We start from the raw sequence: 189,523 nt of genomic DNA, 5'->3' as shown, positions 1-189,523 counted from the left end.
GGGTCAACACACGAAGCCTAATCGGGTCAACACACGAAGCCTAATCGGGTCAACACACGAAGCCTAATCGGGTCAACACACGAAGCCTAATCGGGACGACACTCCTTGCCTAAGGGGAGTGACACTCACTCGGTAAGGGGAACGATACTCCCCGCCTAAGGGGAGTGTCATTCACTGCCTAAGGGGAGCAACACCAAACAAGTAAAAAGATAAAAATAGATGCGTGTGTAGAAAAATGTTTGTTAGGTACTGTGTTAAATAAAGAAGGCATTAAAAAACGCTGTTAACATAAGTATTAACAGCATTTTGATGGTGGGTTAAATAGCTTCAATTTCTTGATATATCTTCTTTTTAGAGTTTTCAAAAATAGTCCCTCCAAACTCCTCATTATCTAAAGAAATTATAGAAACATCTTTAATCCCCATAATTCCAAAAACAAACTTTAAATAAGTAGTTTGGAAGTTCATGTGCTCGTTTTTTTCATTTTCACCATAACCAGTATCTCCTCGGCTAGATAGAATAAACATTTTTTTGTTTTTCAGTAAGCCAACATAATCACCATCTGGTGTTCCTGAGCGGAATTTCCATGTTTCATTAATTCTCATAAGCTGATCTATGTAAGCTTTTAATCCGCTTGGTATAGACCAATTGTACATAGGTGTTCCAAGAACATACACATTGTGTTCTTTAAACTCTTTAATTAGCTTATCGCTCAAGTTAACTCCTAATTGATTTTCAGCTGTTCTGTCTTCAGGCTTAATAAATGCACTAGCAATCCATTTTTCATTGATGGAAGGTATTTCTTTTAATCCAACTTCTCGGTATGAAAATGTATCGTTAGGATGCTTTTGTTGCCAATTCTTTACAAAGAGTTGGGTTAATTGCCTACTATACGATTTTTCGTTTCTTACACTAGCGTTGATGATAAGTACTTTGTTCATATCTTAATATAGTTTACATGATATGGCAAAGGTCGTTGTAGAAGAAATGAAAAAAATTGACCTAGTTTAAGATGATTTATGTTTTTTACGAATTCTGCTTAAAAACTCAGCAGTTACTCCCAAGTATGAGGCTATTAGGTATTGAGGAACTTTACCTGATATTTTTGGGTAGTCCTTTATAAAATCAAGATACCGTTGTTCTGCATCATACACATTGTTATAAATAATTCTTCTTTGCAAGCTACCAAGATAGTTTTCAAGTATAATTCTAAAAAAACGCTCCAGCTTAGGTATTTGTTTTAGCATTTCTTGAAAAGAGTCATAGCGTATCTGTAACAATTCAGTTTCTTCTATTGCTTGAATATTATAAATAGAAGGTTGTTGCTTTTGAAAGCTATCAATATCTGTAGCCCACCAATTTTCTATGGCAAAATATAAAACTTCTTCAGCACCAGTTTCAGAATTTATATAAAAGGCTTTAAGAGTTCCATTAATTACAAAATTATCTGTTCTACACACATCACCATTTCTTAAAAGAGATTCTCCTTTTTTAAGAGTTTTTTCAGTCCAAAAACTTTTAATTATATTTTCTTCCTCAGAAGTTAACTTAATATATTTTGAAATTGATGTAATTAGTGGATTTTTCATTTAAGCTGTTGCTAGTATATTATTCTTTTTTTATTTTGGATAAGCTATTATTCTTAACCCGAAAGCTGAAAACTTATCACCCACAAAAGGTAAGCTTTTTATAAGCTCTTTGTTAGTATAGGTTAAAATAAAATATACTAGGTTTTAAAGCTGTTTTATATTCTTTTATTATTGATTTACCCAGTTCAAAAAATCTTTAAAAACAACGTTCCAATACTTTTCATATTTTCCATTCTCTAGTTCTTTTCCAAAACCATGGTCTAAACCTGAATAAGCCTTGAATGTTAAATTGTTTTTCTGTTTCCTAATAAACTCTATTGGAATTAGGTAAGCGGACTCAGGAGCTACAGCCTGATCTTTTGTTCCAATAGCTACAAATAGAGGCTTTGAAATTTTTAATAAATTGTTAATTGGTGGCTCAGAAAAAGAACTCCATCTTTTATAACTATTGTTTTTACCTGCCCAATATTTATCAGTAGCATTAGGGTTTGCCATTATTTTTTTAAAATCTTCTAATATTGAACTAATCTCTCTTTGTGCTTCTTTTTCACTAATTAAGCCTTTAGCTAATTTCTTTCTAGTAAATGTAATAAAGTCAATAAACTGAGTGTTACCTCCACCAGACAAATACCCAAAATGAGTTATACTATTATTTACAGTTCCTAATTTAGCAACAACATCGCTCCCTTCAGAGTGTCCGAGAACAATAACTTTTTTGAATTTATTTGGATACTTTTTAGTTATACTGTTAATTACTTGGTTAGCTTGATGAGTTCGATACGCTAATGTTTGGTTTTCATAATATGATTTAGGAACAGGAAACTCCTCATCCATTTTTGTTAAGAAAGGAAAACCCTTTTTAGATATTACGACAAATAAATAATTATCAGGCAAAAGGTTAAAATCAAGAGGCAATGTTGTTCCAACATACGTTTTTCCATTTTCTTTCATTGTTTGATATAGAGACATTGCTTTTGATCCTTGAATATATAAGAGAAGAACATTTGTAGATTCAATATCTTTTTTAGCGTATGTATGATAGTTAATGGTGTCTTTATTTGTTACTATAGAATGGTGTTTAAAAGTATTTAAGTCTTTTGTTCTTTGACTATAGGATGTTGAACAAATACATAACGATAATAATAGTGTAAGTAGTTTCATATAAATCTTTTTAATTTTACATTAAAGACTGAAAAGAAAAAGACATGTTGCAAAACTTATATTTGAAACTGTATTAAACTGGCATTCAGCTGTATAATTCCGTAACTTAGTGTTGTTTTAATATAAAAACTAAATAGTTATGCATTATCATGACGGACATTTTTGGGGAATGCACTTTGTATGGTGGATTGTTTGGATAGTAATAGGAGTATTCTTTTTCTTGTTTTACAGTTCTTTATTCCAAGTAACAAAAAAAGAATCTCCGTTAGAAATACTTAAAAGACGTTTTGCAAAAGGTGAAATCACCAAAGAAGAATATGAAGAGGCTAAAAAAGTATTAGATTCTTAAGTGTAATAAAAAAGAAACCCTTTGTAAAAACTACAAAGGGAACTTTATTGGCACCGCCAAAGGGTATTGTCTCGAGGTTATTTACTCTAATACTCAATTTTATCTTCTTTCTCAGACCATTTCTGGAAAGGCTCTAAGGCAATATCACGCCCTATTTGCTCAAACGGAATACTTCTCTTTTCGTACGGTAACGGAATTTCTTTATAAATAAATTCATCATCAAAACCAATGTTAGCAGCATCTTGTTGGTTACTACCGTAAAAAACTTTATCAGGACGTGCCCAGTAAATAGCTCCTAAACACATAGGGCAAGGTTCGCAAGAAGTATATACAATACAACCATCTAACTGAAAAGAACCTATATTTTTACAAGCATCACGAATGGCAGTTACTTCTGCGTGAGCTGTAGGGTCGTTAGTAGAGGTAACTTTGTTGTTACCACGCCCAATAACTTCTCCATCTTTTACTACAATACAACCAAAAGGACCTCCTTCGTTATTTTGCATTCCTTTTAAAGCTGCTTTTACAGCTTCACTCATATATTCTTCGTGTGTATTCATTGTTTAGTTTTTAATAAAAAAAGGGTTACAAAACTAAGCCTTTTCTTTGATTCAATTTACGAAATAAAACACTTTTTAAAGTAAGGGCATAAAGGGTATATACACTTGGCATCAAAAAACAGCTTTTTATAACTATAATTTAAGAGTTTATGCCATCTTTTTTAATAAGCTACTAAAATATTCGCTAATTTGTAACTATTATCAAAAACTAATCAATCATGAAATTAACAACCAAACTTATTTTAAATGCAATGCTTGTAATGGGTGTTGTATTTTTTAATTCTTGTAAAAAGAAGAAAAAAGAAAACGATGCTGTAGAGCCAGTAGAAGAAGTAGCTTACAATAAAACAGCAACCCAAAGTTTATGTGAAAGTGATTGGTTCCCTCACACACAAACCCCAGCCCCTTCAGAAGGAAAAGGAAGTCCGTTTGATGTATCGAGCACAACCAATGCAATTTTTCATCAATGGTCTTGGCAAAAGTTTTTATGGCTAACTAAACCAGAATATCAAATAGAAAAACTAGCAGTAAAGCAGGAGGGAAAGGAAGTTCCTTTATACGTAGGAGAAACGTTACCGTTGTTTTTAAACCCAAAGAAAATGCACCAAGTTACAGCTCATATGCAAGATGTAAAACAAAAAGAAGGAGCTGCTTTGGTTTTAGTAGATACTGCTCAAGCAGGATCGGGTGGAACTTTAAAAACAAACCCTGCTTATAACGAAGATGGGGTTTCAGAAACAGTATTTTACTCAATTCACATAAGTCCTACAATGAGAGAAGCATCAAGAAAGTATAGAGATTCTATAGTTAGCGGAACTTTAAGTGGAGATAATCAAGCATCTTTTCCGGTGGGCTCTTTAGAGTTAAAAGTATCATGGACACCAGTAACTGCTATTGCTGAAGAAGAGATAGGTAACTATTATACAACAGTAGCAGCCTTAAGTAGAGATGGAGAAACATATACTAATACTGAGGTAGCTTTATTAGGAATGCACGTTGTAGGTATTGTAGAGAATCACCCAGAATTTATTTGGGCTACTTTTGAACATGACGATTTAGCACCAAACTATAATTGGAAAGATAATAATGCATCTTCATCTACCAATAAATTATTATTTGCTGAAGGAACTACTACGGGAATTGACGGTATTGTATGGAGTAGTGGTAGTGCTAAGCTACCATATAAAGCGTACGATTTATTTAAGTATGGTGTTCCAAGAGATAGTGTAGGAAACTTTATGAACACAAGCCAATCAGAACCTGTAAACTTTAACAACATAGAGAATCTTAATCTTTGTGTAAAGGAAAACTTAACCGATGTATGGAAAAATTACTTTTATAATGGTTCTCTTTGGATTGATACTGATGGAATGACTCCTGAACAGCAAACAGCTAAAATAAATAGTTTAGGAGGAGATATTGGAAACGCAACACCTGATAGTACTTCGGTAGCAAGAGGATCAGTAAACTGTGCTAATGTTACCATGGAAACGTATACACAAACTTTTAAAAGTAGTTTAAAAGACATTGATGCTGAAAATTTAGCAAATTGCTTTAGTTGCCATAATGCTGTAAATTTTTCAACAAATAAGAAATCACCATTGTATATAAGTCACGTTTTTAATGCTTATTTATTAAGAGGAGAAGGAAAAACATTTAATGAAGTAGAAGCTCTTAAAGCGAAACAAGAAGTAGAAGACTTTATGAAGAACAGTTTAAAGTAAAGTTTTTAAGATTGACTTTACAAAAAAGCCTCTCCAGTCTATTTTTAGTTACTGGGGAGGTTTTTTTTAGCATGTTTTATCTGAAATTATAGTTACTCTGAAGAAGGCAACGATTGGAAACCAAAAGGTGTAGAGGAGCTAAAAACAAACAGCTAAATCTTTGCTCTAACAGCAAAGCGGTCTTTTTTCTTGGTTCTAAAAGCTAGGAAATTATCAGCTAATACTACGCCTTTTCCAAAAAGGAGCTTCTTTCCATCGAGTTTCAGTACTATAAAAGAAGTTTTTATGCTTAAGGTAATGATTCCAAACCTGTTGTACTTGTTGACTATATAATATATTGAATTGTTCCATCTTATCAGGATGTAAATCCTCAATAAAGTCAATATTTATAAGTAATTTTTGTAGTTGCATTGCATTTGCCATGGCGTTAAACATTCCTTGTGAGGAAAGTGGATCAAAACTCATAGCAGCATCACCCAAAGCTATCCATTGTTTACCAGCTACCTGATCTAAACGAGTAGAATTGGCACTTACCGTACCATGAAAGTTAATGTTAGCTTCGTTTTCTTTAACTAAAGGAGTAATAAGTTTATGTTGTTTGGTAAACGTTAAAAAGGTATCAAGATGTTTAAAGGTATTTCTATCTACTAAATCAGCATCTGTTTGGAAAGCGATTACTCTTTTGTTGTTAGGAACTATAGCACTATACCACCAACCTAATTCATCAGCAACAATGGTACTCATGGTATTTTCTTGAGTATTAGGTAAGCTCATCCAACAAGATATAAGCTTATCATAGTGTGTACGTTTAATATCTAAGCTCTTTGTGAAATGAGATTGCCTACCAGTAGCATCAATTACAAACTTAGCATGAATGGTATGTGTAGTTCTGTTTTTTAAATCATCAGACTTTGTTATTATTTTCCAGTAGTTATCTTCGTAAGAAGTATTAGAAAGACGTGTTCCCCAAACACAGTCAACACCTCTTTCAATAGCAACCTTTCTTAAATAAATTTCAAACTCTTTTCGATCTAAACTTCTAGAGAACCCATCGGGGTTTCTCATATGATCAACAATATGAATTTGATTACTTCCCCAATAAGATTGCATTCCTAAATTATTACGAAATATGGTTTGCTTTACAGTATCCGATTCGTTTTCTAATAGATTTAACTCTTTTAAAATTCGTTGTGCTGCAGGCGCTAGCGATTCCCCAATTCTATCAACAGGTTCAACTAGTTTATCTAGCAAGGTAACATTATAATAATTAACTAAAGAAATGGCGGCAATGCAACCTGCAATGCCACCACCTATAATAAGTATGTCTGTTGTACTATTATATTCTTTCAACATTTATATTATTTAGGAATATATCTTGAAAAACGTGTCATCTTCTCAGGTATACCCACTTCAACTCTTTTAGGAGCTGCTTCTTGATGTGAATCAGACTGTTTCATGTGGTGTAACTTAGAAGCAATTAAATGTATGGTTTTAATAACATTTGGTGTTGCTTTAAAGTCTTTTTCTAGTTCATCTTCCGTTAAGCTTAATAAACTACGCTGAGCATCTTCCAATACAAATTGCTCGTTTAATAAATTATCGTGTGATAGTTTTTCTACAGCTGTATCTATTGTATTTTGAACTCCTTTCTTTAATGTACGTTTAGCTGTTAAAACACCTTGTAAATCTTGTATCGTAGCTTTTAATAATGCAGCTTCTTGTTCTGGAGTAGGAGTAATACCCACCTGCATTTCTTCAGGGAAATTTGGGTCATGCTGAACTCCCGGACGCTTTTGAACCACCGCTAACTTATCAAAATACTTAATCATACTATTAATTTGATTCGTATAAGTTGGTGCTTCACCATCTAAGGGAAGATTATCTAACCAATCTGAACGGAAATTAAAGGCTTGAATACGGGTTTCTTCTGATAAATTAGTATCCATCGTTTCTTTATAACGCTTTTCGTTTAAGATGTTATTCGGCACTCTCGCAGGCCAAAACGTTGGTAAATACGGATCATACTCACTAGTGTATCCATCTCTACAACTTGCTGTATCAGTTTGCCAAGGTATTGCCATCCAACGTGTAATTCCCCCAGCTACTTGTCCGCCTAAAATAGGACCTTTCGCTAATGGTAATATATCGTTATTCATCATCGAGCCATAATATGTAGTATTAACAGGCGGTGTTTTAGGTGCATGTTTAATTCTAAAAGGTGCCATATAGATTCCTGACGAGCGCATAGGCCAAGTCATTTCACAACCAGGATGAAAGGCATCAGCTAAACAGAATTCCATAGCAGCTTTGGTTAACATATCAGGCTGTTCAGCAACAGGAAGTTCATCTATTGTTGGTGGTTTAGGTGTGTGTGGGCATCCGGTCATATCAACATAATCGGCATCAAAATCACCTTCAACCCATTGGTCTAAAAATTCTAATTGTAAATCAGATAACGTAGCATGTTGACGTACAGATCCTGTGGAAGGAATACTAATTGCATCACCATACAACCAAGGCCATAGTTGAGGTGCTTCTGCTCCAGACACATCAAAACGACGGAAGTTGTTAGAAATGGTTCTTCGCATTTCCATATAGGCAGGCGACGGATTTCCTAATCGCTTTATCCATTCGTTTGTGGTATAATCAAACTGACCTCCAAAACCAAAAGCTCCTGCAAAACCTGCATTTACCCATTGTAAGTCAGTCATACGTTGGAAGATTGGTAAAATATCTTTGGTAAACGATGGTCTAGTAGGACGTACTAACATTTTAGATTTTACAGCTACATCACGCATTAAATCCCACATAGTACGTACCGATTTTTGCATCGGTGCATAATCTGGTGGAGCACAAATAACCCACGCAGGGTCTACTTTTAATTTTACACCTTCATATTCAACTTCCGCAGTAACAGGACCGTCTGAAATATCATCGTGCCATCCTTCGTTATTTGCAAAAGTAATAGCGATATCACCGTTGATGTTTTCCGATTTTCCGTGTCCACCTAACATCACTAAACGTCCTTTTTCATCGGTACGCATTTCACCTAAGTACACTTTTTTAGAAAGAAATTCACCTTCAAAGAAAGGACCTTCGGTAACATTGGTTCCAGTAATAGACTTTGCTCCACCGTCAATTAATAATGAGTTACGGTCTTTTACATCAATATTACGTAACATAGAAGGTGGCATATCGGCCGCTTCAGGAATATCTAAGGCAATGTTAAACTGATACCAAGATGATTTTTGATTGGCTAAATGGCTATGCCAGGTTATTTTGGCATTTTCAGCAGTTAATTCTTTTACTGCTTTTCCTGCAGCATTGAATCCGTAAATTCTAAACTGTGCTGCTTGTCTTTTTAAGGCACCTGTTTTATCTCTATATGCATAAGGGTCGGTTTGAGGTTCAGGATTGTCAACTAACGGACCAATAAAGTATTCATTTTCACTATTTCCTACACGCATCACGCCAATAGGAGGGTAGATACCTGCTTTTACAATACAGTCACTATTTTCATCGGTGTTACCTTCAAACTGTGGATTGATTTCTTTGGGTTCTTGTAGTTGTTGTCCGTTAGCTTGATGTCTTGCTTCTGCACTTGCTGCATATACTACTTTTCTTGCTTGTGCAATAGATCCTAATGGTTCGTGTTGAGGTAAGGTTCTCCAAATATTAAAGGCTAAGTTGCTTCCAAACTCTGCTTGCCCAATACTATCCACATCTTGTTGAGGTAAATGTAATTTAGCAATACATATATACGGACTCTCTTCTGTACTCCATACTACTTGTGCGTCATCTAACGGCATGGTAGCATAGTTGGTACGCAATTGTATTTCGAAACGGAAAGTAGCTTCTTTGGTTAACAAACGCTGTTGTAAGTCGATACCTAAGTAATTGTTATCATTAAAAGGAGTTCCTTTATAGGTGTCTTCAGGAACCAAACGATATTTTACAATTTGAGAATCGCCTAATTTAAAGGGAAGAATCGCCCAGTAGCTAGCACTTAATACACTAGCTTCTTCTTTGGTCATTGCCTGTAAAATACTCGCTAATTCAGGATGTTTTGCTATGTAAGAATCATAATCATGGTCAATAACACCAGCAGTGGTAAAACTACACATTTGTTGTGCGTCTCGTGCAAAAAAACGGTCGATGTTTTGAAAGATAAAATCAGCATTGGTACCATCTCCTAATAGTTTAGGTCCATCTACACCGAAGAGTTTTAAACCTACACCTAAAGTAGAGTGTAAATCGGGAGAAGTTGGTCCCGTATCACTTGAAAAACGAACAGCACATTCGTAAGCGTTACCTGCAAAAATTCCGATTTTGAACTTTTCTTCAATGTCTTTGTTTACAACAAAACGACCGTAAGCTATACCGTGTTGTTTTCTAAATACCGCTCTTTCGGCAGGTTGTTGCCCATTTTCAATGCGTGTTTTTTGCCCCATTTCTACAAACATTTCTTTTAAACGTTGTGTAACTTGGGTAATGTCTCCATCGCAGTTCCAGCATGATGAAGATTTGTCTTGTGAGGGGTTTGTCATTTTTTTGGTTAGTTTAAGTTTGACATTATATACCTTTAAAAATAAGGAATATAAGTTAGAGTTGGTTTTAAGAAATTCTTAAGCGTTTAGTTTTTGGGTATTAATTGTTGGTATTTTGATTTGAGAGGATCCTCATAAAGATTCACTATTATTAGAAACAATTAGTAGTTGATAGCTTAATACAGCGATGAAGGATAGAAATATTTTTTATATAATAAGGCTATTTTTTTGTAGAGCTATTAGTTATCCGTACCTTCAAACTTTGAAAAAGCAAAAGTAATCCTTACTATATTCCTTTTATTTTTTTGATTGAGCTAAGAGTACACTACGCATAAGCGTAATTGGTGTATTATCGTGATTTATGCGTTTATAAGCATAAAAATAATTGTAAAGGAGAAATTACTTAAAAGTTAAATAAATTAGTATGACTAAGACAGAAAGAAATAAAAATGGTGTAATAGGTATCACTAAGCAGGTTAGCTTAATTGATAAGAAAATAGGTTCGTATAAAGAACATTTTATAAACGAATATTTTGGATATACTGTAAAGTTATCTAACGGAGCTATTCGTATACCAAGAAAAACAGCTGAAGATTATGAGGTGCAAAAAGGAATTGTTACTCCTAAAAGAATAAAAGAAATAGCTAAAACATATACATATCAAGAGATATAATTTATTTTATAAGTTCGTTAAACAAAAAACCACAACTAAATGTTGTGGTTTTTTGTTTATATGCAAGAAGTGATTATTTTAAACTTCCTGTCATGTCTTCTGGTTTAACCCATTCGTCATATTGCTCTGGAGTTACATATCCTAAACGTACCGCTTCTTCTTTTAAAGTAGTTCCGTTAGCATGTGCAGTGTTTGCAATCTCAGCAGCTTTGTAATATCCAATTTTGGTATTTAATGCTGTAACTAACATTAATGAGTTGTTTAATAACTCAGTAATTCTTGTTTGGTTTGGTTCAATACCAGCAGCGCAGTTTACATCGAATGACACACAAGCATCTCCAATTAATTGAGCTGATTGTAATACGTTAGCCGCCATCATAGGTTTAAACACATTTAACTCATAGTGTCCTTGTGTTCCACCAACAGTTACTGCAACATCGTTACCCATAACTTGTGCACATACCATTGTAATAGCTTCTGCTTGTGTTGGATTTACTTTTCCTGGCATGATAGAAGAACCAGGTTCGTTTGCAGGAATAATAATTTCACCAATTCCTGAGCGTGGTCCTGAAGCCATTAAACGAATATCATTCGCTATTTTATTTAAAGATACTGCTAATTGCTTTAAGGCTCCGTGAGTTTCTACTAACGCATCGTGAGCAGCCAAGGCTTCAAATTTATTTTCAGCAGTTACAAATGGTAATCCTGTAAACTCAGCGATATACTTAGCAACTAATACATCGTAACCAGCTGGAGTGTTTAATCCTGTTCCAACAGCAGTTCCACCTAAAGCTAATTGCGCTAAGTGTGCTAAGGTATTCTTTAAGGCTTTTAATCCAAAGTTTAATTGCGCAACATATCCAGAAAACTCTTGCCCTAAGGTTAGGGGAGTAGCATCCATTAAGTGTGTACGTCCAATTTTAACTACATCTTTAAAAGCTTCTGATTTAGCTTGTAACGTGTCGCGTAACTGCTCTACACCAGGAATAGTTACTTCTACAATTTTTTTGTAGGCTGCAATGTGCATTCCTGTAGGGAACGTATCGTTAGATGATTGTGATTTGTTTACATCATCGTTTGGTTGAATAGTTTTTTCACCTTCACCAATTACATTTCCTGCAATTTCGTGTGCACGGTTAGCAATAACTTCGTTTACATTCATGTTCGACTGTGTACCAGAACCTGTTTGCCAGATTACTAATGGGAATTGGTCGTTGTGCTTTCCAGCTAAAATTTCATCACATACTTGTGCGATTAAATCACGCTTTTCAGTAGCTAATACACCTAATTCTGCATTAGTGTAAGCTGCTGCTTTTTTTAAGTATGCAAATCCGTATACTACTTCTAATGGCATAGAGGCAGCAGGACCAATTTTAAAGTTATTACGAGAACGCTCGGTTTGTGCTCCCCAATATTTATCAGCTGGAACTTCTACCTGTCCCATTGTATCTTTCTCAATTCTATATTTTGTCATTTGGAATGATTTAAAATGCTTAAAATTAATGATGTCCAAAATTACAAATTCTAATAGTTTTTAATAGTGATTTTTATCAGATTTTATTGGAGGAAAAGAAAAATAGTTATAATTTTGTGGCATAACAATTATTAATAAGAAACAAATGTTAGATTTTTCAGAATTCTCAGGATTGGTATTATTCATGTTTATTTTTACAGCTGGATTTTGGCTGTTAATTTTCTTATTAACATTTGTAGTTCCTTACTGGATTGGTGGAACTATCTGGGAAAACATGAAGTTAAAAAGAGAAGCTAAAAAAGCTGCTGAGGAAGGTAAGTAAGCTTTTTGATACAATATATTTAAGAACCACGCTTGTAGGCGTGGTTTTTTTATGCGAGTTATATTCTAATTTTATTGAATTCTTAATGTAAATAAAAAGGAGAACTGTTTTTACAGTTCTCCTTTTTATTAAGTATTATTTATTGTAGTTTAGAATTAAAACCCTTCACCACCTCCGTCAAAGTCACCATTACGACCTGAACGTTCACGTTTTTTCTTTTGATTAAATCGATATGTAAAATTTAATGATATTTGACGTTCTCTCCATTGAAAAGTACCATCTAAAATAGATATTAAATTACCGTTAGAGTCATACAAGTTAGTAATACTTTCTCTTTTTCTTGAATTAAATAAGTCTCTCACATTGAAAACTAGTGTAGCTTTATCTTTAAATAAATCTTTGCTAAAAGATAGATTAGCCATAAATAATTTATCTCTTGTTCCTTGTGCGTTGGCTTGCGGTCCACGATACATTAAACGAGTTTGCCATTGAATTTTTGCAGGCAAGGTAATTCTAGAGTTTAATCTAGCAAACCAACTACTTTCATTAACTTCTGCTAAGGGAAATATTGTACCATCTCCTTCAAAAGCGTCAGTATTAAATTTAAAGTAATTAAAAGAAGCTGTTAAACGTATTTTTTTTGTTGGACTATAGTTTGAAGTAAATTCGAATCCATATCTACTTTCTCCATTCAGATTTAAAGGGGTTCTAACAGTAACAGGAATAAAATTACCATCATTATTAACATCTCTATTTTCTATACTACTGGTTACTTGAATAACGTCAGTAGAACGTTGATAATATAAAGAAGCTCCTAAGTTAAACTTACTAATTCTCGTATTATACCCTAAGTCAAAAGAACCAGTATAAGCAGGGTTTAAGTCTGGATTTCCTCTAAAAACACTCGTAGCAGAACTTCTACTTTCAAAAGGATTGATAAACCAACTTCTTGGTCTTCTAATTCTACGAGCATATCCTAAAGTAATATTCTCATTATCGTTAAGTTCGTAACCTAAATTTATTGTTGGGAACCATTTTGTATAGTTTTTGTCTGTAAACTCATTAGTATTTAGTAATGTTAGGTCTACATTGGTTATTTCTGTTCTCAAGCCAAGTAAATATGAAAACTTATTTATTTTACTACCATATTGTGAATAGAAGGCATAAATATATTGTTTAAAGTCTATAGCATTGGAAATATCAGTTTGTAAGACACCATTTTCATCTCTTTGCTGAAAGTCGGAGAAAATATCTTGTAAATCTGCTTTGTGACCAATTTCAAATTGACTTTTTTCTCCAATAGGTAACACATAATCTATTTGTAATAATCTTGTTTTAGATTTTGTTTCTTGTGAGTTTAATTCTTTTAGGTTTCCATTTTCAGTAATAGGAGAGTACTCTTCATCATTACTGTCTCCATACTGTAAATCAACTGTTAATTTTTGACCTTTTCCGTCAAAATTATTTGTGTAGTTTAAAGAATATTGTTTGTCTACACCATCTTCATTTTCATCTTCAACCCTAGTGGTAGAATTTTGTAGGGTTTTATTAGCGTCAAAAATCTTAGTTATATTGGTAGCTATATCATTTCCATTATTTTTTCTATAGAAAAATGAACCAGTTATAGAGCTATTTTTATTAAGATAATATTCTAAACCGATTGATCCGTTATAGTTATTGTTTTTTCTATCAAACGTTCTATCCTCAAATCTATAATCAGAGATTGCACCACTGTTATCAAAGTTTGTGAAATTGCTTTGAGAGTTTCCGGGCCCTTTTCTAAAATTATAACCTAGGTTAGTGAAAAGGTTTATTTTTTTTGTTCTATAGTTTATATTACCACCAATTCCTAGTTGCTCAGGATATCCTATTGTAGTGTTAAACGAACCATTCAAACCAGTAATTTTTCCTTTTCGTAAAATAATATTTAAAATACCAGCAGTTCCTTCAGCATCATAACGTGCTGATGGTGAGGTGATAACCTCTACTTTTTCAATGGCGTCGGCAGGTAAGTTACGTAAGGCATCTGTACCACTTAAACCTACTAAAGCTGAAGGTTTTCCATCAATTAAAATACGTACGTTTTCGTTACCTCGTAAACTTACAGCTCCTTCAGCATCTACATTTACTGATGGAACGTTGTCTAGTACATCAGAGGCATTACCACCTTTAATAGTCATGTCTTTACCAACATTGTAAATCTTTTTATCTAAACGAATTTCAACAGTAGATTTTTCAGCAATAATTTCAACTTCTTCCAATGTTTCTGCATCTTCTGAAAGTAAAATAGTTCCTAAGCTCTTATTTTCAGTTAAAATATGATTTCCTAAACTTTTAGTTTTAAAGCCTATAAATTCAACCTTTATATCATATGTGCCAGATGAAGCATCAATAGAGAAGCTTCCATTAGCATCAGTAACTCCTCCAATAATTTGTTTTGTATTAGTGTTTGTTAGTACTAAAGTTGCGTACTCTAGAGGTTGTTTAGAGTTTGTTTCTAATACTTTACCAGTTAAGGTAATTTTAGAAGCTATACCTTTTGTAGCACGCTGTGCAACAGCCGTAAAACTAATTAGTAAAATAAGTAGTGTAATTTTCTTCATTATATTGATTTATAAAGCTTGTTTGACAGCAAATTTCCCCAAAGGTTTAATGGGGTTTAGTTAAAAGAATGTTAAATAAAAAAAGGATGCTTTTTAGCATCCTTTTCTTTTAAATATATAGAAAATTATTTCTTCTTAGCACGTTGTTGGGCAGCTTGTTGTTCTTGAGCTTGCTTCATGGCAGCATCTAAACGCTCACGGAATTTACTCTTTTTAACAGGCTTCTTTTTGTTCTCTTCAATTTTAGCATGAATCTTAGCTTCATCAATAACATAGTTCTTAATAACAAACATAATTATGATGGTTAGTAAGTTTGAGATAAAGTAGTATAAACTTAATCCACTAGCATAGTTGTTAAAGAAGAATAACATCATAATAGGAGAGAAGTAAATCATCCATTTCATCATCTTACTCATATCAGGCATTCCTTCTTGAGTAGGTGCTTGCATGTTAGCTTGTTGGCTTTGGTTCATTTTCATATAGAAGAAAATGGCTACAGAAGCTAAAATTGGAAATAAGCTTACGTGGTCTCCATAGAAAGGAATTTTAAATGGTAATTTAAAAATAGTATCATAAGATGATAAATCATTAGCCCATAAGAAACTCTTTTGACGGAAGTCAATATTCGTAGGGAAGAATTTGAATAAAGCAAAGAATACAGGCATTTGCATTAATGCAGGTATACAACCCGACATCATACTCACTCCAGCTTTTCGCTGCACCGCCATGATTTCTTGTTGACGCTTCATAGCGTTTTCTTTTCCTGGGTATTTTTTATTGATTTCTTCCATTTCTGGACGAATCACCTTCATTTTAGCACTTGATAAGTATGATTTGTATAATACTGGAGACATGATTATACGCACTACTATTGTCATTAAAATGATGATTAATCCGTAGTTACCAATAAATCCTTTTAACATATTAAATACCGGATAGAATATAGTACGGTTTAAGAAACCAAAAATTCCCCAACCTAAATCAGCAACTTCATCTAAACTAGTTCCTTTGTAAGACTTTAATAAATTATAATCAGTTGGTCCGTAAAACCATTGCATGTTATAATTTAACTCTCCATTTGTTAAAGCTAACGGAGTTTTTAATCCGTAGGTTTTAGTGTATACACTATCTTTATCTTCACCTGCAAAGTCAACAGATTTCAAAGTAGCATTACTAAATGGTGTGTCTGATGTTAAAATAGAAGAGAAGAAGTGTTGTTTGTATGCAACCCAATCAATATCACTAACAACTTCATCATCATTCATTTGTAAGTATTCTACTTCATCATCGGCTTTGTAATAATAATAAGAGTACATGTTTTCAGTTTTTAAACTTTTTTCATGTCTAAAACCTTTTAAACTCCAATCTAAATTAATTTCTTGAGAACTATTAATAGTATTGTTTAATCCTTGTGAACGAACAGCAAAACCTACTCGGTAATCTCCTTCCTTCATTTCGTAACGATACTCTAAAAACTTAGCTTCAGAAACTTTTAATTTCATAGAAAGTACCTGAGTGTCTCCATTTTTTGTAAGGGTAGGAGTAAATAGTAAATCTTTAGTATTTAAAATTCGGTTATCAGTAGTTCCAAAGTTAATGTTAAAAGAAGCATTATTATCTTTTACTAAATAAAGAGGTAATGAATCGTGTGTTTTATAGTTTTTAACTAAAGCTTCTATAATCTGTCCACCTTTATTGTCGATAGTTAACTTTACAAGATCATTTTCAAGTGTAGTATTTCCCTCTTGGCTTTTAGAGGCTCCGTATGCAAAAGCACCAAACTTATTTTGTAAAGCAATTTGTTGTAACGAGTCGTTTACTACGACATTATCAGTTAAATTGTTTTGAGTGTTGGTTGTTGTAGCATCAGTAGTTTGCTCTGTCTGGGTAGTAGCTTCAGGAGTTTCTTCCGGCTTTTGTGTGTTCATCCACCAAAGCATAATTCCTCCTAATAAAAGCATTCCTATAAAGGAATTTAAATCAAATTTTTTTTGTTCCATTGATATATGTTAAAATGTCAACTTGTCATTTAAAGTTTTTCTTAAAAGCTGAAAAACCGGACAAAGGTAGTAAAACCCTATAGTTTTTTTGAGGTTTTACAGTGAATAATTTTGTTAGTAATGGTAGTTCAAACAGTGTTCCAATTTTTATATGTCAAAAAAAATCCTGTAATTTTAGTTACAGGATTTTTAACTTATTTTTTTGATTGTTTTAAAGCTGCTTTGATAAAGCTTACAAACAACGGGTGTGGATTTAATACGGTACTCTTGTATTCTGGATGATATTGAACTCCAACAAACCAAGGATGCGAATCGATTTCAACAATTTCTACTAAACCTGTTTTAGGGTTAATACCCGCTGTTTTCATACCAGCATTTTCTAATTGCTCTTTATAATCGTTATTGTATTCGTATCTATGACGATGACGCTCACTTATTAATTCTTCTTTATATGCTTGAAAAACTTTAGAATCTTGTGTTAGTTGACAATCCCAAGCACCTAAACGCATTGTTCCTCCTTTTTCAGTAACATTTTTTTGCTCTTCCATTAAGTTAATTACTGGGTGTGCTACTTCAGGGTTCATTTCAGTAGAGTTAGCTTCTTTAAGTCCTAACACGTTTCTTGCAAATTCGATAACAGCCATTTGCATTCCTAAACAAATACCTAAGAAAGGTATGTTGTTTTCACGTACGTATTGTACTGCTGCAATTTTACCTTCAATTCCTCTATCACCAAATCCTGGGGCAACTAATACACCGTTTAATCCTTCTAGCTGTTTAGCAGCATTCTCAGGAGTTAGTTCTTCAGAGTGAATCCAACGAACGTTAACTTTTGTTTTATTGGTAGCTGCAGCTCCTGCATGGATAAATGCTTCGGTAATTGACTTATAAGAGTCGTGTAACTCAACATATTTTCCTACTAAACCAATTTCAACAGAAGAAGTTGGGTTTTTATGACGTTCTAAGAACTTATTCCATGTTTTTAAGTTAGGCTGTTTACGTGTAGATAAATTTAACTTATCTAAAACTACATAATCTAACCCCTCTTTAAACATTAAGTTAGGAACATCGTAAATAGTCTCAGCATCTAATGATTGAATTACATTTTGCTTCTTAACATTACAAAATAAGGCTAGTTTACGTTTAATATCATCTGAGATTTCATGCTCTGAACGACATACTAAAATGTCAGGTTTTACACCACTTTGCATTAATGTTTTTACAGAGTGTTGTGTAGGCTTCGTTTTTAATTCACCAGCAGCTGCTAAATAAGGAACTAAAGTTAGGTGTATAACAATTGCGTTATCTTCTCCTAAATCCCATTGTAATTGACGAACAGCTTCTATATACGGTAAAGATTCAATATCACCAACGGTTCCTCCAATTTCAGTAATTACGATATCATAATCACCTGTATTACCTAAAATTTGGATTCTGTTTTTAATTTCATCAGTAATATGAGGAATAACTTGAACGGTTTTTCCTAAAAACTCTCCTTTACGCTCTTTGTTTATTACAGATTGATATATTCTTCCTGTGGTAACATTGTTAGCTTGTGAAGTAGGAATGTTTAAATAACGTTCATAGTGTCCTAAATCTAAGTCGGTTTCAGCACCATCATCGGTAACATAACATTCTCCATGTTCATATGGGTTTAATGTTCCTGGATCTATATTAATATATGGATCTAACTTTTGAATGGTTACTGAGTATCCTCTTTCTTGTAATAATTTGGCTAAAGAAGCGGCTATAATTCCCTTCCCTAGTGATGAAGTTACGCCTCCGGTTACAAAAACGTATTTTGTGTTGTTCATGGTACTGTTAGGTTTGCGCAAAAGTAAGAAGTCTGGCAATTACAACAAATAAAAAAGAGAAAAAACGTACAGAAAAATTATGTATGTTTGCCAAACAAACTTTTTTTTAAAAAAAATAAAATAAGGGTTTGTCAGACTGAAAAACTGTTGTATATTTGCCCACGCTTTTAGCAGACGGAATTTCACAAAAGCAAAACATTTTTAAAGAAGATATTTAAGATATACTGTAATGAGTAAAAGAACGTACCAACCATCGAAGAGAAAAAGAAGAAACAAACACGGTTTCCGCGAAAGAATGGCTTCTGCTAATGGACGTAAAGTATTAGCTAGAAGAAGAGCAAAAGGAAGAAAGAAATTGTCTGTTTCATCTGAATCTAGACCAAAGAAATAATGATTAACTATTGTTAATATTTTAAAGGCGTTACTATTAAGTATCGCCTTTTTTTATAACCAAACAATTTTTATTTTTACATCACAACACAACACAAACTAAAATGCCTAAAAGACAAGACCTTAAATCAATTTTAATTATTGGATCTGGGCCAATTGTTATTGGTCAAGCATGTGAATTTGATTATTCAGGATCTCAAGCGTTAAGATCTTTGAGAGAAGATGGAATTGAAACCATCTTAATTAATTCAAACCCTGCAACAATTATGACAGACCCTTCGATGGCTGATCATGTATACTTGTTGCCACTTAATACGAAGTCTATTGTTCAAATTTTAAAAGAACACCCACAGATTGATGCTGTTTTACCTACTATGGGAGGACAAACTGCATTAAACCTTTGTATTGAAGCTGACGAAAAAGGGATTTGGGAAGACTTTGATGTTGAAATTATAGGAGTAGATATTGATGCTATTAATATTACAGAAGATAGAGATAAGTTTCGTTTATTAATGGAAGAAATTGGCGTGCCAATGGCACCTCAAGCTACTGCAACATCATTCTTAAAAGGAAAAGAGATAGCACAAGAATTCGGATTTCCATTATGTATTAGAGCTTCATTTACTTTAGGAGGAGCAGGAGCATCTATCGTATATGATGAAAAAGAGTTTGAAGAATCATTATCAAGAGGATTAGAGATTTCTCCAATTCATGAGGTAATGATTGATAAGGCAATGATGGGATGGAAAGAATACGAGTTAGAATTATTACGTGATGATAATGATAACGTTGTAATTATCTGTTCTATCGAGAATATGGATCCAATGGGAATCCATACAGGAGATTCTATTACAGTAGCTCCAGCCATGACATTATCGGACAAAACGTTCCAAAAAATGCGTGACATGGCAATTAAAATGATGCGTTCTATTGGTGAGTTTGCAGGAGGATGTAACGTTCAGTTTGCGGTTTCACCAGACGAGAAAGAAGATATTATTGCGATTGAGATTAACCCACGTGTATCTCGTTCATCAGCATTAGCATCAAAAGCAACTGGGTATCCAATTGCAAAGATTGCTGCGAAATTAGCAACAGGTTATACTTTAGATGAATTAGACAACCAAATTACTAAGTCTACTTCAGCTTTATTTGAGCCAACATTAGATTATGTAATCGTAAAAATACCTCGTTGGAACTTTGACAAGTTTGAAGGTTCTGACAGAACGTTAGGTTTACAGATGAAAGCGGTTGGAGAAGTAATGGGAATTGGACGTTCGTTCCAAGAAGCATTACATAAAGCAACACAATCGTTAGAAATTAAACGTAACGGAATTGGAGCAGATGGTAAAGGTTATAAAGACTATAACCAGATTATAGACAAATTAAAGTACGCTTCTTGGGATAGAGTATTTGCTATTTATGATGCAATTCAAATGGGAATTCCGTTGAGTAAAATCCACGCAATTACTAAGATTGATATGTGGTATTTACGTCAATATGAAGAGTTATATATGTTAGAGAAAGAAATTTCTACATATACAATTGATACTCTTGATAGAGAGCTATTATTAGAGGCTAAGCAAAAAGGATATGGTGATCGTCAAATCGCTCACATGTTAGGGTGCTTAGAAAGTGAAGTGTATAAAAAGCGTGAAGAATTAAAAATAAAGCGTGTATACAAGTTAGTAGATACTTGTGCTGCTGAGTTTAAAGCAGAAACACCTTACTACTATTCAACATTTGAAAGTGAAATTGAAACAGCAGAAGGTGAAGTTTCTGTGTCAAATGAAAGTGTAGTTTCTGATAAGAAAAAAGTGATAGTATTAGGTTCTGGACCAAACAGAATCGGTCAAGGAATTGAGTTTGATTACTGTTGTGTTCACGGTGTTTATGCAGCGAAAGAATGTGGTTACGAAACTATTATGATTAACTGTAACCCTGAAACAGTTTCAACTGATTTTGATACGGCAGATAAATTATACTTCGAGCCAGTTTTCTGGGAACATATCTACGATATCATTAAACATGAGAAACCAGAAGGAGTTATAGTTCAGTTAGGAGGACAAACAGCTTTAAAATTAGCTGAAAAGATAGAGCGTTACGGAATTCCGATTTTAGGAACTAGTTATAAAGCGTTAGACTTAGCGGAAGATCGTGGAAGTTTCTCTAGCTTATTAAAAGAAAACAATATTCCTTATCCTGAGTTTGGAGTAGCAGAAAATGCAGATGAAGCTTTAGCTTTAGCTGATGAATTAGATTTTCCAATTTTAGTGCGTCCATCATATGTATTAGGAGGACAGGGAATGAAAATTGTGATTAATAAAGAAGAGTTATTAGAGCACGTTGTAGACTTATTACGTAAGATTCCAAATAACAAATTATTATTAGATCATTACTTAGAAGGAGCAATTGAAGCAGAAGCTGACGCAATTTGTGATGGTGAAAATGTATACATCATTGGAATTATGGAGCATATTGAGCCTTGTGGAATTCACTCAGGAGATTCAAATGCTACCTTACCAGCGTTTAACTTAGGAGAGCTAGTATTAGAACAAATTAGAGAGTATACTAAAACAATTGCTTTAGCACTTGATACGGTTGGATTAATTAACATTCAGTTTGCAATTAAAGATGACAAAGTATATATCATTGAAGCAAATCCACGTGCATCTCGTACGGTTCCATTTATAGCAAAAGCTTATAAAGAACCTTATGTAAATTATGCTACTAAGGTGATGTTAGGAGAGAAGAAAGTGACTGATTTTGACTTCAATCCACAGTTAGAAGGTTTTGCAATTAAGCAACCTGTATTCTCTTTTAATAAGTTTCCGAATGTAAATAAGAACTTAGGACCAGAAATGAAATCGACTGGAGAAAGTATCTTATTTATTGAAAGTTTAAGAGACGATGCCTTTTATGATTTGTACGCAAGACGTAAAATGTACTTGAGTAAGTAAAAGCGTTTTAGAATTAAAATAGATAAAATCCGAAGTTTATTAAACTTCGGATTTTTTTATTGGTTTAAAAAGTTAACTAATTGCTTAGCGTCAATGGTATACCTTTTTTCAATAAGCTCCTCTTTTTCCAATTGTTTGATTTTTTCTTTTGAATAAACTTCGGTATCAAAGTCTTCTATATATCCATTTACTTTATAAATATAGATTTCAAGTTGTTTGATATTGCTTTTTTGAGCAAATTTTTGGGGTAAATTGATGTTTTCTGAGCCACTCTCTATAGTTTTTTCTATTTCACGTTCTCCCACGGGTCTTATGGTTAATGGATCATTTAATTCACTGTAAAAGAATAATTCTTCATTTTTATACGCTACTAAAAACATATCGGTAGGAGTTTGAACATCAAATAACAAATTACCTTCATTTTTAGACTTCGAAATCAGTTGGTAATCCTCTTTTGTAAATTCAAAATTAACAGTGAAATAATAATCTTGTGTTTTAGAAATACTTTGTGATGAGTTTAAATTGTTTTGAGTTTTTTTAGAAGTATAATTTTTGCAGTTTAAAACAAGAAGTAGAAAAATTAAAGGAAATAAAGTAAAATGTTTCATAATAAATACTTTAGAGTTTTCTTAAAATTAAGAATAACACAGTTAATTACAACCGTGTTATTCTTTTTTATAAAGTTACTATATTAATACCATCCATAATCATGATACTTAAACGCATGTATATAATCTTTATACATTCCTTTTATATACATATTAGAAGAACCAGGCCACATGTAAGCAAACCAGTTGGTATTATGTATAAATAAGTTATCTCTTCCCGTTTTACGGTCATCTACAATTAACTTATCTGCACTACCAAGGTTCCAACCACCAATCCAATCGCTTTGATAGCTTACACTTACTGTACTACCATTGGTGATTACACGTCCTAAGTATTGAGTAGACCAATCTTGATTATTGAATACATATAAATCATCTTTTCCATCACCATTAATATCAGCAACATAAAACTTATCACGATTATTCATGTTCCAACCTGGTAAAGCATCGTTATGCCTTTTAATATATTTGTATTCGTTTCCGTCAGATCTAAGCAATAATAGATATTCAGGTCCCCAGTTAGTACCATTAAAAATATAAACGTCATCTTTTCCATCTCCATTAATGTCTGCAATATGATATTTATCACCAGATTTACTTGTCCAGCCTGGTAAACTAGCAAAATATTCTTTGGTTTTTGTTAGTGAACTCCCTGTAGATTTAAACATTCTGGTAACTTTAGAACTTGTATTAAATAATACTAATTCTTCTTTATTATCACCCGTATAATCAGCTACAAAATACTTATCAGTGGAACTCATGTAATGACCAGGTAAATATTTGTCGTATCTTCTTACATAAGAAAAGTTACTACCAGTTGACCTGAACATTCCCATACATCCTTGATTCCAGTTAGTAGCATTAAAAATGTAAAAATCATCTTTTCCATCTCCGTTAAAATCAGCAATAAAAAACTGATCACCGTTACGCATCTGCCAACCAGGAAGGTTATAATATATCTTTTTAATACATTCAAATCCGTCAGGAGTTGATTTTAATATTCCTAATTTTGAATATTGATTATTAGGATAGAATACAAGTAAGTCATCGTAGCCATCACCAGTAAAATCTCCCACATAAAACTTGTCTTTTGAAGATACATACCATGTGCCACCTGGACCTTTAACCCTTTTTGTGGTTACATAAGAGTTAGCGGGACGCGTTATGTTTGCTCCACTACCTGTAAAACCTTTTGGGTGTTCGGTAGGGTAGGCTGCAATATAGTTTCCATAGTGAAGTACCACATCGTTATAGCTATTTCCTTGAAAATTACCTACTATTGGTTTGTTAAAATTGTAATTACTTTTTGATTTATTTCTTTTCCAGAATTCGTTATAACTTGGTGGATTAAATAGGTTCGTATTTCCTCTCATTGTACTATTGGTTGAAGGACGGTAAATACACGTTGTATTATAGCGCCCACCTTCAAATCCATCTACATTATATTCTGATGGAGATCCAGTAGTTACAGTACTTCTAGCAAACTTATTCCACTTGTTTGGATTGTTGTTTTTATCAACGTTAACTGCTGAAGGATTTGTGCCGCTAAAACAACCAGGTCTAGAATATTCGTCGGCTAATTTACCAACCGAGTGTCCTAATTCATGTAATAGTACATTATTACTAGTAGATTTGGTAATAGATAAAACTTTACCATAAGAGCAACCACCAAAACCAGATTCATTTAAGATAACCACTACAAAATCAGCACCAGATAATCCAACAGAACTTAATGCATTGTTAATTTTATTGTCAGTATTACTAGATTTTGACATCCAACAACAATTCCAACACCCTGAATATTTAAAATTTAGTGCTGTGTTTCTGCTACTTGCTGTATTATTGCTACAATTGTCATTATCACATGTATATTGAGTTACCCCTGATTGACTTGAGTTCAAGTTTACTCTGTATACGTTAAAAGCATCCTGTAGTTCAGATAAAACATTGTCTAAATTACCATTTTCATGGGTAAACATTGCCTTAAAATAATCAGCAACTAAATTATTAAATTCAGTTTGGTTAGATGAAGTAAATCCATCTCCCATGAATACAATATCAAATTTTGAAGCTGAACTTCCGTTATAAAGTAAAGTACTTTTTGTTTGTGAATAAGCTGTAACTGTTAGAAAGGACATCAATATTATTAATGTTTTATATAAGTTTTTCATTTTTTCTGATTATTGGTTAGTAATTTTTTTTAGTTTAGAAAAGTCAGCTTTAGGAGCTGTTCTTAAGATTTGAAAAGAGGTGTTTAAATCACTTTTTCTTAACTGTTTCATTTTTACTTTTTGTAAAACATTTTTAGCTTTAGAAACATCTTTAAATTTAACTAGCTTAAGGTCTAATTTTTCTGAAGCTATTTTTGATTTGTATTTAATGGGCATTTTAACTGAAACATAAGCTTCTTTTGCTGTAAACTCTTTATGATCACTTTTTTTAGGATCAAAAATTGTTCTGTAGCTAAGCGGATTTTCGAAGGTTTCAGCAAGTACAGTATTATCACCGTCTAAGCCAATAATAGCCCAATTACCTGATTCTTCTGTAGGTAGAGAGTAACTACCCTCTACTTCGGTTTTTGAGACAGGAGTAATTCCGTTATTAGTAATTTTATAGGTTACTACTAAATGTTTTTTACTTACCCTGTTTTTTTTGTTTTGTAACCTTAGTTCAGGAGATAAATTATCAATTTTTCTAATACTCCTAGCAGAAGCAGGTTTAATTCCTCCAGATTTACCCATGGCAGTAGTACCTCTAAACCTTACATTTTTAGGTTTAAAAGGATCTTTAACATTTTTTATGTTCTTAAAAGTGTTAATTCTTTTTACTTGAAGTAAATTGCTACTAACTCCTAATTTTGGCTTGTTTTTGTCTATGTTTTTGTTTTTATCATTTGTTTGTTTTAGTAAGAGTAATTTTGGAGTTTTTAGACTTACTAAATTGTTAGTAGTTTTAGAAATCATATTTTTTTCTCCCTCTTTAGAGTCTATCTTATAAAAGTATTTGATGTTAGAAGGAATGATTTCTGAAAGGGCACGATCTACAGGTGTGTTTGCTAACTGACCTGAGACACTAAAGTTTTTATTGTCTCCAACTATAAATAAAAGAAAGTTTTGTTTAGAAAGCTCTTTTATAACTGAAGAAATTGAGGCTCTGTTTAATTTACCAGATAAGGTGTGATTGTCAACGTTGTACTTAATATTTACTTGTTGTGAAAACAAATAATTACTCATAAGTAAACAGATTATTACAATTGCTAGTTTTTTCATTACAATAGTTTTAGGTTAATGAGTTGATTATTAGTTTACAAAGTTACTTTGAGACTTGTTTTTTGAGAGAATGTAAAAGGATAGTTTTGAAGGAGGGGTTTCCCCTCTTTTTCTATAGGTTATATATTGTAGAGAAGATGTATTTTTTTCCTTGAAAAGAAGAGTAGAAGTATGACTATATAGAGTAAGTCAACAATGTATTATCCATACAATCATGTAGCTGTACAGATAAGTATAGGTTAAATTAAAAAATATGAGATTTGTTTACTCAAAAATGGCAACAGCTCTTACTGGCGATCCTGTTCCTCCTCTAATTTTTAAAGGTAAAGCTATAAATCGAAATCTGCCTCTGCCTATTAGCTTATCAAGATTTATCATGTTTTCATAATGAGTAAACCCCATTTCTCCACAAATATGATGTACTTTTTTGTTGGATACTTTAGGAACACCAGGAGACATAGTTTCTACACCGAAAGCAGCAATTTTTTGTTCTCCAAGCCAAGTAGCACATTCTGTAGTAATACCTGGACCTTTTCCCCAGTTTTCAGTATTAAAATGTTTAGCGTAGTGGTTTGTACAAATAAGCACAGTATCACCTTTTTTTATGCTGAGTTTTTCTTTTTCTAACTGTTCTTTAACTTCTTCAGAAGTAATTAATTCCTGTAAGTTTTTATGAGAAAAATCTAAACAAATACCTTCAGTATAAAACATACTAAGAGGCATAGTATCTATAGATTTTCCTTCATGTTTAGCAGCCATATGGTTTAAAGCATCAACATGAGTTCCTGTATGTTCTCCCATTTCTAGTTTATATACAGCAGGAGTTCTAGTAGTAGGGTTTTTAATTCCGTCCCATTCTTCATGGGTATTGTGCACAGACATTTTAACTTGTGGAAGACTTTTATAAACAGGCATTCCGTCAAAAATATCTTGACTTAAATCTATAATTTCTGGCATGGTTATAACTCAATCTTCACATTGTAATTTTTAAGCTCCTCAATGTAGTTTTGAGCAGTAAAATTATCATTATCAAACTTCTCTTGTCTATTTTTTTTCATTTTAATTCTATGAATAGCCTCTAGGAAACGACGCATTTCATTATCATCATTAATAATAATTCCAGGAACTTTGGCATTGTCACCATTATCCTTTTTTGCTACCATAGTAAAATAAGAAGAATTACAGTGTTTAGTGTTTCCTGTTTGTATATTTTGTGACTCTACTCGTATACCAACTACCATTGAAGTTTTACCGACATAATTAATTGAGGCTTTCATTGTAACTAATTCACCTACTTCAATAGGATTTATAAAGTTAACAGTATCTACTGATGCTGTTACGCAATAAGTTCCAGAATGTTTAGAGGCACATGCAAAAGCAATTTGATCCATTAACTTTAAAATGTAACCTCCGTGAATTTTACCACTAAAGTTAGCGTGGGAAGGAAGCATTAACTCAGAAATAGTAATGCGAGTATCTTCTATATTTCTATAAATATTATTGTTCATTATCTTTTCTTATTCCTCTAAAGTGAGGAGATTGTTCTTCTTCAACATGAGTTATAAAATACTTTGTGTCACCTAACCAAAAGAAAGTTCCAAAACGCTCTTTGTATGTAACTTTTACATAGCGACCTTGGTATTCTTGAAGTTTTTCAATAACTTCTTTTTGATTGTCTTCTACTGAAAAAGCAAAAATTTGCGCTCCAGAAATACCTTGGCTAATTTCACCTTCCCAAGTTTTTACTACTACACCTTTATAGCTAATTTTTATGAGTTCACCAGAGCGAACACCTTCACTATAGGGAACAAAATAAATAAAAGCATAGTATAGGGCTGCTATAAGAGCAATACCAATTAAAATTAATCCTAAAATTTTTTTCATAGTAATATATTGAAGAATGTATAATAACAAAAGTAAGGTTTATATTTTGACTTGTAAAATGAATTGAAAGTGGTAAGTTTGTGTTGCTTCAAAAAATGATGAATATGAATTATATTTTATTTGATGGTGATGTACGCACAGCCTTACTACCATTTACATATACAAGACCTGTAGCTGATATAAGAATAGGGATTTTGACTATTAGAGAAAAGTGGGAAAAATACTTAGGTTTAACAACTACAACTGTAACAGAAGAGTATTTAGAAGAGAAATACCCTATGGTTGAAATGGAAAAAAATGTATTGTTAAATGCTTCTTTTTTACCAACAAAACCTTTGGTTGAAATGGTTAAAAACCTACAAGCTAATCAAGCTATTTTTAAAGGTGAAGATGTAATTGCCTTTTACACAACAGATAATCAAGATGAAGTTGATTTTTCTTCTTACGATCAAATTGAGTTTGAAGATGATATTATTCAAGTAAAAAATACTTGGGATATTTTTTCATTAAATGATAAAGCTATTCGTGCAGATTTTGAGTTAATTACCGAAGGTAGAAAATCACAACCAATTCCTGAAACTGTTAATTGTGTTAATAGAAATGACATATTTGTTGAAAAAGGAGCAAAGCTAACTTTTGCTACGTTAAATGCTTCTACAGGACCGATTTATATAGGTGAAAATGCTGAAATCATGGAAGGTGTTGTGGTAAGAGGAGCGCTAGTAATGTGTGAACATTCAGTATTAAAATTAGGAGCAAAAATATACGGAGCTACCACTTTAGGACCTTATAGTAAAGTAGGGGGAGAGGTAAATAATTCAGTTTTATTTGGATACTCAAATAAGGGGCACGACGGATTTTTAGGAAATTCTGTGTTAGGTGAATGGTGTAATATAGGAGCTGATAGTAATAACTCTAACCTTAAAAATAACTATGCTGAAGTTAAGTTATGGAATTATGAAACTGGGCGTTTTGCTAAAACAGGATTGCAGTTTTGTGGGTTAATGATGGGAGATCATTCAAAATGCGGAATTAATACGATGTTTAATACAGGAACAGTTGTTGGTGTATCTGCGAACATTTTTGGAAGTGGGTTCCCAAGAAATTTTGTTCCTTCATTCAGTTGGGGAGGAGCTTCAGGGTTTACTGAATACAAAACAAATAAAGTTTTTGAAGTTGCAGATGTGGTAATGAAAAGACGAGGTATTGAATTTGATGAAAGAGAAAAACAAATTCTAGAACACGTTTTTGAAGAAACAAAACAATATAGAAACTATTAAATCATAAAAAGGCTTTACATTTTGTAAAGTCTTTTTTAGTTAAAAACGAACTCTAAAAACCAGATTAGGAGTAACACCCAAAGACATTTTGTTTACTTCTTTTAATTTGTATTCAATTTCATTATCTGAGTTTCTAATAGGAATAGCGTTATAAGTTCTACTTAAAATATTTTTATTATTAAAGATATTAAGTAAAGAGAAGCCGAATTTACCTTTCCATCTTTCAGAAAAATTAAATGAATACGTCATAGAGGCGTCTATTCGACTATAATTAGGAAGTCTAAGTGCATTAATGTTATCTGAGTCTAAGTTAATATAAGGAGCACCATCATCATCTGTATAAAATTCTTTAACAGCAGTATAAGGATTACCAGTTCTGTAGATCCATCCAAGAGAAAATTCGTAATTATTTAATTTATAGGCATGAGACCATGAAAAATAGTTAGTAATATCATGATTTGCTGGGAAAAATTTATTCTCTAAGTCTAGGAACTTAAATCTATTTTTAGTGTATGAATAGTTAACCCAGGTTCTGTAATTATTAAATTTTTTATTAATTAGTAAATCAATACCGTATACTTTCCCTTTACCATTAGAAAAGTCATCAGTTTGATCGTTATAACCACTTGTTTGCGATGTCATACCGCTAACTTTTTTATAATAAGGTTCTATATCTATTTTCCAATTGTCTTTGTTAAAAAGGAGTCCAGTTGAAATCTGTAAACTTTTTTGAAGAGGAATGTCATCGTTATTAACCTGAGCCCATATTTGGTTCTCTAAATCGAATCCTAAGCTAGAGGTTTGAAACTCTATAATTTGACTTAAAGTTTGATGCTTTTGTTCAAAAGAAGCCTTAACACTTAAATTTGAAGCAATTTTTTTTTCAAAATACAATCTAGGCTCTAAAACAAGTTTGTCAATTTTAGAAAAATAATTAAATCTGACTCCAGAGTTTAGATTCCAATCATCGTTATCATATAAATACTCAGCAAAAATAGAATGAGTGTTGTTTGTTCCTTTATCTTTTTGTTCTGATGAATATCGGTTTTCACCTTCTACGTCAGCTAAATATTTTAATTCATAAGCCGCTTTTGTTGATGTAAAGTCATAACCCCAAAACAAATCAGTTCTATCATTAAAAGAATAGTTCATATTATATGAAATACCAAAATCAGTTAAGGAATTATTTTTAGTAGATAATAAAATAAGATAATCATCTATATAGTTGTAATTACCTACATAATCTAAGTGAAAACTAGAAAAATAACTTTTTATACTATGAGTCTTTTTTTTAGATGATTGTTTCTTCCAATTAACACTTATACCAGTATTATCGATATCTAATTTATCATTGTATTTGTCTTGGTAAATTGGAATGGTAAAATCATTAAACATTTGATTTTTTGTATGTAAGAAACTTATGCTTAAAGACTCCTCTTCATTAGGTTTATATATAAACTTTGTAGTGTAGTCTAAAAATTTAAACTTATTATTTCTATCAAACTTAATATTTTTATCTAGAATTTGATTCTCTTGATTATCGTCAAATGTTTGAAAAACACGCATAGATAATTTATCAAAAGTGAATGTTTTTAAAATATCAGAAAAAGATCTCCTAGCAGAAAAAGAAAGCGCTGTTTTTTCTGAAAACGGAATAGTTATAAGTGCATCAGCATGAGTCATGTTCAAACCAAAATTTCCCGTAATTTTATTTGGTATTTTTTCTGTTGTTTTGATATCTATTACACCAGAAACCCTATTTCCATATCTTGCTCCTGTACCACTTTTAGATAAGGTAACTTCTTTGGTAGTATAAGGGTTAAAAGCAGAGATCATTCCAAAAAAATGCCCAGAATAATACATTTTTATACCATCCCATAAAACTAAGTTTTGGTGTGGCGTACCGCCTCTTATATAAATACCTGCTGCTGTTTCGTTTGGACTTTGAACACCAGGGATAATTTTTAAACTTTCTAATACATCTGGTTCTGTTAAACCAGGTAAAACACCTAATTGTTTAGGGAGTATGGATATAGCTCCGTTTTTCTTTTTATTAATACCAGAGGTAATATAGTTTGTTACAAGAATTTCTTTTAAAAGGTTATATTCGTTAAGTTTAAAATTAGAGTTTTTGGTTATGTAGTAATAACGCTCATTAATTTGGTTAAAAATTAAAGGAGTTTGACGTTCAATTTCACCTATAAGGTATACCAGCTCACATTTTTTCTTTTTAAAAGAAAAGTTTTTTCCACGAATTATCTCTGTATTAAAAGAAAACTTTACACCAAAATTGGTTTCAGTTTCTTTTAATACATCCAACAAAGGTGTATCAATAAAAGAAATGTCTACCTTTTCTTGAGAAAAAATAGACATCGCTAAGCATATAAAAAGTACACTTAATTTTATCTTCATTTACTATATGTCAATATAACTGAACTATTTTCTGCTAATTTATAAGAAATTTTCATAGGAGCAAAAACAGTTTGCAATGCTATATTAACATCTTCATGTGTAAAAGTACCTGTAAAGCGTTGAGAGGTATCTATTCTTGAAGCGTCAAATTTTAATTTAAATTGATTTTCTAAAGCTTTTATAACTTGATGTAAAGGAGTGTTGTTAAAAGAACTTTCACCTTCTACCCAAGAAGGAGTAGTATCTACAAACTCCCATTTTTCACTAGAGTTACTATAGTTTCTGAAGGCTTTTCCTTTAGTTAAAATTACTTCTTCTTTATTTTTTGAAGTAACTTTTACTTTACCTTCATAACATTTAACTTCAAAATAATTTTCTGAAGTGTTTACAGTAAACTTAGTTCCTAACACTGTAACATTACCTTCATTAGATTTTACAGTAAAAGATTTTCCTTTTTCTACTTCGAAATAAGCCTTTCCTTTTAAAGATAACTCTCTTTTATCTTCCCAATTTTGTTTTTTGTATGTTATTTCAGATTTAGGTGATAAATGAGCTTTAGAGTTGTCAGGTAAAGTAATTGTTAGTTGTTCTCCATAACTTGTAGAAAAATTAGTTGTATTATTATTAAAGTATAAAAAACTAATTAACAAAGCTATAGATGCAACTGCACCATACATCCAAGTAGGGATTAACTTTACTACTTTTTTGTTAGTTTTTGTTGGCTCTAAGTTTGTTTGAATTTTATTAAAAGCATCTTCTTTATTATAGGTAGGAGCTTTTAATAATTGTGAAGCATCATCAATAGCTTTAAATTGATGATAAACTTCGGTTTGTTGAAACTCTTTCAATTCTTCAGCCGATAGCTCATTGGCTATCCATCTCGCTAAAAAAGTTTCATCTTTATAATTTATTTTCATTTCCTATTATTCGTGCTATTTGTATTAAAAACAAGTAAAAGACTAATTACCCTACTACAAATATTGTTTTTTATTACACTTTACCTATTTGCTCTTTTAAAGTAAGCAGAGCTTTGCTCATTCTTTTTTCTACTGCTTTCACAGAAACTCCAACTATATCAGCAATTTCACTATACTTTTTTTTGTCTATTCGACTAAGTAAAAAAACTTCTCTTTGCTTTTCTGGTAAGTCGGCAATGGCTTTTTTTAATTTTGTATGAAACTCTTCTTCTTCTAAAAGAAATTGAGGTGTTTCATTAGTCTTACCAGAAGAAATACTTTGTTTTTGATGCTCTAATACAACCTTTTTGTGAGCTACATCATTTAAAAAATGATTATTAGCTACTGTATACAGGTAAGATTTAGCTTTTTCAAAATAAACTTTAGAGCAATTATTCCATAATTTTATATACGCTTCCTGTACGATGTCTTCAGCTTGCTGAGTATCACCGCACTTATAATATATATAATTTCTTAATGTTTGTGAGTGCTGATTAAAAATTTCTTTAAAATTATTCTGCTCACAAACAGACTTTAAGGGTTCTTTATTCATTTAGATTAAATTCTTAATCAACAGCAAATGTATGAAAATGTAATTAAGAGGTTAAAAAATTATTAATATAACTTATAAATAGGTAGTTTTTTGTGTGCTTTTTCGTAATGTGGAGTTTTTTTGTAAACCCAATACAACTGTGCTTGTGGATTTTTAGCAAAATCATCCTCAGATTTTAACTTCTCTAAAAACTCTTGTTTTATTATAGGGTTATTGTTTAAAAAGTCTTCAGCAATATCTTCAAAAACGTAAGAAGAATATCCTTCTTTTTGTTGTAATATAGTATCAAAGAAGTTCCAGTTAAAAAAAGAATCAGGAGCTTCTGCCTCTAAGGTTTCTAAAATATAACGTATTCCTGGTTGATTTGTTGGAATATAAATATCTCCTTTAGAAAATTTAATTTGTTGATTTCCTGTTCTTTCAACTTCAGTATTATAATGTAAATAATGACCTTCGTATGCCATTTTTCGAGTTTCAAATTCTTTAATGTGTTGAACTTCGACAATTAATGTGGTATCTTTTTGAAAACGAGTAAAATCAATTTTATTATTTTGTAATCGATCTACAACATTATGCCAGCCTTTTTGTAAAATATATGCTTTTGGAATTGTAATTTCTTTGGTAGAAATAAAGTTGTTATAATAGGAGACCTTTTTATTATAAGGTTTTGTTCTATCATAAAACAAACGCTTTCCATTAGTTATTTTGCTGTCTATAAGTGAACCTTCATAACCTTTAAAATTTAATATTGATGGATCGTTAGTGTCAACACTGAAAACTACAGGATATGTTTTATTATTGATAACTTCATCAACAGCATTTTTTCGTAAACCTTTTATTTTGCTGCTGTTTTCTTCAGAAAAATCTAAAGTAGAAAATAATAGCTCATAGGTTTGTTCTACTCTAATTTTATATGGTTTTAACATATGAGTTTCAACCATTAATCCTAACGTGTTGAATAGGGTAGTGTAACCAGTAGAATACCTAGGTGAATCGAAAAACTGTGACCAACCACTTTCTGGAGTTGTTCCCCAAACATTTACATAAGGAGTAATAATAATGTCTTTCTCAGCCAAAGACTGTTCTATTTCAGGACGCATTTTAGTTTCAATAAATTCACCAAGTTTTCCTCCCAATTTATTATGCTGTGTGAATAAATGTGTAATAGCATATTGATAATCTGCCCCATTACTTACATGATTGTCAATAAAAACATCGGGATTTATAGTGTGAAAAATCTCAGCAAAAGTGGCGGCGTTTTTGGTATCCTGTTTAATAAAGTCACGATTCAAATCGTAATTACGAGCATTTCCTCTAAAACCATATTCTTTTGGGCCATTTTGGTTGGCTCTTGTGTGTGAATTTCTGTTTAGCGCACCACCTATATTGTAGACAGGAACAACACAGATTAAAGAGTTTTTGTATTTGTTTTTTAAAGAATCATTTTGAACAATGTTTCTTAATAGTAACATTGATGCATCAACCCCGTCAGATTCTCCAGGGTGAATACCATTATTAATTAAAACTCTATTTTTTGAAGAGTTCTTGAGTGCTTTAATATTGGTTTTTCCATCGGCATTGAAAACAACTAAATGTAAAGGTTTTTCAATATCTGTAGTACCTATTTCAAACAAAGAAATTTCAGGGTATATTTCAGCTAAACGTTCATAAAAAGAAATTACTTCTTGATACTTAGGAGTTTCTGTTCCGTTAGATGTTTCAAACAGTGTAGTGAAATCGTTATTCTTTTTTGTTGATTCTGGTTTACAAGCAACAGTAATTATTAGGAGTAGTACAAATAGTTTTTTCAAAGTAACGTATTTAAAAGTTTAAATTCTAACTGCGTCAGGTACTAATCCTGTATAGTCACCATTATTTCTGATTACATCTCTTACAATTGATGAAGAAATATAACTTTTACCCGAGGAGGTTAGTAAAAATACAGTCTCTATTTCAGAAAGTTTTCTATTAGTATGTGCAATAGCTTTTTCAAACTCAAAATCGGCAGGATTACGTAAACCTCTTAAAATAAATTGAGCATCTTGCTCTTTACAAAAGTTCACGGTAAGCCCACTATAGGTAAGCACTTTTATTTTTGGCTCGTGTTTAAAAGTCTCTTCTATAAAACGTTGGCGTTCTTCTAATGAAAACATGTATTTTTTATCTGCATTTACACCAATTGCGATGATTAACTCATCAAAAAGGGTAACACCACGTTCAATAATATCTAAGTGTCCTAAAGTTATTGGATCAAAAGATCCAGGAAAAATTGCTCTTTTCATTATATTTTGTCATTTAAAGCCATTTCAATAGCATTTCCGAATAATTCCGTTAAAGAAATACCCGCATGATTGGCTTGCTGTGGTAAAATACTTGCCTCAGTTAACCCAGGAACAGTATTCATTTCTATAAAATGTGGCTCATCGTTAACCAAAATATATTCAGAACGAGAAAAACCACGCATGTTTAAAATTTCATATACACGTTTAGCTACTTCTTTCACTCTTTTTCTTTGAGAATCAGTTAAACGTGCAGGAGTAATTTCTTGTGACTCTCCTTCATATTTAGCTTTATAATCGAAAAAATCATTTTCTGAAACAATTTCTGTTATTGGTAGTACTTTTGTTACTCCTTTATATTGAATTACTCCAACAGAAACCTCAGTTCCGTCTAAAAAGCTTTCAATTAATATTTCAGTATCTTCTTCATATGCTTTTTCTATAGCAGGAATTAACTCTTCTTTAGTATATACTTTCGATATACCAAAACTAGAACCCGCACCATTTGGTTTTACAAAGCAAGGAAGTCCCACTTTTTTTATGAAAGCATCACAATCTATTTCATCACCCTTGTTTAGGTATATAGAAATAGCAGTTGCTATTCCGTATTGCTTTACCACGCTTAAGGTATCACGTTTATTAAAGGTTAAGGCCATTTGATAGAATGGGGCAGAGGTGTGTTTTATGCTAATAAGATCAAAATAGGCTAAGATAATTCCGTTTTCACCCGGTGTACCGTGAATAGCATTAAAAACACAATCGAATGTGATTTTTTGCTCTTTAACTTCAACTGAAAAATTTTCTCTATTTATTGGATATTCTACATCATTATCATCAACATATACCCATTTATTTTCTAAAATATGAACTTTAAAAGCGTTATACTTTTCTTTATCAATATGTTTGTAAACTACATTACCACTTTTTAGAGAAATTCCTACTTCTGAGGAATAACCTCCCATAATAATAGCGATGTTTTTTTTCACTTCAAATGTATTTCAATTACTGTTTTTATCATTGTTTGTCTAAAATCCAATCGTTGGATTATACAAACTTACCAAAAAAACTCGTTTAAGACTTGTCGAATTTAAAATAGTAATATTTTTACTGTAAATTTGTGCGATCTTACAAAAAAATGATATGAGTAATTTTACAGAAAAAACTGGAGGTTTATTTCAATTTATAAAAAGTAAATCTTTTTTAAAAAACATAATTATAGCAGTTGTTTCAATACTAGTTTTTGTATTTGTATTACAATGGTGGTTAGGAGTTACAACAAACCACAATCAAAAAATACAAGTACCTGACTTGCATAAAATGTCGTTAGCTGATGTTGAGCAAAAACTAAGTGAATTAAATTTAGATTTTGTGGTAATTGATAGTGCAAGCTATAATCCTGAATATCCAAAAAAATCAATTATTGAACAAGATCCGGAAGCAGGTGATTTTGTAAAAGAAAAGCGTAAAATATATTTAACATTAAATCCATCTAAATATAGAGATGTAGAAGTACCTAATTTAAATGGGCGTACCAGACGTCAGGCAACAACACATCTACGCTCAATAGGATTTAAAGTTGGAACGAATGTTACTTGGGTTCATGATATAGGAAAAGATGTGGTTCGTGGATTAAAACATAACGGACAAAAAATAGAGCCAGGAACTAAGTTACCAAAACAAACAACCATCGACTTGATTTTAGGTGATGGTAATGGATACTAATTTTTATAACTGATTGATGCAGGAAGATAATACTCCAGAGATAGAGAATGATGATTTATATGAACATCATAGGTTTGTAGCAACAGATGGTCAAGTACCATTACGAGTAGATAAGTTTTTAATGAATTTTATTGAAAATGCTACTCGAAATAAAATACAGCAAGCAGCTAAAGCAGGAAATGTTTTAGTAAATGATGTTGCTGTAAAACCAAACTACAAAGTAAAACCTAAGGATGTTGTTAGAGTGGTATTAACATATCCACCTCACGAAAACTTATTAGTAGCAGAAGATATTCCTATTGATATAGTGTATGAGGATGATGAAGTAATAGTGGTGAATAAGCCAGCAGGTATGGTAGTACATCCTGGTCATGGAAATTATTCAGGTACGTTAGTAAATGGACTGATTCACCATATAGAAAACTTACCAAAGAATTCTAATGAGCGCCCTGGTTTAGTACATCGAATTGATAAAGATACTAGTGGGTTGTTGGTTGTTGCAAAAACTGAGTATGCAATGGCTCATTTATCTAAGCAATTTTTTGATCGTACTACAGAACGTTTATATTACGCTTTAGTTTGGGGGAATATAGAAGAGGATGAAGGAACTATTGAAGGAAATATAGGTCGTAGCTTTAAAAATCGCTTACAAATGGATGTTTTCCCTGATGGAGAGCATGGTAAGCATGCAGTAACTCATTATAAAGTGTTAGAAAGACTTACGTATGTAACATTGGTACAATGTAAGTTAGAAACGGGTAGAACGCATCAAATTAGAGCTCATTTTAAGCATATTGGTCACACACTTTTTAACGATGAGCGTTATGGAGGTAACGCCATTTTAAAGGGAACTACATTTACTAAATACAAACAATTTGTAGATAATTGTTTTAAAATATTACCAAGACAAGCTTTACATGCAAAAACGTTAGGCTTTACGCATCCAACTACTGGGGAATTTCTAAAGTTTGATTCTGAAGTACCTGAAGATATTACCGCTTGTTTAGAGAAATGGCGTACGTATTCTGAGCATTCTAAATTGGAAGAATAAAAACTTATTCAAAGGAAAAGGCTATATAAAATGAATTCATTTTATATAGCCTTTGTTTCATTTTTCTTATAAATCCACTCAATAATAAAACATAGGGTAATAATTCCAAGAGATACAAATACTCCAATTAGATTCGATTGAAGTTGTTGTTTGATTAGAATAACTAGAGCAATTACACATAAAAAACACCCTAATAAAGGAATTGTTTTATTAGCACCTGTTTCTTTTGAAAGTTTAAAACCTACGTAATTTACAATTCCGAAAATAAGGATGAAGCCAACACTACCAGCAGTAGATATACTTTCTAAATTTAATGTGTTAACTAATACTAGAGTTGCTATAGCGGTAATTAGTAATCCGATAGGTTGATTCCAAAATTTGGCAAGAAAATGATGTGGTAATTCATCATCTTCAGCAATTTCATAGTTAACTTTACTACCTCCATATAATGAAGCATTAATAGCAGAAAATGTAGAAATTAATGCAGCTATGGTTATGATAGTAAATCCTACTTGTCCTAACATTGGTTTAGCGGCTTCTGCTAGTACATAATCTTGTGCTTTGGCAATTTGATTAAATGGGAGAGAACCTACAGTAACAAGAGCAATGATAATGTACAACACAATTACAAATATTACAGAGTAGTAATAAGCTTTTGATATGTTTTTTTCAGGATTTAAAATATCGGGAGCAGCATTGGCTATTAACTCAAAGCCTTCATAGGCAACAAAAATAACCATACCACCAGCAAATAATTTGATAGGGTTTTCCCAGTTACTAATAGATAGTTGAGCCATATTAGGATTTCCTATTAGTCCATAAGCTCCGATGGCAATAAAACCAATAAGAATTATAAGTTTAATAACTACTGCGTATGATTCAATTTTTCCCACTACAGCAATACTGTAGTAGTTAATTGCTGTAGCTATAATAATAATAGCACTGGCATATATATGAAAGTTGATTGTTTTGTTTTGAGTTATTTCCCATAGGTTAGGAGCATAAGAGCCAAAAGCAGAAGCATATAAAGAAAGCATTACAATATAGCTTACCCATAAAAGATTGTTAATAGCTCCGCTAAAAATGGTTCTTCCAAAACCTTGATTAATAAATTTTACAGTGCCACCTCTATCTGGATATTTTTTTGAAAGATGTACATAGCTATATGAGGTTAATAAAGCTAGTATTCCTGCAAGTAAAAAAGCAATTGGAGTTCCTCCTTTAGCAAGTAAAACAGCTAGACCTAAAACGGCAAAAATACCACCGCCTACCATACCACCAATCCCTATTGAAATAGCTTCTTTTAATCCAATTTTTTTAGACATAGTTAGTGACTGTTAGTTAATGTAACAGCCACTAAAGTACTTATTTATTTTTAAAGATTGATTAATCAGAATTATTAGAAAAAGGAGTGTTTTATTCAAGTTATTTGTGCTTTTTTAATCGTTTACCTGTTTCAAAAACGGATAATCTGTATACCCTCTAGCATCCCCACCACCAAATAACGTATGTGTATCAGTAATTTTGTTTAATGGAGCGTTTAGTTTTACTCTTATCGGATAATCAGGGTTCGTTAAAAAATTGCGTCCAAAACCAATTAGGTCAACTAAATCTTTTTTTAATAAATCTTCTCCTTGTTCAGGTGTTTTGTTACCAGTAGCAATAATAGTTTTACTAAATGTTTTACGAAGGTTATCTCTAAAACTATTAGGGATTTTTGGAGCGTCATCCCAATCAGCTTCACATAGATGCAAGTAAGTAACTCCGATTTTTTCAAGCTCTTGGGTAGCAATCATTATAGTGTCTAATATTTCGGGATCATTCATGTCTTTAAAACTAATAAAAGGGGAGAGGCGAACTCCGGTTTTTCCACTGCCTATTTCTTGAATAATTGCTTGAGTGATTTTAGTTAGTAATCTGACTCTATTTTCTTTAGATCCTCCATATTCGTCTGTTCGTTGGTTAGAGTTACTTCTTAAAAACTGGTCTATTAAGTACCCATTGGCTCCATGAATTTCAACACCATCAAAACCTGCTTCAATTGCATTTTTTGCTCCTATCCTGAATTCTTCTATTACTTGATTAATATCAGCTTTAGTCATTGCTCTAGGCTCTTCTACAGATACAAAAGTTGCATCACCATTTGGAGTACCGTCAAAAATATAAACGCTAGTTTCTTTAGCAGCTTTTTTAGAAGGAGCAATAGGTTGTAATCCGTTTACTTTAGCGCTAGATACGCGACCAACATGCCATAATTGTAAAAATATTTTACTTCCTTTTTTATGTACTTCATTCGTAATTAATTTCCAACCTTCAATTTGTTCTTGTGTATAAATTCCAGGTGTTTTAGCGTAGCCTTTTCCTTGTAGTGAAACTTGAGTAGCTTCAGATATAATTATTCCTGCTGAAGTTCTTTGTCCATAATATTCAGCCATTAATTTATTAGGAATATCACCAGGCTGTGAACTTCTGGAACGTGTCATGGGAGCCATTAAAAATCTGTTTTTTAATGTTAAGCCATTCTTGTTATAGGGTTGATATAATTTTTTAAAAGCCATGATTTACAAAGTTTTAATTATTTAATAGTACAAATTTACTATGGTTTGAAAGTTATGTTTTTGTATAAACTCATGTTTTACTTGTAAAAATATATTGTGCTACTCTGTAAACTCTACGGTTGTGAAATGTAGCGTAGTGGTACCAATATTTTCCAAGTTATGTATGAAGAAGTTTTTAGTGTTTAAGTTATTTAAATACTTAATATCATTAGGTTCATAATATGTTTCAATTATAGAGCCATTAGAAAAATAAGAACGAGAGCTACCCCTTGTATGACAAATATAAAAATAGGGTTTGTCGTGTTTATGAAAGGGAAGAGCTTGCCCAGGTTCCAATTCAATATGCCATATTTTAACACGTTTATTTTCTAATAATAATTGTTGTCCAATTTTATGACTATTTGCTCCTAATTGAATGGCCTTTTTTAAGGATTCTGTCCAATGTACAGACCAATTGCCAGCTGTGTTTATTGTTTCTGCTTTCATAAGGAGGGTATTAGTTTATAGCATATAATAACCATTCTTTAAACTCATGCTTAGGAAGAATGATGTCTTTTTTGAAGCTGAAACCTAATTTATTAAGTAATTTTTGTGAACTAGTATTACTAGGGCGTGTAATAGCTGCTAGGTTTTTAATTTTGAACTTATTTACAGCTACTTCTTTTATTTTAGAAGCACTTTCAAAAGCATATCCTTTACCTTCGAATTGAGGTAAAAAAGCAAAACCAAAATCAATTCCATCAACTCCTTCACGATCATAAAGTCCAACAGTTCCTATTTTTTCATTATCAGATTGTTTAATTATAGTGTAACTAGAGTATCCTAGTTGGTTGAATTGCCCAAGCATAACTGTTTCAATATATTGCTTTGCATGATGAGTTGATGCTATATTCCTATTTCCAATATTCTCAATCCATTTAGGAGTATTAAATAAGTTGAAAATAAAGTCAGTATCCTCAGTATTTGTTGGACGTATAATTAATCTTTCTGTTTGATATTTTGAGTTCATTTTATATTAATGATTTACAGATGTTTTTCTCTTAATGTTGATAGTTTGTTGTCAATAGACCATTTATTCTCTGATACTTGACTTATAATAAAGAAATAAAATAAAGCATATAACATTTGGGCACCAGCCCATTCCCAATGTTCTATTAAACAAGAACCAAGAATAAGTATGGCAATAACAAGAGCACCAGCAATAGCTGTTCTGTAAGTAAATAAGCCAATAATTAATAATGTACCTATGATAAATTCTATGAAAGGTAATATGCTTCCCCATGTGTATAAAAGAAAGTCTGGAAGTATACTTTCTTGAAATTGACTTACCATCCAATCACGGAATGAAGGGATTTTTGGCAATCTTGTTAATCCATGTCCAAAAAAATTGATTCCCATGGTAATACGTAGCAATGCATACGCTGTTTGTTTAGGTGTGGCTTTCATTTATTTACTTTTCTTTAAATATGCTGGTAGCTCATTAGTCAACCAATCTTGTCTTACTGGTACATGTACATCTAAATCAAGTGTGTTTTCCAGTGCAAAAAACTCGTGAGAAACATTTTCTGGAAAAACAATTACTTGACCAGCAGAGATGATATAGGTTTTTCTTTTTCCTTTATCAATAGTGTTAATTTTTACTTTTCCTTTAAGGATATAGGTAATTTGCTCATTTGGGTGTTTGTGCATTGGAATATGTGCACCTTTTTTCAAGTGAAAATAGGCCATTTGCCCTTTGGCACCATGAAGCCATTGTCGCGTAATTCCTTTGCTTATGGTATCATGTGGCATGGATTCAAAGTTTATAACTTGAATATTTTCTACTTTTTTACCTAGAGATATCGTATTTTCTTGCGCAGTTATTTGTCCGAAAAAAGTTAAGAAACTACCTAAGAATATTAATTTTATGTTCATAATGTTACTTTTTAAAGTGATATTTCAATAATTTTTGATTCAACATTAAAGGGATGTATAACGTTTTGGTAGCTTTGTCAAAGTACGTGTCAGCACTTCCTTGAGGTAAATCTATTACAAGTTGTCCTTTATCATTCCCTTTTTTTAAGTAGAATAGGCTTCCTGTTAACCAGTCAGTAATTAAAAAACCGTGTAAAGTTTCGCTGAGTCCATCTAAGTTTCCAAAAGGCTGACTTATGGGTTTGATTTTTTTTGTTTTTAAATTGATTTTAACTAAATGTCCTGGTGTTTTGGTAGCAAATGTTTTAGCATCTAAATCTATACCCCAACCAGCAACTATTAGATTGTTTTTTGACACAAATAAGCCATTAGGCATGTTTAATTTGTCATCTTTTAGCCATAGTTCAACTTTTCTTGTTCCTTTGATTGGGAGTTTGTAAATACCACTAAATCCAAAAGTGTTAGAAGCATAGATGTCTCCTTTTTTGTCAGCAACAATATCATTGAGGAAGGTAGCATCTTTGGCTGTAAATCGTTGGACTTGTTTACTCGCTATATCAACTTCAACAATAGTATTAATATCCGTAACGTATAATTTTCCTTTGTGAATAGTAAGTCCTTTAGGAGCATCCAATCCCTTAAGCCACTCTAGTTCTATTATTTCTCCATCTAAACTTATTTTAGATATAAAACCATTACCATCTTTATTAGTAGGAGCGCCGTTTACATTAGATACATATAATACTTGGTTTGTTTTATCAAAAACTACACTTTCAGGATTTTTTAAACCTTCTAGTTCCCAGTTTTTTTCTAATTGAAAAGGTAATTTGTTTTGCGCATTAATAATTGTTAGTGTACTAAGTACAAGGTATAAATAGATTGCATGTTTCATGTTAGTACTCTTATTTGTTAAATTTTAATTCGGCGTTATCAATTGGTGTATTAGGGTCGTTTATTACCATTTTAGCAATGTTATCTTTACGCATAAACACTACACCTTCATGTTGTTTTGCATATTCAATAAATTGATTTACAACATTAACTACTGCTGGAGTACCTCCAATTCTATCGTGTAAACTCACACTCATCATTCTCCTTTTAGAGGCACCTTCTTTATAAAGTTGATCGAATTCTGTTTTAAGTTGAAATAAGAATTGATCTGGTGACCAGTTTTTACCAGCAATATTTACAATATCATTATTACGCAGCGTATAAGGCATTACAACAAAGTTTTTACCTCTTACTTTAGTAATGAAAGGTTCATCACGACTTACATCATCAATATGGTATAAAAAACTAAGCTCTTGTAAAACTTTGAGAGTGTTGGGACTTCTACGTAACCAGTTGGCATTGTATCCGCGCCCTCTTTTTCCTGTAATTGCTTCTACTGTGTCAATTCCTTTTTTAACAAAGGCAAGTTCATCCTCGTAACTTAAATTCCATTGATCGTCCCAAGCAATTCCGTGAGCAGCTATTTCGTGTCCTTTGTTGGCCATAGCCTTAGCGATTTCAGGATATTTTATTGCAGCTTCACCTACAACATGAGAGGTTACTTTTATATCATGTTTATCCCATAAATCCATCATTCGCCACATTCCTTCTTTGGCTCCATAACGAAACCAGCTTTCAGCAGGCAAATCAGGATTTCCTTTAGGTAATGGGTTTCCTGAAAAAGGGCTTTCAGCTCCTTCAGGTTGTCCTCCTGTTTCAAACTGCATTGAAAAAGAAATGACTAATTGTGCTCCGTTAGGCCAATAGCTTTTTTTTGCTACAGCTTTTGTCGAAGTAGAACTTGTTTTACTTGTATTCTTTTGCTCTTTTTTACAAGCATTTAATGTTAAACTTACCGCTATGATAGCCAATGCTATAATGCTATTATTTTTCATTTTATATTGTTTAATTGACTGTTGTGATTGCAAAATTAGTAGCTGTTTTAAGCTGTATTGTTGTATAAATACATTGTATATTTGTATAAAAGCATTTTAATGACACAACGTTTTTATATTACTAAGAATTTAGATGTATTTGAGTTTGAAGCAGAGAAGGAGTGGGGCTATCCAAGACATAAGCACCATTTTTTTGAGTTAACTTTTGTTTTAAAAGGAAGTGGAAAACATGTTTTAAACGAAAGTGTTATTGATTATAAAGAAGGAGATTTGTTTTTTTTAACTCCAAAAGATGAACATGAGTTTATTATTGGTGAGCCAACAAAATTTGGTGTGGTAAAATTTACAGAACAGATGTTTTTAGAAAAGGCTACATTTTCTACAAGTACTTATTGGAGAAAGAATTTAGATGCAGTAATTTTTCATCGGAACATTGTTGCTAAAAGTGTAATTAGTTGCGAAACAGATAAAGAGCAACTTTTTAGGCTTTATCATTTAATAAAAAGTGAATTGCATAGTCCGTTAACCTATAGTCGTAATGTATTGTCTGAATTGTTTGGAGCTTTGTTAATTATATTGTCGAGAAACTTAAAGTCTACATTAAAAAACAGCGGACATGTTTATGATAAGAATAAAGTAAATTTAATATTGACATACATACGACAAAATGTGCAAAATAAAGAGCTCATAAAGGTTGATGTTATTGCAGAAACGTTTCATTTGTCACCAAACTATGTTGGTGTTTTTGTAAAGAAACATACTGGTATATCGTTAAAACGTTATATAATGGAAACCAAAATAAAAATGGCAGAAAGTTTGTTAAAGCAAAGTAGTTTAAGTATTGGGGAAATAGCAGAGAAAATAGGTTTCACAGACTCTAGCCATTTTAATAAAACGTTTAAAAAATACATGGGTAAAAATCCAAGTGAATATCAGGGGTAAGTAATGTTTAGCTATTTGTGATTGATCTTTTTTAATTATAGCAGTAGATTTAAGAGCAGATGAGTATTGGTAATTACTAATAAATCATATTTAATAATCGTAAAATTCTTTTAAGATAATATCTTTTCCTTTGGTTAGTTTTTTTAATTCACTCAAAAGGTAATATCTGTGCATGAATCCACATAGTACAACAATTCTTTTTCCTTTGTTTTGTTCTGAAATTCGCATTATATTTTTAGCCATTGTCCGATTTCTTAAATCCCAAAAATCACAAGCTAACTGAAATCCGTCACGGTAACTTATTTTTTCTCCATTTGGTTTCGTATGAAAACGAGTAGCAAATTCATCTCTTACACTGGTTATTTTTGGTAACATTTTATATTGATAATATTGTCTTTCGGCACAGATACTATCTGTTGTAGGATTGTTAAAGTTTTCAGGTGATTTAGAAGCTGATACTATTAAAGGTTTTAAAAGAGCTTTATATTTATTATGAATTACAGACTCTGTAGGAGACAATAAATTAGCTTTGTTTAAACTGTCTAATAACTTTGTGGTTAAGCCATCAGTAGGACGAGAGCCTATGTTTATTCTATATTCATTTCGCCCTTCAAACTCATAAGGTCTTAATTTTGTTAAAGGATACTTATTAACATATTTTTCAGATGCCATATCTTCATTACTATTAGAAATATTTTTGTATCTAAAATTAGAAGTGAAAAACGAAGAATCTAATTCTTGCAATATAAAATCAGGCTTTACGTCTTCTAATATTTTAAAGAGTGTTTCTGAATTAAAATTAGGTTCTGGTTTATGTAGAGTTCCTATAACAATTATTTCAGTTGCTTTTTCTGTTTTACAAGAAAATGTTATTGTTAATAGTAGTAATACTAGCGTAATTTTTTTCATTATTTTTAATTATCTATGTAGAAGTTTTTTGTGATTTTGTTCTTTTAATCAATGGTAGCCAAGATAAAATAAAAAAGCTACAAAAGATATAGTAAGAAGGTGAGCAGTAACTACAAGTAGTCCTTTAATAATCAACAACAATTTTTTAAAAAACATTACTCATTTTTGATAGGGCTACAAATTTCTATTAAGAAACCATTAATGTCTTTTACATAACCTACCTTTTGTCCCCAAGGTTTTTCTTTGAGTGGTTCAAATTCAATAGCTCCCATGTCAATGGCTTTTTTAAAATCGACTTCTATATTTTCTGATACAAAAGCCATTTCTATTCCAAAAGGTTTATTAGATGTATTTGCTTTTACAGTTTCTTTTTTAAAGTTAGATTTTTCCAATTCATAGGAAGCAAAAGCAATAGTTGTTTCTCCAGAAATTAATTCTCCATAATCATTTTCAGGTGTGATAAATTTTGAAGTAAAACCGAAAGCTTTTTCGTAAAAGTCAATAGTTTCTTTTACGTTTTTAACATAAAGTATAGTATATCCGTATTTCATTATAGCTCTTTTTATACAAGTAAAATTACTTATTTTTTAGATACTTTGTATAAAAAAAGCTATTTATAGTATAAGTATAACCTATGAGGCTTTTAATGTAAAGCTTATTATTTTATTTATGCTTACTACCAAATGGAGCTCTTTTAATTAAATACTTAATTGTACTATGGTATTTATCTAAACCAGCCATAAATGGTTTACGAGAAACAGAGTAAATATTAGAGCCTTTATCATTATATATATCCATTGTAATCTTAGAGTCATATGTGTCTGAAGTAGATGAGCTACCAGAGCTAATAGCTGTTCCTTTTCTCTTAGTTCTGTCTTTTTTTGATTTGTATGTAGTTACCGTAGATCCTGAGGTTCTGGTTCCTGTGTTTTCAACATCATAAGAACCAAAAACTACATGCTCAACCCCAAGTGTAATAGCTAACTCATTAGGTAACATTGTTTCAAGCTGATTAACAGAAATATTGTTTTTAGCTAAAGTAGCGTTAACAATTCTAGGGTCTATAACTTCAATCATAGGTGACTCCTTCTTTATGGTATTAGTACAATCAGTCTGAATTTGTCTTCCAATGGCCTCTTTATCTACTGAATCCATATTAGTTATAACTTTAAAAGGTAGCACAGCCATTTTACCTTTTCTAATAACAAGGTTTGAGGTACTTTGAGTATTTTGTTTTGTTGCTTTTTCAGAAATTAATTGAGTTCGTCCGCTGGCAAAAATAATTTTATTGACTTCAGCTCGTTTGATTTTATATTCTAAGGTTTCACCGGTAAAAATGAATGTAATTTCACTATCATTAATGGCTGTTACTTTTCCTTTTCTTTCTTTTCCATCCATCATAATAACAGTATCAGCACTATCTTGTGCAGTCACTGAAAATGATAGAAAGAATATTAAAAAAGATAAAACTGTAAGGGGGGTAGAGTTAAATAAGTTTTTCATGGTTTTGTAATTTTTTATTGGGAATGAAAATACAAAAAAAAATGATTATGAGTTGTATAGCTATTTTATAACAAGCTAAATTTTAGTTGTCTCTTACAATTTCATCACCTCTGTAGGTGTGATTTTTATCTTTATATAATAATGAGTGTTTTTTATTTACTGGTTCAAAAGTAGCTACATCAGCATCTTTTAATAGTTTTCCATAAACGAATACATAATTTTTATCTTTTGAATAATAAGATGTTTCAAAAACACTGAAGGTCTTTGGATCAGCTTTTTCAATAACCTCTTTGTGATAGAACACATGATTTTTGTCTTTAGAATAGGGAAATTGAATGATTTGAAATGATGAAGCATCAGCTTTTTCAATTATAGTTCCATCATACATTACCTTATTGTCAAATAGTAGAAACTTATCTTCTAATATGGTTAAATTATCAATGTTTTGGTAAGGTATAGAAGTGAGAGAATCTACCTTTTCACCATTTATATATTCTTGAAAATCATAAATATTGTTATTATCTGTAATATATCTACTATTGATTTTTTTTGTTGTAGTAGGATCTATTGTAGAAGCTAGCAATTCATAGTTTTTTAAAGAATATACTTGGTTTTTGTCTTTAGCAAAGCTTTTATTTAAAATAGTAAAAGAGTTATAATCCACATCAATAGGCACGTAATTATAAAAATAATGTTTGTCGTCTTTAGACCAGTCGCTATCAATTTTTTGAAATGTTTTCGGATTAGCTTTCGCAACCTTCCATAAATGCTTTTTTTCTTGGTTGGTTTGAGTAAAGTCGTGAGGTAAATAATTTAAAGCTCTATATACATGGTCTTTATCAAAACAGATGTAATTGTCATCATCAACATAGAAAGTAGCGGTATCTACTTCATTATCTATAATATGAGTTTTAAAGAATAAATGATTCTTGTCTTTCCCAAAATCTCTTCCTAAAACTTTAAAACTCTCAACATCTGCATTTATTTTGGTATTACCCAGTTCAAACCAATTTCCCATAGGGGAATAACAAATATTTCTTTTTGATTTTGAATAGTAATAAGAATCTGAAATGGATTTATCAACGGGGCCAGCAAAAGGACTACAGGCTTGGCTAATTATAGCCATGATAAACAAGGATACTTTTACAAGTGGAGAATGTTTAGCTCGTGTAATTTTTTTAATTATAGAATTCAAAATAAGTATAATTATGATTGTTGATATATAAGGATGGTTTGTAATTAAGTTCATTAAGTAAACTTAGGTTTTAACTTTTGTTATTTTCTTTTTCATTTTAAGTTAATCTATAGATGTAAGAGTTTAGTAATTTAAACTAGTACCTTCTATAATAATGAGGTAGTAATGCTTTAATTTTTTTTATATCATTTTTAGGTATTTTATTTCCAGTTAAATAAAAGCGCTCTAGTTTTTTTAAGTTTTTAATTGATTCTGGTAATGAAGTAATAGGGTTAAAATCTAAATTAAGTGTTTTTAATTTTGTCAATTTTCCAATTAATTTAGGTAAGGTTATTAATCCATTAGCTTTTAATCCTAAGTATTCAAGGTTTGTTAATTTACCAATATTTTTAGTTAAGATACCTAAGTTATTAGCTCCTATTTCTAACTCTTTTAATTTAGTAAGAGAAAAAATAAAATCTGGTATTTCAGTTAATCTATTATGATGAACTCTTAAAGTTTCTAGGTTTACTAGTTCTTTAATTTCTTTAGGTAATTCGTGTAAACCTTTATCTCTAATTTGCAAAGCTTTTACTTTTTTTGGGGTTTTAAAGCTTCTTTTAACGAGTAATAAGTAACTATTTCTTCGGGTTCACTATTTATTTCTTCTTTTATGTATATTACTTCTTCAATTTATTGAGAGTATATAAATGAAGAAAAAAACAATAATAAGTAAAGTAAAGTATTTGTTTTCATAGCTTATGTTTAAATTATTTATAGATTTTGTTTTATTATTTTTTATTGACATTTGGTATCAATAAATTCTTCTTTATCGTCATTATATTCAATACATTTTTGTGAAATTAAAACCATTTCGTTATTAACCACTTTGTAAGTTGCATTCATGTGGATTCTTCCTGCACAGCATTGGTTGTGCTCGTGAATTAACTTTGATTCATTATCGAATATTAAGGAAGTACCGCTGAAACTACTTTTAAAATAGTTATTTGAATTAGGAGTCCTTAAAATATAAATACTGGAAGTATTTGGACCAGCATAACTAGCTTCAAAAACAGAAAAATCTTCAATTCCATCAAAGTTATAATCACCAATACTTACATTATCTATTCCAAAAAGTTGGCAGTCTAATTCAATAGTTTGAATTAGTTTATCTGTTTTCTTTTCAAATATTTTTATACCAGAAACTCTAGCATAAAAATTTCCCTTTTCTTTAGTTATTATGGTTTTAAAGTAGTGTTTTTTTGTAGTGTTAGACTGGATTAGTTCTCTACTTTTCCATTCTATATCGTCTCCATAACTTACATCAAAATCTTTTTGCAATAAAATTTGATAAGTTTTTGTAGAGTCAGCATTAATCCATTTTCCTGTAACTTCTGTATCACTTTCTTTAAAATTTTCAAAAATAAGAGTAGCAGAAGTGTTTCCTTTCTTATCCTTTTCTAAAAGTTTTAATTCTTCATTTTTAAGGTTTCCGTTTATTATTATCGGGTTATCATATTTATTATAAACATAATAAGCTAAAGAAACTCCATCACTATAGTGGTACATAACCAATGTAATGGGGAACTTTCCTAAATGACCAGAATAACTAGATTGACCTTTACTTGTTATTGAAAATAACAGGAATAATATAAATAATGGAAATTTCATTTTTCTCTAAAATTGTTAAGTTATATATAATACTTATTTAAGTAACTAACTCAAAAAATATAAAGATAATCGAGTAGTTAGGGTAGCAATTATTTATAGATAATATTAACAGAAGTTTTGTTTATTTTTCTTCATTCATTACTATGTCATATAAGTTGACTATTTTAAAACCTGTATTTTTACTTTTATCATAGCTGGAAATTACATAATTTAATTTACCTTCTTTATTAGGGTTAATCTTTTCTAATACATGAATAAACTTGAAGTCTGATACAGCTAATTGAAAAATAAAGTCTCTTTCTTTTCTATATATATTTGTTTTGTAAAATTCATCAGATAACCCTAATGAGTTTTTCTTTTTCAAATCTACTGAGTAAGTATATATTCCACCACCACTGTTATTTGTGTTATAAACAACTATACCTTTTCTGTCTGAACTTTGGAATCCCTTATCATTAATATACTCCTCAATTACTAGTAATGTCTCAATTTGGTCAAAGCGTATGTTTTTTAGATTTAAAATTTGCTTATAATAATCAATATTATGTTCTTTTAGTTTATTGATATAAGAAACATTTAAAAACGCTAAAAATACAATTAGGTATTTTTTTTTTTCATATAAAGTTTAATTATTGCTAATGTATTTGTTTAGTGTTAATTTTAAGTTGGTTATATTTTACTTGAAGATATGTGTGCTCTTATTTTGAAATTAACCTTAGTTCTAAATTTAGTTTGGTATTTACATTTTTATTATTCTTCTTGCCAGCAATCAGTTGATTTTTAAAAGCTAGTATACTGCTTATAATATTTTTTTCAATTCCAGTAATTTTACCTTTTTTACTTTCTTTGTTATTTTCTTTAGTTCCATAAATTACTTTAGCAGTCATAGTAAGTCCATTACTGGGTTTGTTGTTTTTAGATTTTATATGTATGTTATAAATGTTACCTGTATTATCTACAGTAAACTCTATAAAATAACTTGTATCTTTTTCTACTTTTGAAAAATCTATATAGTACTTCATGTTTGAGTTAAAAGAGTTAAGAAGACAATCGATTAAACAATTTTCATCAAATTCGACTGTCTTGAATTTAGGAGGTTTATCTAAATCATTAATACTATATACTTCTCCTGAAATTTTCTTTTCTTTCTTGAAACTTTCTTCTATTTCATTATATTTACTAGGAAACTTTTCAATGTTTATTTTTGAATTTTTATAATTTTCTGTTTTTTTAATTTGAAGCATAATATTACTTAGTAAAAAGTAACATGTATTATTCTTAATAAAAATGGGGTAATATTGGTTGTTTATTACAACTTCACTAAAATTATTTACAAAGAACTTTTGGTTTTCTAAAAACTGAAAAGCAGGTTTGTTACTAGAAAAAGTTTGATTTAATTTAAAATCTAAAACTAAATCACTTACAGTTTTGTCTATTTCTTGTTTTTCTTTCCCATCAAGACCTCTTCCTACGAAGCTCATATAAGTCCAATCAACTACTTTCCATTTTCCTTCAAGAGTAATAGGGGCATTATCTTGAGCTAAACATGAGAAGGTTAAACTTAAGTTAAGAAGTATAACAAGGGAGGTTTTAAAGTTCATTATTATTTCAATTTTTATTAGTACTAAAGTTTATTTTAACAGAGAATAAAAATCAATAAAAGAAATAATGGGTAGAAGATTTTAGCAATTTTTGTTCTCTTTATAAGCGAAAGCCAAGGTAAAACAAAATAAAAAACCGCACAAAAATGTACGGTTAAATTAAATGTTTTTCAGGTTTGATAAGTAAATTTTTGAATCTATACTATGTAAGTAATACGAAAACTTTCAATTCTTTACACGCAAATTATGTACGTATTACCACCCTGTTGATTTTTTTAGAATTATTTTATCTACTTTTTTTGTGTTTTCGGTAATTAATTTGTTGTCTTGGTCATAAAGCAGAAAATTTCCTTCGCTGTTATATACTAGAATACCTTCACCTATATAACGCTGAATAAAAACATTAGTAAATGTTTTGTCAGATAGTAATAGGTTTTTTTCTGCAGATAATAATTTAAACCCTTTCTTCCCTTTTTCTTTAACAAGTAATATAGGCGAGCATAAGTATTCTATTTGTGAATAAGGAAGTTTAGAAATAGTTTGCTTGTCTTGATCTAGATAATAATAGTTTCTTTCTTCTGTTCTTTCTGTGAAAAAATATTTATCGGAATGATAGCCTGTATGATGTGATAAAAAGTGAACAGAAGAAGGAATTGAAGTAATTATTTTTCCGTCTTTGTCAATAAACTCTGTCTTGTCCTCTAATTTATGTAGGTAAAGTTTTTTTACTGATGACCCGTTTTTAAGTGTGGTTAAAAAGGTAATTGTATCTCTTTTACTTTCTATATATAAAGTAAAAGAATCAACATTTCCTTCTAAGGTTACTCTACTCTTAGTTTTTTTATGTGGATTATTATGGTTTTTTAAATCTAGGTATTTTAATGTTAGAAAAGCTTCCTCTTTAGTAGTTATTCTATTTACATATTCAGAAGTACTTTTTATATAGTTAAATGTCTCATTGTACTCTTGTACAGGAGTCTCTGTAGATAGATTACTGATACTGAATTTAGTTTTTAAAGCTTTTCCTTCTTCATTGTAATAGTATGCTTCTATATAAGAAGAATATGCATTTGGAGTTTCGTATTCTACATAATTTTTCTCCATTTTAAGTAGTTTAAAGTCTCCTTTTTGTATTTCTATTTCATTTTTTTTAAAATGAATAGAATCAATTTTGGTTAAGTAATTAATTTTGAATTCTAGCTGTAAACTATCAACATGTTTCATTTTTTTTACAGGAATAGAATTCAAAGGGAATGAATGAGATTCGATAGGGGTTGGGGTGTTTTTTTTAGTACCATCATGGTAATAAATATTCATAATTCTCAAGTTCTGTTCAGAATGAGAGTTTAAAGAATAGTAGGGTAGGGTAGTTACTTTACTCTTAAAATTATAAGTAGAGAAGCCACTATTCATGACTAGAGGTTTAATGTAAGATTTATTGTGTTCAAAAAGCTGATTAAAATAAGTACCTTTTTGTATAGTATCTCTATATTCTAAATGGTTGTTGTTGACTAATTTTAAAAGTATATTTTCCTTATTAGTGTATTTTTCTTCGTTAGGTAAGTATAATTTTATGTTACTATTAATTCTTTCATTTATATCTTTTTGATGATTGTTAAGTGATTCAATAATACTACTTTCATTGTTTATGTAGTAATTTAAATTCTCATTAACTTGTTTCTTTAAATGATTAATACTTATCGTATCTAAAAAAGATTTTATTTCTTTTTTTTTTTTTTCGATTATGCTTTTGTCTTCACATAACTTTTCTTGTTCTATAACCATTAGTTCTGTAACAGCTTCTTTGGTAATCGTTTCCTGAGCTTTAGTAGAGCAAGAGTAAAGTAAACATAGTATGATTACCGATTTTACTTTAAACATAACAATTGTTTTAATTTTAAGATTTTTTAATAGTAAGAAAATAGTATTCATAAAGAGCATCAACTATTGTTTTTATTTTTAATTTGAGTGAATTTTTATTTTAAATATAATTAATCGAGTGCTTGAGCTCAGTATAAATGGTTTGTCTAAAATTTCATAATTATTTTATTTATACCTTTTTTTCTTTACCCAGTTCAAACCAATTTCCCATAGGGGAATAACAAATATTTCTTTTTGATTTTGAATAGTAATAAGAATCTGAAATGGATTTATCAACGGGGCCAGCAAAAGGATGGTTTGTAATTAAGTTCATTAAATAACTATAATCTTTTTATTTAACTTTTAGAGTTTTGTTAAAAAATATTATTGGTTGATGCCTTTTTTATTCAGTTTTGAATAAGTTAATAGTGTAGTCTAATAACTTCATATCTCCATATTTTCCGTGTCCAGGAACAACAATTTTTATATTGGGGTATTCTAGTTTAATCTTTTCAACAGTATTAGACCATTCTGAAACATTGGCATCTGCTAAATTTCCTTTGCTGGCATTAAGTGTTTTTGTTAAACATCCTCCGAACATAATATTTTCATAAGGGAAATAACCAACAACGTTATCTTTCGTATGTCCTTCTCCAAAATATTTTGCAATAATATCTTTATTACCAACTTTTAATATAAGAGAATCTTTAAAGCTGTTTTGTGGAACTTCAGAATTATTTTCTTTAGCAAGCTCTAAAGTTTTATAATATGAATGAGAAGGAATTTGATGTTGGTGAAATGCCTTTAATCCACCTAAACAATCATCATGAAAATGAGTTGGAATAATTGCGTTAATTTTTGAGTCAAGAGTTTCATTTACCCATTTTATTAACTCTTCTGAGGTAGAGTTATCTGTTGGGGTATCAAAAATTATAACTTCATTCTTATAGCTAAAAATTAAACCGTTACAAGGAACATTTCCGAAACTTTCAGTTTGTAAAAAAGAGGTATGTTGAAACGAGTTTTTAGAAATTTGTTTGATAATTAGGTTTTTAGTTTTATAAACCTCTTTAGGTTTAAAAGAATCATTTTTTTTATGGTCACAGCTTGTAACTGTTAATGAAATTAAGATTATAAATAAAGTTTTTATTACAGCTTTCATTTAGGTATGTATATTAGTGTTTTTTTGATTTAGTTCTTCAAATTGTCATTAGCGCAATTTTATAGCTTCTCTTTTTATCCATTTCATTGCTATGTTAAATGGTTCTTTAGAGGCTGAATATCCAGTGTTATGACCTAATGCAGGGAATAGAACATGTTCGAAAGGTTTATTCTGAGATTTTAAGTTATTAAGGTTTTCTATGCACAATTTTGCAGGTATCTGAATATCTTTTTCACCAAAAAGCCAAAGACCAGAAATTGAAAGATTGCTCAATGCATCTAGAGGGTCAGTAGCTTTAAATTGGTATCTGTCAGGATCATTTTTAGTGTGTTGTTTGGCATCCTTTTCGGTATGATTTTTCCAAAAGTCAGAATTTCCATTAGTATAAAATTGAAACCTGAGCTGTTCAAGAGTTGTAATAGTAGGACAACTAAACAATACCATGAATTCTACAAGTGGATTTTTGTTTGCAGCAATTGGAATTATCCAACCTGCTTGGCTAAAACCTAATAAACCAATAGGCAGACTTTTATTTTCTTGTTGAATCAAATTTACAGCTGCACTTGCATCTTTTGCTAATAAATCAAGATTATCTGTACTAATATTGTTCGTGCCTACTTCAGGCCCTGCATAAATTCCACCTGATTCTCCAACCCCACGCTTATCGTAAGTAAATACTAAAATGTTATTTTTAGCTAATAATTCAGCGAATTTGGTCATTCTCGGAACACTATCAGAACCGTGTACTATAACAACAGAAGCATGAGGTTTTTTTGGGGTGTAAATTGTACCAGCCAAAGTAACCCCTTCACTCTCAAATGTTACATCTTTTGTTTTTATTGAATCTATTGATTCGACTTTTGTTTGAGTAACTGAGATGCTTTTATGTTTAGCTAATTTATTACAACCAATTAAAGTTATACATAAAAATAGTAAAAGGAGGCTGATATGTTTCATAAGTGGGTTATTTCTTACCTGAATTTAGAATGTATTGCTACTACTAGTTTATATACAGAATAAATTTACTGTTATATTCCTTTTATGGTATGATAAGCGGAAGTTTTTAGCAATTTTTGTTTTTTTATTAGCGTTAGCCAAGATAAAACAAAATAAAAAACCGTACAAAAATGTACGGTTAAAATGGTGTTTTTGAGCTGTGATAGGTGAATTTTGAATCCATTGTAATGTGGCTATATAATATTTTACTTACGATTTTATTTTTCAATTTTTTTCCACCATTAAAAGTATTTCTTTATTAATTATATCAGCGTTTTCCTTTTTGGTAATTATAGTACCATGATTTGATTCAATAACAAATTGTTTACTATTAGTAGATAGTTCTGCCAGTTCTTTTTGTATATCTAACCATAATTGAATTTGTTTGTCAGTATCAATCCCATTCTTTTTAAATTTTTCTTTTTGAGGTTTATTATACTGTTCAGTAGCGGTAAAAACTAAAACTGGTAATGAATCTAAACTTTTTGCCTGACCTGCTCGCTCAAGGATATCTTTATTGATGCGGTTTTCTTTTAAATATCTGTGATAAACCTTACCTGAATAAGAAGCAAGATTGAGGTTACGGATATGGCAGTCTTTAGGTAAGCCATCATTTTTAGCTTTAGGACTAGTTATTTTATTATAGATGCCTCTTATTCCCATATCTGAAATAATAGCAGTAATTTTTAGGAAGTTAATTTGTTCTTTTGGAATCAGTTCTTTTTGAGCTAGTCGTTCCCATTGTTCAGGGTGACTAGAGTCAAGGAAGACCATTCCTTTTACTTCATTTGGGTATAGGTCTCTAAATATTTGATTGTAAGGTCCACCCATAGAATGACCTATAAGTATATAAGGAGGTTTTTCTCCACTTTTTTCAAGTAATTCGTGTAATTGGTGCGCATAGAATTCTGATGTAATACTATCCTTACTTGATTCGCTAAACCATTTTCCTTCTCTGTCATAACGTATTACTCTCATATTTTTCTTCAATCCTTCTGCAATCCAATGAAGCATATCTGTATGACTATTGGCGCCAGCTTCAAGAATAATAGTTGGTAAATCGTTTTTTTTACCTTCAGCTCTTATGTGAAGTTTTGTTCCGTTGACATCAACTAATTTTCCAGGAGGAACAGGTTTTGAGCTAAACAAACGGTAACATGCTCCTGATACTATTAAGAGTAGTATAATTCCAACTAAAAATGTACCTATCCATTTGAGGGGTTTTAGAATTAATTTCATAGTAATTTTTATATATAATAAACTTATTGTGTGTTCGTACTTTATTCTTCCATTAAGAATTTCAATTCTTCACAAGTTTTACTCGGTACAAATTCAGTCAGTTCATAATCTGCTAATTCATTTTTCTTGAAAGGGTCTTTTTCTATAATCTTCTCCAATTCAGATTTAGATTTGACATTTGATAATATTACTCCGCCCGTTCTTGGTATTTTTCGTCCAGAAGCTATAAAATGTCCTAATTCATATTGCTTATTTAGAAATTCAATATGCTCGTTAAGAAAGTGGTCAATTTTTTTAGTTCTGTTTTATAAGTCAGATTAATTATAAACATTTAAAGTTTTATTTATTCAATTATGGATTTTTTTGTCTGTCTGTATAGACAAGTAGTGGCACTAGCTAGCATTAAATTTTGTAAGTAGGTGTGAACTAATTTATTAATTATACACGATGTTACTTGCTGGCTTTTTTATTAATTCTTTAAAAGACTTAATAAGTTTTTGTAATTCAGTTTCTGTTTTTTTATCAGTTATTTTTCCTTCTTTAGAAACTTTACTTTTTATCCCTTTTATTAATAGGGTAGTGTCTTCGGTAAATATAGTCTGTATAGTTTCCATAATTAGTTTTAACTCTTGGTGTCCTTTTTCTCCACTTGCCGAAGCAGTTATTAGTCCGATTGGTTTATCAGAAAATACAGTTGTCGAGACACACCACTCCAAAATATTTTTCAGCCTACTTGGTATGCTGAAAACATATTCAGGTGTACAAATAATAATTCCATCTGCGCTTAATATTTTATTTCTGAAGTCTACGATTTTCTCAGGAACATTTTTATCAGTCAATTCAGTTCTAAAATGTGGGAATTCGGTTAAATCTTCTATCATTTCAAAGTCGAATTCTGACTTTTGGGATTCTGCTATGTATTTTAGAATTGTCAGGTTTGCAGAGTTTCGACTGGCACTCCCACAAATTCCAATTATTTTCTTTTTATCATTCATTTATAAGCTATTTTTAAGTTGTAGGGAACGGTTTAGTATAACCGTTAGTTGTGACTTCAGTAATCGCATTACTGCTTTTATATATTATTTGTATACTGTTATTTAAAACTCCATTATATCCTCATTAATAAAGTTATAGTCATTATTTATTAATTTTTCTAAGTACTCGTCAAAGCTATCGGCTATTACTTTGAATTCATCTGGATCGTGCAAAAACCTTACTATTTGTCCTTTTTTTCCTTTTTCAGAAGGACTGAAATCTATAAATAATTGAGAAGTTCCACCATTATTCATGCAATCAGAAAAGTGAAGCCACTTAACAACCTCCGAATTATTGGTTATTTTTTCGTCTATATCAACTCCTTCGTATTTTCTTTCAATATAATCTGAATAGTATTCTTTTGCTTTACTTTGATTTTCAACTATTTCTTTAGAAGATAATAGGTAATAGGGGTATTCATTAACATCAGAACCTAAAATAAAAAAGGAGATTTCCTCGTTTCCATATTTCCGCCAATATGTTCCATCAACGTATTCAAGTAAGTCAATTAAAGTATCTGGGATATCAGGATAAATTTGTTTTAACCTATCAATATTTACTTTTTCAGAACCGTGTATAACTTTTTCAAAATGCTCCCAATCCTCCTGTCCATTATTTTCTAAATATGCTTTTTTAAGTCCGTTTATATATTTTTCAATTACTGTATTCATATTTATTTTGTTATAGTAGGTTTGCACTAGCAATTAATTTTATACGGTGTTGTAGCACGTTTTTTTATTTTAAAGTGTTATAAAATTCTTCTGGATTTGTAATAAACATGTGAGCTCGAGATTCTTTAATTAATTCAGCTAAACTTTCAATTTTTGGTTCGCTTAAATTTCCGTTTTCGTCCATTAAAATCCAATCATTTCGGTTGCATAATTCCAGCATTGAATTTAAGAAATCCAGTTTCGAATCTCTTAAATCAGTCCGAAATCTAAAATCTTCTATAAAATTCTCCTTTTCATTATAGTCAATACTCAAATCGTGGTCAACTTCTCCGTTTTCAATTTTCCAACTTTCATTATTCCACGTAGCTCTTGGAATAATTTTGTCAATTTCATTTCTTAATTCCGCAATGTTAATCTGGATTCCTTTCCACCATTTCGTTGAAATCGCATCTTCAAATTCAGGTTCTGGTACTTTATTCAGTTCCATATTCCAATTGTTCCAATACTTTTCCCATTCAGCGTGTTTCATTTCAAGTTGTTTTGGAATTTCGCCATATTTGTTTTCAATTGACTTTCTTGGAAGTACAAAGGTTAGAAATTGGTATGTTGCCATAGGTTTTTTTAAATGTGCTACAACGTATTTGTATAACTGTTGTTACGGGATTAAAGTTACATATTTTGTTTAAGAACTAGTATTAGTAATTACCGAGTGGATTCGGACGTAGTCGAATCCGCCGTGTTCGCGCTATGTTGTTTATGATTATTTGTTTTGTTTGTAAATGTAAACATTATCAGTGTTTTATGTGTTTTTATTGTTTTTGGTTGTTTCCCTAAATCACAGTTAAATACAATTTTACTTTCCCTGTTTGTTTCCCTTTTTTTGTTATGTTTGTAAAAAAATAAAGGTATGTATTTTTATTTAAAGAAACCCAAAGGAGAAGTAGTAACGGCAATCGATTTAATTTTCTATGCAAAAGATGAACCGACGAGCAATAAGAATTTTAAATATAGTACAAAACAAAAAATAAACCCAATAGAGTGGGATTTTTCTACCCGTTATCCAAAAGTAAAACGAGGAGCAATTGGAAAAAAGAATAAACAAATCGCGTTAATCTTAGACAACTATAAAAAGCTATTACAGCATACGATTTCTGAATATCAGCAAAAAAATATTCCTTTGACCAAATCAGCATTGCGAAGTGTTTTTGATAAGGAGTTTAAATATAATTATAAAAGTGACGAATTGCCTTATGTAGTAAGTGAAGCTATCAAGGTTTTTATGGAGTCAAAAAAGAAGCGTAAAGATACTTCGAAAGCTTGGGACTATTTTTACAACAATATGAGTAAAAAAATAGCTTTATTTGACCATTATCGAAACAAAGTAACCTTATTTGGAGACTTGAATGAGAATTGGATAGATACCTATTGTGGATTTCTAAGAGACTTTATCAATTTGGTCGATAAACAAAAAGCAAAGGAACTCGGCGCACAAATTCAAAGTAATAATACCTATAACGATAATACTCTACATAGACATATCAAAGTGTTTTTAGCCTTTTTAGATTGGGTTAGAGACAACTATGGTTTTACAATAAAAGAGTTGAAAAATACAGTAAAAAAATACGATATAGATGCCGTTCATTTGACAGATGTAGAAATTCAAAAGATAGAAAAAGTAAAACTCACTACAGAAGAGCACAATCAAATTAGGGATATATTTTTATTGGGTATTTATACAGGACAACGTTTTTCAGATTATTCGGTTTTTAATAAATCCGATGTGGTTAAAACACCAAATGGGGATATGATAATCAAAAGAAATCAAAAAACAGTCCATGAGAGTTTTGTACCATTAACCCCTAGGCTGTCAACTATTTTAGAAAAGTATAATTGGAACATTCCTGTTATTTCAAAAAATAGATTTAATACAGAAATAAAGAAAATATGCAAAGAAGCAGGAATAACAACTACAGTAAAGAAGCTAACAAAAATCGGGAATAAAAAACACACAGCAGAACTAGAAAAATGGCAAATGATAGGTACTCATACAGCACGACGAACTTTTATTACTCTATCATCAGAAAAAGGAATGCCCGACCATATTATTATGAAAATTACAGGTATCCGAAAAGCAGACACCCTAACCAAATATAAAAAGACCAACCAAGAAAGTGTTATTAACTTTATGCAACAAACATGGGGTTAAAACGTTCTTTTAATTACCTTAAAAATTTGATACACCTCATTAAGGTCTAACTCAAAATCTGAATACTCGGGACTTTTATTTCTACTATGGCAAATAATCGTCCCTTTTTCTTTATCCAGTCCGATAATATCCTTGTGAAAAACATTGTGTTTAGAAAGAATAATCCATCCGTATAAAGTAGGGTTGAATCCGTCCATCCAATGATGGCGTCCAAGTTCTCTACCCAATACCAAAGCTCTGTTAGGTGTATCATTTATCCCGCCACCGTTCATGCTATCGTTTTTAGTCCTAAATGCTTCGTAATTACCACGACCGTACTTTTCTACATTAAAAGTTACTTCCTCCCACTCATAAATTACATTTGCATCATCTAAGGTTTCTAAAAAAGAAGAATAGGCATCAAAAGGAATCAATCGTGTAGTTACGTTAAAACTACCATCAGGTTTTTCCACAAAAACATTCCCATTGGTATTCACCATAATATCCTTGTTGACAAGTTCCCCCTCTCCTGTAAGCAAATACATATAGTTAATCTCTTTATATCTATTAGTAATCGCCTTGGCAAGCTTTGGGCTTATCTTACTTCTTCCATTTCTTACATAGTAGATACGAGAATTGCTATTGTCTCCAATCTCTACTGATAAGCGGTTTGCTTTGATACCTAAATGGTCTAATAGCTCCTGTAAAATTTCCGAACTGGTTTTCAACATCTTATCAATTTATTTAAATTATTTTGTCCACAATTTACTCTAAAAGTTGACAATTGATTTTATTTTTGCGTCGTAATTGTCCACAAATATAACAATTAACGATAGATTATTGGTGTTTGTGAGCAAAAAATAAAAAATAGCACAAAAATTTAAAAATTGAATATGACCCAAGCAGACTTATTAAAAGTAAACCTTAAAGCCTTAACCATTTTTAATGCCAATGATACCATGCTTACTGTAGATGGTTGCGCAAAGTATTTAAAAGTACATCCTAACACGGTTAAAAACCGCATCCATAAAAACACCATTCAAGCAATCTTTCAAGACGGTAAATACCATATCCCTAAAATTCAATTTTTAGAAAAGATAGTGGAGAGCTTTGAACAATAACCATGAAAAAGAAAGCGCAAAAAAAAACGCAAAAAGCGCAAAGACACCACAGCGATAAGTAAGCACTTATTGTAAGTAGCTCACAACATTCAAGTTGTGGGTTACTTTTTTAAAGCAAAAAACGGTTAACCCCTAGGCTAACCGTTAAAAAAAATTGTATTTGAGTAGAGAAGATTCTGTTAGATAACAGAACAATTACACCCCCAAAGCAGCTAAAGTATGAAAAAAAACAATACATCATTAACAAAAATAGGATTGTACAATCAAAAAGTACATGAATATTTACAAGGCACAACCTTGGATGCCATCACCCAACTAGCCATTAAGCTATTTAAAGACAATGCGCAGCGTAATAAGCTAAACGATACGCAATACAACAAAGCCGTAGAGGAATTTAATACCCAACATGGTTATTTGCTTTTAAAAAAGGGAAAAGAGCATGAAAAAGCGATAAGTAAACACTACAACTATATCAACTATCCTTTTCTAGATAGAAGTGCTATGAAAAGCACGATGGATAACTACCGTCAATATGTACATAGCTATAATCAGCAAGCTGTAGAGTATAACAAAACGATAGCCGAGTATAACAAAACAGTCATAGCTCCTAACACTCCAACACTAGCCCAACAAGTCGCAGACTTTACAAAGAAACACCGCAGTGAATTTGCTACTATCTACAACAAAGAGGTAGCAAAATTCAATGCGCAAAAAAACGCAAACTATATCATAAAAAAGCGCAAACCAACCATCAAGTACACCACCGAGCTTTTATTTAATGTTTTGGTAGGCTTTTATATCGCCCAATTAAAACAACGCAATTCATATCTCTTAGAAATGAATCGCCCTACCAGTGTATTAAAAAATGCCTTACCAAAGCTAACGATAGACCACCGTAAATTAGCGACACATACCATCGCAGAGATACCAAGGCTTGCTATTTGCAAAAAAACAGCGCAAAACCACATCAAACGACTTAGAGAAGCCAACATCTTAATCAACTATACATATACCAACCAATACAAACCCATAACGGTTAATTTCCACCCTGAAATTCTAACAATTTTAGACGGAAACCCACCAAAACCCAAAAGAATTGAAAACCAATTTTTTAAACAGAAGAACTGGAAAGAATTACCAGATAATAATGATACTACTAGAACCTTTTTATTAAAAGAAAAAGAAATAAAAGACTGTGTAAATAACACAGGGTTTCAAAAGGAAGAATTTATATGTCCTGCGGACGGCTTCTACAAGAACACCACAGTGATAAGTAAGAAAACAACCACCCGCCCGCGTCAAACTTCCGAAGCAGTCAAAGCCCTGTTGCCTGATTTTTTAAAACAAGAAAAACCAAGCCAAGGTACAAACAGCCCGCTTACACATAATTTTTTAGCTCGATTACAAGACGATAGAGAACTAGCGCAAGAACTGGCAGACGGTGTGTATGATAATTACAAAGGATTGCGTTATGACTATTTGCAAAAAATAGAACTCTACGCCAATGTAACTACTGAAGAATTTAAGGCAATTTTACTACAAGATTGTATCAAAACTTCTGCAAAACTTTGGAAACAGCACAATGTCTATGTAGGCGAATGGAAAAAAGCCATCAATTACCTAAACAACGAACTATTTACAAACATCACTCAAAAGACAACCCTAATTCAAAAGCTCAAAGAATACCGTTGGAAACTAGAATTTGCTCGCAAATGGTTTATCAAATCACAAGTAACCGCATTATACCCCTCGTTATACTTTGATAAAACACGTACCCAAACCCATGAAATAGGCTTTTTTGGCTTGCACAAAGTATGGAAAACCCATGTAAAGTATCAGGAACAAAAGGCAATAGAAAAAGCGCAACGACAAACGCAACAAAACGCAAGAAAACGCAAAGCGACCTATCAAAAGAAAATTACAACAGCCATCAAGAAATATGAAAAAGGCAATTATACGGCAAAACAGCTATATACCTATGTGCAAACCAACCTACCACATAGCTATCTGTCAGCATTGCCCACTATGATACACTATAACAATCAAAACAGAACTTAGAAGCAAGTTAGTAACAATCAATGAAAGAATCTCTAAAAAGGAAGAGTTACATAGTTGCTGTAAACGTATTTTAGGATTAAAAACAAATTGTAAACCTATTTTAAGACGACACGCTATTTTAGAATATACAGACCAAAAAAAAGCGCAATGATAAACGCAAGAAAACGCAATTTTACGCAAAATTGTAAATAACACCTCCTTAAATAGTTGTAACTAATTTGTTAGGAGTTGTTTAGGAGTAAGAATAAGATGTTTTTGATGAGTTTTATGGAGAACGCATGACATACACACGCAAAAAACGCAATAACTAATTTATTAATGGTAGTAACACTATTATAAACAGTATTTAAACCATAATTAATGAACGTAATTTACAGTAAAAAGAAACTTTTCGAGAAGTATTATTACTTACCTGAAAGAGAAATGCGAGTAACTATTAATGAGATAATAGCAGATACTCGTAATTTACCTATTGAGGTAGCTAAACATAAAAAGAAGTTACGCCCTAGTGAGGTTAAACAGTTTTTAGAGGTGTATGATTTAGTGTAAAAAGAGATAAAAAATTAACCCTTTATCATCCTAATATAGTCAAAATAAGAATTAACAAATGTTTATTAAGTAGGTGATTATTAGGTGATATGGTTAATGTTTTTCATGATATCATAAGTCAAGAAACAATAAATTTCAGTAACTTTACGTTAATAACCACTAACCAAGATGTACAGACGATTGCGGGGGGCGTAGATTGCTGTGCGTAAAGAGAATTGGGCATCCATGTTTTGGATGCTCTTTTTTGTTTCCAAACTATTTTATCTATTAAAATAATAAAAATAATCATGAATATATAGTATTGTAAGTCTATTTGTATTTTTACGTGAGCAATCACAAGCAAATCCTTTGTCTATATTGTTAAAAATCTGTTGTGAATTGATTTCAAATTGTATTTTTACGTGAGCAATCACAAGGTATTCTGTTTTTTTATTAAACCTTCTTATGTTGTGAATTGATTTCAAATTGTATTTTTACGTGAGCAATCACAAGTATTCGGTTAAGTGCTATTTGTCCGCAACTGTTGTGAATTGATTTCAAATTGTATTTTTACGTGAGCAATCACAAGAATGGCTAGTGCATTATCAAAATCTAACATGTTGTGAATTGATTTCAAATTGTATTTTTACGTGAGCAATCACAAGTTAAATGACTTGCAAGTTCTGGCTTATTTCGTTGTGAATTGATTTCAAATTGTATTTTTACGTGAGCAATCACAAGTACCTTCCTTTCTTGTTAATACATCTTCTAGTTGTGAATTGATTTCAAATTGTATTTTTACGTGAGCAATCACAAGCGTTAGAAATTGAAGAGTTTATAGCATTAGTTGTGAATTGATTTCAAATTGTATTTTTACGTGAGCAATCACAAGCACTCACCTAAAATAAAAACTTTAATACAAGTTGTGAATTGATTTCAAATTGTATTTTTACGTGAGCAATCACAAGCTATCTAAAACGTATATCATAAGTTGATATGTTGTGAATTGATTTCAAATTGTATTTTTACGTGAGCAATCACAAGTAAGTCAAAGCCTTTTAACAGTTTTTCTCCGTTGTGAATTGATTTCAAATTGTATTTTTACGTGAGCAATCACAAGCAATGATTATGAAGATATTTTATTAGATTAGTTGTGAATTGATTTCAAATTGTATTTTTACGTGAGCAATCACAAGAGTTTCCATAACATCTTCTCTATTGATGTAGTTGTGAATTGATTTCAAATTGTATTTTTACGTGAGCAATCACAAGCGAAGGAGTTGGATTGTATTTCAACAATGGGTTGTGAATTGATTTCAAATTGTATTTTTACGTGAGCAATCACAAGTAAAACTTTCTTGTTACTAATAACTGAGTTGTTGTGAATTGATTTCAAATTGTATTTTTACGTGAGCAATCACAAGTTACAGAGAGATGAGAAGGAAACGATAGCTGTTGTGAATTGATTTCAAATTGTATTTTTACGTGAGCAATCACAAGTGTATCAGTTTCCGTATCTTGCCAACATTCGTTGTGAATTGATTTCAAATTGTATTTTTACGTGAGCAATCACAAGAAATGCTCTTTTATATTCATTATCAAACATGTTGTGAATTGATTTCAAATTGTATTTTTACGTGAGCAATCACAAGACCCATACCGAACAACTTACCAACTGTTTCGTTGTGAATTGATTTCAAATTGTATTTTTACGTGAGCAATCACAAGCGTAGCCAAAGAGCGTCTCCGTCAGTTATAGTTGTGAATTGATTTCAAATTGTATTTTTACGTGAGCAATCACAAGATGTAGTTTACAAAGGAACTGCATTGACATGTTGTGAATTGATTTCAAATTGTATTTTTACGTGAGCAATCACAAGTGTTACTGCTAAATTTGTATCACCATTTATGTTGTGAATTGATTTCAAATTGTATTTTTACGTGAGCAATCACAAGTGATAGGCATTGAAAGTTCTTGCCTTACAGGTTGTGAATTGATTTCAAATTGTATTTTTACGTGAGCAATCACAAGAACAAAACCTTTGCACTTCAAGAAGTCCACGTTGTGAATTGATTTCAAATTGTATTTTTACGTGAGCAATCACAAGTAGATATTTTCGTTTATCCTTTTTTTTGTAGTTGTGAATTGATTTCAAATTGTATTTTTACGTGAGCAATCACAAGGCACTAGGCAAAGCTGTGAAAACAAAATCCGTTGTGAATTGATTTCAAATTGTATTTTTACGTGAGCAATCACAAGTAAACACCAGTTTAATAGCAGATATCGTTCGTTGTGAATTGATTTCAAATTGTATTTTTACGTGAGCAATCACAAGGTAGAAGAGATGCTAAAGGAATACCTCAATGTTGTGAATTGATTTCAAATTGTATTTTTACGTGAGCAATCACAAGAATTCAATTTTCTTTATTATATCCTCGGCGGTTGTGAATTGATTTCAAATTGTATTTTTACGTGAGCAATCACAAGTGACCTAAAAGATACTAGCATTCCGAATAAGTTGTGAATTGATTTCAAATTGTATTTTTACGTGAGCAATCACAAGTTATTCTACCGATAGGGCTAGGTTATTTAAGTTGTGAATTGATTTCAAATTGTATTTTTACGTGAGCAATCACAAGATTATGCTATTGAATCATTTAAAAATATATGTTGTGAATTGATTTCAAATTGTATTTTTACGTGAGCAATCACAAGTAACTTTTTTTCTATCCCTACAATCCAGGTGTTGTGAATTGATTTCAAATTGTATTTTTACGTGAGCAATCACAAGAGATCAACTAGCGAAAACAGTTAAAACAGAGTTGTGAATTGATTTCAAATTGTATTTTTACGTGAGCAATCACAAGCCACTCACCTAGCGTAAAGTTTTTTGTTACGTTGTGAATTGATTTCAAATTGTATTTTTACGTGAGCAATCACAAGAATATGTACTGATATGCTAAAGCTGTACCAGTTGTGAATTGATTTCAAATTGTATTTTTACGTGAGCAATCACAAGGTGGGGGTTTTGAGGATGATATTGTTCTCGGTTGTGAATTGATTTCAAATTGTATTTTTACGTGAGCAATCACAAGAAAACTTTTTTTAGCTAAAAAACCTATGGAGTTGTGAATTGATTTCAAATTGTATTTTTACGTGAGCAATCACAAGAGAGGTGGAGGAAGAATCTAAACCTTCTGAGTTGTGAATTGATTTCAAATTGTATTTTTACGTGAGCAATCACAAGGAATTAATAAATAGAGAGCTTAGTGAAACTGTTGTGAATTGATTTCAAATTGTATTTTTACGTGAGCAATCACAAGACAATTACGTCTTAGATGTTTTCCTATCATGTTGTGAATTGATTTCAAATTGTATTTTTACGTGAGCAATCACAAGGGTCTCTTTGAGTGTGTTTAGACAATTCATGTTGTGAATTGATTTCAAATTGTATTTTTACGTGAGCAATCACAAGTATTTACTAGGACACTATCTCTGTTGTTTTGTTGTGAATTGATTTCAAATTGTATTTTTACGTGAGCAATCACAAGACCATCAGTAGCGGTTATCTGTGCGTAGTAGTTGTGAATTGATTTCAAATTGTATTTTTACGTGAGCAATCACAAGCTATTGGTATTGAAAGTTCCATTCTTACAGGTTGTGAATTGATTTCAAATTGTATTTTTACGTGAGCAATCACAAGCGCTCGCTAAATACCTATAAAACTGCGCTTGTTGTGAATTGATTTCAAATTGTATTTTTACGTGAGCAATCACAAGTTATATAGCTTTAGGAGGTTTTGTAGGTGTGTTGTGAATTGATTTCAAATTGTATTTTTACGTGAGCAATCACAAGAAGTTGTTGAATATTATTTGCAACGCCTTGGTTGTGAATTGATTTCAAATTGTATTTTTACGTGAGCAATCACAAGTAGCTTCTAAAGCTGCTATGTCTCCTGTTTGTTGTGAATTGATTTCAAATTGTATTTTTACGTGAGCAATCACAAGGACAAAGGCTTATGGATAAAAAGCAGTCTTGTTGTGAATTGATTTCAAATTGTATTTTTACGTGAGCAATCACAAGAAATCATTTTCATTTAACAATTCTTCTACAGTTGTGAATTGATTTCAAATTGTATTTTTACGTGAGCAATCACAAGGTAAATGTTTAAAACCTCCTATTTTAGGGAGGTTTTGGCATTCAACAGAATTTTAAACTTAGAACAATTCTAATTGCTGTACAGGAGTTGGCTTTGGAATTTCTTTTCTACCATGAAAAATCTCCATCATTCCAAATTGCTTATCGGTTATTTCAAAGACACATACTTTACCATACTTTGGTAGTGAACTTTTTACCCTTCTTACATGTACTTTACTGTTTTCTCTACTGGGGCAATGGCGCATATAAATAGAAAATTGAAACATAGTAAACCCGTCATTTAACAATTTTTTTCTAAATACATTGGCAGCCTTTCTTTCTACTTTGGTTTCGGTTGGTAAATCAAACAAGACTAGTATCCACATAACTCTATAGGCATTATAACGGTTCTGATTCATGGTAAACTGGGATATAAAATAGTGCGCCTTTCTCCTATAAAGCATTTATACAAGCTAGCTGTAGTGGTTGTTACAGCTACCATAAGAGGGCGTGTTTTTGCATCAATCAAAACATCTTCAGTAGCTATTTGCAATAGGTGTGCTTTGGCTTGTTTACTTAAAGAATCTTCTGTCGGATGTTTTGTAATATACTCTAATACAAGTTTATCTACAAAAGGACGGTAAGGCTCCATTATATCATCAGCTAAACAATACGGATTATATTTATTCTTATGAAAAATGCCTTGTGCTGGTAACATACCGCTACTTACAATAGCACGTGCTACGATACTACGTAAAACAGCATATCCAAAATTTAAAAAATTATTTGGAACATCTCCAAAGCGCTCTCGTTGAAAATCGTTTAATATATATTTCCAATAATGGTTAGCTGCTTTTCCTTCCATATTCGTTTCATCTCCTGAGATAACTTTTTCTAAATAGCTATCCATTGCCTCAAATGGGCTATTATTTTGTTGTAAAAGTTGCTTTTGATTTTCTATTTTAGAAATTACAGTTTGTTTCCAAAGTTGTTTTTTTAAGGGTATGGAACTTTTTAATTGGTATCGCCAACGTTCGGTAAGTTCAGAATGTCCTACCATAGGTTGCATGAGTCCGTTTGGCAAATGATGATTATCGCAATGAATTAATGCAACACCATTCCCCATTAACTGATTAATAAGTTGAGTAGATATAGTAATCTGATGATGGTCTAACATTAGCAAAGCCATATCTTCAATAGACACTGTACCTATTGGTTGTTTGGTTTCTGGGCACGCGACAACTAACTGATTATGTTTTAGCTTTAAATATGCGGGATTACCTATGTAAATGGTTCTTTTTAACATAACAATTTAGTTTTAATAAAAAAGCTCATATATGAAGCTTTTATAGCAATTAATATTCTCCTACTTGAACAATTTGACCAAGATGATTTAATCTTACTTTTTTAATATCTTTAATAGAATTAGGTGTTCTTTTTCGCTTATATGTAAAATCTAAATTATTAGTTACTATTGTTTCTAAATGATTTCTAAACCAATAATCTCTTTCAGTTATACTTTGTACTCTAAACAGATGCGGACTAATCTTTGAAGTATTTTGCTCATCCATTAAATCAATTTCATTTATATCAAAATCATCATTAGGAAAAACAAACATTTCATTTTGTTTCATGGTAAATAAAAACTGCCAACCCTCTTTTTGTTTAAAGGTTTTATCAATTACTGGTAAATTAGCATTAACTCTTGCTACAGCTTCATAATAAGAAATTACTTTTTCTTGCAGATTTCCTTTAGCATCTTTATAAATAGCTATATGGTGGTTATTTCCTGTGCTAACAAAATCAACTGCTTGCTTGTTACCTTGTTCACTTAGAATTTCTCTTCCTAAATGGTCTTTTTTTGTATGCAATGCCTTAGCGTTGCTAACACCTGTAATACGAACTCTTTTTATACAAATACCTTTTTCTTTATGCAACCATATGGGGTTTTCCTTAAGGTTAGAGAAAGCTTTTATCGCATTGTTATCGTGGTCTTTTAAACGTTGGCTTAAAAGCTGTCTTGTTTTTGTGTCAATTACTTTTTCTATATTTTTTTGTGTTTTAAAATTCTCTGGATTTACTTCTTTTCTAATAGTGTAAATATCTTCAAAATAAACAACCTCTTTGAAAGGTTTATTTTTACATATTAGCGGATTTGTTTTAAGTGTTTTGCTATCAAAAGCAATTGTTGGGTTGTTGTCAAATGTTTTTAAGTGTTCTAAAACTATTTTTTTATGTACAGGATTTACAATTTGCTGTGCAGTGCTTGCCTCAAAGTTTTTATTGAGTTTTATCGTTTTTTTAGAGGGACGTTTAATCTTTCCATAAACAGTTTCTTTATGCAATTGTCCTCTAGGAGTTAATTGTTTTTTTTGTAAGGTATTATTTTTAGTTTTCGTAATATTTGTGTTACGAGTTACTACTTTGTTTTTGTTTTTAAATGAAATAAGTATTGCTTCAATATGTTTTTTTGCTTCAGTTCTAAAGTTAGATATGGGTGCTTTAAACTTGCGTTTGCCTTTTTTGTTTTCGGTAATTAAATTTTCAATATTTAGTATAATTTTGTGCTTCTTGTGATTTGTAAGCTTTCTAGCACTTAAATTGTTGATGTATTGAATATGGTTGTGTGTGGTAAAAGCAACTGTTAAAGCGTCCATTGCATGATGACGATGGTCGTTTCTTTTCGTCCAATCTTTTATTACTTCATGTTTCCTTATTTTTCCAGTCCCTTTATTTAAGCGTTCTTCATATTCCGTGAGTCCTAAAGCACGATATTTTGGTAAATTAAGTTCTTTCATTACATTGATTAAATCCCAATTTTCTCTTAATTTATCAGTAATACTTCCTGTGGTAGAAACTACTTTAGGAAATACCTCGAACAACATTGCCTTTGCTTTTTTAGCGATGTACTGACTGTTTCGTAGGTCTCTTTCAATAAAATCATCTGAAATATCTTCTTTAGAAATTAACAATTTCTTCCTTTTTGCAGGCGATATTTTTCCGTCTTTATACAAACTCTCAACCCTTAATTTATAGTCTTCTATTCCTGAATGATTGCTGTTGTTAATAAAGTCGAAAGCTGTAGTATTACTCTTTTCTAAATTTACTTCTCTATATGCGAGTGTTTTGTTTGAAAAGGAATCATCAAATACTAAAGCTTTAGGAATAATATGTTCAATATCTATTTTTTTTGAAAAAATATCTTCTTTATTTATTTTTTTGTTTGTAAACAGTGTTTTATACCCGTTACTTGATAGTTCTTCATAAAGACGATAACGAATTACATCATTTTTGGTTGGATTTGGAATACCAAAATCTTTAATGATTAGCTTTTTTATATCTTGGTTTCTTTTGGTTGCCTCAGTAATATTCCTAGTCATTTTACTACGTTCATCAGCTGATTTTTTAAGCTCTCTAGCTAATTCTATACGTACTTCATCAGGTTTTCCGTAGGTTTCTATAATTTGATTTACTACGTTAACAGTTTGGTTTAAAATTTTTTCTACAACGGGGTTTCTTAAACTATTTTTTTTAATGAGTTCAAGTTTGTCTTTGAGTTCTCTATTTTCAAGTTCTTCTTTTGTGAAACTATTAGAGTGGTTATAACCCACATTTTTACAGGCTTCGGAAAAAGTATATCCTTTTTGAAGTTCGGGTAAAATCTTTTTTAACGCTTTGCTTGATAAATTTCCATAGTCTTGAGGAAAAGAAATACTGGCTAACATTTTTGCATGTTCAGGTTTAAAACCAAATTTTGAAACTAACTTTTTCTTTAAACTTACAGCATTATTCCCATAAATCATTTGGTCTTCTTTACTAACTTTGTTAAAATCTTCTTCAGATGCATAAAGCAAATGCCATAACTGATAACTTGCCTGATTTTCAAATTTTTTACCCTGTAGTATTCCGTTAAATTCTAAAATATCCTGATTTATTCCTATTTCAGAAAAAACAGCTTTTAACTCTTCTTTAATAGCTGTTGCTGTTTTCTTTTCCCAATCAAAACCATACCCTTCTAACTCCGCAATTTTTTGATAAACATCATATAGTGCTTTGTTAGTAGTATTTCCTTCAATTTTTTCGTGGTTAGCTTTCCAATCACTTTGCTTTCCTAGCACTATATGCTTTTTAAGAATCTTAAGTACACTGGCTGCTTTATGCTCACCTCTAAGGTTTAATTCTTGGAAAATTTCATCAATTATGTTTCTATCTAAATCGTTAATAGCAATGTGGTCGCCTGTGTTTTTATTAGAAAAAATAAGATTGTTTAGTATCTGCCAAATTTTAACCTCTTGGAATAACGGGGATGATTTAGATACAACACGACGACCAATGCGCCTCTTCGTTTTTTTATTGGTTGTATCGTTCACATACTCTTGCTCCCAACTTTCAAACTGACAAAAGTCTAATTGTCCTTTTTGTGATTTTAATTTTCGTTGATAAAAAATAATAATATCTCGAATTTTTTCTTTTAAAGGCAGCGTTAGTTCTTTGTGAAATTGTGTTTGTACAGACCATATTTTTTCAAATTCATCCATATAATCTTGCCTGTAAAAAACTTGATTTTTTAGTGAGTTATGTGGGTTTTCTTGAATTTGTTGGTGAAGATATTCTCCTACGGTTATTTTTTTAAAATGTAACTCTTTACTTCTGTCAGAAATTGCGCCTAAATAATCGCTCGATTTGTTCAAGTCATTATTAATTTCTTGAAGGACAATAGCTAAATGTTCAAGTTCTAATTTTTCAGTCAATCCCTTTGTGCGCCACTGATAACGTTCTAACCTTTTTTCATTTGCTGTTCCTTTTTGTGTGATTCCAACTAAGTTAAAAGGAGTTTTACAAATAGCCCATGTTTGTTTTTTGTTTTTTCCTTGCAGCTTTTTATATAATGGCTCGTTAAGAGTTTGTGAATAATACTTCTGTTGATTTTCCCATATTTTATTGAACTCATTATGTAAATCAGATTTATAAAAATCAGGAATGTATTTTTTATTTTGTTCTAATAAATTTAGTACATATTCTCCTGGTGTTAAGTTATTTTCGTAAAGCTCTTTTGCTATTGACATTCCATCAATAGCGACCCCTTCTTCTTCATTCCTTGCTTTTCTACTACTTTTATAACCTCTTTTTTTATTGATACTTAATAATATTTTTGCAAAGTCCTCTAGTTCAATCCCTTCTTTTGCTGCCTTAGCTCTTAGATATAAAGTTTGATGCGTTGTATTTTTTCCTATTTCTGTTAATGGAGTTTCTTTTGAGATAATATTATGATTGATTAACTCATTAATTAAAGCTTCTCTTCTTAGCTTATACCGTTGTAAGTTTCTTCTTGCTCCACGCTTTAAGGTTCTTTCAGTATTTGTACTTAAAGGGCGTCCTCTTTCAAAGTCGGTTTTTTCATCAACAGTTAAAGGAGTTATTCTAACTCCTAACTTTATAATTTTTGATTCTTCCGAATTATTTTCAGCTTCTTCTACCAACGCCCAACCAATTGAATTGGTACCTAAATCTAAACCTAAAATTTTTTTAGTCATTTTATTTCGCTTTTTTATACTAGTTGACAACACAAGAGTGAACTTATGATATGTGTTTTGTTTTTAAGAGGAAAAAACAGCAATTGTTTAATTAAGAAACGAATTACTTAATGATTTAAAAATAAGTAAAAAAAAGTTATTTGATATACGACAATCCGTAAACGACTAAATTAAAAAAACGTATATTAGCAGTACAATTTTGAAATCAATTCACAATAAGGATTATTCCGTTGTGAAAACATTTAAAGCGGCAAGGTATTACTTTGTCGCTTTTTTTATTACCACAATTAGAATTGGTAAACATTAAGAGATAAAATCTTACATTTGTTTCTATGGATATAAAATTGACAGAACAAGAGAAGATAAAAATCTTAAATTCCGATGATATTTACGGAATTATGCAACGCATTTTATTAAGAGATAATAAAATAGACCAAAACCGTGAACATTTTTGGGTTATTGGTTTAGCTAATAACAACCGTATTCTTTTTATTGAACTTATAAGTTTAGGAACTGTCAATGCAACCTTGGTAGAGCCTATGGAGGTATTTAGCTTTGCGTTGCAAAAAAGAGCTGTTAAAATCATATTATGCCATAACCATCCAAGTGGTGAATTAAAACCTTCTGAGGCTGACAAAGATATTTCTGACCGTTTAATACAAGTAGGCATTATTGTAGATACTGAAGTGGTAGACCATCTTATAATATCTGAGAAGAGCTATCTTAGTTTTGGAGATATAGGATTGCTAGATGAACTTAAAAAAAGTACTAAATATGTACCCAAATACGTGTTAGAGCAGCGTCTAAAAAAAGAAGCTGCTGAAATAGCTAAACGTAATGAGAAAATAGAAATTGCCAAAGCTTTCAAAAGAAGTGGGTTAGATAACGAACTGATTGCTAAAAATACAGGTCTTACTATTGAGGAAGTTGAGAAGTTACGTGTTAAAAAGAAATAGATAATAGTGTGAAAGTATTTATTAATTGGTAGTAATGTTTATGTATAAAACCGTGACTATTTTACATATTTAAATCGTAGCTTATCAGTGGCTAAAAACAATTAATTAACTCATAATCAATTGACAAAATTCAGTCTTATAGTATTTACACATTTGTGATTAGTAGCTATATTACAGGTAACATCTCTATCATAAAAACTTCCTCTTTTGATTTTTTTAATACAGAACTAGCCAGACTACCCTTTTCTACAAAAGCATCTACATTGTCTTTTATTTATTAATAGGTTTATAATACCAATTTTTTATAACTTCTTTAAAACGTATTCTATTTTGCAAGTTCTTTTTTTTAGAGTTATAAAAAAATACTTTATTGTATAATACTACATATTGATATTTGTTAGTGTCTTCACTAAAAAACTCATCAGAAAGTAATTTTTTTATGGGTAATTCAATGTTATTATACAAATGATCTATTAGGTTAATAGCTATGTCTCCAACTTTATATCGAATAACACCAGCTTCTATATAATCTGAATTAGAAGTGTTATCTATCTCATTTATCAATAAAGGAGTTATTGATTTTCCATGGCTTAATATTTTTTGACAAATGCTATCACCTTTAGGAAAAAAATAATCATCAGGAAAATTTGTTACACGTTTTAAGTCTTTAACAATTTCTTTATCTGCATAGTATTTTGTTTTGTCCTTAGTATTTTGTGCTGTAAGAGAAGAACAAGAAATCATAGATGAAATTATAATATATATTATTGGCTTCATATCTATAAAGGGAGTTTTTTAATATTCTATTACATCAATGTTAATTGTATTTATGTTATTTTTTTCTTAGAAATATTAACAGGAAGCGTTTCCCATCTTTATAAATATTTTCCTTTTTTTATTTATTAATCGATTCATTATACCACTTTTTAGTTGCAGCTTTTAATTTTTTTCTGTTTTCTAAATTAACTTTAGGAGTATTCTGATGAAAAAAATCATAAAATATCAAATCAAATGAATCATTTTTATTGTGAATCTTAAATTCATTTTCAATAATGCTTCTCATTGGTAGTTTAAAATCATTATCACCTATAGAAAGTATTTCAATAGCAACATCTCCAACTGAATAAAAAAAAGAATCTGCATATTTATACTTGGTTTTTGTTGTGTCACTAATCTTCTCGATGAGTTGGGGTGTTATTTTTTTAAAATTATCTAGAGCCTTAGCAATAATACTATCTCCTTTTGGATAAAAGTTTTCATCTGGTAAAGTGGTTACATTCTTTAAATTATTGACTATAAGATAATATGATTTATTTTCTTTTACTTGTGTTTTATGTGAACATGAAATAGTAAAAGCATTAATTAATAGTATTACTAAAAAAAGTTTTTTATTCATAATTAATTTTTAAATAGGAAATTTTTTAAAATATTTTGTTGCTTTTATTGTAATAGTATTTTTGTTTCCATGATTATATGAAATATTTGCAGGAATCATTTCTCCATCACTATAAACATTTTCTTTTTTAGAATTTCTTTTAAACATAGAACCAGCTGCATTTCCTTTTCCTACTAAAACATATACATTTCCTTTTCCTATTTTTATGGCAAATTTATGAGCAAAGGAAATTTTTGGGTCTTTAATAAAGGGGTTGTTATTAGCAACATGTATTCCTTTAGGGCTTAATTGCCCTCCTATGTTACATCCCCAAAAATACACTTCTGTATTAGTAGAAAAAGAAGAAGACTGTAATTTGGTTAGTTCAGTTTTTTCTGTGCTATTTAAGTATAGATTTTCACGTGTTTCCACTCTTCTTAAATCCTTACCTTTATCTTGGTTTTTATCCATCCAATCTATCTTAGCACTATCCATTTCTATACCGTTTATTTTTCTTTTTCCTTTAAACCCTCCTAAATTAATACCATCAAGCCAACCATGACAGTAAACATCCAGTCTTTTTATCTCTTTAGAATTATTAATGAACTCAAAAAATTCTGTATCTGTAGGGCAATATTTGATTACATTGTTTGCTTTCGGGTTGTTTTTTTGATTTATCTTATGTCTAGCTTCAGCAATTTTTTTAAAGCCATCTCCCGTATCGTGCCCACCTCCAGAAGAATTAGGCTCTAAAAACCCACTTCCATATAACACTAAATTGGTTTCAACAGCAACAGCCTGTAGTTGTACGGTTCTTCTTTCTCCATCTTCAAATGATATAGTAAATCCTGTTTTTCTCATAGCTTTATTTTTTAGGCTTAACAACCTTTAATTTAACTTTCATCAAATCATTTACAATTTTAATATCTTTTAAAATATCGTTGGATAAAACTTTTCCATTGTATTCAAAATCATAATCTGCATCTTTTATGTTTAACGTTAAAAAATCGCCAACTCTATTTTTGGTTTTAATATTTAAAAAAATAATATCATTTTCTTTATAATTATCTATTATGCTATCATTAGTATCTGTAATGAAGTAATTTAATAGTTTTTTAGTGCCATCTTGTTTATACTCTACAATAGGGGTTGTACTTTTATATTCGTTTTTTGGAGATAACGTTTTTCTCCATGAGGTAGAGTATTCGATTTGTGAATAAGGTGCTTTAACACCTCCACAAGTTATTCTCAATCTATCTTTCATTGGTTCGGTATTGTTGGAAGAAAAATCTGTATGAAAACCTATAAGATAGCAGTCGAAAAAAGTCATAATTTTAGAACCACCTTCCAAATAAGGATAGAAAATTTGTAGTTCAATTTTATCTTTCGATTTCTCACTATTCATCCATTCTTCAAAGTACGTGTTTTCGGTAGATTCAATTTCTATTTCAAGCCCATTAAAGCTAGTTGAAGAAATTGGTTTGTTTTGTTCTTCTGTATTTTTTTTGAACCCAAATTGATATGATATAACCTCTATTTCTCTTTGTTCTATTAGTAATTTTGTTACAAATGCCATAGTTTTTTTTGTTTTTTTGCCTATTGCCATATAACCACAAAGGTGGTATAGGCAGGCTTTTTTGCAATTTTTAATGTTTTAATTTAGTGCTAGCTAATATAGCAAAAAAGGTAATTAAATTAAACTTTAAGAATTTGTGTATTAAAATTTTGCCCTGAACTAGAAACTGGTTAAACTATTAAAGGTTGTTGTATAATTATAATTTGGTTGTTGATACAACACGGTATTTTAAGGTAAATAGTTTAAAATTCAAAAAACTAATTACTTGTTTTTTAAATGTTTTTATATCTTTAGGGGCAAAAAAACTATGAATATAAAAGCTAAACTTTTTGTATGTGGGGAGGAACGAGAATTACTTTCTACCAACTTAGATTATAATAGACTTACTGACTGGAATGGTAAACCTACCTCTGCCTTAATGGGAGGAACTTTTACGGTTGCTTTTAAACCAGAAATGTACGATGACGCCTTTATTGAATGGATTTTAGCTAATAGAAATGACAATAAAAAAATACGTTATCCTTTTAATCGTTATCAATTAAGAGATGGTAAAGTAGTTTTTTATGAAGATGATTTTGGTGGAGTAGAACTATTCCAATACAACTTTCAAGATGGTGTACTTATCAATTACGATGAGACTTTTGATAACCAAGAAGGTGCTAAGGTTATCTTAACCATATCGCCTGCAATGCAAGATTATCGCTTTTTTAATAATAGTACCGATTGGCGTAAAAAAAGCCCAACACGTCATATAAAACCTTGGCAAGAAAGTTTTATACCGCCTATAAAAGAAATGCCTTATAAAGCGAAAGAAAATAAAGAAACTCAAAAAGAAAAAAAGCCTTTTAAAATAATGGTAGAGGCTGCTAGAAGCCGTGATATAAAAGACGGAATTTTTGGTTTTGATAGCATTCCTAAAGAAACTATAGTAATATCGGGTTATGAAAAATTAAAGAAAGAATACAAACCTCTTTCAGAAAAAATTTTAGATGAAGAGTATATACCAAATTGGATAAGTATAAGAAAAAACCAAACAGTAGAATTAAAACTAGATTGGGATACTAAAAAGAAGGCTAAACAATATGAGAGCATAGCTTTTGAAGAACACCCAGACTTTAGTTTTGAACCTAAAAATTTAAAAGGCGTAAAAGAGGTAAAAGTTACATGTAAAAATAACAATGTAACCCCAGCGCAAATCCTTATAAAAGCGGATGATAAATTAACCGTTGGTGCTCTTAATATATACTACCCTAAACCCAAAACTATAGACCTAGAGTGGTACTTTGTGGAAATTCAAGGTAATGATACTGATAAAGGAGCTCTTGAGAATAAAGTTGATAAACAAAAACTAGAAGATTCTCTAAAAAAAGGATTAAACCCCGCTTTGATTGATGTTACTATTACAAATAATAGCCCTAAGGTATTAGATTTTACTGAATATTCGCAAAAGCTAAAAAAACATGGTTTCTTGAAAACACATTTTGATAATAAAATAGGCAACTATATTGAAAGAAGTAGAAAACATGTTGTTTTACATTACATTAATGAAACACATAGTAATCGAGATATAAATAAAATAACAGTGTACTTTATCAATCAAAAATGTGTTAATGAAAAAGATATTAAATCAGATGGTACCTATGACACATCAGGAGGTATATCACCTACAAATGAAGGAATAGCTTATTTAGTCTTAGATCCAGATGGTAAAATAGCTACAGAGAATATTATACACGAAGTAATGCACGCTTTAGGTCTAAGACATACTTTTAATGAGGGTAAGGTTGATAAGACTAAAAGAGCTAAACATCAATTTAAAGACAATAAAACTGATAATTATATGGACTATAAAAATGACAAAAGACATACCTATAAATGGCAATGGAAAAAATTACACCAATATTCTAAACTAAAATAAGATGCGTTACTTTTTAATATTTTTCACACTTGTTTTATTTGCTAAGTGTTCTTCTGTCCCTAGAGAATATTTGACAGATGATGACACTTGTTACTATAACGACCCCGTTTTTAAGATTTCTAAAGAAGAAATGAAAATAAAAGTAGATAAGTATTATAATGAAAAAAATCCTATAGGTACTATAACTGTTTTAAATAACTCTATTGTAAATAAAAGATATATAAGATGGGAAAAGAAAGGCTATATAACAAACAAACAAACAAACAAACAAATAAAAATTGAAAAATGGCTAAGGTATAATCCTGAAGGGTATTTAAGTAGAGTCAAATTTCAATATTTAAATGGTAATTCAAATGTTTATAAAGAAACTCACTACGATAACCAAGGGAATATTACTAAAGTAATCGACTACGAAAAAGGTTATAATATTTGTTGGGCAGAGGCTATTGCTATAGTAAAAAAAATAGCAAAAAAAGAAATTGAAAAATATGAAATAACTGGGTTTAATTTATCTCATAATAATTTAAATGAGTTTCCTAATGCAAAACCTGAGTGGCAAGTTACGTTAGATGGAAATGAAGAATACGAATTAAAAGACGTTAAGGTATATAGAATAGATGGAGTTACTGGTAAATTTTTAAGAACTACAAAAATTACAACCTCTTATGATTAATAATTGTATTGTTAAAAAGAATTGCCCCTTAATTTAAACTAAAATGTGCTATTTATATGTTACAGCTAATGTTTGATAATGATTAGATGTTGAACACAGAACCTTAAAAAAATCAATGAAAAAGAACATAGATAAAACTATAGAAAAAATACTTGAACCAACAATAATGGTAAATGTAAAAGGAATAAGTAAATCTAATCATAAATATGAATTTCATATTCTAAATACTTTGAGAAATTGTGTGTGGAATAGTGTTTCTAAGAATATTTTAAACCCATCGTATTGTATAAAGAACAAAGTAGGAAATATTATACATTTTAATGATGAATTAGAGATAGAATTACATAAAGGTATTAATAGAATAGTTGAAGCTACAAGATACCTTAATATATCAACTCCAAAACCATATACTGTAAGTATGTTTGAGTATTTTTATCAGGAAGGTAGTAATAATGATACGACACTTTATTATTTTGCTAATGAAAATATTGGAACAAGTAAACAGAGCATCTGTAGAGGGTCTATTGTATTGTATGTACCTATAAGCGAATTGACACAAGAAGATTATTATGATTTTATAGGCAAGGGCTTAAAAGATATTAAACGACACTCCATTACAGAAGAAGAAAAAGCTTTTTTAATCTTACATAGTTATAATAAAAAGAAAAAAGTTTGGAAGATTCAACAACTTATTTTTTAAAAAACTTATAAAAGAAGTTTTTATTTTTTATATAGGCTGTAACTTTCCCTTTTTGATTACCCTTATTTTTTTAATGTATTGTTATTTAGTATTTTAAGAATCTAATTGTCCTATCCGCCGTAATTGCGGTTATACTTTGTTGTGTGTAGTTTTTAAATTCAATTTATTCGTCCAAATTTATCTCTACAGATATAATTTTCAACGGTAAATGTTTTTATGTCAATCGTGTCTTTTATCATAATTCCTTTTTCTTTTATAAAGACCATTCGCTCGTAAGGCAGAACATATTTTTTGTCTTTGTTATATATAAATTCAGAGTCTTTTGCAATTCCATCACTTCCTTTGAATAGTTCTATATTTCCGTAATCATTTGAAGGTATTTTGTAATTGTTGAAATAGTAATAACATCCATCAGTACTCCAACGTCCTAAAAAACTTTCCTCATTTTCATAGACAAAAGAGAAGTCGTTCACAGAGCATACATTCAAAGATTTATCAGTGTAAAATACGTTTTTCCAATCTTTAGAGTAATATCCGTCAATTATTTCAAATTCTTTTGGGCTCGAATTTGCTATAGAATCATTATAGTAATAAGCTCGATTTTTGTCAATTGCATAACCTCTTTTTAAATGCTTGAATGTATTAGGATCGGCACCTGGAATAATTTTGTTTTCATAATAAACATTGAATTTGTCCTTTCCATAAAGGTTATCATCGGATTTAATTTCAGAGAAAGATTTTAAGTCGGCATTTGTGACAACTTTTTCATTCCAGCCTCCTTGTCCAAAACTCCAAAATTTATAATAAACTTTATCTTCCCGTTTTTCATATTCAGAACTACAAGAAAATAAATTCAATATTATTAATATTGCGAGCAGTTTTTTCATAATTACACACAACTTGTTTATATAGATGTAAAATACATTGTTATACAGCCAAAAGTGGAGGTATAAGCGTACCTTTACTGTTCTTTTATATTTATTGCTAAGCTTACTTGTTTTGGAAAAAAAAAGGAAATCTATAGCAATTTTATTCTTTTTTATTAGCGCAAGCCAAGATAAAACAAAATAAAAAACCGCACAAAAATGTACGGTTAAAAAGATGTTTTTTAATATTGATAAGTAAGCTTATTGTACAAAATTACGCTGACGCTTCGCTTCAAAAGTTAAGATAGCTGCGGCAACCGATACATTCATAGAATCTATTTCTCCTTGCATTGGGATGTTGATATTCTGAGTAGCTTTGTCTCGCCAAACTTGCGTTAATCCTGTAGCTTCCGTACCCACTACCAAAGCAGTAGCTTTTGTATAATCGTTTTTATGGTATTCGTTTGAATTTTGTAGGGTAGCACTGTAAATATTAATGTTGTGCTCCTGTAAGTACGCTATAATGTCTTCAGAAGTGCCTGTAGCTATCTGATTGGTAAATACACAACCCACACTAGAACGTATGATATTAGGATTGAATAAATCCGTTTTAGGGTTGGCAATAAAAACAGCATCCACATTAGCAGCATCGGCGGTACGTAGCATAGCACCAATATTCCCTGGTTTTTCAATACCTTCCATAACCAAAACGAGTGGGGTAGTGGTGTTGAATTCAATAGCTTCTAAATCGAAGTTTTTAGCTTTTACTACAGCTATAATACCCTCGGTAGTATCACGATAGGCTAGCTTTTGGTATACCTCTTTTGTTATCTCAATACAATTAGCAGCCTTATTTAGAATTTTGTTTACACTTTCTTTGGTAAACATATCAGCTACAAACAGCAGGGTGTCTATTTCATAACCTCCTTTAACAACTAACGAAATTTCGCGTTGTCCTTCTACTAAAAACAATCCTTTCTTCTTACGTTCTCTAGATTTTTCTTGAAGCTTTAAAAGCTCTTTTATATAGGCGTTTTGTGTACTACTAATCTGTTTCATCTGCTATGATATCTAAATACAAAAGTACTATTCTGTTTTATAATAAAATACCATCTTACTAAAAGAATAATTACTAACTATTGCTGTTGTTAGGCAAAACAACAGTACTGTTGCCCAACACCAAACACCACTGTTGTTTAACACCAGATGCTACTGTTTGAATCTTCAAACAAAACCAAAATATGGGGTGTACTAGTTTGTATTAAGCTTCATACAGTAGTGTATGAAGTCACCCGACACTACTGTATGGTGTTATAATACAGTGGTGTATGAAGTTACCATACAGTAGCGCATGCTTATTATTCGTGTATAAAAAAACATCATTCTTTTTACGGAATGATGTTTTTAAGTTCTAGTAATGAGATTTTCTATCTCATTCGTTAAGGATGGTGTTTATTGATTTTTATATTTATTAGCATAACGCTTCCATAATTTTGTTTGATGCGATTCTAGGCTAATTTTTCTTCCTTGTATAAAAGCAGCTGTTAAAATGTTAGTACGCATATCTAACGCATCACCTTCAGAAATAAATAGGGTAGCGTCTTTACCAACTTCTAAAGTACCTACGTTGTCATCAACGTCTAAGATTTTAGCATTGTTTTGGGTAATTAATTGTAAGGCTTTTTCTTTACCTAATCCGTAAGCAGCGTAAGTTCCTGCATAAAAAGGCAAATTACGTGTACTCATACGTTCCATATCTCCTTCCATACCTAACCCAACTAAAATACCAGCATCGGTTAATATCTTAGCCGCTCTAAATGGTCTGTCATAATCTGCATCTTCACCATTAGGCAAGCGGTGAGCACGTTCTAAAATAACAGGTACATTGTTTGCTTTTAATAAGTCAGCAACTTTTTCAGCCTCTTGTCCGCGAACAATAACAATGTTTTTAACGCCTAATTCTTTACAAATATTTACAGCATCAGTAATTCCTTTTTCACCCGATACGTGTACAAACATTCTTTGCGAACCATTTAAAACTCCTTGTAAAGCTTCGTATGGTAAGTTTTTAGGTGTTTTGTTACCTGCTAGGTAGCTTTTTGCATTGGCGAAAAATTCTTTAAGCTTATCAATGCTTTTTTGATAGTTTTTGTTAGGCTTTAATCCAGGATCTTCACCCATCCACCAACGACCTCTCGAGAATACCTGAGGCCAGTTCATGTGAACACCATCATCGGTTTTAATAGTAGCATCTTCCCAGTTCCAAGCATCTAATTGTACTACCGAAGAGGTACCAGAAATAACACCACCACGTGGGGTAATTTGCGCCATTAATACTCCGTTAGGACGCATGGTTTCTACCACTTTACTTTCTGCATTATAAGCAATAATACTACGAATGTGTGGTAGCATAGAACCTACCTCATCAAAATCTCTCGTTGCACGAACAGCATCAATTTCAGCTAAACCTAAAGAGGTGTTTGCTGCAATGAATCCTGGATATACGTGTTTTCCTTTGGCATTAATAACAGTTCCCATACGGGCAATTCTCATATTAGCACTTCCTACAAATTCAATTTTTCCGTTAGAGAACATAATTAAAGAGTTCTCAATCACTTTTCCGTTTCCTAAGTGTGCTGTGGCACCTTCAATACTATAAGCTTCGGTTTGCTTGGGTGCTGGTGTTTGTTGCGCCATTATGTTTCCTATAAATAAGAAGCATAATATGTTATATATATATTTAATTTTCACGTTTTAAATTTTTGTTACTATTAGTTTATACTTAGTAGTTTGTTAAAACAAACAGTAGTTAATCTTACTAAATTTCTCTGTGAGGATTATTCTGTATCACAGTGAAATAATTTCTGAGTTTTCTTTTTAGGAGCTTGTGTTTTACCTCCCTTAATCTTCTCTTGTAACATCATGTTAATTAACTTAGCACGCTCTGCTTTAATAGCTTTACGCTTTTCTAAGTCTTTTTCAATATCAAAATAAACAGCTCCGTCAATAATTGTTTTTTCTGCTTTAGAATATACTGAAAGTGGATTTCCGCTCCATACAACTACATCGGCATCTTTACCTACTTTAATACTTCCTGTACGGTCGTTTAAGTGTAATAGTTTTGCAGGATTGATAGTTACTGTAGCCCAAGCTTCTTGTTCGCTTAAACCTCCGTATTTAATTAATTTAGCAGCTTCTTGATTCAGTCTACGAGACATTTCTGCATCATCAGAATTAATAGCAACGGTAACACCTTGGTTGTGCATAATAGCAGCGTTGTATGGTATAGCGTCGTTAACCTCGTACTTATAAGCCCACCAGTCAGCAAAAGTAGAACCACCAACTCCGTGTTCTTTCATTTTATCGGCTAGTTTGTATCCTTCTAAAATGTGTGTAAACGTATTAATGTTAAAGTTGAATTGTTCTGCAACCTTCATCAACATATTAATTTCTGATTGTACGTATGAGTGACAAGAAATAAAACGTTCTTTATTAATAATTTCTGCTAAAGTTTCTAACTCAATATCTTTACGGTATGGCTGTCCGCTTTTCTTTTTAGTATCGTATTCTTTCGCTCTCTGGAAGTAGTCAATATATACTTGTTCAACTCCCATACGGGTTTGAGGGAAACGAATGGTATTTAAATCTCCCCAGTTAGATTGTTTTACGTTTTCACCTAAGGCAAATTTGATAAACTTAGGAGTATTGTTGTATAACATTCCGTCAGCATTTTCTCCCCATTTTAGTTTGATAATTGCTGAACGTCCACCAATTGGATTGGCAGAACCATGTAATACTTGAATAGAAGTAACACCACCTGCAATGTTTCTGTAAATATTTACGTCGTTAGGGTTGATAACGTCTTCAATAGTAACCTCAGCCGTTGAATTATGACCAGATTCGTTTACTGCTGAAGTAGCAATATGTGAATGTTCATCAATAATACCTGCGGTTACATACTTACCAGTTCCGTCTATAACTTTTGCACCTCTTGAAGATAGGTTGGTGCCTATTTTGGCTATTTTACCATCTTTAATTAATACATCGGTATTGTTTAGTACTTCGTTGTTTTCTGAAGTCCATACCGTAGCATTTTTAATTAAAATAGTTTCCTTTTGTGGTACTGTAGAGTTTCCTAATCCGATGTTTGGATATGAAATAGCAACGACTTCAGGAGTATTGTCTTTTTTATTATTGTCTTTCTTTTTAGCATCAGCTTTTCCTGTAAAGGTAGCACTCCAAGAACTTTCGTTTCCGTTATTATCGGTAGCAGTACCTGTAATTTGTTGTTTGTTTTTTACAAATGCTGTTAAGCGAGTATAGTTGTCACCATCTTTAAAAGTTATATGCAACCAATCGTTACTAAAAGAAGATTTACTATTTATTTTTGTTTCACCACTTTTTAAAGCAACTGTTTGTTTAGCACCTTTACCAGTAATCGTCATATCGTACGATTTCCCGTTAACTGTTAATGTGTACTTACCTGTAATGTCTTTAATATCCATTGAGTTAATGGTGTTTTTATCACCTTGTACCCAGTTTTCATATAAAGTAGTTTGCTTATCAAAAATATCACCAGAGGTAATTAAAAAGTTAGCATAGCTACCTGCTTTTAAGTTACCAACTTTGTCATTTTTTAAAATTTGAGCAGGTACTGTAGTTAACGCTTTTAAGGCAGTGGTTTTATCTAATCCGTAAGTAATAGCTTTTTGAAGATTGCTATTAAACTCTTTTACTTTCTTTAATTTATAGGTAGTTAAAGCAAAAGGAACATTGTTTTTTGCTAAAATTGAAGGATTTGCTGGTTCTTGATTCCAAGAGCGCATATCACTCAACGCAATTTTATCTGTTAAGAAAGGGTTAGATACATCATATGCCTTTCTAAAATTAATAGGAAGAATATAAGTAGCATTGGTTGCTTTAATATCTTTGATTCTTTCATATTCATTTCCTCCACCTACAATGGTATATTGAATTCCAAACTCATCACCAACTTTGTCGGCACGTATATTGTCTAAGTATCCACCAGCATTAAATATTTGTGGTAACTCTTTTTTATTATTTAAGGCTTCTAAAGCTAAATCGGTATTTTTTGCATTTCCTTTAGCATACCAATCGGCATCTAAATAAGTTTGACGTAATAGTGCCATAGCTCCCATGCGTGAAGTAGGGTAGCTTTGACGTGATTTAGCACTTTTAGAAAAGGATAGGTAGTTTCCTGATTGTTTGTCTAATATTCTGTAAGCATCAGAACTATTAGGGTTTAAAGCAACTAAAACTCCGTTACCTTGCATTATACCATCTTCTAAATGTGTATTAACAGCACCAAAACCTAAAGACAATAATTCTTTAGCTTTTTTAGCATCAAAGTTAAACTCAGCAGAAGCGTCTACATCAGGACGAATATGATCGTTCCAGTAATATCCTTTTCTACCAGCATCGTATTGTGGTCTTTTACCACGACCACTTTCACGTTTAGGTTTTGCAATTCCAAAGGTTGAATAAGCATCTACAAAAGAAGGATAAATAGATTTCCCATCTAAGTTAATTACTTGTGCTTCGTTAGGTATGTTAACCGATTTGCCTACAGAAACAACTTTTCCGTCTTTAATAAGTAGTGTTCCTTTTTTTACTACTTGACTAGGAGTAACATAAATGGTAGCATTGGTAAAAGCATACACCTTGTTTTTGGATGACTTTACTCCTGTATTGGTAGGAAAGTATTCTTGTGCAAAAGAAGTACTAATACACAAGGATAAGAGTAAGAATAGTATTTTTTTCATTTAAAATTGAGTTGATTAGCTCATAAAAATATAGAGTTAAAAAGGAAAATAATTCCTTTTAACAAAACATTAAGAATTAATCACAGGGTGATAGCCAAGGATTTAATCCACCAAGGCTTACCTAATAGACTTAAAATGGGTTTTCTTATAGTTCTTTGTTTATTTGCCCTAAGATAGTTTAGTTAAGAACTAGCTTTCCAATCTTTTCATGACCAGATAACCAAGCTGTGTTGCTGTCAATAAACTGAATAGCATAGTAGCTTTCCTTGCTTATTTGTTTCCAAGTATGTCCATCATCGTTAGAAAATGAAACACCAGTTTTTCCAACAGCAAAAACTTCTTTTCCGTTTGTGTTAGGTACGTACTGTACGCAGCTTTTGTAATTAGGATTCATATTATTAGCCACAAGGGTCCATGTTTTACCACCATCGGTAGTAATTGCTTTATTAGCGTTATTGTCTTCTGGCTTCGAATAGTTTCCTCCAATAGCAATTCCATGGTTTTCATCATAAAAATCAATAGAGTAAATTCCTTGTGGTCCGTCACCCTGTACAATTGGTGTATCAAAAATCTCCCAAGTGTTTCCAAAGTCGGTAGATTTTAAAATACGTGCTTTGGCTCCTCCAGAACCTATCCATACAGTATTGTTTACAATAGCAATATTGGTATTACTAGCAGCAAAGAAGGCTTCTCCTTCTTCAAAAGTAGGTAGTTGAGAGCAAGGTAGTTTTGTCCAAGTGTTTCCTCCGTTTAAGGTAAGAATAACAGACGGACAATCTTCTGTAGGGTCACCAACGGCAATACCATGCTTCCCGTCAGCAAAGAACTCCATGCAGTCGTAAAAAACCTTTTCGTGTTCTTCAGTATATACTAATTCATACTTATTTTCACTTCCTTTATATAATAAGGCTGGGTTTGCTACCGATAAGGCAAATATATTTTTACCATTTTTGGCAATGCTTCTAAAGTGTGGTATAATAGTATCATTATACTTTAAAGTTTGTGTTTGCCATGTTCTACCACCATCTTTTGTTGTTGTAATATCTCCATTAGAGCCTGCAAAAATCAATTCATCATTACTAATAGCTAGTATGGCTCTAATACTGGTGCTGTCTTGTTTAAATTCAGTAATTTTAATAGTATCAAAAGTTCTAGGAGCTTTCTTTTCTTGTTTACAAGATAGTATTGTAAAAGAGAGTAAAAAAAGGAATGCTAATCGTTTCATGTGTTTGTTTTAGTTGTTTTAATTGGAAAAGTGAACCTAAGGAATTTAAAATAATCATTAAACATGTAGAGAAAGTTTACTTTAAATATGTTGGTTCTATTTTTTTGATATTTTTACAGAACTAAAAATAGGAAAACCAAACTTAAATCAATGAAAAAAGCCTTAGTAATTTCAGGAGGAGGAAGTAAAGGAGCCTTTGCAGGCGGTGTTGCACAATACCTAATGAATCATAAAAATAAAGATTACGATATGCTTTTAGGAACATCAACAGGTAGTTTAATGGTTTCTCATTTGGCTTTGGGTATGGTTGATGAACTTAAAGAAGTATATACATCGGTAGATCAAAAGGCTATTTTTAGTAACAGTCCCTTTAAAATAAAATCGGTACATGGAGAAAAAGTGGTTTCTATACGACATAGAAATACTTTTTGGAACTTTTTAAATGGTCGTAAAACTTTTGGTGAGAGTAAGAACTTACGAAAGCTTATAACTAAGAGTGTTACTAAAGAGATGTACGATGAAATTAGAAGGCTGAATAAAGAGGTTGTAGTAACGGTATCTAACTTAACAGCTAATCAAATTGAGTACAAGTCTATCTTAGAATGTGAATATGAAGATTTTTGTGATTGGATTTGGGGGTCGTGTAATTACGTGCCTTTTATGAGTTTGTTAGAAAAAGATCATTGTCAGTATGCTGATGGTGGTTTTGGAAGTTTAATACCTATTCGTGAAGCTATAGCAAGAGGGGCTACAGAGGTTGATGCAATTATTTTAGCTACAGAAGTAACACAAATGAATCGACTACCTGCTAAAAACCCTTTTTCATTAATGATGGATACGTTTGATTTTATGTTGGAAAATGTAGAGAGACATAATATTACTATTGGAAAGCTATCTGCCAAACAACATAATGTAAAGCTGAATTTATACTATACACCAACAATATTAACAACTAATTCGTTAGTTTTTGATAAAGAAAAAATGAAGCAGTGGTGGAAATCGGGGCATAAATATGCGAAAAAGCTGAATGATGATAGAATGACAGAGTTTAGACCAGAGATGGTAGATAATCAGGAAATTGAGGAAGGAATTGAAAATAGTGAAGTATGAAGTTTGGAAAAGTAGAACACCCAGAGTTAATAGATTTTACATTACCAGAAACACACCCTAAAACAATAGAGCTATTAAGTTCCTTTGAAAAAAGTGGTACACCTAAGGTGTATGTGGGTTGTGCAAAATGGAATAAAGCTGATTTAAAAGGGTTTTATCCAAGAGGTACTAAAGATGAATTGGAATATTATTCAAAGCAGTTTAACTCAATAGAGCTCAATGCTACTTTTTACCGACAGTTTCCTGCAGAACAGTTTGAAAAGTGGAAAGCTAAAACTCCTAAAAACTTTAAATTCTTTCCTAAACTAGGGCAGGAGATAAGCCACTGGAAGCGTTTACAGGGTGTACAAGATGCGGTAAATGTTTATTTAGATAATGCCTCGCATTTACAAGAAAAGTTAGGCACCATTTTTTTACAGTTACACGCTAATTTTGGAAATAAAAACTTTGACAGATTACAAAACTTTGTAGTGAGCTGGCCTAAAGGTATACCATTAGCTATTGAAGTTCGTCACCCAGATTGGTTTGAAGATACAACGGTATTTGATGAGTTTACACAGTTGTTTGAAGAATATAACATAGCCAATGTGTTAGTAGATACAGCAGGTAGAAGAGATATGATGCATATGCGCTTAACGAATAACGAAGCTTTTGTTCGTTATGTTGGAGCAAATCACCCGTCTGATTATGCGCGTTTGGATGATTGGGTGGTTCGTTTAAAAGAATGGAATGATTTAGGCTTAGAAAATATTCACTTTTTTATACATCAAAATTTAGAAGTAGAATCACCATTATTAGCAGCTTACTTTATAAAAAAGCTAAACAAGGAGTTAGGAGTTGACTTAAAGATTCCTAATGAAGAGAATAACCAACAAATGAGTTTGTTGTAATAAAAAAAATCCAGCTTACTCAGCTGGATTTTATTTTATATCGTTTAGTTCTCTACTTCAACTCCACATACATATTGTTATAATCAGGGCGCATCATGTTTGAATTCCATGATGGAGAGAATTGAACTCCTTTTTTCATGGTAGGTACTCCTTTTGCACCCGTAGTAATGTATTGAATAGTTCTTTGTAATAAAGGCTCGTTAGGATCTCCTAAAATGCCTAAATTACCCGGATCCTCATCTATAATAACTTCAGGTGTAAATCCTTCAGGAGCGTTTTCACCATCAACATTTTGAATTTCTAATACAATAGGTTGCATTGCCCAAGTATGACTCTTTAAGTTGTCACCATTACGGGTATAATCATCAGAATCGTATAAAGTTATAGAACCTACATGTTTTCCGTACGTTTGTGTTCCTACTAGCTTTACATCAATATAAGGTTTAAGCGAGTTGATAACCAGTTCAGAAGCAGAGGCAGAATCACCAGATACTATAAAATATACAGTGGTTAGGTTTAAGCTATTAATAGCTTCATCTAACACCACATTTCCTTGTTGGTCTTTATTTAAAATTTGATCTGTAAAGTTATTAATCAATAAATCAGGATTTGTTACTTCCATCACTTTATGGTTCCATACTTGTTTAGCAAACAAATCGCCAGGGAATTGTCCTGTAATCATACTTCCTAAATAAGTTGCAGTTTGTACAGATCCACCACCATTATAACGTAAATCGATGATTAAGTCGGTAAGACCAGCTGATTGAAACTGAGCAAAGGCAGCATTTAACTCTCCGTCAAAATTTCTAGAGAATTGATTATACATTAAATACCCTATGGTATGGCTACCATTAGTAATTACATTGGTAACTTTTACAGGGGTTTCTGTTACTTGAGATTTCGTAACTGTAATAGTTGTTCCGTTACTAACTGGATTTCCGCCATTATAATCAGCTAAATGAATAGTAAATGTATCATTGTCTAATAAATCATTTACATTATCTCTGGTTATAGTTGTTCCGTTAATCTCGGTAATAATCATACCACGAGTAACTCCTTGTGCATCGGCATCAGAACCAGTTACAACATCATATACATATATATAATAACCTCCAGAACCATTTGCATAGTCAGCTCCTTCTAGTTTCATACCACTTGTTAAGCGTGTACCAGCAAAAGCTTCTTCTAAAGCAATATAGTCGTCTACAATCCAAGAATACGTTCTGTTAGGATTTTTAGGGTATTCATTATCCATGTATAATAAACTGTAAAATAAATTAGCGGGGTCGTCATAGCTCGATAAATAACTATACAATTCATTATCTTTACTAAAACGTCTATCTGCTAAATCAGGAACTAAATCTTGCCATAGGTAGTAGGCGTTTAAACCTTTCCAAACAAAATTTTGAACTTCTATATTTTTTGGTGCATCATCTTTTTCACTACATGAAACAAGTATTATTGAAAATAAGACGATAAGGGATACTTTAAGTAATTTCATAAGAGTATATTAGTTCTAACAACAACGCAATTTACTGAATAATATTATTTTTTTTATTATTGATGTAACAAACTTGAAACTGCGTCGTCGTAGATATGTAAACCTGTTAAATAAGACGCAAACGTTTTAATAGGCTTACAGAACTAATTAACCAAACCATGAACCAATCGGACTTTTTAAAAGTTGTATTACCATTTAAAGACAAAGTCTTTCGTTTAGCGAAAAGATTGTTGGTTTCTACAGAAGAAGCTGAGGATGCGACGCAAGAATTGTATTTTAAATTGTGGAGAAATCGAGAAAAACTGTCTAATTATAAGAATATAGAGGCGTTTGCAATGACAATGACAAAGAATTATTGTTATGATCGATTAAAATCGAAACAGGCAAGTAATTTAACATTGGTTCATAGCAATTATAAAGAAAAAGACACATCGCTAGAAAAGAAAGTAGAACATAACGACAGTGTAAACCAAGTACATCAGCTCATTGAAAAATTACCAGAACAGCAAAAAATAATCATTCAGCTACGAGATATAGAGCAATATGATTTTGATGAAATATGTAAAATGGTAGATATGAAACCTACCGCTGTTAGAGTAGCGTTATCAAGAGCAAGAAAAACAATAAGAGAAGAACTCATAAAAAAACATAACTATGGAGTTAGCTAACATAGAGAAGTTATTAAATAAATACCTAGACGCAGAAACAACTTTGCAAGAGGAACAAGCACTACAAGAGTATTTTACATCAAGTAATGTGGCACCTCATTTGCAAGAGTATAGTATGATGTTTGGTTATTTTAAACAAAGTAAAGACGAAACCTTTACCAAAACCATTCAGTTAAAACCTGAGAAAACTAAGAAGAACTGGAAATGGTTATCGGTAGCAGCGTCAGTAGTCTTACTATTTAGTGTATTCATGGGTAATGAAGAGTACAAAAAGTATCAACAGCGTAAACAGTTTGCACAAATTAAAGAAGCGTTGCAACTAGTTTCAGTCAATTTAAACAAAGGAAACGATGCATTATATGCAGTTTCAAACAACCTAAAAAAAGGAAGTGATGCTATTGAACACTTAGAAACCTATGAAGAAACAGTAAACAAAGTAATAAACACAGTAAATTAATTAAGAAAGTAAAACCAAGTACTTATAAACCAAGAAAATCATGAAAAAAGTAATATTATTATTCGCATTCGTATTTATAGCTAATGTTAGTTTCGGACAATCAATGTTCGATAAATTAGAAGACCTAGATGAGGTATCATCTGTGGTAGTAAATAAAGATGCTTTTGAGATTTTATCTAAATTCAAAGTAGAATCAGAAGACAATGAAGCGATGGAAGTTTTTAAAATGATTCAAGACTTACAAGAATTAAAGGTATTTTCAACTGAAAGTGCAAAAGTATCTGCTCAAATGGAAAGCATGGTAAAATCTGCCATTAAAAAGAGTAATTTAATAGAGTTAATGCGTGTAAAAGATAAAGATTCTCGTGTTAAAATCTATGTAAAGTCTACTAAAAACAAAGACTTTGTAAGTGAAGTATTAATGTTTGTAAAAGACAAAAACTCTAATGGTGGTTCATCAGAATCTGTAATAGTTTCATTAACTGGTAATATCGACATCAATAAAATGTCAAAATTAGCAGAGACGTTTTCTAAAGACGGAAAGAAGAACAAATAAAAACAAATAAGGCAGCGTTAATTCGTTAACGCTGCTTTTAATCAAAAACTAACAATAATGAAAAAACTATTTATATACTCAATGTTACTAGTAGCGTTTGTAACAGTTTCTTGTAAAACAGAATCGTTACAAAGTTACTTGGTAGAAAGCCAAGAAAAAGAAGGTTTTATAACCTTTGATGTTCCTGCAAGTGTATTACAATTAAGCATGGATAAAGCTTCTGAACAAGATAAAGAAGCGTACAATAGCATTAAAAAAATAAATATAACTGGAGTTCCTTATAAGAATTTAGATGAAGCTAGTTATGAGGCAGAAAAAGAAAAGTTGAAATCTATCTTTAAAAAGTCGAGCTATAAAGAATTAATGAAATTCAAAAAAGATGGAGCTAATGCAGCAATCTACTATTCTGGAGATGCTGATGCTATTGACGAAATCGTAGCTTTTGGTTATGGTAAAGAAATGGGAGTGGGAGTTGCTCGTGTTCTAGGAGAAAACATGAATGTAGGAAAGATTATGCAAATGATGCAAAAAGCTAAGATGGATGCAGGAAATTTAGATTTAAAGCAATTTAAAATGATTTTTGACGAAAAGCACCGCTCATCAGAAGAAACAGAATAAAAATTAGTATTGAAAATGTAAAGAAGCCATCAGATTATCTGGTGGCTTTTTCTTTTTAACGGCTCATTAACAAGCCTCCCAATAGAATTTCATATTTTTGAACTCTAAACAAAAACATATGAAATTTAACAAACTCCTTGTTTTTATCGCTGTTTTCTTTACAGCAACCCTATTTTCTCAATCAAATAAAGTCTATAGAGCTGAAAGAGATAAAGTTCATAATTTAGTTCATACGAAGTTAAAAGTAGACTTTAACTTTCAAGAAAAAGAAATGAACGGAGAAGAGTGGGTAACCTTAACACCACATTTTTATGAAACAGATAAGGTAACGTTAGATGCTAAAGCAATGGTTATTCATAAAGTAACGATGAATAATCAACCACTAGAGTATAATTACGATGATTATGAGTTAATCATCAACTTACCTCGTGCATATAAGCGAAACGAAGAGTTTACATTATATATTAAGTATACAGCCCGACCAGAAAGAGTAAAACAAAAAGGAAGTGCTGCTATTACATCTGCAAAAGGATTGTACTTTATCAATCCAACAGGTTTTGATAAAAACAAACCAACCCAAATTTGGACGCAAGGAGAAACTGAAGCAAGTAGTTGTTGGTTTCCAACGATTGATGCTCCAAACCAAAAGACATCACAAGAAATTTATATGACTGTTCCACAAAAGTATGTAACACTTTCTAACGGGAAATTAGAAAAGCAAACTACCAACGCTAATGGAACTCGTACTGATTATTGGAATTTTACTCAAAAACACGCTCCGTATTTATTTTTTATGGGAGTAGGAGAGTATGAAGTAATCAAAGATAAATACAAAGATATTCCTGTAGATTATTATATAGAGAAGGAGTATGCTCCGTATGCAAAAGATATTTTTGGTAATACACCAGAAATGTTGGCTTTCTTTTCAAAGATTACTGGAATAGAATACCCGTGGAATAAATATGCTCAAATTGTAGGACGTGATTATGTAAGTGGAGCAATGGAGAATACTACGGCTGTAATTCATGGGGAAAGAGCCTACCAAACACCAGGGCAATTAATTGATGAAAATGTACAAGAAAATACCATTGCACATGAAGCTTTTCATCATTGGTTTGGAGATTTGGTAACTGCCGAAAGTTGGAGTAACCTAACCGTAAATGAAAGTTTTGCTAATTACAGCGAGTATTTATGGTTAGAGCATAAATATGGAAAAGATGAGGCAGATGCGCATCTGTTTGAAGATATTGAAGGTTATAAAAACGGTCAAAACTTTGACAAACATTTAGTTCGTTTTTATTATGATGATAAAGAAGATATGTTTGATGCGGTTAGCTATAACAAAGGAGGGGCTATTTTACACATGTTACGTAATTATTTAGGTGACGATGCTTTTTATGAAGGATTAAACACCTATTTAACAGATAATAAATACGGAACAGGAGAAGCGCATCAATTACGTTTAGCATTTGAAAAAGTAAGTGGAAAAGACTTAAACTGGTTTTTCAATCAGTGGTATTTTAATAACGGACACCCGAAGTTGTCAATTTCTTATGATTTTAATGAACTAAGAAAAACAGTAACGGTGAATATTATTCAATCTCAAATGGAAGAATTTAAATTTCCGTTTGCTATTGATGTTTTTGAAGGAAATAAGCGTACACGTCATACTGTGTTTGTAGAAGGTAGAGATGCTTCATTTACCTTTCCTTTTACTAAACAACCAGATTTAATTCAAGTAAATGCAGATGGAGTGTTGTTGTGTGATATTAATGAGAATAAAGTATTGAGTGATTATATTCATCAACTAAAATATGCTGAAAACTACGTGCATAAAAGAGAAGCTTTGCTAGAAGTAGCAAAACATCAAGATGATAAAAAAGCGTTTAATGCTGTTGCAGAAGCTTTAGATAATGATTTTTACAAAATCAGAATTTTAGCGTTGGAGAACATTAATTTAATCAATAAGTATTCAAAAAAGAATGTGATTGATCAAATTATGAGAATAGCTCAGAACGATAAAAAGACCTTAGTACAAGCAGCTGCAATTGAAACGTTAGGAAAGTTAACAGATCCTGCATTAAAATCAGTATTTGAAAAAGGTTTACAAAGTAAATCGTATTCAGTATTAGGAAAGTCGTTAGTAGGAATGTACTATATCGATAAGCAACTGGCTATACAAAAATCAAAGACCTTACCATTAGCAGTAAAGAAAATTATAGCAACACCATTAACTCGTATATACTTAGAAGAAAATGATGATGAAGAGCTAAGTTTTATTGCAAGTAATGTAATGTCTGGAATGTTCTTAAGTCCAAACAAGAAAATACAGTCATTGTATAAAAAAGCATTTGATAAAATTGGAAAAAGTAATAATACAGAGGCTATTCAAAATTTATCAGACGATATTGTAGCTAAAGGACTTCAGTACAAACAATATAACTTTGATCAGGTTGGAGTAAACTTGTTACGTCAAATGGCACAAATGCAAAAAACTAACAAGCCATCAAATAAAGAAAAGCATCTTAAAATTATTCAAATAGCGATGGCGAAACTTCTTGAATAAATAGTGTGATTTCATAAAGTTTAAGTTAAAAAGAATACTTAGTTTTGGCACAATAATTGAATTTTCTTGCGAAACTTAAACTTTATGAGAAAAACTACTTTACTACTTATTTTATCAGTACTAGTATTAACATCTTGTAGTAGTGTAAAAACTACTGAAAAAGCGCTTAATTCGGGTAATTATGATAAGGCCATTTCTTTATCTATTGAAAAGTTAGCCAAAAACAAAGCCAAAGAAAAGAATCAGCCGCATGTGTTGATGCTTCAGGAAGCCTTTAGAAAAGCAACGGATAGAGATTTAGATAGAATTTCTTTTTTAGAAAAAGAGCAAAATCCTGAAAACTTTGAAACAATCTATACTTTATATCAACGTCTTAAAAACAGACAAGAAAGAATAAAGCCATTATTACCATTACGAATTTTATCTTCAGGTAGAAATGCTAAATTTAAACTTGTTAATTATACTGACAGAATTCTTACAGCAAAAGAAAACTATGCAGGTTATTTATACGAAAATGGTGTAGCCCTGTTAAATGAAGGAGACCGAAATAAAATTAACTACAGAAGAGCTTTTGATGAGTTAAGACACTTAAATAAAATTAGTCCTAATTATAGAGATACAAGAAACTTAATAGAAGAGGCACATGCTAAAGGAATTGATTATGTACATGTTTCCGTTAGAAATAGAACAGATCAAATAATTCCTAGAAGATTAGAAAGAGATTTGTTAGCGATTGATACTTACGGATTAAATGATTTATGGACACAGTATCATGCTAAAAGGGATAGAAATATTCGATATGACTTTGATTTAGAGTTAGATTTTAGAGATATTATAATTTCTCCTGAACAAGTTCATGAAAAGGAAGTTATTAAAGAAAGACGCATAAAAGATGGGTTTAAGTATTTAAAAGATAACAACGGGAACTATGTAAAAGATAGTTTAGGAAATAAAATAAAAGTAGATAAGTTTAAAAGAATACGTTGTAAATTTTATCAGTTTACACAATTTAAGAGTAGTAAAGTTACGGGAGTTGTAAAATATATTGACAATAGAACAAATCAGTTACTACAACGATTTCCTATACAAAGTGAGTTTGTTTTTGAACACATTTATGCTGATTATGATGGAGACAGAAGAGCGTTGGATAAGTCGTTTATAGAATTACTTGATGAAACATCGGTAGAATTTCCTTCTAATGAGCAAATGGTGTACGATACAGGGACTGATTTAAAACAGAAACTCAAACATATTATCACACGAAATAAGTTTAGAAATTAAAGTACTAAAGCTCCTGTAATCTACAGGAGTTTTTTAATTTTATAACGATGGATTTATTCTCACAATTTGATGATGTTCCTAAAAACTTACTTCCAAAAGACGGAACAGTAAATTACTACGGTATTGTTTTACCAAAAGTGGAGGCAGACAATTATTATGAGGCTTTATTAAACTCTATTGAATGGCGTAACGACGAAGCAATTATTTTTGGAAAACGAATGGTAACCAAACGAAAAGTAGCTTGGTATGCCGAACAACCTTTTGAATATTCCTATTCCAACATTACAAAAACAGCTTTACCGTTTACGAAAGAATTGTTAACGTTAAAAGAGTTAGTTGAAAAGGAAACTGGTGAAACGTATAATTCTTGTTTATTGAATTTATACCACGATGGTTCTGAAGGAATGGCGTGGCATAGTGACGGAGAAAAAGACTTAAAAAAGAATGGAGCGATTGCCTCGTTGAGTTTTGGAGCAGAAAGACGCTTTGGTTTTAAACACAAACAGACCAAAGAAACGGTGTATAAAGTATTGGAACATGGTTCGTTATTAGTAATGAAAGATGAAACCCAAACCCATTGGTTACACCGATTACCGCCTACAAAAAAAGTCCACCGACCACGAGTAAACTTAACGTTTAGAACGATTGTGAGGTAGTCTCACAGCAGGTTAGATAAAACAGTTTATTTTTTGCTTTGTGTTGTTTTTTCTCCTTCAAAGTTTACCGTAGGGATTTTTACAATTTCAAATGTCGTGGAAGCTAGAATAACTTTACCATTAGTTTGTTGAATTTTCTTTCCAATCTCGTCGTTCAGAATATGTTTAGTAAATCTTCTTTTCTTGTAATCAACAATATATCTTAAGTTAAACTGAATCCAATTGTCAGTTAGAGTAATAGCAAGAGTTGGATCAACTTGTGCATCTTCTATATAATATTTGTCAACTACATCTTTCCAATCAGAAATCGAAGCATTAACATATTCCGATAGATATTCTTGAGCAACAGAAATTATAATTTTCTTTACCATTTCAATATCAGAGCCGTAACGAATAGGTAAATTGAATTCATCCCACACAAAGGGAAAATCTTGAGAATAATTATAAACAGGGCCTTTAAATACAAAAGCATTACTTAGCTTGACTATTCGACCACTGTAGTTATCACTTGAAACCCATTGACCGATTTCCATCATTGTTGTGTAAATACTATCAATATCAATCACATCGCCTTTAATTCCATTGATTTCAATTCTGTCACCAGGTTTGTATACATGTACAAAAAAAATATAAAATGAACCAGCAATGCTAAGAAACAACTCCTGTAAAGTAATTGTTATACCGGCTGTGAGGAGCCCAATGGCAAGACCAAAATCTTTAATGTTACCCGTGAAATATGTAATAGTAATTAGGATGGCGAAAAAGTAACCGATAATTTCAATTCCTTTTTGCGATTTATATCTTAGAGAATTGTCTGGTAGTCGCTTTTTTAATAGCCTTCTTGCCCACGCAATAATTGATAAAATCAATATAATCCATACTAAGTATTTAAAGATACTTAGTAGAATAGGATGTTCAGTAAACCAATATTTCAACTCTTCTATCAATTCATTCTTTTTATTATACGAACATGATTAGATACATGAGTTAATTATAAACACTTATATCTATTGATAGCTAAGTTACTAGTTTAAAGGTTAAGAACCAATCTAAGTTTACTCCACCTCTTTATAAAAAGTTAATTCATATTCTGGCAACAAATTAGGGTGCGTAATTTTTATTAAATCTTTTAACACCAAATCTGGTCGTACAGGAGAGAGTTCAAAGTAAATTAAACCACCAGTTTCTCCTTTGTTATGTCCGATAGAAAATATTTTATTATTGGTAAACGCATCAAATTCTTTGTAATGAATATTTGCAGTAGTTAACTGTTCTTTGGTAGCATACAAGCCACAGTTAAACCAAAAATCAGCATGTTGTCCTTTTTCCAATACACTTTCAAAACTTAGTGGTAAGCTACCCGTTCCTTTGGTTTCTTTCCACAAGTAGTTTAAGTTCGCATCGTTGTAAAACGTCGCAATAAAACTTTCACCCGCAGGAACATTCCAAACATCTTTAAACATACTTCCAGATAAAATAGTAGGCTGTTTAGCACTGTTTTTAGCAATTTCTTTAGCTTTTAAGTATTCTGTTTCTATGTTGGTAAAAATGCTATCAGCTTCCTTCTCTTTTCCGTATAAAGCCCCGAAAAATTTAATCCATTCAGCTCTTCCTAAAGGAGTTTCTTCTAGCCAATCTCCATTAAAAATTACAGGAATCCCTGTTTTTTTGATGTTTTGGTATAGTTTAGTATTTGGATGTAGGGCAAAACCAACAACTAATTCAGGTTCAATATCAATCAACTTTTCAGTATTCATGTCTTGTTCCAAGCCTAATTCAACAATAAAACCTTCGTCAATTCTATTTCTTGTTCTTTTTGAAGAAACATATTTGGTATGCGGAAAACCAACAATAGTGTTTTCAGCATTCAAAAGTTCCAACATTGGAACATGCGTAGTACTGGTAATTACCATTTTTTCTACAGGAACTTTAATTTCATTTTTAGAAAGGTTGGTTTTGTTGGAAAGGGTGTAAGAAAAATATTCGTGCGAGCTTTGAAAAGCTTTTTTTATGATTAATTTTTTTGCTCCGTTTTCTGAAATGATATCAAAGCCTTTGGCATATTTTACAGTGCTTTGTGAGGTTTTCTTTTCAGTAGTTTTTTTAGTTTCTTGCTTACACTGTGTGAACAGAAGTAATAAAGAAAAAATAAGTAAATAACGTTTCATAGTACTCTATTTTTATAAGTGGAAGGTTAGTGTATCTCCGTAGTTTAGTTTTAATTCAAATGATTTTTCCAACGGAATATTGTTTGTATAAGCCCAAAGACTCCTCATTACTCCCGCATGGGTAACAAGCACTACTTTTTGGAGGTTTTTGGCTTTTAATTCGGTTAAAAAATCGGTGGCTCTGTTGTGTAAATCGATATAAGACTCTCCATTTTTAGCAGGAGTTTTTACAAAGTCTTTCATCCAAATATCGAGTTCCTTTTTATCAATATCATTCCATTTTTGGAGCTCCCAATCACCAAAATCAAGTTCTTTCAGTCGATCGTCAAAAATTATTGTAGATGAAAGTTTTTCAGCTAAAAGTTTACAACGTTGTAAGGGACTGCTGTAATATGTTATATCGGTATCGTTAACAGGAACTTTTTTTAGAATAGTACTCACTTCTTCTTCAAAAGTAGTTGTTACCCCAATATCAGCTTGACCATAGCATATTCCTTTGGCGATATTTGGAGTGGTATGTCGTACTAAAATAACTTCCATAAAGCGAGTAGACTTAGATAAAAAACAATTTCAGCTACTTGTTGCAAAGCACCCGCACAATCTCCTGTTTGACCTCCAATCCATTTTTTAAAGAAATGCCCCATATACAAATAGATAAGTAGTAATGGGAGCAACACCAAAAATATCATTGGCTTTTGAAAGAAAAATAAGGGAACTATTCCAAAAATAGCTGATATGAGTAGCGATTTACCACTCATTTGTTTGGTTGTTGGCTTTATTTTAGAGCTGTCAATATCTCTTACATATTCATGTGTATATAACATTATAGTTGCAATAAATCGGCTAATACTGTGCCCTGAGATAATTACTAAAATTAAATTAACGGATAGGCTTTGTAAATGATATAGAGCTAAAAACTTTATAGCTAGGATAAAGACCAAACCACTAACTCCAAAAGTTCCAAGTCTGGAATCTTTCATGATGGTTAAAATCTTTTCTTTGGTCCATCCACCACCAAAACCATCGCATACATCGGCAAATCCATCTTCATGAAAAGCCCCTGTAATCCAAATAGAACTAATCATGCTGATTACAATAGCAATATCTGTAGAAAAAATATAAGCGGAAGCGAAATAGGCGAGTGCAGCAATGCTTCCAACTACAATTCCTACTAAAGAAAAATAACGACTGCTCTTATTGAGTATTTCAGGAGAATGATTTACCCATTTAGGACACGGAATTCGTGTGAAAAATAATACAGCAGTTAAAAAATAATGGATTTGTCTTTTTATCATAACTAGGCCTCGCTAACATTGGCACTTTTAAAAGTAGCCATTTCGTTTAAAAAGTTTACACTCGATTGAATAATAGGAAATGCAACTGCACAACCTGTACCTTCACCTAAACGTAAACCTAAATTTAAAAGCGGTTCAGCATTTAAAAATTCTAACATTTTTTGATGACCTTGTTCTCCTGAATTATGACAGAAAATGCAATAGTCTAGAATATTAGAATTCATTGCATGAGCTGCTAATAGGGCAGAAGTAACAATAAAACCATCAATAAGTAAGGTCATTTTTAAAGAAGCGGCTTCTAACATAGCACCACACATCATTACAATTTCAAATCCGCCAAAAGCAGTTAGGGCTTCCATAGGTGTTGAAATAGAATCGGCATGTAACTTATAAACCTCACGTAATGTGTCGATTTTTGTTTGTAGTCCTTTATCATCAACTCCAGTACCTCTACCAACACATTTTTCAATAGGTGTATTGGTAAAATAACTCATTAATAAAGCTCCAGATGAAGTATTGCTAATTCCCATTTCGCCAAAACCAATAATATTGGAACCTTCACTATATACTTTTCTTACCAATTTTCTCCCTTTTTCCAGAGCTTCTTGACAGTGTTCTAGCGTCATGGCTTTAGTAGTACTATAATCTTGAGTTCCTTTAGCTACTTTAGCATCGGTAAGTTGAGGATGTGCTTCAAAATCAGTATTTACACCAGCATCTACAATATTTAAAAGAATATTATTTTGTTTACAAAAAACATTGATGGCAGCACCTCCTTGCAAAAAGTTAAACACCATTTGTTGCGTAACCTCTTGTGGATATGGACTCACTTTTCCTGTGGTCGCAATTCCATGATCTCCTGCAAAAACCATAATAGTAGGCTTTGACAGTACAGGAGTAGTTGTATTTTGAATTAAACCAATTTGTAAAGCAATTTTTTCTAAACCGCCTAAAGCACCAATAGGTTTGGTTTTAAAGTTAATTTCTTCTTGAAGTTCGTTTTGTAGTTCTTTTGATAGAGGAGTTATAGTTGTTGTCATGTGTTATTTTAAAGTTAATGGAAGTCCAGATACCATAAAAGTAGCTTTGTCAGCCAATTTTGCTATGTGTTGATTCGTCCAACCTTGTAGTTGTGTAAACTTTCTTCCAGACTCAGAATTAGCATGTAACCCCATACCAATTTCATTAGAAATGATGATAATATTGGCGTCAATTTTAACCAATTTGTTTATTTCTTCTTTGGCGATTTCTAGTGCTTTTTCAATATCATATTTTGTATCTACAAAGAAGTTTGTTAGCCACAATGTAACACAATCGATAACCACAGTTTGTTTTTCAGAAATTACTTTACTTAACCATTTTTCTTCTTCAACAGTGGTCCAACGTTCATCTCTATCAGAAATATGCCTGTCAACTCTTTGTTTAAAATCTTCATCCCAAATACGAGAAGTCGCTAGGTAAATAGGGGTTTCAGATAAAGATTCTGCTAGTTTTTGTGCATAGCTACTTTTACCTGAACGTTCACCTCCTGAGATATAATATATCATGAAATCGCATTTTATTTTGACACAAAGATTGGAAAGATTTTTAATAAAAAACAAATTAAAATAGAGAACTGTTTATTTTTGCTGAACTAAAACTACGAATTATGACAGTATCTTCTTTTATGCCAGCAGTAACTCAGATGATTTATGATATGGGCTTACAAGATTATTTAAACGGAATTACTTTTGAGTGTCCTGAAGTGGCTTTAAAAGAAAAAGAAGTGGCTGTTCGATATAAGTTGGAAGGAAAAGTGCTAACGAGTAAAGAAATAACGGCTATTTTTTCAAAAACAAAGGCGGAAGGAAAAACCTTGTATTATGTAGATGAACCTGTTTTGGAAAGTATAGCACCTGATATTGTTTTTACACAAGATGTGTGTGATGTTTGCCAAATAGATACGGAGTCTGTGGCAAAATCAGCTTATAAATTACCTAAGGTTCCCGAGTTAATTTCTATAACACCAAACTCTTTAGAAGACGTTTTTGATAATGCATTAACCATTGCAAAAGCTATGAAGCGGGAAGAAGTAGGAGAGGCGTATGTGAAGGGATTAAAAAAACGTATATATGACATTGTAGATGTGCAACGTGAACATAAAATACAGTCTAAAAGTGTAATGCTGTTAGAGTGGATTGATCCGTTGTTTAATTGCGGACACTGGATTCCTCATCAAATAGGCTACGCAGGTGGTATTGATTTGTTATCGCATCCATCAGGAGATAGCATTGTTATTTCTTGGGATAAAATTGTAAAGTATGATCCAGAGGTGTTAATTATTGCTCCTTGTGGATATGGAATCGATAGAACACTAGAAGACATGAAGTTTTTAGAAGAAAGAGAAGAATGGAAGTCTTTGAGAGCTGTAAAAAACAAACAAGTATACATTGCTGACTTCGCGATGTTTACACAATCTTCTGCGGGTACTTTAGTAGAAGGAGTGGAATGTTTAGCAAAAATGATTCATCCAGATTATTATACACTACCAGAGAACTTAAAAACAAAATTCGCAAAATATCATGATTTGATGGTTGCTAATTTATAAGAATACTATACATTTGCCGTGATTTTTGGTTTTTCTTTAATCATCTATTAAAGAAAATTAAAAGGGAATTCGGTGCAAAACCGAAGCTGTTCCCGCAACTGTAAGCTATTAAGCTTGTAACAATTACTCAAACCACTGTTTTTTAATGGGAAGGTATGTTACAAGACGCAAGCCAGGAGACCTGCCAATTATTATAATTTAATTAAAGCTTTCGGGATAAAAGTTTGGTAGAATATGGCTAAAAAAGTAATTACATTTTTTTCTTTTTTTTATGTGGTTGTTCTGGTAGGGCAAAACGATACAATTTCTTATCGATTGGATGAAGTAATCATCAATGCTACAAAAAAATTAAAAGAAAACTCTATAGGTCAACATGTGGTTAGTCTTTCAGATTCTGTGTTGACACGAAATATTGAATCTTTTACTGATTTAATAAGATATAATTCATCAATTTATTTAAAGGAGTACGGAAAAGGAGGGACAAGTTCTGTGAGTTTTAGGGGGACGAGCGCTTCTAATACAGCTGTTGTATGGAATGGAATAAACATTAATTCTATAAACAATGGGCAAACAGGTTTTAATTCTTTAACAGTAAGCCTAAATGACGCTATTGATGTAAGAAAAGGAGGAGGGAGTATTGAATACGGTTCAGGAGCCATAGGAGGAACTGTACATTTAAATGATGTTTTAAATTACACGGAAGGATTTAATGTAAAAAATCAATTTGTAATTACAGGGGGAAGTTATAATACATTTAATTCATTTTTTAAATCAAAAATATCCAATTCAAAATATAGCATAGCTATAGGAGTTTCTAGAAATTCTTCAGAAAATGATTTTAAATTGTTTGATACAGAGTATAGGAATACTAATGGAGCTTATGAAAACTATGGAATTAACTTAGGTTTTGGGTATAAGTTCAATAATCAATCTGAATTAAAGTTTTATAGTACAAGCTTTTCTGGTGAGCGTCATTTCTCAGGAACATTACCTAATCCAACATCTGCAAGAGAAAAATATATAGACTCTAACCAGAGAAACTTATTGGTGTATGGTGTTGAAAAGGGTAGGATAGGACATGAAGTCAAGTTAGCATATTTAACACAGAAGTATCAATACTTTTCTAATAAGTTTTCTGATAATTTTAATTATGGAAAATCGAGAAGAGTAATAGCGTCGTACAACCTGAATTATAAACTTCCTAGAATTAAAGCAAAGATTTCGTCTTTTTCAGAGTATGAATCTGCTTTTGGTAGTACAGATGTAATTAAAGAGAAAAATAGAAAACAATTTTCTCAGTACCTTGTTTATACACAAGATATACATAAAAATGTTTCCTTTAATGTTAAGTTAAGAAAGGATTTTAATTCAGATTATAAGGTTCCGTTTGTTTATGCTGCAGGGATAAAAGCAACTCCTATTTCAAAATGGTATGTAAGAGTCAACGGATCTAAAAATTATAGAGTACCAACATATAATGACTTGTTTTGGCCAGGACAAGGAAATGAAAATTTGATTCCAGAAACATCTATTCAAGGTGAGGTAGGATTGGGGTACTCAAATAAAGGTTTAAACATTGATGTAGGGGCTTATTTGATTAATACAGATGACAAGATAGTCTGGACACCTTCTGGAGACCCAAATAGACCAGGAGTTTGGACCCCAATCAATTTAAATGAAACTCAAAATAAAGGTATAGAAGCTAGTTTAAGTTATGAAGTTGTTTTTGGAGAGTATAGATTTAATATATCCTCTAACTACTCTTATGCTTTAGCTAAAGATAGTGAAACAGATAAGTATTTAACTTTTGTGCCTAAACATTTATTGAATAGTAACTTATCGATAAGTCGTAAAAAAGTTAACCTATTTGCTCAGTCACTTTTTAATGGAGAAGTATATACGACCGAAGATAACTCTAATGATTTTATAGTTCCTAATTTTTTTATAGTTAATGTAGGAGCAGAATATAAGGTATACCAAAAGAAACGAAATCAGTTATTATTAGGAGTCAAGGTAAATAATCTATTAGGAGAAAAATACATGGTTATGCCAAGGAGGCCTATGCCACAAAGAAATTTTAACATAAATATCAATTATAAATTTTAACTAATGAAAATAACTAAATTATTAGGAATATTATTCTTAGGAGGTATTCTTTTTACATCATGTAGTGATGATGAAGCACCTAGTTCTCCTAAAATAGATTATGGAAACGGAATTTTGATAAGTGGTGAAGGTACTGAATCTGTTTCAGGGTCTGTTACTTTTGTATCTAACGATTTATCAGTTGTAGAAAATACAATTTATAAAAAAGTAAATGATGCTGAGTTTGGAGAGTATGTTCAGTCTATAGCATTTGATAATGATAGAGCTTACATTGTAGCTGATAACCAAAATACAGTAACAGTAGTAGATAAAAATACTTTTGAAAAGGAAGGAACTATTACAACAGGTTTATCAAAACCAAGGTATATGACAGTAGTAGGTAATAAAGGTTACGTAACTAATTGGGGAGCTACTGATAACGAAAGTGATGATTTTGTTGCAATTGTAGATTTAAACTCTTTAGAAGTAGAAGGAACAGTAGACGTAGCTTTAGGACCAGAAAGAATTATTGCTAAAAATGGAAAATTATATGTTTCTCATTTAGGAGCATTCGGAACAAATAATAAAGTAGTTATAATTGATATTGCTACAAAGTCAGTAGTGAAAGAAATAACAGTTAAAGATAGACCAGATGAGTTATATGTAGATAGTTCAGGTAAGTTAGTAGTTTTATCTCAAGGAAATACTATTTATGATGAGAATTGGAATGTAGTAGGACATACATTAGCAGCTATTTCTTTTATAAATACAGCTAGTAACGAGGTTGATTCAGAATTAGTTTTCAATGAAGGAGAGCACCCTTCTCAAATGGTTTTAGATGGTAATAATATTTATTATAGTTTAGGAAATAACATTTATAAAACGGATGTAAATGCTACTACTTTACCAACATCTGAATTATTAACTACAGATGCAGGATACCTTTATGGTTTAGGTGTAAGAAACAACGAAGTTTTTGTATTAGATGCTAGCTTTTCGGGTAATAGTAAATTAGATATTTACGATTTATCAGCAAAAACTAAAAAAGATACTAAAGAAGTTGCCTTAGGAGCTTCAAAAATTTATTTTAATTAAGTTGTCCCCCCAATAAACAGGGAAATATTGCTATGAATAAGCTCACCACTTGGTGAGCTTTTTTTTTATAAAAATTTTTCTTGTATTTCTTTAGAAGGAACCATGCACGCTTCTTTTTTACCAAACCATTTATAACGATTTTTAGCAATATAATCGTATACAATATTTCTAAGTCCTTCAGGTAGAATCCAAAAAACTTGAGTTAACTTCCAAACTCCACCAAAACCATTCATAATCTTTAAAGCGGCTGAAGATTTAATATCATAAGCCACATTTGGTTCATATAGAATAATAGAATCAACTTTAGAAGTATCAATACCCAGATATTGTGTGATTTCTTTTCCTATGTCAGATTGAAGGGAAGTAAATAGAAACATATTTTTAGTGTCATATTTTATAACTTTTAGTACACTATCGTTGCAAAAATTACACACACCATCAAACAAAATCACTTTTTTATTGCTAGGTAAATTGTTCATATTTAGTTTTTTGTAAAAATTTAAGTGTTAACTTGTAACATTAATCAAAATTAAGCGTCTTGTAAGAAAGTAAATAATGATTTAACAATAATTTACTGCAGATTAGAAAAATCAGTATTTATTTTTATTTAAAAATTAACTAACACTATGATTCGAATAGAAAATCTTCACAAATCTTACCCTATAGGAAAAGACTCACTTCATGTTTTAAAAGGGTTAGATTTACACATAAAAGAAGGGGAATTTGTGTCTATTATGGGATCTTCAGGGTCTGGAAAATCTACCTTATTAAATATTGTAGGTTTATTAGATACACATGATGAAGGAAAATATTACTTAAACGGACAGTTAATAGAAAATTTAAATGAAAAGAAAGCTGCTGTATTACGTAACAAGTTTTTAGGATTCGTTTTCCAATCATTTAACTTAATTTCTTATAAAACAGCCTTAGAAAATGTAGCGTTACCACTATATTATAAAGGAATTTCTAGAAAAGAGCGATTAGAAATAGCTTTAGAATATCTTGATAAAGTAGGATTAAAAGAATGGGCTAACCACTTGCCAAATGAGCTTTCAGGAGGTCAAAAGCAACGTGTAGCAATTGCAAGAGCTTTAGCTACTAAGCCAAAAGTTGTATTAGCAGATGAACCTACTGGGGCATTAGATTCTACAACAACCGATTCGGTAATGGATTTACTAAAAGAAATCAACGATGAGGGCATGACTGTTTTTGTAATTACACACGAAGAAGAAGTAGCAGCTCAAACTAATAGAGTTGTTCGTTTAAAAGATGGAGTTATCATAAGTGATGAGCTAACAGGAGTAGCGAATAAAGCAAAAGCAATTTAATTATGTTTGATTTAGATCGCTGGAGAGAAATATTTCAAAGTATTGGTAAAAATAAGCTGCGTTCTGTTTTATCAGGATTCACCGTTGCTTTCGCTATTTTACTATTTACGCTATTATTCGGAATTGTATCAGGTTTACAAAATCAGTTTAAATCTGCTTTTGTAGATGATGCAACCAATGCTATGTTTGTAAGAGTGTGGAAAACATCAAAACCTTATAAAGGATTACAAACAGGAAGAAGAATTCAGCTAAAAAATAAAGACTTTGATTATGTTAAAGACGAATATGAAAACAAAATTCAACATTTAACGGCAAGAATATACAAGAACGTAAACATTACTTATAAGAACAATCAAAATAATTATCAATTACGTGCAGTTCACCCAGATCATCAGTTTTTAGAAAAAACAATTATTGATGAAGGAAGGTATATTAACGATTTAGATTTAAAAAATAAATCTAAAGTAATTGTGATTGGTAGACTTGTTAAGGAAGATTTATTTGGAGAAAGACCTGCGTTGGGAAAAAGAGTAAATGTAGATGGAATTTCATATAAAGTAGTTGGAATATTTTCTGATAAAGGAGGAGATAATGAAGAACGATTGACTTATATGCCTGTAACAACTGCGCAAAAACTATATGGAAATAATGATTACATCAGTCAGATTAATATAGGGTACGATCCAAAGTTAAATTTAGATCAGGCCATTACATTTGGTAATCGATTAGAAAGAGATTTACGTAAAAAATTAGACATCCACCCAGATGATCAAAGTGCTTTATCTGTAAGAAATATGGCGGAAGCAAACAAAGGGATCAATCAATTTATGTTTGCATTGTATTTCATTGTCATATTTGTAGGTTCAGGAACTTTAATTGCAGGAATTATAGGTATTAGTAACATTATGATTTTTGTTATTAAAGAGCGTACTAAAGAATTCGGAATCCGTAAAGCATTAGGTGCAAAACCATCCTCAATAATTGGTATGGTAATTCAAGAGTCTATTTTAATTACCACAATAGCAGGATATTTAGGTTTAAGTTTAGGAACTTACATTTTAAGTGCTATTGGAGATAGTTTAGAAAAATACTTTATAAAAGATCCAAGTGTAAGTCCAGGAATTGTAATAGGAGCTACCATTATTTTAATCTTATCAGGGTTAATTGCAGGGTATTTACCAGCAAAAAAGGCAGCACAAATTAAACCAATTGTAGCACTAAGAGCAGATTAATTATGAAGTTTTTATTTGATTCAGACACTTGGCAAGAGATTTACGGAAGTATTCGTAAAAATAAATTAAGAACAGGTATTACCATTGTAGGTGTATTATGGGGAATTTTCATATTAGTAGTTTTATTAGGAGCTGCTCGTGGTATGGAAAACAACTTTAAAAGAATTTTTGGAGACTTTGCTACCAATAGTGTTTTTTTATGGACACAAAGAACAGATATGCCTTTTAAAGGATTTCAAAAGGGAAGAAGATTTGACCTAACATTCAAGGATATTGAGGTACTTCAAAAAGAATATAATAAAGAAATAAAGTTATTAGCACCAAGAAATCAAACCAATGGTAGTGTTGTTAAAGATTTTAAATCAGGAGATTTTCAAATAAGTGGAGATTATCCAGTTTTAGATCGTGTACAAAAGAAAGATTTAATCTACGGAAGATTTCTCAATCAAAATGACATAAAAAACAATTCTAAAGTTTGTGTTATTTCTGAAGACATGTACAAACAACTGTTTGATAAAAAAGAAATGCCAATTGGACAGTATGTGAAAATTAGCAATGTAAACTATAAGGTTATAGGGGTTTATAAACCTTCAAATACCATAGATATTGATGGAGATACTGCATACATTCCGTTTACAACTTTTCAAAAAGTATACAATACTTCAAATAAAGTAGATTGGATGATGATTACGGCAAATGAAGGAGTGGACATCAAACAGATGGAAAAAGACATTCTTTTAACCTTAAAGAACTTGCATAAGGTACATCCAGAAGATAAAAGAGCATTTGGTAGTGTAAATTTAGGAGACCAAATAGATAAGCTGATGGGCTTTTTAACAGGAATGCAGTTTTTAACATGGTTTGTTGGGATTGCAACCTTAATAGCAGGAGTTTTTGCTATTGGTAATATCTTACTAATTACCGTAAAAGAGCGTACTAAAGAAATTGGAATTAGACGAGCGTTAGGAGCAACTCCAATAAGTATTAAAAGACAAATAATATTAGAATCTGTTTTCTTAACGACAGTAGCAGGAATGTTAGGAATTATTTTTGGAGGACTTGTTCTATTCCTATTAGATTTTACAGTAGGAAGTGGTGATGATCCTACATTAGTAAATCCAACCGTAAATATACCCATAGTAATGCTAGCCTTTTCAATCCTAGTAATTCTAGGAACCTTAATAGGTTTAATACCAGCATATATGGCAACAATAGTAAAACCAATCGAAGCATTAAGAGAAGAATAAAAAAAGAAATAATCAATTAATCATGAGCAAAAGAGCAAAAATTATCTTAGGAATAGTAGCACTATTATTTGTAGTCATCCTAATTTGGTTAGGGAAGAAAAATCAAAAAAGTGTGGTAACCTATGAAACAGAAAAACCATTTAGAACAACAATTGTAAAAAAGGCAGTAGCTACAGGGAAAGTAGTTCCTCTAGAAGAAGTAGAAATAAAACCTCAAATTGCAGGAATTATAGACAAAATTGTAGTTGAAGAAGGAGCAATTGTAAAAGCAGGAGACTTATTAGCTACAGTAAGAGTTGTACCAAATGAACAATCGTTGCAAAGTGCTAGAGGAAGAATAAACTCGGTACAAATTCAATTAAACAATGCAAAAACTCAATACGATAGAAATAAAAGTTTATTTGATAAAGGAGTAATTTCTAGTCAAGAGTTTGAAGCCTCTCAATTATCATACAATCAAGCAAAAAATGATTTGACAAATGCTCAAAATGATTATCAAATCATTAAAAAAGGATCCGTAGGTTCTGCCGGAGCAAATACCAATATTAGAGCAACAACATCAGGTATGGTTGTAGAAATTCCTGTAAAAAAAGGATACCAAGTTATTCAATCAAATAACTTTAACGAAGGTACAACTATCGCTACTATTGCTGATATGGAAAAAATGATTTTTGAAGGACAAGTTGATGAATCAGAAGTAGGAAAATTAGTAAAAGGATCAAACATTGAAGTTTCATTAGGGGCTATTGAAAACAAAAAGTTTCCTGCAATATTAAACTTTATAGCGCCAAAAGGAACAGAAGAAAACGGAGCTGTACAATTTAAAATTAAAGCAGATGTAAGTCTTGATGACAACTATTTTGTAAGGGCAGGTTATAGTGCCAATGCAGATATTGTTTTAGAGAAAAAAGACAGTGTTTTATCTATTAAAGAATCATTATTGCGTTTTGACAAGAAAACAGAAGAACCATATGTAGAGGTGAAAAAAGGAGAGGGCGAGTTTGAGAAACGTGAGTTAAAATTAGGAGTTTCAGACGGAGTAAATATTGAAGTATTAGAAGGTGTTACAATAGATGATGAAATCAAAATATGGAATAAAGCATCAAAAGATGATGAAAAGAAAGATTAAAAACATATAAATAGTTGATTAATAGTTATAAAGCAGTTCTTTTAAGAGCTGCTTTTTACTTTTAAGGTATAATATAATACACTCATATCCAAAAAGGTGTCATTCGAGGAAGTTAAAGATGAAAAAGCTCTTTTGTTGTAGATATTTGGAGTGCTCAAGCTAAGAAGAGCACTTAATTTAATTTATTGGGGAAGAAATTAAATTATTTAAATAAGGGGTAAAAAGCAGCTTTTTAAAAGCTGCTTTTTTTTAGATATATTATTAACCTTTATAAAAAGGTAACTTCACTACTTTAGCAGGAATTTGTTTCTTACGAACTTGAATAAAAATATCACTATCAACTTTAGAGTTTTCTTTAGTAACATATCCTAATCCAATTCCTTTTCCTAATGATGGACTCATCGTTCCTGAAGTAACACGACCAATGTTGTTTCCATCAGCATCAACAATCTCATAATCATGACGAGGAACACCACGCTCAGTTAATTCAAAAGCAACTAATTTACGAGTAACACCCGCTTCTTTTTGAGCTTTTAAAGCCTCAGCATTAACAAAGTCTTTCGTAAACTTAGTAATCCATCCTAAGCCAGCTTCTAAAGGAGAAGTAGTATCATCAATATCGTTACCATATAAACAATATCCCATCTCTAAACGTAAGGTATCACGAGCAGCTAAACCAATAGGCTTAATTCCCCAGTCTTTACCAGCTTCAAAAACTTTATTCCAAAGTTGCTCAACATCTTCATTCTTTACATATACTTCAAATCCACCAGAACCAGTATATCCAGTAGCAGAAACTACTACATTCGGAATTCCAGCAAAATCAGTAATTTCAAAAGTATAGAATTTAATAGTAGATAAATCTACTGAAGTTAACGATTGCATAGCTTCCGCAGCTTTTGGACCTTGAATAGCTAATAACGACCATTCTTCAGAACGGTTTTCCATCTCAACTTTTAAATCGTTGTGTTGAGAAATCCAGTTCCAATCTTTTTCAATATTAGAAGCATTTACTACTAACATATACTCATTTTCAGCAATCATGTAAATAATTAAATCATCTACAATTCCTCCATCAGCATTAGGCATACAGCTATATTGTGCTTTTCCAGGAACTAATTTAGAAGCGTCGTTAGAAGATATTTTTTGAATTAAAGCCAATGCATTTTCTCCTTTTAAAAAGAACTCTCCCATATGACTTACATCAAAAACACCAACTCCTTTTCTAACAGTTTCGTGTTCAGCAGTTACTCCTTCGTATTGTACAGGCATGTTATAACCTGCAAAAGGAACCATTTTAGCTCCTAAAGCTTCATGTACATGTGATAAAGCTGTATTTTTCATGTGTTTGTTTTTTATTGTTTTTATTAACGCATGTAACCTTTTATGAATAAAACAACCAATTATAGGGTATATTTTATTTATGTAGGTTTCATTATTGTGTATTGTTTGTTTTAAAAAAGTGATGCTAAAGTATTGAAAAATTAGCAAACAATACAGGCGAATCTGTGTAATATTATAAGAGTATATTACCTAAATGTTTGTTAATATTTTCCTTATTCTATCATAGAATACTAAATTTGAGAGTAACAAATTTTATCACGATGCTAAAAAAACTATTATTTACTCTTTTCTTACTAAATATATGTGTTGTTGTATCTGCACAAGTTCCAACAGATTATTTACCAGCTGATTTTCATAAAGAGCGAAGAGCAATTTTACGATCAAAAATGCCTAAAAACGCTGTAGCAGTTGTTTTTTCGAACCCAACTCGAAACAGAGCGAATGATGTAGATTATGTATTTCATCAAGATCCTAACTTTTACTATTTAACAGGGTTTAGAGAACCCAATGCGGTTTTGGTACTATTTTCTGAAAATCAAAAAGATGCTAAAGGGAATAGTTATAATGAAATATTATATGTACCTAAAAAAGACCCTCGATTTGAAATGTGGAATGGAAAACGTTTAGGAGTAGAAGGAGCAAAAAAAGAATTAGGGTTTGCGATGGCAAAAACAGCAGAAGAATTTGTTACAGATGCAATTAATTTTAAAAGTTTTGATAAAGTAAGCATATTAAAACTTAATGATGATTATAGAAACACAGAAAGAGATAAAGGAGAAATTTACGATTTAGTAAAAGCATTTAAAAAGCAGTCTGGGTATAAGAATAATATAACTAAAGATCCAAATATAGAGTATATTCATAAGGCTATAGCAAATGTGCCTGATGCGAAGTTAGAAGAAGTGGCTAAAGAGCTATCTAAAAACTTAGAGAATTATCCAGAGTATAAAAAAGACCCGATAATAAAAGAGTATATAAGTGCTACAGATGATGGATTAAGAAGAGAACTCAAACAAAAAATAAAAATAAAACTTCAAAAAAATAGTGAGTCTAATATAGATGTTAAATTTTTATCTACTGCGCTTGCTGAAATGCGTGAAGTAAAAACACCAGAAGAATTAAAACTGTTGACTAAGGCTATACGAATTTCGGCAATGGGACAAGTAGAAGTAATGAAAGCTATGAAACCACACATGTCTGAAACAGAAATTCAAGGAGTTCATGAGTTTGTGTATAAAAAATATGGAGCAGAGTATGAAGGTTACCCATCTATAGTTGGTGCAGGAAACAATGGGTGTGTTTTACATTACATTGAAAATAATAAAACAAAACTTGGAAATGAGCTAGTTTTAATGGATTTAGGAGCTGAATACAGAGGGTATACAGCAGACGTAACCAGAACAATACCAGCAAACGGTAAGTTTTCTCCAGAACAAAAAGCTATTTACGAATTAGTTTTAAAAGCACAAGACGCAGGAATCAAGGTATGTAAACCTGGAAATCAATTTTGGAAGCCAGGAGAAGCAACAAAACAGATTATTAATGAAGGATTAGCAGCTTTGGGTATTATTAGTTCTCCTTCAGCAAAACATAACTATTTTCCACATGGTACTTCTCATCACATAGGCTTAGATGTTCATGATCCAGGAACATATGGTGCTTTTAAAGAAAATATGGTTATTACCGTAGAACCTGGTATTTATATTCCAGAAGGAAGCCCTTGTGATAAGAAATGGTGGGGAATTGCAGTTAGAATTGAAGATGATATTTTAATCACTAAAAACGGACCTGTAAACCTATCAGCAGAAGCTCCAAGAACCGTTGAAAATATTGAGAAAATGATGGCTAAAAAAAGCGTTTTAAATGATTTTTTACTGCCTAATTTAGATTGATAAAGAAAACACATACACAACTTGTAATACAATAATATTTATAACGACAGATAACAACCTTTAACCTAAAAAAAACTAAATGAAATTCAATAGAAAAACAATCTCAAACATTGTATTTGTCGTTATTATAGGCTTATTACTATATCCGCCAACCAAAGTATATTTTATTAGGTTGGTTTCATTTTCACCTTCTACTATTACAGAAGAAAAAAGAGAAGTATTAAACGATTACGACTGGAATTTAAAAGGGTTAAACACTACTAATATAGATTTTAACGACACCAAGAATAAAGTTGTTTTTGTAAACTTTTGGGCAACTTGGTGTCCGCCATGTATAGCAGAAATGCCAAGTATTCAAAAGCTATATAATGATTATAAAGATAAGGTTGAGTTTGTATTTGTAAGTAACGAAGATTGGACGACTATTGAAGCCTTTTATAAAGATAAAGGCTACGATTTACCAACGTATAATATTTTATCTAAAGTACCAGAACAGTTAGTAAGCAACTCAATTCCTGCGACGTTTATTATGGATAAAAAAGGAACTATTGTTGTAGACAAAAAAGGAGCAGCTGATTGGAATAGTGATAAAATTAGAATTTTGTTAGACGAATTACTACAATAGAATATTTACCTTTGTAGCATGAGTCAAGAACAGCCAAATAATCCGCTTCACGGAATAAAATTAGCCACCATGTTAGAAGAATTATACTTAGAGTATGGTTGGGAGGAAATGGGAGAAATATTGAATATAAACGCTTTTAAAAAGAACCCAACCTATAAATCTAGTTTAAAGTTTTTAAGAACAACACCTTGGGCAAGAGCTAAAGTAGAAAAGCTGTACCTACAAATGTTAGGCTATTAAACGTTAACGTAATACCAAACCACTCCATTCTTTAGCATTCTCTAACATAGGGAAGTGCCCTGTGTTTTCAAGCCATCGTAATTCATTATTAGGAATTTCTTTGTGTAATTGCTCTCCAATAGCTTTTACAGCAATAGGGTCGTGGGTAGCCCAAACTATTTTTGTAGGAATTTGTGTTTGTGTCAATCCGCCAATCCAACGATGCCAAAAAAAGTATCGCTCATTAATATAATTGCTCAATAAATGAATAACATTCCGACCATTATTATAATTTAACTGAAACCACATTTCGTTTAACTCTTCCTGAGAAACCTTAGAAGAATCAACATAAATTTTGCGAATATTCCTATTAAAAACAGTTTGATTCGCCAATTTAGCAACCCATTTTCCTGTAATTTTATTCTTTAGTGACTTTTGAATAGTTCGTAGTTTGGCTAATTCAATATGCATACTACCATTGCACAAAATCAATTCTTTAATAGAAAAAGGAAGCAGATTCATATTGTTTCTAGCAATAATTTCGGTGGCAATACTAGTGCCGTAATCATGCGCTAGCAGCGTAACTTCATGTAAACCCAGTTTTTTCCATAAAAGTAAGGCTATATCAGTTTGCTCAATTAAAGAATACGAATAGTTTAAAGGTTTATCAGAAAAACCAAACCCTAAATGATCGTGAATAATTACTCTGTATTTTTTTGATAAAAAAGGAAGCGCTTTATAATAATCAAAAGAAGAAGTAGGATATCCGTGGAGTATCACAAGAGTTTCATCAGCATTTCCTTCATCAATAACGAAAACTTGCTGATTATTAATGGTGTAAAATTTACCTTTATTTTTCCATTCTAGTGAAGTCATAAATATAGAAGCTTTGGTGTTTACAATGTACTCATTTTTGTGTAGTTTTGATATTAGATGAAGAAAACCACTTTTTACATACTTCCTGTTTTATTTCTGCTAATTATTTCTTGTTCCAAAACAGTAAAGGAACAAGCTTTAACTATGAAAGATGTTTTTCCTACACAGAAAAATACAGACTCAACTTTTGTTTTTGATTTAGATACTATTGAGAAAATTATAAATAATAAGGTTTTATATTGTAAAAAGATAGAAGGTAAAGATCAATTTGTAAGAACAAACTTAAACTATCTGCCTATTAATTTGTTTTTTGCTCTTTATTGTAGAGCTACTTCATTTTGTCCTAAAGGAAGAAATATTATTGAGGTAGAAGGGAATTTTAAGCAAGATTCAACCTTTTTTTCTAATAGACTATTACTTGAGGTTAATAGTTTTAGTAAACTTCTAAAAAAACAATTTTTAAATAGGGGTAAAGATCCTGAGTATGCAGATAGCCCTAATAAAAGTCTCATTATTTTAAAATATAATGATTTAACTAAAAAATCTAAAGAAAGAGTTTCTAAAGCATTGGATACTATATCAGTATCTTATTTTAATTTTATTAATAGTTTTCAAAAGCAAAATATTGATTCTTTAAAGAGAGTATATCCTCTTCAAATATTATTGGAAATAGACTTTGCACTGTTTGAAGGGAAAGGGAACCAGATACAACTTCCACCGCCACCACAACCAGCTCCATTAGAAATAGTAGAATAATGCCATATTTCATCGACGTCATATTACCCATTCCGTTGCAAAAAACGTTTACCTATACGGTAACCGAGGCAGAAGCATCTTTTTTAAAAAAAGGAATGCGTGTAGCGGTTTCCTTCGGAAAAAGTAAAATTTATACCGCATTGGTGTTTAACATTCACCAAAATGCACCCGAATTATATGAGGCCAAAGACATTCATCAAATTTTAGATGATACGCCTATTATAACAGAACAGCAACTAAAACACTGGCAATGGATTTCGAGCTATTATATGTGTTCGTTAGGCGATGTATACAGAGCAGCCTTACCTTCAGCATTTTTGCTAGAAAGTGAAACCATCATCTATAAAAATGAAAACTTTGAAGAAGAAGCAATACTAACCGATGAAGAGTTTTTAATTTTTGAAGCCTTACAACATCATTCACAGTTAACCATTCATCAAGTTGCTGATATTTTAGGAAAGAAAACCGTACTTCCCATCATTAACGGATTGATAGAGAAGAGTGCGATTTACATTAAAGAAGAAATTTACGAAACCTACAAACCTAAACTGGTTAAGTATGTTCGATTACATAATAAGTATGCCTCAAATGAAGGCCTACAAACGCTTTTAGAGGAACTTTCAAGAGCTAAAAAGCAACGAGAAGCTGTACTGACGTATTTTCAGTTAGCAGCTTCTAAAAAGCCGATAAAAGCAAAAGATTTAGAAGAACAGTCGGGAGCTTCTTCCGCAGTTTTAAAAGCCTTGGTAGAGAAAGATATTTTTGAATTTTATCATATTCAAACCGATCGAATTAACTACCAAGGAGAAACGAATCAGATTAAAGAGTTGAATGAATTTCAGCAAGAAGCTTTCAATCAAATAAAAACTTCTTTTGAAACGCAACAGGTAAGTTTATTACACGGGGTTACAGGTTCTGGTAAAACAGAAATTTATGTAAAACTGATTAAAGAAGTGATTGCTGAAGGAAAACAAGTACTGTTTTTATTACCAGAAATTGCATTAACAACTCAAATTATTACCCGTTTACAAAACTATTTTGGAAACTTTATTTCAGTATTCCATTCAAAATACTCGATGAACGAACGAGTAGAGGTATGGAATAACGTGTTAGAAAATAAACCGAAAGCACAGGTTATTTTAGGAGCGCGTTCTTCGTTGTTTTTACCATTTTCAAACTTAGGGTTGATTGTAGTGGATGAAGAGCACGAAACGTCCTACAAGCAATTTGAACCGTCACCACGTTACAATGCGCGTGATGCTTCGGTAGTATTAGGTCATTTGCACCAAGCAAAAGTGTTGTTAGGTTCTGCAACACCATCGATAGAAAGTTATTTCAACGCAGAGCAAAACAAATACGGATTTATAGAATTAACGCGTCGTTTCGGAAACATTCAGTTGCCTAAAATCGAACTGATAGACATTAAAGAAAAGCATCGAAAAAAGGAAATGAATGGTCATTTTTCTGATCGTTTACTAAAAATGATTACCGAAGCCTTGGAGGAAAAAGAACAGGTTATTTTATTTCAAAACCGACGTGGATTTTCGCCTGTTGTAGAGTGTACTACTTGTGGTGTTTCTCCTCAATGTCCGAATTGTGATGTGAGTTTAACCTATCATAAATTCCGTAAAGAGTTAAAATGTCATTATTGTCATTACCAACGTGCAATGCCGAATAGTTGTGGTGCTTGTGGAAGTGCTACCTTAGACACGAAAGGTTTTGGAACGGAGCAAATTGAACTCGAGTTAAAAGAGCTATTTCCGAATCATAACATTGGGCGAATGGACTTGGATACCACCCGAGGAAAATATGGGTATCAAAAGATTATTGGGGCTTTTGAAGCGCAAGAAATTGATATTTTGGTAGGAACGCAAATGCTTTCAAAAGGATTGGATTTTGAAAACGTATCGTTGGTAGGAATCTTAAATGCGGATTCCATGCTCAACTTCCCTGATTTTAGAGCACATGAACGAGCTTTTCAGTTGATGGTACAAGTATCGGGTAGGGCAGGACGTACCAAAAAACAAGGAAATGTAGCGATACAAACCTACAATCCGTATCATCAGATTTTACAGCAAGTATCTACCAATAATTATACAGAAATGTATAAAGAACAGTTGCAAGATCGTTGGCAGTTTCATTATCCGCCATACTATCGCTTGATAAAAATTACCTTAAAGCATAAAGATTACACGCGTGTTGATAATGGTATTAACTGGTTAGCAAAAGCGTTACAGAATGTGTTTCACGAAAATGTATTAGGACCCACTGCACCTGCGGTTTCTCGTATTCGAAACCAGTATATTAAGAATTTAGTAATCAAAATTCCACCAAAACAATCCTTAGGAAAAACCAAAGAGCAATTACAAAAAATTAAAAATACGTTTGAAGCGGTAAAAGATTTTAGACCCATCCGTTTTATTGTGGATGTGGATGCTTATTAGGTTTTAATGAATAAATTGTTGTACTTAATTAGCCCAACGAGATATAATAGATGTCTTTTTCCATTTTCCATTCTCTTTCATAAAGACGAAATTTTCACCAGAATAAGGCCTATGTATACCTAAACACATTCTATTCATTTCTTTGTTAAAAATTGGTTTATCAATCAAAATAAAACTTTCGTTATATTTTCTATCTGAATATGAAGTTTTCTCATATGCAAGGAATGTTAATGAGTCAATTGAAACACTATTTTTAATAAATTCAGAGGTGTTGAATATTTGATAGTTGTATTGTGATAATTCTTTTAAATCAAGTGTTTTATTTTGTTTAATTTGCTCTTTTAAAAAGAGAGTATCTTTTTCTTTAAGGTTATGTGATAAATATTCAATATAACTAACGGATATAAATTCTCCTTCTCTATCAATAACTTCTTCTGGTAGCTTGGGCAAAAAATTAAAGTCAGAAATTAGTATTTTCTGATATGGTAATAGTTTTAAATTAATGGTGTCAGATAATATTTTATTTAAAACTTCTAATTTATCTATGTTTCTAATAGTGGCTTTATCTTTTTCTGGTTCTTTGTAATGTGAACAACTCAATACGGTAAGTGCTACAAGTAGATGAAATATTTTTTTGGAATTATACATAACTATTTTTTAATTGTTTAAAAGTTCCATTTAGAAGTCAATATTAATTGTATGTTTCATGGAAAAATTCTTTTTCTTTAAGTGTAGTAATTATAGTTTTGGTAGATTGAGCCTCTTCCTCTTTTTTCAAATATAAAAAATTTCTACCCCAGCCATTCTCTAAATTCAAAACTCCATATTCGGGATTAAAAAATATAGGACCATTCCCGTCATCAAGAGGTTCAGTTAAAATGTAGGTATCAAAATTAAGTTCTGATAGGTTTTTATCTGAAAAAGAACCTTTCTTAATTAATTTAAATTCAGTTCCTGAAAAGAATAATTGGTTAGTCTTGTGAATGAATTTAAAATCCATGTTTTTTTCACTCTCAATAAGATTTTTGTATTTGTATACTGTTAAACTGTCATTATTTTTTATAGTTAATTCATATTTCATTTTAGTTTTTAAAGAGTCAATATTAAAAACGTAAAGAAATCTCTCTTCAACGTGCTTTTTACTTTCATAATTCTGACAGCTTAAAAAGTTAATTAGGATAATTAAGATAAGTAAATTCTTTTGCATTTTTATTCAATTTAAGTATTGAGATTAACTGTTATTGGAAATTCCGAATATCCACAATATCCCCATTTTGTAGCTTGTTTTGGGTATCTATGGTAAAAATGGTTTCAGCAACATATTCAGGAGTGTACAACTGGTCGTTTTCTTTTAAATCGATAAAGCGTTGTACGTTTTTAAAATCCTTTTCATCGGTACTTCTAATATCAGTTTGCATGTTGGTATCTACCACACCAGGGTAAATCGCATTGCATTTTACGCCATGTTCAAGCTCGTTTTGTTCCGCAGCAATGGTTTTGGTCATCATATCAATCGCAGCTTTAGACGTACAGTAAATACTCCAACCTTCATACGGTTTTACGGCTGCTCCAGAAGATATACTAATAATCTGTTTTTTACAGGTTAACGGTTGTGTAGCCTTGATAAACAAGCTGGATAAAATGAGTGGAGTGGTGGTGTTGAGTTGAATACTTTGTGCAATATCTTCCGAAGGAATATTTTCTAAGTTCGTTATGGTACCGAGTCTACCGGCATTGTTCACTAAGGTAATCGATGAAACCTCCAATTTCTGAATTTCATCTAATAACATTTTAAACGTGTTGTGTGTGGCTTTGGTATCAGATAAATCCACAGAAAGCTGTACCACATTTTCCAAATCTACAATGCTTCTGGATAGTGAGTACACTCTGTAGTTTTCTTGTGCGTATTTTTCGGCTAAGGCTTTACCGATTCCTTTACTTCCTCCAGTGATGATGATTATATCCATAGAGTAAAAATAAGGAAATATAAGTAAACGTCATAGCGAGGAGTGATAACTACGTGGCTATCTTTTAGTCGATATAAAGAATGCTTCGTTATCACTCGCAATGACGGTTACGTTGTGTTGAGGAAAGCTCAGCGGCGCTCGCTGATGGTTTCGTTGCGTTGAGGAAAGCTCAGCGGCGCTCGCTGATGGTTCCGTTGTGTTGAGGAAAGTTCAGCGAAGCTCGCTGACGGTTCCGTTGTGTTGAGGAAAGCTCAGCGAAGCTCGCTGATGGTTCTGTTGTATTGAGGAAAGTTCAGCGTGACGCGCTGATGGTTCCGTTATATTGTGGAAACTTCAACAGAGCTAAATCTTATAGTTGAGTATTTGCTATTCTAAAAGGTATTTGTAACTTCATTGGGTGTGAGATTCCTCATTTCATTCGGAATGACAGGGAAATATTATAGTGTGGAGAAGTAACAATTAAAGGCATTAGTTGTAGATGTTGCTATTCTTTTCATATTAACCTTATATTATGACCTACAAGAAAATCTTTAAAAATCAAGACAGCAGTGGTGGGTGTAAGATAAAAAGCTGTTTGAGCGATAGCGAGTTCTTTTTATCAGTGTAAGGCGTCGTAGTATTTTCTCAAGATTTTATGGTAAGTCTTGATTTTTGTTTCTTTTTATCAAGAAAAAGTATATCAACAATACTTTTTATGTTATGTAGATTTTGTCTTAACCTTCAGACAGTAGTGCCTAAAGTCATAGGATAGTACTGTATGGTGTCAACGAACGGTAGTGTCGTGTGTTATGGTACTTATAATGACGTTCGAGAGTTGTCATTTCGAACCAAGCGATAGCGAGTGTGAGAAACCGTAAGGTTCAGCGTAGCTAAATCTTATAATTTAATGTCTATAATTTTAAAGAGTATTTGGAACTTCATTGAGTGAGATTCCTCTCATTCGGTCGGAATGACGGTAGTCGATTATTTGAAGAATTCTTTCGAGTTTTCCCAATTTGAGTTATTTGAAAAATTCTTTCGAATTTTCCCAATGCACATCCATTTCAGCTAGGGTCATGTCAGAAAGTTGCTTGCCTTCTTTTTTGGCAGCTTCTTCTAAAAACTGAAAGCGGTTGATGAATTTCTTATTGGTTTTTTCTAGGGCATTTTCAGGATTTACCCCAATAAAACGAGCGTAGTTAATCATGGAGAACAAAACGTCTCCAAACTCTTTTTCTATTTTCTCCTGATTGTTGTTTTTGATTTCTTCGTTCAACTCAGAAAGCTCTTCTTGAACTTTTTCCCACACTTGATGTGGTTCTTCCCAATCAAAACCAACACCTGCAACTTTATCTTGAATACGATTGGCTTTTACTACTGCAGGTAAACTTTTAGGAACGCCTTCTAAAACCGATTTATTCCCTTCTTTTAGTTTGAGTTTTTCCCAGTTTTTCTTAACGTCTTCTTCGTTTTCAACAACTACATCGCCATAAATATGTGGATGACGGTCAATGAGTTTATCTGAGATCGCATTGGCTACGTCAGCAATATCGAAAGCTTGTTTTTCGCTTCCTATTTTAGCATAAAAGACGATGTGCAAAAGCACATCGCCTAATTCTTTTTTTATTTCTTGTAAATCGTTGTCTAAAATAGCATCTGCTAACTCGTAGGTTTCTTCAATAGTTAAATGACGCAGACTTTGTAGGGTTTGTTTTTTATCCCACGGACACTTCTCACGAAGGTCATCCATGATGTCTAACAAACGATTAAAGGCGGCTAACTGTTGCTTACGAGTATTCACGATTTAAGCTTCTTCTGTAGTTGTTTCTTCAGTTTCAACTAACGTGCTAAAGTCAAAATCACCTTTTGCTAAGATGTTGTACCACTGAATTACTTTTTTAATGTTTGAAGCGTACACACGTTCTTCATCAAATCCAGGTAATACTTCTCCAAAATAAGTAGTTAATTTATTAGCGCTCTCTTTGTGAGAAATAGCTTCTTTACCATCTTCTTTATCAGCAATATTTTTAAGTACTTGTGCTAAAGGCACTTCTTCTTCGTACGTGTAAATAGCGATATTTTCTAATAAGCTTACGTTATGAGTAGCAGTAATAGGAAAACGTTTACCGTCAACAATAGATTTTACGATAACTCCTGTTTTAGTTTGTGATAAGATTTCATACAAACCTGGCTTACCTGTTACAGCTATAATTTTGTTAAATTCCATGTCTTAATGTTTTTTTAGTGTATAACTATTATCTTTTAGCATTAGGAAAACGCATGCGATATCCAGCGTTTACTTTCCCTTTAGAAATATTGTCTAATTTCTTTTTAATTAATCTCTTTTTTAAAGAAGAAAGTTTATCGGTAAACAAAATTCCTTCAATATGGTCATATTCATGTTGAAAAACACGTGCAGGTAATCCGCTTAACGTTTCTGTATGTTTTTCAAAATTTTCATCTTGGTATTCAATAGTAACTTTTTCTTGACGAAAAACATCTTCATTAATGGTAGGAATGCTTAAACACCCTTCATTAAAAGCCCATTCATCGCCTTCTTCTTTAACGATTTTCGCATTGATAAAAACACGATTAAAGTCTTTAAAGAAATTCTTCTCTTCTTCACTTAAATCTTCGTCTTCAGCAAAAGGAGAAGCATCAATAATAAACAAACGGATGTCTTTTCCTATTTGAGGAGCCGCTAAACCAAGTCCGTTAGCATTGTACATAGTTTCTCTCATATCAGCAATTAATTTGTCTAACTGCGGATAGTCTTTATCGATTTCTTTTCCTACTTTACGTAAAACGGGATCTCCGTATGCTACAATGGGTAAAATCATTTACTTTTTAATTTTAAGGAATGCAAAAATACAAAGAATGCTTTTGGTAGAAAATTATTTATTGTATAAATACGACTGTAAGATGATTGTAGCACTGATTTCGTCTACCAAAGCTTTGTTTTGACGTTGTTTTTTCTTCAAACCGCTATCAATCATTGTTTGAAAAGCCATTTTAGAGGTAAAACGCTCATCTACACGTTTTATGGGGATAGAAGGGATAGCTTTTTCAAGCTTTTGTAGAAAAGGAGTTATGAGCACTTCACTTTCACTATCAGAATTATCCATCTGCTTTGGTTTTCCAACTAAAAAAAGTTCAACATTTTCTTTTTGAGTATACTCTTTTAAAAATGTGATAAGTTCAGAGGTGTTTACAGTTGTTAAACCCGAAGCAATAATTTGAAGTTCATCGGTTACAGCAATTCCTGTTCTTTTTTTTCCAAAATCTATGGCTAATATCCTGCCCATTCTATAAGTTTTTGCAAAGGTAGCTAAATTAAACAAGGAAGAAATATCTGTTTAAAAAATGTATCTTCGCGGTATATTGTTGAAAGCAACTTTATTTTTGCTGAAAAATATTATTAAAAATGACAGAATTACAATCAATTATAGAAAAAGCGTGGGATAACCGCGATTTGTTAAAAGAAGAATCTACAATTAATACTATTAGAAAAGTAGTAGATTTATTAGACGCAGGAGATTTACGTGTTGCTGAACCAACAGACAATGGATGGCAAGTAAATGAATGGGTAAAAAAGGGAGTAGTGTTATATTTTCCTATTCAAAAAATGGAAACTTTAGAGGCTGGTATTTTTGAATATCACGATAAAATTCCATTAAAAAGAGGTTACGAAGCGAAAGGAATTCGTGTAGTACCTAATGCTGTAGCTCGTCACGGAGCCTATATCTCAGCAGGAACTATTTTAATGCCTAGTTATGTAAATATTGGAGCGTATGTTGATGAAGGAACGATGGTAGATACTTGGGCAACTGTAGGTTCTTGTGCGCAAATTGGTAAAAACGTACACTTATCTGGAGGAGTTGGAATTGGAGGGGTTTTAGAGCCTTTACAAGCAGCACCTGTAATTATTGAAGACGGAGCTTTTATCGGTTCTCGTTGTATCGTTGTTGAAGGAGTGAGAGTAGAGAAGGAAGCTGTTTTAGGAGCGAATGTAGTATTAACAATGAGTACTAAAATCATTGATGTAACAGGTGATGAACCAGTTGAAATGAAAGGAGTTGTTCCTGCACGTTCGGTAGTAATTCCTGGAAGTTATACCAAGAAGTTTGCAGCAGGGGAGTATCAAGTTCCTTGTGCTTTAATTATAGGTAAGCGTAAAGAAAGTACAAACAAAAAGACTTCGTTAAATGATGCTCTTAGAGAGTATGATGTGGCGGTTTAAGAAAACATAAATAGTATAAAAAAGGGAAGATTTTAAATCTTCCCTTTTTTATTGTTTTCATATAATTTTCTAAGTTTTGCATATTTCATATAAGAGAAAAAGGCTTGCATCATAGAAAATGTAATTCCGTCTAATCCATGGAAAATACCTTTTTTAAGAATATAACAACGTAGGAAAGACCATAATCCGTGCCCTATGGGCGTAAAGAAGTTTACTTTTTTGTTTTGTTCAAAATATTCTTCAGATTGCCAAGTAGTGTACAAGTTGTATTTTCCTATAATCTGATGAAAATCTTTCCAACCAAAGTGTAATAAATGAAGTTTGGTTGTTTTTAAATTGGTGGCTTGTATACTTTGATGAACTTTTGTAGTTGCAGGTTTAGCGGTTTGCTTGTTAAAAAACCTACATGTATAAGAAGGGTACCACCCAGCAAAATTAATAGGCTGGTCTTTTAAAAAGTTTTTACGTCTAAAGTTATAAGCGTCATAAGGTTCATTTAAATATTTTCCACTCTTAATAAATTTAAAACTATCTTCATCTAAACGTTCATCTGCATCTAAGTTTAAAATCCAATCATTTTTACAAAATTGTAGTCCATGTACTCTCTGGGGTCCATCTCCTAAAAACTTTTGTAAATAAACTTTAGCTCCCATAGACTCTGCAATTTCAACAGTCTTGTCAGAACTAAAAGAATCAATTATAATCACTTCATCGCATACCCTATTTAAAGAAATAATACAATCTTTAATGTTAGTTTCTTCATTAAAAGTAATTACTAGGCCACTTATATTCATGTGTAAATATTATTGTAGATTTGTTCGGTCAAAAATACAATTATTAAATGATTCCAAAAATTATACATTTCTGTTGGTATGGTAAAGGTGAGTATAATGAAACAATAAAAAAATGTATTGCTTCTTGGGAAGAAAAATTACCTGACTATACTATAAAAAAGTGGGATGAAACCAATACCCCTTTTGATAAATTACCTTTTTTAAAATTGCTATATAAGCAAAAAAAGTGGTCATTTATAACAGATTATGTTAGGCTTTATGCTTTGTATAAAGAAGGAGGTATATATCTAGATACAGATATAGAGATATTACAAAGGTTTGAAGAACTTCATAAGGAAGATGCTTTTACTGGTTTTCAAACAGATTTTGAATCATCTCCTTTCCCTGTTGCAGCGGGGTTTATTGGAGCTAAGAAAGGAAATAGTTTTATTTTAGATTGTATTAAATCAACAGAAGAAAAACAAAGGTTAAAATTTAATGGAATGGGAGGACCGCCTATTTTGACTAAAGTACTTTTAGGTTATGGCTTGACAGAATATAGGACTCAAACTATAAAAAATGTATTAGTTTTAGATAAAAAATACTTTTATCCTTTCTACATTACAGAGAAATTTACAAAAGACTGTATTGAAGAAAAAACTATATGTATTCATTGGTGGCAAGACTCTTGGGGAAATAAGAAAAAAGGATTTTCATATTTGCTAGATAGTTTCCTAAGAAAATTACAAAAGCTACCTATTTTAATAGTCAATAGAATCAAATTTAGGTTTAATAAAAAGAAATTTTATTTAATTGATGAATTAATAAAATAAGCTTAAATTTTATAAAATAAAGTATGTTTTTATCCATTATAATCCCAGTTTATAATACACCCGTTAAGTTTTTAAAAGAGTGTTTAGATAGTTTAAAGTTTATACCTTCATTTATTACCAGTGAAATCATAATCGTAAATGATGGCTCTAAGGATGAAGAGACGTTAACTTATTTATCAAGTTTAGATAAGTTAAAGTACCAAATAATTTCGCAGCAAAATAAAGGTCTTAGTTCAGCTAGGAATGAAGGAATAAAAGTAGCTAAAGGAGTTTATATTTTTCCTTTAGATTCAGATGATGTTTTAAATAAAAATTTTGAAGGCTTCATTAACTATCTCCAAAATAATTCAGAGGTTGATGTTTTGTATGGAGATTTGTTATATTTTGGTGATACAAATAAAGTAGAAAAAAAGCAAGAGTTTAATAAAATAGCCCTGTGGTTTGAGAGTAATATTATACCTGCATGCTCTTTTTTTAAAAAAAGAGCATGGGAAACAGTAGGAGGGTATGATGAGAGTTTGAAGACTTTTGAAGATTATGATTTTTGGATTCAGTTGGCTGTTAATAATTTTAAATTTAAGTATTTACCTTGTGCTACATATAATTATAGGCTTATTAATAATGGGGCTTCATTATATCAAAGTACAAGAGCTTTACACAAAACCTATTTTAAAATAATAAGGGATAAGATACCAACAAAAGAAATAACATTTTTAGGTATAAGAGATTTTATGAAAGGATATTATGTTAAAAAAGCAAAAAGTGATGATACTGTTTTAAAGGTATTCGTTAACTATATTAAGACTTTTGTAAAAACATTAGAAATGTTAAAAAGAATAATGCTATCCTCATTAAGAAAGGCTAAATTAATTAAGTAATGATAGCTAGTATACTGAATTTTTTAAATGAAGGAAAAACTATTTTATACCCAACAGATACAGTTTGGGGACTAGGTTGTGATGCAACTGATGAAGACGCTGTTAAAAAAATTTACCAATTAAAAAATAGGGAAGAATCGAAGAGTCTAATTATTTTGGTTGACTCTATTGAAATGTTGCAAAACCATGTGGCAAATATACCTGAAAAGGCTTTAGAAATTTTAAAGACATCAGTAAAGCCTACTACTATAATTTACAATAAACCGAAAGGGTTAGCACCGAATACCATTGCTTCTGATAATACGATTGCTATTCGAATTCCACAGGATGAGTTTTGTATTCAGCTAATTAAAGAGTTTGGTAAGCCTATAGTTTCAACTTCAGCAAATGTAAGTGGAGAACCAACTCCTAAATCATTTTCAGAAATAAGCCAAGCAATTTTAAAGAGTGTAGATTATGTGGTAAATTTGCATCAAGATAAAGTAGCAGAAAAGTCTTCAACTATTTTAAAAATTGAAGGTGAGGCTATTATAGTGATTAGAGAATAATTGTATGCAAAAACAATATTTTAAGGAAGCAATTTCCGCAGAAATATTTCAATATATATCCAAAGCAGCTAAAGAGTTACAACTAGAAAGTTACGTAATTGGTGGTTTTGTACGTGATTTTATTTTAAAACGAGGAACAGCCAAAGATATTGACGTTGTAGCTGTTGGTAGCGGAATAGAATTAGCTCAAAAAGTAGCTGAGTTACTACCTAATAAACCCAAAGTTCAGGTGTTTAAAACCTACGGAACAGCGATGTTACGTTTTAAAGATGTTGAAATTGAATTTGTAGGTGCCCGAAAAGAATCATATTCGGAAGAGAGTAGAAATCCTAAAGTTTCTGAAGGTACTTTACAGGATGACCAAAACCGAAGAGACTTTACAATTAATGCATTAGCATTGAGTTTAAATGAAGATGATTTTGGATTACTATTAGACCCTTTTGGTGGTATAGCAGATTTGGAAGCAAAAATTATTAGAACACCTTTAAATCCAGACATTACTTATTCTGACGATCCACTACGAATGATGCGTGCTATTCGTTTTGCTACCCAATTGAATTTTACTATTGAAGAAAATTCGTTAAACGCAATTACAAAAAATGCTCCAAGAATAGATATTATTACTCGTGAGCGTATTGTAGTTGAATTGAATAAAATTTTAGAATCTCCAGTGCCTTCTATAGGTTTTTTATTATTGGAAAAAACAGGGTTGTTAGAAAGAATTTTACCAGAATTAATCGCTTTAAAAGGAGTAGAGGAGGTAGAAGGACAAAAACACAAAGATAATTTTTATCATACACTAGAAGTAGTTGATAATATTGCACAGAACACGGATGATGTTTGGCTTCGTTGGGCAGCGTTGTTACACGATATAGGTAAAGCTCCTACAAAACGTTATCACAAAAAAATAGGCTGGACATTCCATTCACATGAGTTTGTGGGATCAAAAATGGTATATAAACTATTCAAACGTTTAAAAATGCCATTGAATAACAAGATGAAGTTTGTTCAGAAAATGGTGATGTTAAGTTCTCGTCCGATTGTTTTAGCAAGTGAAGTAACAGATTCTGCAGTACGCCGTTTAATTTTTGATGCTGGTGATGATGTAGAATCATTGATGACGTTGTGTGAAGCAGACATCACGACTAAAAACCCGAAGAAATTTAAGCGATATCATAAAAATTTTGAGATAGTTCGTCAAAAAATTAAAGAAGTAGAAGAACGAGATAGGGTTCGTAATTTCCAACCACCAATAACAGGAGAAGAAATAATGAAAACCTTTAACTTACAACCTTGTAGGGAAATTGGTCAGATAAAAGAAGCTATAAAAGAAGCTATTTTAGATGGTAAAATTCCCAATGAACATGATGCTTCGTATCAATTTATGTTAGAAAAAGGAGTTCAGTTAGGTTTAAAAGTGAGCCAATAATAATAAAAGAGTTTTAAAAAAAAAAGAGAAGCATACTGCTTCTCTTTTTTAGTTTGTTATCCTAAAGATTGCATTTCTACAAGTTTTTTATAAGTTCCACTCTTAGATATAAGTTCATTATGAGTTCCTTGCTCTACAATTTTTCCTTTTTGCATAACTACAATCAAATCTGCTTTTTGAATGGTAGATAAACGATGTGCAATGACTACAGAAGTCCTGTTTTGCATCATTTTTTCTAAAGCGTCTTGTACTAATTTTTCAGACTCTGTATCTAAAGCTGAAGTTGCTTCATCTAAAATCATGATTGGAGGGTTCTTAAGAACAGCACGAGCAATGCTTAAACGTTGTTTTTGACCACCTGAAAGCTTATTTCCGCTATCACCAATATTGGTGTCATAACCGTTTGGCAAATCTTTTATAAATTCGTGAGCGTTGGCAATTTTTGCAGCTTCGATGATTTCTTCATCACTTTTACCTTCAATTCCCAAGGTAATGTTATTCTTTATTGTATCATTGAACAATATAGAATCTTGTGTAACTAAACCTTCTAATTGTCTGAGTGAATGTTTTTTGATATTTCTAATATTTATACCATCTATTTCGATAGCACCTTTATTAACGTCATAAAAACGCGTTAATAAGTTTGCTATAGTGGATTTACCACTTCCAGATTGCCCAACTAAAGCAACCATTCTTCCTTTGGGTATAGTAAGTGAAAAATCTTTTAGAACGTAGTTGTCTTCATATTTAAAAGAAATATTTTCTATTAAAATTTCTGAGTCAAAAGTCTTCTTATCAATAGCATTTGACGTATCTTTTAAAGGGTTTTCAGTTTCTAAAACTTCTAAGATACGTTCAGCAGCAGCGTTTCCTTTTTTAACTCCGTAACTAGCTTTAGAAATAGCTTTGGCAGGTGTTAAAATATTATAAGCTAACCCCATATAAGCAATGAAATCTTCTCCTTGTAAGGTGCCTTCTTCTAAAACTAATATACCTCCATACCAAAGTAATACAGCGATAACACCAATTCCTAAAAACTCACTAGCTGGACTAGCTAAATTTGTTCTATTAAGTAGTGTGTTAGAAAAGTGGTAAAAACGATTGGTTGATTTTTCAAATTTTTGTTGAAATTCTTTTTCTGCAGTAAAGCCTTTAATTACTTTTAGTCCTCCTAAAGTTTCTTCTAAAAGTGATAAAAAATATCCCTGCTCTTTTTGTACACTATCAGACTTTCGTTTTAAGCTTTTTCCAATTAAAGAAATTATATAGCCAGAAATAGGAATAAAAACAAAAACAAAAAGAGTAAGTTTAAAGCTAATAGCTATCATTGCGGTGATCGTGAAAATAATAGTTAAAGGCTCTCTTACTAACATTTCTAAAATAGATAAAAATGAATGCTGAATTTCCAATACATCAGTTCCAATTCTAGCCATAGTATCACCTTTTCTTTTTTCAGAAAAATAGGAGATAGGTAATTCTATAGTCTTTCTGTATAAATCGTTTCGAATATCTTTTAAAACACCATTTCTTAAGAAAGTAATGAAGTACATGGCTAAGTAGTTAAAAATATTCTTAAAAAAGAATGTAGTTATAACTAAACCTACAACAACCATTAGTGTTTTTGATTTATCATCACCAGCAATTTCATACACATAATAAGAAACATTTGCCTTAAAATAGTCAATTATTTTTGTTATGTTTTCAAAAACTGGTTTTTCAATTATTTTAATAGTATTTGGTTTAAAAATAACCTCTAACATAGGCATTAATACCAAGAAAGAAAGAGTTGAAAAAAGAGCATATAAGATATTAAATAATACATTTAAATATCCATACTTTTTATATGGAATAGCATATTTAATAATCTTTTTAAAATAGTCCATTATAGGTTTAATTCTTTTATAATTCGTTGAATTTTGTTGTCAAGTTCTTCTTCTACTTCCTTAGCATTTGAAATATCACTTAGTTTACTTTTAACACTAAAGTAAAATTTGATTTTAGGTTCTGTACCACTTGGGCGAGCAGCAATTTTAGTTCCGTCCTGGGTTTGATAGATTAATACATTAGATTTAGGAATGTCAATTGCTGTTTCTTCACCAGTAATTAGATTTTTTCTAACAGAGGATTGATAATCGTACAGGTATTCTACTTTTGATTCATCTATTTCAGTAAATGGATTATTACGTAAATCAACCATCATTTGTTTGATTTGTTGCGCTCCATCCATTCCTTTTTTAACTAAAGAAATTAAATGCTCTTTATAAAAATGATGACGTGTATATAAGTTTAATAATTCTTTATAGAAAGAACTATTGTTAGATTTAGCATCTGAAGCGATTTCACAGGCTAGTAGGGCAGAGGTAACAGCATCTTTATCACGCACAAAATCGCCTACCATATAGCCAAAACTCTCTTCACCACCACCTATAAAATTAAGTTCAGGGTGATCTTTAATCATTTTAGCAATCCATTTAAAACCAGTTAATCCAACTTTGGTTTCCACTCCATATGAATCGGCTATTTCATTCACTAAATAGGTAGAAACAATAGTAGAACCTACAAATTGTTTTCCGTTTAACTTATCTTGTTTTTTCCAATCATTGATTAAAAAATCGGTCATCATACTCATAGTTTGATTTCCGTTTAGTAATTTCATATTTCCTTCAGTATCACGAACAGCAATTCCAATTCTGTCTGAATCAGGGTCGGTTCCTAATACTATATCTGCATCAATTTTATTAGCTAAATCAACTGCCATTTTAAGAGCAGCAGGTTCTTCTGGGTTAGGAGAATCAACTGTAGGGAAACTACCATCAGGAGTTGCTTGTTCTTCAACAATGTGGACCTGGGTGTATCCTGCGCGTTTTAAAACTTCAGGAATTAATTTAATTGAGGTTCCGTGTAAAGAAGTAAAAACAATCTTTAAGTTTTTACGACCTGTTACATCAAAAGTTCCATTTGCTAAAGAAGCTTTCCAAAAAGCTTCATCAACTTCACTCCCTATTGAAGTAATTAATTCTTCTCTTGAGTTGAAATTGATTTCTGAAAAGGCTAAAGAATTTACTTCATTGATGATCTCTGTATCATGTGGTGGAACTATTTGACCACCATCATTCCAATACACTTTATATCCATTGTATTCTGGTGGATTGTGAGAAGCTGTTAATACTATTCCTGCGTCACATCTTAAATAATTTACCGCAAAAGATAATTCTGGAGTAGGGCGTATATCTTCAAATAAAAATACCTGAATATTATTTGCTGAAAGTACGTTTGCAACTACTTTAGCTAACCATTCACTGTCATGACGACAATCATAACCTATAGCTACTTTTATTGTTTTGTTTGGGTATGTTTTGTTAAGGTAATTACTCAATCCTTGAGTAGCTTTTCCTAAGGTGTATTTATTTATTCGGTTGGTACCTGCGCCTACTATTCCGCGCATTCCACCTGTTCCAAATTCTAAGTTTTTATAAAAGCGATCAGGTAAATCACTAGCATTAACACCAATCAACTGTTGAATTTCTTTCTGTGTTTCAGAATCAAAAGTGTCAGATAGCCATTGTTTGGCCTTGTTTAAAATCTCTTCCATGTATCAAATTATAAAACGTACAAAGATACGGGTTTAAAAGTTCAATTTATCTTTGATTATATAATGTTTTTGATGTGGATTACTTTTAATGATCAACTCACCTAGAAAACCAGCCAAAAAAAGTAAAGTACCCAAAACCATTGAGGTTAAGGCTATATAAAACCATGGGTTACTGGTAACCAATATAGCTTTTACTCCTGTAGAAAGTTGGTATACTTTCATAGCTCCTATGAAGAATGCTGAGAAGAAACCAAAGATAAACATTAATGTTCCCCATAGACCAAAAAAGTGCATTGGTCTTTTTCCAAATTTTGAAAGAAATGAAATGGTAATTAAGTCTAAAAAACCGTTTACAAAACGATCCATTCCAAACTTAGTTACTCCATACTTACGAGCTTGGTGTTGTACTACCTTTTCATCAATGCGATTAAATCCTTCGTTTTTTGCCAATACAGGAATATAGCGGTGCATTTCACCACTAACTTTAACTGCTTTGACAACTTCATTTTTATAAGCTTTTAATCCACAATTAAAATCGTGTAACTTTAATCCTGAAGTTTTTCGAGCTGCCCAGTTAAATAATTTTGAGGGAATATTTTTGGTAACGACATTATCGTATCGTTTCTTTTTCCATCCAGAAATTAAATCAAAATTTTCTTCAGTAATTAAGCGGTATAGTTCAGGTATTTCATCAGGACTATCTTGTAAGTCGGCATCCATCGTAATAACTACATCCCCTTTAGTTAAAGCAAATCCAGCATCTAAGGCTTGGGATTTACCATAATTTCTTTGAAATCGTAAACCTTTTACTTCTTGATGTTTTTGTGATAATTCTTCTATTATTCTCCAAGAATTATCAGTACTTCCATCGTCAATAAAAATAAGCTCATATAAAAATTGATTGGACTGCATAACTTTTGCAATCCAATCGTATAATTCTGGTAAAGATTCCTCCTCGTTAAGAAGTGGTATTACTACCGATATATCCATATATTTTGTTCAATGTTTAAAAAGGTAAAGTTACGAAGTATTACTTTTATGTAAAACTTTAACTCCTTTAAACTATTTTTAATATTGGTCTTCTTCTGTTTTTTTCATAATAGCACCTCCTATAGCTGAAATTATAAATCCAAAAAAAGCCGACACTACTATTGATAAAGGTACTGTTATTACAGGACTACTGAATTTTTTAGACATAGCTTCAGATGCTTCAATTTGTTCATCAGTCATACCTGAATCAATCCAAGTTTGTTTTTGAACTTCCATCATTTGTGCTTGAAAATCAGGTTCAATTATGTTTGTAAAAACTAAGGTATAGATAGTTGTGATAACTGCACTTATTAGAGCTATTCCAACTCCAACTTTTAAAGCTTGACCAAAAGTTAAAAAATCATTATTATCAGTTTTGAATTTTTTTATACCTAAAATAATAAGTACAATCATTGCTATAAAACCAATAACACCACTTAGCCATCCAAATTTTATTAAGGTTCCTGTGGCATAAAACGCTAAGTGAATAAAAACTCCGATAATACCTAAATATAATCCGTAGTTTAAGATAATGTTTTTACTTTTTACTTGATTTTCCATTGTGTAAATTTAGTTAGTGATACAAATATATTCTTTTTAATATTATGTTTATTTTATCCTGTCAAAAGAAAAAAATATAAACAACAAACTATTAGTATTCAAAAACTTAGAAACGTTACAGTTTTTTTATGCAAAATTTGTTGTTTTTTATAAAAAAATGGTTGTAAATTTGCCTCGGCAAGTCCTACACAACCAGCTCCCTTTGAATCCCCCAGGGCGGGAACGCAGCAAGGGTATTAGGTCGTAGCGGTGTGATGTAGGTAGCTTGCCTTTTTTTGTATCCGATAGTTTCGTTTATTCTTCCTCGCTTAAATTCAAATTACTTCTAGGGTGATGTAATTCAACAACTTCTTTAAGGTAGCTATTATCTAAGTGTACGTAAATCTCTGTAGTAGTAATACTTTCATGTCCTAATAACTGTTGAATAACACGTAAATCTGCTCCATTTTTTAGTAAATGTGTAGCAAAAGAATGTCTTAAGGTATGCGGGCCAATACTTTTTTTTAGATTGATTTTTTGAGCTAATTCTTTTAAAATGATAAAAATCATTTGTCGGGTTAAGCGCTTTCCTCTTCTGTTTAAAAAAACAATATCTTCATCTTCCTTTTTAGAAATAATTTGAGACCTGATTTCATTAATATAGAAGTTTAGCCTATGGATAGTGGTAATATGAATAGGAACAAAACGATATTTATTTCCTTTCCCAAGAACTTGAATATAACCTTCGTCAAAAAATAAATCAGAAAGCTGTAGGTTAATCAATTCACTTACACGAAGACCACAACTATAAATGGTTTCAATAATGGTCTTGTTACGTTCTCCTTGAGAGTGACTTAAATCAATGGCATCAATTAATTTGTCAATATCTTCTTTTTCTAAAGTGTCTGGTAATTTTTTTATAATGTTTGGGCTCTCTATTAAATCTGTAGGGTTGTCTTTTCGATAATCTTCAAAGATTAGAAAGTCAAAAAAACTACGTAATCCTGAAATTAAACGGGCTTGACTACGAGCATTGATATTCTTACTTGTTTCATAAATAAATTGTTGGATTGTCTTTTGAGTAATATGAATAGGAGAAAGGTTAGGTTCTAAATTACTAACAAATAAGTCTAATTTTTTTACATCTCTTCGGTAACTATCAATAGAGTTTTTTGAAAGGCCTCTCTCAATTTTTAAAAAGTTAGTATAATCAGATATAGCTTGTTCCCAGTTCATTAAGTATAAAATGTGTTTTTTTTGTTATAAAAAAAAGTTAAAAAATTAAAATAAAACTATTTTCTCACAAAATTATAATTAATAAGATTAAAAATTATGAAAAAATTATTACTAGTAGTTGCTATGGTTGCTGTTACAGCAAGCGCACAGAAGAATGTTATTAAGGTTAACCTTATTGGATTAGCTATTGAAACAGCTGAATTATCTTATGAAAGAGCTGTTTCTGACAAAGGAGCTGTTGAAATTGGATTATCTTATGCTGGTGCTGATGTTACCTCTGGTTCAGAAAAAATTAGTACAAGTGCTATTGGAGTTGAAGGTAAATATAAATTTTACTTTTCTTCTGATAAAGATGCTCCAAGAGGATGGTATGCTGCGCCTTTTGTAAATTATTCTTCTGCTTCAGCAGAAAATAATTCAGGAGAAGATATAGGTTTTTCTACTTTCTCTGGTGGAGCTTTAGTTGAATACCAATGGGTATTTGGTGTAGGAGATTCAGGTTTTGCTTTAGATTTAATTTTTGGAGCACAATACGTTTCTGCTTCTGCAACAGGAGGAACTACTGTTAGTATTGATGGATTTTTACCAAGGTTAGATGTTTCTTTAGGATACGCTTGGTAATTATTATTTATACATAGAATTTCAAAAAAGGAAGCAAATTTGCTTCCTTTTTTTTGTTTGATTATCAGTGTTTTAAGATTTTAAATGTGTTTTATATCTTTTTTATTGAAAAAATCAGTTGTTAAAACTTTATTTAGGTGTATCTTTGCCGGCTCAAAATAAAACTTATAAAACAAAAATTATGAAAAAATTTTTAGTAGTTGCTATGATGGCTTTAGGTTTAGCTGTTAATGCACAAGAAGGACAATTAAACGTTGGTGGTACTATTGGTTTACCAGTAGGTGATGCTGATGGTTTTGATGTAACTGGAGCTATTGAAGCTAATTATTTATTTAATGTAGCAGAAGGTTTTAAAGTAGGACCATCTGTATCGTATGTACACTTCCAAGGAGAAGGAGCTGATATAGCTTTCTTACCTGTAGCTGTAGCTGGTCGTTACAATGTAGCTGAGAAGTTTGTTGTTGGTGCTGATTTAGGTTACGGAATTGGTGTTAGACCTTCTGGAGTTGATAGTGGTTTTTACTATAGACCAATAGTAGGTTACCAAGTAAGTGAAAAAATTACTTTACACGTAGATTATACAGGTGTTGCTCTTGATGGTGCTACAGCTTCTACAGTAGGGATTGGAGGAACTTATTCTTTTTCTTTATAATAAGAAACTCAATAATAAGTAAAAAAAGGAAGCAAATTTGCTTCCTTTTTTTATGCTTAAAAGTTAAAAAGAGTATTTTTACTTTAGAAAATATTAGTAATGAAAAAAATAATTATAATTAATGGACCTAATTTGAATTTATTAGGGAAGCGTGAACCAACTATTTATGGAGCAAGTTCTTTTGATGATTATTTTAAAAAATTAAAAAATAATTACACTAATGTAAATTTAGAGTATTTTCAATCGAATATAGAAGGGGAGTTGATAGATAAATTACATGAAGTAGGTTTTGATTATGATGGTATCATTCTAAATGCAGCAGCCTATACTCATACATCTGTAGGTATTGGTGATGCTGTAAAAGGTGTAGAAACCCCTGTAGTTGAAGTGCATATTTCAAATATACATGCTAGAGAAGAGTTTCGCCATACTAGTTATATAGCTCCTAATGCGAAAGGAGTTATTTTTGGTTTTGGTTTACAAGGATATGAACTAGCTCTTCAAAGCTTTTTGTAAAAAGAAATAGCGAGTTCCTAATAACAAAAATAGAGGAATCATAGGATACGTGTATAATTGAATACTAAATAGCCATATAAAAGGAATAATTAGTATAAAAATTAATAAAACGATACAATAACCGTATATCCATTTTGGTGGAATTTCCTTCAATAAAAAGATAGCAACAACTAAGTTAGGTGCAAATGCCCATAAAAAGTTAAAATTGTTAGGTGCAGTTGAATGGTTGGTAAAGAACCATAAAAAAACAATTAGCAAACCTAAAACACCAGTTGTAAAAAACAGAATAAAGTCAAACCATTTGGTTCTTTTAGAGTTTTTAAAGTCTTTATATGTAATAAATATTCCAAATAAGGAAAATACTAAAATTATTAAAAAGGGATTAATAACATCACTTTTGGATTCCTTCTCTTCAAAATCGAGTAAAACATTTGTTTTCCTAACTAAATTTTCTTCTTTTTCATCTTTAACAATTTTTGATACACTTAAAGCTTCAAAAACATAATCAGGTAAGTATAAGTATTCTTTTGGAGCTGCTATTTTATCTAACTTACTTCCTAAAGCTATATTAATTCCTAAGCTACCCCAAGTGTTTGGATTAATTTCTTTATTCATCAATTGTCGTAACGATAAATCCTTCGTAACAAAATTATTCTTAAAAACTAAGTTATCTCCTGTAACCTTTTGAATTATATCACGAGGTCTGGTAGCACAGTTATCGAAAAAAGGATCGTAAAAATAACTTGCATTTTCAGGGAGAACATTTGTTTCTAAAAACTGAAAAAAATCATTTCTTTGTTGTTGCGTTAAGTTTAAAATTTGTTCTTTCACCCAACGTTTATCTTGTTGAGCACTCTTTAAAGATAAATGGAAAGGATAGCGAGCTAACTTGTATTTCATATAACCTTTGGTAAAGTTTACATAAAAGTTAGGGTCATCAAAATCAAAAATTCCATAATTGTAAAGAAGATCTAGTTGTAAAACGGGATCTTTTACTCGAATAGCTGTATGCCCAAACTTCTCATATAAAGCTTTTCCAGGTCCTGAAGTAATGATACTTATTTGAGAAAATTTTGATAAACCTAAAGTATTAACTCTTTGAGAAAAAGCTTGATTAATACATAATAAACAAAGAAAAAGAAATGCATATTTTTTTATTATCATAAGTATGAGAGAAAATTAATGTCGGTGTTTTACAAATATCATAAATCCGATTAATATAACTAGGTATTTTTAAGGTTATTGTTTAATATTCAATTCCAAGAGTTTCATTTATAAATCTTGAAATACGTTGTTCTAACCATCTGTTTTCTGTGCTAGAAAAAGAAGACATAAAACCTACATGTCCGCCATAATTTGGTGTAGAGAGATAAAAGTTTTTCATTTCCTTAGCTTCTTTTATAGGGTAGCATTCTTTTGATAAAAAACTATCATCTAAAGCATTAATAAGTAATGTTGGAACCTTAATTTCTGTAATAAAAGGCTTAGCACTTGCTTTTAGCCAATAATCCTCGGAACTTTCAAAGCCAAAAACAGGTACGGTATACTGTTTTTCTAAATGTCTAAATTTACTAGCTTTAAATAAGAGTTCTTTATTTAATTTGAAGTCAGGAAACTTTTTTGCTTTCTGTAAGAGCTTTAACTTCATAGTTTTTAAAAACTCATTTAGGTAAATTTTGTTTTTTAATTTATTTAGTTCAGCTTGAGAAGAGGTTAAGTCAACAGGAACAGATACAGCTATTCCTCCTTTAACTTCTGAAGGAATATCACTGTATTCCCCTAAATATTTTAAAGTTAGATTTCCTCCTAAACTAAACCCTGTGATTATAATATTGTCATAATCATAATAGTTTTTTAAGTATTTAATGATGAAACTAACATCGTCTGTTTTTCCGCTATGATAGGTTTCCAAAAGTAAATTATCTTCTCCGCTACAACCTCTTAAATTCATACAGACTGTATCAAAACCTAAGCTGTTTAGATGGTTAGATGTTGTAATCATATAATTTGACTGAGAACTACCTTCTAATCCGTGAATTAACAACACAATAGTGTTAGATTCCACGAAAGAAAAGTCTAAATCAATAAAATCAGCATCCCACGTTGTAATTCTTTTTCGTTTATATTCAATGGTGTCTTTCATGAATAACGGACGATAAACAGTGTTAAAATGAGCACTTTTAAAAGGGAGGCTAGGAGAGAATGTATCTGAGATAATTGGCATAATACTATGTAATAGCTTTTTAAACAAAGATGACAAAAAATAGCTAAAATGTAAAAGCCATTGAATGATTTCTTATTTTAGCTGTAAATTTATGAATACTATGAACGTCAAAAAATATATTCCAAATTTATTAACCTTAGGAAACTTGTTATGTGGTACTATTGCTACCATTTTTGCAATAAAAGGAGATTTTTTTGCCACGGCAATTTTGGTAATGCTAGGGATACTTTTTGATTTTTTTGATGGATTTGCAGCTCGTATGTTAAAGGTACAAGGTGAATTAGGTAAACAGTTAGATAGTTTAGCTGATATGGTAACAAGTGGGGTAGTACCAGGAATTGTAATGATGCAAATGTTGGTAAATGCTTTAGATATAGATGCTGTTGGATACTTTGGAGTTGATGAATATGGAGCAACAGGAAGTAATTTGCCTTATTTAGGCTTATTGCTAACATTAGGAGCAGGATACCGTTTAGCGAAGTTTAATATTGATGAGCGCCAATCAGATAGTTTTATTGGAGTACCAACACCAGCTATGAGTTTGTTTGTGATTTCTTTACCATTAATAGCTCAGTTTGATAAAGAATCGTTTTTAATAAGTTTTATTGAAAATCAATACTTTTTAATACTACTTACAGTGTTGTTTACGTATTTAATGAATGCTGAAATACCGTTATTCTCTTTGAAATTTAAAAACTTTTATTTTAAAGATAATGTGATTAAATACGTATTTTTAGCTTTGTCAATTATATTAATTATTACTTTGAAAATAGTTGCAATTCCAATGATTATACTATCATATGTAGTATTGTCTATTGTAAATAGCTCAGATAAAAAGCTCTCTTCAAAATAGAATAAGTTACATCTTAAATAAAACAAAAAAACACGTTGATTCACAACGTGTTTTTTTGTTTTGATTTTGAAAGTTATTTTTTAGGTGTTTTTTTGAGGTTCAAAAATGTTACTTATGAAATGATAATTTTCTAAAGATATTTTATCTTCAGCAAAGACCTTATCCATAAGTTTATTTTTCGTAAAATCTCCTTTTTTGTAGATGTCCCAGCTTTCGTTATTTCTATTGGTTAATGTAACTTTATCTGAACCTATTTCAAAGTTACACCAATCATTATAATTAGCTATTTTTTTATAGCTATGATCAGACACTTTGATATTCCCTTTTACATTTAAACCTTCTATATCAATGCATAAGTTACAGAAATCGATGAAACTCATATTATCCGCAGGTATAACAAGAAAAGAATTAGTATTCCCTTTTTTTCTATACAGCTTAAAACCATCTTTTAAGTTTTGGTTATGATAAACTTTAGAAAAAGAGGAGAAAAGATCTTCTTCTTTTGCATTCTCAATTATAAAGTGATTTTGTGTTACAGCTTGATTATCGAATTTTTTCTTCTTAAGCTCAAAATCTTTTCCAAGATATACTCTACGAACAGTTTCGTCTTCAGCAAGTTCTTCGGGAGTTCCTTCTTTTAAAATCCCTCCATTATACATTAGGTAAGTTCTATCAGTAATTGCAAGAGTAGCCTGCACATCATGATCGGTAATTAAAATACCAATATTTTTATTTTTCAATTGTGCTACAATTCCTTGAATATCTTCTACAGCAATTGGATCGACACCAGCAAAAGGTTCATCTAATAAAATAAATTTAGGATCAGAAGCTAAACAACGTGCAATTTCTGTTCTACGACGCTCACCACCCGATAATAAATCACCGCGGTTTTTACGTACATGTCCTAAACTAAATTCATCTATTAACTCTTCTAAGCGTTGTTTTCTTTCAGCTTTAGTTCTATCAGTAAATTCAAGAACTGACATGATATTATCTTCTACTGAAAGCTTTCTGAAAACAGAAGCTTCTTGTGCTAAATAACCAATTCCTTTTTGAGAACGTTTATACATTGCATCAGTAGTAATTTCTTCATTATCTAGAAAAATGTGACCATCGTTAGGTTTAATCATACCTACAATCATATAGAAAGAGGTTGTTTTTCCTGCTCCGTTAGGACCAAGTAACCCAATAATTTCACCTTGCTCAACTTCTAAAGAAATTCCTTTTACTACTTTCCTGCTACCGTATATCTTTTGTATGTTGTCTGCTCTTAACTTCATTTATTATTGTTGAAAATGGAATTGATTAAAGTATAAAAGTAACAAAACTGTTTCTTAAAAACTTCTTAAATCAATATATGTATAAATTAAGCTTCGTTTTCTAATGCTTCCCAAAACTCTACAGCTCTTCGTAAATGAGGAATTAAAATAGTTCCACCAACTAATGTGGCAATACTCATAGTTTCCATCATTTCTTCTTTGGTAACACCATTTTGGTGGGCTGTTTTTAAATGATAAGCAATGCAGTCATCACAACGTAATACTGCAGACGCTACTAAACCTAATAATTCTTTAGTTTTAACAGGTAGATGCCCTTCGGTAAAAGCATTGGTATCTAAGTTGAAAATACGTTTGATTACTTTATTATCTGATGCTAAAATCTTTTCGTTCATTTTAGCACGATAGTCGTTAAACTCTTGGACTTTTTGTGACATTCTTTTGTTGTTGTTTTAAGACAAATTTTGATACATAAATACTCATTTCATATAAAATCATGATAGGTACTGATACAATTACTTGACTAGCCACATCTGGTGGAGTAATAATAGCAGATAATACCAATACCACGACTAATGCATGTTTACGATATTTTCGTAAAAACTCTGGTGTAATTAATCCTATTTTAGTTAGGAAGAAAATAACTACGGGAAGTTCAAAAAATATAGCAACACCCAATAATGTATTTGTAATAAGGCTAATGTAAGCCTCTAACTTAAAATTGTTTTGTATAGCGTCTGATATTTCAAAGTTGTAAAAGAAGTATACAGACATTGGTAAAATAACGTAATAGCTAAATAAAATCCCTAGAAAGAACAGAAAAGAAGAGGTGAAAATAAAACCTTTTGATTTTTTCTTTTCGCTTTCATGCAACCCAGGAGCTATAAATCGCCAAAACTCCCATAAAATGTATGGAAAGGCAACTACAAATCCTAAAATTAGAGAAGACCAAATCCCTGTCATTAATTGTTGAGTAGGATTTAAAGCTTGAAGTGTTTGTTTAAATTTAATCGTACAAAAACTACTATCAATTCCAATAGAAGAAAATACTTTACAAAAGAATTGATACGTTGCAAAATCAGGCTTTAAATGAGCTAAAAGAATTTCATTAAAAACAAAATTAATGTTTGCAAAAATGACGATTGCTACTACAAAAATAGCTGCAAAACTCCTTACTAAATGCCATCTTAGTTCTTCAAGATGGTCTAAAAAAGACATTTCCTTTTCTGCCATCTTAAAATATTCCTTCTTTAATTAAATCATGTAAGTGTACCACACCTACATAATTGTTGTCTGCATCAGTAACTAAAATTTGGGTAATATTGTTGTTTTCTAAAGTATCTAAAGCTTCAACAGCCATAGCATCTACGTCTATTGTCTTTGGGGTAGTACTCATAATATCAGCAGCAGTAAGCTCGTCTATTTTTGTTGTTTTACTTAGCATTCTACGAATATCTCCATCGGTAATAATTCCTGCAATTTTATCATTATCAACAACGGCAGTTACACCTAAGCGTTTTTCTGATATTTCAACAATTACTTGAGTAACTTTATCTGTACTTTTTACTTTTGGTAATTCATTATTTTTAATAAGATCAGAAACTCTTAAATACAGACGTTTTCCTAAAGCTCCTCCAGGGTGATATTTTGCAAAATCACTACTGGTAAAACCTCTTAATTCTAATAAACAAACGGCTAAAGCGTCCCCTAAAACTAATTGAGCTGTAGTACTTGTTGTAGGAGCTAAGTTGTTAGGACAAGCCTCTTTATCTACAAAAGAATTTAAAAGGAAGTCGGCATTTTTTCCTAAGAAAGAATCAGGGTTTCCTGTTATAGCAATAATTTTATTGTTATAGTTTTTAATTAAAGGTACCAACACTTTTATTTCAGGAGTGTTCCCACTTTTAGAAATACAAATCACCACATCATCATCCTGCACATTACCTAAATCACCATGTATAGCATCAGCAGCATGCATAAAAACAGCAGGTGTACCTGTTGAGTTAAAAGTAGCTACCATTTTAGTAGCAATATTGGCACTCTTTCCAATACCAGTTACAATAACACGCCCTTTTGAATTAAATATAAAATTAACAGCGTCCGTAAACGAGCTATTTAATAAATTTGCTAAATTAGCAATAGCATTACTTTCTAAAAGAATAGTATCTTTTGCGGTTGAGAGAATAGCGTTTGCGTCTTTCAAGTTAAAAAAGTTTTAAGTATATTTTTAAAGTGTAAAAATAGGAATATTTGAGAAGAAAATCTTTTTTAATAAAAAGAAAGTTTACGTTATGTATTGTTGGGAATTTTTGTAAATTAGTTCTCGTTTTTAATTTTTGATATTAGAAGATGAATAAAGAGCAGACGGATTTATATGGATCATTAAAAAAAATCTTCGGATTTAACCAGTTTAAAGGACTACAAGAAGATGTAGTTAACAGTGTGTTAGAAAATAAAAACACATTTGTTATTATGCCGACTGGTGGTGGTAAATCGCTATGTTATCAATTACCGGCCTTGATGAAGGAAGGTACAGCAATTGTGGTGTCACCGCTAATTGCCTTAATGAAAAACCAAGTGGATGCCATTAGAGGAATTTCTGAAAATCATGGGATAGCCCATGTATTAAATTCTTCGTTAAACAAATCGGAGATTGCCCAGGTAAAATCAGATATTGAATCGGGAATTACAAAGTTATTGTATGTAGCTCCTGAATCTTTAATTAAAGAAGAATATGCTGAATTCCTTAGGAGGCAAAAAATATCATTTGTAGCGATTGATGAAGCACACTGTATTTCTGAATGGGGGCACGATTTTAGACCTGAATACAGAAATCTAAGAAATATTATTAAGCAGATTGATAATGTGCCAATTATTGGTTTAACTGCAACTGCAACAGAAAAAGTACAAGAGGATATTCTTAAAACTCTTGGAATGACGGATGCGAATGTATTTAAAGCATCTTTTAATAGGGCAAATTTATTCTATGAAGTTAGACCAAAGACTAAAGAGGTAGAAAAAGATATTATTCGCTTTATAAAGCAACGACCAGGTAAATCAGGGATTATATATTGTTTGAGTCGTAAAAAAGTAGAAGAAATAGCGCAAATTTTACAAGTAAACGGAATAAATGCAGTTCCTTACCATGCAGGTTTAGATGCGAAAACACGTGTTAAGCATCAAGATATGTTTTTGATGGAAGATTGTGATGTTGTAGTAGCTACAATTGCTTTTGGTATGGGAATTGACAAGCCTGATGTTCGTTTTGTAATACACCATGACATTCCTAAAAGTTTAGAGAGTTATTACCAAGAAACAGGTAGAGCTGGTCGTGATGGAGGAGAAGGTTATTGTTTAACTTTTTACTCATATAAAGATATTGAAAAGCTTGAAAAATTCATGGCTAACAAGCCTGTAGCAGAACAAGAAGTAGGACATGCTCTTTTACAAGAAGTTGTTGGGTATGCAGAAACGTCAATGAACAGGCGTAAATACTTACTTCACTATTTTGGAGAAGAATTTGATGAAGTAAATGGAGAAGGTGCTGATATGGATGACAATATGCGAAATCCTAAGAAAAAGCATGAAGCCAAAGATGAAGTTGTAACCTTACTTTCTGTTATTAGAGATACTAGTGAAATGTATAAGCCAAAAGAAATTGTAAATACAATAATTGGTAAAGAAAATGCATTATTAAAGTCTCACAAAACAAATATTCAACCTTTTTTCGGTATTGGTAAAACAAAAGACAACCATTACTGGATGGCTTTAATTCGTCAAGTACTAGTGGCGGATTTAATTAAAAAAGAAATAGAGCAGTATGGTGTTTTAAAGCTAACTAAAGAAGGTAAAGAGTTTATAAAAAGTCCATCATCGTTTATGATGACAGAAAATCATGTTTATAAAACAGCGGATGATGGTACTATTATAACTAACGAAAAGTCTGTAGGAGGAGTAGATGATAAGTTGGTAGCGATGTTGAAAGATTTAAGGAAAACTGTGGGAAAACGTTTAGGAGTTCCGCCTTTTGCTGTTTTTCAAGATCCATCTTTAGATGACATGGCATTAAAATACCCTGTAACATTAGATGAATTAGCAAAAGTTCATGGTGTTGGAGAGGGAAAAGCTAAAAAATACGGTAAAGATTTCGTTGCACTCATTTCAAAATATGTGGAAGACAATGAAATTATGCGTCCTGATGATTTAATAGTTAAGAGTACAGGAGTAAATTCTGGATTAAAACTTTATATCATTCAAAATACAGATAGAAAACTACCTCTAGAGGATATTGCAAAATCTAAAGGTTTAGAAATGTCTGAGTTGATAAAAGAAATGGAGGCTATTGTATTTTCTGGAACTAAGCTAAATATCGATTATGCTGTAGATGACTTACTTGATGAAGATCAGCAGGAAGAAATTCATGATTATTTTATGGAAGCTGAAACTGATAAAATTCAAGAAGCTTTAGATGAGTTTGATGGAGATTATGATGATGATGAATTGCGATTGATGCGTATTAAATTTACCAGTGAAATAGCTAACTAAAAAACTAAACGATATGCAAGCAAGTACTTATTTACATTTTAATGGAAACTGTAAAGAAGCAATGACTTTTTATGCAGATGTTTTAGGTGGTGAGATGACAATGTTAATGCAGTTTAAAGACGCCCCTGAAGAGGTTTGTAAAACAATTCCAGAAGAAGCAATGGAGTTAACCATGCACTGTACTATTGAAGCGGGAGATTTTTCTATTATGGGATCTGATTTTTTAAACGAAAATGAAGCATTTACTAAAGGAAATAATTTTGCTGTAAGTATAAATATTGAGGATGAAGATGAAGCTGTTGCTATTTTTAATGGACTATCTTCTGATGGAGCGCTTGTAATGATGCCTTTTGAAGAAGCCTTTTGGGGAGGAAAGTTTGGGATGTTAAGAGATAAGTTTGGTGTAAACTGGATGGTGTCTTTAGAAGAACAAATAGTATAATGAATCCTAAAGTAACACAATATATACAAGATAAAAGTAATTGGGCGCAAGAGAGTTAAATCTCTTGCGTTCTGTTTTTTTAGATCTTCCTGTAGAAGAAACTATTAAATGGGGAGCTCCTGTTTATGTTTATAAAGGTAAAAACATAGTAGGTTTATCTGCCTTTAAGAATTATTGTGGCTTATGGTTTTTTTCAAGGTTGTTTTTTAACTGATAAAGAAGAAGTATTGGAAAATGCTCAAGAAGGAAAAACACAAGCAATGCGTCAATGGAGATTTAATCAATTGGATGAGATTAATATAGTATTGATAAAACAATATGTATTAGAGGCTATTAAAAACTCAGAAGAAGGAAAAGAGTTAAAGCCTAAAAAGAATACCAAGCCTTTAGTTATTCATGAAAACTTGCAGTTAGAACTGGATAAAAATGACAGGTTAAATGAAACTTTCAGTGAATTTACTTTAAGTAAACAAAGGGAGTTTACCGATTATATTTCTGAGGCTAAGAGAGAGACTACGAAAGAAAAAAGACTTAAAAAAATAATTCCAATGATATTAAGCGGAATAGGCTTGTACGATAAATATAAAAACTGTTAGTTAATAGTAATTTTATCAATTGTAGCAGTTGAATCACAACGTATAACATATAAATCGATATGATTTAAACTGTCTTTACCTGTAATAAAGTACTCTGCACAAGGCTTTAAACGAGGCTTACTTTTTCCAAAATCTACATCTCCGTGATTTAAAATAGTAGAAATAGTAGCGGTATCAATTTTAGAAGTTGCTAATATTTGCTGAGCATTATCAGAAAACAAACGCTTTTTTATTCTAATTGTTTTTAAAGTACGAGCGTCCATACCATAATCAAAAGAAACATCTTTACCTTTCCAAATAAAAAGAACAACTAAACTACCTAGGGCAATTCCTATTAAATAATAACCAACACGTTTTAACCACTGCATAATTTAAAAATTGAAGTGCAAAAGTAAGTAAAATAGAACTATAAAATCAATAAATTAATATCTCTGTAAGGAAGGTCAAACCAGTCTGCTACAGTTTTATTGGTTAAAATTCCATGATAAAAATACATTCCATTACGTAAACTTTTATCAAAACGAGCAGCATTTTCAAAACCTCCTTCTTCAGCAATTTCTAATAAATAAGGTGTAAATATATTACTGATAGATACAGATGCGGTTCTAGAATACCTTGAAGGAATATTAGGAACACAATAATGAATCACACCATGGTTAGCAAATGTAGGTTTACTATGTGTAGTAACTTGAGAGGTTTCAAAACAACCACCTCTATCAATACTTACATCAACAATAACAGCTCCATCTTTCATTTGTTCAATCATTTCTTCGGTAACAACCACGGGAGAGCGATCTTTCCCTCTAATAGCTCCAATAGCAACATCGCATCGCATTAAAGCTTTTTGTAGGGTTTTAGGTTGAATAGTTGAAGTATAAATTGGTGCTTGCACACACGATTGTAAGTTACGAAGCTTAGTTATTGAGTTATCAAAAACTTTTACTCGCGCTCCTAAACCTATGGCTGTTTTAGCAGCAAACTCTCCAACAGTTCCTGCTCCTAAAATTACTACATCAGTAGGAGGAACACCTCCTATATTACCTAGTAGTAAACCATTTCCTCCATTAGAGGCTGTCATAAGCTCTGCTGCAATGTGCATAGAAGCAATACCTGCAATTTCACTTAATGATTTTACTATAGGAAATACACCATGTTCATCTTTAATATAATCAAAAGCAATTGCTGTTACTCTTTTTTTAGCAAGTGCTTCAAAATATTTTTTGTCTTGTGTTTTTAATTGTAAAGCAGAAATTAAAACCGTTTGTGGGTTTAACATCTGAATTTCTTCTAAAGATGGAGGTTCTACTTTTAATACAATATTACAAGCAAAAGCTTCTTTAACATCGTACGATATCTTAGCTCCAGCATCAGAATATTCTTTATCACTATAATTAGCTCCATCACCAGCACCAGTTTCAATTACAATCCTGTGTCCATGAGCTACTAATGCAGCAACAGCATCAGGAGACAAACTAATTCGTTTTTCTTCAAAATGAGTTTCTTTTGGTAACCCTATAAATAAATCTCCCTTTCGCTTTTTAATTTCAAGCATTTCGGTTTGCGGCATTAATTGCTCTTTGGTAAAAGGTGAAATAGAACCCATCTAAATTTTAGTTAGTTTTTAATTGAATGTTTCGTTGCCCGTTTTCTAGCAAACTAATTGATATTGAAACAGTATCTAAAGGTAGTAAATTTTTAACATTTTCAGGCCACTCAACTAAACACCAATTATTACTATATAAATAATCTTCAATCCCCATATCATAGGCCTCTTCTTCATCTTCAATACGGTAAAAATCAAAATGATATACTGTTTCGTTAGAAGAAGTCTTATACTCATTAACTAGTGAAAAAGTAGGAGAGTGGGCAATATCTTCCACACCTAAAACTTTACATATTTCTTTAATTAAAGTTGTTTTACCAACGCCCATTTCTCCATAAAAAAGCAGAATTTTATGTTGTGCAGTAGCTATGACTTCTTCAGCTACAGCTGTTAACTCGTCGAGTGAATAATTTTTGTCCATAAGTAGCAAAAATAATGAAGTAATGTTTGTTAATAAAATTTACTTTTTTACTATTTTGGATTATAAACAGCACAAGGAATAATCATTTCTTCCAGTGAAATACCTCCATGTTGATAAGTGTTTTTATAATACTTTACAAAATGATTGTAATTGTTAGGGTAAGCAAAAAATAAATCTTCTTTTGTAAAAATAAAAGGGCTATTTATGGCTATAGAAGGCAAGAAAATATCTTTAGGATTTTTAACTGCATATACATCTTTATCTTCATAGCTTAAACTTCTACCAGTTTTATAACGTAAGTTCGAACTAATATTTTTATCACCAATTACCTTGGTAGGATGCTTACAGTTTATAGTACCATGATCAGTAGTAATGATTAATTTCTGCCCTAATTTTTGTGCTTTTTGAATGATATCGTATAGAGGGGAATTTTTAAACCAGCTTACAGTTAAAGATCGATAGGCTTTATCGTCACCAGCCAGCTCCTTGATAACTTCCATTTCAGTCTTAGCATGTGAAAGCATATCAACAAAGTTGTATACTACAGCAGTAAGGTCATTTTGTCGCGTTCCGTTATAATTGTCAGCTAAATCTTTTCCACTTTTTAAAGAAACTATCTTGTAATATTCGTGTGTTATATTTAATCCCAAACGCTTTATTTGCTCTTCTAAAAAATCAGCTTCAAATAAGTTTTTGCCTCCTTCATCAATATCGTTTTTCCAATAATTTGGATGTCTTTTTTCCATTTCAGAAGGCATCAGTCCAGAAAATATAGCATTACGAGCATATTGAGTAGCTGTAGGTAAAATACTGTAGTACGAATATTCCTCTTCCTTTTTAAAGTAATTATTGATAAAAGGTTCTAAAACCCTGTATTGGTCATAACGGAGATTGTCTATTACTACCCATAAAACACCTTGGTTTTTTGATAAATTTGGTACTATATAATCTTTAAAAAGTGTGTGCGAAAATGTAGGTTTATCATCTCCAGTTAACCAGTGTTGGTAATTCTTTTTAATAAACTTAAAAAACTGTGAGTTGGCTTCAGATTTTTGAGACTCTAAAATTTCTAACATTCCAGTGTCATTAATATTTTCTAATTCAAGTTCCCAATGAACTAGTTTTTTATATAGTTCAGCCCATTCCTCATAAGAATTTACCATAGCTAAATCCATAGAAATTTTCCTAAATTCTTGTTGGTAACTTGATGTAGTTTTTTCAGAAATCAAACGAGAGTGGTCTAAATTCTTTTTTAAACTCAATAATATTTGATTAGGGTTTACTGGCTTAATTAAGTAGTCTGCAATCTTAGACCCAATAGCTTCCTCCATAAGATACTCTTCCTCACTTTTGGTAATCATAACCACAGGGAGGTTTGTGTTTTTTTGTTTAATATCAGAAAGTGTTTCCAAGCCTGTAATACCAGGCATGTTTTCATCTAAAAAAACAATATCAAAATTATTTTCACTAACCAAATCAATAGCATCAGTACCATTGGTACAGGTTGTAACTTTATAATCTTTTTTTTCTAAAAATAATATATGTGGTTTCAATAAATCTATTTCGTCATCTACCCAAAGAATATGTATGTTTCTAATCATAATTTTCAACTTGTTTTCTACCTAAATAACGGTTAAAAGTAGTTTTGTTGTGTTTATAAAAGCTAAAAATACGTTAATTAAACGCTGGTTAATTTGGTTTTGTAGATAAATTATGATTTTTTTGTTTAAAATTCAAGGATTTATACATTTTGAAGAAATCAAAAACCAACAAATTAAAGATAATTAACGATCCTATTTATGGATTTATCTCGATTCCAAATTCCCTAATTTTTGATATAATTGAACACCCTTATTTTCAAAGGTTACGCAGAGTAACCCAAATGGGGTTATCAAATTTAGTATATCCTGGAGCTAACCACACACGTTTTCATCACGCAATAGGCTGTATGCATTTAATGCAAAAAGCTGTGCATGTGTTACGAATGAAAAATGTTGAAATTTCAGAAGAAGAAGCAAATGCTTTATATATAGCTATTTTATTACATGATATAGGTCATGGAGCATATTCACATGCATTAGAACATAGTATTGTTAATGAAATTACTCATGAAGAAATTTCATTAAAATTTATGAAAGCCTTGAATGATGAATTTGAAGGAAAGTTAAGTTTAGCTATTCAAGTATTTGAAGGGAAACACCCACGTAAATTTTTATACCAATTAATATCAAGTCAATTAGATATTGACCGATTAGATTATTTAAAAAGAGATAGTTTTTTTACTGGGGTAGCGGAAGGAAACATTTCATCAGATCGTTTAATAGCAATGATGAATGTAGTGGATAACGAATTAGTTATTGAACAAAAAGGAATTTATTCAGTAGAGAAATTTGTTATTGCTCGACGCCTAATGTATTGGCAAGTTTATTTACATAAAACTGGCTTAGTAGCAGAAAACCTTCTGGTTAGTATATTAAAAAGAGCAAAGGAGCTAGCTACAAAAGGAGTGGAGCTTCCTTCTAGCAGAGCTCTTAAGTATTTTTTATATAATCCGATAAATAAAGAGAATTTTTCAAATAAAACATTAGAAATATTTTCTGAACTAGACGATTATGATGTTTTGTCAGCAATAAAAGAATGGAAGAATCATGAAGATTTTATATTATCTACTTTAGCAACAAAAATTATTGATAGAAGTTTGCTAAAGATTGAAATTCAGGAGAAACCATTTACTGAGGAGTATATTGAAAAGAGGCGTAAAAAACTAAGAAAGCTTGTAGATTTAAGTGAAAAAGAACTTGAGTATTTTGTTTTTTCAAATGAAATAAAGCACCAAGCATATAATACGAAAAAGCCAATTAAAATTTATACAAAAAAAGGTAAGCTTAAAGACATAGCAAAAGCTTCTGACCAGCTAAACCTCAAAGCATTGACAAAGCCTGTTGTAAAATATTATCTGTGTTATCCAAAGAAAATAAAGCAGGAGAATATTTAGAAACAAATTCTAATCAAGAGGTATTTGAACAAAAATAATTACTTTTGCAGATAATGAAATTTACAGCAAAACAAATAGCCGATATTTTAGAAGGAGAGATTGAAGGGAATCCAGAAGCTGAAGTATCTACACTTTCTAAGATAGAAGAAGGCAAAGAAGGTTCATTAACCTTTTTATCAAACCCAAAGTATAACTCATATATATATACAACTCAAGCATCAGTAGCTATTGTAAATAAGAGTTTTGTTCCTGAAAAGGAAATAGAAACTACTTTGATTAAAGTTGAGGATGCTTATAAGTCATTTTCAAAACTTTTAGAGTTTTATAATGAGGTGAAGAATAATAAGCAAGGAAGGGAAAATCCTCACTTTATTGCTAATTCAGCTACTATTGGAAACAATGAATATATCGGAGCTTATGCCTATATTGGTGAAAATGTAGTTTTAGGAAATAATGTTAAAATTTACCCTAATTCTTACATAGGAGACAATGTGACAATTGATGATAATACAGTTGTTTATGCAGGGGTAAAAATATATTCTGAAACTGTTATAGGTAAGAATTGTAAAATTCACTCAGGAACAGTAATAGGGGCAGATGGTTTTGGGTTTGCACCAGATGAAAATGGAGAGTATAAGGCAATACCGCAAATAGGTAATGTCATTATAGAAGATAATGTTGATGTGGGATCTAATTCAACTATCGATAGAGCTACTTTAGGGTCAACTATAATTCGTAAAGGAGTAAAATTAGATAACCAGATTCAAATAGCCCATAATGTTGAAATTGGTAAAAATACCGTTATAGCTTCTCAAACAGGAATTGCAGGATCTACCAAAATAGGAGAGAATTGTATGATTGGGGGCCAAGTAGGTATTGTTGGACATATAACTATTGGAAACAATGTAAAAATCCAAGCTCAATCAGGAATAGGAAAAAGTTTAAAAGATGAAGAAGTAGTACAAGGGTCTCCAGCATTTGGATATTCAGACTATAGTAAGTCTTACGTACATTTTAAAAACTTACCAAAATTAGCAACTACAATACATAAAATAGAAAAAGAGTTGAATGCTCAAAAAGTAAAAAATGAGTAAGAAACAAAAAACAATACAAAATGAAGTTACATTATCAGGTGTTGGATTACACACTGGTAATGAAGTTACAATGGTTTTTAAACCTGCACCAGAAAATCATGGGTTTGCTTTTAAGCGAGTGGATTTAGAAGGAGAGCCGGTAATAGAAGCAAAAGCTGATTATGTAACAAATACACAAAGAGGTACAAACCTTGAAAAAAACGGAGTTCAAATACAAACATCTGAACATGTTTTAGCAGCAGCAGTTGGTTTAGATATTGATAACTTATTGATAGAGGTTAATGCTTCTGAACCTCCAATTATGGATGGATCTTCTAAGTTTTTTATTGAAGCTTTAGAAAAAGCTGGAATAGTAGAGCAAGAAGCTGAAATTGAAGAGTATGTAGTAAAAGAAGTAATTTCATACAAAGATGAAGTAACAGGGAGTGAAATTATATTAATGCCAGCAGATGAGTACCAAGTAACGACTATGGTAGATTTTGGCACTAAAATATTAGGAACTCAAAATGCTACATTAAATACAATTTCAGACTTTAAAGAAGAAATTTCAGCAGCAAGAACATTTAGTTTCTTACATGAAATTGAAATGTTGTTAGAAAATGACTTAATTAAAGGAGGAGATTTAAATAATGCTATTGTTTATGTAGACAAAGAATTGTCTGATAGTACAATGGAAAAGCTAAAAAAAGCTTTTAATAAAGATAATATTACAGTAAAACCTAATGGAGTATTAGATAACTTAACGTTGCATTGGGCTAATGAGGCTGCGCGTCATAAATTGTTAGATGTAATAGGTGATTTAGCTTTAACAGGTACTCGAATTAGAGGTAAAGTAATAGCAAATAAACCAGGACATTCTGTAAATACCACTTTTGCTAAGAAATTAGCTAAAATCATAAAAAAGGAAAAAAGAAACAATGTTCCTTCATATGATTTAAATCAACCACCATTAATGGATATCCATAAAATAATGGATATTTTACCTCATAGATCACCGTTTTTATTAATTGATAGAATTATTGAGCTGTCTGATAAACATGTGGTAGGAATGAAAAATGTTACTATGAATGAAGATTTCTTTGTAGGGCATTTTCCTGGAGCACCAGTAATGCCTGGAGTTCTTCAAGTAGAGGCTATGGCACAATGTGGTGGTATTTTAGTATTGAGTACAGTTCCAGATCCTGAAAATTACTTAACATATTTCATGAAAATGGATAATGTTAAGTTTAAGCAAAAAGTATTACCAGGAGATACTTTAATTTTTAAATCAGAATTAATAGCTCCAATTCGTAGAGGTATTTGCCATATGCAAGCCTATGCTTACGCTAATGGAAAGTTGGTGTGTGAAGCTGAATTAATGGCGCAAATTTCAAAAGTAAAATAATATGAATCAACCACTTGCGTACGTACACCCTCAAGCAAAAATAGCTAGAAATGTAGTTATTGAACCTTTTACAACTATTCATGCAAATGTAGAAATAGGTTCAGGAACTTGGATAGGCTCTAATGTAACTATTATGGAAGGTGCGCGCATCGGTAAAAATTGTCGAATTTTCCCAGGGGCTGTTATTTCAGCAATTCCTCAAGACTTAAAATATAATGATGAGGATACGACTGTAGAAATAGGAGACAATGTTACTATAAGAGAGTGTGTAACCATTAACAGAGGAACTTCAGATAGAATGAAAACAGTTATTGGAGACAATTGTTTAATCATGGCATATTGTCATATTGCGCACGATTGTAGAGTGGGAGATAACTGTATTTTTTCAAATAATTCAACTTTAGCAGGTCACGTAACTGTAGGGGATAATGTAGTACTTGCAGGTATGGTAGCAGTACATCAATTTGCTTCAGTAGGAAATCATGCTTTTGTAACAGGTGGATCTTTGGTACGAAAAGATGTACCTCCATTTGTAAAAGCAGCAAGAGAGCCTTTATCATATGTAGGAATTAACTCTGTAGGGTTGAGAAGAAGAGGTTTTACAACTGAAAAGATTAGAGAAATTCAAGATGTTTATCGTATTTTATTTCAAAAGAATTATAATAATTCTCAAGCGATTGATATCATTGAAGCTGAAATGGAAGCAACCTCAGAAAGAGATGAAATTATTCAGTTTATAAAAGATTCGCATCGCGGAATCATGAAAGGATATTTTAAAGCAAATTAATTAGTAAAATTGCACTTATAAGAGCAACAATAAAGATCAAATAAATGGCATCAACATCAGATATTAAAAAAGGATTATGTATAAAATATAATCACGATATATTTAAAATCATTGAGTTTTTACATGTAAAACCAGGAAAAGGACCAGCTTTCGTCCGTACAAAACTTAAAAGTGTTACATCAGGAAAAGTGATAGATAATACTTTCTCTGCAGGTCATAAAATTGACGACGTTCGTGTAGAAACACATAAATTTCAGTACTTATATCCTGAAGGAGATTTATACCACTTTATGAATACTGAAGATTATAACCAAATTACACTTCAAAAATCAGTATTAGATGCACCAGATTTAATGAAAGAAGGTGAAGTAGTTACTGTTTTAATAAATACAGAAGACGGAATGCCACTATCTGTAGAAATGCCTTCACATGTTATTTTAGAAGTTACTCATACTGAGCCAGGTGTAAAAGGGAACACGGCGACAAATGCTACAAAACCAGCAACTGTTGAAACTGGAGCAAGAATTAATGTACCTTTATTCATTAACGAAGGAGACAAAATAAAGATAGATACTGAAAAAGGCGCATATACAGAGCGTATCAAAGAATAAATTTAATATTCCCGCTTTGGCGGGAATTTCTTTTTAAAGATGAAGTTTAAACAACCTCAAACCCTAGAACAAATAGCAGGGTTATTAAATATTGAATTTGTAGGAGAAAGTGGTTTTCCTATAACAGGAATTAATGAAATTCACGTGGTAGAAAAGGGAGATATTGTTTTTGTAGATCATTCAAAATACTATGATAAGGCTTTAAACTCAGCAGCTACTACTATATTAATAAATAAAAAAGTAGATTGTCCTGAAGGAAAATCATTATTAATTTCTGATGATCCTTTTAGAGATTTTAATAAAATAACCAAGCACTTTAACCCTTTTATAGCTTCAAAAAGTAGTATTGCTGAATCAGCAATTATAGGTGAAGAAACTGTTATACAGCCAAATGTTTTCATTGGAGAGAATGTAAGAATTGGTAAAAATTGTTTAATTCATGCAAATGTGTCAATTAACAATAATTGTATAATAGGAGATAATGTAACAATCCACGCCAATACCGTTTTAGGAGCAGATGCTTTCTATTATAAAAATAGACCTGAAGGCTTTGATAAATTAATATCTGGAGGTAGAGTAGTACTTGAAGATAATGTAGATTTAGGAGCTTCATGTACTATTGATAGAGGTGTAACTGGAGATACATTAATAGGAGAAGGTTCTAAAATTGATAATCAAGTTCATATAGGACATGATACTGTGATAGGTAAAAAATGTTTAATAGCTGCACAAACAGGTATTGCTGGATGTACTGTTATTGAAGATGAAGTGACAATTTGGGGACAAGTAGGTATTATTAGTGGGTTGACAATTGAAAAGGGAACTGTTTTGATGGCGCAAACAGGGGTGTCGAAATCTCTTAAAAAAGGAGTGTATTATGGAACTCCACAGCGCGAGTACCGTCAAACACTAAGGGAAGTCATCTATTTAAAAAATGCAACAAATAAAGAAAAAAAGTAACCTAAAATTAATTGTGAAAACACAATTAAAAAGTTATTTTTGTCTGTCTTAAAAAAATAATAAAAAGCAAACCAATGAGTGTTTTAGTAAATAAAGATTCAAAAATTATAGTTCAAGGTTTTACAGGAAGCGAAGGTACTTTCCACGCTGGTCAAATGATCGATTACGGAACAAACGTAGTTGGAGGTGTTACACCAGGTAAAGGAGGTCAAGAGCATTTAGGTAAACCAGTTTTTAATACAGTTGATGAAGCTGTGCAAAAAGCAGGAGCTGATACTTCAATTATTTTTGTGCCACCAGCATTTGCTGCTGACGCTATTATGGAAGCTGCTGAAGCTGGAATTAAAGTAATTATTTGTATTACCGAAGGAATTCCTACAGCTGATATGGTAAAAGTAAAAGCATATATCGATCAGTTAGATTGTACTTTAGTAGGTCCTAACTGTCCAGGTGTAATTACTCCTGAAGAGGCAAAAGTAGGAATTATGCCAGGATTTATCTTTAAAAAAGGTAAAGTAGGTATTGTTTCTAAATCGGGAACTTTAACTTATGAAGCTGCTGATCAAGTTGTAAAACAAGGTTACGGAATTACTACAGCTATTGGTATTGGTGGAGATCCAATTATAGGAACTACGACAAAAGAAGCTGTTGAGTTATTAATGAATGATGACGAAACTGAAGCAATCGTAATGATTGGTGAAATTGGAGGTAACTTAGAAGCTGAAGCTGCTCGTTGGATTAAAGCTGATGGAAATAGAAAACCAGTTGTTGGTTTTATCGCAGGACAAACTGCACCAGCTGGTAGAACAATGGGACATGCAGGTGCTATCGTCGGTGGTGCTGATGATACAGCTCAAGCAAAAATGAAAATTTTAGCGGAAAATGGAGTACACGTTGTAGAATCTCCTGCTAAAATTGGAGAAATGGTAGCTAAAGTTTTAGCATAAAGAAAAATATTTTAGCATTAACTGTTAAAATTACATATTATTTTATTGTAAAATCCATCGAATTTGTAAATTCGATGGATTTTTATTTTAATCAAAACTAAATTATTTATGAAAACAATTAAATTGCTATGTATTAGCATGTTGCTTATAACTTATATAAGTTGTAAGCAAACAACAACTTCGGAAAAAGAGGTAAAGACAGAACAACACAAAGATGTGAATGGTTTCAGTTATGAAACCGTAACCAATGACCCAACAGGCTTACGCTTATATACATTAGAAAATGGACTTAAAGTGTATTTAAGTAAGAATACAGATGAACCTAAAATTCAAACATATATAGCGGTTAGAGCTGGTTCAAATTATGATCCAAAAGAATCAACAGGTTTGGCTCACTATCTAGAACATATGGTGTTTAAAGGAACTCATAAAATAGGGACAGTTGATTGGGAAAAAGAAAAAGAATACTTAACAAAGATTTCCGATTTATACGAACAACATAGAACAGAGGAAGATCCAGCTAAAAAATTAGCTATTTATAAAGAAATAGATAAAGTTTCCTTAGAAGCATCTAACTATTCTGTAGCTAATGAGTATGATAAAATGACTGCTTCATTAGGAGCTACAGGTACAAATGCTCACACGTGGTTTGAAGAGACTGTTTATAAAAACAAAATTCCTGCAAATGAGTTAAATAAGTGGTTAGATTTAGAAGCTGAACGTTTCAGTACATTAGTATTGCGTTTATTTCATACGGAGTTAGAAGCTGTTTTTGAAGAATTTAACAGAGGTCAAGATAATGACTTTAGAAAACTTTATGCGGCAATGTTAGATGGATTATTCCCTAATCATCCTTACGGACAACAGACTACTATTGGTACAGGTCAACATTTAAAGAATCCTTCAATGGTAGATATTCATAATTATTTTGATAAATATTATGTACCCAATAATATGGCGATAGTATTGGTAGGGGATTTAGATTTTGATGCTACTATTAAAAAAGTAAAAGAGACTTTTGGAAAATTTGAAAAGAAAGAATTAACACACCCAATTTTACCAGAAGAAGAGTCAATTTCGCAACCAATTATTAAAGAAGTTTTTGGTCCAACTTCTGAATCAATTTCTATAGCTTATAGATCTAAAGGTGTAAATACTGAAGAAGAAAAGTTTGTTACACTTTGTGATATGATTATGGCTAATGGTAATGCTGGTTTATTAGATTTAAATTTAAATCAAAAGCAAGCAGTACAAAGAGCTAGTTGTTCTCCGACATTTTTAAATGATTATGGTTACCATTCTTTTACAGGAAACCCTAAATCAGGTCAAACTTTGGATGAAGTTAAAGACTTAATATTAGAGCAAATTGAAAAATTAAAGAAAGGAGAGTTTGAAGATTGGATGATTGACGCTGTTGTAAATGATTTAAAATTAAGTCAAACTCGTCAATATGAAAATAATACAGCTTTAGCTAGCGCTTATTTTAATGCATTTATTCATCATGAAGATTGGTCTGATAAGGTGAAGTTTTTAGATGATTTAAAAAAGGTTTCAAAGCAAGAATTAGTAGATTTTGCTAACAAATTTTATCAGAATAACTATGTTGTAACTTATAAACGTAAAGGAGAAGATAAAAATATTGTAAAAGTTCAAAATCCAGGAATTACTCCAGTAAACTTGAACAGGGATAAAAGTTCAGAGTTTTTAAAGGAGTTCAATAAAATTGAATCAGCTCCATTACAACCAAAGTTTATCGATTATAAAACAGCTATAAAAGAAACTAAAATGGCAAATGATATTAAAGTTTCTTATGTTTTAAACGAAAAGAATGACTTATTCGACTTGAACATCATTTTCGATATGGGTAAAGACAATGATAAAAAATTAAGTCTTGCTGCTGGATACCTAGAATATATAGGTACAGATAAATATTCTGCTGAAGAAATTAAAAAAGAGTTTTACAAGTTAGGAGTAGATTATTATGTAAGCGCTCAAGATGATAAAACTTACGTAGGTTTACGTGGATTGAAAGAAAATTTACCTAAAGGTTTAGAATTGTTAGAACATTTGTGGGAAAATGCTAAAGCAGATCAAGAAGCTTATGATAAGTATGTAGAAAAAATCTACAAAGGTCGTCAAGACGGAAAAACTCAAAAAGGCAATATTCTATGGAATGGTTTATATAGCTATGGAAAATATGGAGAAAACTCTCGTTTAAGAGATATTATGCAAATTGATGAGTTAAAAGCCATCAATCCAGAAGAGCTTGTAAACATTGTAAAAGGAATGAAAAATTATAAGCAACGCATTTTCTATTATGGTAAAGATATAGATGCTGTAGTTGTTGCGTTAAACAATCATCATAAAATTTTAGGAGAGTTAAAAGACTACCCCGCTGCAAAAGAATATGCTGAAACTGAAACTGGTGGAAATGTTTTTTATACTGATTATGATATGGTACAAACTGAAATGTTGTTTTTAGCTAAAGGAGAACCATTTAAACCAGAAAACTTAGCAGCTTCAACATTATTTAACACATACTTCGGAAGTGGGTTATCATCAATCGTTTTCCAAGAAATTAGAGAATCTAAATCGTTGGCTTATTCTGCATTTGCAGCTTATAGAAGCGCCAGAAAAAAAGAAGATCCTAACTATGTAATGGCTTATGTTGGTACGCAAGCAAATAAGTTAGAACAAGCGGTAGATGCTATGATGGATTTAATGAATAACATGCCAGAAGCAGAAAAGCAATTTAATGCAGCTAAAGAAGCTACATTAAAGAAAATAGCCGCTCAAAGAATTACAAAGTCTAACATCTTTTGGTCGTATGAAAGGTTAAAAAAGTTAGGAATTGATAATGATAATAGAGAGGAAATGTACAATACTATTAAAGGTATGACTATAGAAGATTTAAAAGCATTTTTTGATAAAAATGTAAAAGGAGAGTCTTACAACGTAATGGTGATTGGTAATAAAAAAGATTTAGATTTTAAGTCATTACAAAAATTAGGTAAAATAAAGGAGTTAGATGTAGACTACTTATTTAATTATGTAAATGAGAAGAAAATAAAATCTTAAAAAAGATAAATTTTAATCTATTTAAAATCCTGCTAAAAAATAATCTTTAGCAGGATTTTCTTTTTATATTTGACCTATTAAAACAACTAATAAATGAAACTTTTAGAAAATAAAACAGCAATTATTACAGGAGCTACCAGAGGAATTGGTAGAGGAATTGCATTAGAGTTTGCAAACCAAGGATGTAATGTTGCATTTACGTATAACTCTTCTGTTGAGGCAGCAACTGCTTTAGAAAATGAATTGAAAGAATTAGGAGTAAACGCTAAAGGATATCAATCTAATGCAGCAGAGTTTGATGCAGCTCAAGAGTTAGCAAAAAATGTTTTAGCAGAATTCGGAACTATTGATGTGTTGGTAAACAATGCAGGTATTACAAAAGATAATTTGTTAATGCGTATTTCTGAAGATGATTTTGATAAAGTAATTGAAGTAAATTTAAAATCGGTTTTCAATTTAACAAAAGCAGTAATTCGTCCAATGATGAAGCAACGTGCAGGATCAATTATTAATATGAGTTCTGTTGTTGGATTAAAAGGAAATGCTGGTCAAGCAAATTATGCAGCTTCAAAAGCAGGAATTTTAGGATTCTCTAAATCAGTAGCTTTAGAATTAGGTTCTCGTAATATTCGTAGTAATGTTGTTGCTCCAGGTTTTATTGAAACAGAGATGACTGCAAAATTAGATGAAAAAGTTGTTGAAGGTTGGAGAAATGAAATTCCTTTAAAAAGAGGAGGCACCCCACAAGATATTGCTAATGCTTGTGTTTTCTTAGCATCAGATATGAGTTCTTACATTACAGGACAAACCTTATCTGTTGATGGAGGAATGTTAACATAGAATTTATTTAGAAAAATAAAATCAAAAAAGCCTGTATTATTTTTATAATACAGGCTTTTTTTATTATAAGGGGTTGTGTTTGCTTGTAAGGGGGCAAGCACGAGGGGTTTGCCTTGGGGGACAAATTTCTAAACTCAACTCAAAGGGGAAATAAGTCTTAGGGGAGTTTAGTTATTAATGATTTATAAAATCCAAACGGTTTGTAAGGGGAAACAAATACCGAGGGGTTATTTGAATTTTATAGCACATTAAATTCTTAGGGGATTATTAGGGAATCATTTATACTATTATCTTTTTTTGTAATCTTCAAAGGTTCCATCGTCATATAAAACCAAAATGTTTTTAATTTCTCTAAAAGCGGCAGATTCTTTTTGTTTTGAAGGGTTCTCTGAGAATTGCGTATTTGATTTTTTTTCGGGTTCTTGGTCAAATACAGGATTTTCATTAAACAGAGAAGGAGCTTCACTTTTCTCTATTTTTATCTCTTTTTTGTGATTTTCTGTATTTTTTGGAAAATAGCCTTTACCATATACTAACCAATTAAGGTCAACTTCATCAAAAGCCGTTTCAACTTTTATAATAAAATCTAGACTCGGTTTATTTCTTCCTGATAATAGGTGAGAAATGCTAGACCTTGGTACATCAATTTTATCTGCAAAACTTGACGCCGATAAATTGTAATAATCTAATATTAGTTTTAGTCTTTCTATCATTTGTTTACTTATGTAAACATTAGGGATTGTTTACGTTTGTAAATATATAATGTTTTATAATTGTAAACAAGAAAAAATACATTTTTTTCCAACTCCTCCAAAATAAACACCATAAAACACTTCAGGTAACAGTATGTAACTTGCTTAAATACAGTTATTTATGTGTTAAGTATAGGAAAATGTTATATAGTAAGTGGATTTGCGTAATTACAATTGTAATTTCTAAAACACAGGTCTTTAGGGTGTTTAATAATGTAAATTAACCTAACAATAATCATTATAATACCTTTCTTGGCTTATTAATAGCTTGTTTTATGCTTTTTAAATAAATAATAATGCTTTATACCTATAAATAGTAGACTTCTTTTCATAGTTTTATTTAAATCCTTTAAAATCAGTATAAAAATAGCATTCAGCTTATATAATCACTCTAAAACTATTTAGCTTATAAGCTTGATAATTAAAAAGAGCTAATTATACTTCTATATGTATAAAATAGTGTTGTAATAGTTATAATTCAAGAAGTTTATTACAATTGTAATTAAAAACAACTTATTAACAAATGTAAATTAACGAATCATTTGTTCACTTTTGTAAAAAAAAGAAAGCACCCTGTTTACAGAGTGCTTTATATTATACGATAAAATAGTATTTATACTTACTTTTTATTCTCTATCCATTTTCTTGCGTTTACAAAAGCTTCTAACCAAGGAGAAACTTCATCTTGTCTGTTTTGTGGGTAATAAGCCCAATTCCATTGGAAAGTTGAACGTTCAATATGTGGCATTGTTACTAAATGACGACCAGTTTTGTCGCACATCATTGCTGTGTTATAATCTGATCCATTTGGATTATTAGGATATCCTTCATAACCATACTTCGCAACAATATTATAATTGTTTTCAGTTTCTGGTAAATTGAATTTTCCTTCTCCATGAGAAATCCAAACCCCTAATTCAGTTCCCGCTAAACTAGATAACATTACTGAATTATTTTCTTGAACTTTTACAGATGTAAACGAACTTTCGTGTTTCTTAGATTCATTATGAAGCATTTTACCATGTTCGTTATGTTCTGGATCAATTAATTCTAACTCCATAAACAACTGACATCCGTTACAAATACCTATTGAAAGCGTATCTTCTCTTTTAAAGAAATTTTTCAAAGCTGTATTTGCTTTTTCATTATATAAGAATGCTCCAGCCCATCCTTTAGCAGACCCTAAAACATCTGAATTAGAAAAACCTCCAACTGCTCCAATGAATTGAATATCTTCTAAAGTTTCACGACCAGAAATTAAATCAGTCATGTGAACATCCTTAACATCAAAACCAGCTAAATACATAGCGTTTGCCATTTCACGTTCTGAGTTAGAACCTTTTTCACGAATAATTGCAGCTTTTGGTCTAGTTGTTACAGTACCAACTGCATCAGCTAATTTTCCTGTAAAATTAGTTGGGAATGTATATTGTAATGGTTGATTCTTATAATTATCAAAACGATCTTTAGCTAAACCATTAGCTGTTTGTTTTTGATCTAATAAATAAGAAGTCTTATACCATGTATCTCTTAGCTCAGCAACAGATAAAGTAAAAATATCAGTTCCGTTTTTAATATTTAATCGATCTGATTCTGTTACCGAACCAATCTTAAAGAATTCAATATTATTATCAGTTAAAACTTGTTCTACAGAAGAATCTACGGCTTGGAAAACAATTCCTGAGTTTTCAGCAAATAATAATTTAATACTGTCAGTTTCTTTTAAAGCAGATAAATCTAAGTTTGCACTCACATTTACATCAGCAAAACACAATTCTAATAAGGTAGTAATTAATCCTCCAGATGCAACATCGTGACCTGCGACAATTTTTCCTTCTTTTATTAAATTCTGTAAAACATTAAATGCTGATTTAAAGAATTCATTATTAGTAATAGTAGGAGCGGAGTTCCCTATTTTGTTTACTATTTGCGCAAACGAACTACCTCCTAATTTAAAATCATCTTGCGATAAATTGATGTAGTATATATCTCCTTTGTTAGGTTGTAAAACAGGTTCTACTACTTTATTAATATCGTTACAGTTAGCTGCAGCTGAAATAACTACAGTACCTGGTGAAATTACTTCTTCATTCGGATATTTCTGTTTCATAGATAAAGAATCTTTCCCTGTTGGAACATTGATTCCTAAATCGATAGAAAAATCAGAAATAGCTTTTACAGCTTTGTATAAACGAGCATCTTCACCTTCATTTTTACAAGGCCACATCCAGTTTGCAGATAAAGAAACTGATTGTAAACCATCTTTTAAAGGAGCCCATACAATATTGGTTAAAGCTTCAGCGATTGAGTTTTTACTTCCGGCTTCAGGATCAATTAACCCAGAAATAGGAGAGTGCCCAATGGTAGTAGCAATACCTTCTTTTCCTTTATAATCTAATGCCATCACACCTACATTGTTCAATGGAATTTGTAAGGAACCAACACATTGTTGCTTAGCTACTTTTCCTCCAACACAACGGTCAACTTTATTGGTTAACCAATCTTTACAAGCTACGGCTTCTAATTGTAGTACCTGCTCTAAATATTTGGTAAAGTTTTCTTTCGAATAATTTAGGTCAGCGTAGTTTCTGTCAACTGTTTTATCAGTCATGATTGTTTTTGGAGAGCTCCCAAACATATCTTCTAAAGCTAAATCCATAGGCTTATTACCATTGGTTTTAGATTCAAAAGTAAAACGATGATCTCCAGTAACATCACCAACAGTGTACATTGGTGAACGCTCACGTTCAGCTATTTTATTAAGGGTATCAATATGTTTTTCAGCAATGACTAGCCCCATACGCTCTTGTGATTCATTACCTATAATCTCTTTATCAGATAATGTAGGATCACCCACTGGTAATTTATCTAAATCGATGTTTCCACCAGTATCTTCTACTAATTCTGATAAACAATTTAAGTGTCCACCTGCTCCGTGATCATGAATAGAAACAATAAAGTTCTCTTCACTTTCTACCATACCACGAACAGCATTAGCAGCACGTTTTTGCATCTCTGGATTTGAACGCTGAACAGCGTTTAACTCGATTCCTGAAGAAAATTCTCCAGTATCAGCAGAAGAAACCGCAGCTCCTCCCATACCAATACGGTAGTTTTCACCTCCAAGAATTACTATTTTATCTCCTTCTTGTGGAGTATCTTTTAATGCTTGTTCTTTTTTACCATATCCAATACCACCTGCTTGCATGATCACTTTGTCGAAACCAAGTTTGCGAGCATCTTCTTCATGTTCAAAAGTTAAGACAGAACCACAAATTAATGGTTGACCGAACTTATTACCAAAATCAGATGCTCCGTTAGAAGCTTTGATTAAGATATCCATTGGAGTTTGATATAACCATTTACGTTCATCCATTCCTTTTTCCCAAGGACGATTCTCCTCTAAACGAGAGTAAGAAGTCATATAAACGGCAGTACCTGCTAATGGTAAAGATCCTTTTCCACCAGCTAATCTATCACGGATTTCACCTCCTGATCCTGTTGCAGCACCGTTAAAAGGTTCTACAGTAGTAGGGAAGTTGTGTGTTTCAGCTTTTAATGAAATAACTGATTCAAACTTTTTTGTTTCGTAAAAATCAGGTTTATCTGCACTTTTCGGAGCAAATTGCTCCACTTTTGGTCCCTTTACAAAAGCAACATTGTCTTTATATGCAGAAACAATATCGTTTGGATTTTGCTTTGATGTTTCTTTAATTAATTTGAATAATGAAGTAGGCATTTCTTCCCCATCAATAACAAAAGTTCCATTAAAAATTTTATGACGACAGTGTTCTGAGTTTACTTGAGAGAATCCAAATACTTCAGAATCGGTTAATTTTCTACCAATTTTAGTAGCAACTTCTTCTAAATAAGTAATTTCTTCATTACTTAAAGCCAAACCTTCTTGCTCATTATAAGCAGCGATATCATCAATATCTAAAATTGGCTCAGGTTGAATATCAATTGTAAAAGTTTCTTGGTTTAATCCACTAAACTTTTGAGATATCATTGGGTCAAAATCAGAAAAGTTATCAGTTACTGCTTCAAACTCTTCAATTCTGATAATTCCAGTAATTCCCATGTTCTGTGTTATTTCAACAGCATTGGTACTCCATGGAGTAATCATTGCTGCTCTAGGCCCAACAAAAAAGGCGTCGAGAGACGCCGCGTTTATTTTCGGTTGGTTGCCAAATAACCAAGTTAACTTCGAAATTGTTTCAGATGTTAATTCTTCTGTTGTTTGAACAGCAAATATTTTACTGTTTACGTTTCCAAAGAAATGAATCATTATGTTATAGTTGTGTTTGTGTGTTGTTTTAAAGGCGTAAATTTAATTCTTTTGGATGAAATAGAAGCATAAAAAAAGCAGCAAAATTTTGCTGCTTTTTCTTATATTATTTTATTTGTTAAAATAATGACTATCAACATACATTTCTTGTTCGAACTTATTTGTTGATATATTTGTTTTAATACGTTCAAAACTTTTTACTTCATACAATGATTTAGCAGAAACCCCTCTTATATCATCTAAAGCTGTTTTTAAGACTATTTCATTTTCGTCTCCAAAAGGCAAGATGTTATCCCAATGCTTCCATTCTTCAATTAAAATACTAGGTTCAAATCCATCACCATAATCATTTTGCCCAAGTTTATTGTATATCTGAAAAACAATAGGTTGCATAGCCATTTTATGAGCTGAGTTGGCTGCGTTTACATTAGTATAATCACTAGTAGGTGAGTCATATAATGTTATTGACCCTTCATTTTTACCTACTGTTTTAGTTCCTATTAACTTAACTTCAATAAAAGGGCGTAATCCATTTATAATCATTTCACTTGCTGATGCAGTACTACCAGAAGTTAAAACATATAGTTTGTTTATACCTGATAACCTATTTATAGTTTCTTCACTAGTCTTTTTTCCATCAGTTCCATAAACATTTAAAGTGTTATTAAAATAATAAGGTTCATTGTATTGAGCGTGTTTCTTGTTAAATTTTAATTCAGCAAATTTATCTTTGCCTGCTTCTTCATGTATCATACTAGCTAAATAAGCAGATGTTTCCACAGATCCTCCACCATTAATTCTTAAATCCAGTACTAGTTCTTGAATACCTGCAGACTTTAATTCAGCAAAAGCAGCATTTAATTCATCATTATAAGATGACCTAAAACCATTATAAAGTAAGTAACCAACCTTTTTACCATTAATATTATCAAAAACTTTAGTCAAATGTACTGGGTTATCAGATACGACAGCTTGTGTTATAGTTTTCTTTTCTTTAAGGGTTGTGCCATCTTTTTCTGTGAAAGAAAATTCAGAAGTTTCTTGGTAATATCCGTTAAGTACAGTTTTATAATTACTAACGGTCATTACAGTCCCATTAATGGCATTGATTATATCTCCTCTTTTAAATCCTGCCAAATCTGCAGGAGAACCTTTTGATACATGTTCTATATATATCACAACATAATCAGTAGTACCAACTTTTACAAGGCTAGGTCTAAAACCAAAAGTTTTTGAAGTTCCCTGAAATTGTTGTTGTTGTGCAACATAGTCTTCTATAAACCATGAAAAATCGTCATCCGCGTGTTTTAGACTTTCAAATAAAGAACTAGGAGTACTATGAGAGTTTAAGTAGGTGTAATAATCATTAATGTTATCATCTTTACTATCTGCTAAATTAGGAACTTTTTCTTGCCAATTATACCATGAATTCATTGCTTTCCACACAAAGTTGTTTACTTTGTTGTTTAGTGTGACGTTTTCTGCAGGTTCAGCTATTTTATCATCCTTACTACAATTTAAAAAAAGCGTAAAAGCAAAAGATAGTAATATGATTTTTCTCATTATTTAATGTAATTATTTGTTAATCTATAAACAATATAACAGATAAAATATGAGTTACCCTATTTTTTTAACATAAAAATCAATTTTTGTCAGGTATTCTATTTCTCTCTATTTTTCCTTTTTTTGTTGTTTTATAGTTTTCGTAACAATTCAAGACAGCTTCTATTAATTGTAAATCACTAGCTTTTTTTATAAAATATTCAGAGTAGTTACAATCAGACAGTAGTTTGTTTAATTCAGCTCTATCCATTTCTAGGTATTCCATCATAACTTCACGATCAAACTTACCTGCTAGCATTTTTCGTAAATCATCTTCCTTTTTAAGCTTTTTTAGTTTTTTAAGCTGTTTAGGTTTTTTACCAAATAGGTTATATACTAAATCAACTGGATTTAATAGTTTAGCTATAGGAGAGGAGATTTTTTGAGGTCTTCCAACTTCATAAGTCTGAGGTAGTCCATTAATATGTATTCTTGTAAAGCGATCTTTTGGAACTTGTTTAACATCTACTTCTAGCACTCCTATAAGTTCAGTAGATTTAATAACAACTTCCTTTACTTCTTCTGGTTTTTCTTCTAAAGAGATAACAACCTCATTACCTTTTAAAAGATCATTTGTAATCTTCAGTTTTATTGAGGAGTACCCTAAATAAGAAACCAATACAGTATCATTTGCTTGTGCAACAAGGTCAAAAAGGCCTTTTTCATTTGTTATAGTACCTACAACACTGTTAAGGTTTAAGATATGAGCTGCACTTAAAGGTTTTTTAGACTCAGAGTCTATTATTTGTCCTTTTAGTTTGTTTTGCGCTTGAATAGATATACTAAATACTATTGCTACTAGAAATAATAATTGTTTTTGCATAAGGCGAAAATAAGAATAATAGGCTTTGTACTAGTTAATAATTTGTGAAATTAATTATTGTTTGGTTATGTGTGTTTTTTGATAATAATTAATAAATAAAAGCATAAATATATGTGTATAATAAAAAAAAAGATATAAAAAAGTAGGGGAAATATATTTGAGATTGTTTAATTACTCCTCGAGGTCTTAATTAGTACAATGTTAAATTTAAAAAATAAATAAATGAAAAATCTAAAAATATTTGGATTAACCCTTTTTTCAATTATTTCATGTCAAAACGACGATCTATTACATAATTCTGAAATAAATTCTAGTAAAGAGCAAATAGCTCAATTTATAACGTCCGATACCCCTGATGGTATTCATAATTTGAAAATTAATGAACTGTATGACAACACTTCTTCTAAAGCTAAAGAAGTAGCTGTAGAAGAGAATTGTGTTGATAAAGAAGTGTCATTTACTCAAACAGATTCAGATTTTTTTATTCTGGATGCTAATAGTTCTTTATTATGGCCTGGTAATTTGGTGGCTGCAAGATCTATACAAGAAGGGGCTCCAGTGTCTATACCTATTTTTGGAGAAGATAGGAATCCTTTGGAGGTAAGAGTTAATGTGTTGTCAGGAACATCTGCTTCTACTTCAAGAATAATAGAAGAACCAACACCAGGAAAAGTTCAAGACAATTTAAACTATATTTTAAATGCTTATTATAAGAGTGAAGCTAACTTTCCTGCTAGTTTTGATATTAGTATTCAAAGAATTCATGATGAAAAGCAATTTCAATTATCTTTAAATGCAGGGTATTCTGGGCCTAGTGTAAATGTGTCAGGTAGTTTTGGATTAGATTTCTCTACCCAGAAAACCAGGTATGCAGTTACTTTGAAACAACGCTTTTTTACAGCTTCAGTGTCTCCAAAAGAAGGTATTATAGGAAGAAATGGATGGTTGAATAATAATGTTTCTCCAGATAGATTAAAACCTTATGTTACTGATTATTTAGAGGTAAGTGAAGATCAACAAAACCCATCTTCATACATAGAATCAGTAACTTATGGAAAACTATATACGTTAATTTACGAATCTAGTAGTAGTGCTAAAGAAGTTGAAGCAGCACTGAATTTTGCTTATAAAGCAGTAGGAACAGAAGCAAATGCAGAATTAAAAGCAAGATATAAATCTATTTTTAGTGAGTCTACTGTTAAAGTAAAGCAATTAGGAGGAAATGCTACTTCTGGAATAGCATCATCTTTAGCAGCTATGGCTAATAATTTAGATAGAGTTGTTGATTTTCTGAAAGAAGGAGCAGAGGTGTCAGTTAATAATCCAGGATACCCGATTTCTTATAAAGTAAATTATACATACGATAATAAGCCTTTTAAAGTAAGCTCAAATTTAGAGTATATAATCAGAGAATGTGATTTAGCGTATTATGACAAAATAAGAGTAGACCCAACAAATGTGGCATTATATGGAAGCGATCATGGAACTAGTGGAGGTGAGCTTTTTGGTAGATTTTATGTAGAAAAATATAATCAAGAATTAGGATCTTGGCATTCAGTAGGAGAGAAAATTTACTGGGGGTACGGAATTGAAGATCATATAGGTTTAGACTATTATAAATTTGGTAAAAAAAGAAGTGTAGCTGATGGAGAAGTAATAGACTTTATGGTAAAGGCAAAAGCAGGTGAACGCTTTAGAATAGTTTCTGTAGTAGGAGAGTGCGATTCTGGATGTTATGTTTATACAGGTGGGGAAAAGGCTTATAATGAGTACGAGTATAACCTTAGTACAAAGAAATGGGAAGATTATACAAGACACAATCCGTATGTAGATAATTATACAGTAGGAGATGGTTTTCATAATCAAACATGGAATGGAGTAAGAACTATAGTTCAAGGAGATACCTGTTATTTAGATTATAACACATATATTATAAACTAAATAATTAAGTATATAATTTAATGCAAGGAGGCTTTTTAGTCTCCTTGTTTTATTTATATATAAAATTGATATTATTGGAACTTTACAGAAGTAAAAAAGCACAATACAAGAAATGTATTGTGCTTTTTTGTGCACGTAACAGGAGTCGAACCTGCACTTCCGTTGGAAACAAGCCCCTCAAGCCTGCGCGTCTACCAATTCCGCCATACGTGCATAAACTAAAAAAGTTAAGCAAATGCTTAACTTTTTGTGACCGGGCTGGGGCTCGAACCCAGGACCCTCTCCTTAAAAGGGAGATGCTCTACCAACTGAGCTACCCGGTCATTGCTTCTTTGTGAAAGCGGTTGCAAATATACAACTGTTCTTTAAATCAAAAAAGCTTTTTTGTAATATTTTTTACTCATATTTGTAACTGCTTAATTACTAGTTTATGAAAATTGTATTATTAGGATATATGGCGAGCGGAAAATCGACAATTGGACGAATTTTAGCCGAAAAAAAGCAAATTTCATTTATAGATTTAGATGAATACATAGAAAAAAAGGAAAGAAAAACAGTTTCTGAGATTTTTGAACAGAAAGGAGAAATTTACTTTAGGAAACAAGAACATATATATTTAAAAGAACTTTTGGAACAGGAAGGGAACTTTATACTGTCTTTAGGTGGAGGTACACCTTGTTATGCAGGAAATATGGATGTGTTATTAAGTTTCAACGATGTGAAATCGGTGTATTTAAAAACGAGCATAAATACCATTGTAGATAGATTGATAAACGAAAAAAGTAAACGTCCACTAGTTGCTCGCTTAAATAAAGAAGAGTTAGCAGAATTCGTTGCAAAACACCTATTTGAACGAAGTTATTTTTATAATCAAGCTAATTATAAAGTAACTGTAGATAATAAAACTGTTAATGAAGCTATAGAAGACTTACAATCTATATTAAGTTAAATAAGCAAATGTTTCATTACTCTTAAATTCAACAACTACATGCTCCTTAATAGAGGTTGATAAAGATATACCTTTAAAGTCTGCTTTAACAGGGTATTTTTTATGATTTCTGTTTACTAGCACAGCAGTTTTAAATCGTTTTAAAGGAACCTCTAAGAAATGCTTAACTCCGTATATTAAAGTGGTTCCTGAGTTTAAAACATCATCAACTAAAACTAATGCTTTATTTTGGTACTCTTCACTACTAATAGAGGTAGTGATTGGACTGATAGGTTTTTTCTTATCAATAGAAACTTTACATAATGTTACTTTTATAGGAGAAACTTGACTTAAAACAGTTGAAATTTTTTCTGCTAAAAAATATCCATTATCAGCAATACCAGCAATAATAATTTCTGTTTCGTTACTGTTACTTTCATAGATTTGAAAGGCTATTCGACGAATTTTTTGTTCAACCTGAGTATTGTTTAAGATGATATTGTTTACTTCAGTCATTTTATTAGCTAATTTTAACTTAAATTGGAATTACAAATTAACATCATTTTTATTAGAATCATCATAATAATCGTCAATATCACGACGATCTTTTTTTGTAGGACGTCCTGTTCCTTTTTTACGATAATAGTCCTTTGCGTATTTTAATAACTCAGTTTTTTCAAACTCTTCTTTTGGGGTTAAATCTTTTCTGTATAAATCAACCAATTTAGCCCCAACACGGTTGGGAGGGATGTCTATAACTTTTATTTTGTAATTTATTTGATTTTTACGGATGGTAATTTCTTCATTACCGAATATTTCTTTTGAAGGTTTAAGGTTAGTACCCTCTATTTTAATATGCCCTTTTTTACAAGCATCTGTGGCAATACTACGGGTTTTAAATAAGCGAATGCACCACAAATATTTGTCAATTCTCATATAAAAAGTTAATTTTTATCGTTTCGTTTTTTACAAAGGTATAAAAATGGTAAATTGCGCGTTAAAATTTCTGAATTAAATGATAAAATTTAAACATTTACTTTGTACTGCCATTGTAGGTACTCTTTTGTATGCTTGTGGAAGTGATAGCAACTCACCCGTTGATAATTTTGACCATGAGGCACAAGCTATAATTGATAATGACTCTTTGGTTGCATTTTTGAAGAGCAACTATTATAATGAGGTTTTAGATTCAGTTAAGCCTATTACCAATAATGAAACATCATTATTTGATGATGTTAAGTTAGTGACTAAAGAAGTAACTGAAAATGATATTAATTATAAACTTTATTACTATGTAAATAGAGTAGGTACTCCAGAAGAGGATAAAGGTTTTCCAACAGTAATGGACTCTGTTTATGCTAAATATAGAGGACAACGAATCATTAGAAAAGACAGTTTAAGTCCAGATTTTGATAAAAACACTACTTGGTTTTCTTTAAATAATGTTATTAGAGGTTGGACTTATAGTTTTGTTCATTTTAAAGGAGGAGATAATATTACAGTTGACAATGAGCCAATTGATTATGCAAACGGAGGTAAAGGAATTTTATTTATCCCTTCTGGACTTGGGTATAGAAATACTGGAAGTAGAGATGGTTCAATTGGACCAAATCAAAATTTAATATTTTATTTTGAACTTTGGGATATAATAGCTGATACTGATGATGATCAAGATGGTGTAGCCACAATAAAAGAAGATTTAGATGGTGATGGAAATCCTAGAAATGATGATACAGACGGAGACGGTGTGCCTAATTATTTAGATACTGATGATGACGGTGATGGTGTTTTATCAAAAGATGAGGATAAAAATGGAGACGGAAACCCAGCAAATGACTTTAGTGATCCAAATAAACCTAATGTTCCTGATTATTTAAATAGAGATATTTTTTAGGTATAAAAAAGTATAAATAAAAAAACCGAAGTTTAAAACTTCGGTTTTTTTATTCTTAAAACTTCAAGAGCTTTTAGAATCTATATGATAAACCTACAATAATTTGATTAACACGAGTATCAAAATTTACGTTTCCCACATTAACATTAGAATCTACAAATTCAGCTTCAGTATCTGATAAAGCTCTTTCCCAACGTACATCTAATCCTAATTTACCAAGCTCAACACCAGCACCTAATTGTAATCCAACAGAAAAACCATCAGAGTCTACTTGTTTAAGGTCTTCAATATCAAAATCAGAATCTAAAATATACTGAAAAGAAGGTCCTGCAAAAACATGTCCTACCTTTAAAAAGTTAAATCCTAATAAAACAGGAACGTCTATTTTTTGAATATCATAAGTTGTTACTGTAGCGGTAGGCTTATATTGAACTTCGTTACTTAATTGCGTATATACCAATTCAGGTCTAATATATAAACCTGTAGTAGGTAATTTTATACGTAACCAAGCACCAGCGTGAAAACCTGTTTTGCTTTTTGCTCCACCAAAGACGTCGTCTTTTACATCAGAAAAAGAATCAGAGTTGTAGTTGATACCACCTTTTAGACCTCCTTGAATTTGGCTTTGTGCTAATTGAGAGCCTCCTATTAGAAGGCATAAAATAAAAATTGCTTTTTTCATTGTTATGAATTTACACTGTTAAATATTTACTTTTTTATATAAAAAAATACATCACTTTAAACTTAAAAAGTGATGTATTTATTGTTTGGTTGTTTATATTCTTATTTTCTAGAAATAACTTTTTCAACTGCTTTTACTATAGCTTCATCATTTAAACCATATTTTTTCATTAATTGATCTGGAGTAGCAGATTCTCCAAAACTATCATTTACAGCAACAAATTCTTGTGGAGTAGGTGTGTTAGTAGCTAAACAGCGAGCAACACTTTCTCCTAAACCTCCATATTTATTATGTTCTTCAGCTGTAACTACACATCCTGTTTTAGCAACAGATTTTAAAATAGCTTTTTCATCTAATGGCTTGATTGTATGAATGTTTATTACTTCAGCAGAAATACCTTTAGCGTCTAATTGCTCAGCAGCTTGTAAGGCTTCCCAAACTAAATGACCAGTAGCAACAATGGTAACATCATTACCTTCGGTAAGTTGAATAGCTTTTCCTATTTCAAAAGGTTGTTCGGTCATAAATACTGGTACTTTTGGGCGCCCAAAACGTAAATATACAGGGCCTTCATGTTCTGCAATTGCTAAAGTTGCAGCTTTAGTTTGACTATAATCACAAGTATTTATTACAGTCATTCCTGGCAACATTTTCATTAATCCAATATCTTCTAAAATTTGGTGTGTTGCTCCGTCTTCACCTAAAGTTAAGCCAGCGTGAGAAGCACAAATTTTTACGTTTTTATCAGAATAAGCAACTGATTGACGAATTTGGTCATAAACTCTACCAGTTGAAAAGTTAGCAAATGTACCTGTAAAAGGAATTTTCCCTCCAATTGTTAATCCAGCAGCAATTCCTATCATGTTTGCTTCAGCAATTCCTACTTGATAAAAACGCTCAGGGTGGTTTTTGGCAAATTCATTCATTTTTAATGAGCCAGTTAAATCAGCACATAAAGCTACAACATTAGGGTTCTTTTGTCCTAATTCAGTTAAACCATCACCAAATCCAGAACGGGTATCTTTTTTTTCAGTATAAGTATATTTTTTCATCAGTTTGTGTTGTGTAAATACGCGTCAAAAATAATCTTTTATATAGATGTAAAGCTACAATTTTGATAATTCTTTGTAAAGTTTATGAACAGGAAATCCCATGACATTAAAATAACTCCCTTCAATTTTAGTAATTCCTATTTTACCTATCCATTCTTGTATACCATAGGCTCCAGCTTTATCAAAAGGTTTATAAGTGTTTATATAGTAGTCAATTTCTTCGTCCAATAATTCCCTAAAATTAACAAAGGTAGTATCATTCACCGTTTTTTGAAATGATTTACTAGTAATACATATAGAAGTAATAACCTCATGTTTGTTATTAGATATCTCTTTAAGCATTTGAAATGCTTCTTCATAGTTTTTAGGTTTTCCTAAAGCTCTTTTGTTTATCCATACTATGGTGTCAGACGTTATTAACAACTCGTTTTCTTTTAACTCTTTTTTGAAGGGAGTAGCTTTCAAATCAGCTAAAAAATCAGTTATTTCCGAATGTTTTAGTTCTTCAGAGTAGATTTCTTCCACTTCCTTTGTTTTAATAGAAAAAGGAATGTCTAAACTTTTTATTAATTCTTGTCTTCTAGGTGAATTTGAAGCAAGAATAATGGAGTATTTTGATAGTTTAGTTGATAACATATTTTATATAATAACCTATGGTAGGAACACTTAAGAGGGCTAAAAGGAAATTAATGTAACTAATTTTATGCAAAGCATTATAGTCTTTAGCTTCAGAAGCTAGCATTAATCGGTAAATAAAGTATAACTCAGGAATTGTTCCTAGTAACATAATTGTTGAGAAAATGAACTTGTTTTTAATAAAAGCAATTGCTATTGAAAATACAAATAAGCAACCTATTATAGAGAGCATTAAAGCAATATTTTTTGCCCTTTTTCGTCCTAATAAAACAGGAAGGGTATTTTGTTTATTTAAATTATCTTGATTTACGTTAATAATATCAATAATTATTTCAACTACGATATTACTCAAAAAAGAAATGGTTACATAACCAATAGTTATTAGTTGAAGATCGTAAAATAACTCCCATTGCTCTATCGATAAATTAAGAGGAAAATCAAACCACCAAAGAGTAAGTAGTGCAAAAGGTTTTAAAAAAGACGTAACAATGTTACTAAAAAAAGTTTTTTGAGTGTTATTTTTAGAATATAGGTATACAACAATAGGACAAGCTATAAATATAAGTCCGTACCAAGCTTTATTTACTTTTATTGATAGGTATAGCCCCACTATAATACCTGCTAACATTAAGTAAATAGATAGTTTTTTTACTCTTTGTAAAGGGAGTCTAGTTTTTTTTTGCGTATTTCTAAAGAAAAAGCTTGTTAAGTAGCCTGATGCTAATAAAAAAGCACTGGAAATTGATAGTAGCCCTAAATCAAGAAAAGAAAGAGTAGTTTTAAAGCCATAACCGTGTAAAAATGAGAACTTAAATAAGAATAGGATAAAAATAAAGTATATAATTTTTTTCCACTTTATAATATTTAAAAAAGTATCATTCATTAATTATAAGCCTTTTTAATTCGGGCTAAATCACGTTTATTATCACGATCTTTAATACTTTGTCTTTTATCGTGGGTTTTCTTTCCTTTAGCAAGAGCAATATCTAGTTTTGCCCAACCATTCTCATTAATAAATAAGCGTAATGGAACGATTGTACTACCTTTAGCTTCAACTTCTTTTTCTAGTTTTTTTAATTCACGTTTATTTAATAATAAACGACGCTCACTTTTAGGTTTGTGGTTATAATGGTTTCCAAAAGCATATTCTTCAATATACATGTTTACCACAAAAAGCTCTCCTTTGTCATTGAATTCACAAAAACTTTCAGTAATTCTAGCCTTACTTTGTCTTATAGATTTAATTTCAGTACCAGTAAGTTGAATTCCTGCTGTGTATTTATCTATTATCTCGTATTCGAAACGAGCTTTTTTATTCTGTATGTTGATCTTTTTTTGCATAAAATAGAACACAAATATAACTATAATTTTAAGTTGTTAAATAAAATTATTAAGCTATGATTTAAGTCATGTTTTATGGGAGGAGCGGAATGTAATTTTGCTTAAAATTTAAACTTATAATCATGAAAAAAATAATATTAAGTATTGTATTAGGAACATTATTTTTTAGTAATGTAAATGCTCAGGAAACTACTAAGACAAATGATTTTAAAAAATGGCAAGCTCGCTTTAGGTGGGTAAGTGTTTTACCTAATGAATCAGCAACAATTGGTACTATTGGAGGAGATGTTGAAATAGGTAAAAGTTTTATCCCTGAACTTGATTTTACGTACTATTTTACTGAAAATATTGCAGCTGAATTAATTTTAGGTACAGCAAACCATGATGTAAAAGCAGTAAATACAGCTTTAGGAAACGTTAATTTAGGAGATGTATGGTTATTACCTCCAACATTAACACTACAATATCATTTTAATATAAGTGACTTTAAACCTTATGTGGGAGCTGGTGTTAATTATACTATTTTTTATAATGCTGATCCAGGAGCAGTAGTAGATGTAGATTATGAAAATGGTTTTGGGTATGCACTACAATTAGGTTTTGACTATGATTTAGATGATACTTGGTTTTTAAACATAGATGCTAAGTATATTGGATTAAGTACTGATGTTTCTGTTAATGCAGGTATAGCAACAGTACCAGCAGAAGTAGATATTAATCCTTTACTTATTGGTTTTGGTGTAGGTATGAGGTTTTAATCAATAAATTATAATCCCCTTTTTTAGAGCTACGTAATTGTAGCTCTATTTTTTTGTGTAAAACTTAACAATTAAAATTAATGAATACGTGTAAATTTGTTAGCTAATAAACGACGAATACAAACAAAATTATATGCGACATTTATACATTTTTCTGCTATTATTAATGGTTTCGTGTAAACCAAAATTTACTGCTCAAGAAATAATTGATAAGTCAATAGAACATTCTAAGTTGAATGAAATAGAGAATGCTACTATATCTTTTAATTTTAGAAAAAATCACTACGAAGCGACTAGAGATAAAGGGACTTTTAAACTAGTTAGAGTTATAAAAAATGATTCCGTAACAATAAAGGATATATTGTCAAATGATGCTTTTGAACGATTTGTGAGCGATAGTTTAATAGAGTTATCTAAAAAAGATGAAAATCGTTATAGTAACTCCGTAAATTCAGTTCATTATTTTTCAGTTTTACCCATTGGATTAAATGACAAAGCTGTTCAAAAAAAGCTACTTGAAGACGTTACTATTAAAGGAAAACAATATCATAAAATTAGAGTTACTTTTACAGAAGAGGGTGGAGGAGAAGATTTTGATGATGTATTTATCTATTGGTTTGCTAAAGATAACTTTCAATTGGATTATTTAGCGTACAAATACCATACAAATGGAGGAGGAGTACGCTTTAGAGATGTGAAAGAAGAAAAAATAGTGAAAGGAATTCGTTTTGTAGACTATAATAATTACAAGCCTTTAGATAAAGATATTGATTTTTACACTATTGATAAATTATACGAAGAAGGTAAATTGAAAAAATTATCTGAAATCGTTTTAGAAGATATACAAGTAGATACTTTTTAGTAACGAAAAGCTATAGAAAACCGAGTGACTTTTTAAGAACACTCGGTTTTTTAATTTAAAAAAGATATTATAAAATTAACTTATTCAACCGTAATTAGTTTTGCAGGTTTAGGTTTTGCGGTTTCTAATTTTGGAATATTAATTTTTAGCTCGCCATTTTTATAGGTAGCTTTAATCTTTTCACTATCAACAATACCTTTAGGTAGTGTAAAACTTCTTCTAAACGACATATAGCTATATTCTTTTCGTGTATAGTTGTCGTTCGTATCTTCTTTATTCTCTTTTCTTTCTGATGAAATAGTTAGAATATCATTTTCAAGGTTTACTTGAAAATCCTCCTTATTCATACCAGGAGCAGCTACATCAACTGTAAACTCGTTTTCATTTTCTTTAATGTTTACAGCTGGTAATGTAGTGTTTGTGTCCGAGAAATTTGAAGTAGACCAGTCTCTAAAAAAATCATTAAAGACATTTGGTAATGCTGGAAAATCAGTGCTCTTTAATAACATAACTTTACATTTATTTAGTTAAACATTAATTTTAATAATTATAGCTCAAAAAAAATACCAATTAAAAAAAGTGACATTTTTTCATTTAAAACAATGAAAAAATGTCACTTTATGTATTGATTTATAGTTGTTTACACAGGGTTAGTTCTCCACTAAATCAGATTGATTTCTAAAGACTAATTTATCATCAAAAGCATCTAGTAAAATAATACTATCTGTAGTTATTCTTCCTGATAATATTTCTTTAGATAATTGATTTAAAACCTCTTTTTGAATTACACGTTTTACAGGACGCGCACCAAATTCGGGTTGATACCCTTTTATTGCTAAGTAAGCAATAGCTTCATCAGTAGCATCAAAAGTTATGTTTTGTTTTGCAATCATCTTTTTAACACTAGTCAATTGTAATTTTACAATTTCTTTAATGTTATCTTCAGATAAAGGAGTGAACATAATAATATCATCAATCCTATTTAAAAATTCAGGTCTTACGGATTGTTTTAATAACCCTAAAACTTCTGTTTTTGCTAAGTCCATAGTTGTATGAATGTCTCCTTTCATATTATCAAACTTCTCTTGAATAATATGGCTTCCCATATTAGAGGTCATAATAATAATAGTATTCTTAAAATCAGCAGCACGCCCTTTATTATCAGTTAATCTACCTTCGTCTAATACTTGTAGTAAGATATTAAAAGTATCAGGATGCGCTTTTTCAATCTCATCTAACAATACAACCGAATACGGTTTTCTCCTAACAGCTTCAGTTAATTGCCCACCTTCATCATAACCAACATACCCAGGAGGTGCTCCAACTAATCTACTTACCGAATGACGTTCTTGGTATTCACTCATGTCAATACGAGTCATAGCATTTTCATCATCAAATAAATATTCAGCAAGTGCTTTTGCTAACTCAGTTTTACCAACTCCTGTTGTACCTAGGAATAAGAAAGAACCAATAGGTTTGTTAGGATTTTGTAATCCTGATCTTGAACGACGTACAGCATCAGAAACCGCTTCGATTGCTTCTTCTTGACCAACTACACGTTTGTGTAACTCATCTTCTAATTGTAATAGCTTTTCACGTTCTGACTGTAACATTTTAGTAACAGGAACTCCTGTCCATTTAGCTACAACTTCAGCAATATCATCATAAGTAACTTCTTCTTTAATTAAAGAGTTTTCTTGTTGACTAGCTAAAACTTCTTGTTTTTTGTCAAGTTCTTCTTGAGCATCTTTAATCTTACCATAACGCAATTCAGCTACTTTACCATAATCACCATTACGTTCAGCTTTTTCAGCTTCAAGTTTATAGTTTTCAATATCAGTTTTTAAGTTCTGAATGGAATCTACAACACTTTTTTCTGATTGCCACTTAGCATTAATTTCATTACGTTCTTCCTTTAAATTAGCTAAATCAGCATTTAAAGATTTTAATTTAGTTTCATCATTTTCACGTTTAATCGCTTCAATTTCAATTTCTAATTGCATTACTTTACGATCTAGTACATCTAATTCTTCTGGTTTCGAATTGATTTCCATACGTAATTTAGAAGCTGCTTCATCCATTAAATCAATCGCCTTATCTGGTAAAAAACGATTAGTAATGTAACGTTGAGACAATTCTACAGCACCAATAATAGCATCATCTTTAATACGAACTTTGTGGTGTGCTTCATATTTATCTTTAATACCACGTAAAATAGAAATAGCACTCTCTGTATCTGGTTCGTCTACCATTACTTTTTGAAAACGACGCTCTAAGGCTTTATCTTTTTCAAAATACTTTTGGTATTCGTCCAGTGTTGTAGCTCCAATAGCTCTTAGCTCTCCACGAGCTAAAGCTGGTTTTAAAATATTAGCAGCATCCATTGCTCCTTGACCGCCACCAGCACCAACTAGGGTGTGAATTTCGTCAATGAACAATACAATGTCTCCTTCAGATTTTGTAACTTCTTTTACTACAGATTTTAAGCGTTCTTCAAACTCTCCTTTATATTTAGCTCCAGCAATTAAAGCTCCCATATCTAAAGAGAAAATTTGTTTTTCCTTTAAGTTTTCAGGAACATCACCTCGAATAATTCGGTGTGCTAAACCTTCAGCAATTGCTGTTTTACCTGTACCCGGTTCACCAACTAGAATAGGGTTATTTTTAGTTCTACGAGATAAAATTTGTAATAAACGTCTAATCTCCTCATCACGACCAATTACTGGGTCTAATTTTCCGTCTTGTGCTAACTGGTTTAAGTTTTTAGCATATTTGTTTAAAGAGTTGTATGTTTCTTCGGCACTTTGTGATGTTACACGATTTCCTTTACGTAACTCTTCAATAGCTGCTTTTAAACTTTTTTCAGTAACACCTTGGTCTTTTAATACTTGTGCTATTTGACTTTTAGATTTAAAAATAGCTAAGATTAAATGTTCAATAGATACGTACTCATCGTTCATTTTTTTTGCGATGATAGCCGCTTCGTTTAGTGTTTTATTAGCTTCACGAGAAAGCATTAAATCGGCACCAGTAACTTTAGAAAAACTTTCTAATTGTTTATCTAATACCTGCTGTATAACATCAACATTAATGTTAAGTTTCTTTAAAATGAAAGGAAGTACATTTTCATCGACTAAAAATAAAGCTTTGAAAATGTGTTCATTTTCTATAAGGTTGTTACCATAACTTTGCGCTAATTGTTGCGCTTGCTGTATGGTTTCTTGTGATTTTATTGTATAATTGTTAAAATTCATATCGTTTTTATTTTTTTCTCTATAAAAGTCAAATTCAGTACCAATTGATTTTTTTAGTAAAAAAGAGACATTTTGTCTTTAAAAATGAGTTTTTTATGACTTTTTGACTGGTGTATAGATAGTTAAGAGTAATTATGTTATTAAAGTAAGGATTTTATGGGAGTATTAAGTACTATTTTAGGAAGAAAAAACAGAAATAAAAAAGAGGAAGAATCGTTTATCAATTGGATTCCTTTAACATCGTTAGATCAAATAAAGGAGATAAAAGAACTATCTAAAAATGAACCCGTAGCTATTTTTAAACATTCAACAAGATGTGGTATAAGTAGTATGGTAATTAAACGTTTTGTAAATAGTTTTGATGAAGAGTTAAAAGATTTTAAAGTGTACTATCTTGACTTACTTAGTTATAGAGATATTTCTAATGAAATAGGATACACTTTCCAAGTTTTACACCAATCTCCTCAACTGTTGGTAGTTAAAAAAGGAGAAGTAATTTCACATGCTTCTCATTATGATATTGCTCATATAAATTTGAAGAATTTTTAAAAAAGATGCCATTTTTAATGGGATTTCCTTAAATACCTCGTATTTTTGCATATTTCAAAATTATAGAGATTTGAGTAACGAAACAGCAACTTCACAACCAAAGAAAGGAAAAAATCTATACGATTATCAAAAAGAAGCATTGCACAAAATTTTCAAAAGTTTTGAGAATGCCCCCGAAAATTACCATTTACTTTATCAACTACCTACAGGAGGAGGAAAGACAGTTATTTTCTCTGAAATTACACGTCAATACTTAAAACATTATCAAAAGAAAGTTTTGATAATGACGCACCGAATAGAATTGTGTAAACAAACAGCAAAAATGCTTAAAGAGTTTGGTGTTGTAAATAAAATTATAGACAGTAAAGCAAGTTTGGATGACCAAGATGAGTTTGATTGCTTTGTGGCTATGGTTGAGACATTAAACAATCGTTTAAATGACGATATGTTAGATATTTCAGATGTTGGTTTAGTAATTATTGATGAGGCCCATTATAACTCATTTACCAAACTATTTAAGTTTTTTGATAAATCTTTTATACTAGGTGTAACAGCAACTCCTTTAAGTTCAAATATTAAACTTCCTATGAAGGACAATTATGATGAACTTATTGATGGAGAAAGTATTGGATCTTTAATTCAAAATGAATATTTAGCAAAAGCTAACATCTATTCTTACAATGTAGGATTAACTTCATTAGAAGTAGGAGCGAATGGTGATTATACCGTAAAATCATCAGAAGATTTATATACTAATACTGATATGCTTTCTAAGCTCTTACAAGCTTATGAAGAACGAGCAAAAGGAACTAAAACCTTAATTTTTAACAATGGTATTAATACATCATTACATGTATATGATACTTTTAAAAGAGCAGGGTACCCAATTGCACATTTAGACAATACGAACACTAAGAAAGAACGTGATTTTATCTTAAAGTGGTTCCATAAAACTCCTAATGCAATTATAACTTCGGTAAGTATCTTAACAACGGGGTTTGATGAACCATCTGTACAGTCAATTATTCTAAATAGAGCAACAAAATCGTTAACACTATACTACCAGATGATTGGTCGTGGTTCTCGTATTTTACCAGGAAAATCTGAGTTTAATGTAATTGACTTAGGTAATAACTTCCATCGTTTTGGACCTTGGGGAGCAGATTTAGATTGGCAAAAAATGTTTAGAGCACCAAATTTCTATTTAGATAATTTATTATCTGATGAAGAAATAGAAAGTGACTTTAAATATGAGCTCCCTGCAGATGTAAAAGCTGAGTTTGCAAATTCTGATGATTTATACTTTGATGTTAAAAAAGTATACAGAGATACCATACAAGGAGGAGAGTCTTCAAAAAGAGTATTAGAAAAATCAATAGAGCACCATGCTAAAATGTGTGTTGAAAACAGTGAAGATGTTTTTGATGCGTTAATCTTAGCTAAAAAGTTAGGAGGGGATATTGATGATAGAATTTTTAGGTACTCTAAATGTATTTCAAAAAGTACACATAATTTTATTGACTGGTTGCAAGATGACTACCGTAAAAAACTAAATAGTTATTTACGTAGTAATTTCGATGAAGTGTATGAGCAAATTCATGGTCATCCACCACCAGAAGAAGAATAAAACTTAAGATATATTTTTTAAAGCTCTATTAAGACTTCGAACAGTAATCCCCAAATAATTGGAGATATCATTCTTAGTGAATATATTTTCAAAGTTTGGACACAACTCTTTAAGTCTTATAAGATTAGCTTCGATAGAATAGGATTGCTGAAAAGAATGCCTTGGAGCTTTAAATCCAATTTTATTAGCCATAGATTTGATAACGAGTCTGTTAAAAACAGGGTCGTTATCAAGTAATGTGGTATAATGTATATGAGATATTCTATATACCTCCACATAATTGATAGCTTCAATAGAACAGTAACTTAAATTTCCAGAGAAAATTTCCAATTCTCCAAACTCCATACCTTCACTTAAAAATTCTTGAATAAAATCTTTTCCATTTTCATCAGATAGGTAACATTTGGTAATTCCTTTTTTGATAATATATAAATGATGGTATCTTTTGTTTTGTTGTAGAATAATACTTTTAGGAGGGTGCTTTT

The 189,523-nt window shown here is 31.2% G+C and carries 174 protein-coding genes, 2 tRNA genes, 1 other RNA gene, 1 pseudogene, 1 CRISPR repeat array and 1 riboswitch (1 of these 180 running past the window's edge); of the genes and pseudogenes, 70 read left to right on the top strand and 108 right to left on the bottom strand.

What is annotated here, in order from left to right; translation table 11 throughout:
- Positions 1–317 precede the first annotated feature (317 nt).
- The 3 genes from C8N27_RS08410 to C8N27_RS08400 all read right to left on the bottom strand — a co-directional run bounded on the left by C8N27_RS08410 (position 318) and on the right by C8N27_RS08400 (position 2,750).
- A complete protein-coding gene (locus tag C8N27_RS08410; RefSeq protein ID WP_121147003.1) occupies positions 318–941 on the bottom strand; it encodes an FMN-dependent NADH-azoreductase in 624 nt (207 codons plus the stop codon).
- A 66-nt stretch (positions 942–1,007) separates the two neighbouring features.
- Positions 1,008–1,589, bottom strand: a complete 582-nt coding sequence (locus tag C8N27_RS08405) for a Crp/Fnr family transcriptional regulator (protein ID WP_099214215.1) — start codon at positions 1,587–1,589, stop codon at positions 1,008–1,010.
- A gap of 168 nt (positions 1,590–1,757) precedes the next feature.
- Positions 1,758–2,750 carry a dienelactone hydrolase family protein gene (locus C8N27_RS08400; RefSeq protein WP_121147002.1) on the bottom strand — a complete coding sequence of 331 codons (993 nt, stop codon included), beginning with the start codon at positions 2,748–2,750 and terminating at the stop codon, positions 1,758–1,760.
- Between the two features lie 139 nt (positions 2,751–2,889).
- Between C8N27_RS08400 and C8N27_RS08395 the strand changes: the two genes are divergently transcribed.
- The gene (locus tag C8N27_RS08395) at positions 2,890–3,099 is read left to right on the top strand and encodes an SHOCT domain-containing protein (RefSeq protein ID WP_099214217.1); all 210 of its coding nucleotides are present in this window, start codon (positions 2,890–2,892) and stop codon (positions 3,097–3,099) included.
- Positions 3,100–3,185: 86 nt separating this feature from the next.
- On the opposite strand, the gene C8N27_RS08390 is transcribed toward C8N27_RS08395, so the two are convergent.
- On the bottom strand, positions 3,186–3,659 hold the full coding sequence (locus C8N27_RS08390; RefSeq protein ID WP_099214218.1) for a nucleoside deaminase: 474 nt from the start codon (positions 3,657–3,659) through the stop codon (positions 3,186–3,188).
- 218 nt (positions 3,660–3,877) lie between these two features.
- Here C8N27_RS08390 and C8N27_RS08385 point away from each other — a divergent pair, with 218 nt between their 5' ends.
- Positions 3,878–5,383 carry a hypothetical protein gene (locus C8N27_RS08385; protein ID WP_121147001.1) on the top strand — a complete coding sequence of 502 codons (1,506 nt, stop codon included), beginning with the start codon at positions 3,878–3,880 and terminating at the stop codon, positions 5,381–5,383.
- Positions 5,384–5,596: 213 nt separating this feature from the next.
- On the opposite strand, the gene C8N27_RS08380 is transcribed toward C8N27_RS08385, so the two are convergent.
- Together C8N27_RS08380 and C8N27_RS08375 are read right to left on the bottom strand one after the other, a co-directional pair.
- Positions 5,597–6,736, bottom strand: a complete 1,140-nt coding sequence (locus C8N27_RS08380; protein ID WP_121147000.1) for an NAD(P)/FAD-dependent oxidoreductase — start codon at positions 6,734–6,736, stop codon at positions 5,597–5,599.
- 5 nt (positions 6,737–6,741) lie between these two features.
- Complete coding sequence (locus tag C8N27_RS08375) at positions 6,742–9,930, bottom strand: LodA/GoxA family CTQ-dependent oxidase (protein WP_167444739.1); 3,189 nt, start codon at positions 9,928–9,930, stop codon at positions 6,742–6,744.
- A 424-nt stretch (positions 9,931–10,354) separates the two neighbouring features.
- On the opposite strand from C8N27_RS08375, the gene C8N27_RS08370 reads away from it, so the two are divergent.
- Positions 10,355–10,603, top strand: coding sequence for a hypothetical protein (locus tag C8N27_RS08370; RefSeq protein WP_121146999.1), 249 nt, complete (start codon positions 10,355–10,357; stop codon positions 10,601–10,603).
- Between the two features lie 73 nt (positions 10,604–10,676).
- On the opposite strand, the gene fumC is transcribed toward C8N27_RS08370, so the two are convergent.
- Positions 10,677–12,077: a class II fumarate hydratase gene (gene fumC, locus C8N27_RS08365; RefSeq protein WP_121146998.1), complete on the bottom strand. Its 1,401-nt coding sequence runs from the start codon at positions 12,075–12,077 to the stop codon at positions 10,677–10,679.
- 145 nt (positions 12,078–12,222) lie between these two features.
- Between fumC and C8N27_RS15920 the strand changes: the two genes are divergently transcribed.
- Complete coding sequence (locus tag C8N27_RS15920) at positions 12,223–12,399, top strand: hypothetical protein (RefSeq protein ID WP_164505156.1); 177 nt, start codon at positions 12,223–12,225, stop codon at positions 12,397–12,399.
- A 155-nt stretch (positions 12,400–12,554) separates the two neighbouring features.
- Here the strand turns inward: C8N27_RS15920 and C8N27_RS08360 are convergent, their stop codons facing one another.
- From C8N27_RS08360 to C8N27_RS08350, 3 genes are all read right to left on the bottom strand, one after another.
- Positions 12,555–15,002: a TonB-dependent receptor gene (locus C8N27_RS08360; protein ID WP_121146997.1), complete on the bottom strand. Its 2,448-nt coding sequence runs from the start codon at positions 15,000–15,002 to the stop codon at positions 12,555–12,557.
- A gap of 125 nt (positions 15,003–15,127) precedes the next feature.
- Positions 15,128–17,002, bottom strand: coding sequence for a membrane protein insertase YidC (gene yidC / locus C8N27_RS08355; RefSeq protein ID WP_121146996.1), 1,875 nt, complete (start codon positions 17,000–17,002; stop codon positions 15,128–15,130).
- Positions 17,003–17,196: 194 nt separating this feature from the next.
- Positions 17,197–18,816: a CTP synthase gene (locus C8N27_RS08350; protein ID WP_121146995.1), complete on the bottom strand. Its 1,620-nt coding sequence runs from the start codon at positions 18,814–18,816 to the stop codon at positions 17,197–17,199.
- Positions 18,817–19,045: 229 nt separating this feature from the next.
- On the opposite strand from C8N27_RS08350, the gene rpmH reads away from it, so the two are divergent.
- Together rpmH and carB are read left to right on the top strand one after the other, a co-directional pair.
- Positions 19,046–19,207, top strand: coding sequence for a 50S ribosomal protein L34 (rpmH, locus tag C8N27_RS08345; RefSeq protein WP_028891113.1), 162 nt, complete (start codon positions 19,046–19,048; stop codon positions 19,205–19,207).
- 103 nt (positions 19,208–19,310) lie between these two features.
- Positions 19,311–22,163 carry a carbamoyl-phosphate synthase large subunit gene (gene carB / locus C8N27_RS08340; RefSeq protein ID WP_121146994.1) on the top strand — a complete coding sequence of 951 codons (2,853 nt, stop codon included), beginning with the start codon at positions 19,311–19,313 and terminating at the stop codon, positions 22,161–22,163.
- A gap of 56 nt (positions 22,164–22,219) precedes the next feature.
- Here the strand turns inward: carB and C8N27_RS08335 are convergent, their stop codons facing one another.
- The 6 genes from C8N27_RS08335 to C8N27_RS08310 form a co-directional block, all read right to left on the bottom strand.
- Complete coding sequence (locus C8N27_RS08335) at positions 22,220–22,771, bottom strand: hypothetical protein (RefSeq protein WP_121146993.1); 552 nt, start codon at positions 22,769–22,771, stop codon at positions 22,220–22,222.
- 83 nt (positions 22,772–22,854) lie between these two features.
- Positions 22,855–24,942, bottom strand: a complete 2,088-nt coding sequence (locus C8N27_RS08330; protein ID WP_121146992.1) for a M64 family metallopeptidase — start codon at positions 24,940–24,942, stop codon at positions 22,855–22,857.
- A gap of 9 nt (positions 24,943–24,951) precedes the next feature.
- Complete coding sequence (locus C8N27_RS08325; protein ID WP_147431713.1) at positions 24,952–26,040, bottom strand: hypothetical protein; 1,089 nt, start codon at positions 26,038–26,040, stop codon at positions 24,952–24,954.
- Positions 26,041–26,304: 264 nt separating this feature from the next.
- On the bottom strand, positions 26,305–26,997 hold the full coding sequence (locus C8N27_RS08320; protein ID WP_121146990.1) for a cyclase family protein: 693 nt from the start codon (positions 26,995–26,997) through the stop codon (positions 26,305–26,307).
- A 2-nt stretch (positions 26,998–26,999) separates the two neighbouring features.
- Positions 27,000–27,548, bottom strand: coding sequence for an acyl-CoA thioesterase (locus C8N27_RS08315; protein WP_121146989.1), 549 nt, complete (start codon positions 27,546–27,548; stop codon positions 27,000–27,002).
- Complete coding sequence (locus C8N27_RS08310) at positions 27,538–27,924, bottom strand: 6-phosphogluconate dehydrogenase (protein WP_099214232.1); 387 nt, start codon at positions 27,922–27,924, stop codon at positions 27,538–27,540. The genes C8N27_RS08315 and C8N27_RS08310 overlap by 11 nt, the downstream gene beginning before the upstream one ends.
- A 104-nt stretch (positions 27,925–28,028) precedes the next feature.
- On the opposite strand from C8N27_RS08310, the gene C8N27_RS08305 reads away from it, so the two are divergent.
- On the top strand, positions 28,029–29,204 hold the full coding sequence (locus C8N27_RS08305; protein WP_121146988.1) for a GlmU family protein: 1,176 nt from the start codon (positions 28,029–28,031) through the stop codon (positions 29,202–29,204).
- Positions 29,205–29,243: 39 nt separating this feature from the next.
- On the opposite strand, the gene C8N27_RS08300 is transcribed toward C8N27_RS08305, so the two are convergent.
- From C8N27_RS08300 to C8N27_RS08275, 6 genes are all read right to left on the bottom strand, one after another.
- Positions 29,244–31,616, bottom strand: a complete 2,373-nt coding sequence (locus C8N27_RS08300; protein WP_121146987.1) for a TonB-dependent receptor plug domain-containing protein — start codon at positions 31,614–31,616, stop codon at positions 29,244–29,246.
- Positions 31,613–32,533, bottom strand: a complete 921-nt coding sequence (locus tag C8N27_RS08295; protein ID WP_121146986.1) for a FecR family protein — start codon at positions 32,531–32,533, stop codon at positions 31,613–31,615. The genes C8N27_RS08300 and C8N27_RS08295 overlap by 4 nt, the downstream gene beginning before the upstream one ends.
- Before the next feature lie 73 nt (positions 32,534–32,606).
- A complete protein-coding gene (locus C8N27_RS08290) occupies positions 32,607–33,125 on the bottom strand; it encodes an RNA polymerase sigma factor (RefSeq protein ID WP_121146985.1) in 519 nt (172 codons plus the stop codon).
- A 62-nt stretch (positions 33,126–33,187) separates the two neighbouring features.
- A complete protein-coding gene (locus tag C8N27_RS08285; RefSeq protein ID WP_121146984.1) occupies positions 33,188–34,936 on the bottom strand; it encodes a M14 family metallopeptidase in 1,749 nt (582 codons plus the stop codon).
- 18 nt (positions 34,937–34,954) lie between these two features.
- Positions 34,955–35,407: a pantetheine-phosphate adenylyltransferase gene (gene coaD / locus C8N27_RS08280; RefSeq protein WP_099214238.1), complete on the bottom strand. Its 453-nt coding sequence runs from the start codon at positions 35,405–35,407 to the stop codon at positions 34,955–34,957.
- Positions 35,407–36,390, bottom strand: coding sequence for a D-alanine--D-alanine ligase (locus tag C8N27_RS08275; RefSeq protein WP_121146983.1), 984 nt, complete (start codon positions 36,388–36,390; stop codon positions 35,407–35,409). Before C8N27_RS08275 ends, coaD begins: the two co-directional genes overlap by 1 nt.
- Before the next feature lie 154 nt (positions 36,391–36,544).
- On the opposite strand from C8N27_RS08275, the gene C8N27_RS08270 reads away from it, so the two are divergent.
- Both C8N27_RS08270 and C8N27_RS08265 read left to right on the top strand, forming a co-directional pair.
- On the top strand, positions 36,545–37,126 hold the full coding sequence (locus tag C8N27_RS08270; RefSeq protein ID WP_099214240.1) for a PASTA domain-containing protein: 582 nt from the start codon (positions 36,545–36,547) through the stop codon (positions 37,124–37,126).
- Positions 37,127–37,142: 16 nt separating this feature from the next.
- Entirely contained in the window at positions 37,143–38,177 is a 1,035-nt protein-coding gene (locus C8N27_RS08265; protein WP_121146982.1) for an RluA family pseudouridine synthase, read from the top strand.
- A gap of 41 nt (positions 38,178–38,218) precedes the next feature.
- Here the strand turns inward: C8N27_RS08265 and C8N27_RS08260 are convergent, their stop codons facing one another.
- From C8N27_RS08260 to C8N27_RS08225, 8 genes are all read right to left on the bottom strand, one after another.
- Positions 38,219–39,502 carry an APC family permease gene (locus tag C8N27_RS08260; protein ID WP_121146981.1) on the bottom strand — a complete coding sequence of 428 codons (1,284 nt, stop codon included), beginning with the start codon at positions 39,500–39,502 and terminating at the stop codon, positions 38,219–38,221.
- 114 nt (positions 39,503–39,616) lie between these two features.
- The gene (locus C8N27_RS08255) at positions 39,617–40,735 is read right to left on the bottom strand and encodes an alkene reductase (protein ID WP_121146980.1); all 1,119 of its coding nucleotides are present in this window, start codon (positions 40,733–40,735) and stop codon (positions 39,617–39,619) included.
- Between the two features lie 99 nt (positions 40,736–40,834).
- Positions 40,835–41,221, bottom strand: coding sequence for a cupin domain-containing protein (locus tag C8N27_RS08250; protein WP_121146979.1), 387 nt, complete (start codon positions 41,219–41,221; stop codon positions 40,835–40,837).
- Positions 41,222–41,231: 10 nt separating this feature from the next.
- On the bottom strand, positions 41,232–41,744 hold the full coding sequence (locus C8N27_RS08245; RefSeq protein WP_121146978.1) for a GNAT family N-acetyltransferase: 513 nt from the start codon (positions 41,742–41,744) through the stop codon (positions 41,232–41,234).
- A 14-nt stretch (positions 41,745–41,758) separates the two neighbouring features.
- The gene (locus C8N27_RS08240; RefSeq protein ID WP_099214245.1) at positions 41,759–42,181 is read right to left on the bottom strand and encodes a DoxX family protein; all 423 of its coding nucleotides are present in this window, start codon (positions 42,179–42,181) and stop codon (positions 41,759–41,761) included.
- On the bottom strand, positions 42,182–42,649 hold the full coding sequence (locus C8N27_RS08235) for a cupin domain-containing protein (protein ID WP_121146977.1): 468 nt from the start codon (positions 42,647–42,649) through the stop codon (positions 42,182–42,184).
- 4 nt (positions 42,650–42,653) lie between these two features.
- Positions 42,654–43,541 (bottom strand): SMP-30/gluconolactonase/LRE family protein, encoded by an 888-nt coding sequence (locus C8N27_RS08230; RefSeq protein WP_121146976.1) that lies wholly within the window; start codon positions 43,539–43,541, stop codon positions 42,654–42,656.
- 10 nt (positions 43,542–43,551) lie between these two features.
- On the bottom strand, positions 43,552–44,535 hold the full coding sequence (locus C8N27_RS08225) for a polysaccharide deacetylase family protein (RefSeq protein WP_121146975.1): 984 nt from the start codon (positions 44,533–44,535) through the stop codon (positions 43,552–43,554).
- 99 nt (positions 44,536–44,634) lie between these two features.
- Here C8N27_RS08225 and C8N27_RS08220 point away from each other — a divergent pair, with 99 nt between their 5' ends.
- Positions 44,635–45,477 carry an AraC family transcriptional regulator gene (locus C8N27_RS08220; protein WP_099214249.1) on the top strand — a complete coding sequence of 281 codons (843 nt, stop codon included), beginning with the start codon at positions 44,635–44,637 and terminating at the stop codon, positions 45,475–45,477.
- A gap of 90 nt (positions 45,478–45,567) precedes the next feature.
- On the opposite strand, the gene C8N27_RS08215 is transcribed toward C8N27_RS08220, so the two are convergent.
- The 4 genes from C8N27_RS08215 to C8N27_RS08200 form a co-directional block, all read right to left on the bottom strand.
- Positions 45,568–46,386 carry a hypothetical protein gene (locus C8N27_RS08215; protein ID WP_121146974.1) on the bottom strand — a complete coding sequence of 273 codons (819 nt, stop codon included), beginning with the start codon at positions 46,384–46,386 and terminating at the stop codon, positions 45,568–45,570.
- A 155-nt stretch (positions 46,387–46,541) separates the two neighbouring features.
- Entirely contained in the window at positions 46,542–46,937 is a 396-nt protein-coding gene (locus C8N27_RS08210; protein WP_206512790.1) for a VOC family protein, read from the bottom strand.
- 112 nt (positions 46,938–47,049) lie between these two features.
- Complete coding sequence (locus C8N27_RS08205; RefSeq protein ID WP_121146972.1) at positions 47,050–47,889, bottom strand: hypothetical protein; 840 nt, start codon at positions 47,887–47,889, stop codon at positions 47,050–47,052.
- Positions 47,890–47,971: 82 nt separating this feature from the next.
- Entirely contained in the window at positions 47,972–48,907 is a 936-nt protein-coding gene (locus tag C8N27_RS08200; RefSeq protein ID WP_167444738.1) for a DKNYY domain-containing protein, read from the bottom strand.
- 52 nt (positions 48,908–48,959) lie between these two features.
- On the opposite strand from C8N27_RS08200, the gene C8N27_RS15915 reads away from it, so the two are divergent.
- The gene (locus tag C8N27_RS15915) at positions 48,960–49,115 is read left to right on the top strand and encodes a hypothetical protein (protein ID WP_167444737.1); all 156 of its coding nucleotides are present in this window, start codon (positions 48,960–48,962) and stop codon (positions 49,113–49,115) included.
- A gap of 105 nt (positions 49,116–49,220) precedes the next feature.
- Here C8N27_RS15915 and C8N27_RS08195 read toward each other — a convergent pair whose 3' ends face one another.
- The 12 genes from C8N27_RS08195 to C8N27_RS08140 form a co-directional block, all read right to left on the bottom strand.
- Entirely contained in the window at positions 49,221–49,649 is a 429-nt protein-coding gene (locus C8N27_RS08195) for a leucine-rich repeat domain-containing protein (protein ID WP_121146970.1), read from the bottom strand.
- A 212-nt stretch (positions 49,650–49,861) separates the two neighbouring features.
- Positions 49,862–50,734: an XAC2610-related protein gene (locus tag C8N27_RS08190; protein ID WP_121146969.1), complete on the bottom strand. Its 873-nt coding sequence runs from the start codon at positions 50,732–50,734 to the stop codon at positions 49,862–49,864.
- Positions 50,735–50,855: 121 nt separating this feature from the next.
- Positions 50,856–51,098, bottom strand: a complete 243-nt coding sequence (locus tag C8N27_RS08185) for a hypothetical protein (RefSeq protein ID WP_121146968.1) — start codon at positions 51,096–51,098, stop codon at positions 50,856–50,858.
- 334 nt (positions 51,099–51,432) lie between these two features.
- Positions 51,433–52,335, bottom strand: coding sequence for a hypothetical protein (locus tag C8N27_RS08180; protein WP_121146967.1), 903 nt, complete (start codon positions 52,333–52,335; stop codon positions 51,433–51,435).
- 255 nt (positions 52,336–52,590) lie between these two features.
- A complete protein-coding gene (locus C8N27_RS08175; protein WP_147431712.1) occupies positions 52,591–54,216 on the bottom strand; it encodes a hypothetical protein in 1,626 nt (541 codons plus the stop codon).
- Between the two features lie 382 nt (positions 54,217–54,598).
- On the bottom strand, positions 54,599–55,357 hold the full coding sequence (gene bla / locus C8N27_RS08170; protein WP_121146965.1) for a subclass B1 metallo-beta-lactamase: 759 nt from the start codon (positions 55,355–55,357) through the stop codon (positions 54,599–54,601).
- Between the two features lie 48 nt (positions 55,358–55,405).
- Complete coding sequence (locus tag C8N27_RS08165) at positions 55,406–56,314, bottom strand: alpha/beta hydrolase family protein (RefSeq protein WP_121146964.1); 909 nt, start codon at positions 56,312–56,314, stop codon at positions 55,406–55,408.
- Between the two features lie 264 nt (positions 56,315–56,578).
- Positions 56,579–57,592, bottom strand: a complete 1,014-nt coding sequence (locus C8N27_RS08160; RefSeq protein ID WP_121146963.1) for an alpha/beta fold hydrolase — start codon at positions 57,590–57,592, stop codon at positions 56,579–56,581.
- A 41-nt stretch (positions 57,593–57,633) separates the two neighbouring features.
- A complete protein-coding gene (locus C8N27_RS16095; protein ID WP_317125078.1) occupies positions 57,634–57,858 on the bottom strand; it encodes a YciI family protein in 225 nt (74 codons plus the stop codon).
- Between the two features lie 168 nt (positions 57,859–58,026).
- Positions 58,027–58,587, bottom strand: coding sequence for an NADPH-dependent FMN reductase (locus C8N27_RS08150; RefSeq protein ID WP_121146962.1), 561 nt, complete (start codon positions 58,585–58,587; stop codon positions 58,027–58,029).
- A 102-nt stretch (positions 58,588–58,689) separates the two neighbouring features.
- Positions 58,690–59,325: an SMI1/KNR4 family protein gene (locus C8N27_RS08145; RefSeq protein ID WP_244174722.1), complete on the bottom strand. Its 636-nt coding sequence runs from the start codon at positions 59,323–59,325 to the stop codon at positions 58,690–58,692.
- A 37-nt stretch (positions 59,326–59,362) separates the two neighbouring features.
- Positions 59,363–59,911, bottom strand: a complete 549-nt coding sequence (locus C8N27_RS08140) for a hypothetical protein (protein WP_121146960.1) — start codon at positions 59,909–59,911, stop codon at positions 59,363–59,365.
- 294 nt (positions 59,912–60,205) lie between these two features.
- Here C8N27_RS08140 and C8N27_RS08135 point away from each other — a divergent pair, with 294 nt between their 5' ends.
- Positions 60,206–61,504, top strand: coding sequence for a tyrosine-type recombinase/integrase (locus C8N27_RS08135; protein ID WP_121146959.1), 1,299 nt, complete (start codon positions 60,206–60,208; stop codon positions 61,502–61,504).
- Here the strand turns inward: C8N27_RS08135 and C8N27_RS08130 are convergent.
- Entirely contained in the window at positions 61,501–62,214 is a 714-nt protein-coding gene (locus C8N27_RS08130; protein ID WP_121146958.1) for a hypothetical protein, read from the bottom strand. The genes C8N27_RS08135 and C8N27_RS08130 overlap by 4 nt on opposite strands.
- Before the next feature lie 162 nt (positions 62,215–62,376).
- On the opposite strand from C8N27_RS08130, the gene C8N27_RS08125 reads away from it, so the two are divergent.
- The 3 genes from C8N27_RS08125 (at position 62,377) to C8N27_RS08115 (ending at position 65,211) form a co-directional block, all read left to right on the top strand.
- Complete coding sequence (locus C8N27_RS08125) at positions 62,377–62,604, top strand: helix-turn-helix domain-containing protein (protein ID WP_099214612.1); 228 nt, start codon at positions 62,377–62,379, stop codon at positions 62,602–62,604.
- A 219-nt stretch (positions 62,605–62,823) separates the two neighbouring features.
- Positions 62,824–64,662 carry a hypothetical protein gene (locus C8N27_RS08120; RefSeq protein WP_121146957.1) on the top strand — a complete coding sequence of 613 codons (1,839 nt, stop codon included), beginning with the start codon at positions 62,824–62,826 and terminating at the stop codon, positions 64,660–64,662.
- 360 nt (positions 64,663–65,022) lie between these two features.
- Positions 65,023–65,211 carry a hypothetical protein gene (locus C8N27_RS08115; RefSeq protein WP_121146956.1) on the top strand — a complete coding sequence of 63 codons (189 nt, stop codon included), beginning with the start codon at positions 65,023–65,025 and terminating at the stop codon, positions 65,209–65,211.
- A gap of 370 nt (positions 65,212–65,581) precedes the next feature.
- Positions 65,582–69,350: a CRISPR direct-repeat array (repeat unit 46 nt; unit sequence GTTGTGAATTGATTTCAAATTGTATTTTTACGTGAGCAATCACAAG).
- Between the two features lie 58 nt (positions 69,351–69,408).
- Here the strand turns inward: C8N27_RS08115 and cas2 are convergent.
- The 3 genes from cas2 to cas9 are packed head-to-tail and all read right to left on the bottom strand — an operon-like array spanning position 69,409 to position 74,862.
- Positions 69,409–69,747: a CRISPR-associated endonuclease Cas2 gene (gene cas2, locus C8N27_RS08110; protein WP_121146955.1), complete on the bottom strand. Its 339-nt coding sequence runs from the start codon at positions 69,745–69,747 to the stop codon at positions 69,409–69,411.
- Positions 69,744–70,634, bottom strand: coding sequence for a type II CRISPR-associated endonuclease Cas1 (cas1, locus tag C8N27_RS08105; protein WP_121146954.1), 891 nt, complete (start codon positions 70,632–70,634; stop codon positions 69,744–69,746). The genes cas2 and cas1 overlap by 4 nt, the downstream gene beginning before the upstream one ends.
- Before the next feature lie 49 nt (positions 70,635–70,683).
- Positions 70,684–74,862, bottom strand: a complete 4,179-nt coding sequence (gene cas9 / locus C8N27_RS08100; RefSeq protein ID WP_121146953.1) for a type II CRISPR RNA-guided endonuclease Cas9 — start codon at positions 74,860–74,862, stop codon at positions 70,684–70,686.
- A 332-nt stretch (positions 74,863–75,194) separates the two neighbouring features.
- Here cas9 and C8N27_RS08095 point away from each other — a divergent pair, with 332 nt between their 5' ends.
- Entirely contained in the window at positions 75,195–75,818 is a 624-nt protein-coding gene (locus tag C8N27_RS08095) for a JAB domain-containing protein (RefSeq protein ID WP_121146952.1), read from the top strand.
- Positions 75,819–76,088: 270 nt separating this feature from the next.
- Here C8N27_RS08095 and C8N27_RS08090 read toward each other — a convergent pair whose 3' ends face one another.
- The 4 genes from C8N27_RS08090 to tssD (C8N27_RS08075) form a co-directional block, all read right to left on the bottom strand.
- Positions 76,089–76,595 carry a hypothetical protein gene (locus C8N27_RS08090; protein WP_121146951.1) on the bottom strand — a complete coding sequence of 169 codons (507 nt, stop codon included), beginning with the start codon at positions 76,593–76,595 and terminating at the stop codon, positions 76,089–76,091.
- Between the two features lie 118 nt (positions 76,596–76,713).
- Entirely contained in the window at positions 76,714–77,214 is a 501-nt protein-coding gene (locus tag C8N27_RS08085; RefSeq protein WP_121146950.1) for a hypothetical protein, read from the bottom strand.
- A 9-nt stretch (positions 77,215–77,223) separates the two neighbouring features.
- Positions 77,224–78,054, bottom strand: coding sequence for a hypothetical protein (locus C8N27_RS08080; protein WP_147431711.1), 831 nt, complete (start codon positions 78,052–78,054; stop codon positions 77,224–77,226).
- A gap of 4 nt (positions 78,055–78,058) precedes the next feature.
- On the bottom strand, positions 78,059–78,769 hold the full coding sequence (gene tssD / locus C8N27_RS08075) for a type VI secretion system tube protein TssD (RefSeq protein WP_147431710.1): 711 nt from the start codon (positions 78,767–78,769) through the stop codon (positions 78,059–78,061).
- Between the two features lie 307 nt (positions 78,770–79,076).
- On the opposite strand from tssD (C8N27_RS08075), the gene tssD (C8N27_RS15910) reads away from it, so the two are divergent.
- The 3 genes from tssD (C8N27_RS15910) (at position 79,077) to C8N27_RS08060 (ending at position 82,060) form a co-directional block, all read left to right on the top strand.
- Positions 79,077–80,687 (top strand): type VI secretion system tube protein TssD, encoded by a 1,611-nt coding sequence (gene tssD / locus C8N27_RS15910; protein ID WP_167444736.1) that lies wholly within the window; start codon positions 79,077–79,079, stop codon positions 80,685–80,687.
- A 1-nt stretch (position 80,688) separates the two neighbouring features.
- Entirely contained in the window at positions 80,689–81,360 is a 672-nt protein-coding gene (locus C8N27_RS08065) for a hypothetical protein (RefSeq protein ID WP_147431709.1), read from the top strand.
- Between the two features lie 115 nt (positions 81,361–81,475).
- Complete coding sequence (locus tag C8N27_RS08060) at positions 81,476–82,060, top strand: hypothetical protein (RefSeq protein ID WP_121146946.1); 585 nt, start codon at positions 81,476–81,478, stop codon at positions 82,058–82,060.
- Between the two features lie 158 nt (positions 82,061–82,218).
- On the opposite strand, the gene C8N27_RS08055 is transcribed toward C8N27_RS08060, so the two are convergent.
- The 5 genes from C8N27_RS08055 to C8N27_RS15905 form a co-directional block, all read right to left on the bottom strand.
- On the bottom strand, positions 82,219–82,947 hold the full coding sequence (locus C8N27_RS08055) for a DKNYY domain-containing protein (protein WP_121146945.1): 729 nt from the start codon (positions 82,945–82,947) through the stop codon (positions 82,219–82,221).
- Positions 82,948–83,187: 240 nt separating this feature from the next.
- A complete protein-coding gene (locus C8N27_RS08050; RefSeq protein ID WP_121146944.1) occupies positions 83,188–83,985 on the bottom strand; it encodes a TrmH family RNA methyltransferase in 798 nt (265 codons plus the stop codon).
- 393 nt (positions 83,986–84,378) lie between these two features.
- Complete coding sequence (locus C8N27_RS08045; RefSeq protein ID WP_121146943.1) at positions 84,379–85,623, bottom strand: amidohydrolase family protein; 1,245 nt, start codon at positions 85,621–85,623, stop codon at positions 84,379–84,381.
- A 140-nt stretch (positions 85,624–85,763) separates the two neighbouring features.
- On the bottom strand, positions 85,764–88,709 hold the full coding sequence (locus C8N27_RS08040) for an amidohydrolase family protein (RefSeq protein WP_121146942.1): 2,946 nt from the start codon (positions 88,707–88,709) through the stop codon (positions 85,764–85,766).
- Between the two features lie 178 nt (positions 88,710–88,887).
- A complete protein-coding gene (locus C8N27_RS15905; protein ID WP_167444735.1) occupies positions 88,888–89,934 on the bottom strand; it encodes a WD40/YVTN/BNR-like repeat-containing protein in 1,047 nt (348 codons plus the stop codon).
- A 150-nt stretch (positions 89,935–90,084) separates the two neighbouring features.
- Here C8N27_RS15905 and C8N27_RS08030 point away from each other — a divergent pair, with 150 nt between their 5' ends.
- Positions 90,085–91,044 (top strand): patatin-like phospholipase family protein, encoded by a 960-nt coding sequence (locus C8N27_RS08030; protein WP_099214273.1) that lies wholly within the window; start codon positions 90,085–90,087, stop codon positions 91,042–91,044.
- The gene (locus tag C8N27_RS08025; RefSeq protein ID WP_121146941.1) at positions 91,041–91,934 is read left to right on the top strand and encodes a DUF72 domain-containing protein; all 894 of its coding nucleotides are present in this window, start codon (positions 91,041–91,043) and stop codon (positions 91,932–91,934) included. The genes C8N27_RS08030 and C8N27_RS08025 overlap by 4 nt, the downstream gene beginning before the upstream one ends.
- 52 nt (positions 91,935–91,986) lie before the next feature.
- On the opposite strand, the gene C8N27_RS08020 is transcribed toward C8N27_RS08025, so the two are convergent.
- Positions 91,987–93,435, bottom strand: a complete 1,449-nt coding sequence (locus C8N27_RS08020; protein ID WP_121146940.1) for a GFO_1087 family putative carboxy terminal peptidase — start codon at positions 93,433–93,435, stop codon at positions 91,987–91,989.
- A 158-nt stretch (positions 93,436–93,593) separates the two neighbouring features.
- On the opposite strand from C8N27_RS08020, the gene C8N27_RS08015 reads away from it, so the two are divergent.
- The 7 genes from C8N27_RS08015 (at position 93,594) to C8N27_RS07985 (ending at position 100,237) form a co-directional block, all read left to right on the top strand.
- Positions 93,594–94,103 (top strand): GFO_1088 family ECF-type sigma factor, encoded by a 510-nt coding sequence (locus C8N27_RS08015; protein ID WP_121146939.1) that lies wholly within the window; start codon positions 93,594–93,596, stop codon positions 94,101–94,103.
- A complete protein-coding gene (locus tag C8N27_RS08010) occupies positions 94,090–94,560 on the top strand; it encodes a PG0215 family putative anti-sigma factor (protein WP_121146938.1) in 471 nt (156 codons plus the stop codon). Before C8N27_RS08015 ends, C8N27_RS08010 begins: the two co-directional genes overlap by 14 nt.
- A gap of 40 nt (positions 94,561–94,600) precedes the next feature.
- Positions 94,601–95,116 carry a GFO_1090 family protein gene (locus C8N27_RS08005; protein WP_099214278.1) on the top strand — a complete coding sequence of 172 codons (516 nt, stop codon included), beginning with the start codon at positions 94,601–94,603 and terminating at the stop codon, positions 95,114–95,116.
- A gap of 57 nt (positions 95,117–95,173) precedes the next feature.
- Positions 95,174–95,734 carry a GFO_1091 family lipoprotein gene (locus C8N27_RS08000; RefSeq protein ID WP_099214279.1) on the top strand — a complete coding sequence of 187 codons (561 nt, stop codon included), beginning with the start codon at positions 95,174–95,176 and terminating at the stop codon, positions 95,732–95,734.
- A gap of 118 nt (positions 95,735–95,852) precedes the next feature.
- Positions 95,853–98,300, top strand: a complete 2,448-nt coding sequence (locus C8N27_RS07995) for a M1 family metallopeptidase (RefSeq protein ID WP_121146937.1) — start codon at positions 95,853–95,855, stop codon at positions 98,298–98,300.
- Positions 98,301–98,384: 84 nt separating this feature from the next.
- Positions 98,385–99,581: a hypothetical protein gene (locus C8N27_RS07990; protein WP_121146936.1), complete on the top strand. Its 1,197-nt coding sequence runs from the start codon at positions 98,385–98,387 to the stop codon at positions 99,579–99,581.
- 47 nt (positions 99,582–99,628) lie between these two features.
- The gene (locus tag C8N27_RS07985; RefSeq protein WP_121146935.1) at positions 99,629–100,237 is read left to right on the top strand and encodes an alpha-ketoglutarate-dependent dioxygenase AlkB family protein; all 609 of its coding nucleotides are present in this window, start codon (positions 99,629–99,631) and stop codon (positions 100,235–100,237) included.
- Positions 100,238–100,263: 26 nt separating this feature from the next.
- On the opposite strand, the gene C8N27_RS07980 is transcribed toward C8N27_RS07985, so the two are convergent.
- The 6 genes from C8N27_RS07980 to C8N27_RS07955 form a co-directional block, all read right to left on the bottom strand.
- Complete coding sequence (locus tag C8N27_RS07980; protein ID WP_394342566.1) at positions 100,264–100,896, bottom strand: mechanosensitive ion channel domain-containing protein; 633 nt, start codon at positions 100,894–100,896, stop codon at positions 100,264–100,266.
- Between the two features lie 396 nt (positions 100,897–101,292).
- A complete protein-coding gene (locus C8N27_RS07975) occupies positions 101,293–102,405 on the bottom strand; it encodes an ABC transporter substrate-binding protein (RefSeq protein WP_121146934.1) in 1,113 nt (370 codons plus the stop codon).
- Positions 102,406–102,417: 12 nt separating this feature from the next.
- Complete coding sequence (gene cobC, locus C8N27_RS07970; RefSeq protein WP_121146933.1) at positions 102,418–102,945, bottom strand: alpha-ribazole phosphatase; 528 nt, start codon at positions 102,943–102,945, stop codon at positions 102,418–102,420.
- Entirely contained in the window at positions 102,930–103,700 is a 771-nt protein-coding gene (locus C8N27_RS07965; RefSeq protein ID WP_121146932.1) for an adenosylcobinamide-GDP ribazoletransferase, read from the bottom strand. The genes cobC and C8N27_RS07965 overlap by 16 nt, the downstream gene beginning before the upstream one ends.
- Before the next feature lie 2 nt (positions 103,701–103,702).
- The gene (gene cobT, locus C8N27_RS07960; protein WP_121146931.1) at positions 103,703–104,740 is read right to left on the bottom strand and encodes a nicotinate-nucleotide--dimethylbenzimidazole phosphoribosyltransferase; all 1,038 of its coding nucleotides are present in this window, start codon (positions 104,738–104,740) and stop codon (positions 103,703–103,705) included.
- Positions 104,741–104,743: 3 nt separating this feature from the next.
- Positions 104,744–105,247 (bottom strand): bifunctional adenosylcobinamide kinase/adenosylcobinamide-phosphate guanylyltransferase, encoded by a 504-nt coding sequence (locus tag C8N27_RS07955; protein ID WP_121146930.1) that lies wholly within the window; start codon positions 105,245–105,247, stop codon positions 104,744–104,746.
- Between the two features lie 101 nt (positions 105,248–105,348).
- Between C8N27_RS07955 and C8N27_RS07950 the strand changes: the two genes are divergently transcribed.
- From C8N27_RS07950 to C8N27_RS07940, 3 genes are all read left to right on the top strand, one after another.
- Entirely contained in the window at positions 105,349–106,287 is a 939-nt protein-coding gene (locus tag C8N27_RS07950) for an ABC transporter substrate-binding protein (RefSeq protein WP_121146929.1), read from the top strand.
- 9 nt (positions 106,288–106,296) lie between these two features.
- Positions 106,297–106,490, top strand: a riboswitch (cobalamin riboswitch).
- A 31-nt stretch (positions 106,491–106,521) separates the two neighbouring features.
- On the top strand, positions 106,522–108,393 hold the full coding sequence (locus tag C8N27_RS07945) for a TonB-dependent receptor plug domain-containing protein (RefSeq protein ID WP_121146928.1): 1,872 nt from the start codon (positions 106,522–106,524) through the stop codon (positions 108,391–108,393).
- 3 nt (positions 108,394–108,396) lie between these two features.
- Positions 108,397–109,467: a YncE family protein gene (locus C8N27_RS07940; RefSeq protein ID WP_121146927.1), complete on the top strand. Its 1,071-nt coding sequence runs from the start codon at positions 108,397–108,399 to the stop codon at positions 109,465–109,467.
- A 65-nt stretch (positions 109,468–109,532) separates the two neighbouring features.
- Here the strand turns inward: C8N27_RS07940 and C8N27_RS07935 are convergent, their stop codons facing one another.
- Complete coding sequence (locus C8N27_RS07935; RefSeq protein ID WP_121146926.1) at positions 109,533–109,946, bottom strand: thiol-disulfide oxidoreductase DCC family protein; 414 nt, start codon at positions 109,944–109,946, stop codon at positions 109,533–109,535.
- A gap of 147 nt (positions 109,947–110,093) precedes the next feature.
- Between C8N27_RS07935 and C8N27_RS07930 the strand changes: the two genes are divergently transcribed.
- The 4 genes from C8N27_RS07930 to C8N27_RS07915 are packed head-to-tail and all read left to right on the top strand — an operon-like array spanning position 110,094 to position 114,403.
- Positions 110,094–110,795: an ABC transporter ATP-binding protein gene (locus C8N27_RS07930; protein ID WP_099214295.1), complete on the top strand. Its 702-nt coding sequence runs from the start codon at positions 110,094–110,096 to the stop codon at positions 110,793–110,795.
- A 2-nt stretch (positions 110,796–110,797) separates the two neighbouring features.
- Positions 110,798–112,027, top strand: coding sequence for an ABC transporter permease (locus C8N27_RS07925; protein WP_099214296.1), 1,230 nt, complete (start codon positions 110,798–110,800; stop codon positions 112,025–112,027).
- A gap of 2 nt (positions 112,028–112,029) precedes the next feature.
- On the top strand, positions 112,030–113,274 hold the full coding sequence (locus C8N27_RS07920) for an ABC transporter permease (protein WP_099214297.1): 1,245 nt from the start codon (positions 112,030–112,032) through the stop codon (positions 113,272–113,274).
- 22 nt (positions 113,275–113,296) lie between these two features.
- Positions 113,297–114,403 carry an efflux RND transporter periplasmic adaptor subunit gene (locus C8N27_RS07915; RefSeq protein ID WP_099214298.1) on the top strand — a complete coding sequence of 369 codons (1,107 nt, stop codon included), beginning with the start codon at positions 113,297–113,299 and terminating at the stop codon, positions 114,401–114,403.
- 261 nt (positions 114,404–114,664) lie between these two features.
- On the opposite strand, the gene gcvT is transcribed toward C8N27_RS07915, so the two are convergent.
- Entirely contained in the window at positions 114,665–115,747 is a 1,083-nt protein-coding gene (gene gcvT / locus C8N27_RS07910) for a glycine cleavage system aminomethyltransferase GcvT (RefSeq protein WP_099214597.1), read from the bottom strand.
- A gap of 260 nt (positions 115,748–116,007) precedes the next feature.
- On the opposite strand from gcvT, the gene C8N27_RS07905 reads away from it, so the two are divergent.
- From C8N27_RS07905 to C8N27_RS07895, 3 genes are all read left to right on the top strand, one after another.
- Positions 116,008–117,639 carry an aminopeptidase P family protein gene (locus C8N27_RS07905; protein ID WP_121146925.1) on the top strand — a complete coding sequence of 544 codons (1,632 nt, stop codon included), beginning with the start codon at positions 116,008–116,010 and terminating at the stop codon, positions 117,637–117,639.
- Positions 117,640–117,718: 79 nt separating this feature from the next.
- Positions 117,719–118,264: a TlpA family protein disulfide reductase gene (locus C8N27_RS07900; RefSeq protein ID WP_121146924.1), complete on the top strand. Its 546-nt coding sequence runs from the start codon at positions 117,719–117,721 to the stop codon at positions 118,262–118,264.
- An 18-nt stretch (positions 118,265–118,282) separates the two neighbouring features.
- Entirely contained in the window at positions 118,283–118,504 is a 222-nt protein-coding gene (locus C8N27_RS07895; protein ID WP_099214301.1) for a VF530 family protein, read from the top strand.
- 3 nt (positions 118,505–118,507) lie between these two features.
- On the opposite strand, the gene C8N27_RS07890 is transcribed toward C8N27_RS07895, so the two are convergent.
- Positions 118,508–119,359 carry an alpha/beta fold hydrolase gene (locus tag C8N27_RS07890; RefSeq protein ID WP_121146923.1) on the bottom strand — a complete coding sequence of 284 codons (852 nt, stop codon included), beginning with the start codon at positions 119,357–119,359 and terminating at the stop codon, positions 118,508–118,510.
- A 57-nt stretch (positions 119,360–119,416) separates the two neighbouring features.
- On the opposite strand from C8N27_RS07890, the gene C8N27_RS07885 reads away from it, so the two are divergent.
- Both C8N27_RS07885 and priA read left to right on the top strand, forming a co-directional pair.
- Positions 119,417–120,115, top strand: coding sequence for a hypothetical protein (locus C8N27_RS07885; protein ID WP_121146922.1), 699 nt, complete (start codon positions 119,417–119,419; stop codon positions 120,113–120,115).
- Complete coding sequence (priA, locus tag C8N27_RS07880) at positions 120,115–122,559, top strand: replication restart helicase PriA (RefSeq protein ID WP_121146921.1); 2,445 nt, start codon at positions 120,115–120,117, stop codon at positions 122,557–122,559. Before C8N27_RS07885 ends, priA begins: the two co-directional genes overlap by 1 nt.
- 24 nt (positions 122,560–122,583) lie before the next feature.
- Here the strand turns inward: priA and C8N27_RS07875 are convergent, their stop codons facing one another.
- The 7 genes from C8N27_RS07875 to ruvX form a co-directional block, all read right to left on the bottom strand.
- On the bottom strand, positions 122,584–123,207 hold the full coding sequence (locus C8N27_RS07875; RefSeq protein ID WP_121146920.1) for a hypothetical protein: 624 nt from the start codon (positions 123,205–123,207) through the stop codon (positions 122,584–122,586).
- A gap of 43 nt (positions 123,208–123,250) precedes the next feature.
- A complete protein-coding gene (locus tag C8N27_RS07870) occupies positions 123,251–123,640 on the bottom strand; it encodes a hypothetical protein (RefSeq protein WP_121146919.1) in 390 nt (129 codons plus the stop codon).
- A 157-nt stretch (positions 123,641–123,797) separates the two neighbouring features.
- Positions 123,798–124,526, bottom strand: coding sequence for a (S)-benzoin forming benzil reductase (locus tag C8N27_RS07865; RefSeq protein WP_121146918.1), 729 nt, complete (start codon positions 124,524–124,526; stop codon positions 123,798–123,800).
- Between the two features lie 1,000 nt (positions 124,527–125,526).
- Positions 125,527–126,306 carry a nucleoside triphosphate pyrophosphohydrolase gene (gene mazG, locus C8N27_RS07860; RefSeq protein ID WP_121146917.1) on the bottom strand — a complete coding sequence of 260 codons (780 nt, stop codon included), beginning with the start codon at positions 126,304–126,306 and terminating at the stop codon, positions 125,527–125,529.
- Positions 126,307–126,309: 3 nt separating this feature from the next.
- The gene (locus C8N27_RS07855) at positions 126,310–126,732 is read right to left on the bottom strand and encodes a DUF5606 family protein (RefSeq protein WP_121146916.1); all 423 of its coding nucleotides are present in this window, start codon (positions 126,730–126,732) and stop codon (positions 126,310–126,312) included.
- Positions 126,733–126,760: 28 nt separating this feature from the next.
- Positions 126,761–127,345 (bottom strand): peptide deformylase, encoded by a 585-nt coding sequence (gene def, locus C8N27_RS07850; protein ID WP_121146915.1) that lies wholly within the window; start codon positions 127,343–127,345, stop codon positions 126,761–126,763.
- A gap of 54 nt (positions 127,346–127,399) precedes the next feature.
- On the bottom strand, positions 127,400–127,810 hold the full coding sequence (gene ruvX, locus C8N27_RS07845) for a Holliday junction resolvase RuvX (protein ID WP_121147012.1): 411 nt from the start codon (positions 127,808–127,810) through the stop codon (positions 127,400–127,402).
- Between the two features lie 119 nt (positions 127,811–127,929).
- On the opposite strand from ruvX, the gene C8N27_RS07840 reads away from it, so the two are divergent.
- Positions 127,930–128,745 carry a 2,3,4,5-tetrahydropyridine-2,6-dicarboxylate N-succinyltransferase gene (locus C8N27_RS07840; protein ID WP_121146914.1) on the top strand — a complete coding sequence of 272 codons (816 nt, stop codon included), beginning with the start codon at positions 127,930–127,932 and terminating at the stop codon, positions 128,743–128,745.
- Between the two features lie 32 nt (positions 128,746–128,777).
- On the opposite strand, the gene C8N27_RS07835 is transcribed toward C8N27_RS07840, so the two are convergent.
- Entirely contained in the window at positions 128,778–129,539 is a 762-nt protein-coding gene (locus C8N27_RS07835; RefSeq protein WP_121146913.1) for a glycosyltransferase family 2 protein, read from the bottom strand.
- A gap of 47 nt (positions 129,540–129,586) precedes the next feature.
- Here C8N27_RS07835 and C8N27_RS07830 point away from each other — a divergent pair, with 47 nt between their 5' ends.
- From C8N27_RS07830 to C8N27_RS07815, 4 genes are read left to right on the top strand one after another with little or no spacing between them, the layout of a single operon-like run.
- Positions 129,587–130,351 carry a glycosyltransferase family 32 protein gene (locus C8N27_RS07830; protein WP_121146912.1) on the top strand — a complete coding sequence of 255 codons (765 nt, stop codon included), beginning with the start codon at positions 129,587–129,589 and terminating at the stop codon, positions 130,349–130,351.
- Positions 130,352–130,374: 23 nt separating this feature from the next.
- On the top strand, positions 130,375–131,229 hold the full coding sequence (locus C8N27_RS07825) for a glycosyltransferase (RefSeq protein ID WP_121146911.1): 855 nt from the start codon (positions 130,375–130,377) through the stop codon (positions 131,227–131,229).
- On the top strand, positions 131,229–131,777 hold the full coding sequence (locus tag C8N27_RS07820; protein ID WP_121146910.1) for an L-threonylcarbamoyladenylate synthase: 549 nt from the start codon (positions 131,229–131,231) through the stop codon (positions 131,775–131,777). Before C8N27_RS07825 ends, C8N27_RS07820 begins: the two co-directional genes overlap by 1 nt.
- A 4-nt stretch (positions 131,778–131,781) precedes the next feature.
- Entirely contained in the window at positions 131,782–133,206 is a 1,425-nt protein-coding gene (locus C8N27_RS07815; RefSeq protein WP_121146909.1) for a CCA tRNA nucleotidyltransferase, read from the top strand.
- Between the two features lie 56 nt (positions 133,207–133,262).
- Here the strand turns inward: C8N27_RS07815 and C8N27_RS07810 are convergent, their stop codons facing one another.
- From C8N27_RS07810 to C8N27_RS07795, 4 genes are all read right to left on the bottom strand, one after another.
- Positions 133,263–135,089 carry an ABC transporter ATP-binding protein gene (locus C8N27_RS07810; protein WP_121146908.1) on the bottom strand — a complete coding sequence of 609 codons (1,827 nt, stop codon included), beginning with the start codon at positions 135,087–135,089 and terminating at the stop codon, positions 133,263–133,265.
- Positions 135,089–136,798 (bottom strand): phospho-sugar mutase, encoded by a 1,710-nt coding sequence (locus C8N27_RS07805; RefSeq protein WP_121146907.1) that lies wholly within the window; start codon positions 136,796–136,798, stop codon positions 135,089–135,091. The genes C8N27_RS07810 and C8N27_RS07805 overlap by 1 nt, the downstream gene beginning before the upstream one ends.
- 33 nt (positions 136,799–136,831) lie before the next feature.
- Complete coding sequence (locus tag C8N27_RS07800) at positions 136,832–137,788, bottom strand: glycosyltransferase family 2 protein (protein WP_121146906.1); 957 nt, start codon at positions 137,786–137,788, stop codon at positions 136,832–136,834.
- 78 nt (positions 137,789–137,866) lie between these two features.
- On the bottom strand, positions 137,867–138,388 hold the full coding sequence (locus C8N27_RS07795) for a DUF4199 domain-containing protein (protein WP_121146905.1): 522 nt from the start codon (positions 138,386–138,388) through the stop codon (positions 137,867–137,869).
- A gap of 175 nt (positions 138,389–138,563) precedes the next feature.
- Here C8N27_RS07795 and ffs point away from each other — a divergent pair.
- An RNA gene (gene ffs / locus C8N27_RS07790) (signal recognition particle sRNA small type) lies at positions 138,564–138,662 on the top strand.
- A 20-nt stretch (positions 138,663–138,682) separates the two neighbouring features.
- On the opposite strand, the gene xerD is transcribed toward ffs, so the two are convergent.
- Complete coding sequence (xerD, locus tag C8N27_RS07785) at positions 138,683–139,603, bottom strand: site-specific tyrosine recombinase XerD (protein WP_121146904.1); 921 nt, start codon at positions 139,601–139,603, stop codon at positions 138,683–138,685.
- A 96-nt stretch (positions 139,604–139,699) separates the two neighbouring features.
- On the opposite strand from xerD, the gene C8N27_RS07780 reads away from it, so the two are divergent.
- The 3 genes from C8N27_RS07780 to aroQ all read left to right on the top strand — a co-directional run bounded on the left by C8N27_RS07780 (position 139,700) and on the right by aroQ (position 141,392).
- Entirely contained in the window at positions 139,700–140,224 is a 525-nt protein-coding gene (locus C8N27_RS07780; RefSeq protein WP_121146903.1) for a DUF3575 domain-containing protein, read from the top strand.
- Positions 140,225–140,405: 181 nt separating this feature from the next.
- Positions 140,406–140,876, top strand: coding sequence for an outer membrane beta-barrel protein (locus tag C8N27_RS07775; protein WP_147431708.1), 471 nt, complete (start codon positions 140,406–140,408; stop codon positions 140,874–140,876).
- 99 nt (positions 140,877–140,975) lie between these two features.
- Positions 140,976–141,392: a type II 3-dehydroquinate dehydratase gene (gene aroQ, locus C8N27_RS07770; protein ID WP_121146901.1), complete on the top strand. Its 417-nt coding sequence runs from the start codon at positions 140,976–140,978 to the stop codon at positions 141,390–141,392.
- On the opposite strand, the gene C8N27_RS07765 is transcribed toward aroQ, so the two are convergent.
- The gene (locus tag C8N27_RS07765) at positions 141,369–142,556 is read right to left on the bottom strand and encodes a lipoprotein N-acyltransferase Lnb domain-containing protein (protein ID WP_121146900.1); all 1,188 of its coding nucleotides are present in this window, start codon (positions 142,554–142,556) and stop codon (positions 141,369–141,371) included. The genes aroQ and C8N27_RS07765 overlap by 24 nt on opposite strands.
- Before the next feature lie 82 nt (positions 142,557–142,638).
- Positions 142,639–143,616, bottom strand: a complete 978-nt coding sequence (locus tag C8N27_RS07760) for a YheT family hydrolase (RefSeq protein ID WP_121146899.1) — start codon at positions 143,614–143,616, stop codon at positions 142,639–142,641.
- A gap of 100 nt (positions 143,617–143,716) precedes the next feature.
- On the opposite strand from C8N27_RS07760, the gene C8N27_RS07755 reads away from it, so the two are divergent.
- The gene (locus tag C8N27_RS07755) at positions 143,717–144,469 is read left to right on the top strand and encodes a CDP-alcohol phosphatidyltransferase family protein (protein ID WP_121146898.1); all 753 of its coding nucleotides are present in this window, start codon (positions 143,717–143,719) and stop codon (positions 144,467–144,469) included.
- Between the two features lie 545 nt (positions 144,470–145,014).
- Here the strand turns inward: C8N27_RS07755 and lptB are convergent.
- The 4 genes and pseudogenes from lptB to C8N27_RS07735 all read right to left on the bottom strand — a co-directional run.
- Positions 145,015–145,749, bottom strand: a pseudogene (lptB, locus tag C8N27_RS07750) (LPS export ABC transporter ATP-binding protein); the annotation flags it as partial.
- A gap of 86 nt (positions 145,750–145,835) precedes the next feature.
- Entirely contained in the window at positions 145,836–146,183 is a 348-nt protein-coding gene (locus tag C8N27_RS07745) for a carboxymuconolactone decarboxylase family protein (protein ID WP_099214324.1), read from the bottom strand.
- A complete protein-coding gene (tatC, locus tag C8N27_RS07740) occupies positions 146,158–146,979 on the bottom strand; it encodes a twin-arginine translocase subunit TatC (RefSeq protein ID WP_099214325.1) in 822 nt (273 codons plus the stop codon). Before tatC ends, C8N27_RS07745 begins: the two co-directional genes overlap by 26 nt.
- 1 nt (position 146,980) lies before the next feature.
- Positions 146,981–147,949, bottom strand: coding sequence for a KpsF/GutQ family sugar-phosphate isomerase (locus C8N27_RS07735; protein ID WP_099214326.1), 969 nt, complete (start codon positions 147,947–147,949; stop codon positions 146,981–146,983).
- A gap of 146 nt (positions 147,950–148,095) precedes the next feature.
- Between C8N27_RS07735 and C8N27_RS07730 the strand changes: the two genes are divergently transcribed.
- The 4 genes from C8N27_RS07730 to C8N27_RS07720 are packed head-to-tail and all read left to right on the top strand — an operon-like array spanning position 148,096 to position 151,329.
- Positions 148,096–150,291 (top strand): RecQ family ATP-dependent DNA helicase, encoded by a 2,196-nt coding sequence (locus C8N27_RS07730; RefSeq protein WP_121146897.1) that lies wholly within the window; start codon positions 148,096–148,098, stop codon positions 150,289–150,291.
- Between the two features lie 13 nt (positions 150,292–150,304).
- Complete coding sequence (locus C8N27_RS07725; RefSeq protein ID WP_121146896.1) at positions 150,305–150,733, top strand: VOC family protein; 429 nt, start codon at positions 150,305–150,307, stop codon at positions 150,731–150,733.
- A gap of 40 nt (positions 150,734–150,773) precedes the next feature.
- On the top strand, positions 150,774–150,947 hold the full coding sequence (locus tag C8N27_RS16090) for a DUF1801 domain-containing protein (RefSeq protein ID WP_317125076.1): 174 nt from the start codon (positions 150,774–150,776) through the stop codon (positions 150,945–150,947).
- Entirely contained in the window at positions 150,910–151,329 is a 420-nt protein-coding gene (locus tag C8N27_RS07720) for a YdeI/OmpD-associated family protein (RefSeq protein ID WP_244174721.1), read from the top strand. The genes C8N27_RS16090 and C8N27_RS07720 overlap by 38 nt, the downstream gene beginning before the upstream one ends.
- Here the strand turns inward: C8N27_RS07720 and C8N27_RS07715 are convergent.
- The 4 genes from C8N27_RS07715 to porX are packed head-to-tail and all read right to left on the bottom strand — an operon-like array spanning position 151,326 to position 154,951.
- On the bottom strand, positions 151,326–151,697 hold the full coding sequence (locus tag C8N27_RS07715) for a DUF4258 domain-containing protein (protein ID WP_121146895.1): 372 nt from the start codon (positions 151,695–151,697) through the stop codon (positions 151,326–151,328). The two genes, C8N27_RS07720 and C8N27_RS07715, sit on opposite strands and share 4 nt — an antisense overlap.
- Before the next feature lie 38 nt (positions 151,698–151,735).
- Positions 151,736–152,932 carry an alanine dehydrogenase gene (locus tag C8N27_RS07710; RefSeq protein ID WP_121146894.1) on the bottom strand — a complete coding sequence of 399 codons (1,197 nt, stop codon included), beginning with the start codon at positions 152,930–152,932 and terminating at the stop codon, positions 151,736–151,738.
- Positions 152,933–152,939: 7 nt separating this feature from the next.
- Positions 152,940–153,353, bottom strand: coding sequence for a tRNA (adenosine(37)-N6)-threonylcarbamoyltransferase complex ATPase subunit type 1 TsaE (gene tsaE / locus C8N27_RS07705; protein WP_121146893.1), 414 nt, complete (start codon positions 153,351–153,353; stop codon positions 152,940–152,942).
- A gap of 50 nt (positions 153,354–153,403) precedes the next feature.
- The gene (gene porX, locus C8N27_RS07700) at positions 153,404–154,951 is read right to left on the bottom strand and encodes a T9SS response regulator signal transducer PorX (protein ID WP_176550545.1); all 1,548 of its coding nucleotides are present in this window, start codon (positions 154,949–154,951) and stop codon (positions 153,404–153,406) included.
- A 152-nt stretch (positions 154,952–155,103) separates the two neighbouring features.
- Between porX and C8N27_RS07695 the strand changes: the two genes are divergently transcribed.
- The 9 genes from C8N27_RS07695 to fabG all read left to right on the top strand — a co-directional run bounded on the left by C8N27_RS07695 (position 155,104) and on the right by fabG (position 166,049).
- The gene (locus C8N27_RS07695) at positions 155,104–156,348 is read left to right on the top strand and encodes an HD domain-containing protein (RefSeq protein WP_121146892.1); all 1,245 of its coding nucleotides are present in this window, start codon (positions 155,104–155,106) and stop codon (positions 156,346–156,348) included.
- A gap of 53 nt (positions 156,349–156,401) precedes the next feature.
- Complete coding sequence (gene lpxD / locus C8N27_RS07690) at positions 156,402–157,442, top strand: UDP-3-O-(3-hydroxymyristoyl)glucosamine N-acyltransferase (RefSeq protein WP_121146891.1); 1,041 nt, start codon at positions 156,402–156,404, stop codon at positions 157,440–157,442.
- On the top strand, positions 157,435–158,826 hold the full coding sequence (locus tag C8N27_RS07685; RefSeq protein ID WP_121146890.1) for a bifunctional UDP-3-O-[3-hydroxymyristoyl] N-acetylglucosamine deacetylase/3-hydroxyacyl-ACP dehydratase: 1,392 nt from the start codon (positions 157,435–157,437) through the stop codon (positions 158,824–158,826). The genes lpxD and C8N27_RS07685 overlap by 8 nt, the downstream gene beginning before the upstream one ends.
- Before the next feature lies 1 nt (position 158,827).
- Complete coding sequence (lpxA, locus tag C8N27_RS07680) at positions 158,828–159,613, top strand: acyl-ACP--UDP-N-acetylglucosamine O-acyltransferase (protein WP_099214337.1); 786 nt, start codon at positions 158,828–158,830, stop codon at positions 159,611–159,613.
- 44 nt (positions 159,614–159,657) lie between these two features.
- Complete coding sequence (gene efp, locus C8N27_RS07675; protein ID WP_047788759.1) at positions 159,658–160,224, top strand: elongation factor P; 567 nt, start codon at positions 159,658–159,660, stop codon at positions 160,222–160,224.
- A gap of 39 nt (positions 160,225–160,263) precedes the next feature.
- A complete protein-coding gene (locus C8N27_RS07670; RefSeq protein WP_121146889.1) occupies positions 160,264–161,184 on the top strand; it encodes a UDP-3-O-(3-hydroxymyristoyl)glucosamine N-acyltransferase in 921 nt (306 codons plus the stop codon).
- A 74-nt stretch (positions 161,185–161,258) separates the two neighbouring features.
- On the top strand, positions 161,259–162,131 hold the full coding sequence (gene sucD / locus C8N27_RS07665; RefSeq protein ID WP_099214339.1) for a succinate--CoA ligase subunit alpha: 873 nt from the start codon (positions 161,259–161,261) through the stop codon (positions 162,129–162,131).
- Positions 162,132–162,239: 108 nt separating this feature from the next.
- Positions 162,240–165,209, top strand: a complete 2,970-nt coding sequence (locus C8N27_RS07660; RefSeq protein WP_121146888.1) for a M16 family metallopeptidase — start codon at positions 162,240–162,242, stop codon at positions 165,207–165,209.
- Positions 165,210–165,302: 93 nt separating this feature from the next.
- The gene (gene fabG, locus C8N27_RS07655) at positions 165,303–166,049 is read left to right on the top strand and encodes a 3-oxoacyl-[acyl-carrier-protein] reductase (protein ID WP_121146887.1); all 747 of its coding nucleotides are present in this window, start codon (positions 165,303–165,305) and stop codon (positions 166,047–166,049) included.
- Between the two features lie 287 nt (positions 166,050–166,336).
- Here the strand turns inward: fabG and C8N27_RS07650 are convergent, their stop codons facing one another.
- From C8N27_RS07650 to C8N27_RS07635, 4 genes are all read right to left on the bottom strand, one after another.
- Positions 166,337–166,762 (bottom strand): helix-turn-helix domain-containing protein, encoded by a 426-nt coding sequence (locus C8N27_RS07650; protein ID WP_099214342.1) that lies wholly within the window; start codon positions 166,760–166,762, stop codon positions 166,337–166,339.
- A 658-nt stretch (positions 166,763–167,420) separates the two neighbouring features.
- On the bottom strand, positions 167,421–171,089 hold the full coding sequence (gene purL, locus C8N27_RS07645) for a phosphoribosylformylglycinamidine synthase (RefSeq protein WP_121146886.1): 3,669 nt from the start codon (positions 171,087–171,089) through the stop codon (positions 167,421–167,423).
- Positions 171,090–171,200: 111 nt separating this feature from the next.
- The gene (locus C8N27_RS07640; RefSeq protein ID WP_121146885.1) at positions 171,201–172,652 is read right to left on the bottom strand and encodes a GFO_1087 family putative carboxy terminal peptidase; all 1,452 of its coding nucleotides are present in this window, start codon (positions 172,650–172,652) and stop codon (positions 171,201–171,203) included.
- A 79-nt stretch (positions 172,653–172,731) separates the two neighbouring features.
- Entirely contained in the window at positions 172,732–173,514 is a 783-nt protein-coding gene (locus tag C8N27_RS07635; protein ID WP_099214345.1) for a carboxypeptidase-like regulatory domain-containing protein, read from the bottom strand.
- A gap of 222 nt (positions 173,515–173,736) precedes the next feature.
- On the opposite strand from C8N27_RS07635, the gene C8N27_RS07630 reads away from it, so the two are divergent.
- Positions 173,737–175,455 carry a thiol-activated cytolysin family protein gene (locus C8N27_RS07630; RefSeq protein WP_121146884.1) on the top strand — a complete coding sequence of 573 codons (1,719 nt, stop codon included), beginning with the start codon at positions 173,737–173,739 and terminating at the stop codon, positions 175,453–175,455.
- Between the two features lie 130 nt (positions 175,456–175,585).
- On the opposite strand, the gene C8N27_RS07625 is transcribed toward C8N27_RS07630, so the two are convergent.
- Together C8N27_RS07625 and C8N27_RS07620 are read right to left on the bottom strand one after the other, a co-directional pair.
- Positions 175,586–175,668, bottom strand: a tRNA-Leu gene (locus tag C8N27_RS07625).
- A 37-nt stretch (positions 175,669–175,705) separates the two neighbouring features.
- Positions 175,706–175,778, bottom strand: a tRNA-Lys gene (locus C8N27_RS07620).
- A 107-nt stretch (positions 175,779–175,885) separates the two neighbouring features.
- Here C8N27_RS07620 and C8N27_RS07615 point away from each other — a divergent pair.
- Entirely contained in the window at positions 175,886–176,404 is a 519-nt protein-coding gene (locus C8N27_RS07615; RefSeq protein WP_121146883.1) for a shikimate kinase, read from the top strand.
- On the opposite strand, the gene C8N27_RS07610 is transcribed toward C8N27_RS07615, so the two are convergent.
- A complete protein-coding gene (locus C8N27_RS07610) occupies positions 176,396–176,899 on the bottom strand; it encodes a phosphoribosyltransferase family protein (RefSeq protein WP_099214348.1) in 504 nt (167 codons plus the stop codon). The genes C8N27_RS07615 and C8N27_RS07610 overlap by 9 nt on opposite strands.
- 30 nt (positions 176,900–176,929) lie before the next feature.
- A complete protein-coding gene (locus C8N27_RS07605; RefSeq protein WP_121146882.1) occupies positions 176,930–177,319 on the bottom strand; it encodes an RNA-binding S4 domain-containing protein in 390 nt (129 codons plus the stop codon).
- Between the two features lie 79 nt (positions 177,320–177,398).
- Between C8N27_RS07605 and C8N27_RS07600 the strand changes: the two genes are divergently transcribed.
- On the top strand, positions 177,399–178,277 hold the full coding sequence (locus C8N27_RS07600; protein WP_121146881.1) for an FKBP-type peptidyl-prolyl cis-trans isomerase: 879 nt from the start codon (positions 177,399–177,401) through the stop codon (positions 178,275–178,277).
- A 73-nt stretch (positions 178,278–178,350) separates the two neighbouring features.
- On the opposite strand, the gene C8N27_RS07595 is transcribed toward C8N27_RS07600, so the two are convergent.
- From C8N27_RS07595 to smpB, 5 genes are all read right to left on the bottom strand, one after another.
- Complete coding sequence (locus C8N27_RS07595; protein WP_121146880.1) at positions 178,351–178,959, bottom strand: porin family protein; 609 nt, start codon at positions 178,957–178,959, stop codon at positions 178,351–178,353.
- Positions 178,960–179,060: 101 nt separating this feature from the next.
- Positions 179,061–180,011, bottom strand: a complete 951-nt coding sequence (locus C8N27_RS07590) for a transketolase family protein (RefSeq protein ID WP_121146879.1) — start codon at positions 180,009–180,011, stop codon at positions 179,061–179,063.
- A 54-nt stretch (positions 180,012–180,065) separates the two neighbouring features.
- Positions 180,066–180,647 carry a Maf family nucleotide pyrophosphatase gene (locus C8N27_RS07585; RefSeq protein WP_121146878.1) on the bottom strand — a complete coding sequence of 194 codons (582 nt, stop codon included), beginning with the start codon at positions 180,645–180,647 and terminating at the stop codon, positions 180,066–180,068.
- Positions 180,634–181,530 carry a YwiC-like family protein gene (locus C8N27_RS07580; protein ID WP_121146877.1) on the bottom strand — a complete coding sequence of 299 codons (897 nt, stop codon included), beginning with the start codon at positions 181,528–181,530 and terminating at the stop codon, positions 180,634–180,636. Before C8N27_RS07580 ends, C8N27_RS07585 begins: the two co-directional genes overlap by 14 nt.
- Entirely contained in the window at positions 181,530–181,988 is a 459-nt protein-coding gene (gene smpB, locus C8N27_RS07575; protein ID WP_099214355.1) for an SsrA-binding protein SmpB, read from the bottom strand. The genes C8N27_RS07580 and smpB overlap by 1 nt, the downstream gene beginning before the upstream one ends.
- A gap of 122 nt (positions 181,989–182,110) precedes the next feature.
- Here smpB and C8N27_RS07570 point away from each other — a divergent pair, with 122 nt between their 5' ends.
- Positions 182,111–182,746: an OmpW/AlkL family protein gene (locus tag C8N27_RS07570; protein WP_121146876.1), complete on the top strand. Its 636-nt coding sequence runs from the start codon at positions 182,111–182,113 to the stop codon at positions 182,744–182,746.
- A gap of 133 nt (positions 182,747–182,879) precedes the next feature.
- Positions 182,880–183,608 carry a DUF6503 family protein gene (locus C8N27_RS07565; RefSeq protein ID WP_121146875.1) on the top strand — a complete coding sequence of 243 codons (729 nt, stop codon included), beginning with the start codon at positions 182,880–182,882 and terminating at the stop codon, positions 183,606–183,608.
- 80 nt (positions 183,609–183,688) lie between these two features.
- Here the strand turns inward: C8N27_RS07565 and C8N27_RS07560 are convergent, their stop codons facing one another.
- Both C8N27_RS07560 and clpB read right to left on the bottom strand, forming a co-directional pair.
- The gene (locus tag C8N27_RS07560) at positions 183,689–184,117 is read right to left on the bottom strand and encodes an Hsp20/alpha crystallin family protein (protein ID WP_099214358.1); all 429 of its coding nucleotides are present in this window, start codon (positions 184,115–184,117) and stop codon (positions 183,689–183,691) included.
- A 141-nt stretch (positions 184,118–184,258) separates the two neighbouring features.
- The gene (gene clpB, locus C8N27_RS07555) at positions 184,259–186,862 is read right to left on the bottom strand and encodes an ATP-dependent chaperone ClpB (RefSeq protein WP_121146874.1); all 2,604 of its coding nucleotides are present in this window, start codon (positions 186,860–186,862) and stop codon (positions 184,259–184,261) included.
- A gap of 156 nt (positions 186,863–187,018) precedes the next feature.
- Between clpB and ytxJ the strand changes: the two genes are divergently transcribed.
- Positions 187,019–187,411: a bacillithiol system redox-active protein YtxJ gene (gene ytxJ, locus C8N27_RS07550; protein ID WP_099214360.1), complete on the top strand. Its 393-nt coding sequence runs from the start codon at positions 187,019–187,021 to the stop codon at positions 187,409–187,411.
- A gap of 70 nt (positions 187,412–187,481) precedes the next feature.
- Positions 187,482–189,038: a DEAD/DEAH box helicase gene (locus C8N27_RS07545; protein ID WP_121146873.1), complete on the top strand. Its 1,557-nt coding sequence runs from the start codon at positions 187,482–187,484 to the stop codon at positions 189,036–189,038.
- A 3-nt stretch (positions 189,039–189,041) separates the two neighbouring features.
- Here the strand turns inward: C8N27_RS07545 and C8N27_RS07540 are convergent, their stop codons facing one another.
- Positions 189,042–189,523, bottom strand: partial view of a Crp/Fnr family transcriptional regulator gene (locus C8N27_RS07540; protein WP_121146872.1) — the 3' portion only. The gene runs 76 nt beyond the window's last position; 482 of the gene's 558 nt are visible here — the last part of the coding sequence; its start codon lies beyond the right edge, outside the window — the gene reads right to left on this strand; its stop codon occupies positions 189,042–189,044.

This window comes from Tenacibaculum discolor, assembly GCF_003664185.1.
Classification (GTDB): Bacteria; Bacteroidota; Bacteroidia; order Flavobacteriales; family Flavobacteriaceae; genus Polaribacter; species Polaribacter discolor.
Note: the sequence above shows the minus strand (reverse complement) of the source record. Positions and strands in the feature narration are given on the sequence as shown.

Excerpts from the sequence above, each read along its gene's own strand:
- C8N27_RS08410 (WP_121147003.1), bottom strand. The coding sequence starts at position 941 with ATGAACAAAGTACTTATCATCAACGCTAGTGTAAGAAACGAAAAATCG.
- C8N27_RS08405 (WP_099214215.1), bottom strand. The coding sequence starts at position 1,589 with ATGAAAAATCCACTAATTACATCAATTTCAAAATATATTAAGTTAACT.
- C8N27_RS08400 (WP_121147002.1), bottom strand. The coding sequence starts at position 2,750 with ATGAAACTACTTACACTATTATTATCGTTATGTATTTGTTCAACATCC.
- C8N27_RS08395 (WP_099214217.1), top strand. The coding sequence starts at position 2,890 with ATGCATTATCATGACGGACATTTTTGGGGAATGCACTTTGTATGGTGG.
- C8N27_RS08390 (WP_099214218.1), bottom strand. The coding sequence starts at position 3,659 with ATGAATACACACGAAGAATATATGAGTGAAGCTGTAAAAGCAGCTTTA.
- C8N27_RS08385 (WP_121147001.1), top strand. The coding sequence starts at position 3,878 with ATGAAATTAACAACCAAACTTATTTTAAATGCAATGCTTGTAATGGGT.
- C8N27_RS08380 (WP_121147000.1), bottom strand. The coding sequence starts at position 6,736 with ATGTTGAAAGAATATAATAGTACAACAGACATACTTATTATAGGTGGT.
- C8N27_RS08375 (WP_167444739.1), bottom strand. The coding sequence starts at position 9,930 with ATGACAAACCCCTCACAAGACAAATCTTCATCATGCTGGAACTGCGAT.
- C8N27_RS08370 (WP_121146999.1), top strand. The coding sequence starts at position 10,355 with ATGACTAAGACAGAAAGAAATAAAAATGGTGTAATAGGTATCACTAAG.
- fumC (WP_121146998.1), bottom strand. The coding sequence starts at position 12,077 with ATGACAAAATATAGAATTGAGAAAGATACAATGGGACAGGTAGAAGTT.
- C8N27_RS15920 (WP_164505156.1), top strand. The coding sequence starts at position 12,223 with ATGTTAGATTTTTCAGAATTCTCAGGATTGGTATTATTCATGTTTATT.
- C8N27_RS08360 (WP_121146997.1), bottom strand. The coding sequence starts at position 15,002 with ATGAAGAAAATTACACTACTTATTTTACTAATTAGTTTTACGGCTGTT.
- yidC (WP_121146996.1), bottom strand. The coding sequence starts at position 17,002 with ATGGAACAAAAAAAATTTGATTTAAATTCCTTTATAGGAATGCTTTTA.
- C8N27_RS08350 (WP_121146995.1), bottom strand. The coding sequence starts at position 18,816 with ATGAACAACACAAAATACGTTTTTGTAACCGGAGGCGTAACTTCATCA.
- rpmH (WP_028891113.1), top strand. The coding sequence starts at position 19,046 with ATGAGTAAAAGAACGTACCAACCATCGAAGAGAAAAAGAAGAAACAAA.
- carB (WP_121146994.1), top strand. The coding sequence starts at position 19,311 with ATGCCTAAAAGACAAGACCTTAAATCAATTTTAATTATTGGATCTGGG.
- C8N27_RS08335 (WP_121146993.1), bottom strand. The coding sequence starts at position 22,771 with ATGAAACATTTTACTTTATTTCCTTTAATTTTTCTACTTCTTGTTTTA.
- C8N27_RS08330 (WP_121146992.1), bottom strand. The coding sequence starts at position 24,942 with ATGAAAAACTTATATAAAACATTAATAATATTGATGTCCTTTCTAACA.
- C8N27_RS08325 (WP_147431713.1), bottom strand. The coding sequence starts at position 26,040 with ATGAAAAAACTAGCAATTGTAATAATCTGTTTACTTATGAGTAATTAT.
- C8N27_RS08320 (WP_121146990.1), bottom strand. The coding sequence starts at position 26,997 with ATGCCAGAAATTATAGATTTAAGTCAAGATATTTTTGACGGAATGCCT.
- C8N27_RS08315 (WP_121146989.1), bottom strand. The coding sequence starts at position 27,548 with ATGAACAATAATATTTATAGAAATATAGAAGATACTCGCATTACTATT.
- C8N27_RS08310 (WP_099214232.1), bottom strand. The coding sequence starts at position 27,924 with ATGAAAAAAATTTTAGGATTAATTTTAATTGGTATTGCTCTTATAGCA.
- C8N27_RS08305 (WP_121146988.1), top strand. The coding sequence starts at position 28,029 with ATGAATTATATTTTATTTGATGGTGATGTACGCACAGCCTTACTACCA.
- C8N27_RS08300 (WP_121146987.1), bottom strand. The coding sequence starts at position 31,616 with ATGAAGATAAAATTAAGTGTACTTTTTATATGCTTAGCGATGTCTATT.
- C8N27_RS08295 (WP_121146986.1), bottom strand. The coding sequence starts at position 32,533 with ATGAAAATAAATTATAAAGATGAAACTTTTTTAGCGAGATGGATAGCC.
- C8N27_RS08290 (WP_121146985.1), bottom strand. The coding sequence starts at position 33,125 with ATGAATAAAGAACCCTTAAAGTCTGTTTGTGAGCAGAATAATTTTAAA.
- coaD (WP_099214238.1), bottom strand. The coding sequence starts at position 35,407 with ATGAAAAGAGCAATTTTTCCTGGATCTTTTGATCCAATAACTTTAGGA.
- C8N27_RS08270 (WP_099214240.1), top strand. The coding sequence starts at position 36,545 with ATGAGTAATTTTACAGAAAAAACTGGAGGTTTATTTCAATTTATAAAA.
- C8N27_RS08265 (WP_121146982.1), top strand. The coding sequence starts at position 37,143 with ATGCAGGAAGATAATACTCCAGAGATAGAGAATGATGATTTATATGAA.
- C8N27_RS08260 (WP_121146981.1), bottom strand. The coding sequence starts at position 39,502 with ATGTCTAAAAAAATTGGATTAAAAGAAGCTATTTCAATAGGGATTGGT.
- C8N27_RS08255 (WP_121146980.1), bottom strand. The coding sequence starts at position 40,735 with ATGGCTTTTAAAAAATTATATCAACCCTATAACAAGAATGGCTTAACA.
- C8N27_RS08250 (WP_121146979.1), bottom strand. The coding sequence starts at position 41,221 with ATGAAAGCAGAAACAATAAACACAGCTGGCAATTGGTCTGTACATTGG.
- C8N27_RS08245 (WP_121146978.1), bottom strand. The coding sequence starts at position 41,744 with ATGAACTCAAAATATCAAACAGAAAGATTAATTATACGTCCAACAAAT.
- C8N27_RS08240 (WP_099214245.1), bottom strand. The coding sequence starts at position 42,181 with ATGAAAGCCACACCTAAACAAACAGCGTATGCATTGCTACGTATTACC.
- C8N27_RS08235 (WP_121146977.1), bottom strand. The coding sequence starts at position 42,649 with ATGAACATAAAATTAATATTCTTAGGTAGTTTCTTAACTTTTTTCGGA.
- C8N27_RS08230 (WP_121146976.1), bottom strand. The coding sequence starts at position 43,541 with ATGAAACATGCAATCTATTTATACCTTGTACTTAGTACACTAACAATT.
- C8N27_RS08225 (WP_121146975.1), bottom strand. The coding sequence starts at position 44,535 with ATGAAAAATAATAGCATTATAGCATTGGCTATCATAGCGGTAAGTTTA.
- C8N27_RS08220 (WP_099214249.1), top strand. The coding sequence starts at position 44,635 with ATGACACAACGTTTTTATATTACTAAGAATTTAGATGTATTTGAGTTT.
- C8N27_RS08215 (WP_121146974.1), bottom strand. The coding sequence starts at position 46,386 with ATGAAAAAAATTACGCTAGTATTACTACTATTAACAATAACATTTTCT.
- C8N27_RS08210 (WP_206512790.1), bottom strand. The coding sequence starts at position 46,937 with ATGAAATACGGATATACTATACTTTATGTTAAAAACGTAAAAGAAACT.
- C8N27_RS08205 (WP_121146972.1), bottom strand. The coding sequence starts at position 47,889 with ATGAAAAACTTATTTAACTCTACCCCCCTTACAGTTTTATCTTTTTTA.
- C8N27_RS08200 (WP_167444738.1), bottom strand. The coding sequence starts at position 48,907 with ATGGGAAATTGGTTTGAACTGGGTAATACCAAAATAAATGCAGATGTT.
- C8N27_RS15915 (WP_167444737.1), top strand. The coding sequence starts at position 48,960 with ATGGATTTATCAACGGGGCCAGCAAAAGGACTACAGGCTTGGCTAATT.
- C8N27_RS08190 (WP_121146969.1), bottom strand. The coding sequence starts at position 50,734 with ATGAAATTTCCATTATTTATATTATTCCTGTTATTTTCAATAACAAGT.
- C8N27_RS08180 (WP_121146967.1), bottom strand. The coding sequence starts at position 52,335 with ATGAACTTTAAAACCTCCCTTGTTATACTTCTTAACTTAAGTTTAACC.
- C8N27_RS08175 (WP_147431712.1), bottom strand. The coding sequence starts at position 54,216 with ATGTTTAAAGTAAAATCGGTAATCATACTATGTTTACTTTACTCTTGC.
- bla (WP_121146965.1), bottom strand. The coding sequence starts at position 55,357 with ATGAAAGCTGTAATAAAAACTTTATTTATAATCTTAATTTCATTAACA.
- C8N27_RS08165 (WP_121146964.1), bottom strand. The coding sequence starts at position 56,314 with ATGAAACATATCAGCCTCCTTTTACTATTTTTATGTATAACTTTAATT.
- C8N27_RS08160 (WP_121146963.1), bottom strand. The coding sequence starts at position 57,592 with ATGAAATTAATTCTAAAACCCCTCAAATGGATAGGTACATTTTTAGTT.
- C8N27_RS08150 (WP_121146962.1), bottom strand. The coding sequence starts at position 58,587 with ATGAATGATAAAAAGAAAATAATTGGAATTTGTGGGAGTGCCAGTCGA.
- C8N27_RS08140 (WP_121146960.1), bottom strand. The coding sequence starts at position 59,911 with ATGGCAACATACCAATTTCTAACCTTTGTACTTCCAAGAAAGTCAATT.
- C8N27_RS08135 (WP_121146959.1), top strand. The coding sequence starts at position 60,206 with ATGTATTTTTATTTAAAGAAACCCAAAGGAGAAGTAGTAACGGCAATC.
- C8N27_RS08130 (WP_121146958.1), bottom strand. The coding sequence starts at position 62,214 with ATGTTGAAAACCAGTTCGGAAATTTTACAGGAGCTATTAGACCATTTA.
- C8N27_RS08125 (WP_099214612.1), top strand. The coding sequence starts at position 62,377 with ATGACCCAAGCAGACTTATTAAAAGTAAACCTTAAAGCCTTAACCATT.
- C8N27_RS08120 (WP_121146957.1), top strand. The coding sequence starts at position 62,824 with ATGAAAAAAAACAATACATCATTAACAAAAATAGGATTGTACAATCAA.
- C8N27_RS08115 (WP_121146956.1), top strand. The coding sequence starts at position 65,023 with ATGAACGTAATTTACAGTAAAAAGAAACTTTTCGAGAAGTATTATTAC.
- cas2 (WP_121146955.1), bottom strand. The coding sequence starts at position 69,747 with ATGAATCAGAACCGTTATAATGCCTATAGAGTTATGTGGATACTAGTC.
- cas1 (WP_121146954.1), bottom strand. The coding sequence starts at position 70,634 with ATGTTAAAAAGAACCATTTACATAGGTAATCCCGCATATTTAAAGCTA.
- cas9 (WP_121146953.1), bottom strand. The coding sequence starts at position 74,862 with ATGACTAAAAAAATTTTAGGTTTAGATTTAGGTACCAATTCAATTGGT.
- C8N27_RS08095 (WP_121146952.1), top strand. The coding sequence starts at position 75,195 with ATGGATATAAAATTGACAGAACAAGAGAAGATAAAAATCTTAAATTCC.
- C8N27_RS08090 (WP_121146951.1), bottom strand. The coding sequence starts at position 76,595 with ATGAAGCCAATAATATATATTATAATTTCATCTATGATTTCTTGTTCT.
- C8N27_RS08085 (WP_121146950.1), bottom strand. The coding sequence starts at position 77,214 with ATGAATAAAAAACTTTTTTTAGTAATACTATTAATTAATGCTTTTACT.
- C8N27_RS08080 (WP_147431711.1), bottom strand. The coding sequence starts at position 78,054 with ATGAGAAAAACAGGATTTACTATATCATTTGAAGATGGAGAAAGAAGA.
- tssD (WP_147431710.1), bottom strand. The coding sequence starts at position 78,769 with ATGGCATTTGTAACAAAATTACTAATAGAACAAAGAGAAATAGAGGTT.
- tssD (WP_167444736.1), top strand. The coding sequence starts at position 79,077 with ATGAATATAAAAGCTAAACTTTTTGTATGTGGGGAGGAACGAGAATTA.
- C8N27_RS08065 (WP_147431709.1), top strand. The coding sequence starts at position 80,689 with ATGCGTTACTTTTTAATATTTTTCACACTTGTTTTATTTGCTAAGTGT.
- C8N27_RS08060 (WP_121146946.1), top strand. The coding sequence starts at position 81,476 with ATGAAAAAGAACATAGATAAAACTATAGAAAAAATACTTGAACCAACA.
- C8N27_RS08055 (WP_121146945.1), bottom strand. The coding sequence starts at position 82,947 with ATGAAAAAACTGCTCGCAATATTAATAATATTGAATTTATTTTCTTGT.
- C8N27_RS08050 (WP_121146944.1), bottom strand. The coding sequence starts at position 83,985 with ATGAAACAGATTAGTAGTACACAAAACGCCTATATAAAAGAGCTTTTA.
- C8N27_RS08045 (WP_121146943.1), bottom strand. The coding sequence starts at position 85,623 with ATGGCGCAACAAACACCAGCACCCAAGCAAACCGAAGCTTATAGTATT.
- C8N27_RS08040 (WP_121146942.1), bottom strand. The coding sequence starts at position 88,709 with ATGAAAAAAATACTATTCTTACTCTTATCCTTGTGTATTAGTACTTCT.
- C8N27_RS15905 (WP_167444735.1), bottom strand. The coding sequence starts at position 89,934 with ATGAAACGATTAGCATTCCTTTTTTTACTCTCTTTTACAATACTATCT.
- C8N27_RS08030 (WP_099214273.1), top strand. The coding sequence starts at position 90,085 with ATGAAAAAAGCCTTAGTAATTTCAGGAGGAGGAAGTAAAGGAGCCTTT.
- C8N27_RS08025 (WP_121146941.1), top strand. The coding sequence starts at position 91,041 with ATGAAGTTTGGAAAAGTAGAACACCCAGAGTTAATAGATTTTACATTA.
- C8N27_RS08020 (WP_121146940.1), bottom strand. The coding sequence starts at position 93,435 with ATGAAATTACTTAAAGTATCCCTTATCGTCTTATTTTCAATAATACTT.
- C8N27_RS08015 (WP_121146939.1), top strand. The coding sequence starts at position 93,594 with ATGAACCAATCGGACTTTTTAAAAGTTGTATTACCATTTAAAGACAAA.
- C8N27_RS08010 (WP_121146938.1), top strand. The coding sequence starts at position 94,090 with ATGGAGTTAGCTAACATAGAGAAGTTATTAAATAAATACCTAGACGCA.
- C8N27_RS08005 (WP_099214278.1), top strand. The coding sequence starts at position 94,601 with ATGAAAAAAGTAATATTATTATTCGCATTCGTATTTATAGCTAATGTT.
- C8N27_RS08000 (WP_099214279.1), top strand. The coding sequence starts at position 95,174 with ATGAAAAAACTATTTATATACTCAATGTTACTAGTAGCGTTTGTAACA.
- C8N27_RS07995 (WP_121146937.1), top strand. The coding sequence starts at position 95,853 with ATGAAATTTAACAAACTCCTTGTTTTTATCGCTGTTTTCTTTACAGCA.
- C8N27_RS07990 (WP_121146936.1), top strand. The coding sequence starts at position 98,385 with ATGAGAAAAACTACTTTACTACTTATTTTATCAGTACTAGTATTAACA.
- C8N27_RS07985 (WP_121146935.1), top strand. The coding sequence starts at position 99,629 with ATGGATTTATTCTCACAATTTGATGATGTTCCTAAAAACTTACTTCCA.
- C8N27_RS07975 (WP_121146934.1), bottom strand. The coding sequence starts at position 102,405 with ATGAAACGTTATTTACTTATTTTTTCTTTATTACTTCTGTTCACACAG.
- cobC (WP_121146933.1), bottom strand. The coding sequence starts at position 102,945 with ATGGAAGTTATTTTAGTACGACATACCACTCCAAATATCGCCAAAGGA.
- C8N27_RS07965 (WP_121146932.1), bottom strand. The coding sequence starts at position 103,700 with ATGATAAAAAGACAAATCCATTATTTTTTAACTGCTGTATTATTTTTC.
- cobT (WP_121146931.1), bottom strand. The coding sequence starts at position 104,740 with ATGACAACAACTATAACTCCTCTATCAAAAGAACTACAAAACGAACTT.
- C8N27_RS07955 (WP_121146930.1), bottom strand. The coding sequence starts at position 105,247 with ATGATATATTATATCTCAGGAGGTGAACGTTCAGGTAAAAGTAGCTAT.
- C8N27_RS07950 (WP_121146929.1), top strand. The coding sequence starts at position 105,349 with ATGACAGTATCTTCTTTTATGCCAGCAGTAACTCAGATGATTTATGAT.
- C8N27_RS07945 (WP_121146928.1), top strand. The coding sequence starts at position 106,522 with ATGGCTAAAAAAGTAATTACATTTTTTTCTTTTTTTTATGTGGTTGTT.
- C8N27_RS07940 (WP_121146927.1), top strand. The coding sequence starts at position 108,397 with ATGAAAATAACTAAATTATTAGGAATATTATTCTTAGGAGGTATTCTT.
- C8N27_RS07935 (WP_121146926.1), bottom strand. The coding sequence starts at position 109,946 with ATGAACAATTTACCTAGCAATAAAAAAGTGATTTTGTTTGATGGTGTG.
- C8N27_RS07930 (WP_099214295.1), top strand. The coding sequence starts at position 110,094 with ATGATTCGAATAGAAAATCTTCACAAATCTTACCCTATAGGAAAAGAC.
- C8N27_RS07925 (WP_099214296.1), top strand. The coding sequence starts at position 110,798 with ATGTTTGATTTAGATCGCTGGAGAGAAATATTTCAAAGTATTGGTAAA.
- C8N27_RS07920 (WP_099214297.1), top strand. The coding sequence starts at position 112,030 with ATGAAGTTTTTATTTGATTCAGACACTTGGCAAGAGATTTACGGAAGT.
- C8N27_RS07915 (WP_099214298.1), top strand. The coding sequence starts at position 113,297 with ATGAGCAAAAGAGCAAAAATTATCTTAGGAATAGTAGCACTATTATTT.
- gcvT (WP_099214597.1), bottom strand. The coding sequence starts at position 115,747 with ATGAAAAATACAGCTTTATCACATGTACATGAAGCTTTAGGAGCTAAA.
- C8N27_RS07905 (WP_121146925.1), top strand. The coding sequence starts at position 116,008 with ATGCTAAAAAAACTATTATTTACTCTTTTCTTACTAAATATATGTGTT.
- C8N27_RS07900 (WP_121146924.1), top strand. The coding sequence starts at position 117,719 with ATGAAATTCAATAGAAAAACAATCTCAAACATTGTATTTGTCGTTATT.
- C8N27_RS07895 (WP_099214301.1), top strand. The coding sequence starts at position 118,283 with ATGAGTCAAGAACAGCCAAATAATCCGCTTCACGGAATAAAATTAGCC.
- C8N27_RS07890 (WP_121146923.1), bottom strand. The coding sequence starts at position 119,359 with ATGACTTCACTAGAATGGAAAAATAAAGGTAAATTTTACACCATTAAT.
- C8N27_RS07885 (WP_121146922.1), top strand. The coding sequence starts at position 119,417 with ATGAAGAAAACCACTTTTTACATACTTCCTGTTTTATTTCTGCTAATT.
- priA (WP_121146921.1), top strand. The coding sequence starts at position 120,115 with ATGCCATATTTCATCGACGTCATATTACCCATTCCGTTGCAAAAAACG.
- C8N27_RS07875 (WP_121146920.1), bottom strand. The coding sequence starts at position 123,207 with ATGTATAATTCCAAAAAAATATTTCATCTACTTGTAGCACTTACCGTA.
- C8N27_RS07870 (WP_121146919.1), bottom strand. The coding sequence starts at position 123,640 with ATGAAATATGAATTAACTATAAAAAATAATGACAGTTTAACAGTATAC.
- C8N27_RS07865 (WP_121146918.1), bottom strand. The coding sequence starts at position 124,526 with ATGGATATAATCATCATCACTGGAGGAAGTAAAGGAATCGGTAAAGCC.
- C8N27_RS07855 (WP_121146916.1), bottom strand. The coding sequence starts at position 126,732 with ATGGAATTTAACAAAATTATAGCTGTAACAGGTAAGCCAGGTTTGTAT.
- def (WP_121146915.1), bottom strand. The coding sequence starts at position 127,345 with ATGATTTTACCCATTGTAGCATACGGAGATCCCGTTTTACGTAAAGTA.
- ruvX (WP_121147012.1), bottom strand. The coding sequence starts at position 127,810 with ATGGGCAGGATATTAGCCATAGATTTTGGAAAAAAAAGAACAGGAATT.
- C8N27_RS07840 (WP_121146914.1), top strand. The coding sequence starts at position 127,930 with ATGACAGAATTACAATCAATTATAGAAAAAGCGTGGGATAACCGCGAT.
- C8N27_RS07835 (WP_121146913.1), bottom strand. The coding sequence starts at position 129,539 with ATGAATATAAGTGGCCTAGTAATTACTTTTAATGAAGAAACTAACATT.
- C8N27_RS07830 (WP_121146912.1), top strand. The coding sequence starts at position 129,587 with ATGATTCCAAAAATTATACATTTCTGTTGGTATGGTAAAGGTGAGTAT.
- C8N27_RS07825 (WP_121146911.1), top strand. The coding sequence starts at position 130,375 with ATGTTTTTATCCATTATAATCCCAGTTTATAATACACCCGTTAAGTTT.
- C8N27_RS07820 (WP_121146910.1), top strand. The coding sequence starts at position 131,229 with ATGATAGCTAGTATACTGAATTTTTTAAATGAAGGAAAAACTATTTTA.
- C8N27_RS07815 (WP_121146909.1), top strand. The coding sequence starts at position 131,782 with ATGCAAAAACAATATTTTAAGGAAGCAATTTCCGCAGAAATATTTCAA.
- C8N27_RS07810 (WP_121146908.1), bottom strand. The coding sequence starts at position 135,089 with ATGGACTATTTTAAAAAGATTATTAAATATGCTATTCCATATAAAAAG.
- C8N27_RS07805 (WP_121146907.1), bottom strand. The coding sequence starts at position 136,798 with ATGGAAGAGATTTTAAACAAGGCCAAACAATGGCTATCTGACACTTTT.
- C8N27_RS07800 (WP_121146906.1), bottom strand. The coding sequence starts at position 137,788 with ATGGATATATCGGTAGTAATACCACTTCTTAACGAGGAGGAATCTTTA.
- C8N27_RS07795 (WP_121146905.1), bottom strand. The coding sequence starts at position 138,388 with ATGGAAAATCAAGTAAAAAGTAAAAACATTATCTTAAACTACGGATTA.
- xerD (WP_121146904.1), bottom strand. The coding sequence starts at position 139,603 with ATGAACTGGGAACAAGCTATATCTGATTATACTAACTTTTTAAAAATT.
- C8N27_RS07780 (WP_121146903.1), top strand. The coding sequence starts at position 139,700 with ATGAAAAAATTATTACTAGTAGTTGCTATGGTTGCTGTTACAGCAAGC.
- C8N27_RS07775 (WP_147431708.1), top strand. The coding sequence starts at position 140,406 with ATGAAAAAATTTTTAGTAGTTGCTATGATGGCTTTAGGTTTAGCTGTT.
- aroQ (WP_121146901.1), top strand. The coding sequence starts at position 140,976 with ATGAAAAAAATAATTATAATTAATGGACCTAATTTGAATTTATTAGGG.
- C8N27_RS07765 (WP_121146900.1), bottom strand. The coding sequence starts at position 142,556 with ATGATAATAAAAAAATATGCATTTCTTTTTCTTTGTTTATTATGTATT.
- C8N27_RS07760 (WP_121146899.1), bottom strand. The coding sequence starts at position 143,616 with ATGCCAATTATCTCAGATACATTCTCTCCTAGCCTCCCTTTTAAAAGT.
- C8N27_RS07755 (WP_121146898.1), top strand. The coding sequence starts at position 143,717 with ATGAACGTCAAAAAATATATTCCAAATTTATTAACCTTAGGAAACTTG.
- C8N27_RS07745 (WP_099214324.1), bottom strand. The coding sequence starts at position 146,183 with ATGTCACAAAAAGTCCAAGAGTTTAACGACTATCGTGCTAAAATGAAC.
- tatC (WP_099214325.1), bottom strand. The coding sequence starts at position 146,979 with ATGGCAGAAAAGGAAATGTCTTTTTTAGACCATCTTGAAGAACTAAGA.
- C8N27_RS07730 (WP_121146897.1), top strand. The coding sequence starts at position 148,096 with ATGAATAAAGAGCAGACGGATTTATATGGATCATTAAAAAAAATCTTC.
- C8N27_RS07725 (WP_121146896.1), top strand. The coding sequence starts at position 150,305 with ATGCAAGCAAGTACTTATTTACATTTTAATGGAAACTGTAAAGAAGCA.
- C8N27_RS07715 (WP_121146895.1), bottom strand. The coding sequence starts at position 151,697 with ATGCAGTGGTTAAAACGTGTTGGTTATTATTTAATAGGAATTGCCCTA.
- C8N27_RS07710 (WP_121146894.1), bottom strand. The coding sequence starts at position 152,932 with ATGGGTTCTATTTCACCTTTTACCAAAGAGCAATTAATGCCGCAAACC.
- tsaE (WP_121146893.1), bottom strand. The coding sequence starts at position 153,353 with ATGGACAAAAATTATTCACTCGACGAGTTAACAGCTGTAGCTGAAGAA.
- lpxD (WP_121146891.1), top strand. The coding sequence starts at position 156,402 with ATGAAATTTACAGCAAAACAAATAGCCGATATTTTAGAAGGAGAGATT.
- C8N27_RS07685 (WP_121146890.1), top strand. The coding sequence starts at position 157,435 with ATGAGTAAGAAACAAAAAACAATACAAAATGAAGTTACATTATCAGGT.
- lpxA (WP_099214337.1), top strand. The coding sequence starts at position 158,828 with ATGAATCAACCACTTGCGTACGTACACCCTCAAGCAAAAATAGCTAGA.
- efp (WP_047788759.1), top strand. The coding sequence starts at position 159,658 with ATGGCATCAACATCAGATATTAAAAAAGGATTATGTATAAAATATAAT.
- C8N27_RS07670 (WP_121146889.1), top strand. The coding sequence starts at position 160,264 with ATGAAGTTTAAACAACCTCAAACCCTAGAACAAATAGCAGGGTTATTA.
- sucD (WP_099214339.1), top strand. The coding sequence starts at position 161,259 with ATGAGTGTTTTAGTAAATAAAGATTCAAAAATTATAGTTCAAGGTTTT.
- C8N27_RS07660 (WP_121146888.1), top strand. The coding sequence starts at position 162,240 with ATGAAAACAATTAAATTGCTATGTATTAGCATGTTGCTTATAACTTAT.
- fabG (WP_121146887.1), top strand. The coding sequence starts at position 165,303 with ATGAAACTTTTAGAAAATAAAACAGCAATTATTACAGGAGCTACCAGA.
- C8N27_RS07650 (WP_099214342.1), bottom strand. The coding sequence starts at position 166,762 with ATGATAGAAAGACTAAAACTAATATTAGATTATTACAATTTATCGGCG.
- purL (WP_121146886.1), bottom strand. The coding sequence starts at position 171,089 with ATGATTCATTTCTTTGGAAACGTAAACAGTAAAATATTTGCTGTTCAA.
- C8N27_RS07640 (WP_121146885.1), bottom strand. The coding sequence starts at position 172,652 with ATGAGAAAAATCATATTACTATCTTTTGCTTTTACGCTTTTTTTAAAT.
- C8N27_RS07635 (WP_099214345.1), bottom strand. The coding sequence starts at position 173,514 with ATGCAAAAACAATTATTATTTCTAGTAGCAATAGTATTTAGTATATCT.
- C8N27_RS07630 (WP_121146884.1), top strand. The coding sequence starts at position 173,737 with ATGAAAAATCTAAAAATATTTGGATTAACCCTTTTTTCAATTATTTCA.
- C8N27_RS07615 (WP_121146883.1), top strand. The coding sequence starts at position 175,886 with ATGAAAATTGTATTATTAGGATATATGGCGAGCGGAAAATCGACAATT.
- C8N27_RS07610 (WP_099214348.1), bottom strand. The coding sequence starts at position 176,899 with ATGACTGAAGTAAACAATATCATCTTAAACAATACTCAGGTTGAACAA.
- C8N27_RS07605 (WP_121146882.1), bottom strand. The coding sequence starts at position 177,319 with ATGAGAATTGACAAATATTTGTGGTGCATTCGCTTATTTAAAACCCGT.
- C8N27_RS07600 (WP_121146881.1), top strand. The coding sequence starts at position 177,399 with ATGATAAAATTTAAACATTTACTTTGTACTGCCATTGTAGGTACTCTT.
- C8N27_RS07595 (WP_121146880.1), bottom strand. The coding sequence starts at position 178,959 with ATGAAAAAAGCAATTTTTATTTTATGCCTTCTAATAGGAGGCTCTCAA.
- C8N27_RS07590 (WP_121146879.1), bottom strand. The coding sequence starts at position 180,011 with ATGAAAAAATATACTTATACTGAAAAAAAAGATACCCGTTCTGGATTT.
- C8N27_RS07585 (WP_121146878.1), bottom strand. The coding sequence starts at position 180,647 with ATGTTATCAACTAAACTATCAAAATACTCCATTATTCTTGCTTCAAAT.
- C8N27_RS07580 (WP_121146877.1), bottom strand. The coding sequence starts at position 181,530 with ATGAATGATACTTTTTTAAATATTATAAAGTGGAAAAAAATTATATAC.
- smpB (WP_099214355.1), bottom strand. The coding sequence starts at position 181,988 with ATGCAAAAAAAGATCAACATACAGAATAAAAAAGCTCGTTTCGAATAC.
- C8N27_RS07570 (WP_121146876.1), top strand. The coding sequence starts at position 182,111 with ATGAAAAAAATAATATTAAGTATTGTATTAGGAACATTATTTTTTAGT.
- C8N27_RS07565 (WP_121146875.1), top strand. The coding sequence starts at position 182,880 with ATGCGACATTTATACATTTTTCTGCTATTATTAATGGTTTCGTGTAAA.
- C8N27_RS07560 (WP_099214358.1), bottom strand. The coding sequence starts at position 184,117 with ATGTTATTAAAGAGCACTGATTTTCCAGCATTACCAAATGTCTTTAAT.
- clpB (WP_121146874.1), bottom strand. The coding sequence starts at position 186,862 with ATGAATTTTAACAATTATACAATAAAATCACAAGAAACCATACAGCAA.
- ytxJ (WP_099214360.1), top strand. The coding sequence starts at position 187,019 with ATGGGAGTATTAAGTACTATTTTAGGAAGAAAAAACAGAAATAAAAAA.